The sequence below is a fragment of the Roseobacter sp. TSBP12 genome, assembly GCF_009129705.1.
Lineage (GTDB): Bacteria > Pseudomonadota > Alphaproteobacteria > Rhodobacterales > Rhodobacteraceae > Celeribacter > Celeribacter baekdonensis_A.
This window is the reverse complement of the sequence record NZ_PYIB01000072.1, coordinates 1-174,048: the sequence shown is the minus strand read 5'-3', so window position 1 is coordinate 174,048 and position 174,048 is coordinate 1. Positions and strand designations below refer to the sequence as shown.

At 59.1% G+C, this 174,048-nt stretch carries 143 protein-coding genes, 4 tRNA genes and 11 pseudogenes; 72 read left to right on the top strand and 86 right to left on the bottom strand.

Annotated features, from left to right (window positions below; all coding sequences use genetic code 11):
* The first annotated feature begins 282 nt into the window (after nucleotides 1–282).
* Entirely contained in the window at nucleotides 283–1,101 is an 819-nt protein-coding gene (locus tag C8029_RS20660; RefSeq protein WP_152003634.1) for a GNAT family N-acetyltransferase, read from the top strand.
* A gap of 51 nt (nucleotides 1,102–1,152) precedes the next feature.
* On the opposite strand, the gene C8029_RS20655 is transcribed toward C8029_RS20660, so the two are convergent.
* From C8029_RS20655 to C8029_RS20625, 7 genes and pseudogenes are all read right to left on the bottom strand, one after another.
* On the bottom strand, nucleotides 1,153–2,136 hold the full coding sequence (locus C8029_RS20655) for an ABC transporter substrate-binding protein (RefSeq protein ID WP_152003633.1): 984 nt from the start codon (nucleotides 2,134–2,136) through the stop codon (nucleotides 1,153–1,155).
* Nucleotides 2,137–2,203: 67 nt separating this feature from the next.
* The gene (locus C8029_RS20650; protein ID WP_152003632.1) at nucleotides 2,204–2,980 is read right to left on the bottom strand and encodes an ABC transporter permease; all 777 of its coding nucleotides are present in this window, start codon (nucleotides 2,978–2,980) and stop codon (nucleotides 2,204–2,206) included.
* Nucleotides 2,977–3,845: pseudogene (locus tag C8029_RS20645) on the bottom strand (ABC transporter permease). Before C8029_RS20645 ends, C8029_RS20650 begins: the two are co-directional and overlap by 4 nt.
* Nucleotides 3,842–4,270, bottom strand: a complete 429-nt coding sequence (locus C8029_RS20640) for a GNAT family N-acetyltransferase (RefSeq protein WP_152003631.1) — start codon at nucleotides 4,268–4,270, stop codon at nucleotides 3,842–3,844. The pseudogene C8029_RS20645 and the gene C8029_RS20640 overlap by 4 nt, the downstream one beginning before the upstream one ends.
* Complete coding sequence (locus tag C8029_RS20635) at nucleotides 4,267–5,043, bottom strand: ABC transporter ATP-binding protein (protein WP_152003630.1); 777 nt, start codon at nucleotides 5,041–5,043, stop codon at nucleotides 4,267–4,269. The genes C8029_RS20640 and C8029_RS20635 overlap by 4 nt, the downstream gene beginning before the upstream one ends.
* Nucleotides 5,044–5,136: 93 nt before the next feature.
* Nucleotides 5,137–6,591: a dihydropyrimidinase gene (gene hydA / locus C8029_RS20630; RefSeq protein WP_152003629.1), complete on the bottom strand. Its 1,455-nt coding sequence runs from the start codon at nucleotides 6,589–6,591 to the stop codon at nucleotides 5,137–5,139.
* 106 nt (nucleotides 6,592–6,697) lie between these two features.
* Entirely contained in the window at nucleotides 6,698–7,948 is a 1,251-nt protein-coding gene (locus tag C8029_RS20625; protein WP_152003628.1) for a Zn-dependent hydrolase, read from the bottom strand.
* A gap of 341 nt (nucleotides 7,949–8,289) precedes the next feature.
* Here C8029_RS20625 and C8029_RS20620 point away from each other — a divergent pair, with 341 nt between their 5' ends.
* On the top strand, nucleotides 8,290–8,904 hold the full coding sequence (locus tag C8029_RS20620) for a TetR family transcriptional regulator C-terminal domain-containing protein (protein WP_100220048.1): 615 nt from the start codon (nucleotides 8,290–8,292) through the stop codon (nucleotides 8,902–8,904).
* Between the two features lie 334 nt (nucleotides 8,905–9,238).
* Complete coding sequence (locus C8029_RS20615) at nucleotides 9,239–9,688, top strand: hypothetical protein (RefSeq protein WP_152003627.1); 450 nt, start codon at nucleotides 9,239–9,241, stop codon at nucleotides 9,686–9,688.
* Between the two features lie 258 nt (nucleotides 9,689–9,946).
* On the opposite strand, the gene preA is transcribed toward C8029_RS20615, so the two are convergent.
* Nucleotides 9,947–11,248 carry an NAD-dependent dihydropyrimidine dehydrogenase subunit PreA gene (gene preA, locus C8029_RS20610; protein WP_009570645.1) on the bottom strand — a complete coding sequence of 434 codons (1,302 nt, stop codon included), beginning with the start codon at nucleotides 11,246–11,248 and terminating at the stop codon, nucleotides 9,947–9,949.
* A gap of 3 nt (nucleotides 11,249–11,251) precedes the next feature.
* On the bottom strand, nucleotides 11,252–12,589 hold the full coding sequence (locus tag C8029_RS20605) for an NAD(P)-dependent oxidoreductase (RefSeq protein ID WP_152003626.1): 1,338 nt from the start codon (nucleotides 12,587–12,589) through the stop codon (nucleotides 11,252–11,254).
* 280 nt (nucleotides 12,590–12,869) lie between these two features.
* Between C8029_RS20605 and accB the strand changes: the two genes are divergently transcribed.
* The 3 genes from accB (at nucleotide 12,870) to aat (ending at nucleotide 15,443) form a co-directional block, all read left to right on the top strand.
* Nucleotides 12,870–13,355 (top strand): acetyl-CoA carboxylase biotin carboxyl carrier protein, encoded by a 486-nt coding sequence (gene accB, locus C8029_RS20600; RefSeq protein WP_009570647.1) that lies wholly within the window; start codon nucleotides 12,870–12,872, stop codon nucleotides 13,353–13,355.
* 12 nt (nucleotides 13,356–13,367) lie between these two features.
* Complete coding sequence (gene accC, locus C8029_RS20595; RefSeq protein WP_009570648.1) at nucleotides 13,368–14,714, top strand: acetyl-CoA carboxylase biotin carboxylase subunit; 1,347 nt, start codon at nucleotides 13,368–13,370, stop codon at nucleotides 14,712–14,714.
* Nucleotides 14,715–14,798: 84 nt separating this feature from the next.
* On the top strand, nucleotides 14,799–15,443 hold the full coding sequence (gene aat, locus C8029_RS20590; RefSeq protein WP_040401886.1) for a leucyl/phenylalanyl-tRNA--protein transferase: 645 nt from the start codon (nucleotides 14,799–14,801) through the stop codon (nucleotides 15,441–15,443).
* Here the strand turns inward: aat and C8029_RS20585 are convergent.
* From C8029_RS20585 to C8029_RS20525, 13 genes are all read right to left on the bottom strand, one after another.
* On the bottom strand, nucleotides 15,407–15,946 hold the full coding sequence (locus C8029_RS20585; protein ID WP_009570650.1) for a DUF2155 domain-containing protein: 540 nt from the start codon (nucleotides 15,944–15,946) through the stop codon (nucleotides 15,407–15,409). The two genes, aat and C8029_RS20585, sit on opposite strands and share 37 nt — an antisense overlap.
* Complete coding sequence (mlaD, locus tag C8029_RS20580) at nucleotides 15,943–16,419, bottom strand: outer membrane lipid asymmetry maintenance protein MlaD (RefSeq protein WP_009570651.1); 477 nt, start codon at nucleotides 16,417–16,419, stop codon at nucleotides 15,943–15,945. The genes C8029_RS20585 and mlaD overlap by 4 nt, the downstream gene beginning before the upstream one ends.
* A 42-nt stretch (nucleotides 16,420–16,461) precedes the next feature.
* The gene (locus tag C8029_RS20575) at nucleotides 16,462–16,845 is read right to left on the bottom strand and encodes an NADH:ubiquinone oxidoreductase subunit NDUFA12 (RefSeq protein WP_009570652.1); all 384 of its coding nucleotides are present in this window, start codon (nucleotides 16,843–16,845) and stop codon (nucleotides 16,462–16,464) included.
* A gap of 171 nt (nucleotides 16,846–17,016) precedes the next feature.
* Complete coding sequence (gene clpX, locus C8029_RS20570) at nucleotides 17,017–18,282, bottom strand: ATP-dependent Clp protease ATP-binding subunit ClpX (protein WP_009570653.1); 1,266 nt, start codon at nucleotides 18,280–18,282, stop codon at nucleotides 17,017–17,019.
* 247 nt (nucleotides 18,283–18,529) lie between these two features.
* Nucleotides 18,530–19,153, bottom strand: a complete 624-nt coding sequence (locus C8029_RS20565; protein ID WP_009570654.1) for an ATP-dependent Clp protease proteolytic subunit — start codon at nucleotides 19,151–19,153, stop codon at nucleotides 18,530–18,532.
* A 353-nt stretch (nucleotides 19,154–19,506) separates the two neighbouring features.
* On the bottom strand, nucleotides 19,507–20,598 hold the full coding sequence (locus C8029_RS20560) for a DUF1513 domain-containing protein (protein ID WP_152003625.1): 1,092 nt from the start codon (nucleotides 20,596–20,598) through the stop codon (nucleotides 19,507–19,509).
* Nucleotides 20,599–20,638: 40 nt separating this feature from the next.
* Nucleotides 20,639–21,679, bottom strand: a complete 1,041-nt coding sequence (locus tag C8029_RS20555; protein ID WP_152003624.1) for an imelysin family protein — start codon at nucleotides 21,677–21,679, stop codon at nucleotides 20,639–20,641.
* 6 nt (nucleotides 21,680–21,685) lie between these two features.
* Entirely contained in the window at nucleotides 21,686–23,275 is a 1,590-nt protein-coding gene (locus tag C8029_RS20550) for a di-heme oxidoreductase family protein (protein WP_193217701.1), read from the bottom strand.
* A gap of 96 nt (nucleotides 23,276–23,371) precedes the next feature.
* Nucleotides 23,372–24,631 (bottom strand): imelysin family protein, encoded by a 1,260-nt coding sequence (locus C8029_RS20545; RefSeq protein ID WP_152003623.1) that lies wholly within the window; start codon nucleotides 24,629–24,631, stop codon nucleotides 23,372–23,374.
* 198 nt (nucleotides 24,632–24,829) lie between these two features.
* Nucleotides 24,830–25,975 carry an ABC transporter permease gene (locus tag C8029_RS20540; protein ID WP_152003622.1) on the bottom strand — a complete coding sequence of 382 codons (1,146 nt, stop codon included), beginning with the start codon at nucleotides 25,973–25,975 and terminating at the stop codon, nucleotides 24,830–24,832.
* The gene (locus tag C8029_RS20535; protein ID WP_009570660.1) at nucleotides 25,972–26,937 is read right to left on the bottom strand and encodes an ABC transporter ATP-binding protein; all 966 of its coding nucleotides are present in this window, start codon (nucleotides 26,935–26,937) and stop codon (nucleotides 25,972–25,974) included. The genes C8029_RS20540 and C8029_RS20535 overlap by 4 nt, the downstream gene beginning before the upstream one ends.
* A 3-nt stretch (nucleotides 26,938–26,940) precedes the next feature.
* Nucleotides 26,941–27,903: an HlyD family secretion protein gene (locus C8029_RS20530; RefSeq protein WP_009570661.1), complete on the bottom strand. Its 963-nt coding sequence runs from the start codon at nucleotides 27,901–27,903 to the stop codon at nucleotides 26,941–26,943.
* A complete protein-coding gene (locus tag C8029_RS20525) occupies nucleotides 27,896–28,612 on the bottom strand; it encodes a TetR/AcrR family transcriptional regulator (RefSeq protein ID WP_152003621.1) in 717 nt (238 codons plus the stop codon). The genes C8029_RS20530 and C8029_RS20525 overlap by 8 nt, the downstream gene beginning before the upstream one ends.
* A gap of 300 nt (nucleotides 28,613–28,912) precedes the next feature.
* On the opposite strand from C8029_RS20525, the gene C8029_RS20520 reads away from it, so the two are divergent.
* The 3 genes and pseudogenes from C8029_RS20520 to C8029_RS20510 all read left to right on the top strand — a co-directional run bounded on the left by C8029_RS20520 (nucleotide 28,913) and on the right by C8029_RS20510 (nucleotide 35,042).
* Nucleotides 28,913–30,586 (top strand): NAD(P)-binding protein, encoded by a 1,674-nt coding sequence (locus C8029_RS20520; protein ID WP_152003620.1) that lies wholly within the window; start codon nucleotides 28,913–28,915, stop codon nucleotides 30,584–30,586.
* Nucleotides 30,579–34,183, top strand: a pseudogene (nifJ, locus tag C8029_RS20515) (pyruvate:ferredoxin (flavodoxin) oxidoreductase). Before C8029_RS20520 ends, nifJ begins: the two are co-directional and overlap by 8 nt.
* Before the next feature lie 190 nt (nucleotides 34,184–34,373).
* Nucleotides 34,374–35,042 carry a L,D-transpeptidase gene (locus tag C8029_RS20510; RefSeq protein ID WP_009570666.1) on the top strand — a complete coding sequence of 223 codons (669 nt, stop codon included), beginning with the start codon at nucleotides 34,374–34,376 and terminating at the stop codon, nucleotides 35,040–35,042.
* A 22-nt stretch (nucleotides 35,043–35,064) separates the two neighbouring features.
* On the opposite strand, the gene C8029_RS20505 is transcribed toward C8029_RS20510, so the two are convergent.
* Nucleotides 35,065–35,346, bottom strand: coding sequence for a hypothetical protein (locus C8029_RS20505; RefSeq protein ID WP_009570667.1), 282 nt, complete (start codon nucleotides 35,344–35,346; stop codon nucleotides 35,065–35,067).
* A 235-nt stretch (nucleotides 35,347–35,581) separates the two neighbouring features.
* Nucleotides 35,582–36,544, bottom strand: coding sequence for a 2-hydroxyacid dehydrogenase (locus tag C8029_RS20500; protein WP_009570668.1), 963 nt, complete (start codon nucleotides 36,542–36,544; stop codon nucleotides 35,582–35,584).
* A 425-nt stretch (nucleotides 36,545–36,969) separates the two neighbouring features.
* On the opposite strand from C8029_RS20500, the gene C8029_RS22135 reads away from it, so the two are divergent.
* From C8029_RS22135 to C8029_RS20490, 3 genes are all read left to right on the top strand, one after another.
* Nucleotides 36,970–37,140, top strand: a complete 171-nt coding sequence (locus tag C8029_RS22135; protein ID WP_176832834.1) for a hypothetical protein — start codon at nucleotides 36,970–36,972, stop codon at nucleotides 37,138–37,140.
* The gene (locus tag C8029_RS20495; protein ID WP_009570671.1) at nucleotides 37,137–37,766 is read left to right on the top strand and encodes a nucleotide-binding protein; all 630 of its coding nucleotides are present in this window, start codon (nucleotides 37,137–37,139) and stop codon (nucleotides 37,764–37,766) included. The genes C8029_RS22135 and C8029_RS20495 overlap by 4 nt, the downstream gene beginning before the upstream one ends.
* Nucleotides 37,767–37,929: 163 nt before the next feature.
* Entirely contained in the window at nucleotides 37,930–38,874 is a 945-nt protein-coding gene (locus tag C8029_RS20490; protein WP_009570672.1) for a PHP domain-containing protein, read from the top strand.
* A gap of 17 nt (nucleotides 38,875–38,891) precedes the next feature.
* Here C8029_RS20490 and C8029_RS20485 read toward each other — a convergent pair whose 3' ends face one another.
* Nucleotides 38,892–39,287, bottom strand: a complete 396-nt coding sequence (locus C8029_RS20485) for a RidA family protein (RefSeq protein WP_226946414.1) — start codon at nucleotides 39,285–39,287, stop codon at nucleotides 38,892–38,894.
* Between the two features lie 251 nt (nucleotides 39,288–39,538).
* Between C8029_RS20485 and C8029_RS20480 the strand changes: the two genes are divergently transcribed.
* The 10 genes from C8029_RS20480 (at nucleotide 39,539) to C8029_RS20435 (ending at nucleotide 48,661) form a co-directional block, all read left to right on the top strand.
* Complete coding sequence (locus C8029_RS20480) at nucleotides 39,539–40,546, top strand: ABC transporter substrate-binding protein (RefSeq protein WP_009570674.1); 1,008 nt, start codon at nucleotides 39,539–39,541, stop codon at nucleotides 40,544–40,546.
* A 90-nt stretch (nucleotides 40,547–40,636) separates the two neighbouring features.
* Nucleotides 40,637–41,443 (top strand): ABC transporter ATP-binding protein, encoded by an 807-nt coding sequence (locus C8029_RS20475; protein ID WP_040401862.1) that lies wholly within the window; start codon nucleotides 40,637–40,639, stop codon nucleotides 41,441–41,443.
* The gene (locus C8029_RS20470; RefSeq protein ID WP_009570676.1) at nucleotides 41,440–42,294 is read left to right on the top strand and encodes an ABC transporter permease; all 855 of its coding nucleotides are present in this window, start codon (nucleotides 41,440–41,442) and stop codon (nucleotides 42,292–42,294) included. Before C8029_RS20475 ends, C8029_RS20470 begins: the two co-directional genes overlap by 4 nt.
* Nucleotides 42,295–42,303: 9 nt before the next feature.
* Nucleotides 42,304–43,599, top strand: coding sequence for a cytosine deaminase (locus C8029_RS20465; RefSeq protein WP_009570677.1), 1,296 nt, complete (start codon nucleotides 42,304–42,306; stop codon nucleotides 43,597–43,599).
* On the top strand, nucleotides 43,592–45,007 hold the full coding sequence (locus C8029_RS20460) for an FAD-binding oxidoreductase (protein ID WP_009570678.1): 1,416 nt from the start codon (nucleotides 43,592–43,594) through the stop codon (nucleotides 45,005–45,007). Before C8029_RS20465 ends, C8029_RS20460 begins: the two co-directional genes overlap by 8 nt.
* Complete coding sequence (locus C8029_RS20455; protein WP_009570679.1) at nucleotides 45,004–45,609, top strand: NAD(P)H-dependent oxidoreductase; 606 nt, start codon at nucleotides 45,004–45,006, stop codon at nucleotides 45,607–45,609. Before C8029_RS20460 ends, C8029_RS20455 begins: the two co-directional genes overlap by 4 nt.
* Nucleotides 45,610–46,227 (top strand): NAD(P)H-dependent oxidoreductase, encoded by a 618-nt coding sequence (locus C8029_RS20450; RefSeq protein ID WP_152003618.1) that lies wholly within the window; start codon nucleotides 45,610–45,612, stop codon nucleotides 46,225–46,227.
* Complete coding sequence (locus C8029_RS20445; RefSeq protein ID WP_009570681.1) at nucleotides 46,228–47,154, top strand: isopenicillin N synthase family dioxygenase; 927 nt, start codon at nucleotides 46,228–46,230, stop codon at nucleotides 47,152–47,154.
* On the top strand, nucleotides 47,151–47,954 hold the full coding sequence (locus C8029_RS20440; protein ID WP_152003617.1) for a creatininase family protein: 804 nt from the start codon (nucleotides 47,151–47,153) through the stop codon (nucleotides 47,952–47,954). Before C8029_RS20445 ends, C8029_RS20440 begins: the two co-directional genes overlap by 4 nt.
* Nucleotides 47,955–48,046: 92 nt before the next feature.
* The gene (locus C8029_RS20435) at nucleotides 48,047–48,661 is read left to right on the top strand and encodes a heme-copper oxidase family protein (protein WP_152003616.1); all 615 of its coding nucleotides are present in this window, start codon (nucleotides 48,047–48,049) and stop codon (nucleotides 48,659–48,661) included.
* Between the two features lie 128 nt (nucleotides 48,662–48,789).
* On the opposite strand, the gene C8029_RS20430 is transcribed toward C8029_RS20435, so the two are convergent.
* The 4 genes from C8029_RS20430 to C8029_RS20415 form a co-directional block, all read right to left on the bottom strand.
* On the bottom strand, nucleotides 48,790–49,980 hold the full coding sequence (locus C8029_RS20430) for an ABC transporter permease (protein WP_152003615.1): 1,191 nt from the start codon (nucleotides 49,978–49,980) through the stop codon (nucleotides 48,790–48,792).
* Complete coding sequence (locus tag C8029_RS20425) at nucleotides 49,977–50,900, bottom strand: ABC transporter permease (protein WP_152003614.1); 924 nt, start codon at nucleotides 50,898–50,900, stop codon at nucleotides 49,977–49,979. Before C8029_RS20425 ends, C8029_RS20430 begins: the two co-directional genes overlap by 4 nt.
* Entirely contained in the window at nucleotides 50,897–52,012 is a 1,116-nt protein-coding gene (locus C8029_RS20420; protein ID WP_152003613.1) for an ABC transporter ATP-binding protein, read from the bottom strand. The genes C8029_RS20425 and C8029_RS20420 overlap by 4 nt, the downstream gene beginning before the upstream one ends.
* Before the next feature lie 151 nt (nucleotides 52,013–52,163).
* Entirely contained in the window at nucleotides 52,164–53,234 is a 1,071-nt protein-coding gene (locus C8029_RS20415) for an extracellular solute-binding protein (protein ID WP_226946413.1), read from the bottom strand.
* A gap of 329 nt (nucleotides 53,235–53,563) precedes the next feature.
* On the opposite strand from C8029_RS20415, the gene C8029_RS20410 reads away from it, so the two are divergent.
* Nucleotides 53,564–55,066, top strand: coding sequence for an aminotransferase-like domain-containing protein (locus C8029_RS20410; protein WP_152003612.1), 1,503 nt, complete (start codon nucleotides 53,564–53,566; stop codon nucleotides 55,064–55,066).
* On the opposite strand, the gene C8029_RS20405 is transcribed toward C8029_RS20410, so the two are convergent.
* Nucleotides 55,029–56,519, bottom strand: a complete 1,491-nt coding sequence (locus tag C8029_RS20405; protein ID WP_009570689.1) for an aldehyde dehydrogenase family protein — start codon at nucleotides 56,517–56,519, stop codon at nucleotides 55,029–55,031. The two genes, C8029_RS20410 and C8029_RS20405, sit on opposite strands and share 38 nt — an antisense overlap.
* Before the next feature lie 167 nt (nucleotides 56,520–56,686).
* On the opposite strand from C8029_RS20405, the pseudogene C8029_RS20400 reads away from it, so the two are divergent.
* A pseudogene (locus C8029_RS20400) lies at nucleotides 56,687–58,059 on the top strand (aminotransferase family protein).
* 32 nt (nucleotides 58,060–58,091) lie between these two features.
* On the opposite strand, the gene eutC reads toward C8029_RS20400, so the two are convergent.
* The 3 genes from eutC to C8029_RS20385 all read right to left on the bottom strand — a co-directional run bounded on the left by eutC (nucleotide 58,092) and on the right by C8029_RS20385 (nucleotide 61,051).
* Complete coding sequence (gene eutC, locus C8029_RS20395; protein WP_152003611.1) at nucleotides 58,092–58,856, bottom strand: ethanolamine ammonia-lyase subunit EutC; 765 nt, start codon at nucleotides 58,854–58,856, stop codon at nucleotides 58,092–58,094.
* Nucleotides 58,853–60,235, bottom strand: a complete 1,383-nt coding sequence (locus tag C8029_RS20390; RefSeq protein WP_152003610.1) for an ethanolamine ammonia-lyase subunit EutB — start codon at nucleotides 60,233–60,235, stop codon at nucleotides 58,853–58,855. The genes eutC and C8029_RS20390 overlap by 4 nt, the downstream gene beginning before the upstream one ends.
* A 144-nt stretch (nucleotides 60,236–60,379) precedes the next feature.
* Complete coding sequence (locus tag C8029_RS20385) at nucleotides 60,380–61,051, bottom strand: TetR/AcrR family transcriptional regulator (protein WP_009570693.1); 672 nt, start codon at nucleotides 61,049–61,051, stop codon at nucleotides 60,380–60,382.
* A gap of 225 nt (nucleotides 61,052–61,276) precedes the next feature.
* Here C8029_RS20385 and C8029_RS20380 point away from each other — a divergent pair, with 225 nt between their 5' ends.
* A complete protein-coding gene (locus C8029_RS20380; protein WP_009570694.1) occupies nucleotides 61,277–62,446 on the top strand; it encodes an efflux RND transporter periplasmic adaptor subunit in 1,170 nt (389 codons plus the stop codon).
* Between the two features lie 22 nt (nucleotides 62,447–62,468).
* A pseudogene (locus C8029_RS20375) lies at nucleotides 62,469–65,575 on the top strand (efflux RND transporter permease subunit).
* A gap of 80 nt (nucleotides 65,576–65,655) precedes the next feature.
* Here the strand turns inward: C8029_RS20375 and C8029_RS20370 are convergent.
* From C8029_RS20370 to C8029_RS20325, 10 genes and pseudogenes are all read right to left on the bottom strand, one after another.
* Nucleotides 65,656–65,874, bottom strand: coding sequence for a DUF6500 family protein (locus C8029_RS20370; protein ID WP_009570696.1), 219 nt, complete (start codon nucleotides 65,872–65,874; stop codon nucleotides 65,656–65,658).
* A 69-nt stretch (nucleotides 65,875–65,943) separates the two neighbouring features.
* On the bottom strand, nucleotides 65,944–67,575 hold the full coding sequence (locus C8029_RS20365; RefSeq protein ID WP_009570697.1) for an alpha-D-glucose phosphate-specific phosphoglucomutase: 1,632 nt from the start codon (nucleotides 67,573–67,575) through the stop codon (nucleotides 65,944–65,946).
* Nucleotides 67,576–67,587: 12 nt separating this feature from the next.
* A complete protein-coding gene (malQ, locus tag C8029_RS20360) occupies nucleotides 67,588–69,444 on the bottom strand; it encodes a 4-alpha-glucanotransferase (RefSeq protein WP_009570698.1) in 1,857 nt (618 codons plus the stop codon).
* Nucleotides 69,444–71,528 (bottom strand): glycogen debranching protein GlgX, encoded by a 2,085-nt coding sequence (gene glgX / locus C8029_RS20355; protein ID WP_152003609.1) that lies wholly within the window; start codon nucleotides 71,526–71,528, stop codon nucleotides 69,444–69,446. The genes malQ and glgX overlap by 1 nt, the downstream gene beginning before the upstream one ends.
* Nucleotides 71,525–72,957, bottom strand: a pseudogene (gene glgA, locus C8029_RS20350) (glycogen synthase GlgA). The gene glgX and the pseudogene glgA overlap by 4 nt, the downstream one beginning before the upstream one ends.
* Complete coding sequence (gene glgC / locus C8029_RS20345) at nucleotides 72,954–74,228, bottom strand: glucose-1-phosphate adenylyltransferase (protein WP_009570701.1); 1,275 nt, start codon at nucleotides 74,226–74,228, stop codon at nucleotides 72,954–72,956. The pseudogene glgA and the gene glgC overlap by 4 nt, the downstream one beginning before the upstream one ends.
* A gap of 47 nt (nucleotides 74,229–74,275) precedes the next feature.
* Nucleotides 74,276–76,468 carry a 1,4-alpha-glucan branching protein GlgB gene (glgB, locus tag C8029_RS20340; protein WP_152003608.1) on the bottom strand — a complete coding sequence of 731 codons (2,193 nt, stop codon included), beginning with the start codon at nucleotides 76,466–76,468 and terminating at the stop codon, nucleotides 74,276–74,278.
* A 62-nt stretch (nucleotides 76,469–76,530) separates the two neighbouring features.
* A pseudogene (locus C8029_RS20335) lies at nucleotides 76,531–78,923 on the bottom strand (glycogen/starch/alpha-glucan phosphorylase).
* A gap of 680 nt (nucleotides 78,924–79,603) precedes the next feature.
* Nucleotides 79,604–79,690, bottom strand: a tRNA-Leu gene (locus tag C8029_RS20330).
* Nucleotides 79,691–79,948: 258 nt separating this feature from the next.
* Complete coding sequence (locus C8029_RS20325; protein ID WP_226946412.1) at nucleotides 79,949–81,280, bottom strand: peptidoglycan-binding domain-containing protein; 1,332 nt, start codon at nucleotides 81,278–81,280, stop codon at nucleotides 79,949–79,951.
* A gap of 125 nt (nucleotides 81,281–81,405) precedes the next feature.
* Here C8029_RS20325 and lipB point away from each other — a divergent pair, with 125 nt between their 5' ends.
* The 4 genes and pseudogenes from lipB (at nucleotide 81,406) to C8029_RS20305 (ending at nucleotide 85,588) form a co-directional block, all read left to right on the top strand.
* On the top strand, nucleotides 81,406–82,167 hold the full coding sequence (gene lipB, locus C8029_RS20320) for a lipoyl(octanoyl) transferase LipB (RefSeq protein WP_269771037.1): 762 nt from the start codon (nucleotides 81,406–81,408) through the stop codon (nucleotides 82,165–82,167).
* A gap of 118 nt (nucleotides 82,168–82,285) precedes the next feature.
* Nucleotides 82,286–82,846, top strand: a complete 561-nt coding sequence (locus tag C8029_RS20315; protein ID WP_009570706.1) for a c-type cytochrome — start codon at nucleotides 82,286–82,288, stop codon at nucleotides 82,844–82,846.
* 328 nt (nucleotides 82,847–83,174) lie between these two features.
* Nucleotides 83,175–84,864 (top strand): annotated as a pseudogene (locus C8029_RS20310) (cytochrome c oxidase subunit I).
* 175 nt (nucleotides 84,865–85,039) lie between these two features.
* The gene (locus C8029_RS20305; RefSeq protein WP_152003607.1) at nucleotides 85,040–85,588 is read left to right on the top strand and encodes a DUF2244 domain-containing protein; all 549 of its coding nucleotides are present in this window, start codon (nucleotides 85,040–85,042) and stop codon (nucleotides 85,586–85,588) included.
* A 57-nt stretch (nucleotides 85,589–85,645) separates the two neighbouring features.
* On the opposite strand, the gene C8029_RS20300 is transcribed toward C8029_RS20305, so the two are convergent.
* A complete protein-coding gene (locus C8029_RS20300) occupies nucleotides 85,646–86,104 on the bottom strand; it encodes a GatB/YqeY domain-containing protein (RefSeq protein ID WP_152003606.1) in 459 nt (152 codons plus the stop codon).
* 198 nt (nucleotides 86,105–86,302) lie between these two features.
* Between C8029_RS20300 and carA the strand changes: the two genes are divergently transcribed.
* A complete protein-coding gene (gene carA, locus C8029_RS20295) occupies nucleotides 86,303–87,466 on the top strand; it encodes a glutamine-hydrolyzing carbamoyl-phosphate synthase small subunit (protein ID WP_009570710.1) in 1,164 nt (387 codons plus the stop codon).
* Between the two features lie 238 nt (nucleotides 87,467–87,704).
* Nucleotides 87,705–90,188 (top strand): glycosyltransferase family 2 protein, encoded by a 2,484-nt coding sequence (locus C8029_RS20290; protein ID WP_193217700.1) that lies wholly within the window; start codon nucleotides 87,705–87,707, stop codon nucleotides 90,186–90,188.
* A gap of 3 nt (nucleotides 90,189–90,191) precedes the next feature.
* Here C8029_RS20290 and C8029_RS20285 read toward each other — a convergent pair whose 3' ends face one another.
* Nucleotides 90,192–90,836: a GntR family transcriptional regulator gene (locus C8029_RS20285; RefSeq protein WP_009570712.1), complete on the bottom strand. Its 645-nt coding sequence runs from the start codon at nucleotides 90,834–90,836 to the stop codon at nucleotides 90,192–90,194.
* Nucleotides 90,837–91,005: 169 nt separating this feature from the next.
* Here C8029_RS20285 and C8029_RS20280 point away from each other — a divergent pair, with 169 nt between their 5' ends.
* The 3 genes from C8029_RS20280 to C8029_RS20270 all read left to right on the top strand — a co-directional run bounded on the left by C8029_RS20280 (nucleotide 91,006) and on the right by C8029_RS20270 (nucleotide 93,378).
* On the top strand, nucleotides 91,006–91,659 hold the full coding sequence (locus C8029_RS20280) for a pyrimidine 5'-nucleotidase (RefSeq protein WP_009570713.1): 654 nt from the start codon (nucleotides 91,006–91,008) through the stop codon (nucleotides 91,657–91,659).
* A 151-nt stretch (nucleotides 91,660–91,810) separates the two neighbouring features.
* Nucleotides 91,811–92,026: a hypothetical protein gene (locus C8029_RS20275; protein ID WP_009570714.1), complete on the top strand. Its 216-nt coding sequence runs from the start codon at nucleotides 91,811–91,813 to the stop codon at nucleotides 92,024–92,026.
* 122 nt (nucleotides 92,027–92,148) lie between these two features.
* A complete protein-coding gene (locus tag C8029_RS20270) occupies nucleotides 92,149–93,378 on the top strand; it encodes an FAD-dependent monooxygenase (RefSeq protein ID WP_152003605.1) in 1,230 nt (409 codons plus the stop codon).
* Nucleotides 93,379–93,464: 86 nt separating this feature from the next.
* Here C8029_RS20270 and C8029_RS20265 read toward each other — a convergent pair whose 3' ends face one another.
* On the bottom strand, nucleotides 93,465–94,547 hold the full coding sequence (locus C8029_RS20265) for an aminotransferase class V-fold PLP-dependent enzyme (RefSeq protein WP_226946411.1): 1,083 nt from the start codon (nucleotides 94,545–94,547) through the stop codon (nucleotides 93,465–93,467).
* 322 nt (nucleotides 94,548–94,869) lie between these two features.
* On the opposite strand from C8029_RS20265, the gene C8029_RS22595 reads away from it, so the two are divergent.
* The 5 genes from C8029_RS22595 to C8029_RS20245 all read left to right on the top strand — a co-directional run bounded on the left by C8029_RS22595 (nucleotide 94,870) and on the right by C8029_RS20245 (nucleotide 98,475).
* Nucleotides 94,870–95,433 carry a hypothetical protein gene (locus tag C8029_RS22595; protein ID WP_226946416.1) on the top strand — a complete coding sequence of 188 codons (564 nt, stop codon included), beginning with the start codon at nucleotides 94,870–94,872 and terminating at the stop codon, nucleotides 95,431–95,433.
* Nucleotides 95,430–95,984: a Hint domain-containing protein gene (locus tag C8029_RS22590; RefSeq protein ID WP_353617624.1), complete on the top strand. Its 555-nt coding sequence runs from the start codon at nucleotides 95,430–95,432 to the stop codon at nucleotides 95,982–95,984. Before C8029_RS22595 ends, C8029_RS22590 begins: the two co-directional genes overlap by 4 nt.
* Nucleotides 95,985–96,048: 64 nt before the next feature.
* Nucleotides 96,049–97,563, top strand: a complete 1,515-nt coding sequence (gene gatB, locus C8029_RS20255; RefSeq protein ID WP_009570718.1) for an Asp-tRNA(Asn)/Glu-tRNA(Gln) amidotransferase subunit GatB — start codon at nucleotides 96,049–96,051, stop codon at nucleotides 97,561–97,563.
* A 35-nt stretch (nucleotides 97,564–97,598) separates the two neighbouring features.
* A complete protein-coding gene (locus C8029_RS20250; RefSeq protein ID WP_152003602.1) occupies nucleotides 97,599–97,949 on the top strand; it encodes a hypothetical protein in 351 nt (116 codons plus the stop codon).
* Nucleotides 97,950–98,049: 100 nt separating this feature from the next.
* A complete protein-coding gene (locus C8029_RS20245) occupies nucleotides 98,050–98,475 on the top strand; it encodes a DUF4177 domain-containing protein (RefSeq protein WP_152003601.1) in 426 nt (141 codons plus the stop codon).
* Between the two features lie 8 nt (nucleotides 98,476–98,483).
* Here the strand turns inward: C8029_RS20245 and C8029_RS20240 are convergent, their stop codons facing one another.
* Nucleotides 98,484–98,741, bottom strand: coding sequence for a BolA family protein (locus C8029_RS20240; protein ID WP_040401905.1), 258 nt, complete (start codon nucleotides 98,739–98,741; stop codon nucleotides 98,484–98,486).
* Between the two features lie 89 nt (nucleotides 98,742–98,830).
* Here C8029_RS20240 and C8029_RS20235 point away from each other — a divergent pair, with 89 nt between their 5' ends.
* A complete protein-coding gene (locus tag C8029_RS20235; RefSeq protein ID WP_009570722.1) occupies nucleotides 98,831–99,466 on the top strand; it encodes a J domain-containing protein in 636 nt (211 codons plus the stop codon).
* Between the two features lie 90 nt (nucleotides 99,467–99,556).
* Here C8029_RS20235 and C8029_RS20230 read toward each other — a convergent pair.
* Nucleotides 99,557–100,533: pseudogene (locus C8029_RS20230) on the bottom strand (DUF808 domain-containing protein).
* Nucleotides 100,534–100,692: 159 nt separating this feature from the next.
* On the bottom strand, nucleotides 100,693–101,253 hold the full coding sequence (locus C8029_RS20225; protein WP_009570724.1) for a fasciclin domain-containing protein: 561 nt from the start codon (nucleotides 101,251–101,253) through the stop codon (nucleotides 100,693–100,695).
* A 290-nt stretch (nucleotides 101,254–101,543) separates the two neighbouring features.
* Here C8029_RS20225 and cobS point away from each other — a divergent pair, with 290 nt between their 5' ends.
* From cobS to C8029_RS20210, 3 genes are all read left to right on the top strand, one after another.
* On the top strand, nucleotides 101,544–102,512 hold the full coding sequence (gene cobS / locus C8029_RS20220; protein WP_009570725.1) for a cobaltochelatase subunit CobS: 969 nt from the start codon (nucleotides 101,544–101,546) through the stop codon (nucleotides 102,510–102,512).
* Between the two features lie 185 nt (nucleotides 102,513–102,697).
* Entirely contained in the window at nucleotides 102,698–103,366 is a 669-nt protein-coding gene (locus C8029_RS20215) for a metal-binding protein ZinT (RefSeq protein WP_009570726.1), read from the top strand.
* A gap of 258 nt (nucleotides 103,367–103,624) precedes the next feature.
* Complete coding sequence (locus C8029_RS20210; protein WP_152003600.1) at nucleotides 103,625–103,975, top strand: hypothetical protein; 351 nt, start codon at nucleotides 103,625–103,627, stop codon at nucleotides 103,973–103,975.
* 72 nt (nucleotides 103,976–104,047) lie between these two features.
* Here the strand turns inward: C8029_RS20210 and C8029_RS20205 are convergent, their stop codons facing one another.
* Nucleotides 104,048–104,641, bottom strand: coding sequence for an NADPH-dependent FMN reductase (locus C8029_RS20205; RefSeq protein ID WP_009570728.1), 594 nt, complete (start codon nucleotides 104,639–104,641; stop codon nucleotides 104,048–104,050).
* 197 nt (nucleotides 104,642–104,838) lie between these two features.
* Here C8029_RS20205 and cobT point away from each other — a divergent pair, with 197 nt between their 5' ends.
* From cobT to C8029_RS20190, 3 genes are all read left to right on the top strand, one after another.
* Nucleotides 104,839–106,713 carry a cobaltochelatase subunit CobT gene (cobT, locus tag C8029_RS20200; RefSeq protein WP_152003599.1) on the top strand — a complete coding sequence of 625 codons (1,875 nt, stop codon included), beginning with the start codon at nucleotides 104,839–104,841 and terminating at the stop codon, nucleotides 106,711–106,713.
* Between the two features lie 63 nt (nucleotides 106,714–106,776).
* A complete protein-coding gene (locus tag C8029_RS20195; protein WP_009570730.1) occupies nucleotides 106,777–108,570 on the top strand; it encodes an aminopeptidase P family protein in 1,794 nt (597 codons plus the stop codon).
* A gap of 60 nt (nucleotides 108,571–108,630) precedes the next feature.
* A complete protein-coding gene (locus C8029_RS20190) occupies nucleotides 108,631–108,972 on the top strand; it encodes a DUF427 domain-containing protein (protein WP_009570731.1) in 342 nt (113 codons plus the stop codon).
* A 61-nt stretch (nucleotides 108,973–109,033) separates the two neighbouring features.
* Here C8029_RS20190 and C8029_RS20185 read toward each other — a convergent pair whose 3' ends face one another.
* Nucleotides 109,034–110,719 (bottom strand): chloride channel protein, encoded by a 1,686-nt coding sequence (locus tag C8029_RS20185; RefSeq protein WP_040401906.1) that lies wholly within the window; start codon nucleotides 110,717–110,719, stop codon nucleotides 109,034–109,036.
* A 154-nt stretch (nucleotides 110,720–110,873) separates the two neighbouring features.
* Between C8029_RS20185 and C8029_RS20180 the strand changes: the two genes are divergently transcribed.
* Nucleotides 110,874–112,241, top strand: coding sequence for an FAD-binding oxidoreductase (locus C8029_RS20180; protein WP_152003598.1), 1,368 nt, complete (start codon nucleotides 110,874–110,876; stop codon nucleotides 112,239–112,241).
* A gap of 62 nt (nucleotides 112,242–112,303) precedes the next feature.
* Here the strand turns inward: C8029_RS20180 and recN are convergent, their stop codons facing one another.
* The 14 genes from recN to ftsW all read right to left on the bottom strand — a co-directional run bounded on the left by recN (nucleotide 112,304) and on the right by ftsW (nucleotide 128,464).
* A complete protein-coding gene (gene recN, locus C8029_RS20175) occupies nucleotides 112,304–113,956 on the bottom strand; it encodes a DNA repair protein RecN (RefSeq protein ID WP_152003597.1) in 1,653 nt (550 codons plus the stop codon).
* 19 nt (nucleotides 113,957–113,975) lie between these two features.
* Nucleotides 113,976–114,812, bottom strand: a complete 837-nt coding sequence (locus C8029_RS20170; protein WP_009570735.1) for an outer membrane protein assembly factor BamD — start codon at nucleotides 114,810–114,812, stop codon at nucleotides 113,976–113,978.
* 255 nt (nucleotides 114,813–115,067) lie between these two features.
* A complete protein-coding gene (lpxC, locus tag C8029_RS20165) occupies nucleotides 115,068–116,003 on the bottom strand; it encodes a UDP-3-O-acyl-N-acetylglucosamine deacetylase (protein ID WP_040401866.1) in 936 nt (311 codons plus the stop codon).
* Nucleotides 116,004–116,369: 366 nt separating this feature from the next.
* Nucleotides 116,370–118,019 (bottom strand): cell division protein FtsZ, encoded by a 1,650-nt coding sequence (ftsZ, locus tag C8029_RS20160; RefSeq protein ID WP_009570737.1) that lies wholly within the window; start codon nucleotides 118,017–118,019, stop codon nucleotides 116,370–116,372.
* A gap of 466 nt (nucleotides 118,020–118,485) precedes the next feature.
* Nucleotides 118,486–119,817 (bottom strand): cell division protein FtsA, encoded by a 1,332-nt coding sequence (gene ftsA / locus C8029_RS20155; RefSeq protein WP_009570738.1) that lies wholly within the window; start codon nucleotides 119,815–119,817, stop codon nucleotides 118,486–118,488.
* On the bottom strand, nucleotides 119,814–120,800 hold the full coding sequence (locus C8029_RS20150) for a cell division protein FtsQ/DivIB (protein ID WP_152003596.1): 987 nt from the start codon (nucleotides 120,798–120,800) through the stop codon (nucleotides 119,814–119,816). The genes ftsA and C8029_RS20150 overlap by 4 nt, the downstream gene beginning before the upstream one ends.
* Nucleotides 120,788–121,699: a D-alanine--D-alanine ligase gene (locus C8029_RS20145; protein ID WP_009570740.1), complete on the bottom strand. Its 912-nt coding sequence runs from the start codon at nucleotides 121,697–121,699 to the stop codon at nucleotides 120,788–120,790. The genes C8029_RS20150 and C8029_RS20145 overlap by 13 nt, the downstream gene beginning before the upstream one ends.
* 184 nt (nucleotides 121,700–121,883) lie before the next feature.
* Complete coding sequence (gene murB / locus C8029_RS20140) at nucleotides 121,884–122,855, bottom strand: UDP-N-acetylmuramate dehydrogenase (RefSeq protein ID WP_009570741.1); 972 nt, start codon at nucleotides 122,853–122,855, stop codon at nucleotides 121,884–121,886.
* Nucleotides 122,852–123,124 carry a DUF2484 family protein gene (locus C8029_RS20135; protein ID WP_040401907.1) on the bottom strand — a complete coding sequence of 91 codons (273 nt, stop codon included), beginning with the start codon at nucleotides 123,122–123,124 and terminating at the stop codon, nucleotides 122,852–122,854. The genes murB and C8029_RS20135 overlap by 4 nt, the downstream gene beginning before the upstream one ends.
* Before the next feature lie 23 nt (nucleotides 123,125–123,147).
* Complete coding sequence (locus tag C8029_RS20130) at nucleotides 123,148–123,423, bottom strand: DUF2484 family protein (RefSeq protein ID WP_009570743.1); 276 nt, start codon at nucleotides 123,421–123,423, stop codon at nucleotides 123,148–123,150.
* Nucleotides 123,423–124,610: an APC family permease gene (locus C8029_RS20125; protein WP_040401910.1), complete on the bottom strand. Its 1,188-nt coding sequence runs from the start codon at nucleotides 124,608–124,610 to the stop codon at nucleotides 123,423–123,425. Before C8029_RS20125 ends, C8029_RS20130 begins: the two co-directional genes overlap by 1 nt.
* Nucleotides 124,611–124,733: 123 nt before the next feature.
* A complete protein-coding gene (gene murC / locus C8029_RS20120; protein WP_009570745.1) occupies nucleotides 124,734–126,137 on the bottom strand; it encodes a UDP-N-acetylmuramate--L-alanine ligase in 1,404 nt (467 codons plus the stop codon).
* A 46-nt stretch (nucleotides 126,138–126,183) separates the two neighbouring features.
* Nucleotides 126,184–127,284, bottom strand: a complete 1,101-nt coding sequence (gene murG, locus C8029_RS20115; protein WP_152003595.1) for an undecaprenyldiphospho-muramoylpentapeptide beta-N-acetylglucosaminyltransferase — start codon at nucleotides 127,282–127,284, stop codon at nucleotides 126,184–126,186.
* 13 nt (nucleotides 127,285–127,297) lie between these two features.
* On the bottom strand, nucleotides 127,298–128,464 hold the full coding sequence (gene ftsW / locus C8029_RS20110) for a putative lipid II flippase FtsW (protein ID WP_152003594.1): 1,167 nt from the start codon (nucleotides 128,462–128,464) through the stop codon (nucleotides 127,298–127,300).
* Nucleotides 128,465–128,716: 252 nt separating this feature from the next.
* On the opposite strand from ftsW, the gene C8029_RS20105 reads away from it, so the two are divergent.
* The gene (locus C8029_RS20105) at nucleotides 128,717–129,649 is read left to right on the top strand and encodes an L-lactate dehydrogenase (protein WP_009570748.1); all 933 of its coding nucleotides are present in this window, start codon (nucleotides 128,717–128,719) and stop codon (nucleotides 129,647–129,649) included.
* 100 nt (nucleotides 129,650–129,749) lie between these two features.
* Here the strand turns inward: C8029_RS20105 and C8029_RS20100 are convergent, their stop codons facing one another.
* On the bottom strand, nucleotides 129,750–130,493 hold the full coding sequence (locus C8029_RS20100) for an SDR family oxidoreductase (RefSeq protein WP_009570749.1): 744 nt from the start codon (nucleotides 130,491–130,493) through the stop codon (nucleotides 129,750–129,752).
* Nucleotides 130,494–130,591: 98 nt separating this feature from the next.
* On the opposite strand from C8029_RS20100, the gene C8029_RS20095 reads away from it, so the two are divergent.
* Entirely contained in the window at nucleotides 130,592–131,524 is a 933-nt protein-coding gene (locus C8029_RS20095; protein ID WP_009570750.1) for an AraC family transcriptional regulator, read from the top strand.
* Nucleotides 131,525–131,634: 110 nt separating this feature from the next.
* Here C8029_RS20095 and murD read toward each other — a convergent pair whose 3' ends face one another.
* The 8 genes and pseudogenes from murD to mraZ form a co-directional block, all read right to left on the bottom strand.
* Complete coding sequence (gene murD, locus C8029_RS20090; RefSeq protein ID WP_009570751.1) at nucleotides 131,635–133,032, bottom strand: UDP-N-acetylmuramoyl-L-alanine--D-glutamate ligase; 1,398 nt, start codon at nucleotides 133,030–133,032, stop codon at nucleotides 131,635–131,637.
* A 196-nt stretch (nucleotides 133,033–133,228) separates the two neighbouring features.
* Nucleotides 133,229–134,311: a phospho-N-acetylmuramoyl-pentapeptide-transferase gene (gene mraY, locus C8029_RS20085; protein WP_009570752.1), complete on the bottom strand. Its 1,083-nt coding sequence runs from the start codon at nucleotides 134,309–134,311 to the stop codon at nucleotides 133,229–133,231.
* A 13-nt stretch (nucleotides 134,312–134,324) separates the two neighbouring features.
* Nucleotides 134,325–135,728, bottom strand: coding sequence for a UDP-N-acetylmuramoyl-tripeptide--D-alanyl-D-alanine ligase (locus C8029_RS20080; RefSeq protein ID WP_009570753.1), 1,404 nt, complete (start codon nucleotides 135,726–135,728; stop codon nucleotides 134,325–134,327).
* Nucleotides 135,725–137,197, bottom strand: a complete 1,473-nt coding sequence (locus C8029_RS20075; RefSeq protein WP_009570754.1) for a UDP-N-acetylmuramoyl-L-alanyl-D-glutamate--2,6-diaminopimelate ligase — start codon at nucleotides 137,195–137,197, stop codon at nucleotides 135,725–135,727. The genes C8029_RS20080 and C8029_RS20075 overlap by 4 nt, the downstream gene beginning before the upstream one ends.
* Before the next feature lie 79 nt (nucleotides 137,198–137,276).
* Nucleotides 137,277–139,075 (bottom strand): annotated as a pseudogene (locus C8029_RS20070) (peptidoglycan D,D-transpeptidase FtsI family protein).
* On the bottom strand, nucleotides 139,072–139,428 hold the full coding sequence (gene ftsL / locus C8029_RS20065; protein ID WP_009570756.1) for a cell division protein FtsL: 357 nt from the start codon (nucleotides 139,426–139,428) through the stop codon (nucleotides 139,072–139,074). The pseudogene C8029_RS20070 and the gene ftsL overlap by 4 nt, the downstream one beginning before the upstream one ends.
* Nucleotides 139,429–139,441: 13 nt before the next feature.
* Complete coding sequence (rsmH, locus tag C8029_RS20060; protein WP_009570757.1) at nucleotides 139,442–140,452, bottom strand: 16S rRNA (cytosine(1402)-N(4))-methyltransferase RsmH; 1,011 nt, start codon at nucleotides 140,450–140,452, stop codon at nucleotides 139,442–139,444.
* Nucleotide 140,453: 1 nt separating this feature from the next.
* Nucleotides 140,454–140,945 carry a division/cell wall cluster transcriptional repressor MraZ gene (mraZ, locus tag C8029_RS20055; RefSeq protein ID WP_051130588.1) on the bottom strand — a complete coding sequence of 164 codons (492 nt, stop codon included), beginning with the start codon at nucleotides 140,943–140,945 and terminating at the stop codon, nucleotides 140,454–140,456.
* Nucleotides 140,946–141,103: 158 nt separating this feature from the next.
* Between mraZ and C8029_RS20050 the strand changes: the two genes are divergently transcribed.
* Nucleotides 141,104–141,346, top strand: a complete 243-nt coding sequence (locus tag C8029_RS20050) for a hypothetical protein (protein ID WP_009570759.1) — start codon at nucleotides 141,104–141,106, stop codon at nucleotides 141,344–141,346.
* Nucleotides 141,347–141,640: 294 nt separating this feature from the next.
* On the opposite strand, the gene C8029_RS20045 is transcribed toward C8029_RS20050, so the two are convergent.
* A complete protein-coding gene (locus C8029_RS20045; RefSeq protein WP_009570760.1) occupies nucleotides 141,641–142,735 on the bottom strand; it encodes an Mrp/NBP35 family ATP-binding protein in 1,095 nt (364 codons plus the stop codon).
* A gap of 342 nt (nucleotides 142,736–143,077) precedes the next feature.
* Here C8029_RS20045 and C8029_RS20040 point away from each other — a divergent pair, with 342 nt between their 5' ends.
* Nucleotides 143,078–143,293 carry a DUF1127 domain-containing protein gene (locus C8029_RS20040; RefSeq protein WP_009570761.1) on the top strand — a complete coding sequence of 72 codons (216 nt, stop codon included), beginning with the start codon at nucleotides 143,078–143,080 and terminating at the stop codon, nucleotides 143,291–143,293.
* 427 nt (nucleotides 143,294–143,720) lie between these two features.
* On the opposite strand, the gene C8029_RS20035 is transcribed toward C8029_RS20040, so the two are convergent.
* Both C8029_RS20035 and C8029_RS20030 read right to left on the bottom strand, forming a co-directional pair.
* Nucleotides 143,721–144,884, bottom strand: a complete 1,164-nt coding sequence (locus C8029_RS20035) for a Hint domain-containing protein (protein ID WP_152003593.1) — start codon at nucleotides 144,882–144,884, stop codon at nucleotides 143,721–143,723.
* 101 nt (nucleotides 144,885–144,985) lie between these two features.
* Nucleotides 144,986–147,493 carry an ATP-dependent helicase gene (locus tag C8029_RS20030; protein WP_193217699.1) on the bottom strand — a complete coding sequence of 836 codons (2,508 nt, stop codon included), beginning with the start codon at nucleotides 147,491–147,493 and terminating at the stop codon, nucleotides 144,986–144,988.
* Between the two features lie 171 nt (nucleotides 147,494–147,664).
* Here C8029_RS20030 and C8029_RS20025 point away from each other — a divergent pair.
* Together C8029_RS20025 and C8029_RS20020 are read left to right on the top strand one after the other, a co-directional pair.
* Nucleotides 147,665–148,221, top strand: a pseudogene (locus tag C8029_RS20025) (DJ-1/PfpI family protein).
* A gap of 78 nt (nucleotides 148,222–148,299) precedes the next feature.
* The gene (locus C8029_RS20020; RefSeq protein ID WP_009570766.1) at nucleotides 148,300–148,698 is read left to right on the top strand and encodes a ribbon-helix-helix domain-containing protein; all 399 of its coding nucleotides are present in this window, start codon (nucleotides 148,300–148,302) and stop codon (nucleotides 148,696–148,698) included.
* Here C8029_RS20020 and C8029_RS20015 read toward each other — a convergent pair.
* Nucleotides 148,695–149,300 (bottom strand): MarR family winged helix-turn-helix transcriptional regulator, encoded by a 606-nt coding sequence (locus tag C8029_RS20015; protein ID WP_157789783.1) that lies wholly within the window; start codon nucleotides 149,298–149,300, stop codon nucleotides 148,695–148,697. The genes C8029_RS20020 and C8029_RS20015 overlap by 4 nt on opposite strands.
* A 166-nt stretch (nucleotides 149,301–149,466) precedes the next feature.
* On the opposite strand from C8029_RS20015, the gene C8029_RS20010 reads away from it, so the two are divergent.
* Nucleotides 149,467–151,005: an MDR family MFS transporter gene (locus C8029_RS20010; protein WP_152003592.1), complete on the top strand. Its 1,539-nt coding sequence runs from the start codon at nucleotides 149,467–149,469 to the stop codon at nucleotides 151,003–151,005.
* A gap of 340 nt (nucleotides 151,006–151,345) precedes the next feature.
* A pseudogene (locus C8029_RS20005) lies at nucleotides 151,346–154,719 on the top strand (pyruvate carboxylase).
* Nucleotides 154,720–154,831: 112 nt separating this feature from the next.
* Here the strand turns inward: C8029_RS20005 and C8029_RS20000 are convergent.
* Nucleotides 154,832–155,998: a benzoate/H(+) symporter BenE family transporter gene (locus C8029_RS20000; protein WP_009570773.1), complete on the bottom strand. Its 1,167-nt coding sequence runs from the start codon at nucleotides 155,996–155,998 to the stop codon at nucleotides 154,832–154,834.
* Between the two features lie 126 nt (nucleotides 155,999–156,124).
* Between C8029_RS20000 and C8029_RS19995 the strand changes: the two genes are divergently transcribed.
* Nucleotides 156,125–156,700 carry a helix-turn-helix domain-containing protein gene (locus C8029_RS19995; protein WP_009570774.1) on the top strand — a complete coding sequence of 192 codons (576 nt, stop codon included), beginning with the start codon at nucleotides 156,125–156,127 and terminating at the stop codon, nucleotides 156,698–156,700.
* On the opposite strand, the gene C8029_RS19990 is transcribed toward C8029_RS19995, so the two are convergent.
* On the bottom strand, nucleotides 156,697–157,830 hold the full coding sequence (locus tag C8029_RS19990) for an NAD(P)/FAD-dependent oxidoreductase (protein WP_009570775.1): 1,134 nt from the start codon (nucleotides 157,828–157,830) through the stop codon (nucleotides 156,697–156,699). The two genes, C8029_RS19995 and C8029_RS19990, sit on opposite strands and share 4 nt — an antisense overlap.
* A 313-nt stretch (nucleotides 157,831–158,143) precedes the next feature.
* Between C8029_RS19990 and C8029_RS19985 the strand changes: the two genes are divergently transcribed.
* Together C8029_RS19985 and C8029_RS19980 are read left to right on the top strand one after the other, a co-directional pair.
* Nucleotides 158,144–158,218 (top strand) — tRNA-Gly (locus tag C8029_RS19985).
* A gap of 88 nt (nucleotides 158,219–158,306) precedes the next feature.
* A tRNA-Gly gene (locus C8029_RS19980) sits at nucleotides 158,307–158,381 on the top strand.
* An 82-nt stretch (nucleotides 158,382–158,463) separates the two neighbouring features.
* Here the strand turns inward: C8029_RS19980 and C8029_RS19975 are convergent.
* Complete coding sequence (locus C8029_RS19975; protein WP_157789784.1) at nucleotides 158,464–159,033, bottom strand: response regulator; 570 nt, start codon at nucleotides 159,031–159,033, stop codon at nucleotides 158,464–158,466.
* Nucleotides 159,034–159,350: 317 nt separating this feature from the next.
* Here C8029_RS19975 and hisB point away from each other — a divergent pair, with 317 nt between their 5' ends.
* Together hisB and hisH are read left to right on the top strand one after the other, a co-directional pair.
* Complete coding sequence (gene hisB, locus C8029_RS19970) at nucleotides 159,351–159,938, top strand: imidazoleglycerol-phosphate dehydratase HisB (protein ID WP_152003590.1); 588 nt, start codon at nucleotides 159,351–159,353, stop codon at nucleotides 159,936–159,938.
* Nucleotides 159,939–159,980: 42 nt separating this feature from the next.
* A complete protein-coding gene (gene hisH, locus C8029_RS19965) occupies nucleotides 159,981–160,619 on the top strand; it encodes an imidazole glycerol phosphate synthase subunit HisH (RefSeq protein WP_152003589.1) in 639 nt (212 codons plus the stop codon).
* Between the two features lie 67 nt (nucleotides 160,620–160,686).
* Here hisH and C8029_RS19960 read toward each other — a convergent pair whose 3' ends face one another.
* Nucleotides 160,687–161,013, bottom strand: coding sequence for an antibiotic biosynthesis monooxygenase family protein (locus C8029_RS19960; RefSeq protein WP_152003588.1), 327 nt, complete (start codon nucleotides 161,011–161,013; stop codon nucleotides 160,687–160,689).
* Nucleotides 161,013–161,348 (bottom strand): NIPSNAP family protein, encoded by a 336-nt coding sequence (locus C8029_RS19955; RefSeq protein ID WP_152003587.1) that lies wholly within the window; start codon nucleotides 161,346–161,348, stop codon nucleotides 161,013–161,015. The genes C8029_RS19960 and C8029_RS19955 overlap by 1 nt, the downstream gene beginning before the upstream one ends.
* 110 nt (nucleotides 161,349–161,458) lie before the next feature.
* Here C8029_RS19955 and C8029_RS19950 point away from each other — a divergent pair, with 110 nt between their 5' ends.
* Nucleotides 161,459–162,202: an ArsR/SmtB family transcription factor gene (locus C8029_RS19950; protein WP_152003586.1), complete on the top strand. Its 744-nt coding sequence runs from the start codon at nucleotides 161,459–161,461 to the stop codon at nucleotides 162,200–162,202.
* Here the strand turns inward: C8029_RS19950 and C8029_RS19945 are convergent.
* Nucleotides 162,141–162,527, bottom strand: coding sequence for a DUF2147 domain-containing protein (locus C8029_RS19945; RefSeq protein ID WP_152003585.1), 387 nt, complete (start codon nucleotides 162,525–162,527; stop codon nucleotides 162,141–162,143). The two genes, C8029_RS19950 and C8029_RS19945, sit on opposite strands and share 62 nt — an antisense overlap.
* Before the next feature lie 164 nt (nucleotides 162,528–162,691).
* On the opposite strand from C8029_RS19945, the gene hisA reads away from it, so the two are divergent.
* The 4 genes from hisA (at nucleotide 162,692) to C8029_RS19925 (ending at nucleotide 165,259) form a co-directional block, all read left to right on the top strand.
* Complete coding sequence (gene hisA / locus C8029_RS19940) at nucleotides 162,692–163,414, top strand: 1-(5-phosphoribosyl)-5-[(5-phosphoribosylamino)methylideneamino]imidazole-4-carboxamide isomerase (RefSeq protein WP_009570783.1); 723 nt, start codon at nucleotides 162,692–162,694, stop codon at nucleotides 163,412–163,414.
* 79 nt (nucleotides 163,415–163,493) lie between these two features.
* Entirely contained in the window at nucleotides 163,494–163,946 is a 453-nt protein-coding gene (locus C8029_RS19935; protein WP_152003584.1) for a DUF2867 domain-containing protein, read from the top strand.
* A 190-nt stretch (nucleotides 163,947–164,136) separates the two neighbouring features.
* The gene (gene hisF / locus C8029_RS19930) at nucleotides 164,137–164,934 is read left to right on the top strand and encodes an imidazole glycerol phosphate synthase subunit HisF (protein ID WP_152003583.1); all 798 of its coding nucleotides are present in this window, start codon (nucleotides 164,137–164,139) and stop codon (nucleotides 164,932–164,934) included.
* A 10-nt stretch (nucleotides 164,935–164,944) separates the two neighbouring features.
* Nucleotides 164,945–165,259 (top strand): phosphoribosyl-ATP diphosphatase, encoded by a 315-nt coding sequence (locus C8029_RS19925; protein ID WP_152003582.1) that lies wholly within the window; start codon nucleotides 164,945–164,947, stop codon nucleotides 165,257–165,259.
* Between the two features lie 22 nt (nucleotides 165,260–165,281).
* Here C8029_RS19925 and C8029_RS19920 read toward each other — a convergent pair whose 3' ends face one another.
* Both C8029_RS19920 and rlmB read right to left on the bottom strand, forming a co-directional pair.
* Nucleotides 165,282–165,713, bottom strand: a complete 432-nt coding sequence (locus C8029_RS19920; protein ID WP_193217698.1) for a CoA-binding protein — start codon at nucleotides 165,711–165,713, stop codon at nucleotides 165,282–165,284.
* A 204-nt stretch (nucleotides 165,714–165,917) separates the two neighbouring features.
* Nucleotides 165,918–166,706, bottom strand: coding sequence for a 23S rRNA (guanosine(2251)-2'-O)-methyltransferase RlmB (gene rlmB, locus C8029_RS19915; protein ID WP_152003580.1), 789 nt, complete (start codon nucleotides 166,704–166,706; stop codon nucleotides 165,918–165,920).
* 168 nt (nucleotides 166,707–166,874) lie between these two features.
* Between rlmB and C8029_RS19910 the strand changes: the two genes are divergently transcribed.
* From C8029_RS19910 to C8029_RS19885, 6 genes are all read left to right on the top strand, one after another.
* Nucleotides 166,875–166,957 (top strand) — tRNA-Tyr (locus C8029_RS19910).
* Between the two features lie 310 nt (nucleotides 166,958–167,267).
* Nucleotides 167,268–168,227 (top strand): TAXI family TRAP transporter solute-binding subunit, encoded by a 960-nt coding sequence (locus tag C8029_RS19905; protein ID WP_193217697.1) that lies wholly within the window; start codon nucleotides 167,268–167,270, stop codon nucleotides 168,225–168,227.
* Nucleotides 168,228–168,302: 75 nt separating this feature from the next.
* Nucleotides 168,303–170,381: a TRAP transporter permease gene (locus tag C8029_RS19900; RefSeq protein WP_009570791.1), complete on the top strand. Its 2,079-nt coding sequence runs from the start codon at nucleotides 168,303–168,305 to the stop codon at nucleotides 170,379–170,381.
* A gap of 59 nt (nucleotides 170,382–170,440) precedes the next feature.
* The gene (locus tag C8029_RS19895) at nucleotides 170,441–170,758 is read left to right on the top strand and encodes a DUF1850 domain-containing protein (protein ID WP_232616889.1); all 318 of its coding nucleotides are present in this window, start codon (nucleotides 170,441–170,443) and stop codon (nucleotides 170,756–170,758) included.
* Nucleotides 170,755–172,524: an ATP-binding protein gene (locus C8029_RS19890; protein ID WP_009570793.1), complete on the top strand. Its 1,770-nt coding sequence runs from the start codon at nucleotides 170,755–170,757 to the stop codon at nucleotides 172,522–172,524. The genes C8029_RS19895 and C8029_RS19890 overlap by 4 nt, the downstream gene beginning before the upstream one ends.
* Complete coding sequence (locus tag C8029_RS19885; RefSeq protein ID WP_040401871.1) at nucleotides 172,521–173,822, top strand: sigma-54-dependent transcriptional regulator; 1,302 nt, start codon at nucleotides 172,521–172,523, stop codon at nucleotides 173,820–173,822. Before C8029_RS19890 ends, C8029_RS19885 begins: the two co-directional genes overlap by 4 nt.
* Nucleotides 173,823–174,048: the final 226 nt, after the last annotated feature.

Below are 174,048 nucleotides of genomic sequence, written 5' to 3'. Positions count from 1 at the left end.
AGCAATTCGTTGTATCAAAAAGCCTAAGACAACGGTTTATGGCACAAACAAGGTCGCCCTTCCGGGCGGCCTTTTTCATGCGCTTAGCACCGGCTTGCGCCCCACCCGGCGCTTGGCTTTGGGACATCTTACTCCATTTGTCTTGATCGGCTCAGACAGCAGAATTTGAGTATTTTCGCTGCCATGAAAAGGCTTTGTTAACGATGTTTGCCACATATTCCGCGCATGGATGTGCGACAGATCAGCGAGTGCGCCACATGGGAGGCGCTGGCGGACAGGGTGATGGCACCCTTGCCGCAGCGCTGGATTTATGGCGAAACTGCAAAACGATTGGGGCGCGAGGTTCGCAGGCTTTGCATTTTTGATGACACGGGACCGATTGCCACACCGATTGCCATCGCGCAGATCGTTATGCGCACAAAATTTGGCATGCGAACATCTTTACTCACCCGTGGCCCGCTGTTTCTACCAGAGTGTCCCCAGCATATCCAACGCGCCGCGCTCACATCTGTGCGCCGCGCCCTGCCCTTTGGCGTTCACCTGATGACCTGCGAGACGCGGCTCAGGCGGATCGGCCTGACTGCTGCCCCTGAGGTGGTGGAACTGGACCTCTCGCAAGAGCTTGCGAGTCTGCGCGCCGGGATGCATGGCAAATGGCGCAATGCCTTGAAAAATGCCGAGAGTACGCGGCTGAAAGTGGCGCAGTTGCAGCCGTCGCCCGGCGTGCTGATGCCGCTGTTGCGCACTGAAAAAAGCCGGCAGGCGAAGGGGCGGTACCGCGGATTGCCACCCGAATTCATGCTGGCTGTGCAAGACGTTGCGCCCAAATCTCTGCGGCTGTTCAGCGCCTCGGATGCGCAGATGTTGTTTGTCATTCATGGCACCAGCGCCAGCTATCAAATCGGCCACACCGGCTCTGAGGGACGCGCGCTGAATGCACATAACCTGATCCTTTGGGAGGCGATCCAACGTTTGAAATCCGAGGGCGTCCTGCGACTTGATCTTGGCACATTGGACCGGAACAAAGCGCCCGATTTGGCCCGGTTTAAGTTGCGCAGCGGTGCCCAGGCGCGTCACCTCGCCCCGGCAGCACTGATGTAAAAGGCCGCGCAAAGATTCCCCTGCGCGGCCTTTCTGATCATGACGTCGGACTTATTTCATCGCAGCATCGGTGATCTCAAGTGTATAAGCCCCCATTGGTTCTTTGGTGATGACCGGATCGGAGCCGCCCGACAGCAACGAGGCCACCGTGCGCTCATAATCGGCCACATCCAAAGAGCCGTCGGAGCCGTCGAGCAGTTTTGCCACTTCGGTCATCATGCGGACCTGATGGGTCATCGTCTGCGCGCCGGTTTCGTCATAGTCCAACACGATTTCCGCGGCCTCTTCCGGGTTGGCGGCGGCATAGGTCCAGCCCTCCATCGAGGCTTTCACAAAGCGTGCCATTTTGTCTTTAAACGCCTCATCCGTCAGGCTGTCTTCGAGCACATAAAGACCGTCTTCGAGTGTGGCGACACCTTGGTCTTCGTATTTAAAGGTGATCAGATCGTCGGCGGAAATGCCCGCGTCAATCACCTGCCAATACTCGTTATAGGTCATGGTGGAGATACAGGCGGCCTGTTTTTGCAACAGCGGATCGACGTTGAACCCCTGTTTCAAAACGGTCACGCCGCCCTCGGAGCCATCGGTCGCGAGGCCCAATTTGCCCATCCACGACAGAAACGGATATTCGTTGCCGTAGAACCAAACACCAAGCGTTTTGCCGGGGAAATCTTCGGGGCCGGTGATGCCACTTTCTTTGAGACAGGTCAGCATCATGCCAGAGGATTTGTACGGCTGGGCGATGTTCACAACCGGCGCGCCGTTTTCACGCGCGGCCAAGGCCGAAGGCATCCAATCGACCATCACATCGGCCCCGCCGCCGAGCAAAACCTGCACAGGGGCCACATCCGGGCCACCCGGTTTGATCGTCACGTTCAGGTCTTCGGCCTCATAAAACCCTTTTTCCAGAGCCACATAGTAGCCGGCGAATTGCGCCTGCGTGACCCATTTGAGTTGCAGCGTCACATCATCGGCGGCAAAGGCGCCAGAGCTCATAGCGGCCAGAGCGGCAGCGCTCGTCAGTAGCTTTTTCATCGAAATACAACCTCCAAGTTGTCGGTAATGCCGGGAGTTTGTCCCCCGGTTCATCGTCTTTGCGGGATCACCCGCGTTGTGATGGGTGCCAGAAGGTCACCCGTTTCTCGATGGCCGACACGATCCCGTAAAGGGCCGTTCCGGTCACCGCGGACACGACAATTTCAGCCCAAACCATATCGGTTGCCAAGCGTCCCATCTCTGTCGAGATGCGAAAGCCCATGCCCCGGATGGGAGAGCCGAAATATTCAGCAACAATCGCCCCGATCAGCGCCAAAGAAGTGGCGATTTTGAGGCCATTGAACAAAAACGGCAGCGCCGCAGGGCCGCGTAATTTCAACAGTGTTTGTGTATGCGAGGCGGCGTAAGTGCGCATCAAATCCCGCTGCATCGTGTCCACTGCGGCCAAACCACCCAGCATGTTCACCAGCATCGGGAAAAATACCATCACCGCAACCACCGCCGCCTTTGAGTGCCAATCAAAGCCGAACCACATCACCATGATCGGCGCGAGGCCGACGATGGGCAATGCGGCAAAGAAATTGGCGACAGGCAACAGCCCGCGTTTCAAAAACACAAATCGGTCGATGATCACGGCCAAGATCAGCGCCGCCAATGTGCCCATCCAAAGCCCATTGAGCGCACCTTTGACGACGGTTTGCACCCAGTCTTCCCAAAGCGTCGGTCCAGAGGACAGGATCGCGGCAAAAATGGCCGAGGGCGGTGGCAAGATTGCGGGAGAGACACCGAACAGGCGCACGCCAAACTCCCACAAAGCAAGGACCAAAACCCCGAAGCCCAGCGGCCAAAGCACCTGTTCGGCGCGTGTGTCCAAGCGGCTCATAGCGCGCGCCCTCCCATGAGATGCCGAGCGGCTTTTTCAAAGCTGCCGACGAGGAAAATCAAAAGACCGGCCAAGATCGCCGCGGCAAACAGCGCCGCCCACATGATCATCGGCTCGCCAAACTGCGATCCGATCAACATCCGCGCACCAAGCCCGGAGATCGCGCTGGTCGACAATTCCGCCACCACCGCGCCGACGAAAGACGCGGCCACCGCCACTTTGAGCGAGGCAAAGAAATAGGGCATAGATGAGGCAAGCGCAGTTTCCAAAACACGTCGTTTTGGCGCGCGCCATAGGTGCGCAACAGGTCAAGCTGCATCTGATCCGGGCTGGTTAAGCCTTTGACCATACTCACCAAAACCGGATAAAAACTAAGATAGGCGGCGATGATGGCCTTGGGCACCATTAAAGTCCCGGTCCCCACCGCATTCGAGAGCACGACAATAATCGGCGCAAGCGCGACAATCGGAATGGTCTGAGAAATGATCGCCCAAGGCATCAAAGTCAGTCGCCCGACCCGACTCAACACGATCACCGTGGCCAGAGCCACACCGATGACAATGCCAAAGACAAACCCCAAAAGCGTGGTTTTGAGCGTGATCATGCCCTGATAGACCATCGAGCGTTTCGAGGTGATTTTCTTCTCGACCGTGGTGTTCCACAGCTCGCTGGCGATCTGATGCGGTGCGGGCAAAAGCGGGCGCGATTGCTGCATCGTATCACTGAGCAGATCGGAAAACGTCACCTCCGTGCCCGCCCGTGCGGCTTGGTCATAGGTCCAGGTGCTGTTCATTTTAAACGCGGCACCGTACCAGATCACGATCAGTGCAAGCACGATGGTAACGATGGGGAGGATGTTTTTCATGCGCGCCACTCCATCCGATATTGCGCCGGTTCGCCTTCGGCTTCTGGTGCAATTTCTCCAGCAATCTCAAAACCTTCACGCAGGTAAAACCGATGCGCCGCGATGTTCGGTTGATGGGTTTGCAACCATAAAAAATCACGCCCGGCTTTGGCGGTATCAACCAACGCTTTGCCAATCCCCTGTCCCTGACGATCGCAATAAAGCGCGCCAATCTTTTGGGTTGCGGCATCAATGGACATATAGGCCACGACCGGATCACCCGCGACATAGATCTGACGGTGATCAAACACCTCGTCGATCATCCCGATGACATCACTCTCAATCGTGCCGTCCGGCATCCACTCTGTTGCGGCTTCCCAAGCCACGACAATGCGCGCCATGGCCGGAATATCTGCGCGGGTGGCGCGTCTGATCTCAATTGTCATGCGTCATGCCCCGCGCGCAGGCCCTCACGCACCCGATGGGCGATTTTGATAAACTCTTCGCTGTCGCGAATGTCCAAAGGCCGATCTGGTGGCAGGGTCGATTCAATCACATCGGTGATCCGCCCCGGACGCGGGCTCATCACCACGATCTTGGTCGACAGATACACCGCCTCCGGGATCGAATGGGTGACGAAACCGATGGTTTTTTGCGTCGCGGCCCAGAGTTTCAACAACTCTTCATTGAGCTTGTCGCGCACGATCTCATCCAGCGCGCCAAACGGTTCGTCCATCAACAAAATATCGGCGTCAAAGGCCAGCGCGCGGGCAATGGACGCCCGTTGTTGCATCCCGCCGGAGAGCTGCCATGGGAATTTTTTGCCAAATCCGCGCAGATCGACCAGATCCAGAACCCGATCAATATGGCCTTTCCACTCCGATTTCGGAAAGCCCATGATCTCCAGCGGCAATTGGATATTGCCGCGAATGGTGCGCCATGGATAAAGCCCCGCCGCTTGAAAGACATAGCCATAAGCCCTTGATTTACGGGCTTCTTCCGGGGTCATCCCATTGACGGTCAAACGCCCGCCCGTCGGCGTTTCAAGCCCGGCGATACAGCGCAAAAACGTCGTCTTGCCGCAGCCCGATGGCCCGATAAAAGAGACGAAATCGCCCTTGTTGATCTCAAGATTCACATTCTTGAGCGCATGAACCGGCCCATCATTGGTCTGGAACGTCAGGTCCACGCCTTTGGCGTCAATCACTGGCTTTTTCATTCTATATTTTCCCTCGCTCTGGCGCTTATGCTGGAGCAATCCCTGTTGGCGGGCGGGCCGTTGTTCGGCCCTGCCCTTTTTGTTTTCAAGACTTTAGACGCCCGTCACCGGAATGCCCGTGCGCGCCACAGGGCGCGGGGCGGACAGTTCTTTCCATTTTGAGAGCGCCCTGTTCACCGTCGCATTGGCATCGCGGGCAACGAATTCACCATGGCCCTCTTTCGCCTTCAACTCGCCCCTATCGACCGCAACATAGCCGCGGGTCAAAACGTACCGCGGCAAGGCCGTGACTTCGATGCCCTCGAACACGTTGTAATCAATCGCGGAGGCTTGCGTATCCGCCGAAATCACTTTGGACATCGACGGGTCCATCACCACAATATCCGCATCCGCCCCGACCAGGATCGCGCCCTTTTTCGGGTAACAATTCAAAATCTTAGCGATGTTGGTTGAGGTCACGGCAACGAATTCATTCATCGTGATCCGCCCGGTCTCGACGCCCATGGTCCACAGCACCGGAAGCCGATCCTCAAGCCCGCCCGTGCCGTTCGGGATCTTGGAAAAATCACCGAGGCCATAACGTTTTTGATCGGTGGTAAAGGCGCAGTGATCGGTGGCGACACAGGACAGAGTGCCCGACGCGAGACCGGCCCAAAGGCTATCCTGATGTTTTTTGTTGCGGAACGGCGGCGACATCACCCGGCGTGCGGCGTGGTCCCAATCTTCGTTGAAATATTCCGTCTCGTCCAAGACCAAATGCTGGATCAAAGGCTCACCCCAGACCCGTTTGCCGTTCATTTTCGCCCGGCGGATCGCCTCATGCGCCTCTTCGCACGAGGTGTGCACAACGTAAAGCGGCGCGCCCGCCATATCGGCCAACATGATCGCGCGGTTGGTGGCTTCGCCCTCCACCTGCGGCGGACGCGAATAGGCGTGGGCCTCGGGGCCGGTGTTGCCTTCGGCCAAAAGCTGTGCCGTGAGTTCCGCGACCACATCGCCATTCTCGGCATGGACAAGCGGCGTCGCGCCCAATTCGGCGCAGCGCTTGAACGAGGCGTAAAGCTCATCGTCATTCACCATCAACGCGCCCTTATAGGCGAGGAAGTGTTTGAATGTATTGATACCTTTTTCCTCGGTGATGAGTTTCATCTCATCAAACACCTGCTCGCCCCACCATGTGATCGCCATATGATAGGAATAATCACAAGCCGCCTGCCCGGATTTGTTGTCCCAGACCTTGAGACTGTCGAGCAGGCTTTCCCCCGGACTCGGCAAGCAGAAATCCACCACCATCGTCGTCCCCCCCGCCAAAGCGGCGCGGGTGCCAGAGGCGAAATCATCGGCGGAATAGGTGCCCATAAACGGCATTTCGAGATGCGTGTGCGGGTCAATCCCGCCCGGCATCACAAAACACCCGGTCGCGTCCAAAATCTCATCGCCTGTCAGGTCTGGCCCGATCTCAACAATCACGCCATCTTCGATTTTCACATCGGCCTTATAGGTCAAATCGGCGGTGACAACCGTGCCGCCTTTGATCACCTTGCTCATGACTTCACTCCTTGTTGCTCGGACGAGGCCGCGCGCGCCTCAGTCTTCTTTTGTCTTTAAATATCCTCGGGAGCACGAGGGGCGAGCCCCTCGTCCCTGCCCGCCCTCAGTCCACAATCTGAGCCGTTTCCAAAACCGCATGCAACAACACATCGGTGCCCGCCGCCGCCCATGCCGGGCTGATCTCTTCGGCCTCATTGTGCGACAGACCGTCCACACAGGGGCACATGATCATCGCGGTCGGGGCAACATCGTTGATCCAACAGGCATCGTGCCCCGCACCGGAGACGATATCCATATGGCTATAGCCCAACCGTTCGGCGGCATTGCGGACCGCACCGACCAAGGTCTCATCAAAGGCAGGTGGTTCGAATTGGCCGGAAATTTCTGAGCTGAACGTGACCCCGATCTCCTCACAGAGTTGTGGCGCGCGCTCATAATACTCCGCCTCCATCGCATGCAAGACCTCCGGTAAATGCGAGCGGAAATCGACGGTGAACACCACCTTTCCGGGTATCACATTGCGCGAATTGGGATAGACGTCGATATGGCCGATGGCACCCACCGCGCCCGGCTGATGTTTCATCGCGATCTCATGGACCAATTCGGTCAACAGGGCCAAACCGCGTCCGGCGTTTTTGCGCATATGCATCGGCGTCGAGCCGGTGTGGCTGTCCTTGCCCTCGACCGTACATTCAATCCAACGCAGGCCCTGCCCATGGGTGACGACGCCAATGTCCTTGCCCTCGGCCTCCAAAATCGGGCCCTGTTCGATGTGTAATTCGAACATCGCATGCATCTTGCGCGCGCCGACGGGTTCGTCCCCGACCCAGCCGATCCGTTTCAATTCATCACCAAATTTCAACCCCTTGGCATCCACACGATCATAGGCCCAATCTTGTTCATGCTTGCCCGCGAACACGCCGGAGGCCAGCATGGCGGGGGCAAAACGGGTGCCCTCTTCGTTGGTCCAGTTGGTCAACACGATCGGGTGTTTGGTCTTGATGCCCAGATCATTCATCGTGCGCACGGCCTCTAATCCGCCCAGCACGCCCAAAATGCCATCGTATTTGCCGCCCGTCGGCTGCGTGTCCAGATGCGAGCCCATGTAAACCGGCAGCGCGTCCGGGTCCGTGCCCGCGCGCGTCATGAACATATTGCCCATGCTGTCGACGCCCATGGTCATCCCTGCCGCTTCGCACCAAGTCTGAAACAAGGCGCGGCCTTGGGCATCCTCATCGGTCAGAGTCTGGCGATTGTTGCCACCCGCGACCCCAGGGCCGATCTTGGCCATCTCCATGAGGCTCTCCCAAAGGCGTTCGGAATTGATTTTGAGGTTCTCGCCGGGTGCCGACATGGATCTTTCCTTTCGTTCATCAAATCGTTTGGGCGATGGACCCGCCCGCCTGTGCGCTGCATGTTCCTGATCACCGCCCTGGTCACCATCTTGATTGCAGTCTGCTCAGGCGGTGCGCGCGTTGCATCCCCTGTGACCTACCCTCAGCAGATTTGACCATTCGGTCAAGAGAAACACTAACAGCACTGTTCAGCCACAAAACCGTACATGTGCCAAAAAACCATGCAAACGGATCACAAGTCCGGTTTTAAGGCGATTCCCCCTTCGGTTTGGCGTTTTTTTTAGCAATTATAGACAGACTAACGCGAGAGGATCGGGGGCGGATGAGAATCGAACCAAAAATGCCGGGACGGCAACCACGCACAAGAATACAAAAAAAGAACACGGAGACCATATTAGAAGCCGCTTTAGAGGTGTTTTCTCAACATGGGTTTCGCGGGGCAACGCTGGATCAAATCGCCAAGGCCGCAGGTTTGTCCAAACCCAATCTGCTCTACTATTTCCCCTCGAAAGTCGCCATTCACCGCGCCTTGATCGACGGGTTGATGAAAACCTGGCTCGATCCTTTGCGTGAAATGAAGGCAGATGGCGATCCTGTCGAGGAAGTCATTGCCTATGTTTTGCGCAAATTGGAGATGGCGCGGGAGTTCCCGCGTGAAAGCCGCCTATTTGCCAATGAGATCGTGCAAGGCGCGCCAAACATCATGGACAAGATCGAAGGTGAGCTGAAAAATCTGGTCGAAGAAAAGGCGGCGGTGATCGAAGGCTGGATTGAACAGGGTAAAATCGCGCCGTGCAATCCCTATCACCTGATCTTTTCGATCTGGTCCACGACGCAACATTACGCCGATTTCGACGCCCAAATCCGGGGCATTCTGCACCCGGAGGGGGACGCGCATTTTGAACAGGCGCGACATCATTTGGAAACCCTGTTCCGCCGGATGTTGACGCCATAAAGGATTTGGAAACCAAGTCGCGCCACCTTGAGGCGCGACAGGATGAATCGTGTTAACCAAAAGCAAATATTTCTGTGGGTCTTAACCCTTGGAAAACCATAATCCGTTATAAAGGGCAATGTGGGGGCTCCTGAAAAGAAGGAGCACGAGCATGACCAATGTAGCGGGAGTGCCAGCCTTTGGGGGAGGTGGTTTTGCCTTTAGACAGCCACCCGATCCGCCAAGGCCCGCTGTGCCTCAGGTCGCTCAAACGGCGACAGATGGCTCAGCAACATTTACAAAAGGGAACGAACTTCCCGGCCAGAACGGCAGCAAATACACCAAAAGTGACCCTGTGAGCGACACCGCGAATGATGCGGCGGCGCCCAAATCAACGGATGCCAAATCTGAGGCGCAGAATCGGATCAAAGAAGATCTGCCAAAAGACATTCTGACCGGGCCTACGCCCGCGTTTCAGGCCTCAGTTCTTGAGGTCGAAAGCGATCTGCGCAATGTCATTGCCCAGTTCGAAGCCCGGCGCAATCAGGTCAGCGATGGGGCCGCCATTTCGGCCACGCCGCGTGGGTCTGAAGCCCGTTCGCAGGCCGCGCAGCCTTTGACATCAGAACGCACGGGGGCTGAAACCCACCACGCCGCCGTCGCAGACGCGACACAGGCCGAGGCGCAAAAAGACGCAACAGAGGCCACGCAGGCCTTGGTGCAGACCTCATCGGAGGCGATGGACCCCGAGACCCGCTATGCCGGTCCGGCGGCCAACCCGCGTAGCCCGTACGATCCGGTCTAATCTACAGCCCGCGTCAGGATGGTGCGGCCTAAGCATATGATATTTTGATGTTTTCTTGACTAGGGCTTCAACCCGGCAGGATATTCACACCGCGCGTGGCCGGTCAGGACACGCGCAGGGTGGCGCTTTGCCCACTCGGTGCGTGAAATCCGCGCGAGATCACATCATCCAAAGTTCTGGACAGGTAAGGTCTGTCCAGGCCGAATGAACTGTGCGCATCGGGACCCGCCCGATGCGCACTTTATTCTTCATTATGTTTCATTCCGCCGAAATGGCAGCCACATTGTTGGGATGCGTGGTCCAGTTGGCATAGTCGCCAACGGGTTTGCCCGTGCGTTCATCCACCTCACCTTTGTCCAATGTTTTCATGGTGATACAGCCCTCAACCGGGCAGACATTGACACAAAGGTTACAGGCCACGCATTCGTCATCCATGACGGTGAACACCCGGTCCGGCGACATCGAAATCGCTTGGTGCGAGGTGTCTTCGCAGGCGGCATAACAGCGCCCGCAATTGATGCAATCGTCCTGATTGATCACCGCTTTGGTCACATGGTTGAGATTGAGATACTGCCAATCGGTGACATTTGGCACCGCGCGGCCGGAAATCTCCGCGACGGAGGTGAATCCCTTTTCATCCATGTATTGCGACAGGCCGGAGATCATTTCTTCAACGATTTTAAACCCATAGGTCATCGCGGCGGTACAGACCTGAACGTTCGATGCGCCCAGGGCCAGGAATTCCGCCGCATCGCGCCATGTGGTCACGCCGCCGATCCCCGAGATCGGCAGGTTTGCCGTGGCCGGATTGCGGGCAATCTCCGCGACCATATTCAACGCAATCGGTTTCACCGCCGGGCCGCAATAGCCGCCATGGGTGCCTTTGCCGTCGATCATCGGTTCGGGCGCAAAGCTATCGAGGTTGACCGAGGTGATCGAATTGATCGTGTTGATCAGCGACACAGCATCCGCGCCGCCACGCAGCGCCGCCTCGGCGGGCAAAATGATATTGGTGATGTTCGGCGTCAGCTTGACAATCACCGGCAAACCCGTTGCCTCTTTGCACCAGCGCGTCACCATTTCGATATACTCGGGCACCTGCCCCACGGCCGCGCCCATGCCGCGTTCGGCCATGCCATGCGGACAGCCAAAGTTCAGCTCAAACCCGTCACAGCCGGTTTCGGCGATGCGCGGGATAATGCTTTTCCAGCTTTCGGCGTCACACGGCACCATGACCGAGGCGATCAGCGCCCGATCCGGGAAATCCTTTTTGACGCGGGTCATTTCCTCAAGGTTGACCTCAAGCGGACGGTCGGTGATCAGTTCGATGTTGTTGAGACCCAAAAGACGGCGATCCGCGCCATGAATGGCCCCGTAACGCGGACCGTTGACGTTGACCACGGGCGGGCCTTCTTCGCCCAAGGTCTTCCAAACCACCCCGCCCCATCCGGCCTCAAAGGCGCGACGGACGTTATATTCTTTGTCGGTGGGCGGCGCGGAGGCCAACCAAAACGGGTTCGGAGAGGTGATACCGCAGAATGTGCTTGTGAGATCGGCCATGTCTTAGCCCTCCATAAGGCTGGCGTGAATGTCTTCGGCCGCATCGCGACCCTCGGCAACGGCGGTGACGGTCAGGTCTTCGCCGCCAGAGGCACAATCGCCCCCGGCCCAAACCCCCGCCATCGAGGTACGCCCCGTAGCGGACACGGCGATTTTGCCGCCCTCGATTTTGATCCCCTCAGGCGCCCCCACAAGGGTCTGCCCGATGGCTTTGAACACCTGATCCGCGGCCAGACGGAAGGTCTCGCCCGTCCCCGTCAGCTTGCCATCGACCTCTTGAGTGAATTCAAATTCCATCTCGGCACAGGACCCATTGCCATGCACGGCCACAGGCGAGGCGTTATAGATGATCTGCACGCCTTTCGAGGTCGCAAGCTCCTGTTCATACTCAGAAGCCGACATCCGGTCTTTGCCGCGGCGATAGACGATGGTGACGTTTTGCGCGCCCAAAAGTTTGGATTGCACCCCGGCGTCCACGGCGGTCATGCCGCCGCCGATCACCACCACGTTACGGCCCACGGGCAGGGTTGAGAGGTCGGTGGATTGGCGAAGATCGGCGATGAAATCCACCGCGTCCAACACGCCCTCCTTGTCCACACCTTCGGCCCGCAACGCATTGACGCCCGCGAGACCGATGGCCAAAAACACCGCATCATAGTCGTCTTGCAGCGCGGCAAGCGTCAGCCCCTCGCCCAGCTTTTTGCCATGCTCGACGGTGATCCCGCCGATCTGCAACAACCAATCAACCTCGCTTTGGGCAAACCCGCCCGGCGCTTTGTAGGACGCGATGCCATATTCATTGAGCCCGCCAGATTTCGGACGCGCCTCAAACATCACCACATCATGGCCTTTCATCGCCAAACGATGCGCGGCGGACAGGCCCGCAGGCCCGGCACCGACCACGGCAACGGTCTTGCCAGTGGCCTCTGCGCGGGCAAAGGGATGGGCGTTTTTCGCCATCAGCGTGTCGGTGGCATAGCGCTGCAACCGACCGATTTCGACCGGCTTGCCTTCCGCCTTTTCACGCACACAGGCCTCTTCGCACAAGGTTTCCGTCGGACAGACCCGCGCGCACATGCCGCCCAGAATATTCTGTTCGAAAATCGTCCTTGCCGCCGCCTCCGGCGTTCCCGTGGCGATCTGGCGAATAAACAATGGCACGTCGATCGAGGTCGGACATGCGGTCATGCACGGCGCATCATGGCAAAAATAACACCGGTCCGAGGCCACAAGCGCCTCGTGATGGTCTAAAACCGGATGCAAATCGGAAAACTGTGCGGTATAGCTTTCCGCCGGCAGGCGCCCTGCGGCGATTGCGGGCGTCATCGGACTGTTGGACATCGGGCTCGCTCCCTGTTAGCTGGCTTTTGTTGGTGTCAGGGTGGCAGGGTTGATTTTTTTATCAAGTGGTAAAATTTATCAACCCGTTATTTTCGAACCTTTCAGGCCTCTCACGCCAAAGAATGATGCGCGAACGCCCAAATCATAGGCAAAGTTTGCGGCACTCCCCCTTGATCGGAGGCCGATATCGGGTTTTCACGCAGCGTAACAACGCCTATATACGAACGATATGAACAACAGCCCGCTTTTAATGACGGGCGGCAGAAACCGAGTTGAACACATGACCAAGCAAAACGACGCCGACGTGGCTTTCATTCAGGCTCTCGCCGAACTGCTGACCGCAAATGACCTCTCCGAAGTGGAAGTCATGCGCGAATATGGCGACAACGACAGCCTCAATGTCCGCGTCAGCCGTGCCCTACCGCAGATGATTCAGACGGTCGCCGCACCAGCCCCCGTGGCCGCACCCGCAGCTCCTGCCGCTGCCATGGCCGCCCCGGTTGTGGCCGCCGCTGCCGATCCGGCCAATGATCCAAACGCTCTGGCCTCGCCGATGGTGGGCACTGCCTATCTGGCGGCCGAACCGGGCGCTGCCCCTTTCGCCAAGATCGGCGATCAGGTGTCCGAAGGTCAAACCGTTTTGATCATCGAAGCGATGAAAACCATGAACCACATCCCGGCGCCGAAATCCGGCACCGTCAAACGCATCCTCGTTGAAGATGGCACTCCGGTCGAATTCGGCGCTCCGCTGATGATCATCGAATAAGGGATCTGATCCATGTTCGATAAAATCCTCATCGCCAACCGTGGCGAGATTGCCCTTCGGGTGATCCGCGCCTGCCGCGAGATGGGCATCCAATCCGTTGCGGTGCATTCCACCGCCGACGCGGATGCGATGCATGTGCGCATGGCCGACGAAGCCGTTTGTATCGGCCCTAATTCGTCGACCCTCTCCTATCTCTCTTTCCCCGCGATCATCGCCGCCTGTGAAATCACCGGCGCGCAGGCTATCCATCCGGGCTATGGGTTTCTCTCTGAAAACGCCGCCTTTGTGCAGATCGTCGAAGATCACGGGCTGAGTTTCATTGGACCGTCGGCGGAACACATTCGTCAGATGGGCGACAAAATCACCGCCAAGGAAACCGCCGAACGTTTGGGCATTCCGATTGTTCCGGGTTCCAAAGGCGGCGTGCCGGACGTGGAGAGCGCCAAAAAAGCCGCCGCCGAGATGGGTTATCCGGTCATCATCAAAGCCACCGCCGGTGGTGGCGGGCGCGGCATGAAAGTGGCGCTGAGTGAGGCCGAGCTTGAAGTCGCCTTCCGCACCGCGCGCTCCGAATCCAAAGCCGCTTTTGGCAATGACGAGGTCTATATGGAGAAATATCTCCAAAAGCCGCGTCACATCGAAGTGCAGGTCTTTGGCGACGGCCAGGGTGGCGGCGTCCATTTGGGCGAACGCGATTGCTCGCTGCAACGGCGCCACCAGAAAGTATTTGAGGAAGCCCCCGGCCCCTCGATTTCCCCCGAAGAACGTGCCCGCATTGGCGGTATCTGCGCCAAGGCCATCGCTGAGATGGGCTACAAAGGCGCGGGCACCATCGAGTTCCTCTATGAAGATGGCGAGTTCTATTTCATCGAAATGAACACCCGCCTTCAGGTTGAGCACCCGGTGACCGAAGCAATTTTCCGTCAAGACCTCGTGCGCGAACAAATTCGTGTGGCTGCGGGCGAAAAACTGTCCTTCAGCCAGGAGGATTTGCTGCTCGATGGTCATGCCATCGAAGTGCGGATCAACGCCGAAAAACTGCCGAATTTCACCCCCTGCCCCGGCAAAATCACCCAGTATCACGCTCCCGGCGGTCTGGGTGTCCGGATGGATTCGGCGCTGTATGATGGCTACTCCATTCCGCCCTATTACGACAGTTTGATCGGCAAACTGATCGTACATGGCCGCGACCGCCCCGAAGCTTTGGCACGTCTCAAACGCGCCTTGGGTGAATTGATCGTCGATGGTGTCGATACCACGATCCCGCTGTTTCACGCCCTGCTCGAAGAGAAAGACGTGCAAACTGGCGACTACAACATCCATTGGCTCGAAAAATGGCTTGAGACCAACCTCGGCTAAGGTCTTTGGATCATGTCAAAAAAGGCCGCGCCCCATAGGAGTGCGGCCTTTTCTTTTGCCCAAACTCGCGCCAAAGTCGCCCCCATGGATCACCTTGCCCTCACGCCAGAACTCATCTTGCAGGCCTATGCCAATGGCGTGTTTCCCATGGCCGAGGGGCGCGATGATGATGAGATTTTTTGGGTCGATCCCCGAGCGCGCGGGATCATTCCGCTGGATGGGTTTCACATCTCCCGCTCCTTGGCCAAAGTGATCCGCTCAGGCCACTTTCGAGTCACCTTCAACCATGATTTCGAAGGCGTCATGGAGGGCTGTGCCGATCGCGATGAGACCTGGATCAACGACACGATTTTCGAACTTTACGGCGCGCTGCATGACATGGGCTTTGGGCATTCTTTGGAAATTTGGCAGGGCGAGCGGCTTGTCGGCGGCACCTATGGCCTCACACTCGGCACCGCGTTTTTTGGCGAAAGCATGTTCTCGCGCGCGCCGAATGCCTCAAAGGTCGCGCTGGCCTATATGGTCGCCCGGCTCAAACGCACCGGGTTTACCCTGTTTGACACGCAATTCCTGACGCCGCATCTGGCCTCGCTTGGCGGGATCGAGATCCCACGTGCCGAGTATCGAGACATGCTGCGAAACGCGTTACTGTCGCGCGCCGACATCACTGCGCTGGCGCAAGACCTGACGCCTCAGGACGTGGTGCAGGACAGCGGCCAGATATCGTAACGCTGATGGTCCATTGCATTCAACGCCGGGCTTGAGGCGACCATCCAACCGGAAAAGGCCGGGGCCTCCATGCCCTCGACACGCACCACAAGATAGGCATAGGCATCGCCCGACGGGTTGCCTTTGGGCGAGCGACAATCGCCCAAAAACACCTGAATGCGGCCAAAACTGGCGGTTCCGCCGACATCAAGCGACAGATCTTCAACCGCGCCCGTGAGCTTATCCAGCGCGCGCACCGTGGCACCTGAGGCAGACACCACCTCTTCTTGCAATTCGGTGGTGATGTCTTGCAATTCCTGTTGATAGCCATCGTTGGGCAGGCTTTGCAGATCTTCAAGCGACAAGCCCCCCGTGCCAAACCCGGCCACGTCGCCGTCATCCAAAGGTGTGATCACAATGGAATCCAGATCGGTTTCCAGATCATCGCCAAATCCGGCCTCTTGCGCCGAGATCGGCGTCGAGAGTGACAGCATCAGGATCAAGGCCGGAAGGTGACGCCTCATTCTGTGCTGCTCCCAGAGTCACTTCCTGTGTCGCTTCCGGTGACGAATTTCAACATCAGGTTGATCAGGCTGATCGAGCCTTGGGTGTCAGCGATCACTTGACCATCTTCGAAATTAAACATCGACCCGCCGGGCACAAGCTCGACAAAATTGCCGCCTAATAGCCCCTCAGAGGAAATCAAAGCGGCGGTATCGTCGGGCAAGACCACCGATTTATCAAGCGTGAGCTGCGCCTCAGCGCGGTAAGTCTCGGGGTTGAGATCCAGCGCGGTCACCGTGCCGATTTTCACCCCGGCCAAACGCACATCCGTACCCGCGGAAATACCTTCGGCAGAGCGAAAGGAGGCCGTAAGGTGGTAATCGTCCGTTGCTCCGGAGGCAAAGCCCGTAACCTGTCCGGCATAGATGAGAAAGCCCAGTGCGAGGGCGACAACGCCCGCACCAACGGCAACTTCTGTCATGTTTTCAGACATAAATGGTCCGCCCTTGTTCAGGTTGCTGCGGGTCGGGCGGCCTTATTCAGGCTGCCAAGCCTCATAATCCTGACGCAGAACCGGGTTGGCCTTGCGGATCGAACCCGCAGGCGCGTAAGCGGCGATGGTGCCCGTGAGGTTTTCGACATGAGGTTTCTCCCAAGTCTTGTGCTCAAGCGCCTCATGGCCCGGATGGTTGGCAAACGTGTGGTGCAGCCAGCCATGCCAATCAGGATTCACGCGGGAGGCCTCGACCTCACCGTTGAAAATCACCCAGCGACGGCTGTCATCTTCGTTGCGGAAATAGAAATTGCCTTGGGCGTCTTCGCCGACCTTGATGCCATGGCGCCAGGTGAACAATTGAGTGCCAATGGTTTGGCCCTTCCACCAGACAAGTGCGCGCAGGACAGTGTTCACGATACCCATGGATCCGGTCACCTTTCGTAATTCGCTTGTCGCAATCTATGACCCATCCGCACGCCAAGGTCCAGAGGGCAGCCGCCTGTGCCGGGCGAGTTTTCGCCGCAGAAGGCCAAAAAAAGCCCCCCGCCTCACGCGAAGGCAGGGGGCAAATGTCAGCACACAAGGATCAGCGGATCAGGCTGTCGCTTCCTTGGTCTTTTCGTCCGAGTAGATCATCAACGGCTTGGCCGACGACATCACAGCATCCTCGTTCACAACGACTTCGGTGACATTGTCCATGCCCGGAAGTTCGAACATGGTGTCGAGCAGGATGTCTTCGAGGATTGAGCGCAGACCGCGCGCACCGGTTTTACGTTCAATCGCCCGTTTCGCGATGGAGGTAAGCGCATCCTCGGTGAAGGTCAGCTTGGCGTTTTCCAACTCGAACAGGCGCTGGTATTGCTTCACCAGTGCGTTTTTCGGTTGGGTCAAAATCGTGACCAAGGCGTCCTCATCCAAATCTTCGAGCGTCGCCAGAACGGGCAAACGGCCAACAAATTCCGGGATCAAGCCGAATTTCAACAGGTCTTCCGGTTCGAGCTGCTTGAACATCTCGCCGACGCCTTTGTCTTCGTCGTTTTTCACATCCGCACCAAACCCCATCGCAGTCCCTTTGTTGCGCTGCGCGATGATCCGGTCGAGACCGGCAAAGGCCCCGCCACAGATGAACAGGATGTTGGTGGTGTCCACTTGCAGGAATTCCTGCTGCGGATGCTTGCGCCCGCCTTGCGGCGGCACGGAAGCCACGGTGCCTTCCATGATTTTCAGCAAAGCCTGTTGCACACCCTCGCCCGACACATCGCGAGTGATCGAAGGATTGTCGGATTTGCGGGTGATTTTGTCGACTTCGTCGATGTAAACGATGCCGCGCTGCGCCCGCTCGACGTTATATTCAGACGCCTGAAGCAGTTTCAGGATAATGTTTTCGACATCTTCCCCGACATAGCCCGCCTCGGTCAAAGTCGTCGCATCGGCCATGGTGAAAGGCACGTCGAGAATGCGCGCCAGCGTTTGCGCCAAAAGGGTTTTCCCGCAACCGGTCGGACCGATCAAAAGGATGTTCGACTTCGACAATTCGATGTCGCCATTGCCTTTGGCCGCATGATTAAGGCGCTTGTAATGGTTGTGAACCGCCACAGACAACACGCGTTTCGCGGTCGCCTGACCGATCACATAATCATCGAGAACCTGACAAATGTCGCGCGGGGCAGGCACGCCCTCGGAGGATTTCAGACCAGAGGATTTGGTTTCCTCGCGAATGATATCCATGCACAGTTCGACACATTCGTCACAGATGAAAACGGTCGGGCCCGCAATCAATTTGCGCACCTCGTGCTGGCTCTTACCGCAGAACGAGCAGTAAAGCGTGTTTTTGCTGTCACTACTGGACGAATTGCTCATCACATTCCCCTAAGGACCCGGAACTGGGCCGTCTTTATAAATCTGGCTGAGCCCCAAACGGCGCTCAACTTTGCCCTGAAATAGCAGCCCCCAAAGGGGCCGCCCATTGCCCTTGTTCCCCTGAGTGTAAGACAGCGATTTTTCGGGCACAATGGCAAAATCCCGATCGCACTTAACAGCATTGCGAGGCCAATGGCCCCGCCCCTGACCGGCCCGGATGCATCCAGACCGATCAGAGCCTTTGATCTTACTCTTCCGGCACCGCGCGGCTTTCGACGATTTCGTCGATCAAACCAAAGGCTTTGGCATCTTCCGGCGACATGAAATTGTCGCGTTCAAGCGCATCCACCACGGTACCCATGGTTTGCCCGGTATGTTTGACGTAGATCTCATTGAGCCGATCTTTGAGTTTCTGCGTCTCTTTGGCGTGGATCATGATATCCGTCGCCTGACCTTGGTAGCCACCGGAGGGTTGGTGCACCATGACGCGCGAATTGGGCAGCGAGAAGCGCATGCCTTTTTCGCCCGCAGTCAGCAAAAGAGAGCCCATCGACGCCGCCTGCCCCATCACAAGGGTCGACACTTTCGGGCGGATATATTGCATCGTGTCATAGATCGACAGACCGGAGGTGACGACACCACCCGGGCTGTTGATATACATTGCGATCTCTTTTTTCGGATTCTCGGCCTCAAGGAACAAAAGCTGGGCACAGATCAGCGACGACATGCCGTCATGCACTGGACCGTTGAGGAAAATGATCCGCTCTTTGAGCAGGCGCGAGAAAATATCATAGGCCCGCTCGCCACGGCTGGTCTGTTCAACGACCATGGGAACGAGGGTATTCATGTAGGTATCAATCGGGTCTTTCATATACGCCTGCCTATTGCTTCTATGTGAGGTGTTAGCGCGGAAGTGTTACTTGAGTCTTAGTGTCGGACCGATGGGGCTGCAAGGGCACCCGGCTCTCAGATCGGCACTGCGACACGCCTTAGGCGCGCCCCCTGCCCCAAAGCCCTCTGTTGATTTGCCATTTTTTCCTTTTGCGTCAAATGGATGCGAAAATCCTCACAGGGGCTTTTGCGGGGGCGCACAGATGTGTGATTTTGCTGTGTTGCCAGTTTGCCTCAAATTTCGATAAAATTTTAAGCAAAGTCTCCCAATCATCCGCCGCATCTTGCGCCCGCCACTCTGCCAAACATGCGCGCCGCAAACCGCCAAAGATGTCAGGCCACGCGCGCGAGCAAAGCCACCAAATGATTGTCCCAGGCCAGCCCCGGAACCGCCGTCAAAGGCCGCATATCGTCTTTGAGCGCCAAAAGCGCGCCAAAGCCATCAGAGCCAAGATAGCCCGCACCAAAGGGTGCAAGACCACAGAGATCGGCGCGCAACACCGCGCCCAAAAACGTGCCGTCGGCGGCGAAACGTTGTAACCGACCGCCGCGTGGCGACGTGATTGCCACCTCAGAGCCATCGCCCGAAAAGGCAATCGACCCGGCATAGCCCTGCATCATCACATGCTCGGCCAAATTCGCCTCGGCCAAAACCACATCTTCACCACGTCGATGCAGCCCCAAAAGCGGCACGGCCTCGGCGGAATCGCCTTCCCATTGCATCGCAAAACCGACCTGATCGTCAGGGCCCACGGCCAGATGCCGGATCGAATTCTGGTGTAACTCGGGCGCAAGAACATGCTGCTCTGCGAGGCCGAAATCCGCGTTCAGATAGGTCAGAGACGGAGTCATATCTGCGATGTTCAGTTTTTCGCGCCCCTCGCCAATCTCCGGATGGGTGAAAATCCCGCCATTGGCGACCACAAGGCTGCCATCGGACAGCTCGCGAATGTCGTGGGGACCAATGCCATGGCTCGGCACTTCGCCCACACGTTTATAGCCTTTCGCACGATCCCAGATGCCCAAAACACCTTTTTTCTCAGTATAGTGGTTCTCTGGTGTCAGCATCAGATTGCCCTCGCCGACAAACACCCCATGGCCCATGAAATGATGGCCTTGAGGCGCATCCAAACGATGGGTGACGGAGCCGGTGGCGCAATTTACCACCACGGCAAAGGTGCCCGGACGACGAGCAAAGGCCACCGCTTCGGGTTTGCTCGGATGGGCGGCGGCGGCATGGCCGCGGGCGGGCAAAGGCACACGAAACAGAATCTGCGCCGCCTCATCCATGCCATAGAGCGCGTAATCGCCCGAGGCATCGCGCGCCGCCCCCAAATAGGCCGGAGACCCGGCATCGGCCCAACTCAGACGCGGGACAACTGTGGCAGCGATGGCGGCTTTGATGAATGTGCGGCGGGAGGTCATGGGTAGTCCTTTGAGAGGGGGAGAGAGGCGGCGGCAACGATCAATCGCCATCGGAGGCGTTGAACCCGGCGGAGACGCCCAAAGGCAGACCAACGTCATTGGCCAAAGCGCCCAAAAGCGCCTCGATCCGCTGGCCAACAATCTCGGTTTTGAGCCGCTGCATCGGCTCAATGACGCCAGAGAAATCCGGGTCATTCAAGGCCTCGGCCAAGCCGATCACCTCGGCAAACATCTCTTCGCTGGCGCTCATGTCGCCCGGTGCCATGGTGCGGGCCAAATCGCGCGCGGCACTCAGGGACAAGACCACATTGCGCTCGGAGCGGCCCGACCGATAGGCCTCGGCGCGGGTTGGGCGCGGCTTGTCAAACGTTCCCAACGGGCGGGCAATGCGTTTGCCTTTGGTGTCCTCAAGGCCGGACATCAACATGGTATAAAGCGCCTGAACGCTTTCCTGCGGCGTCAGATAGTGAGGTTTTGCCGCCGCTCCCGCCTCGCGCAACGTGTCGGCAAACCCGTCTGGCGCGGTCCATTCCGCGTCAATCACCTGCGCCATCCGGCCCAGATCATGGGTGATCGCCTGAACCAGCTCGCAGGAATAGCTGCCCGCCGCATAGTCATCAAAGGCGTCATCATAGAGCATGTATTCGAGCGCAAAGAACCCGCGTGCGGCAATGGAAACTTGCGAAAACGCCTGTGGGTCCTGCACAACCGGGTCTTTGGCCGCAATCATATCGGCCAGAGCGCGCGGGATCAGGCCCTTTTTATCGGGCCAAAAGGCGATGGTCAGAATACGGCCATTGGTCTCAAGCGGTCCCATATGCAGGTGTTGCAGCCCCATCCACGCGTCAAACGCGGCGTTATAGGCGGGCTTGACAGCCTCGGGCGTGCAATCTGCGGCGGCGGCATCCGACAGGGCCGTGGCGGCGTGATCAAACCGCGCAACCGCCGGAGTCGCATGCTGATCCACCGCCCGCGTAAGCGCGTCTTGCAACGGGTCGGCCAGAACCGGCGCCGCGACACTCAAGGACAGGCACAGCCCAAGGGAGGTGACAAGCGAAGTGGCCAGAAATCTCATACGCATATGTCCTCACAGACTTTCTAGGAACCGGATCAAAGCGGCACGATCCGATTTTGACATCACCGCCACAGCATCGCGCGCCGCTTGCGCCTCACCGCCATGCCAGAGCACCGCTTCCAAAAGCGAGCGCGCCCGGCCATCGTGGAGGTAGGTCGTAGCCCCGGAAACCTGCGCCGTCAAACCGATCCCCCACAACGGCGGCGTGCGCCACTCGCGCCCGGTGGCGCGACCCTCGGGGCGATTGTCCGCCAAATCCGGCCCCATGTCATGCAAAAGCAGATCACTATAGGGCCAGATCAGTTGAAACGACTGCGGGGTCGAGGTCGCGCCCTCAAGCCGGTGGGTGACAAATTTCGGCACATGGCACGACGCGCAGCCCGAGGTGTAAAACATCTCCTTGCCGCGCAGGACCTCTGGATCATCTACATCCCGGCGCGCGGGCACGGCCAGATTGCGGGCATAAAACGTCACAAGATCGAGACCGGATTGGTCAATCTCATCGCCGCGCGCGTCCCCCGCACCATCGGGAGCTGTGCGACAGGCGACCTGTTCCGCCGTGCAATCACCAAACGTGGTGGGAAACAGCGGTGTGGAAATGCCAATGTCACCATGAAAGGCGGCGGCGGATTGGTGTTCCACGCTCGGCTCCCCGGCTTTCCTGCCAAACCGACCCAGCATCGGTGCCCCCTCCCGCTCTGACCATACCAGATTAGGCCTGCCCGAAATCCCATCGCCATCCTCATCCTCAGGGTCAGCATGGGCCAAAAGATCAGCTGCCGGAATCGCCTCCAACAGGCCCAGACCGATCATCGGCGTGGCCACACGCGGCGAGGTTTGCAGGTCTTCGGGCAAAGCACCAGACCCCGGATTTGAAATGGCATAGTGTGGGGCGCGCAGCATCACGATCTCACCGTCCGCTAAGGTCACGGGGATCTCGGTGTAGGTGATCTCCATCCGCCCCTCGGCGGCATGGCCCGTGATGGCAAAATCCTGCAACTGGCCGCCATATCCGGGCGCGGGACGTGTGCGCGGCGTGGCGTTTGGCCCGTCAAGATCGGCCAGATAGACCTCGATCTCGGTCAAAGCCGCAGTTTGGGGCGCGGGCACCGAGAGGCGCAAAAACATCGACACGCGGCTGTCGTCTGGGTGTTCTGGCGGATGCCCGCGCCCATCCTTGACATGGCACCTCATGCAGGAACGCGCATTGAACAGCGGCCCCAAACCGTCCGACGCCTTGGTCGAAGACGGCGACGAGACCCAGAGCTTGGCGAACAGCGCATGGCCCAATTCGAAATCGAGCCGATCGTTCAAGGGCAATGTGGTGGGCGGCAGAGAAAACACCGTGTCATCGCCCGTATCCGCCACGGTCCCCGCCCCGCCTTGGTTGGCCTCAAACGGCTCGGGCACGGTGAAATCAACCGTTGGGGCCGTCACCGCGTTGATCCGCGCCTGCTCCTGCGCCGTGCGGGGGTGGATCGGCAAAGCGGGATCATCTTTGGTTCCATCGGCCCCGCCCGCCTGCCCGGCCAGCACCGACAAAACGCACAAAGCCCCGATCAAACGCGGGGCCTGTTTCACATGTGGGGACAGGATAAGCATAGATGTCCTTGCCAAATGGCGGGGGTCAACGCGCGGCGCTTCAGGGGGCCATAGTGGGGGGCCGAAAGCCCCCCACGCATTTGTTTTGCCTCGGGTTTATTCAAACACGGCGGAGGGGTTGTCCAAGCTGTCAGAGCCCTCAACCGAAACCTCGCCCGCTTGCAAAACCGTCACGGCCCGCTCAATCGAGCGTGTTTGCAGCACAAGGGCATCAACCGCCGACATGATCAACTCTTCGCCCGCCGCATTGCCGCGCTCAAGCATTTGGTCATAGGAAAATCCGGCTTCGGCGGCGGCTTTGATCTGACCCAATTCGGCCACGGAATGATCCACCGCCGCGCTCAATTCTGCACCCGCCTCCGGGTCTGCCGCAGTCAACAGATCGGCCAGGCTTTCGCCGCGGATCAACGTGCCATCGCTTCGTACATATTGGCCGGTAAAGACATTGCGCATGCCGATGCCATCATAGAAGTGCGAATTGTGGGTGTTGTCCGAGAAACAATCATGCTCCTCTTCCGGGTCGTTGAGCATCAGGCCGAGCTTCATCCGTTCGCCGCCCAATTCGCCGTAGGACAAGGACCCCATGCCCGTGAGCATCGCCACAATACCGGCTGCCGGATCGGCCAGAACTGTCTCACGCGCTTCGCCGCCCTCGGCCCATTGCCCGACCATATATTCGAGGTCCGAGATCAACAGATCGGTGGCCGCAGTCAAATAGTGCCCACGCCGATCACAGTTGCCGTTGGTGCAGCCCTCGCCCACCACATAATCGGTGTAGGGGCGGTTACCCGCACCATGCTCGGTGCCGTTCAAATCCTGACCCCAGAGCAGGAATTCGATGGCATGATAGCCGGAGGCGACATTGGCCTCGACCTCATCCGCCTCATGCAATGTCTCGCCGATCAGCTCGGGCGTGATCTCGGTGGCGTCAATCTCGGTACCCGACAGGGTAAATTTCGGCGTGGCGATGACATTGAGCGCGGCATACTCGTTCTCGTCTGTCGGTCCGCCATAGGAGGCGTCGACATAGTCGATCAGCCCTTCGTCAAGCGGCCAGGCGTTCACCTTGCCCTCCCAGTCATCGACGATGGGGTTGCCGAAACGGAAGACTTCAGTTTGCTGATAGGGCACACGAGCGGCGATCCATGCTGTGCGCGCCGCTGTCAGGCCTGCCTCGGACGGATCGGTCAACAGCGTGTCAATGGCTGTGCGCAACTCCTGCGCCTTGATCAACGCGTCCTCAAACGTGGCGTGGCCGATCTCGACATAGGTGTCCACCACCTCTTTTTCGCCCGCAAAGGCCGGTGCCAGCGGCAGGGTGGCGGCGAACAGTGCCGTCGTCGTCATGCGTTTCATCAGTCTTATCCCTTTCCTGTGCCCCACCGCCTCTTTGGGCGGTCAAGATCACGTTCCATTTGCCCCGCGTTCGGGCGGTGGCTCATGGGGTCAATAACTGACTTTTTTAGTATGTTATGTCAATCCCGATTGTTTTAATTGGAATTGAACACCGCATAGCCCCTGTCACAAAACGTCGTAAACTACTGTTTTCGCGCCTCAATCCAAGGTCTGCCGATACCGCCGCAAGGCCACAATCACCACCACGACCAAGATCACAGCAATCGCCAACATATCCGGTGCCACCTCGCGCAGACCGCCATCTTTGAGCATCACCTTGCGGACAACCCGCAAAAAATGCGTCGCGGGGATCGCTGTGCCAAGCGCCTGCGCCCAGCCCGGCATCGCCGCAAACGGGAACATGAACCCGGACAAAAGAATGGTCGGCAGGATGGTGAAAAACGACAATTGCATCGCCTGCATTTGCGACCGCGCCATGGTCGAGACCAGAAATCCAATCGCCAGATTGACCACGATATAAAGGTTGAAACCAAGGAAAAACGCCAGAAAAGACCCCTCGAACGGCACATCGAACAACACCCGTGCTGCGATCAAAAACACCAGCGTTTGCACATAGCCGACAAAGACATAGGGGATGATTTTGCCCAACATCACCTCGGCGGGCGTCACTGGCGTGGCAATCAGGCTTTCCATCGTGCCACGTTCGCTTTCGCGCACAATCGCCACCGCCGTGATCATTACCATGGTCATCGACAGGATCACCGCCAAGAGCCCCGGCACGATGTTGGTCGAGGTCTTGCCCTCGGGATTGAACGCCCGGTGGATGACCATATCAAACGGCGCAGGCGCCCCCGCCGCAAAGGCCAGAGGCCCGGTCAGGCTTTGCGCAATCGCGGTGTTGACCACGCCATTGATCGCCCCAATCGCCCCCCCCGCCGCCACCGGATCGGAGGCATCCACCGTCAACAAAATCTCGGGGCGCAGCCCCCGGATCATATCGCGATCAAACCCCGGCGGCACGGTCAGGATCACCGTGGCACGGCCATCTCGCAGCGCCAGATCACTTTCCGCCTCAGAGGTCGAAACCCCAATGAAATCAAAATATTCGGAGGTGTCCATCGCCGTCGTCAACGCATGCAAAATCGGGCTTTCCTCGGTCATTTCCACCAAGGTCGGCAGGTGACGCGGATCGGTGTCGATGGCATAGCCAAACAGCAAAAGTTGCACCACCGGAATGCCGATCATCATCGCAAAGGTCACGCGATCACGACGCATTTGGATGAATTCCTTGATCAGAACCCCGGCAAAGCGCGCCCATGAAAAGAACCGCCCCCGCCCGCTCATGATACGACCTCCAACTCAGCGCCAAAGTTGTCGCGCGCCCCCGCCATGAGGTAGATAAATGCCTCCTCAAGCCCGGCTTTTTTGGCGCGCCACTCATGGCTGCCGTGTGCGGTTTCGCGTTTGGCCAGCGCCTCAAGCGCCGCTTTGTCCGTGCCCGACACATGCAATTCCGCGCCAAAGCGGATCACCTGCCCGGCTGCGGCGTCTTGTTTCAAACGCTCTTCCAAAGGTGTCAAATCCGGCCCTGTCACCACGAATGTGTGCAATCCGATCTGGCCGGGGATCTCGGACGCCGCCCCGTCGATCAACTTTTTGCCATAGGCGATATAGGCGATGTGGTCGCATTGCACCGCCTCGTCCATGTAATGGGTCGACACCAAAACCGTCACGCCTTTGGCGCTCAACCGTCTGATTTCATCCCAAAAATCGCGCCGCGCCTTGGGGTCCACCCCCGCTGTCGGTTCGTCCAGAAGCAACAGGTCCGGCGCATGGATCATACAGGCCGCGAGCGCCAAGCGCTGCTTCCAGCCCCCCGACAACGTGCCCGCCAATTGATGCGCCCGGCCCTCAAGCCCGAGATCGCGCACCGCGTCTAAAACCTGTTGCTTGCGGTTCGGCATATCAAACATCCGCGCCACGAAATCGAGGTTCTCCGCGATGGTCAGGTCTTCGTAAAGCGAAAACTTTTGCGTCATGTAGCCGACGCGCTTTTTGATTTCGCGCGACTGTTTGACGATGTCGAGGCCAAGGCAATGTCCCTCGCCCGCATCCGGCGTCAACAACCCGCACATCATTCGAATGGTGGTGGTTTTGCCCGACCCGTTCGGCCCCAGAAAGCCATAAATCGCGCCCTTTTTGACCTCCATATCAAAACCATCGACGACCTTGCGGGTGCCAAAAATCTTGGTCAATCCGCGCACGGAAATGGCAATGTCATCGGCGTGACCAAACCCCGTTTCCATGGCCTATTTCCCCACCGCTGAGGCGGCATCGACCGTGATCGGTTGCCCCGGCAAAACGCCCTTTGGTTCGATCACATCGGCCTCGACCCGGTAAACCAAGCGGCCGCGTTGTTCGCGGGTGTAAAGGATCGGCGGAGTGTATTGCGGGTCCGAGGCCATGCGGGTGATTTTTGCTGTTAAGTCAATTGGACAGCCGTCACACCTTAGCTGAACCACATCGCCAGACTGCAAATCCGCGCGCTCGGATTCCGGCACGAAAAACAGCGCCGTCAAATCGCCCGGCGGCAACAGCGCCACCACAGGCACGCCTGTGGCGGCCACTTCACCGGCGTCGAAATAGACCTTATCGACCCGCCCCGCCTGAGGCGCGCGCACCTGTCGGTCCTCAAGGTTAGACTGTGCCAAATCGACCTGCGCCCGGGCTGCCTCAACCCCCGCCTCGGCGGCCACACGTTGGGCCGCGCGGGCGGGCAATTCCGCCACTTTCAACTGCGCTTCGAAATTGGCGACCGAGGCGGCGGCCTCGTCCACCGCCGCTTGCCCGTCATCGACCGCCGCCTGCGTGGTTGCCCCTTTGGCCAACAATGCCTTGGCCCGGTCGAGCCGGGTTTGGGCAATGTCATAGGCCACGCGAGCTTGGCGCAACGAGGCGCGGATGACCTCCGTTTCTGCCTCGCGCGATCCGGTGGACAGGTTTTCCAATTCGGCCTGAGCCTGTGCCAATTGCGCCTCGGCACTGCGCAAACTGGCTTTGGCTTGGCCATCCTCAAGGGCAAAAAGCAACGCCCCCGCCGCCACCTCCTGACCTTCCGTCACCGTGATTTGATCAATCCGGCCACTGGCAGCAGCGGCGGCATAGACGTAATCGCCTTCGATATAGCCGTCATAAACATAGGGCGGCGCGGGGGTGAATCCCGGATAAATCGCAGCAATGACAGCGACAATCCAGCTTGGGAGATCAGCCATGGGACATGTCCTTTTGGGGGGAGGGATCGGGCGATGGGTCAGGGTCCAGCCCGGCAAAGAAGATCGACAAATGGGTGTCGAGCAATGTGGCGAGTTTCAGTTCTCCGGGGGCGGCGCCAGAGGGGCGGATGCCAAACACATCCTCCAACATCACATGCATCAAAAATGGTCCGATCAGACAGCGCACTGCCATTTCCGGGTCGATTTTGCGGATATATCCGCCCTCCACCGCCTGCGAAAACAGCGCGGTGAGCGCGGGAAAGGCCGTGCCAATCACCTGTTCGCGGTACATTTCGGCCAGTTTCGGATGGCTCGGCGCCTCTCTGATGATCAGCTTTGGCACCGCCAAAACCCGCGGATCAGAGACGCGTTCCACAAAGATTGGCACGAGCCGGATCAACAGCGGGCGCGGGTCACCGCGCCACGCGGTGATGTGATCCGCCATTTTGCCGACGAAACTGCCGACCGCGCGATGCACCAGCGCTTCGATCACTGCGTCTTTGGACGGGAAATAAAGGTAAACCGCGCCTTTCGAGACCCCGGCGCGACGGGCGATGTCTTCGACCCGGGTGCGGTCAAACCCCTTTTCCGCAAACAAATCGAGCGCCGCGTCCAAAATCTCGTCTGGGCGCGCGTCTTTGCGGCGGCGGAATTTTGGTTCTGGCTCGGTCTGATCTGTCTCGGGCCGATCCTCAGACTGCGCTGTCACGGGGGGCTCCTGTTGAGTCGTAAATATAAATAACTGACCAGTCATTTATTTACACTAAGCCGCCAAGTAAAGATAAATCGTGGTGGCTGGGTTTGCGCAACACCCCTGCGCCGCCAATAAGGCCTCTCCCGATCACCCCTCGGGTCTCAATCGGGAACGACATAAAACACCCAATAAGCCCATTGTAAAATCATAAAGTTACAAGCCAAATCAAACCCATGCGTGCCTTGATTTATGTCAACGCCACGTCCGCCGAACCCCGCGATGCTGTGTCAGGCCAGACCTCATAAGGCATCTGACATGTCCCATTCTGTAGACCCAAAAGCCGACACAGCCCCCGGCAGCAAACGCAAAGATTTCACCCCTCTCATTGATCACACCAAGATCGGTGGCACGGGGCCTGTGCGCCGCCAAATCCCACAATATGTGACCTTGACCCCGCCCTGTGCAGCGGCCTGTCCGGCAGGCGAAAACATCCGCGAATGGTTGGCACGCGCAATGGCGGGCGACTACCGCGCCGCTTGGGACATCCTCACAGCCGACAACCCGATGCCCGCCGTGCATGGCCGGGTCTGTTACCACCCCTGCGAGGGCGGCTGTAACCGCGGTGAGGTCGACGCCTCGGTGTCGATCCACGCGATTGAGCGGTTTTTGGGCGATATGGCCAATGAAAAAGGCTGGATGTTCAAAGCGGCCGCCCCGCCCACGGATAAAAAAGTGTTGGTCGTCGGCGCGGGCCCATCCGGCCTGTCCTGCGCCTATCACCTTGCCCGTCTCGGCCATCACGTCGAGATTCGCGAGGCCGGTCCGGTGGCGGGCGGCATGATGCATTTCGGCATTCCCGCCTACCGGATGCCGCGTGCCGAATTGGCTCGCGATATCGCCCGGATCGAAGCGCTTGGGGTCAAAATCGCCCTCAATCATAAGGTCACCGACCTGATGGCGGAAAAGACCGAGGGCGGCTTTGACGCGGTCTATTTGGCGATTGGTGCCGGGGCGGGCAAACATGTCGATATCCCTTTGAGAGAAGCGCCGAAAATCCTTGATGCTGTGCACCTGTTGTCCGATGCCTCCAAAGGCGACGCGCCGCTTTTGGGCCGTCGGGTCATCGTTTACGGCGGCGGCAACACCGCGATGGATGCGGCACGCACGGCCAAACGGTTGGGCGCGACCGAGACTTTGATCGTCTACCGCCGCGACCGCGCCCATATGCCCGCGCATCAATTCGAAGCCGATGAGGCGATGGCGGAAGGCATTAAAATCAAATGGTTGACCACGATCAAAGAGATCGACGGGGAGGATTTGAAAGTCGAACGGATGGAGATCGGCGCAGATGGGCGCGCCGTGCCCACGGGCGAATTTGAAACGCTGACGGCGGATGCGGTGGTCTTGGCCTTGGGGCAGGAAACCGACAGCACGTTTTTGAAAAACGTCCCCGGATTGACCTTCAGGTGGAATGGCACGGTCGAGATCGATGCCGCCCGGATGACGGGCGCTTCGGGCATTTTTGCCGGCGGCGATATGGTCCCCGACCAGCAAAGCGTCACCATCGCCACAGGCCACGGCAAACTGGCCGCCCGCCACATCAACGCTTGGCTTGCGGGCACGGCCTATGTGACCGACGAGGCCCCCGCTCTGGTCACCGGCGACATGTTGCACCTGCCGGTTTACTCCGATGTTGATCCGAAAGAACAAGCCGCGCTCGCCACCAGCCAACGCCAAAGTTTTGACGAAGTCCTCAGCGGATTGTCCGAGCGCGAGGCCCGCTATGAGGCGTCGCGCTGTTACTCCTGCGGGTCGTGTTACGAATGCGACAATTGCTTTGCCGCCTGCCCCGAAGACGCGATTGTCAAACTGGGAACGGGCTTGGGCTATGAGATCGACCCGGAGAAATGCACCGGCTGCCAAAGCTGTTTCGATCAATGTCCCTGCCATGCGCTTGAGATGATCCCGGAGGATCTTCACCATGCTTGATCACCCCCATACGACGCCCGAACACGCCATCATGGACGGCAACGCCGCCGTGGCGCATGTGGCCTACCGCGTCAACGAGGTCTGTTCGATCTACCCGATCACGCCATCCTCGCCGATGGCCGAATTGGCCGATGATTGGACTGCTTTGGGGGTCAAAAACATCTGGGGCGACATTCCGGTGATTCAGGAAATGCAATCCGAAGGCGGCGCGGCCGGCACAGTCCACGGCGCATTGCAAGCGGGCGCTTTGACCACCACCTTCACCGCCTCGCAGGGCCTGATGTTGATGCTGCCCAATATGTTCAAAATCGCTGGCGAACTGACGCCGACGGTGTTTCACATCGCGGCGCGCTCACTGGCCACCCACGCCCTGTCGATCTTTGGCGACCACTCGGATGTTATGGCCGCGCGCTCCACCGGCTTTGCCATGTTGGCGTCAGCTCCGTGCAAGAAGCGCATGACATGGCGCTGATTGCGCAGGCCGCCACGTTGAAATCCCGCGTCCCTTTCATGCATTTCTTTGACGGGTTTCGCACAAGCCACGAGGTCAATACGCTCAACCTGATCCCCGACGGGCAAATCCGCATGATGATTGGCGACGATCTCGTGCGGGCGCATCGCAAACGGGCTTTGTCGCCGGAAACCCCGTTTATCCGTGGCACTGCGCAAAACCCCGACGTGTTTTTCCAAGGCCGCGAAGCCTCGAACCTGTTTTACGCCGCCACGCCCGACATTGTTGCGCAGGAAATGACGAAACTTGGCGCGATGACCGGGCGGCACTACAAACCGTTCGATTATATCGGTGCGCCGGACGCCACCCGCGTGGTGATTGCCATGGGCTCGGGCGTCGATGTGATTTCGGCCACGGTGGCGGATCTGGTCGCGAAAGGCGAGAAAATCGGCCTCATCGTGGTACGGCTGTATCGCCCGTTTTCGGCCGCGCATTTCCTTTCCGCACTGCCCGATACTGTAACAAAAATCGCCGTTCTGGACCGCTCGAAAGAAAGCGGGGCCAGTGGCGAGCCGCTCTATCTCGACGTGGTCTCAACCCTGATGGAAGCGGTCGCCACAGGCATCCGCGCCACCCTGCCGCGTGTCATCGGCGGGCGCTACGGCCTCAGCTCCAAAGACTTCACCCCAGCCCAAGCCAAAGCGGTGTTTGACAATCTGTCCGAAGACCCGCCAAAGACGAATTTCACCGTCGGTATCCATGACGACGTGACCTTTACCTCTCTGCCCATTGATCCCAGCTATGACATCGAAAAAGACACCATCGTGCGCGCAGTGTTTTACGGCTTGGGCGCGGATGGCACGGTGGGGGCCAACAAGAACTCGGTCAAAATCATCGCCCATGAGCCGGGCCATTTTGCCCAAGGCTATTTCGTCTATGACAGCCACAAATCCGGCGCGATCACCGAAAGCCACCTGCGCTTTGGTCCCGAGCCCATCGCCGCACCTTATCTGATCGCTTCGGCCAATTTCGTCGCCTGTCATCAGTTCCATTTCCTGATGAAAATGGATGTGCTCAAACTCGCCGCCCCCGGCGCAACCTTCCTGTTGAATTCGCCTTATGGGCCGGAGACCACATGGGACCGCCTGCCGCGCTCCGCACAGCAAACGATCATCGACAAGCGGTTGAAATTCTTCGTCATCGATGCCTCGGCTGCCGCCCGCGATGTGGGCCTAGGCGCCCGCACCAACACCATCCTTCAGACCTGTTTCTTTGCCCTCTCAAACGTCTTGCCGCGTGAGGAAGCGATTGCCAAAATCAAAGCGGCGATTGAGAAAACCTACACCAAAAAGGGCCAACATATCGTTGATATGAACTTTGCCGCCGTCGATGGTGCACTGGCCGGATTGCATGAAATTGCGGTGCCGAGGGCGGCCACAAGCACACTCGAACGCCCCGCCTTGGTGCCTCATGACGCCCCTGATTTCGTCCGCGAAGTCACAGCGAAAATGATGGAGGGCCTCGGCGACGACATTCCAGTCTCCGCCCTGCCCGTCGATGGCACTTTTCCGTCCGGCACCGCCGCGTGGGAAAAACGCAATGTGGCTGAGGATGTGCCGGTCTGGATCGCGGACGAGTGCATTCAATGTGGCCAGTGTTCCTTTGTCTGCCCGCATTCGGTCATTCGCGCGAAATATTTTGACGAAGAGCTGCTTTCAAACGCCCCCAAAAGCTTTAAATCCGCACCGATCAACACCCGCGGTTACCCCGGCGCGCAATTCGCGCTTGAGTTCTATTTGGAGGATTGCACCGGCTGCTCGCTATGTGTCGAGGCCTGCCCGGCGGTGTCGCCCGATGACCCGTCTCACAAAGCCATCAACATGGTGATCAAAGGCGATTTGCCCGAAAAGGAACGCGAAAATATTGCGTTTTTTGAAAGCTTTCCGGTCAATGACCGATCCCGCGTCGATTTCGCCAATGTGCGCGGCGTGCAGTTTTTGGAACCGCTGTTCGAATTCCCCGGCGCCTGCGCGGGCTGTGGCGAAACGCCTTACGTCAAACTGCTGTCGCAGCTCTTTGGCGACCGTCTCATGGTGGCCAATGCCACCGGATGTTCGTCGATTTACGGCGGCAATCTGCCCGTCACGCCTTGGACCAAAAACGTCGAGGGGCGCGGTCCAACCTGGGCCAACTCACTCTTTGAAGACAACGCCGAATTTGGCCTTGGCTTCCGTTTGGCCGTCGACAAACAAACCGATGTGGCGCGCACGCTATTGACCGGCATGGCAAGTGACGTAGGAGAGAATTTGGTCGACGCCATCCTCACCGCGCCGCAAATCCGCGAAAGTGAAATCCGCACCCAACGCGAACGGGTGGCGGAGCTGCGGGTCAAGCTATTAAGCCTGCCGCAAACCTCTGAGGTCGAGCACCTGTTGTCGCTGTCCGATCACCTCGTCAAACGCGCCATCTGGCTCGTTGGCGGCGATGGTTGGGCCTATGACATCGGCTACGGAGGCCTTGATCACGTCTTGGCCTCGGGCCGCAACGTCAACATTCTGGTGATGGACACCGAGGTCTATTCCAACACCGGAGGGCAGGCCTCAAAGGCCACGCCACTGGGCGCAATCGCCAAATTCGCCGCCGCCGGAAAACGCACCAACCGCAAAGACATGGCGCTGCAAGCCATCGCCTATGGCAATGTCTATGTGGCGCAGGTTGCCTTGGGCGCGAACCCGCAACACACCCTGCGCGCCTTCCGCGAGGCCGAGGCGTGGGACGGGCCGTCGATCATCCTCGCCTACTCTCATTGCATCGCGCATGGGATCGACATGTCGAAAGGCATGGATCAACAAGCCAAGGCAGTGAAATCCGGCTATTGGCCGCTGTTGCGCTATGATCCGGCGCTGCATGGCTCGGGCGAGCCGCCCTTCCGCCTCGACAGCCCGCGCCCGAGCCTGGCCTTCAAAGACTATGCCTACGGCGAGTTGCGGTATCGCGCCCTGACAAAATCGCGCCCCGAAGAGGCGGCGGACCTTTTGGCCTTGGCGCAAAAAGGCATCATCGACAAATACCGCACCTATGAGGAATTCGCCGAGATGGAAAAAGGCCCGGACCCAAGCCGGGTGATGGGCACGGGGTCGTTTTAACCAAACCCTCTGCGGTCAACACAGACAGTCACCTCATCCGACCCCGCGAGGATTTGGGTGAGGCCCTTCTTTATGGAAAAGTTAAAGAGATCGTGAACACGCCCGCAAAAACTTGCGTTTTTATGGGGTTAGCTTAAGTATGACAAAGTTGGGTTGCTGCCGCACCCTGCTGCCCCAAGGAGTCACGCATATGTTCACCCGTCGCCATTTCATTCAAACCTCCACCGCGCTGTTTTCCGCAACTGCCCTCGGCGCGGTGGCGACACCGGCCATGGCCGCGACAAAAAGCGATTGGGAGGCCTGGGATGCGCAGGTGACGCCCGCGAATTTCGATCTTGAAACCACCAACCCTTGGGATCTGCACGATCGGTTTTTGCCGCGCCGGGTTGAAGCCAATGCCGGTCTCGTCCCCGGTGACATCCATGTCGATGCGGTTGCGCGCTATCTCTATCTGATCGAAGAGGGCGGCACCGCGATGCGCTATGGCGTGGCGATTGGGCGGGACGGTCTCTATGAACCCGGCACCTATGCGATCAAACGCAAGGTGAAATGGCCCACTTGGACCCCGACCCCCAACATGATCAAACGCGAGCCGGAAACCTATGCGCAATACGCCGATGGGATGGCGCCGGGCCCGCGCAACGCACTTGGCTCGCGCGCGCTCTATCTCTACGTGGGCAACCGCGACACCTATCTGCGCATCCATGGCACGCCCTACCCGCGTTCTATCGGGTCGCGCGCCAGTTCGGGCTGTGTGCGGATGGTCATGGCCCATGTGATCGACCTCTATGATCGGGTCGACACCGGCGCCACCGCCCATCTTTATCCGGCGGAACGGGTCGTCACAGCGCAAAGCTGATACGACCCGACCCGCCCTCAGATCACATCGCCGTCAGTTGCGGTTCTTGTTGCTGTGCGCAAATCACATTGCCGCGCGGGGTGCGCAACGGCAACATTGTCGTCTCGACCGGGCCAACATGCTGATACCAGAAACAGCCGTCTTTGGGGTTGAGCTGAACGGCATTGAGGTTTTGATCCGGGGCCGCGAGGGCAAGGACGCTCTCGGGCACCTCTTTGAGAAACCCCTCCGGCGTCACCTGTGTCATCGGGTCCGCGCAGCCCGCCAAAGCCACCAATCCCGCCAGTACAAAACCATATTTCATCGACTTTTTCCTTTTGCGTCACTCATCGCCAAAGCGTTTCGAAACCAAGCTGAGACACAACTTATTTACGAAACACATGCAATACCTATAGGGTTTGTGCGTTTCACGCCAAAGCTTTAAGCCAAGTTTGTCGCGAAACGCTTTCACCTCCCCTTTAGGCGTTTCCCGCCCGCCTGTCCCGCAGAAAGACGCCACACCTCTTTCGAGAAAGACAGAGGGCCAGATGTCACCCGTGTCAATTCACGGGCGTGATCAACGCCTCACCGGCAAAAAACGCCGCCAAATTGGCGCATTGCGCCATGGACATATCGCGGCGGGTTTCGACAGTCGAAGACGCCTGATGCGGCTGTAACAACACATTGTCCATCGCGATCAACCGCGCATCGACATGCGGCTCATTGTAAAACACATCCAACCCGGCGCCAGCGATTTTGCCCTGTTGCAACGCCTCGATCAGCGCCTCTTCGTCAATGCATGTGCCGCGCGCGATGTTGATCACCACGCCCTGCGGCCCCAGTGCTTCGATGGCCGCGCGCGAGACATAGCCGCGCGTGCTGTCCCCGCCGACCACGGCGACCACAAGCCAATCGACCGCCGCCGCCAAAGCCACCACATCGGTGTGATAGGTCCAGCCGGGCGTGTCCTTTTCCCCCCGTGAGCAATAGTGGACCTCCATGTTGAATGCCGCCAAACGATCGGCAATGGCACGGCCGATCCGGCCCATCCCAGCAATGCCCACCTTGGCCCCGGACATTTTGCGATTGAGCGGCAATTCGCGCCCCGATGCCCATGTGCCATTGCGCACCCACGCGTCGCCTTGCGGGATTTGGCGCGCCCAGCCCAGCATCATCGCCACCGCCAAATCCGCCACATCTTCGTTCAACACATCCGGTGTATTGGTCACTTTGATCCCACGCGCCGTCGCCGCCGCGACGTCGATCGCATCATAGCCGACGCCAAATTGCGCGATGAGTTTGAGATTGGGAAACAGGTCCATTTGTGCGCCATCAATCGCCCGATGGCCCTTGTTCGCAATGGCTTTGATTGAGGCACGCTGATCCGCAGGCAAGGCTGCGCGGGCTTCTTTGGTTCCGGCACGCAGCGCCGGGGCGACGACCTCGATCCGCGCAATTTCATCCGGGGTGAAGCTGTCAGAAGAAATAAGGGTCACAGGATCAGACAGACGCAGGTCAGACATGTGGCGGGTCCTTTTCAAAACAAGAGAGCATGTATGGCGCGCGGCCTTGCGGACTGTGTCATTTGATCACGGCGAGGAAAAGCGCAAATTGCCCGATGTCCCCTCGGGCTTCCCCTGCGCTGAGCCGCCTTATTCGAAGACTGGTCGGGATCGACCCGCCCAAATGGCGCTCTGGAGTCGCCATTGATTTGGGAAATGGGCCGGTTCGACAGGTGCATGATGGCCATGGGCGACATTTCCGGCGCTTTGGGGCTGGGCGTGGTCGGCCAGTGGATGACCGACTGCCGGGTCTGATGCTGGATCGGTTCGAAGACCTCACCGGCACGCCGATTTACTCTGTGGCTTTTCTAAAGGTTTTTCGGGAAAGGCGGTTGACGACCGCCTTAAAACGTATATACAAAGATCAACCCGAACCGAGACATCACATGCCCCCCAAAAGCAAAAAAGACAGCAGTTTGATCATTCGCCTGCCCAAGGCAGACCGGGATGACTTTGTCGCGCTTTGCGAGAAAACCGGCACCTCGGCTTCACGCGAATTGCGCGAGCATATTCAGAAATTCATCAAGAAAAACAGTAAGAAAGGATCGTCCTCGTGAAAACGCTACTGGTCGCCAACAGCAAAGGTGGATCCGGCAAAACCATGACGGCGATCACATTGGCCGCGGCGTTGAAAGCGGCGGGGTTCAAGGTCGCTTTGGCTGATGCCGACCCGCAACAATCGGCGCGCCAATGGGGCAAACGCCGCTCCGCCTATGCGCCACATATCCCCTTGCTCGATTGGTCCGGCACGGCGCGGCCTTCGGTGCCCAAAAAGACCGAATGGCTGGTGATCGACAGCGGCGCGGGGCTTGGCGCGGAAGAGGCAAAACCGTTTTTGAAAGACGCCGATGTCATGGTCACCCCGGTGATGGCCTCGATGTTTGACGAATTGGCGGCCAAAGGGTTTTTGAAATCCCTGCGCGAGATCAAACAGATCAAAAAAGGCAAAATCGACATCCTGCCCATTGGGTCACGGATTGATCCAAGGCGCAAAGATGCACGGTTGTTAAAGGAATTCCTGGCGGCCAATGGTCAAGAGCTTGTGACCATGATCTCGGAACGCGCCGCCTATGTCGATTTGGCCCGCGAAGGCCTGTCGATTTTCGACCAAAAACAGGCACGATTCACGCCGATCAAACAGCAATGGCAGCCGGTGCTCAAACGCATGGGTGTCAAACTCTAAATTCAGGCGCTCTGGCCCACAGATTTTGCCCTCTGGCCGCATGACGAAGCAGTAAGAATCGGCCAATCTGCCCCGGCAAAGACGGGTCAGTCGCGCGACTGTCATATTCGCGACACAGCTCGGCGCTACCTCCATGCAACACCGCTTAGAGGACACTACGCGCATGATCCCATCCGCCTTCACCGCCCCCGGCCGTTTTTATCGCGGCAATCTTCACACCCATTCCACGCTCTCCGACGGGATATTGGACCCTGCCGAGGTCTGCCGTCGCTATAAAGCCGAGGGCTATGATTTCATTGCCCTGACGGATCATTTCGTCGGCGTTTACAACTATCCACTGGCCGACACTGTGCCATTCCGCGATGACGCGTTTACCACGATCTTGGGTGCTGAATTGCATTCGGGCGCGATGGAAAATGGCGAGCTTTGGCATATTCTCGCGGTCGGCCTGCCCGCCGATTTCGCGCCCTCCAACAGCCCGGCCTTTGTGCCCGTGGAAGGCCAAGAAACCGGCCCCGAACTTGCCCAACGCGCCCGTGACGCAGGCGCTTTTGTCGCCGTGGCACATCCGCAATGGTCGGGCATGTCGCTCGCAGATGCGCGCTCCATCGAGGCCGCCCATGCGGTCGAGATTTACAACCACGGCTGTGCCATGGGCTGTGATCGCGCAGATGGGGCGTTTTATGCCGATTTGTTGCTCTCGGAAGGTCGCGACCTGACCCTGATCGCCACCGATGACGCACATTTTTCCGAGCCCGACCATTTCGGCGGCTGGGTCATGGTCAAATCCGAAGAGAACACCCCGGAAGCACTTTTGGAGGCGCTCAAACGCGGCGATTTCTATAGCTCGCAAGGCCCGGAATTGCGCCACGTCGAGGTAAGCGACAAAGCGATGACGGTGCAGTGCAGCGCCGTCTCCTCCGTGATCGTGCAGGGCCATGGCAGCGCCGCCACCGCCGTCCACGGCGCAAGCCTGACCCAAGCAGAGGTGCCGTTGGGGCGGTTTTTCAACAGCCCTTGGCTGCGTGTGACGGTGTTGGATCGGGCCGGAAAACGGGCATGGTCCAACCCAATGCCCAACCCGGCCTATAAAATGCCGAAAAAATAGTCATATCCGGTCGCGCCTCAAACGGGCGCGACCGCTGTCACTTCGACCTCGACCAAAAACTCTGCACGGGTGAAGCCCGTGACGATGATCAGGGTGGAGGCGGGTTTGACCGCGACCTGCGCCAACCACGCATCGCGCACCGCCATATAGGTCGCAAAATCTTCGCGCCGGGTGACAAACGCGGAGATGCGGATCACATCGGATCGTCCCGCACCCGCCTCTGTCAAAATTGCGTCAATATTGGAGAAACACTGTTCTGACTGGGCTTTCACGCCTTCAGGACAGGTGCCATCGGGGGCAAGACCTAGTTGACCCGACGTTACGATCACCCGTCCACCCGGACCCGCATCAATCCCATGCGAATAGGCGCCAAAAGGCGCGGCAATACTCGGGGGAGTCAGGGCTTTTTTCATCGTCGGCACATCCATTTGAGATTCGGTCGCGTGCCCTCTGCATGGCAGGTTGTGCCGACAAAGACCCGAATTGTGTACAATGGCGCATCCGAAATCCCCGTCTGCCGCATGATATTTGACCATCCGGCCAGAAAATCGCCGCAGAATTGAGCAATTCATGTTTGCTCAATCAAAGCGCCGCCCCGCCCTACCCTTCCCCCCGGAACCGCTCGCTAGGATGGTCTTCGGAATTTCACCCACGGAGAATTGACATGACACTCAAACGCGTCCTCGCGGGGCTGACCCTTGCCGCGACCACGTCCACCGCCGCCCTCACGGGGGCGATGGCCGCCGATCTGACCCCGGTCACCTTTGGCACCAACTGGCTGGCTCAGGCCGAGCACGGTGGCTATTACCAAGCGGTCGCAGATGGCACCTATGCCGAATGCGGTCTGGATGTGACCATCCAATCTGGCGGCCCACAGGTGAACAACCGCGCCTTGTTGCTGGCCAATAAAATTCAGTTTCACATGGGTGGCGATCTTTTGCAGGCTTTCAATGCCGCCAAAGAGGGCATCCCGGTTGTGGCCGTGGCCGCCACGTTTCAAAAACACCCGCAGGTGATCATCGCCCACCCCGGCCAGGCGGACACATTCGCCGACCTGACAAAGCTGACGCTGTTGATCGGCGACAACGGCTTTGCCTCCTATTACCAATGGATGATGGCCGCCTATGGCTTTACCGCTGAACAGCGCGAACCCTACACGTTCAACCCCGCCCCGTTCCTGGCCGATGAAGGCAAGGCGATGCAGGGCTACCTGTCCTCCGAACCCTATGTGATTGAAAAAGAGGGTGGTTTTACCCCTGACGTGTTCCTGATCGCGGATGCGGGCTATTCGACCTATGCCACCACCATCGAAACCATGCAGAACACCATTGAGGAAAGCCCCGAATCTGTGGCCTGTTTCGTCGATGGCTCGGCCAAGGGCTGGTACAATTACATCTATGGCGATCACTCGGCCGCCGATGCGATGATCATGGCCGCCAACCCGGACATGACCCAGGACAAGATCGACTTTGCCATCGAGAAAATGAAATCAGAAGGCATCGTCGACAGTGGCGACGCGCTTGAGCTGGGCATCGGGGCGATGACCGATGAAAAGATCAAAGATTTCTACGACAAAATGGTCGATGCGGGCGTGATCGAGGCGGGGCTGGATTATTCTGCCGCGTACACCTTGGCCTTCACCAACAAAAAGGTCGGGATGGATCTCAAATAAGACCTTTGGCCTGAGACCCTCCCTGACATCTCACACGGGGGCGCGATCCGTTTGTCCCGCCCCCGTGATCTCTAAAACCAGCAGGTAAACATGACCTCCCCCAACATAATTCCGCCCATGGGCCAGCGCGAAAAGCTCTTGGATATGGTGAATGTCGATAAGGTGTTCAACGGCAATGTCGTGGCCCTCAAAGACATGAACCTGACCGTCAATCAGGGCGATTTCATTTCGCTTTTGGGGCCCTCTGGCTGTGGCAAATCCACCGCTTTGCGGCTGATTTCCGGGCTGATGCGGCCCACCTCGGGTCAGATTTCGTGGGAGGGCGGTCAAAACTCTGGCGATCTGGGCGTGGTGTTCCAAGAGCCCACTTTGATGCCCTGGGCCACGGTCGAGCAAAACGTCTGGCTGCCATTTCGCCTGCGCGGCAAATCGCTTTCGGATGTGCAGGACGAGATCATGTGGGCGCTCAACATGGTTGGCCTTGAGAAATTCCAACGCTCTTATCCGCGCGAACTCTCGGGGGGGATGAAAATGCGCGTTTCCATCGCCCGTGCTTTGGTCACAGAGCCGCGGCTGATCCTGATGGATGAACCTTTCGCCGCCTTGGATGAAATCACCCGGCACAAATTGAACAACGATCTGTTGGACCTCAGAGACAAATTGAAATGCACGGTGATTTTCGTCACCCATTCGGTGTTTGAATCGGTGTTTCTTTCGGATCGCATCGTTGTCATGGCGGCGCGTCCGGGGCGGGTGTCCTCGGAGGTCACGGTCGATGCGCCCTACCCGCGCACCGAAGACTTCCGCACCTCCGCCGCCTATGCCGACCTGTGCCGCAAGGCCTCGGACGCATTGCACGGCGCAATGAATCAACATGGCGCGAGGGCTTCCGCATGAGTTTGACCGATATGAACCCACCGCTGGTGGTCGACGAAGAAGAACTGCGCCACGCCCGCGCCCAAAAACGCGAGCGCATCGCCAAATGGGTCCTGCCCGTTGTGGTGATCGCTCTTGCGATTTTCATGTGGGATCGGATCGTGGTCTGGAATGACATCCCGCATTACATTTTGCCCGGTCCCGGCCTTGTGATCACAACCCTGATTGCCGATTGGGGCATGTTGTCCTCTGCCCTTGTTGTGACGTTGAAAATCACTTTGGCCGCTCTGTCGGTGGCGGTGATCGGCGGCGTGGGGCTGGCGATCCTGTTCACCCAATCGCGCTATTTCGAGATGTCGTTTTACCCGTTCGCGGTGATCCTTCAGGTCACGCCCGTGGTCTCGATCGCGCCGTTGATTTTCATCTATGTCGAAAACCGTCTGGCGGGCCTGTTGCTTTGTGCGTGGATCGTGGCGTTTTTCCCGATCCTGTCCAACACCACGCTGGGCCTCAATTCCACCGACCATAACCTGCGCGATCTCTATAAAATCTACGGCGCGACCCGGTGGCAACGCCTGCGCTATCTGCAACTGCCGACCGCGCTGCCGTATTTCTTGGGCGGGCTTCGCATTGCCGGGGGTCTGTCCTTGATCGGGGCAGTGGTGGCCGAATATGTCGCGGGCACGGGTGGCATCGGATCGGGTTTGGCGTTTCGCATCCTTGAGGCGGGGTATCGCCTCAACATTCCGCGCATGTTCGCGGCGCTTCTTTTGATCGCGGCCACAGGCGTCGTGATCTTTACCGCAGCCTCGCTTTTAAGCCACGCGCTGCTTCACAAATGGCACGAAAGTGCGATCAAACGGGAGTCATAAGGAACCTGAATGAGCTTTTGCGTTCTGCCCAGCGGCGCGAAGATACTTGAAAACGTCACCCTCCCGGCCTGCCTTATGGGCCTTGAGGGGGATCTTATCCAAACCAACCTGACCATTGCAGATGGCAAGATCACATCAACGGACGCTGGAGCCTCAGCCGAAACTGTGATCCCCAGATTTGATATGAAAGGCGCAATGGTCTTTCCCTGTTTTGTCGATATGCACACGCATTTGGACAAGGGGCACATTTGGCCACGGGCCTCAAACCCGGACGGCTCTTTCATGGGCGCGCTCAACACAGTGCGTGCAGATCACGGCAATTGGACGGCCGAGGATGTCGCCGCGCGGATGGATTTCGCCCTGCGCTGCGCCTATGCCCATGGCACCAAGGCGATCCGCACCCATATCGACAGCCTGGACAATCTCGCCGCCTCCTCCTTTGGCGTGATTGCCGAGATGCAGGACAGATGGCGTGGCAAGATTGAGCTTCAGGCCTCCTGTCTGGTGGCCGTTGACCGGATTTTCCGTGACGAGGGCGATTTCCCCGCGATTGCGAAAATTGTCGCGGAGGGCGGTCACACGCTTGGGTCGGTCACCTATCCGGTGCCAGACCTGAAAGAGCGGCTGTTGGATTTCTTTCACTTCGCGATACTCTATGATTTGGACGTCGATTTTCACGTCGATGAAACCGACGATCCCACCTCGGACACGCTGCGCACCATCGCCGAAACCGTTTTGGAACTGGGCTTTAAAAACGCCGTCACCGTGGGGCATTGTTGCTCAATCTCGGTGATGCCGGAGGAAACCGCGAACGAAATCATCGCGCTGGTGGCCGAGGCCGGGCTCAACGTCGTCTCCCTACCGATGTGCAACATGTATCTGCAAGACCGCACTCCGGGCCGCACACCGCGGTGGCGCGGTGTGACCATGGCGCATGAGTTGAAAGCCGCCGGGGTCAACGTCTCCTTTGCCTCGGACAACACCCGCGATCCGTTCTACGCCTATGGCGATCTCGACATGATCGAGGTCATGCGCGAAGCCACGCGGATTTGTCATTTGGATCATGGCCGCACCGATTGGGCCGAGGCGTTTTTGACCAATCCGGCCCGCGCCTGTGGCTTTGACGCCCCCTCATTGACCGTCGGCGCCCCTGCCGATCTGGTCCTGTGCAACGCACGAAACTGGACCGAGCTTTTCGCCCGTCCACAGGCCGACCGGGTGGTTTTACGGGACGGAGATCCCATCGACCGCAGCCTGCCGTCCTACAGTGAACTCGATCAAATTGTGAGCAAATCCCATGTCTGACATGAAACCCAATATCGCCGCCGCCAAGGCCGCGCTGTCCCATATTGAAATGGACGAAAGCCCCGTCACCATCCGCAACAAATCCCGCGATTTCTTTTGGTATTCGCCGGTTCTTAAGGCGGAAATGGACCATTTGGAGGCCGATTTCGTCGTCAATCCAAAATCCGAAGCCGAGGTGATCGAGGTCCTCAAGGTCTGCTATGCCCATGACGTCCCCGTCACCATGCGCGGCGGCGGCACCGGCAATTACGGCCAAGCCATGCCCTTGGCGGGCGGCTGTGTCATGCACATCACCGGCATGAATAGGATCAAAGAGATCGGCCAAGGTTATGTCATCGCCGAACCCGGCATCATCATCAAAGAGCTCGACGCCGAACTGAAAGAAAAATCCGGTCAGGAATTGCGCATGTTCCCCTCGACCTATTCCCAAGCCTCGCTTGGCGGCTTTGTCGCCGGTGGCTCCGGCGGGGTTGGATCGGCCAATTGGGGTGCGCTGCGCGATCTGGGCAACATCAACCGGTTGCGCATTGTGACCATGGAGGCCGAGCCGCGCGTGTTGGAGTTCACCGGCGAAGAATTGCACCGGGTCAGCCACGCTTACGGCACCAACGGCATCATCACCGAACTCGAAATGCCGCTCGCCCCCGCCTATGATTGGGTCGAGATGTTCGTGCGCTTTGACACCTTCCGCGCGGCCACAGAATTCGCCGGGACGCTGACCAAGGAGCCGGGCATCCTGATCAAACTCGCCTCGGTCTATGGCGCACCGATTGCGCATAAATATTTCCAGCGCGTCAAAGCCCATGTCACCGAGGACGATCACCTCTGCGGGTTGATGGTCGCGCCACAGTCGATGGACGGGTTCCTGACCCTGTTGGCGCGGTTTGACGAGGGCGAGGTGATTTACCGCTCCGACGATGTGGTTTGGGACCGCCACCCCGGTCCGATCTATGAATATGGCTGGAACCACACCACCCTGCGGGCGCTGAAATTTGAGAAAGACCTGACCTATCTTCAGGTCCGTTACGGTGGCGATGTGGACAAGGTCATGGCCGCCTCAGAGGCCTTTGCGGACAAGCTTTACATGCACCTCGAAGTCATGCGCGAAGGCGGTGGGATTTCCTTTGCTGGCTTGCCCATCGTGCAACCGATGAGCAAGGCGGAGCTGGATCAACTGGTCGCCGATCACGAGGCGATGGGCTGTATGATTTTCAACCCGCATCGCTACACCTTGGAAGAGGGCGGACGGCAATCCGCCGACCAGCGCCAGCTTGATTTCAAACGCGAAGCTGATCCCAAAGGCCTTTTGAATCCTGGCAAAATGATCACCTGGGATGAACCGGATTTCGACTATTCGGATATGTATTCCTACAAAGGCATCCTCCCAAAACCTGAGGCCGCCGAATGACCCAGCCCCGCACAGCCACCAAAGGCCGTGTGCTCGTGCTCTACGCCCACCCCTGCCCCGAAAGCTTTAACGCGGCGGTGCATGAGGTGGTCGTCGGCACGCTGACCGCATCCGGCTGGGAGGTCGATGATTGCGACCTCAATGCCGAAGGCTTTTTCCCGGTGCTCACAGAGATCGAGCGCCGGGGCTATCATGACGAACCCGCAAACATCGAACCGGTCAAAGACTATGTCGCTCGCGTCAAAGCTGCCGATGCGTTGGTCATGGTGTTTCCGGTGTGGAATTTCGGCTATCCCGCAATCCTCAAAGGCTTTTTAGACCGGGTGTTCTTGCCGGGGATCAGTTTCAAACTGGTCGATGGCAAGGTCCGCCCCGGCCTGACCAACATCAAAAAGCTCTACGCCTGCACCACCTATGGCGGCACCCGTTGGCGCGCGATCCAAAACGCCGATCCACCCCGTAAAACCGTCACCCGTGCGGTGTGGTATGCCTGTGGCATGCCAAAAAAGAAATACATCGGCCTCTACGACATGAACCGCAACACCAAGCCAAAGCTCAAAGCGCATCTCGAACGGGTGCGGCGCGAGATGGAGGCGTTTTGAATGCGCGCGCTTGTCATCTACTGCCACCCGCGCGAGACCTCGTTCAACCGCGGCATTCGCGATTTGGTCCTCACGCGGCTCAGCGCCGCCGGGGCCGAGGTGCGCCTACGCGATCTTTATGCCGAAGGGTTCGATCCGGTCATGTCGGCCTATGATCACGAGACCTACGAAACCGTGCCGGAGAACCGCAAGCGGGTCGAGCGCGATTGTACCGACCTTGAATGGTGCGACACGCTGATCTTTATCTACCCGACGTGGTGGTACGGCTTGCCCGCCATGCTCAAGGGCTGGTTGGACCGGGCTTTGGTGCCCGACGTGGCGTTTATCATGCCGAAATCCGAGGGCGAGGACATCAAACCCGGCCTCACCCATATCACCAAACTGGGCGTGTTCACGACCTGCGGCGCCTCCCGTTGGCTGACCTTTCTGGTCGGCGCGCCGGGCAAGCGCACGTTGACGCGCGGGCTGCGGATCATCTTGGCGAAACGCTGTAAAACCGCCTTTGCCGCGCATTTCCTGATGGACAGTTCCACGCCTGAAAGCCGCGCCAAACACCTGACGCGGGTGCAAAAGCGGCTCGACCGGCTCATTGCTGCCCCAACCCCAAAGGAGGGATGAATGGATATTCCTGTTCTCGATTGGCAACGCTTTGCCTCCGGCTCCGATGTCGACGGCTTTGTACGCGACCTGGGCCGGGCGTGCCGCGAAACCGGGTTCTTTTTGATCACCGGCCACGGCATTCCCGACGACTTGATCAAGGATGTCTTTGCCAAGGGTGACACGTTTTTCGCGCGTCCCATGGCCGAAAAATCAAAAGTCGACATTCGCAACAACCCGCACAATCGCGGCTGGGCCTGTGAAGGCTCTGAGGCGCTGGACGAAACCTCCGGCCAAATGGACCGCAAAGAGGCGTTCAATGTCGGGCTTGATCTGGCCGCCAACGATCCGCGTGTTCTCAATGGCGAGCCTTTCCGGGGCGTCAATATCTGGCCCGAAATCGACGGCTTTCGCGACACCATGCTGGCCTATTACGATCAGATCTGGGCCCTGTCGCGCGCGTTGCACCGGGCGTTTGAACTGGACCTGAACCTGCCGCAGGACTATTTTGCGCCCCATTTCACCGCCCCCTTGGCGACCCTGCGCGTGCTCTCTTATCCGGCCGCGACAGACGGGACGGGCATCGGCGCGGGCGCGCATACGGATTATGGCTCTGTCACCCTGCTGATGACCGATGGCGTCGGCGGGTTGCAGGTCAAACCGCGCGGTCTGGATTGGATCGACGCGCCGCATGTGCCCGGCGCTTTCGTGGTCAATATCGGTGACTGTTTGATGCGGTGGAGCAATGACATCTATGTCTCCACCCCGCATCGGGTTTTGCCGCCCAAAACCGCCCGCCGCTCAATCGCCTTTTTCCTCGACCCGAACCCGGACAGCGTGATCACCGCCCTGCCCGGCACCGGCGAGGCCAAATATGCCGCCATAACCGGCGCCGACTATCTGCGCTCGCGCCTGGACGCGACCTATACCCCAAAGGACATCACATGAGCCGTCTTGCAGAAAAAAGATACGACTGGGCCGAGTTCCGCACCACGGAATTCGCCGATATGGACCCGGAAAAAACCATCGTCATCCTGCCCACCGCCGCCGTTGAACAACACGGGCCTCACCTGCCCGTCGGCGTCGATCAGTACATCAACGAAGGCATGTTGGCGCATCTGCGCGCCACCTGCCCCGAGGACATCAATATCCTGATCCTGCCGGTGCAGGCGGTCGGCAAATCCAACGAGCATATCCACGCCAAAGGCACGCTGACCTATACGGCCAAAACCGCGCTTGACGCCTGGACCGAGATCGGGCTGTCGGTGGCGCGGGCGGGGTTGAAAAAGATGGTGATCGTCAATTCCCACGGCGGCAATCTGGACCTGATCTCGATCTTGGGCCGCGAGTTGCGGGTGCAGGCCGGGATGATGGTGGTGAAATGCCAATGGGGCAATTTTGGCAAGCCCGAGGGCCTGTATTCAGCGCAGGAAAGCACCTACGGCATCCACGGCGGCGATCTTGAAACCTCCCTGATGCTGCATTTCAAACCGCATCTGGTGGACATGTCCAAAGCCGAAGATTTCCGCTCAACGGCAGAAACCGCGCCGATCTCACCAATCGGTCCGGTGAACCTCGCGTGGGTGTCGAAAGACCTGAACCCAAAAGGCACAGTCGGCGAAGCGCATTTGGCCACAGCCGAGAAAGGCATCGCCACCTGCGCCCATCAAGTGGCGGGGTTTATCGACATGCTCAAAGAGTTGCGCGACCTGCCCTCTGAGGGCTACGCGCGCACGATACCGGAGTAAGCCTGCGGGTGAGAAGCGATGACAAAGGGGGCCGATTGGTCCCCTTTTTGGTGGAGTGTTGTTATGACGCGAAGGGCGGGTTGGAGCCCAGCTTGACTGATACTAAGACATTGATCAATGTCGGCTTCATTGGAAGAGTGGCAGATGCAATATCAAATCGAGAGGAAATGATCGTAATCTACTCTTTAACGTTTCTGCTTGGTTTGATTGTTGCTCCGCTTATGGCTCATATCCGAGGCTGGAAGCCCGCTGCATTATTCTTTGCTGCTGCGGTCATCTACGGAATTTTTGGTGCCGCGAGTTTGGCACAAATCCAAATCGGTCTAAGCCAAATCAAACAAACAGGACCTGCATATCACGACACCTACTATGTTGTAAGCCATGGCTATTTTATAGCGAACATCGGCATCGCAATGGCTGTCTTCGGGGTGATAACATGGGTGCAAACGCGGTTCGGGGCGATGAGGTACCCAGCCCTGACCAACATTCTCTTCTGGGTTTTACATATCGCACTGATCGGCAGCACTGCATTCCAAGGCCCGCTCGCCTTTGTTGTGCCAAAGCCGCGCAGATACATCGACTTTCCAGAGTTCATGGAAACCTACGCTCTGATTAACGCGTGGTCTGGATTTCTATCACAAACGGCATTACTCGGCCTTCTGGGCCTGTTGCTATGGTCGATCATGGCAAAATGGTTGGTTAGGTAAATCTCGTCTTACAAAAGCACCATTGGCTCAACCGCAGCGAAATGGCGTTTCGTCCGCAAACCACCACCATCTTAAAAAGACCCCCGAATTCCCCTTCGGGAGCCTTTTCTCACCTGATCCCCCGGACCTCACTCGCTTGGCGCGGGCGGTGCGATACCCCCGAAGGCGCCGCCAAAGCCGCCCTCGGGTTTCGGCGCTGCAGGCGCGGGTGCCGCTCCGCCCAATCCCCCAAAAGCCCCACCAAACCCGCCTTCGGGTTTCGGTACGGTGATGCCCTGCTCCGCCTCTTGCGCCTCGATTTTGGCCTTTTGTTCGGCCCGCAACTCGGCTTGGCGGTCGAGTTTGTCTTGTAAAATCGCCGCCTCACAGACCGAGCTGTCGTGTTTGGAGCCGATATAGGACACCGTTGCCACAATTGCCACGAGGATCGCGAACACCACGCCCGGATGGGTCAGCGCGCGCGTCACCGGATTGGCGTAGAGCGGCGAACGGGACGCCTTGCCGCCCAGTTCCGCCTCTTTGCGCCGCTGCACTGCCTCGTTGGTCAAGGCCCCCACAAGCGTGATCGTGATGATGATTACGGCCAAAGCGGAGAGTGACGGGTCCGTGCCATGCCGCACCTTTGAGGCAAGCGCCGTGGTGAATGTGCTTTCCGAGAGGACGGTGAACACCGTGGTGTTGTAATTCTCGAACGACGCCAAAAGCGTGATGAAGGCCGCCGAGCCAATCGCCGGGGCCATAAAGGGCAGCAAAATTTTGCGAAACGCCTGACCCGGCGTAGCGCCAAGATCCAAAGCCGCCTCGGTCTGGGTGGCGTCGAACCGTTGCAACCGGGCGATGAACACCAACATCGCATAGGCGGAGACAAAGGTGATCTGGCCTACAATGGTCAGGAAATAACCGTTGTAGATCCCGGCCTGTACCGCCCCGCCCAGCCCGCGCGAAATCTGCCCCCACAGCACGATGGTCGAGATGCCCAAAACCACACCGGGGATCAGGATCGGCAGGATCAGCACGGTGTAAAGCGTGGCGCGCAGTTTCGAGGGCAATTCGGACAAGGCCAAAGCGCCCGCAAGCCCGATCGGCACCGCCAGCGCGACCACGCCCACCCCGATGATCACGGAATTGAGCAAGCCGTCCATCAGCCGTTGGTTGCCAAAGAGTTCGGCAAACCAGCCCGTGGTGAAACATTCCCATGGCACCACGCGGGGGAATTTCGACGAGTTGAAGGCGGTGATCACCATGATGATCAGCGGGCCAAACAAAAAGGAGAAAAACGCGATGGCGTAAGCGCCACCAAAGACAACCGCCCGGCTCATTTTCCGATCTCCCCAACAGAGACCTTAAACACCCGCATCATCAACAAAACAAAAGAGATACAGGTCAATAGCAACACCACGGCGTAGGCCGAACCACGTGGCCAGTTGGAGCTTTCATTGAACCATTGGTAGATGACTTGGGTGAACCACAGGTTTGACGGCCCGCCCAGAATTTGCGGCGCGGCCAGGGCCCCGGCTGTGAGCATAAACACCATGGTCGCGCCCGACACGATCCCCGGTTTGGCAATCGGCAACACCACCCGCCAATGCACCCGCCAGAGCGGCGCGCCCATGTCGCGGGCGGCTTCGACTTGGGTGTGATCGAGTGCCTCGATGGCGTTGTACATCGGGAAAATCATCAACAGGATATAGGCGTAGGACAGGCCAAAATAGAGCGCGACATCGGCGCGGATGAAATCCACCGGCACGTCCCAAAGCCCCATCTGCATCCCCACCGTGTTGACCACGCCCGTGGCCCCAAACAGCACCCGAAAGGCGAAAGCACGCAGGATCTCATTGATCCAATAGGGGAGGATCAAGCCGATCACCATCAACCGCGCGGCCACGCCTTTGGCCCCATGGGCAAGGATATAGGCGATGGGGTAACAGATCAGTACGTCAATCAGGGTGACGATGGCGGCGGCCAAGAGCGTACGCCCCAAAATGACCAAATCCAACGTGTTGAGCGACCCGTCCGAGTTGAAGAAAAAGCTGTGAAAATTATCCAGCGTGTAGTGATCCGCATCCGTGCCGATCTGATCGGCGGGCAGGTTGAAGCGGAAGGAATAATCCAACATCGACAGTTGCGGCAGGGTGATGAACACCACCACCCAAAGCGTCACGGCAATGGCGACAAACAGCGCGGCACCCAAGCCATGCCGATTGGCCAGCGCGCGGTAGGCCTGTGTCAGATGTTTCATGCTTCGCTCGCGATCTGACCCACAGGCAGGATCGTGGCATTCATCGGCGCAAAGCCCAGCGAGAGCGTGTCGCCCTTGGAGCCAACGCTGCCCGCAAGGCCCGCGTTGACCATGGACACGCGCAATTCGGTGTCGCCTGCACGGGCGAACACATGATTGGTGGCACCTTCAAATTCTTGCCGCGACAGCGTGGCCTGAAACGCGTTTTCCGCCTGGCCGGGCACCAATTGTTCGGGGCGCACAAACAGCAACGCCTCATCGCCGGGCTTATATTTGCGCCCGCCACCGACGCGGGCCTCAAAGGTGCCCATCGGGGTTTCAAGCGCGGCCATATCTTCAGATTGACTCTTAACAACACCCTTCAACGCATTGTTTTCCCCAACAAACGAGGCCACGAAAGACGAACGCGGGCGATTGTAAATCTGATCCGGTGCGCCGACCTGTTCGATCACGCCCTTGCTCATCACCGCCACCCGATCCGACATCGTCAAGGCCTCGCCCTGATCGTGGGTGATGTAGATAAAGGTCACGCCGACCTGTTGTTGAATGGCGCGCAGCTCGGTGCGCATATGTTGGCGCAGCTTGAGATCAAGCGCAGAGAGCGGTTCGTCCAAGAGCAAAATATCCGGCTGCACCGCCAAAGCGCGGGCAATCGCCACGCGCTGTTTTTGTCCGCCCGACAGTTCCGAGACCTTTTTGTCGCCAATCCCCGGCAGGGCAATCATATCAAGCAGCTCTTCGGCTTTCCTGCGGCGCTCTTTCTTGCTCACCCCACGTACTTCCAACGGAAACGCGATATTGTCAGCGACCGACATCAAGGGAAACAACGCCAGATGTTGAAAGATCAAGGCGGTCGGACGCTTGTTCGGCCCCACGCCCTTCATGTCTTTCGCGCCGATTAATACCCGACCTTCGGTGGGATCGGAAAACCCAGAAATACAGCGCAACAGCGTGGTTTTGCCACAGCCGGAAGGGCCGAGAAAGGAAAAGAATTCGCCGGAATTGATTTTGAGATTGGCGTTGTCGACGGCGGTGAAATTGCCAAATCGGATGGAAACATGATCGAGGAGAACGGAGCGGTCAGGGGAATTGACTGGGGAGGTCTCTGGCATGGTATCGCCTTATTATTGTGGGTCATCAAAATGAAAACCGCCCCACGCCAAAAGGCGCAGAGCGGTCGTGACCCAGATCAGGCCGAGAGGAATGTATTGGCATACTCGGTGCGCATTTCCGAATACCAAGGTGCCTCTGCTGGCCATGCATTCAAATTCGCCAAAGCCTCGCCCGGATAGGCATCGGCAAAGTTTTTGGCGTAGACCTCGCCCCCAAAAGCATCCGCGCCCAAAACCGGCGAGTTGTAGCCGTGGGTTTTGATCGCCTCGCCCGCCCATTCCGGGTTATAACAGGCATCGATAAAGGCATAAGCTTGGTCAATATTGGTCGCCCCCGTCGCATCGCCATGCCATCCACCCACGCCATCGCGCCCTCAATCGGCGCACGGTACATCACCGGCTCGCCTTCGTTTTTCAACGCAATCGGCGGGCCATCCCAGGTCTGTCCCACAATGACACCTTCGTTCAAAAGACCGTTCTTTTGCGTGTCGGAATCGTTCCAAATCAGCTTGATATTGCCCTTCTTTTCAAGCGCATGGGCCAAAACAACATCCCAAACTTCGGTCATCTTCTCAGGCGTGGTATAGGCGGCCCACATCGACCCCGGCTCCATCAGGCCAAGGCGCTCCATGCCCAGACCAAGCCCCAACATCATCGAATGCCCCCGACCCATGGTTTTGCCCGCATTCGCATCATCCCAGATGTCGTAATAGGACGGAAATTCGCCCGCGGGCGTGAATTGATCGGTGCGCCACGCCACGCCTTCGGTGCCCCAGATATGCGGCACCCAGAACGTACCTTTGCCTTCGAAATTCCAATGTTTCTCGCCCAAAGCCATCGCCGGGTTGACTTTATCGATGGCGATTTTGGACATGTCAAACGGCTGCAACAGACCCAGTTCGGCCCACAACAGATTGCGGTTCACGGTCGGGGAGACGATGTCAAACCCCTCGCCGCCGGTGGCTTTGAGTTTGTTGATGATCTCATCGTTGGAACCGATGCCGGTAAAGTTGAGCTTGATGCCCGTAGAACTCTCAAAGGCGGTCACGAAGCTTTCCGGCAAATAATCGGACCACATCATCACGTTGAGTTCGCCCGAGGAGGCAAGCGCGGATCGGCTGATCAGCGCAGGCGCCGCCAGACCGCCCAGCACTGCGGCGGAGCCTTTGAGGAAACCACGTCGTGCGACGCCTTCGGATTTGGTAAAATTGGGTGTCTTCATGTCACTCCCCGTGAACTTGGTTGGCTGGCTCGCCGCGCTTTTGCGTCATGTTTCTTTGGTCATTCGGTCGAACCACGGCGCAGGATCATCCCATCGCCGCTCATCAGAAAAGCCTAGGGGCGGCCTGTCTGGCGTATTTAGAGCCAGTTGTGCTAAATTATGGGTCCAGAGCGCGTTTCGCCCCTGTACCTTACCGTGATGCTCAATAGAGTGGCGCTATCGGGTCGCCCCTGCACAGCTTGCGGGCGGAGGTGTCATCGCCCTCGCGAAACACAGCGGCGGTGAAAGAGACGCGATGAATGAGACAATGAAAGAAACGGTGCGCCCTTATGTTGGAACGCTATTTTACCCCCGCCTTTGATCAAAGCGCGTCCTTGCAGCATCAGATCCAAGAGCGGCTCATTCAGGCGATCCTCGACGGCGCACTCTCCCCCGTCGATCCGCTGCCCTCCTCGCGCGCCTTCGCGGCCGCCATCGGTGTGTCACGCAACACCATTTCCATCGTCTATGAGCGGCTGAACCAAGACGGGTTCATCACCGCCAAAGCCCGGCGCGGCTATTTCATCGACGAAAACCTCGTGCGCGAAAAACTCAACGTCTCACCGCCACGCCGCTCGCAAGACCGCGCCGTTGCCCCCGATTTCACCCGCGCCTATGCCCGGCGCTACACCACCCAACCCAATATCGCCAAACGCAGCGATTGGCGCACATTCCCCTACCCGTTTGTCTATGGTCAGGTCGGGCGCGATGAGACCTCGGTGGCGCGCTGGCGCGATTGTTTGCGCCGGGCGGGCACCTCGCGCCATGTCGGCACATGGGCCGATGATTTGGTCGACAGCGACGATCCGCTTTTGTTGGAACAGATCGCGCGGCGCGTGCTACCGCAGCGCGGCTTTCGCGCCGATCCCGACGAGATGTTGATCACGGTGGGCGCGCAAAACGCGCTGTGGATGGTGGCGGAATTGTTTGCCGATGCCAGCAAAGAGATCCATATCGAAGACCCGGTCTACGTCGATGCCCGCAATATCTTTGCCGCTCATGGCGCGCAGATCGTCCCCACGCCAGTGGATCGCAAGGGGTTAAAACCCGGTCCAGAATTGGCGAACGCCGATATGGTCTACGTCACGCCGGGGCATCAATCGCCAACCAATGTGACCATGCCGATGGAGCGACGGTTGGCCTTGATCGAAGCGGCCTCACTCCATGATTTCCTGATCCTTGAAGACGATTACGAACATGAGTTGAACTTTTTGGGCGCTCAACATCCGACCTTGAAGGCGCTCGATCCCTGCGGGCGGGTGATCCATGTCGGCTCGCTCACCAAGCCGCTGTTTCCCGGCATCCGACTTGGCTTCATCGCCGCCGACCGCGCGGTGATCAAAGAGCTGCGCGCTCTGAGGCGGTTGATGTATCGCCACCCCTCGGCGCTGGCGCAACGCGCGATGGCGCTGTTCCTCGCGGAAGGCCATTATGACGCCCATATCCGCCGCCACCGCCGCGCCATGTCGGAAAAATGGCACATGATGCTGCGCGAGATAGACCGGCAATTGCCCGACTGTCAGGCGACGATGACCACCGGCGGGTCCGGCATCTGGATGGCCCTGCCCGAAGGCATGGATGCGGGCGACGTATTCACCGCCGCCGAGGCACGCGGCGTTTTGGTGGAAAACGGCACGCTACATTACCTGCGCCTCAACCCGCCGCGCAATCAATTGCGACTGGGGTTTGGGGCGATTGATCTGGCCAAGATCGCGCCGGGGATCGGCGAATTGAACTGGCGATTGACAGCCTGCGTTAATCGAAATTCATCACGATGGTTTTCGAGCGGGTAAAATGCGCGAGCATCGCCTCCAAAGACGCCTCTTTGCCCAATCCCGATCGCCCAAACCCGCCGTAGGACACATTGGGTTGGATCGTCAGATTTTGGTTCACCTGCACATAGCCCGCGTTGAGCCGGGATGTCGCGTCCAAGGCCATCGACAGGCTTTGGGTCCACACCGTCGCGGCCAAGCCATAGCGGCTGTCATTGGCGCGCGCGATCACGTCCTCATAGTCGGACCACGGTTGGATCACCGCCACGGGGCCAAAGATTTCGTTTTGCACGCAGGGGTGGTCTTCGGGCAAGCCAAGCAGCAGCGTCGGCTGTGCAAAGAGATCAGGCGACAGGCCCGCGCCCTCTGGCATCTTGCCACAGCGGACGACCTTTGCCCCCGGCGCGGCCTCGGCCATGGCGACATAATCCGCCACCACCTTGGCCTGTTTGGCGTTGATGATCGTGCCAATATCTGTGGCCTCATCCAAGGGATCGCCAATCACCAGCCTATCCAATTTGGCGGTCAAGGCGGCGAGGAACCCGTCATACAGGCTGTCATGGACATACATCCGCGACGAAGCCGTACAGCTTTGGCCCTGACGGGTGAACCGCATCCCCGAAATGGCCCCCACCACGGCTTTGGTCAGATCGGCATCGGCACAGATGATCATCGGGCTTTTGCCGCCCAATTCCAAGGAGGCGGGCACGATCCGTTCGGCGGCGGCTTTATAGACGGTTTCACCCACCGCCTCAGACCCGGTAAAGGTGATTTTCGCCACATCTGGATGCGCGGTCAGCGCCGCGCCACAGTCCGGCCCCGTGCCGTTGATCACATTCAACACGCCCGCAGGCAGGTGGTCCATCACGATCTCTGCTGCCAAATAGGTGGCAAAGGGCGCCTCTTCGGAGGCTTTCACCACAACCGTGTTGCCCGCCACCAAAGCCGGTGCGATTTTCAGCATCATCAACACCAAAGGCACGTTCCACGGCACAATCGCCGCCACAACGCCCAAAGGTTCGCGCACCGTCATCGTCAACATACGCGGGTTGAACGGGATGGTTTCGCCTTTGAGTTCCGACCCCAGCCCGCTGTAAAATTCCATGATATCAGCGGACACGGCGACCTCGCCCCGGCATTCGGTGCGGATGGCCTTGCCGGTCTCGCGCGCCAAAACTTGCGCCACCAACTCGGCGTGTTCGGCCAAGGCGCGTCCGGCGCTTGCGACCCGTTTGCCGCGCTCGCGGGCAGGCATCGCAGCCCATGCTGCCCCGGCGGCTTTGGCGGCCTCAACGGCGGCGTTCGTCTCGGCGGCTTTTGACGCGGCAGCCTGTCCCAAAACTGCGCCCGTGGCCGGGTTCAACACGTCCAGTCCCGCCGCCACAGGCACGCGTTCGCCGCCCACAAGATTGAGGTTGCGATAGGCCACGATGACGGCGGCGGCGTCGGGGAATGGGGATGCGATGCTGTTCATCCCCCATCCATCGCCGGAAAGGTCAGACCCGGACAGAGCCAGCCAAATGATTCAATGGGTCCAGATTGGCTTCTTCCTTGAACTGGAGCGCCAAATCGTTTCCGCTGGCCGCATGCACCGCCTCAAGAGGCCGGCTTGAACACCCCATTTTGCCACGGAGTTCCCAAATGTATGACAATGATCTCTCTGCCGTCGTCAGCGCCGATCGCGCTCATGTGTGGCACCATATGTTCCAACACCAACTGCTCGAAAGCCGCGATCCGCGGATCATCGTCGAGGGCAAGGGCATGTTGGTCTGGGATCAAAATGGCCGCGAATTTCTGGACGCGGTGTCGGGCGGCGTGTGGACCGTCAACGTCGGCTACGGGCGCGAACGGATCGCCAATGCGGTACGCGATCAGTTGATCAAAATGAACTATTTCGCGGGCTCTGCCGGATCTATTCCGGCGGCGACCTTTGCCGAGAAACTGACCGAGAAAACCCCCGGCCTGAGCCGCGTTTATTACTGTAACTCCGGGTCGGAAGCCAATGAAAAGGCTTTCAAAATGGTGCGCCAGATTGCGCATCAACGCTATGGCGGCAAGAAATCCAAAATCCTCTATCGCGACCGCGATTATCACGGCACCACCATCGCTACGCTGTCGGCCTGTGGTCAACAACAACGCGCCACGCATTATGGCCCCTTCGTGCCTGATTTCGTCCAGGTGCCGCATTGCCTTGAGTACCGCAAACAATGGGATGTGGAGAATTACGGTCTCCGCGCCGCCGAGGCGATCGAAGAGGTGATCCTGCGCGAAGGCCCCGATACTGTGGGCGCGCTCTGTCTTGAACCCGTGACCGCCGGCGCGGCGTGATCACTCCGCCAGAGGGCTATTGGGAAAAGGTTCAGGAGATCTGTCAGAAATACGATATTCTGTTGCACATCGACGAGGTGGTGTGTGGCATGGGCCGGACCGGAGAATGGTTTGGCTATCAGAACTACGGCATCAAACCGGACTTCATCACCGCCGCCAAAGGCGTGGCCTCGGGCTATGCCGCCATCGCGGTGTTGATCACCACGGATGAGGTGTTTTCGATGTTCAAGGACGCCCCCGAAGACCAACTCAACCACTTCCGCGACATCTCCACCTTTGGCGGCTGTACGGCGGGTCCGGCGGCGGCACTCGAGAACATGGCAATCATCGAGGAAGAGGGCTTGCTCGCCAACACCACAGCCATGGGCGCGCGCCTGATGGAGGGTTTGGCGATGCTCGAAGACAAACACCCGCTGATTGGCAATATTCGCGGCAAAGGCCTGTTCTGTGGCGCGGAATTGGTGGCGGATCGGGAGACCAAAGAGCCACTGGCCGAAAAGCTGGTGCAGGCGGTTGTGGCCGAATGCGACAAGCAGGGCGTGATCATCGGCGCGACCATGCGCTCGATCCCCGGCTTCAACAACACGCTGTGTTTCTCACCGGCGCTGATCTCTGGGCCGTCCGAGATCGACCGGATTTTGGATGCGGTGGATAACGGGTTGACCACGGTTGAGTCGGCACTTTAAGTTAAAACACTACTGCATTGATCTAAAACGAATTATGCCCCGCCTATGCGCGGGGCATTTTCCGTTTCAACCTGCGCGCTGTCTTCTTTCAATCCGGTGCCCGTGAGGCCCAATGTGAGCGCCGCGCGGGTCAGCCAGGCGATCTTGCGCGCCGCCTCATCCGGGCTCATCCCGCCCTTGCCATGGATGTTGGACAGGCAATTGCGGTCGCTGTCGCGTCGACCAATGCGCGGACCAAAGGTCAAATACGCGCCCAAACTATCGGCGACACTCAACCCCGGTCGTTCACCGACCAAGACCACCACCAGCCGCGCTCCCAAGAGATCGCCAATCTCATCGCCAATCGCCACACGGGCCTGCGCAGCGATGACAACCGGGCCGATCCTCAGCCCTGACACTTTCGGCACACAGGCATGCACCACCGCCGCCGCATGGGTTTGCACTGCGGCAGAGGACAGCCCGTCGGCGATGACAAAGGCCACATCACAGGGTGCGCGGGCGTTGAGCTTTTCCGCCTCACCCGAAGCCAGCCTTCGCCCCAAATCCGGGCGGCGCAGATAGGTGCCGCGATCTGGCGCGGCGGAGGCGACGCGGATCACCTCTTGCGGTGCCAAATCCCGCGCCAAAGCCTCGACATCCAGCGCCGAATGCACCGCATCGCGGGCGCGGGCATGGGCGTATTGAAAGTCCAGGTTGGCCCCGGTCGGCAGACCCGCCCCCGTGCGGCCCAACCCGATCCGCGCCACGGTGGCCGCGCGCAGCTTGGCCCATGGATCGGCTTTATCCAGATCACTCATTGTGCCGCCTCCAAAAGCCGCAGCGCACCGGCACCACTCTCAACCAAATGTCCGGTCTCGGAGACGATCCCCATGGCCATGAGCCAGGCCTCAAACTCCGGTGCGGCCTTTAACCCCAAAGAGTTGCGCAGATAGGCAATGTCATGGAACGACAGGCTTTGGTAATTGAGCATGATGTCATCCGCCCCCGGCACACCGATCAGGAAATGTGCCCGCGCCTCTGCCAGAAGCGTCATCAACACATCCATATCGTTTTGATCCGCCTCGGAATGGTTGGTGTAACACACGTCACAGCCCATCGGCAGGCCTAAGAGTTTGCCGCAAAAATGATCCTCAAGCCCGGCGCGGATGATCTCTTTACCGTCATACAAATACTCCGGCCCAATAAAGCCGACGACCGTGTTCACAATCAACGGATTATAGGCGCGGCAGACCGCATAGGCGCGGGTCTCAAGCGTTTGTTGGTCAATGCCATGATGGGCATTGGCGGAGAGTGCCGCCCCCTGCCCGGTTTCGAAATACATCACGTTTTGACCGACCGTGCCGCGCCTTAGTGAGAGCGCCGCCTCATGCGCCTCTTTCAGCATCGAGAGGGTCACACCAAAGCCCTCATTGGCGGCTTGGGTTCCAGCCACCGATTGAAACACCACATCGACCGGCGCACCGCGGTTGATGATCTCGATGGCGTTGGTCACATGGGTGAGAACACAGCTTTGGGTCGGAATGCCGTAGCTTTGCCGCAGATCATCCAACATTTGCAACAGCGCCATGGCGGTGGGAATATTGTCCGTCGCCGGGTTGATCCCGATCACTGCGTCGCCAACGCCAAAGGACAGCCCGTCGAGCGTGGAGGCAACGATGCCTTTGAGATCATCGGCGGGGTGGTTGGGTTGCAGGCGCGACCCCATGCGGCCCTCAAGACCCAAGGTGGTGCGAAACGCCGTGACCACGCGGATTTTGCGCGCCACAGCAATCAGATCGCGGTTGCGCATGAGTTTTGAAACGGCGGCGACCATTTCCGGCATCAACCCCGGCGCAAGCCCGCTCAGCGTCGGCGCGTCGGCCACGTCGGACAACAGCCAATCGCGAAATTGCCCGACGGTCATGTGAGACACCGGCGCAAAGGCCACCGCATCGTGACTGTCGACAATCAGCCGGGTGACATCGTCGATCTCATAGGGGATCAGCAGGTCGGTCAAAAACAGCTTGAGCGGCAAATCGGCCAGCACCATTTGGGCCGCGACCCGTTCGACATCGCTCTCGGCCATCACCCCTGCCAAAGCATCGCCAGAACGCGCGGGCGTGGCCTTGGCCATCACTTCCGCCAAAGAGCCAAAGCTGTGACGTTCACCTGCCAAAAGGGTTTGAAAACGGCTCATTCGGTCCTCTCACATGCGATCCAGTTAAGACCTAAAATGCTCCGTTGCGAAAGCCCCGCGAAAACCGTCCGCGCCCCATGACCAGAGCGCGCATTCTCGTCTGCGCCCTAAAATGAGGCACAGACGCATAATTTATCGCCGCGCCTATGGCCTATGTGTCAGGCAGCCGTTGAGAAAAATCTCAATCGCCGCCTCGCGGCGCAGGGCCATATCGCCCTCAACCGGATAGATATAGTCCGGGTCCAACAGGCTTGGCACCGGATCCCAAAACGCCATATCCATCAAAATCTCCGCTGCCAGCGCCAGCCGACCGGGAGCAATTTTCAACACCCCCTCGCGCACGGCCTCCTCCAACTCGGCACAGATGTACCCGCGCAAGATGCCGCGGCCATTCTGGCACATTTCACGCGCCAGATTGGGGTAGACATGCGCCTTGGCAATCAGGGTGCGCAGGAACTCCCGCTTGCGGTCTTCACTGACCGGCGGCTTGTTCAGCGTGAGCAAAAGCGACAAACGCTCCTTCAAAGGTTTGGTTTTCTCGACCTCATTCAAGGGCAGAAAAATCACCTTGCCAATCTCGGCCATGCTGCGGCGCAGGAGCGCTTCGAGACTGTCAAAATGAGCGTAGATCGTGCGCTTTGACATGCCGGTTTCGCGTGCAATCGCCGCCATCGTGACCTCATCCAAGGACGAACTCATCAACAGCGCTTTGGTGGCACGCACAATTTCCTCTTCGCGTGCAGCACTGTCCATTTGAACCGGGCGACCGCGACGGCGATGAGGCTCACACGCATTCATATCTGTCTCTTTCACCATATGCGCTTCTCCTGCTTGCCATGATCGCCACCATTTCGCCCACAACTGTCCTGCATTTGTGCACAGAGAGGGTGCCGATCACAAACTTTACAAAACCATCCCGTTTCTTTAATGAAAATTCAAGAGCGACATACACCTGTGTGATAAACAGAGCCATCGCAAACGCATCATTCCTGAGACTGGGCCGTTCCTACGCGTGCCCCAATCCCCTTGCCGGAGACCTCCATGCCCAACACCCTCCTCCCCCAAAGCCTGCCTGTGTCGCTGCGCCGGATGTCCACCGCCTTTGCGCTTGCCCTCTGCGCCGCGATGCCCGCCTTCGCGCAAGAATCACCCCCGCCAACGCCTGTGACCGTGGTCACGCTGGAGGCCAAAGACATCACCTTGACCGCCCCTCTGCCCGGTCGCGTTGCCGCCTCAAGTGCCGCCGAAGTGCGTCCCCAGGTCGATGGCATCATCCGCGCCCGTCTGTTTGAAGAGGGTCGCCCGGTTGAAAAAGGCGATGCGCTTTATGAAATCGACGCCGCCTCTTATGAGGCGCAAAAGGCAGTGGCCGAGGCCGGTTTGGCCCAGGCCAAGGCCGCGCTGAAATCGGCGATGATCGAATATGATCGCCAGCAGGAATTGAAATCGCGCAATGTCGTGGCGCAGCAAAACCTCGACAGTGCCATCGCCGCCCGCGATTCCGCAGAAGCCGCGATCAAACTGGCCGAAGCCAATCTTTTGTCCGCCGAGATTGATCTGGACCGCGCCACGATCCGCGCACCGATCGCCGGCGTGGTGGGTCTCAGCCAAATCACCCAAGGGGCGCTTGTCACCTCAGGGCAAGCCAGCCCGCTCACCGTGATCCGCGCGCTCGATCCGGTCTATGTCGATGTCACCCAGGCGGCGGCAGACATGCTGCGCTGGCAGCGCGCCGGAAGCGATGCGGTCTTTGCCGGCAACATCGGCCAAACGGTCGAGCTGCGGCTGACCGATGGCAGCACCTATGAGCAAAAAGGCGAATTGTCCGCCGCAGAGCCCCATGTCGATGAACAAACCGGCTCGATCCTGTTGCGCCTGTCCTTCCCGAACCCGGATCATTTCCTGCTGCCCGGCATGTATGTTCAGGTCGAGATGCCGCAAGGTCTGATCAAGGGCGCGATCCTGGTGCCGCAAGAGGCGGTGACACGGGATCGGCGCGGTCGCCCGATGGTCTTTGTCGTCACGCCCGAACATGTCGTCGAACAGCGCACGCTGACGGTGCAAAGCGATCAAGGCGCGAATTGGGTGGTGACCGAGGGTGTCGCCTCTGGTGAGATGGTGATCGTGGCCGGACTGCAAAAAGTCTCCCCCGGTATGACCGTCGCCCCGCAACCGCAAGAGGCCGTCCCCGCCTCCAGCGACAGCAACTGAGCAAAGCCCGGAAGGACCCCTCATGGCCCGTTTTTTCATTGACCGCCCGGTATTTGCCTGGGTTATTTCGATCCTGATCATGGGCATTGGTGCGCTGTCGATCGTCACCCTGCCCATTGCCCAATACCCGCAAATCGCACCGCCCTCGGTCTCGATCCACGCCACCTATCCGGGGGCATCGGCCGAAACCGTGGCCAACACCGTCACCCAAGTCATCGAACAACAGATGACCGGGTTGGACGGAATGCGATATATGTCATCAAGTTCGACCTCATCGGGGTCGGCCTCGATCACCATGACCTTTGAAACCGGGATTGACCCGGACATCGCGCAGGTTCAGGTGCAAAACAAATTGGCCCAGGCCACGGCGCTTTTGCCCGAAGCGGTGCAGCGCCAAGGCGTGACCGTTCAAAAATCCTCGGCGGGTTTCTTGATGGTGATCGGTCTGATTTCCGAAGATGGCCAGTTGGATCAGGCTGATCTTGCCGATTATCTCAACACCAATCTTGTCGACGCGTTCAGCCGCATCGAAGGTGTCGGCGGCACCCAGATTTTTGGGGCGCAATATGCCATGCGAATCTGGCTCGATCCGTCCAAACTGGCCGCTTTTGACATGACGCCCTCCGATGTCGTCAGCGCGATCTCTTCGCAAAACGCCCAGATTTCGGCGGGGGCCTTTGGCAGTCTGCCCTCCCCCGAGGGTCAGGCCCTGAACGCCACCATCACGGCGCAATCGCTTTTGAAAACGCCGGAAGATTTCCGCAATATCATCCTGCGCTCCGAAGGCGACGGTGGCATTGTGTTGTTGCAAGACGTGGCCCGTGTCGAAGTCGGTGCGGAAAACTACTCCACGATTGCCCAATACAATGGCAACCCCGCCTCCGGCATGGCGATCCAGCTTGCCCCCGGTGCCAATGCGCTCGACACGTCGAAATTGGTGCGTGAAAAAATTAGCGAATATGCACAGTATTTCCCCGAAGGCGTGAGCTACGTCATCCCCTATGACACGACGCCCTTTGTCGAAATCTCGATCCACGAAGTCCAGAAAACCCTGATGGAAGCCATCGTTTTGGTGTTCTTCGTCATGCTGTTGTTCTTGCAAAACCTGCGCGCCACGTTGATCCCGACCTTGGCTGTGCCTGTCGTTTTGCTCGGGACTTTCGCGATCTTGTCGATGTTTGGTTATTCGATCAACGTGCTGACCATGTTGGCGATGGTTCTGGCCATCGGTCTTTTGGTCGATGACGCCATCGTGGTGGTCGAAAACGTCGAACGGATCATGGAAGAAGAGGGCCTCAGCCCACGCGAGGCCACGCGCAAATCCATGGATCAGATCACCGGCGCGCTGATCGGCGTCGCTTGGTGCTCTCTGCCGTGTTCATTCCGATGGCGTTTTTCGGTGGCTCCACCGGGGTGATTTACCGCCAGTTCTCGATCACCATCGTCTCGGCCATGTTGCTGTCTGTCGTTGTGGCTTTGACCCTGACGCCTGCGCTTTGCGCCACCTTGTTGCGTGGCAAAGACGCCCATCACACCAAACGCGGCCCCTTTGGCCTGTTCAACCGGATGTTTGATAAAATCACCGGCGGCTATGGTGCAACCGTAGGCTATACGGTGCGGCGTCCACTGCGGATGTTGATGATTTATGCCGTCATGGGCGGCGGCATTGTGTGGTTGTTCCTGCAAACCCCCACCGGCTTTTTGCCCGATGAGGATCAGGGCATCATGTTGGCGCTGGTGCAAGGTCCGGCGGGGTCCACCGCCGAAAACACCGCCAAAGCCAATATGCAAATTCAGGAGTATTTCCTCAACGCCGAAAAAGAGGCCGTGGATTCGATCTTTACCATTGTCGGCTTCTCCTTTGCCGGTGCCGGACAAAACAACGGCTTGGCCTTTGTGCGCCTGAAAGATTGGGAAGACCGTCCAAGCCCGGCGCAATCGGTTCAGGCCATCGCAGGCCGTGCCTATGGCGCCTTCATGGGCATCCAGGAAGCCATGGCTTTCCCGATTGTGCCACCTGCGGTCACCGAACTTGGCAACGTTTCGGGTTTTGACTTTTACCTGCAGGCCCCCGGCGGCCAGACCCATGAACAACTCCTGGAAGCCCGCAACATGTTGCTGGGCATGGCGGCGCAAAGCCCGCTGATCGCCTCGGCGCGCCCCTCGGGCCTTGAGGACGCGACCCAGTTCAAATTGGACATCGACTGGCGCGCTGCGGGCGCGATGGGCGTATCTCCCACCAATGTCGGCAACACGCTTTCGATTGCCATGGCCGGGACCTACGTCAACGATTTCGATGACAATGGCAAAACCAAACGCGTCTATGTCCAAGGCGAAGCCGATGCCCGCGCCACCCCGACCGATTTGCAAAAATGGCGGGTCCGCAACAGCACCGGCGATCTTGTGGCCTTTTCCAACTTCGCCTCTGAACGTTGGGTCTATGGTCCGCAGGGTCTGAACCGCTACAACGGCATCCCCGCGATGCAGATCCAGGGCTCCCCCGCCCCCGGTGTCTCCACCGGCGAAGCCATGGCGGAAATCGAGCGTCTGGTCGGCAACCTGCCGCCGGGATTTGCCGTGGCCTGGACCGGTCTGTCGCTGGAAGAACGCGACTCCGGCTCGCAAGCGCCGATGCTCTATGCGCTCTCTTTGGCCGCGATCTTCTTTTGTCTTGCGGCGCTTTATGAAAGCTGGGCGATCCCGTTCTCGGTCATGTTGGCCCTGCCTGTCGGTATCTTGGGCACGCTGTCCACGGCCTACCTGTTCAACTTCCAAAACGGCGTGTTCTTTCAGGTCGGCATGTTGACCGTGATCGGTCTGACCGGGAAAAACGCCATTTTGATCGTGGAATTCGCCCGCGAACAATATGACGCCGGGGCCAATGTGATCGACGCGGTGCTGACCGCCGCGCGCCAGCGTTTCCGCCCGATCATCATGACCTCGCTGGCCTTCTCCTTGGGGGTTGTGCCACTTGTCCTGTCCTCGGGCGCAGGCTCCGGTGGCCGCCGCGCGGTTGGCTCCGCGGTTCTGGGCGGGACGATCTCCGGCACAGTGTTTGGTATCATCTTCGTGCCGCTGTTCTTCGTGCTGGTGATGAAACTCTTTGGCCGTAAAAAACCCGCCGCCTAAGGCTCAGGCGACACACAGATATGAAAACGGCCGGGCTTAAACCCCGGCCGTTTTGGTTCTCTAGGTGGACTCACGCCCCCCTACATCCCCTTCACCACCATCTCCCTCACCTTCACCGCCTTCTCAAAATGATCCAACTGGTGGGTTTTAATCCACCATTCTGCCGCCTCCATCAGCGTCTCGGGGTCGTCGTTTCTATTGGCGAAAAACGCATAAAACGACAGGCCGACCCCCTCGCCTTTTTGGGTAATTTTGGCGTCACATGTGGCGATGATTTTGGCGCGAAGTGTTTGTCGCATTCTCTGCCCTTTCATATGAAAACGGCCGGGAACGCGCCCCGGCCGTGTATTGCGCAACTCTTGCGCGGTTTAGGTGATCACATCGGGCGCGTTGCGGCCCGTGCGGCTGCGGATCTCGGCCAAGCCGTCCGCCGCCGCGATCACCGCCGAGAGCGCATGTTGCGGATTGTCCTGAAGCACGGCCGCCGCCGTTTCCACCCGCTCAAGGTAGACCCGCAGCGTCGCGCCCTCGGTCCCTGTGCCAGACAGGCGGAACACGATGCGCCCGCCGCCGATGAACATAATCCGAATGCCCTGCCCCTCAGAGCGCGACCCATCGACCGGATCATCATAGGCGAACTCATCGGCGGCCTCGATGGTCATGCCCTCGATCACCTGCCCCGGCAAATGTTTCAGCTTGCCGCGCAGCGCCTCCATCACGCCATTGGCCGCCGCACTATCGACCGCCTCATAATCATGACGCGAATAGTAATTGCGGCCATAACGCGCCCAATGATCCGCCATGATCGCGGCCACGGATTGTTTCCGCTCGGCCAGGATATTGAGCCAAAACAACACCGCCCAAAGCCCGTCTTTTTCGCGCACATGGTCTGATCCGGTGCCCGCACTTTCCTCGCCGCACAGCGTCGCACGGCCCGCATCCAACAGGTTGCCAAAGAATTTCCAGCCCGTTGGTGTTTCATAACACGGGATGTCCAGCGCCTCGGCCACGCGGTCGAGCGCCCGCGAGGTTGGCATCGAACGCGCCACGCCTTTGAGCCCACCCGCATAGGCCGGGACCAAGGTGGCATTGGCCGCCAAAACCGCCAAACTGTCCGAGGGCGTCACATAGGCGTTGCGGCCCACGATCATATTGCGGTCGCCGTCACCGTCCGAGGCCGCACCGAAATCCGGGGCTTTACCGGAAAACATCAAATCCATCAAACTCTTGGCCCAAATCGGGTTTGGATCAGGATGCCCGCCGCCAAAATCCGGCAAGGGCACGGCATTGACCACAGAGCCTTTCGGCGCGCCCAGCGTGTCTTCCAAAATCGCCTTGGCATAGGGGCCGGTGATCGCATGCATCGCATCAAAGCGCAGGGTAAAGCCACCGGCAAACAGCGCGCGAATTTTGTCGAAATCGAAAATATCCGCCATCATCAGCGCGTAATCGGCGACCGGATCGACGACCTCGACCTCCATCTCGCCCAACATGGTGGTGCCGATGGTGGAGAGGTCCACATCCTGCGCGTCCACGATGGCATATTCAGTGATGGTTTTGGTGGCTTCAAAGATTTTCTCGGTCACGCCCTCGGCGGCGGGGCCACCATTGGGCGTATTGAATTTCACCCCGAAATCTTCTTTCGGCCCACCCGGATTGTGCGAGGCGGACATGATGATGCCGCCATCCGTGCCACGTTTGCGGATCAAATGCGAGGCCGCAGGCGTAGAGAGCAATGCGTTTTGCCCAACAATCACCTTTTTCGCGCCATTGGCGGCAGCCATGCGCAACATCACCTGCGCGGCGCGGTCATTGAAATACCGACCATCGCCGCCCAACACATAGGTTTTGCCCGCAGCGCCCCCGATCCCATTGAAAATCGCCTGAACGAAATTTTCCAGATACTGCGGCTGCATGAAGACCGGAGTTTTCTTGCGCAGCCCCGAGGTTCCGGGTTTTTGGCCGTCGATCGCATGGGTTTCAACCATGTGGCGGGTCATATGATGTCCTTCCTATCGGTCGTGTGTGCGCATGATCTCGGCCACGCGCACGATGTCACTGTTCATGGTGAGGGTATCAGAAGTTTCGGGCAAACGAATGCGCCAATTTGGATATTCGGTGGTGGTTCCGGGTAGATTTTGCTGGTCCACCATGTCGAGCATGATTTCGGCCTGAACCGCGACCAATCGCGAAGGGGTGCGCGCCAAAAAGTCGTGCAACGTGTCTTGTTCCGCATCCGGCAACAGCCGATCCATCGCCGCCACTTCGCGCGCCCGATGGTCCAATTCATGCGTGGTCTGCTCTGCGTCCAGCCCGCCTGCGGTTTGCCGCGCCGTCACATCTGCCCCCTGACGCCAGCCCTGCCATGTTGGCAAATCATGGGTCGAAAACGACGCAATTGCCGCCTCGTCATAGCGGTCTGCCGATTTGAATTCGGGGTCCTGCCAATTGTCACGCTCAAACACCATCACCCGACAGCCCAACACCCCAGACCCGGCCAAAGCCGCGTGCAGGCCGTCAGGGATCAGGCCCAAATCTTCGCCGACGATGATGCCGCCTGTGCGCGCAGCTTCAATGCGGGCCACGGCCAACATCGCATCGCGTGGCATTTGTACATAGGCACCGGGGGCTTGTTCCGGCACCCAAAACGTGCGCTCAAACCCAAGGATATGATCAATCCGCATCGCCCCCGCAAAACGCAGTTGCCGGGCAAAGGTGTCGCGCAGAGCGCCATAAGAATTTTTACGCAAATTCAGGGGATTAAACGGAGCAAGGCCCCAGTTTTGCCCCTCCGCCGAAAACGCATCGGGCGGGGCGCCCAGCGAGGCACCATAGGCGAAACTGTCGCGATCCTCCCATGTTTCCGCGCCATGCGGATGGGTGCCCACGGCCAAATCGAGGTACAGCCCATGCGCCATCCCGACGGCTTTGGCCTGTGCCTGCGCTTCGGACAAATCGGTATCCGCACGCCATTGCAGCCACGCGTGAAACAGAATTTCGTCGCGTAAATCGCGGCGTGCGGCCTGTGCGGCAGCGCTATTTGGACATTGCAAATCCGGAGGCCAATCGCACCAAAACGGGCCATGGATGGCGGAGAGCGCCTGATGCAAGGCAAAGGTTTCGAGCGACGTGCCCTCTTGCGCCAGATAGGCCAGAAATTCGGGCGATGTCGGGTGGGCTTCAAAGGCCTGACGCAACGCGGTCATCCGCGCGGGCGTGTCGGTTTGGTAGTCGATCAACGCCCCCGGCACGCCGGTCTCGGTCGCCAGATGCAAAACATTCAACCGGCGGCGATGCGACGGCGAATAGGGGCTGAACATATTTGGCACGGTCGGAAATCCGGCATGAACCGGATTGATGCCCAAAAACGCCGCCCCATGCGGCCCAAGCCCGCGCACCAGCGTGCTGAGGTCCTCATAGGTGCCGATGCCACGTTCGGACAGGCCATAAAGCGGCGCGATCAGCCCCCAACAGCGCTCCGGCAACGGAATGGTGGCAGGGGCGGCCAAAAGCGTGATGCGGATCGGCCCGGCAATCAGATGATGGATGCCCATCGGCAACTCCGGCAGGCTGTCCCCGCCCCGGCCCTCGCATGTCTGGCCATCTTCATAGGTCAACACCCACGCGCTGTCGCCAATATCGACCCAAGGCGCAGTGCCCGCCTCACAGACCACGTCCCACGGCAGGCCCGCATCCCAACCCGCCTCAAGATGCGCGCGCGCGGCCTCCTCAGTTTCGGCCTCAAACCCGAGCGCGCGCATCAGCGCCACGGCGGTCTCCACCGAGGTTTCGCGCAAAACCCCCAGTTGATCATAAAACTGGCGGTGAATGCCAATCTGTGCCGCGAGTTCAAGCCGCAGATCGCTCATCAAAAAGCCTCCAGTTCAAGCGCCAAAGTGGTTTCGCGCCCGGCAATAATGATGGATCCGTCGATCACTTCGCCATCAATGTCCGGGTGGCCCGTGTCGATCCAAAGCCGCCAGCGCCGCCCCGGCATACAGGCCGGAAGATGCACGCTCACCGCCTCGCCCCGGTTGAAAATCAGGAACAGAGCCTCTTCGCGTTGGGCATAAAGCGGTGTGCCGGAGGCAATGCGCATTTCGGCACAGAGCGTTTTCAACTCCGGTGCTGTCCAATCCTGGTCCCGCATCAAAACCCCGTCAGGTCGCCACCAAAACAGATCTTCGATCCCATCCATCAACCGTTCGCGCGAATGCAAAAACCGTTTCTGACGCAAAATCGGGTGGTCGCGGCGAAAGGCGATCAGGCGTTTGGTAAACTCCAAAAACTCCGGGTCCACCGCGTTCCAGTCAATCCAACCGATCTCATTGTCCTGACAATAGGCATTGTTGTTGCCCTGCTGGCTATTGCCCAGCTCATCCCCCGCCAAAAGCATTGGCGTGCCTTGGGAAAACAACAGCGTGGCCAAAAGGTTACGCCGCCGTTGCGCGCGAGCCGCGTTGATTTTGACATCCTCGGTCGGCCCGGCCACGCCCATATTGTCGGAGGCGTTGTCATTATGGCCATCGCGGTTGTCCTCGCCATTGGCCTCATTGTGTTTGCCGGTATAGCTGACCACATCCATCAAGGTGAACCCGTCGTGCGCCGTGACAAAATTGACCGACGAGGTGGCCGGACGGCCCGAATGATCGAATTGTAACGCCGATCCGGTCAAGCGATCGGCCAGCACCGGCACATGGCCCGCATCGCCGCGCCAAAACCGGCGAATGCCATCGCGAAACTTGTCGTTCCACTCCAAAAACGGCGGAGGAAAGCCGCCGACGCGGTAGCCGCCGGGGCCAATGTCCCACGGTTCCGCGATGAGTTTGACCTTGGTCAGAACCGGGTCCTGACGGATCGCATCAAAAAAGGACGCGCCACGATCAAACCCCGTGGGTGTGCGGCCCAGCGTGGTACACAGATCAAAGCGGAAACCATCGACATGCATGGCTTCGACCCAATAGCGCAAGGAATCCAAGACCATGCGAAGGACCATCGGGTGATCAATATTGAGCGTGTTCCCGGTGCCTGTGTCGTTGATGTAATAGCGCGGATTGTCGGTCAGGCGATAATAGCTTTTGTTATCAAGGCCACGGAACGACAGCGTTGGCCCCTGTTCATTGCCTTCGCCGGTGTGGTTATACACCACGTCCATGATCACCTCGATGCCCGCCGAATGCAGCCGCGCCACCATATGTTGGAACTCGGCGATCTGGTGATAGGCGAGGTAACGCGGATCGGGGGCAAAGAAACTCAGCGTCTGATAGCCCCAGTAATTCACCAAGCCCCTTTCAATCAGAAACCGATCGTTGAGAAAGGCCTGAGCCGGCATAAGCTCGATCGCGGTGATGCCCAGATTGACCAGATGATCCAAGATCGCATCGGAGGCGAGGCCCAAGAATTTGCCCTTGTGCAACACATCCGGGTGCAGTTCGGTCAGGCCTTTGACATGGGCCTCATAGATCACCGATTGCGAAGTGGGCCGGTGCGGCGGCTGATCTTTGCCCCACGCAAAAAGCACATCTTCGACGACGGAGCGCGGCATGTATTTGGCGCTGTCGCGGGTGTCAAAAGACAGATCGGCGGCCTCATGCCCGACTTCATAGCCCATCAAGGCGTCATGCCAGTCGGGATGTTTGGTCACGCGTTTGGCATAGGGGTCCATCAACAGTTTGTTGTAATTGAACCGATGGCCTTGGTCGGGCGCATAGGCCCCATCGGCGCGCAACCCGTAGAGTTGTCCCGGACGCATGCCTGGCACAAACCCATGCCAGACATCGCCATCACGCTCTGGCAAATCCAGCCGCTGGGTCTCGATCTGACCATCGTCCGAAAACAAACACAGGGTGATCCGGCGGGCGTGTTGGGAAAAAACCGCGAAATTGACACCTTCGCCATCCGCTGTGGCCCCCAGCGGCGCGGCATGGCCGCCCAGGATCGAATATTGCCTCATTTAGGGTGCGCAGCTCCTGTCATCGTCTCAAAAAGATCGGCATAGGTGCCGGCCGATGCGTCCCACCCGACGGGCTGTGCCATGGCATTGTCCATCATTTTGGCCCAGACATCGGGTTTGCGGTAAATCGCACAGAGGCGGTTGAGCGCCTGCGTCAGCGCCAAGGCCGTCACCGGGTGAAATTGGATGCCCGTGGCCACGCCTTGCGCCAAGGCGGCGGCATTGGCGTTGATCACCGTATCGGCCAAACCGCCGGTCAGCGAGACCAAGGGCAAGGTGCCAAAGCGCAGCCCGTACATTTGCGTCAAGCCGCAGGGCTCAAAGCGCGACGGCACCAAAATCGCGTCCCCGCCTTCGATCAGACGGCGGGCGAAAGCTTCGTCATAGCCGATCCGCACCGCAACGCCCGCATGGCGCAAGGCGGCATCACGAAACGCGGATTCAAACGCACTGTCGCCCGAACCCAAAAGCGCCAATTGCCCGCCCTGCTCCAACAGGGTCGGCAGCGCTTCGAGCAAAAGATCGAAACCCTTTTGTCCGGTCAACCGTGAGATCACCACGCACAGCGGCCCCTCACTGGCCGGACCGGAATTCGGCAGGCCAAGCTCGTCGCGCAGCGCCGTTTTGAATTTGGCTTTGCCTTTCGGGGTTTTGTAACTTGGCGACCAGACCTCTTCGTCGATGCCATTGAGAATGCCGAAAAAATCCGATCCGCGTGCGGCCAAAACGCCCTCCATCCCCATGCCATACTCGCCCGTCATCAATTCGGCGGCATAGGTGGGCGAGACGGTGGAGACCTTGGTCGCGCCGACGATCCCGCTTTGAGCGCCGAAATCTGACCCCAGTATTCATAGCCGCCGGGACTAAATCCGGGGCGCGGCAGTCCCAGCGTGTCGATCAGATCGGCCGAACAACAGCCCTGAAAGGCAATGTTGTGGATGGTCATCAGGGTCTTGACCCGCTCCGCCGCCCCCAATTCGCGCAGGTACACCGGGGTCAATCCGGCCTGCCAATCATGCAGATGCAACACCTCTGGCGTCCAGCTTTCGATCCCATGGGCGGCAATCATCGCCGCCGCCAGCGAGAGCGCGGCAAAGCGTTGCGGGTTGTCGGCCCAATCATAGCCGCCGGGCCCGGTGTAAAGCGATCCGTCACGGTCATAGAGATGCGGCGCGTCCAGGATATAAAGCACGGTGTCGCCCAAGTGCCCGCGTCGAATTTGGGCCGAACCGCCGAAGAAATCATGGATGTCAAACACCGGCGCAGCGTCCGGTTGGGCCGCCAAAACCGCGCGGTAGCCCGGCAAAAGCGTGCGCATGTCTACGCCATGCGCCGCCAATGCACCAGGCAAAGCCCCGGCCACATCGGCCAATCCCCCGGTTTTCACCAAAGGCACACATTCGGACGTGACCGACAGAACCCGTGTCATAGGCCTTTGGCCCTCCGGTCCAACATGTCTTGGGTGATCAAGGTGATCCCGCCCGGCGACACCCGGAACCATTTGGCATCCACTTCGGGATCTTCGCCGACCACAAGCCCCTCTGGGATGTGCACGCCGCGATCAATCACCACATTTTTAAGCCGGGCATGACGCGCCACGTTGACATAGGGCAAGACCACTGCCCCCTCCAAAGAGGCATAGGAATTGGTGGTCACATGGGTGAACAACAGGCTTTCACGGATTTCCGTCCCCGAAATGATGCAGCCGCCCGAGACCATCGAACTCACCGCCGTACCGCGCCGATCCGGGCGGTCATGGATGAATTTTGCCGGTGGCGTGTTCTCGGAATAGCTCCAAATCGGCCAACTGCGGTCCCACAGATCCAGCTCGGGGGTGAAATCTGTCAGGTCAATGTTGGCCTTCCAATAGGCATCAATCGTGCCGACATCGCGCCAGTACGCAGGCGCATCGGGGTGCCGAATGCAACTGTCGGTGAAACGATGCGCCTGGGCTTTGCCCTTGGCGACGATGTCCGGGATCATGTCATTGCCGAAATCGTGGCTGGAGGTTTGATCCTCCATGTCTTCCAACAGCCGCTCACGCAGGAATTTCCAATTGAACACATAGATGCCCATCGAGGCGAGCGCGTTTTTCTCGTCGCCCGGTATGCCCGGCGGATCGGCGGGCTTTTCCAAAAACTCGGTGATCCGGTCCGTGCCGTCCACCGCCATCACGCCAAAGGCCGAGGCTTGTTTGCGGTCTACGGTCAGACAGCCGATGGTCACATCCGCGCCACTGTCGACGTGGTGTTGGATCATCAGCTCGTAATCCATCTTATAGATATGATCGCCCGCCAGGATCAGGATGTAATCGACATCATAACTGTCGATGATGTCGATGTTTTGTGCCACCGCGTCGGCGGTGCCACGATACCATGTGCTTTCTTCATAGCGTTGAGAGGCGGGCAAAATGTCCAAAAACTCATTACGTTCGGCGCGGAAAAATGTCCAACCGCGTTGGATGTGGCGGATCAGCGAGTGGGCCTTGTATTGCGTCGCAATCGCCATTTTACGGATGCCGGAGTTGAGCGCATTGGAGAGCGCAAAATCGACGATCCGGGTTTTACCGCCAAAATAGACCGCAGGCTTCACCCGCGAATTGGTCAGTTCCTGAAGCCGCGAGCCGCGCCCCCCCGCCAAGACGAACGCCATGGTCCGATTGGCCAACCTGTTGCGCGTCTGTGTTTGTGTCTGTGTCATTCCTCCACCTTTCCGCAGCCCGAGGCCTCGCCTTTCGGCTCTGCCCGTTATGCTTTGTCTTTGATAAAGACCATTGTTGAGAGCGGCGGCACGGTGATCTCTGCGCCCGCAGGCTGTCCGTGCCACTCACCCCGCATGGCGGTGATCCGCCCCAAATTGCCACGGCCTCCGCCACCGTAGCATTCTGCATCTGTGTTGATCGCCTCGCGCCAGACCCCCTCTTGCGGAAAACCGAGCTTGTAGGCGCTGCGTTCGAGCGGCGTGAAATTGCACACCACAACGACTTCTGCATCCTCTGGCCCGCCGCGCCTGATCCAGGCATAGACCGACTGCGCCGCATCATTGGCCTCGATCCATTGGAAACCGTCCGGGTCGCAATCCTTGGCGTAAAGCGCGGGCGTGGCGCGGTAGAGCGCGTTCAGATCGCGCACCACGTCCTGAACGCCTTGGTGCATATGATAGACCAGACAGGCCCAATCAATTTCGCCATCGTGGTTCCACTCTTGCCACTGGCCAAATTCCTGTCCCATGAACAAAAGTTTCTTGCCCGGATGCGCCCACATAAACCCATAATAGGCCCGCAGGTTGGCGAATTTTTCCCATTCCGAGCCGGGCATTTTGTGGATCATCGAGCCTTTGCCATGGACCACTTCGTCATGGCTGATCGGCAGGATGAAGTTTTCCGAGAACGCGTAATGCAGACCAAAGGTCATCTGGTGATGATGGTGTTTGCGATGCACCGGATCGAGCGCCATGTAAGACAGCGTGTCGTTCATCCAGCCCATGTTCCATTTGTAGCCAAAGCCAAGCCCGCCCGCGTCCACCGGCGCGGACACCCCCGGATAGGCGGTGCTTTCCTCCGCCACGGTCATGATGCCGGGCACTTCGCCATAGGACAGCGTGTTCATGCTCTGAAGCATATGGATCGCCTCAAGGTTCTCCCGCCCGCCGTGAATATTGGGAATCCATTCGCCCTCTTTGCGCGAATAATCGCGGTAGATCATCGAGGCCACGGCATCGACCCGCAGCCCGTCGATGTGGTATTCTTCAAACCAATAGAGCGCATTCGAGGTCAGGAAATTTTCAACCTCGTGACGTCCGTAATTGTAAATCAGCGTGTTCCAGTCTTGGTGGAACCCCTCGCGCGGATCGGCATGTTCGTACAAGGGCGTGCCGTCGAATTGCGCCAAGCCATGCACGTCGGTCGGGAAATGCCCCGGCACCCAATCGAGCAGAATGCCAAGCCCGGCCTCATGCGCCGCCTCAACCAGATCGCGGAACTCATGTGGCGGACCAAAGCGAATGGTGGGGGCAAAAAGCCCGACGGGTTGATACCCCCAAGAGCCATCAAACGGGTATTCGGAAATCGGCATCAATTCGATATGGGTGAACCCCATGTATTTGACATAGTCGATCAGCTCAACGGCGGCCTCCTTATAGGAGATCGGACGCCCGTCATCCTTGCGCCGCCAAGACCCGAGGTGGACCTCATAGATCGAGATGGGCTGATCACGGTTTTGCGCCTCGGCGCGGCGCACCATCCACGGCCCATCGGACCAGCCATAGCCCGAAATATCACGCACGACAGAGGCGGTTTCCGGCGGGTGCTGAGCGCCAAAGCCGACCGGATCGGCCTTGAGGTGCAGCGCATCCTGCGCGCCCAAGATCTCGTATTTATAGGCCGTGCCCTCGCCCACGCCCGGCATGAAGATTTCCCAAACACCGGTGCCGCCGCGTTTGCGCATGACGTGCCGTCGCCCATCCCAGGCGTTGAAATCACCCACCACCGAGACCCGTTTGGCATTTGGTGCCCAAACGGCGAAATGCGTGCCTTGGACGCCCTCATGGGTCATCACATGGGCGCCAAGCGCGGTCCAAAGCCGGTTGTGATTGCCCTCACCCAACAGATACTCGTCCAGCTCGCCCAGCACCGGGCCAAAGCGATAGGCGTCTTCAACCTGCCATTCGATCTTGCCTTTTTTACCGACCAAAACATAGGGCTTGGTGCCAGATACGGCCCCGTGAAACAGACCGCGATAGCCCGCGACCTGAGCCAGAGGCGACAGCTTGCCCGCACTGAGCGCCGACATCGCCTCCGCCCCCGGATCATAACAGGTCACCGTACGAATCCGGCCCTTTTTATGCGGCCCTAAAATGGCGAAAGGATCATCAAACCGCCCCGCACAAATCTGCGCCAGAACCGTGTCATCCGCGAAACTCATCCGATCTGTCTGGGCCATCTGATTTTCCTTTATTCAAAAGCATCTTAGGCGATTCCAGCATCCAATCAACCGTTTGATTTTTAGGGGATAAGGCTCTTGGCCTCCCAGATATCGCACATATAACCCCGAATGGTGCGATCGGACGAAAACCACCCGGATCGCGCCACATTGAGGGCCGCCATTTTGGCCCATTTTTGCGGCTCTGTGTACACCTGATCGACTTCACGCTGGGCGCGCCAATAGTCGGTGAAATCGGAACAGACAAGGAAGTAGTCCGACCATGTCAGATTGTCAGCGATATGGGTGTAACGGCCTGGATCTTCGGGACTAAAGCGGCCTGAACGCAGCGCATCGAGCGCGCGCGCCAAACGCGGATCGGCGTTGATCGCCTGTTGCGCGTGATCATGCATCATCCGGCGCTGCATCACCTCATCGGCCAACATGCCAAAGAGAAAGAAATTGTCCGCGCCGACCTGTTCGCGGATTTCGACATTGGCCCCATCGAGCGTGCCGATCGTGAGCGCACCGTTGAGGGCAAATTTCATGTTGCCAGTGCCAGAGGCCTCTTTGCCCGCCGTTGAAATCTGTTCGGACAAGTCCGCCGCCGGGATCAGCCGCTCGGCCAATGTGACGTTGTAGTTCGGCAAAAACACCACTTGCAACACATCGCGCGTGTCCACATCGGCATTTGCCACTTTGGCGAAATCATTGATCAGGCGGATGATGTCCTTGGCGAAATAATAGCCCTGTGCTGCCTTCCCGGCAAAGAGTTTGACCCGCGGCACCCAATCAGCCGACGGGTTGTCTTTGATCTCCAACCAATGTGCGATGGTCTCGAGAATATTCAGGTGCTGACGCTTATACTCGTGCATCCGCTTGATCTGAATGTCGAACATCGCCTCCGGGTTCAGGTTGATCCCATGCGCCTTGGACACATAATCGCAAAGCGCCGCCTTGTTGTCGGTTTTCACCTGAGTGAACCGCTCCAACCAGCCCGCCTCTTCAATCGCCGGTTCCAGCTTTTTGAGTTGTTCCAGATCGGCCACCCATTCGTCACCGATGGTTTCAGTGATCAGGGAGGACAGTTTCGGATTGCAGGAATGCAGCCAGCGGCGCGGGGTCACGCCATTGGTTTCATTGACAATCCGCTCCGGGTGCAGCGCGTTGAGCTCTTTGAACACGGTCTTTTTCATCAGATCGGTGTGCAGTGCCGAGACACCGTTGACCCGGTTTGACACCATGAACGACAGCTCGCCCATTTTGACCTGACCATCCGAACGCGCCGAAAGTGTGCGATGCGGGTGGGCTTTGTAATGGGCGTCATCAATCCGGTCAATGATCTGCAAATGGCGCGGCAAAAGCCGACCAAACAGGCGCTCATCCCACCGCTCCAACGCCTCCGGCAGGAGCGTGTGGTTGGTGTAATTCATACAGTGATGGGTGATGTCGAACGCTTCCTCAAAGGACAAGCCGCGCTCATCATGCAAAATGCGCAAAAGCTCGGGCCCCGCGATGGCCGGGTGGGTGTCGTTCGACTGGATCGCCACCTTGGTCGGCAGCAGGCGGATGTCATCATGTTTGCTGTCAAAGCGGCGCAGGATGTCGCGGATCGAGGCGGCGGAGAAGAAATATTCCTGTTTCAGGCGCAGCTCCTTGCCCGCCTCATTGCTGTCCTCGGGGTAGAGCACGCGCGAAATCGACCGCGCCAAGCTTCGTGTTCGGACGCCGCAGCAAAATCGCCGGAGTTGAACAGACCCAGATCAAACGGATCGACCGCGCGCCCGGCCCAAAGCCGCAGCGTGTTGGCCCACCGCCCCTGCCAGCCAACAATCGGCGTGTCAAAGGCTTCGGCTTGGATCAACTCGGAGGGTTTCCAGATGGTTTTGCCGTTCTCGGAAATCACATCGCCGCCAAAGCCAAGGGTGAAACGCACTTCGGGGCGCTCAAATTCCCAAGGGTGCGGCTCTTGCAACCATGTTTCCGCCGCTTCCACTTGTCGCCCGTCAACAAAGCTTTGTTTGAACAACCCGTTCTCATAGCGGATGCCATAGCCATAGGCCGGGCAGCCGATGGTCGAAAGACTGTCGAGGAAACAGGCGGCCAAACGACCCAAACCGCCGTTGCCAAGTGCCGCGTCCGGTTCATCCATCAAGATGGTGCGGTAGTCCTGACCAAAGCTGTCGAGCGCCTCTTTCGCCTCCTCGGCCAGCCCAAGATTGACGATCCCATCCTCAAGCAAACGCCCGATCAAAAACTCCATCGACAGGTAATAGACCCGCTTGCCATCTTGTTCATAGGTCTTGCGCGTCGAGGCGACCCAATGATCGACAATCCGGTCGCGCACCGCATGGGACAGTGCCATCCGCCAATCAAAAAACTGCGCATGTTCAGGGTCTTTGCCCATCGTATAGGTGAGGTGTTGCAGGAGGGCGTGGCGGAAATCTTGGGAGGACGTAGGGGCTTTGCCGGCCATGGGTCACCTTAAATTATGTTAAGACCCAAAACGGATCTTATGGGGGAGGGTCATTTTTTCCTAAGCCACATCAGCTTAGAAAAGCAAGCTATGGCAAATCCCAGACGATCGCTGGTGCTGCTGTTGCCCTGTTTATAGTCACTTTGTGATACATTCCTTAAAGCGTTCCGCCTTTCCCCTGCCTCAGGTGAAAGGATGACGCTTTAATCCGCCTCAAATGAGGGCCGTTTGAGGTGCTTTTATGCTTTATTTTCAGTATATCTTTTGTCCGTCCCAATAAAAGCCCGCGCCCCAAAAGTGTTTCGGGATTAACTTGAATAACGCGTTTGTCTCGAAACGCCCGCTTCCCAAGTTAGGTTCCGTGCGTTTCGGGTTTAAGTCGTGTCTCAACTTAAATCCGAAACGCTTTAAGGGCTGGGCCATCTATGCCGATGTGGGTCACAATTACATGACACGCACACCAAACTGTCGGGAAAATTCGCGTCTCGCATACGGCCTTTGGCGGCCTCGGCACGGCGCCTGCGCGCCCCGAAAGACGAGCGGATGCGGTTGAGCATTTTCATCGCACCACCGATTGCGGGCGACCGAACACAGTTGAACAGGCCGAAAACCACAGCACCGACGACAGGCCCATTGTGTAAAAAGGGAGGGGAGATTGCACAAACCTAATCGGAAAGTGTTGGTGCGGTCGAGAAGACTCGAACTTCCACGGGTGTTACCCCACAGCGACCTCAACGCTGCGCGTCTACCAATTCCGCCACGACCGCACAGTCTTGACTTGGTGAGGGGCTATGTAGCGAAGCGGTTCAGGGAAGTGAAGAGGAAAAATCGGACGACCCTCACTTTTTCTGATTTTTTTCAAACGGCGGGCTTTGGCGCACAAATCGCGTGAAAAACGCTGGTCTCAGGCGGCGCAACGACGCGTGTCGGCGGGACAGGCCCCGACAACACAGGCGACGGCGTTACAAAAAAGGCCGCCCGCCGGACGACCTTTCAAGACAGAGAGCCTGCCGTGATTGGGGGGCCTATTCTGTAATCGAAAACGCGGGCAAAGCGGGACCAGAGGCCGGGACCACCGGAGCCGGGGCCGCACTCGCACCACCGTTCAAAGACATCGACGCTTTGCGCAACAGACCCGCACGCTCCACCTGCCCTGGCGCGAAGACCGCGGGCACGCCCGTTGCCAGGGCTGTGAGCGTATCCTCATACCACGCCTGCGCCAGATCGGGCCGCTGGGTGACACCGACACCTTGGCTCAAGTGATGGCCCAAAAGTTCGCCATAGGCGCGTTCGCCCACAGCCACCAACATCAGAGACGAGGCCAAAGCCACATCCATATTGTCGGTGCGGTAGCCCACGGAGAGACAGATTTTCGCCGTTCCCGCCAGTTGCGCCGGAGACATGCCGGCGTTCAGCACGAAATTCGAGGTCTCCGCCAAGACCGCATCACGCGGCTTGATCGAGAGGGCCGCGACCTGCGCCGCCATCGGTGGGGCGAGACCTTCGCATTGGGCGGCGATTTGGTCCGGGGTAAAGCCCTGAACCTTGGAAATCATCTCCTCGCCCTGCGAAATCGCATAGGTGCGCGCCAAGCAGAACTGTTCGTTCAGGGCCTGATTGGCATCCACCATGGAGGCCTCGGTGACGAACCCGCCGTTGGAATTGGTCAACAGGCTGACCTTGTTGCAATGCGACGCCAGCGATACCTGCGCGCCCGCACCAAGGAAGCTGGGCATGCTCGGCTCCGGCGTCGCCGCCGCGAAACTCGGCAGGGTGGCCGCAGCAGCAGCGGGCGCTTGCGGCGCAGGCATGACCGGGTTCACCACAGCGGCGGTGCCGGGCACGGTTGCCATCGTCGCGCCCCCTGCCCCGCCCGAAGCCATTTCAGAGCGGTACATTTTCAACAAACCGCGCGTGCCTTCAGGATTGGAGGCCACAAGTTGTGTGGTTTGATAGCCACCCGCTTGCGCGCGATTGTACGACGAGATCAAAAGCTCCTGCTCAAAAGGCGACAACTGGCCGGTGACCGGATAGCCAAGATAGACCTGATAGGCCGACACAGCATCGCGGGTCTTTTTACCAAGCTGGCCATCGACGGTACCCGCATTAAAGCCGAAATAATTGAGCGACGCCTGAATTTCTTTGCCCTCTTGCGTCGACGGCAAACGAGGGCGGGAATAGGTTGTGGTACTGGTTTTCTTTTTCGGTTGCTGACTGGCCGCGCCAAGAAGCCCTCCGATCACCGCACCAGCAATAAAATCGCCACCATCGGCCTGAACACGCGTCGTTGTGCCCAGCATCATCCCAGCCGCAAGCGCCGCCGATACAAAATGTTTGAAAGCTTTGTGTTTGGACATACTGGTCCCTCCCCGCCAAATGACTCACTAAACTCCTGTTAGGATAGCACACGCTTTCATGATCCAAAGGATTTATTCGCCGCCGCATTCCCGCAGCGCCTTCATTGCATATTCCGGGTTAGCAAATCGTAAGCAAAACACGAGTTTCCCCCTGCCGCCCCTTTTCTGTCCCTGCCGCACAAGATAAACCCGGACGCAGACCCCCAGACACACAGTCAGGCGCGAAGGATAGAGACATGGTGGAATGGCGCATTTCAGACGGGTTGACCGATTACATGTTCGCAGCCACTGAAATGGAAGCGCGCGCCGATGCCATCGCGCGCGGAGAGGCGGACGAGTTGATTTGGCTGTTGGAACATCCGCCTTTGTACACCGCAGGCAGCTCCGCCAAGCGAGAGGATTTGGTCGATCCGGACCGTTTCCCGGTCTATGACACAAGGCGCGGCGGACAATACACCTATCACGGTCCGGGTCAGCGGGTGGCCTATGCGATGCTCGATCTTAACACACGCGGCAAAGATGTGCGTAAATTCGTCGCCAATATGGAGGCTTGGGTGATCGCCGCTTTGGCCGAATTCAACGTCACGGGCGAAATCCGCGAGGGCCGTGTCGGCGTTTGGGTGGTGCGCGAGGACAAGCCCCTGACCCTCACCGGCCAAAAACCCGAAGACAAGATCGCGGCCATCGGATTGCGGATTCGCAAATGGGTGTCCTTTCACGGGCTGTCGATCAATGTCGACCCGGATTTGAGCCATTTCGACGGCATCGTGCCCTGTGGCATCCGCGAACACGGCGTGACCTCTCTGGTCGATCTGGGCTTGCCGGTGACGATGGAAGACGTGGATGTCGCCCTGAAACGCGCCTTTTCTGAGGTTTTTGGCGACTAAGCCCATATGGCGCGGGATGCGACATTGGTCGAAGGTGCGACAATACTGGACTGGCACAGCGGCCCAGACGCGCTATTGTGACCACTGGACACATGAATCAGTCGGGAGACACAACCCTATGACCAAACTTTCCGGGACCAAACTTTTTGCCCTCACAGCCGCCGCCCTGATGGCAACCTCCGCCGCCGCTTTCGCCGGTGATGCGGAAGCCGGCGCGAAAGAGTTCAACAAATGCAAATCCTGCCACATGATTGCAAGCGCCGATGAAACCATCATCAAAGGCGGCAAAACCGGCCCGAACCTGTACGGCGTGGTTGGTCGTCCGGTTGCCTCCTACGAGGGCTTCAAATATGGCGACGGCATCTTGGCCGTGGGCGCGACAGGTAAGGTTTGGGACGAAGCGTCTTTGATCGAATACGTCGCCGATCCGACCGCCTATATCGACACCCATGGTGGCTCTGGTCGTTCGAAAATGACCTTTAAACTGAAAGATGGCACCAACGTGGTCGCTTTTCTGGCCACCTTCTCGACGATGTCCGATGAGGGTGCATCTGACGAAGGCTCTGAGGCCACTGAGACCATGGACGATGACATGGATGAGACCAAGGGTCAGGAGCACAATCAAGAGGGCGAGCAGAAACAAGAAGGCGAACACACTCAGTCTGGCGCGTCCAACTGATCGAGCCTTTGCCTCGCGACAAGATCAAACGCCGCTCCTTTTGGGGGCGGCGTTTTTGCATGTAGGGATGCGCAACATATGCCCGGATCGCAACCACAAGCAATCCGCAGGCACGGCCAAATCAAGCCCCCAACCCCAGCCGCAAAGCCAGATTATAGCCCATCCCCCTCACCTCACGCATTTTTCTGTCTTCAAAACGCGTTGACTGATTGCTCTCGGGTTCGTGACCCTCTAAAACATATGGTAATTCCGCCCCAAGACTCCCCGCTAAGGAACCGGCGGATGTGACGCATACACGCATAGACCACGCACAAATCGGGAGGACCGCATGGCAGACGCAGCCATCCACGGCCACGAACATGGGGACAACCGGGGCTTTTTCACCCGCTGGTTCCTGTCTACAAACCACAAAGACATTGGGATTCTGTACCTCTTCACGGCTGCGTGGTGGGGTTCATTTCCGTCTGTTTCACCGTTTACATGCGCCTTGAGCTCATGGATCCGGGGGTTCAGTTCATGTGCCTCAACGAATCCGGCGAAGCGCCGCGCGACTGATTTCGGGCTTTGGTGCCGAAAACTGTGCGCCCAACGGCCACCTTTGGAACGTCATGATCACCTACCACGGTGTCTTGATGATGTTCTTCGTGGTGATTCCGGCGCTGTTTGGCGGTTTCGGCAACTATTTCATGCCGCTGCAAATCGGTGCCCCGGACATGGCCTTCCCGCGCCTGAACAACCTGTCCTACTGGCTCTATGTCTGTGGTGTGGCTTTGGGGATCGCGTCGCTTTTTGCACCGGGTGGCAATGGCCAGCTTGGCTCTGGCGTCGGTTGGGTGCTTTACCCGCCGCTCTCCACCAATGAGGGCGGCTATTCCATGGACCTCGCGATCTTCGCGGTTCACGTTTCTGGTGCCTCCTCGATCTTGGGCGCGATCAACATGATCACCACCATGCTCAACATGCGCGCACCGGGCATGACCATGTTCAAAGTGCCGCTGTTTGCCTGGTCGATCTTTGTCACCTCCTGGCTGATCCTGTTGTCCTTGCCGGTTTTGGCGGGCGCAATCACCATGTTGCTCACAGACCGTAACTTTGGCACCTCCTTCTTCCAACCGGGCGGTGGCGGCGATCCGATCCTGTACCAGCACATCCTGTGGTTCTTCGGTCACCCCGAAGTGTACATCGTGGTTCTGCCGGGCTTTGGTCTGGTCTCCCACATCATCGCAACCTTCTCGAAGAAAGCCGTGTTTGGCTACCTTCCGATGGTTTGGGCGCTGATCGCGATTGGGGTTTTGGGCTTTGTTGTTTGGGCACACCACATGTACACGGTTGGTCTGTCGCTGACGCAGCAGTCCTACTTCATGATGGCCACCATGGTCATCGCGGTGCCGACAGGGGTGAAAATCTTCTCTTGGATCGCAACCATGTGGGGCGGCTCGATTGAGTTCAAAACACCGATGCTCTTTGCCTTCGGGTTCTTGATCCTCTTCACCATCGGCGGCGTGACCGGCATCGTCCTGTCGCAGGCTGGCATCGACCGCGCCTACCATGACACCTACTACGTCGTGGCGCACTTCCACTACACCATGTCGATGGGAGCAGCATTCACCATCTTTGCCGGGATTTACTTCTACATCGGCAAAATGTCCGGGCGTCAGTACCCGGAATGGGCCGGCAAGCTGCACTTCTGGATGTTCTTCATTGGCGTCAACCTGACCTTCTTCCCACAGCACTTCTTGGGTCGTCAGGGCATGCCGCGTCGTTACATCGACTACCCGGAAGCCTTCGCTTACTGGAACAAAATCTCGTCCTACGGCGCGCTCTTGTCCTTCGCTTCCTTCCTGTTGTTCATCGGCATCGTATTCTACACCCTGCTGGCCGGTCGCCGCGTGACCCAGAACAACTACTGGAACGAATACGCAGACACGCTTGAGTGGACCCTGCCCTGCCCGCCGCCGGAGCATACGTTTGAAACGCTCCCGAAGCAGGAAGACTGGGATCACCAGCATTCGCACTAAGCGGATCTGACGGATCAAAATAACAAAGGCCCCACTTCTCCGGTGGGGCCTTTTCTTTGAGTATTTTATCGCAGTAAAGACCGCCGGGCAGAGACGGGCACCACCTGCGCATCAGGGGGCTTTGCAGTCCTGTTGATGCCGCATAGACTTCCCAAAACACATATAAGAAACGCACATGCCCTACCAATGGACCCCGGACCATCACCGCCTGCCGCAGCGGGCCACTTCGGATGACGCGCCTTTGGTGCGGCTCGATCTGTGGCCGCATCGCAGCCTCAAGGGCAAAGGCTTTTCCGCCACCATTTGGCTGATGTTCTTCGGAGGGCTGATCCCGGTTGTGCCCTTTATCGGTACAATCGCGTTTTGGATTTTGCTGATCTTTATGATGACGGCTCTGGCGGCCCTTTGGCTGGCACTGAGGCGGTCAGATCGCGATCATCTGCGTGAAGAGCTTTTGATCTGGCCGGATCGCATCGCGCTGACCCATTGGCCCGCCAAGGGCAAAACGATGACCTGGGAGGCGAACCCCTATTGGGTGAAACTGTCGTTGCACCCGACGGAGGGGAAGGTCGAACAATACCTGACGCTGAAGGGCGGTGGCCCGGCACAGACGCGCGAAGTGGAACTTGGTGCATTTTTGACGCCCGAAGAACGCGCGCGCCTGCGCGATGATCTTGCGCTGGTTTTAGGGCAACTCAAGGACGGATCACGCGACACATCATAAGCCAAACGAAAAAGGCCGCCCAAAAGAGCGGCCTTTTCAAAGACAGAGCCTCAGGGGTTACCCCAATTTGGCTTTGATCTGTGCACCCACCGCGCCAAAATCCATCTGGCCGGTGTATTTCGTTTTCAGAGCCCCCATCACCTTGCCCATGTCGCGGATACTCTCCGCGCTGGTCTCAGAAATGGCATCAGAGATGGCCTGAGCCACCTCACCCTCTGACAATTGACGCGGCAAAAACTCTTCGATCACAGTGATCTCGGAACGTTCTTTTTCCGCCAATTCAAGTCGCGCGCCTTCTTCAAACGCTTTCGCGCTCTCTTGGCGTTGCTTGACCATTTTGCCAAGAATACCAAGCACATCCGCGTCAGACACGCATTCTTCTTTGCCCTCACCCCGAGCCGCGATTTCGCGATCCTTGATGGCCGCATTGATCAGGCGCAAGGTGGACAAGCGTTCGCTGTCCTTGTCTTTCATCGCCGTTTTCAATGCCGCATTGAGCCGGTTCCGCATATCCATATGGGCCTCATCCCTCATGATGTCGCAAGTGGACAACATAGCGAAAGACGCATCCGTTCTCAACCGTTGATAATTTCCGTAACCCATTGAAAACGCTACGTTACATAAAGTGACTGAAAATCCATCACCCGACCTTGACGCCGCCTGTCCCTTTCCTTAGGTTCCGGTGAATTTTGCCCACATCAGGAGAGTCGTGCCATGGCATCCGCTCAGTCGTCCGAGAAACCAACCGCGTGTCTGGCTTTGGCCGATGGCACACTCTTCTACGGTAAGGGGTTCGGGGCGACCGGAACCACCACCGCAGAGCTGTGTTTCAACACCGCCATGACGGGCTACCAAGAGATCATGACCGACCCGTCTTACGCCGGTCAGATCGTCACCTTCACCTTCCCGCATGTCGGCAACACCGGCGTCAACGCCGAGGATGACGAAACCGCCGACCCGGTTGCCGCGGGCATGATCGTCAAATGGGACCCGACCGAGCCATCGAACTGGCGCGCTCAAGAGGAACTTGGTCCTTGGCTTGAAAAACGCGGTCGCATCGGCATGGGCGGGATCGACACCCGCCGCCTGACCCGCGCCATCCGCCAACAAGGCGCGCCGCATGTTGCCTTTGCGCACGATCCCGCGGGCAATTTCGACATCGAAGCGCTGGTCAAACAGGCTCGCGCCTTTTCTGGCCTCGTCGGGCTTGATCTGGCCAAAGACGTCACCTGCGCGCAGTCCTATCAATGGGACGAAATGCGGTGGGCGTGGCCGGATGGCTTTCCGAAACGGGAAGGTAAAGGCTTTAAGGTCGTGGCGATTGATTTCGGCGCGAAACGCAACATCCTGCGGTGCTTGGCCTCGGCGGGCTGCGACGTCACCGTTCTGCCCGCTTCCGCCACTGCGGAAGAGGTCTTGGCCCATGCGCCCGACGGTGTGTTCCTGTCCAACGGCCCCGGCGATCCGGCGGCCACGGGCGCCTACGCCGTGCCGATGATCAAAGGCGTTTTGGACGCCGATCTGCCGGTGTTTGGCATCTGTTTGGGCCACCAAATGTTGGCTCTGGCTCTGGGCGCCAAGACGATCAAAATGAACCACGGCCACCATGGTGCCAACCATCCGGTGAAGGATCTCGACACCGGTAAGGTTGAAATCACCTCGATGAACCATGGCTTTACGGTGGATGCGCAAAGCCTGCCCAAAGGCGTGAAAGAGACCCATGTGTCGCTGTTTGATGGCTCGAATTGTGGCATCGCGGTCGAGGACAAGCCGATCTTTTCGGTGCAATATCACCCCGAAGCCAGCCCCGGCCCGATGGACAGCTACTATCTGTTTGAACGGTTTGCGGCAGCAATGGCGGCACGCGCTGGCGCCTGATCCAACCAGATTATGTCACGGAAAGGCGGGGTTCTCCCCGCCTTTTTGCGTTTATTTACCACATGTAAAGTCCTGGTTAACGCCTTATTAACCTTGCCTGATCAAACTTGTCCGCAAAGGTCTGGGGGTAAACCCGAGCCATTGGGACAGTTGCGTCAGGATGAATATTTAGATGTCCTTTGTCAGACATCCGCTTTTTTCAAACACAAAACTCCACACGGCGCCAGAGAATGCGACCGTGCCGGGATCTGACGCGCCCCGCCATGGTCCCCATAAACCCACACGCAGACCGATCGGACAAATCCTTGTCGATATGGGGGCGGTCGATCCCGGCGATCTGATCCGCGCCGCCGCCATGCGCCAACGCGAAGATGCGCGCATCGGCGATATTCTTTTGGCGCATGGCATGGTCGAAGAAGCCACGCTCTACCGCGCCCTGGCCCAGCAACACCACGCCATCGTCGCAGATTTTGATAAAACCGCACCAGACGTGCGCCTGATTGATATTCTTGGGGCGGATGAATGTCTGCGCCGCGGGCTTTTGCCATGGCGTCAGGTCGGCGGAACGGTGATCATCGCCTCGTGCCGCCCCGAACAATTCGAAGACCTGCGCCCGCGTCTGAGCGCGCTGTTTGGTCCGGTGCGGATGGCCGTGACCTCGGAAACCGCGATGCATGAGGCGCTGTTGCGTTCGCGCCAACGCAAACTTGCGCTCTGCGCCGAAACCCGCGTGGCGGCGCATGAAAGCTGTCGCGAAATGGACATCCGCAAACTGACGCGGATGGTGTCGTCTTTGGCGGTTTTGGGACTCATTCTGGCGCTTTTATCACCGATAAGCGCTGCGATCCTGTTGACCTCATGGGCGGTGTTGACCCTCGTCGTCTCCACCGGCCTCAAAATCGCTGCCGCTTTTGCTCAGGCCAGCACTGCGCGCACCCGGCAAAGCACGTTTAGCAGTCGCCGCACCAGAACCGCCCTGCCAACCGTGTCAATCATGTTGCCCCTGTTCAAAGAGCGCGAGGTCGCGACCCGGCTGATCAAACGGGTGTCGCGGCTGAGCTATCCACGCGAGCTTTTGGATATTTGCCTTGTGGTCGAAGAGGATGACACCGTCACCCAAGAGGCCATTGCCAGCACGGATTTGCCGCGTTGGATGCGGCAGATCATCGTGCCGCGCGGCGGGGTGAAAACCAAACCACGGGCGATGAATTTTGCCCTCGATTTCTGTCGTGGCTCGATCATTGGCATCTATGACGCCGAGGACGCGCCCGAGCCAGAACAGATTCATAAGGTCGTCGCCCATTTCGCCCAAACCGGACCAGAGGTCGCCTGTGTTCAGGGCATTCTGGACTTTTACAACGCCCGCACCAATTGGTTGTCGCGCTGTTTCACCGTCGAATATGCGACATGGTTTCGGGTGATTTTGCCGGGCTATGAGCGTATGGGGCTGGCCGTCCCATTGGGCGGCACCACCTTGTTTTTCCGCCGCGAGGCAATCGAGGAACTGGGCGGATGGGACGCGCACAACGTGACTGAGGATGCCGATTTGGGCATCCGCTTGGCGCGCCACGGCTACCGCACCGAATTGTTGCATACGGTGACAGAGGAAGAGGCCAATTGTCGCCTCTGGCCTTGGGTCAAACAGCGCTCCCGCTGGCTCAAAGGCTATGCGATGACCTATGCAATGCACATGCAAAATCCACGAAAACTCTGGCGTGACCTCGGTGCATGGCGGTTTTTCGGGGTTCAGGCGCTGTTTCTGGGCGCTTTGTCGCAATTTGTACTGGCACCGTTTCTGTGGTCGTTCTGGCTCTTCCCCTTGGGCCTGCCACATCCATTACGCGGGATTTTACCCCATGATGTCTTGGTCGGTTTGGGCGCAACTTTCCTCCTGTCCGAAGTGGTGACGGTCGCTGTGGGCATGGTGGCGACCTCGACCTCGAAACACAAATGGCTTTGGCCCTGGGTGCCGACGCTGCATTTCTATTATCCACTGGCCACTTTGGCTGCGCTCAAAGGGCTGTGGGAGATGGTGACCAAGCCCTATTATTGGGACAAAACCGCCCATGGCGTGCATGATCTGGGCTTTCACGAAGATGAGGCGGAGACCGCCGCAGCCCTCAGCCCGGTGTCCCCAATGCCCCATCCCGCGCCCTTGATGCTTGGCCCGGCGCACCGCATCGCTGCGAGCGCATCGGGTGCAGCCACCCCGCAAAAATCCGCCCACCCGCTGATCCTCTATCCCGCTGACAAACCCAGGCAAAACAGCCAGGAGATCGGTGCAGATCGCGTCCGGGCCTTTGGGGAGGCTCCTAGAGCCTTTGTGTTTGAGCGCCTTGAACAGGATGCGTCGGGGTCAGTGCCCCGGCCGGGGCGGCGTCTGACCTTTGGGCTTGATTTTGAGGGCACCTCCAACACCCCCGCGCTGCGGCGCGCGTTGGAGGCGGCGGCGGTGGCGTTTGACCCCGAACGTCTGCGCCCGGCACCGAAGCCAGACCCAAAGCCAGACTCCGAAACCGTGCGTCCAGATCACACCGAAACCGTCCTAGCCTTGCCGCATCAGATCAAAGACCCGACCCCCCGCATCCCGGTCAACTCAGCGGGCGCGCCCGAATGGGCGCATATGGCAGCCTTTGTTGAGGTGCCTGCGTTCCTTCCAACCACGCCCGCCATAGAGCCACGTCGTATGAGCGGAACCTCTGGGGATCCGGAGGAGGCGTGAGGGTTAACGCACCTTATCGGCGTCGATTTTCAAGCGGGTCACAAAGGCCTTTGAAATATGCTCAGACAGCGCCTTATGCGCAGCGTCACCATCATGCGCTTCAATCGCGGAAACGATCTGATCATGTTCCTTGATCGCCTCCTCGCCCCGGCCTTCGGCGGCCAAAGAGGTGGTGGCGAGCAGGGCCATGGAGCGGTGCACCAGATCAAGCTGTTGCACCAGATAACGGTTGTGCGAGGCAAGGTGGATTTGTTTGTGAAACCGGCGATTGGCCCGTGACATAGCGTCGGGTTTGCCGATCAAGCTGCGATCCTCTTCGACCATATCACGCAGCACCCGCACCTCTTCTGAGGTGGCATGGCGCGCCGCAAGGCGGGCCGCAAGGCCCTCAAGTTCGGTGCGCACCACATAAAGATCCGCCATCTGATTGTGATCCAATGAGGCCACAATCAGTGAGCGCCCATCCCGCGTCAGCATGGATTGGGTCTCCAACCGCTGCAACGCCTCACGAATCGGAGTACGCGAGACGCCAAAGCGGTCGGCCAACTCACTTTCAACAAGCCGGTCCCCCGGTCGATACACTCCGGTGTCGATGGCATCGAGGATCAGCCCATAAGCGTCCTTTTGCCCAGCGCGCGGATCTTTCATCATGTGCCTCTCAGGTCAACAGGGGGAGACCATAGACAGCCCTGCCCCCCACGATCAAGCGCTAACATCGTCGCATGGCACCCATTTTAGCCCCGTAAGCCGATATCACGCCCGACCTTTGCGGATGTCCCGTCTTGCGCCCCGCGCAGACTGAGCCTAACAGGATGCCATGGTAGCTGATCAATTTTCTCACGTGAACACATGGGTCTTTGACCTCGATAATACGCTTTATCCGCCAGAGGCCGCGCTTTTTGCCCAGATCGAGGTCAAAATGGCCGATTGGGTGGCGCGTGAATTGGGCGTGAGTTTAGAGGCGGCCAATGCCTTGCGCAGCGCGTATTGGCGTGACTATGGCACCACCCTCTCGGGGATGATGGCCAAACATGGCACCGACCCGCTGCCCTATCTCACCTATGTCCATGACATCGACTTTTCCGGCCTGCAGCTTGATGCCGAGCTCAAAGCGGCGATCACCGCCCTGCCCGGACGCAAAATCGTTTACACCAACGGCTCCGCCCCCTATGCCGAGCGGGTGTTGGAGGCGCGCGGGTTGACCGGGATTTTCAACGCCGTCTACGGCATTGAACACGCCAAATTTCATCCCAAACCTCTGGCCGAAGCCTTTGACACCGTGCTGACCCTCGATGGGGTCGCCCCCAACACGGCGGCGATGTTCGAAGACGATCCGCGCAACCTCAAAGTCCCGCATGATCTGGGGATGAAGACCGTCTATGTTGCCCCCACGCCGCTTGATCCGCCCGCACCCCATATTCACCACCACACCGACAATCTGTCGGCCTTTTTGCGTGCGCTCGTCGGCTGAATTCTCGCAAAGCGTCAAGAGATCCGTGTCAGGCATTGCCTGCGCCCATATGCCGCGCGGCATCCCGCCACCGTGACCTGATCTGCGCTGCGCCCTATCTGACAGCTTCATTCAAAACGCAGCTGAACACAGCGCCCCCCGGAGATCGCACATGTCTGATACCATCCTTGATCAATCCTCCTCCCATCACGAGGACGGCGTGGCCTCTCCACGCGGCGTCCTGTTGTTTTTGCTCTTCGTGCTCGTCGTGATCGCGGCAATTGTCTATGGCATGTTCGCCATCGGCCCATGGGTGCTTGGCGTGAGCGCGCTGGCGACGGTTCCGGTGATCTATGTTGTGTTGATCTTGCTCACCACAGGCAAATAAGCGGCGAAATGAATCGTCCTCCTGCGCGGCGCATGAGTTTCCCCTGAGACAGCCTGTCCCTTGGACAATCCCCGCCTTTGCGCCTATCTCTTGGCTATGCCCATAGAGCGGGCGCAAAGGAGATGATCATGCCGACCCAATCCCCCTCGTTTCCACCCCGCGAAACCGTGGATGTTTTGGTCTCAGGCGGCGGCATCGCCGGGATGATCGCGGCGGCGGCCTTTGGCGCTTCCGGGTTCAAAACCCTGATGATCGACCCGACCCCGCCAATCACCAGCGGCACAGAGGACCGATCCGATCTACGCTCCACCGCATTTTTACGCCCCGCGCGCGATCTCTTTGCCCGGATTGGCATTTGGGAGGCGCTTGCCCCTCACGCCACACCGCTTGAGGCGCTGCGCATCGTCGACACGTTAGGACAACCGTCCGACATCCGCGCCGAGCGTCAGTTCGAAGGCCGCGAGACCGGCGATGAACCGTTTGGCTGGAATTTTCTCAACTGGGTGATCCGGCGTGAGCTTTTGAAAGCGGTGCCCAACATCCCCAATGTCGACATGCGCTATGGCACCGGGTTTCAATCCATGCTCACCCGCACCAATGAGGCGATCGTCACCCTCACCGATGGCACACAGGTGCGCGCCAAATTGGTCGTTGCCGCCGATGGCCGCAATTCCCCGGTGCGTGAGGCGGCGGGGATTGGCGTCAAAACCACGCGCTATGGCCAAAAGTCGCTGGCCTTCACCGCCACGCATGATCTGCCGCATCACAATGTTTCGACCGAAATTTACCGCGAAGGCGGCCCTTTCACCATGGTGCCCTTGCCAGACATCGACGGCAAACCCGCCTCGGCGATTGTCTGGATGAACAAGGGTCCCTATGCCACCGAGCTTTTGACCATGGAGCCTGAGGCGTTCAACGCCGTGATGACCACCCGCTCGGCCGGGCTGTTTGGTCAACTGACCCTGGCCTCCGGGCGCGCGATCTTTCCGATCATCACCCAAGTGGCCGAACGCCTGTCGGGCGAACGCGTCGCAGTCATCGCCGAGGCCGCACATGTGCTGCCGCCGATTGGGGCGCAGGGGCTGAACACCTCGCTCAACGATCTGGGCGAACTTTTGGCACTGGCCGAGACCCATCGCACGGATTTGGGCGGACAGGTCATGTTGGACGCTTACGCCAAAACCCGCCACCGCGACATCACCGCACGCGCCAAAGTGGTCGATCTGTTCAATCGCGTCACCCGTTCGGAAAGTGACATCTTGCAAGCGCTGCGCCTGTTGGGCCTGAAAGCCGTGCATGACGTCAAACCGCTGCGGCACGGCGTGATGAAAGCGGGGCTTGGGCCAATTTAACCCGCGCGCGCCTTTACCGTGATCCAAATACTCAAACGGCGCGCCTTTCTCCAAGGGCGCGCCGTTTTTTATTTTATACCAAAGGCTTATTTCGCCAAAACCGCATCCAATGCCGCCTCAAGACGGGCCACAGACGCATCCACGTCATAGAGCTTATCCAGACCAAACAGCCCCAACCGGAAGGATTTATACTCCGGCCCCTCATCGCATTGCAGCGGCACGCCAGCGGCGATTTGCATCCCCAATGCCGCAAAGGCCCGGCCCGATTGAATCTCGGGATCATCGGTGTAACAGACCACCACGCCCGGCGCCTCAACGCCTTCTGCGGCGACCGATTTGAAGCCCCGCGCGCTCAACAGGGCGCGCACCCGGCGGCCCTGCTCCCATTGCGCCTCAGACAGTTTGGCAAAGCCGTAGGCTTTGGTCTCCAACATGGCATCGCGAAAGGCGCGCAGCGCGTCCGTGGGCATCGTCGCGTGATAGGCGTGACCGCCCGCCAAATAGGCCTCCATGATGGTCAACCATTTGCCCAGATCAATCGCAAAAGACGAGGATTGGCGCGATTTCACCACCTCGATGGCGCGCTCAGACAGCATCACCAACCCGGCAGACGGCTGTGCCGACCAGCCCTTTTGCGGCGCGGAGATCAACACATCGACCCCGGTCGCTTTCATATCGACCCAGGCACAGCCCGAGGCGATACAGTCGAGCACCATCAACCCGCCCTCTTCATGCACCGCGTCGGCCAAGGCGCGGATATAGCCATCCGGCAAGATCATGCCAGAGGCGGTTTCCACATGCGGCGCAAAGACGGCGGCGGGTTTGAGCGCGTGAATTTCGGCCACGGCCTCTTCCAATGGGGCGGGAGCGAAAGGCGCCGTGATCTCATTGCCGGTGCGACGGGCTTTGAGCACGGTCTGCGATTTCGGGATCGCGCCCGTGTCAAAAATCTGGCTCCAGCGGAAGGAGAAGAAGCCATTGCGGATGACCATCACGTCCTCACCACCGGCGATCTGGCGCGCCACGGCCTCCATCGCATAGGTGCCGCCGCCGGGAACGACCACGGCGGTGTCGGCATGATAGACCTCGCACAGGGTGGCGTGGATGTCGGTCATCACGGTTTGAAAGGCTTTCGACATGTGGTTGAGCGAGCGATCAGTGAAGACCACGGAAAATTCCATCAACCATCGGGGTCGATATCAGAGCGCAATGCGGGCATGATGCCTCCTTAAAGTCATATCAATCATATCAAACGGTGCCAAAGCGACACATTTGGCGGTCCGTTCGGGGACTGGGCGCACAAACGTCTGGACAAGTGCCCTAAGGTTCACAACACTTGCCCAAGCGTCACGCCACGGATCGGGCCAAAAAGAGCACCGGACGGGCGAAAACACAAGCGGTTCAAACCGCATCGGCGCATTGAGGCAGATCCGGGTTACAGACCCAAACCAGACAGGCAGAGCAGTCATGCCAACAGAGAATCTAATTGTGATGGGGTCCTCCCTCATCAACAATCCGATTGGCTATTCCCAGGACCCTTGGGGAAACGCCAATGACGGGGCCTATATCACCGGCGGCGACAGCGTTTTTGACGACGATGACGTGATCGTTTTCACCGTGCAAAAGGTCAACCATGACGGAACGTTTGACAACCAGACCCAGATCATGGGGATCGAGGTCTATGACAATGCCGCCGACTATGTGAATGGCGTCCCCAAATACACCTATGAGCTGGAAAAAACCGGAGGATGGGGCTGGGGGAACAACACAGGCAGCGGCGATGTCTCCACAAGCGTGCACAATATGGGCGATGCCTATCTGCATTTCCCCGCCGATGGCTTTGTCAGCTCAGACCCCGGCGCGCCGGATCTGGACTATCTGTTTTTGGCGCCGGGCGTGGATTTATCCGAAGCTACCCGGTTTGGCTCTCGCATGAGCAAGCCATCGACTATAATGAAGACGGCTCCATTGCAGGCAGCGAGGTCGGCGACGGGGTCTTTACCACCGGCAACAACCTGTTTGCCGAAAATGAAATTGCCGCCGCGATTTGTTTGACCCGCGGGACGTTGATTGACACGCCCGAGGGGCCAAAATTTATCGAGACCCTGAGCGAGGGCGATCTTGTACATACCCTCGATGAGGGGCCGCAACCGATCCGCTGGATCGGATCGCGCCGCGTCGAGGCCACAGGCACACTCGCCCCGATCCGCATCAAAGCCGGTGCTTTGGGCAATTTCCGTGACCTCACCGTCTCGCCCAACCACCGGATGATGATCCGTGGTCCGAAAGCCGAAATGCTGTTTGGCGAACGCGACGTCTTGGTGGCGGCGAAACATTTGGTCAATGATGACACGATCCGCTGCGTGCCCGGTGGCACCGTGGACTATTTCCACATGCTGTTTGACCGCCACCAAATCATCTTTGCCGAAGGCTGTCCGACCGAAAGCCTCTACCCTGGCCAAGAGGCCTTGGGGGCGGTGGACCCGGCGGCACGGGCCGAGATTTTGGCGCTGTTTCCCGAATTTGAACACGGGACACAGCACACCGAACTGTCGCGCTATGAATTGAAAGCCTGGGAGGCACAGGCGCTTCGACACGCGAGCTGACACTTGCCCCTGACTGCGGCTGCGTTTAGAACGCAGGGCAACAGGATACGCAGGGAGCCGCGACATGCTCGATCATCTCGAATTCACCACGCCAAAGCCGAAAGTCATTTCGGGGGCAAAAGACGACTGGGAACTGGTGATCGGGATGGAAATCCACGCTCAGGTCGCCTCCAAATCCAAGCTGTTCTCTGGCGCTTCGACGAAATTCGGCAATGAGCCGAACTCGAACGTCTCTTTCGTGGACGCGGCCATGCCCGGCATGTTGCCCGTGATCAACGAATTCTGCGTCGAACAAGCGGTGCGCACGGGGCTGGGCCTCAAAGCTGAGATCAACCTGTTCTCCGCCTTTGACCGGAAAAACTATTTCTACCCGGATCTGCCGCAAGGCTACCAGATTTCGCAGCTCTATCACCCGATCGTGGGCGAAGGCGAAGTGATCGTCGATATGGAACCTGGTGTGGCCCGTTTGGTGCGCATCGAGCGCATCCATTTGGAACAAGACGCTGGCAAATCCATCCATGACATGGACCCGACCATGTCCTTCGTCGACCTGAACCGCACCGGCGTGGCCTTGATGGAAATCGTGTCCCGCCCCGACATTCGTGGCCCCGAAGAAGCCGCCGCCTATGTGCTGAAACTGCGCCAAATCCTGCGCTATTTGGGCACCTGCGACGGCAACATGCAAAACGGCAACCTGCGCGCCGACGTGAACGTCTCTGTCTGTCGTCCGGGCCAGTATGAAAAATATCAAGCCACTCAAGATTTTGGTCATCTCGGCACCCGCTGCGAGATCAAAAACATGAACTCGACGCGGTTCATCCAGATGGCGATTGATTACGAGGCCCGGCGTCAAATCGCGATCCTGGAAGATGGCGGCACGGTCGATCAAGAGACCCGTCTCTATGACGCCGACAAGAACGAAACCCGCTCGATGCGCTCCAAAGAAGAGGCACATGACTACCGCTATTTCCCCTGCCCCGATCTGCTGCCGCTGGAGATCGAACAGGAATGGGTGGATGACATTGCGAAGACCTTGCCCGAATTGCCCGACGAGAAAAAGGCCCGCTTTGTCAAAGAGTTCGGTCTGTCCGAATATGACGCAAACGTGTTGACCGCCGACACCGCGAACGCCAGCTATTTCGAAGGCGTGGCGGCGGGCACCGACGGCAAACTGGCCGCGAACTGGGTGATCAACGAGCTGTTTGGCCGTCTGAAAAAAGACGACAAAGACATCGAAACCTCACCCGTCTCCCCCGAACAACTGGGCGGCATCGTCAAGCTGATCAAATCCGGCGACATCTCCGGCAAGATCGCCAAGGACCTGTTTGAGATCGTCTATACCGAGGGCGGCAACCCGGCCGAGATCGTTGACGCGCGCGGCATGAAACAGGTCACAGACACCGGCGCGATTGAAAAAGCGGTCGATGAGGTGATCGCCGCCAACCCCGGACAGGTCGAAAAAGCTCAACAGAACCCGAAACTTGCGGGTTGGTTTGTGGGCCAAGTGATGAAAGCCACAGGCGGCAAGGCCAATCCTGGTGCAGTCGATGCGCTGGTCAAAGCCAAACTCGGCCTCTAAATCACCCCTCCATCAAAGGCATAAAGGCGTCCCTCATGGGCGCCTTTTTTTTCATAAACTCGCCCTTAACTCTCGGGGGAGTAGCTTGGGGCGCATGGAAGGAGCCCATCAAGTCCCATTACGAGTATAAAGCCATCCCTGCCCCGCATGACAGCGAAGCCACCTCCGCCTCGCAAACCCCTGAGGCGCGATTGGCCGACGCGGTGACCGTGCGGCTCAATGCCATGGCGAAAGAGGGCTGGACCTATCTGCGCTCGGACGCATTCACCCTCACCGGCGTGGCGGGCAAACAGGCGGTGTTGGTGTTTCGGCGCGAAAGCGATTTCGGCATGTTTGGGCAGGACAAACCCAGTTTTGGCACCTTCGGGCCAGAAGCCGCCGAGTGAGGCCAATAGGGCTTGGCCCATGCCTTGACCTCCGGTGCCCATCCGCTAAACCTGTGCCGCAACGACGCGCCGCCCAACGCGGTCGCCACAGGAGACGCATATGCCCCTTTATGAGTACCTCACCGTGCCCGCCCCGCGCAAAGGCGAGAAAACCAGAGGTGCGAAAACCTCTGAGGCCCGGATCGCGCTGGCAATGCAAAGTGTGCTCAATGAAAAGGGCGCTGAGGGCTGGGAGTATATCCGTGCCGATCTTTTGCCGATGGAAGAGCGCTCCGGGCTGACCTCAAAAGCGATCACCTATCACACGGTTTTGGTGTTTCGCCGGGAACGCGGTGCGAATGCCGTGGCGACGGTCTCGACGACGGAACAGGCCGCCGTGCAACCGCGCAAATCCCCGGTCGCGGACCGCACCACGCCGCCGCCCTCTGTGCCCTTTCCGGCCCATGCCGAAAAAGGCGCGGGCGCAAATGCCCGCCGCCTCTCGCCCGAGGTGGCCGACGAGATCGCCGAAGACCGTGAATCATAATCCCGCGCTCACACATCCAGATCCAGCGCCAGCGCATGAATGCGCGGCACCAAATCGCCGAGTGCTTTGTGCACCATCCGGTGGCGCGCCACCCGCGATTGTCCGGCGAAGGCCTCTGAGCGGATCATCACATTAAAATGCGTCTCCCCCGCCCCGCCGGGATTTCCGGCATGTCCGGCATGTGAGGCGCTATCATCTTCGATCTTTAAGGTTTTTGGCGCAAAGGCCGCCTGTAACCTGACGCGCATTTCATCGGAAATTGTCATCTCTCTCTCCCAGTTTTCGGCCCCAAGGCCTTTCCCATTTTGCATTCTTCATCTAAAGTCCTGCGTCCGAGTCGAAAAGGTTGAGGCACATGGATAAAAACGATCCCTTCGGTTTTGATATGTCAGTCACGTCATCAAAAAAGAACAAACGTGGTGGCAGACGCGGCATGTCCGGGGCATTTGAGACCTCTAAACGGGTCTGCGAACATGACGGATGTCAGGAAGCGGGCCAATATCGCGCGCCCCGTTCGCCTGATCATTTGGACGAGTATAAATGGTTTTGTAAGGACCACGTGCGCGAATACAATTTGAAATGGAATTTTTTCACCAACGCCACACCGGAAGAAATGGACGAGCAAATCAAAGCGTCCCAAACCGGCGAACGTCCGACCAAGCCGTTTGGCAAAAAATCGGTCGAACAGAGGGCGTGGGAACGTCTTGGTATTGATGATGCTCATGAGGTGCTGGGCGAAAACGCGACGCAGAACCCGGGCAAATCGGACCCGGCGGCCTCGACGCGCAAACTGCCGCCGGTGGAGCGGCAGGCGATTGATATTTTGGAGGCCAAGGACCATTGGACCAAGGCCGAAATCAAGAAACAATATCGCGCTTTGATCAAAGTGCTGCACCCGGACGTGAACGGCGGCGATCGCTCGCAAGAGGAGCAGTTGCAACAGGTCGTCTGGGCCTGGGATCAGCTCAAAGAGAGCCGTTGGTTTAAGTAAACTATAGGGTCCAGACTGGGTCAAAACAGCCTCAAAATAGAAAAAGCCGCCTCACATGGGGCGGCTTTTTTGACGGCGTAAGGCGTGGTTTTAATGCGCCGCGCCCGCTTTTTTGCCCGTCACCAAACGGATCAAAGGGTTGATGATCCGGGCCACAATGGGGATAAGGATCAGGCCATAGATCAGCCCAAGGATGCCATCGAAAAACGCCGTCACGACCCAAGCGATAAAGCCGGATGCCCCGACAAAGGCATGCGCGGCGAGTTCGGCGATGTGGTGGATGTCCTCATAGGGATGCGGCTGGCCCAATTCGGACAGGCCATGGATCACGATGGACCCGCCGACCCAAATCATCGCGGCGGTGCCGACAATCATCAAAAGGGTCATCAGGATCGGCATGAATTTCACGATCCCGCGCCCCAAAGCCCGCGTCACGGACAGCCGCCCAACCCGTGCCAACCACAGGCCGACATCATCGGCTTTGACGATCAAAGCGACGCTGCCATAAACCACCACGGTGATGATCACCCCTGCAAGCCCCAAGGTGAAGGCGCGAAAGACGAGACTTGCAGAGGGATCAAGGGCCGCCAAAATGATGGTCATGATCTCGGCGGAAAGGATGAAATCGGTCTTGACCGCGCCCGCCACTTTGGTGGCTTCGAGATGGGCCGGATCGCCTTGCTCGGCAGGTTGGCCATCGGCATGAGGCGCATGGGGTTTGAACAGGTGATAGACCTTTTCCGCCCCCTCAAAACACAAATACGACCCGCCGAGCATCAACAAAGGCGTGACCATCCATGGCGCGAAGGCTGACAAGAGCAACGCCAGAGGCAAAAGGATCAGCAATTTGTTGCGGATCGAGCCAAGGGCGATTTTGCCGACGATCGGCAATTCACGCGCGGCGGCGAAGCATGGACGTATTTCGGCGTCACGGCGGCGTCATCAATCACCGCGCCCGCCGCCTTGGCCGAGGCTTTCGCCGCTTGGCCCGCCACATCATCGACCGAGGCCGCCGCCACTTTGGCGATGCCCGCCACGTCGTCTAATAGTGCCAAAAGGCCGCTCATACCTGTGTCCCCGCTTCAATCTTACATTTGAGGCTATGTAGTCATGAATGCGCTCACAGGCAAACCCACCCGCAAACCCAAGTGCAAAAAAGCGGGACGCCCCAAAGGACGCCCCACCCGCATGATCCCCGAAGGGAGACCTCATTCAAAGTGCCGCGCTTACATCGCCGGCAAAAGCACCTTGTCGATCACATGGATCACACCGTTCGATTGATCAACGTCAGCGATGGTCACAGTGGCCGCGTTGCCCTGTTCGTCTTCGATCATCACCATACCGTCTTTGACCATGGCTTTGAGCGTACAGCCGCCCACGGTCGGCACATCATGCACGCCACCGTCATCTTCGATCATGCCCACAAGGGCTTCGGACATCACATCAGCGGCAACCACATGGCAGGTCAGAATTTTGGTCAACTGATCTTTGTTTTCCGGCATCAAAAGCGTTTCAACCGTGCCCTCGGGCAAAGCGGCAAACGCGTCATTGGTCGGGGCGAACACGGTGAACGGACCTTCGCCAGCGAGCACATCCACGAGACCTGCGGCCTGGACAGCGGCGACCAGAGTGGTGTGATCGGCGGAGTTCACAGCGTTTTCCACGATGTTTTTCTCGGGGAACATCTCAGCGCCGCCGACCATCGGGTTTTTCATGCCATGGTCGTCCGCAAAGGCGGTGGTGGCGAGAAGAGCGGCAGTGGCAGCGGCAAAAATTGTGCGTTTCATCATAAGTCTCCCTTAAGAACACGCCCCGACCCAGTGTCGAGGTTATAAGGGGTACGGGGCGGATCACCGCATGGATCACCACGCGCCCTTCACGTTCAGTCACACAGGCGTGAGGTGTTTTTGTGCGCCACCTGGCATTCTGAGCGCTGGCCCACGCCCCCGCGACGCCTCGCCCCTTGCACCTGACGCGCCGATAGGGCACGAAGTCACCTAAAGCGTTTTGCCAAAGCCCTGCGAGACCGGTGTGCGGCGGAACAGTTAAGTGAACACATAAGAAAACGGGCCGAACCATGGACGCGAACGCAAAACCGACCGAAACCATTTCTGTACGCGATGTCTTTGGCATTGATACTGACATGACCGTAAAAGGCTTTGCCGAGCGCCTCGACCGCGTGCCGGACGAAGACCCGACCTATAAATTTGACCCGGATACGACGCTGGCGATTCTTGCGGGCTTTGCCCACAACCGCCGCGTGATGATCCAAGGCTACCACGGCACCGGCAAATCGACCCATATCGAACAGGTCGCCGCCCGGCTCAACTGGCCTTCAGTGCGCGTCAACTTGGATAGCCACATCAGCCGGATTGACCTGATCGGCAAAGACGCGATCAAACTGCGCGACGGCAAACAGGTGACCGAATTCCAAGAGGGCATTCTGCCCTGGGCCCTGCGCAACCCCTGCGCCATCGTGTTTGACGAATATGATGCGGGCCGCGCCGATGTGATGTTTGTGATCCAACGGGTGTTGGAAGCCGATGGGAAGCTGACGTTGATGGACCAAAACGAGGTGATCACCCCGCATCCGTCCTTCCGCCTCTTTGCCACCGCCAACACGGTTGGCCTTGGCGACACCACCGGGCTGTACCACGGCACGCAACAGATCAACCAAGCGCAGATGGACCGTTGGTCTTTGGTGGCGACGTTGAATTATCTCAGCCATGACGCCGAAGCGAATATCGTTTTGGCCAAATGCCCGCATTACAACACCGAAAAAGGCCGCCGCGACATTTCGCAGATGGTGACCGTGGCCGATCTGACCCGCACCGCGTTCATGAATGGCGACCTCTCGACCGTGATGTCGCCGCGCACCGTGATCACCTGGGCGCAGAACGCCGAGATTTTCCGCAACATCGGCTATGCGTTCCGCCTCACCTTCCTCAACAAATGCGATGAGTTGGAACGTCAGACCGTGGCGGAATTCTACCAGCGCTGTTTTGACGAAGAATTGCCGGAATCGGCGGCCTCTGTCGCAAGCTGATAGCGCGTCTTTTAAAACATGAGACTGAAACGGGCCCCTCCTGGGGTCCGTTTTCTTTTGTCCGTATGGAGGTCTTGTATGGGGGCTCTTGTCCTGTGCCGATATCTCGCTTACACAAGATAGTTACGTTATAACGTAACGATTCCAATTCGAGTTTAACGACACAAAGAAAGAGAGTCCCACGAATGCACCGCATGAGTTCGAATACGATCACCGCACTGGCCGCCTCCATTCTGTTGATCTTCGCCACACCAACTATGGCACATGATGCCAAATCCCACGATGCAAGCCCGGAACACGCCCACACCCATGACGTGGATCAAGACATCTACAACGGCTATTTTGAGGACTCTCAAATCAAAGATCGCCCGCTGTCCGATTGGGCCGGGGCATGGCAATCGGTCTACCCTTACTTGCAGGACGGAACGCTTGACCCTGTGATGCAACACAAGGCCGAACAGGGCGACAAAACCGCCGACGCCTATCGCAGCTATTATGACACAGGGTACAAAACCGATGTGGACCATATCGACATAGACGGCAACACGGTGCGCTTTGTCCGTGATGGGAAACCCCTTTCGGCCCAGTATGAAAGCGATGGCCACGAAGTCCTCACCTACGCCAAGGGAAACCGGGGCGTGCGCTACATCTTTGAGAAAACTGACGGGGATGCGGCAGCCCCAGCGTATATTCAGTTTAGCGATCACCGAATTTCTCCCGCAAGCGCCGATCACTACCACCTCTATTGGGGCAATGACCGTGCGGCCCTCCTCAAAGAAGTGACCAACTGGCCGACATATTACCCGGCCTCAATGGATGGCGACGCGATCGTCCATGAAATGCTCGCGCACTAATGGCAGCCCCATGACATAAAGCCCTCTGGCCCACATCGCGCGCATCGCGGTGTGGGCGTTCAGAGACCGGCCTTGACACAAACCAGATCACCTCATCAAACGTATATACGTCCGATAGACAAAAATGGCTTGTCACGACTCGCCTGTCGCGCTTACGTTATTGTAACGTTTTTGCGACAAAGTGAGGCTATGACACAGAGAGTCCACAGAGTTATCCACAGGCAAGCCCGCACATCCCTTGCCACCATGAGCGCCCTTTTGAGCGCGCTCAGCCTCTGTGTTGCGGCCCCGGTTCAGGCCCTGCCTGCCACCTCCTCCCCCCTCGCCCGCGATTTCGCCTATTGTGCCGGACGGCTGTCCGCCGAGGCGCAACACCGCGAAGACCAAAGCCTCAATGAGCTTAAACACGCCATGCAGGAACTTTTGGCCGCCGTGATCGCCCCCGAAGAGGCCGAGGCCTACGAAGAATTGCGCTTGGCCGGTCATGTGGCGCAAAGCGAACTTTTGGCGCTGTCGCGGTTTTCCTTTGACCAAGGCGAGGCGGACCGCGCCAGACAACTTGCCCAAGACAGCATTCGCCACTGCCGCGCCATGCTTTTGGGCGCATGATCCAAGACTGAATCCGGGCATGAAAAAGGCCCGCAACACGCGAGCCTTTCCCAAACATTTCAAAACCTTGGATTAACGCGCCGCTTTGGTCGCCTTGGTCCACCAGGCCAAATCGCCCAGCATGGCGGTGACGGATGGCAGGATGTTGGCTTCGATCTCCGACATTTCGGCATTGGCGCCCAGAGGTGAGACTTTGAAAAAATCCGAACCGGAAATATAAACGGCGGCGCGCACCGGCACCATCGACAGGTTGATCGTCACGGCGCGCAAATGTTCGACCGCACGGGCCGCACCGACCGAGCCATAGCCAAAGACGGCGGCGGGTTTGCGCACCCATTCCTTGCCAGCTTGATCCAACGCGTTTTTCAACGAAGCCGGGATCGAGGAGTTGTATTCCGGGGTGACGAAAATATAGCCATCAAATTCGGCCATTTTTTCCTGCCAGGTCACGGCTTTTGCGTCCGCGGACGGCATCCACAGGTTAGAGGCCATTTCGTTGAACATCGGCAACGCATAGTCTTTCAGATCGACCAGTTCGAAGTCGAGATCGGTGCTGATCTCTTTGGCTTTTTCCAAAAGCCAGTTTGCCGGTTTATCGGCAAAACGGGCATCGCGGGTGGAACCAATGATGATGGCGATTTTCGGATTAGACTGCGGGGTGGTCATGGGGAACTCCTGTTCTGAGCGCGGGGGATAAGGGGGAGGAAAGGTCCGCGGCTTTGAGGCCTACATAAATTCGCACCCACAACGACTTCAATCCAAATATATGTGCGCCATCGCGCAATTCCTGTGCAAACACATATGCCCCCTGTGTCGCATGTCTTTCTCTTGCCCGACCTGCGCGCGCATGATTTAACGAGCGCATGAACAAGCCCTCTGATAACCCTGCCGATCCGTTCAAAAAGGCGCTGGCCGAAGCCACAAAAGTGCTCGCCAACGATGCGGAGCTGACGATCACCTATTCGATGGATCCCTCGGGTCTGTCGGGCGATACCGTGCGCCTACCGCAAGTGTCGCGGCGGATGACCAAAGACGAAGTGTTGATCGCGCGCGGCACCGCCGATGCGCTGGCTCTGCGTCACAAATTTCACGACCAACCGACGTTCCAACGCTACGCGCCACAGGGTCAGATGGCGTTTGAGATTTACGACGCCCTGGAAACCGCGCGCTGTGAGGCGGCGGGAGCGCGGCACATGCCCGGCACGGCCAAAAACATCAACGCCAAAATCGGCAATGAGGCAATGCGCCGTGGCTATGATGGCATCACCAAACGTGAAGACGCGCCTTTGGCACAGGCCATGGGCTATTACCTGCGCGAATTGTCCACCGGGCGTGAACTGCCAAAAGGCGCAGACACGGTTTTGAATCTGTGGCGCGATTTCATTGAGGGTCAGACTCAGGGCACCTTCGAGGATATTGGCGATCTGTTGGAAGATCAGCGTGGCTTTGCCCGTCTGGCGCGGCGCGTGATCGAAGAACTGGGATACGGCGACCAATTGGGCGACGACCCGGATACGACCGATCCCGAAGACGATCAATCCGCCGAAACCGACGAGCAAGAAGAAGAGGCCGAGTCCACCGGCGAAGAGCAGGACAGCTCGGACGAGGAAGAGGCCAGCCCCGAGAGCGCGCAGGACGAACAGCAGGACATGCAAGAGGCCTCGATGTCCTCGGATGACATGGCCGAAGATGAGTTTTCGGATGAGGTCGAGCTGCCGCAAGATGAGGCCGAGATCGAACCACCGCAACCCGCGCCCTATTCCGACGCCGATCCGAATTACCAAGTGTTTTCCACCGCCAACGATGAAGAGATCGCCGCCGAAGATTTGGCCGAACCGGCTGAATTGGAACGCCTGCGCGCCTATTTGGATCAACAGTTGGAACCGCTCAAAGGGGCTGTGTCGCGCCTGGCCAACAAGCTGCAACGCCGCCTTCAGGCGCAACAAAACCGCTCATGGGAATTTGACCGCGAGGAGGGGATTTTGGACGCTGGCCGCTTGGCCCGTGTGATCGCCAACCCCACCACGCCCCTGTCCTTCAAGGTTGAAAAAGACACCGAGTTCCGCGACACGGTGGTGACGCTCCTGCTCGACAACTCCGGCTCGATGCGCGGTCGTCCGATCTCGATCGCGGCGATCTGTGCCGATGTCTTGGCCCGCACGCTGGAGCGTTGCAACGTCAAGGTTGAGGTGCTGGGCTTTACCACCCGCGCGTGGAAGGGCGGATTGGCGCGCGAAGCGTGGCTGGCCGCTGGGCGTCCGGCGCAACCCGGCCGTTTGAACGATCTGCGCCACATCATCTACAAATCCGCCGACGCACCAATGCGCCGGACGCGGGCCAATTTGGGCCTGATGATGAAAGAGGGCCTGTTGAAAGAAAACATCGACGGCGAGGCGCTTGAATGGGCGCATCGGCGGATGATGGGACGGCCTGAAGCGCGTAAAATCCTCATGGTGATCTCGGATGGGGCACCGGTGGATGACAGCACGCTCTCGGTCAACCCGGCCAATTACCTTGAAAAACACCTGCGCGATGTGATCGGCATGATCGAGAAACGCAAACAGGTTGAGCTTTTGGCCATCGGCATCGGCCATGACGTCACGCGCTATTATGATCGCGCCGTGACCATCACCGATGTCGAACAATTGGCGGGCGCGATGACCGAACAACTGGCTTCTCTGTTTGACAGCGACCCGCGCGCCCGCGCACGGGTGATGGGCATCCGCCGCGCGTCCTAAGACCTGCGGCGCCGATCTGCGCGCACCAAATGATTATTTTAAATAGAAAAGGCACATGGCACCATGTTCCAGAGCTTTGACGTGACCTCTCGCCCTGACCAAGCCGCCCCGCGCGTCACCGCCCTGCGCGCCGCAATGGTGGACGCCGGATTGGACGCCTTTATCGTGCCGCGTGGCGACGCCCATCAGGGCGAATATGTTGCGCCCTGTGATGAACGTTTGGCGTGGTTGACCGGGTTCACCGGGTCGGCGGGCTTTGCCGTGATCCTGCGTGACCGCGCGGTGATGTTCACCGATGGCCGCTACACGGTTCAGGTGCGCGCTCAATGCGATCCGGCAGTGTTTGATTTCGTCGCCTGGCCGCAGACCAGCCTTGGCGCATGGTTGAAAGAGACGGATGCGGAAAAGATCGGTTTTGACCCTTGGCTGCACACGATCCGCGAGATCGACGGGCTGCGCCGCACGCTCTCCGACACGCCAAAAGAGATGGTGGCGACGGTCAATCTTGTCGACAAAATCTGGCCCGACCGGCCAGAACGTGGGATGTCACCCGTGAGTGTACACCCCTTTGAACTGGCCGGCAAAACCTCCGAGGAAAAGTTTACTGAGATTGGTGCGGCCGTGAAAAAGGCCGGGGCTGAGGTGGTGGTGCTCACCCTGCCTGACAGCCTGTGTTGGCTGTTGAACATCCGCGGCACGGATATTGCGCATAATCCGGTGGTGCAGGCCTTTGGAATTTTGACCACTACAGGCGACACGGGCGGTAAGCTGACCCTGTTTGACGCCGCGGAAAAATACGCCCATCTCGGCCCCGACCCACGCATCACGATCGAGCCACGCGAGGGTTTCGCCGCCGCGCTTGGGGCGCTGCAAGGTCCGGTGTTGGTCGATCCCGGCACAGCCCCCCATGCGGTCAAAACCATGATGTCGGAGGCGGAGATCATCGAGGGCGATGACCCCTGTATCCTGCCGAAAGCCTGCAAAACCGAGGCGGAAATCAAGGGGATGCGCGAGGCGCATCTGCGCGATGGCGCGGCGATGGTGGAGTTTCTGTGCTGGCTCTCCGAGCAAATGCCCGAAGACCTGACCGAGATCGAAGTGGTCAAACAGCTTGAGGCCTGTCGCGCCGCCACCAACCAACTCAAAGAGATTTCTTTTGATACGATTTGTGGTGCCGGGCCGAATGGCGCGATTGTCCATTACCGTGTGACCGAAGACACCAACCGCGCGCTCAAACGCGGTGAATTGTTGCTGGTGGACAGTGGCGGCCAGTACCAAGACGGCACCACCGACATCACCCGCACCGTCGCGCTTGGCGATGTGGCGGGCGAAGAGCGGGTGAGTTTTACTGCGGTGCTTCAGGGCATGATCGCGATCTCAACCGCGCGCTTTCCGCGCGATGTGTCGGGCGGGCATCTGGACGCTTTGGCGCGTGCGCCATTGTGGCGGATGGGGCGCGATTATGATCACGGCACCGGCCACGGCGTTGGCGCATTTCTGTCCGTCCACGAAGGCCCGCAACGCATTTCACGCAGCTCAACCTTGGCGCTGCGCGAGGGGATGATCCTCTCGAATGAACCCGGCTATTATCGCGAAGGCGCTTACGGCATCCGCATCGAAAACCTGATTGTGGTGCGCCCCGCCGCTGAAATTTCAGGCGCCGATGATCGCGACATGTTGGCGTTTGAGACCCTGACCTTTGTCCCGATTGATCGCTCGTTGATTCTGGTCGATGAATTGGCGCCATGGGAGCGCGATTGGCTCAATGACTATCACGCCGAGGTCTGGGACAAGATCGCGCCGCGTGTGTCAGAGACGGCCCGCGACTGGCTGCGACATGCGGTTGCACCCGTCTGACATATACCTGTCGCAAGAAGCCTGATAAGGTCTGCGAAAATCAACAGAGGGATACGAGACATGCCAGATCATATCAAGATCCGCACAGCCCCGGGGACCTATGTGGTTCGAGCGGGCGGTGCCGTTTTGGGCGAAACATCGCGGGCTTTGGAACTGAGCGAAGGGGACTATCCGCCGGTGATTTATTTCCCGCGTGAAGACCTTGCGATGGCGTTTTTGGACAAGACCGACACCGTCTCCGTCTGCCCGTTCAAAGGCGAGGCCACCTATTATGCGATCCACACGAAATCCGTGGTGATTGCCGATGCGGCATGGTCCTATGAGGACCCGAAACCGCTCGTCTCCGGCCTCAAAGACTATATCGCCTTTTATCCGCGAAAAGCCGCTGTCGAACAGCTTTAAGCCCCAATTTCATCACAAAAACCATTGTAGAAACGCAGGCTTTCGGGCCTGCGTTTTCGCTTTAACTGTGCTCTTCCGCCGCCGTGTCCGCGAGCTTTTTACTAAACACCCGAAGCGCATCGACCTGAAACAGCGCACCGTGAAGTTCGGGACCGCTTTCCTCATGCAGTGTGACGACCGGGACAAACACCAGATTATGCGCCTCAAACAAAGGCATCGCCTTTTCCAAAGTCATATTGGGAGACACATAAATCCCCTGCTGGATCAAATCCTTACAGGCCTCCTCCGAGGCCGCACGTGGCGCATCCGGGGCACGGTAACATTGGTGTACCCGCACCGTCGCCAAAAGATAGGCCTGTGGGCCCGCCGCCAAATGCACATCGCGCCGTTCCAACAGCGTGAGAAAAAACGAGCGATCCACCAACCGCGAAGCCAGGGCCGTGGACAGCGACACCGCCACCATCACTGCCAATCCGGTTTGCCAATCCCCGGTCAGTTCAAATACGATCAACGTGGTCGAAATCGGCGCGCCAAGCACTGCTGCCGCCACCGCCCCCATTCCCGCCAAAGCATAGAGCGTGGCGGTGCCCGACACATTCGGGAACACCGCCGTGGCGATCAGGCCAAAGGCCAGCCCGGTCAAAGCCCCGACCATCAAAGCGGGCGAAAACACGCCCCCGCCCATGCGTCCGGCCATGGTGATGGCGACAGCCACGACCTTGATCACCGCAAAGACGATGGCCTGCCAGATCAGTAATTGCCCGGTGAGCGCGTAAGATGTGGTCTCGTATCCGACCCCGATGATATGCGGAAAAAAGATCGCGATGGTGCCGAGCAATAACCCCGCCACCGCCGGGCGCAAAACCGGCGGCAGGTGCATCCGCTCTTGCGCCCATGAGCCAAAATCATCGGCCATGAAAATCGTCCGCATCATCACCACGGCGACCACACCACAAAGCAACCCAAGCAACAAAAACGCCGGGAGTTCGACGTAAAAGGTCAGCGCCCCTTCGGCAGCCAAGGTAAATTCGGTGACACCGCCAAACTCCAAACGGTTGATCACCGTGCCCGCAGCCGAGGCGATGACAATCGGCGCAAAGGCATGGACCGCGAAATGGCGCAAGACGACTTCAAGCGCAAACAAGGCCCCGGCAATCGGCGCGTTGAAAGACGCCGACACGGCGGCGGCGACAGCACAGCCCAACAGGTCGCGCCCGGTGATGCCGTCGGCATGCAATCGGTTGGACACCCAGCTTGAAATCACCCCCGCCAAGTGGACCACGGGGCCCTCGCGTCCCGACGATCCGCCCGTGGACAGCGTGATCAGCGAGGCGGCGGCCGAGGCCAGACCTGCGCGTTTTTCCACACGACCCTCATTCAAGGCCGCACCTTCGATCACATCCGCCACCGAGCGCACCCGCCCGTCCGGCGTGAACCAGTTGAGGATCACCCCAACCACCAGCCCGCCACAGACCGGCAGGGCCAAAACCCAATACCACGGCAGGCCTCCGGCAAAACTATGCAGGTGGCGCAGATCATCCGTGCCGTAGAAAAAGCCTTGTAACAGGTTGATCCCTTTGCGGAAAAGCAAAGCGGCAAAGCCGGAGGCCACACCGATGCACAGCGCGATGAACCAAAATTGGATTTGGCTTGGGCCGCGCCTGCGGATCAGGGCCACGGTCTCGGCAAGTCCCTCCCGGATCTCAGAGATAGCGCGTTTTGGGTATGAAATTTTATCGTCAGACATGCCCGACGCTGCCCCCTGCCCTCAATTATCGGCGTGTTTTGCGCCCAATCGCCTTTGATCGGCGGATTTTGTCCTCTGTCAGGCGGGTCCTGCGCTTTCACTGCCCCGCCGCATCCTCTAAGGTCGATCAGCCGCAACAGACAGCGATTCCGATATGATCTCAGATACTCTCTTCACCGAGCTTTCCTCCGTTCTAGAGGGTCGCCTCACCCGTTCCAAGTCCGATTTGGATCAACATGGCCAGTCCGAGACGTGGTTTCCGCTGACCCCGCCCGAGGCTGTGGCCTATCCCGAAACCACCGAAGAGGTCGCGGCCCTGATGAAACTGTGCCACGCCCATGACATCCCTGTCACGGGCTTTGGTGCGGGCACCTCGCTTGAGGGGCAAACTTTGGCGATCCACGGCGGGATTGTGGTGGATTTTTCCCGGATGAACCGGGTGTTGCGGATCAATGACGCCGATATGGATGTGGTGGTGCAACCGGGCGTGACACGCGAGGCGCTCAATGTCGAATTGCGCACCACCGGGTTGATGTTCCCGGTCGATCCGGGCGCGAATGCCTCGCTGGGCGGTATGGCGATGACGCGGGCGTCGGGCACCACGGCGGTGAAATACGGCACCATGCGCGACAATGTCATCGGGCTTGAGGTCGTTTTGGCCGATGGCACGATTGTGCGCACCGGATCGCGGGCGCGTAAATCGGCAGCGGGCTATGATTTGACCGCTTTGATGGTCGGGTCCGAGGGCACTTTGGGCCTGATCACCGAACTCACCCTGCGGCTGCATGGCCAACCCGAAGCGGTGTCGGCGGCGGTCTGTGCCTTTGACGAGATGGGGCCTGCGGTCGAGGCGGTGATTGCGACGATCCAGATCGGCCTGCCGATGGCGCGGATCGAATTTCTGGATGCGGATTCCGTGAATGCCGTAAACCTCTATTCCGGCTCAGATTTTCCGCTCAAACCACATTTGTTCGTCGAATTCAACGGCTCGGAACAGGCGGTGTCTGAGCAGGTCGATCTGTTTGGCGAGATCGTCCATGATTTCGGCGGCTCAGATTTCAACTGGGCCACCAAACCCGAAGACCGCACCGCCCTTTGGACCATGCGCCACCACGCCTACTGGGCCTGTTTGGCGCTCAGAAAAGGTGCAAAAGCCGTGGTCACCGACATCTGTGTGCCAATCTCGAAACTGGCGCAGGCGGTGGAAGAAACGGCAGAAGACATCAAGGCCTCGCCCTTGGACGGTCCGATTTTGGGCCATGTCGGAGATGGCAATTTTCACGCCATTTTGCTGGTCGACCCTAATGACGAGGCCGAGATCAAAGAGGCCAAACGCTTGGCGCATCTGATGGCCGAACGGGCGCTGAAACTTGGCGGCACAATCACCGGCGAACATGGCATCGGCATGGGCAAAAAGAGCCTGATGATCGAGGAACACGGCGAGGCTTGGGCGATGATGGGCGCGATCAAAGCGGCGTTGGATCCCAAAAATATCCTCAATCCGGGCAAGATCGTCCCCTAAGAATGAGAGTATTTGCATCACGGTAAGGACAGGCGAGGCACGAGAGTCTCGTGCCTGTTGTCTTAGCCGATCAAAAGCGCGCGTGCGGCGTCACGCGCGGCTTCGGTGATGGTGTCGCCCGCCAACATCCGCGCCAATTCGTCAATCCGCTCCATGTCGTCCAAAGGCGTGACTTCGGAAAGCGTCATGCCACCTTCGACCCGTTTGGCCACGCGCCAATGATGCCCGCCCAAAGCGGCCACTTGTGGGCTGTGGGTGACGACCAGGACTTGCCCCTCTGAGGCCAGCGCTTTGAGCCGCCGTCCGACCGCATCCGCCGTCGCACCACCGACGCCACGGTCAATTTCATCAAAGATCATCGTAACACCGGATTGATCGCGGGTGAGGCAAACTTTGAGCGCCAAAAGAAAGCGCGACAATTCCCCGCCAGAGGCGATTTTACCGATCGGTCCGGCAGGCGCGCCGGGGTTGGTAGCGACCGTAAAGGCCACGGTATCACGGCCCTCCGCGCCGGGCTCGCCCGCTGTGATTTGAGTCGAAAACACCGCGCGTTCCATTTTCAGCGGGGCGAGTTCTTTGGCCATCATCGAGTCCAACTCGGCGGCGGCTTTGGTGCGAGCCTGTGTCAGGGTGTTCGCCGCCGCCTCATAGGTGGTTTCGGCCGTCTCTACCGCTTTGGCCAGTGCCACAAGATCGCCAGCGCCACTGTCGAGAGCGGTCAGTTTAAGCCGCAACGCATCGGCAAAGCCGCCGAGATCATCGGCCAAAACCGAATGCTTGCGGGCCAACCCCCGAATGGCGAACAACCGCTCTTCGACCTCTTCCAACTCATGCGGATTAAACCGCAGCGCATCGATACAGGATTCGACGCCGGACTGGGCATCGGCCAATTCATTGAGCGCGCGCCCCAAGGATTCAATCGCGCCCTCAAGCCGCCCTTCGGCCTTTTCCGCCGCCCCCTCAAGCCAACGCAGAGCATCCGCCAACATCCCCTCACCGCCATCATAGGACAGGGCTTGATGCGCCTTGGCGACATCAGCCGCGATCTTTTCAGAGGACTGCATCAGGCGACGTTGGGCGTCGAGTTTGGCCTCTTCGCCGGGCTCTGGATTGAGTTTGTCAAATTCGGCCACGGTATGACGCAGGAACTCTTCTTCGTCCTTGAGCGCGGCTTGCTCTTTGGTCGCTTTGGCCAAGGCTTTACGCGCCTCATAGAGCGTTTTCCAAGCCTGACGCGAGGCGGAAACCATGGACTCGAGCCCGCCGAAACTGTCCAACAGCGCGCGATGGCCGCGCGGGTTCAACAACCCGCGATCATCATGTTGGCCATGCAATTCGACCAAGACATCCGACAGGCGGCGCAACACATCGCCCGACACCCGGCGGTCATTGACCCATGCGGTTTTGCGCCCGTCGGCGGCATTGACCCGGCGCAGGATCAGCTCGCCATCCTCGGCCTCGATGTCCAGTTCTTTCAGCACATCCTCGGCGTCATGGCCGCGCGGTAAATCGAACACCGCCGTGACTTCGCCCTGCGCCGCCCCCGCGCGCACCAAATCGGCACGCCCGCGCCACCCCAGCACAAAGCCGAGACTGTCGAGCAGGATGGATTTGCCCGCGCCGGTTTCGCCGGTCAACACATTGAGACCCGGCTGAAACTCAAGTTCCAGCCGGTCAATGATCAACATGTCCCGGATGTCGAGACTTCTTAACATGAGATGGGCGCTCCGTCCCTCAGAGCCATTCGCCGCGGATCATCTGACGATACACCGCGCCGAGCCAGTTGTTCTCAAAGACTTTTGGTTCAAGCCCCTGCCCGGTCAGCAATTTGTAACTGTCCTGATACCATTCGGTCGATTGATAATTGTGACCCAAAATCGCCGCCGCGGTTTGTGCCTCTTCGACAAAACCAAGCGACAGGTAGGATTCGACCAACCGGTGCAACGCCTCTGGCGTGTGCCGGGTGGTTTGGAATTGCTCAACCACCACACGGAAGCGGTTGGCCGCCGCAGTGTAGTGTTTGTGTTTGAGGTAATAGCGCCCGATCTCCATCTCTTTGCCCGCAAGGTGGTCAAAGGCGAGGTCGAATTTCAGAATCGCAGAGCGCGCATATTCGCTGTCGGGATAACGTTCGATCACCACACGCAGCGCCTGAAGCGCCTGAAAGGTCAGGCCCTGATCGCGACCGATATCGTCGATCTGGTCATAATAGGACAGCGCCAGCAGGTATTGCGCATAGGCGGCGTCCTCGTCGGCGGGATAGAAATCAAGGAAACGTTGGGCGGACACGCGAGCATTCTCATAGTCGCGATCCCGGTGATAGGAAAAGGCCTGCATGATCAAAGCGCGTTTGGCCCAATCGGAATAGGGATAAAGGCGCTCGACCTCGCCAAAATAGAAGGCAGCGTCACCGAAATCCTTTTGGGTGATCTCATATTCTGCGCGTTTGTAGATCTCTTCCGCCGGGTAGCCTTCAAGATCGGTCGTGGGCGGATTGTCCCCACAGGCCACAAGAAAAGCCATGGAAAGTCCAAGCGTTACACCCAATCCGCGTTTGATACGTGCCGTCATGAAAGGTCCTACCTACACCAGTCATCAGCCCCTTAAACCGGGCCGTGACCTCACTCCTAACACAGAAAAATCCGGTGCAAAACGTCTTTACACCGGAAATAACGTCACGGTGTAGAGGCTTTTGTGTTTTTCCTCTATCGGGGGATTTTGAAATGCTCCGAACCTGTCCCTGAAGCGTGTGGTGTAGGCGCAATCTCGCTCAGATCACAGACATGCCGTCCAACGTAGGAAGGGCCTAAAACGCTTCGGAAAGGGTCAGGCGCAGAACGCCAGATCAGAGCGCGACACGCCCGCCCCTGGAAGACGCGCTGCGGTCGGCGCATCAACGGTGACATAGGCCCACGCACCGCGAGTCGCAAAGAGTTCGCGCAGCAACGCGTTGGTCATCGCGTGACCGGATTTTTCACCGACATAGCGCCCCAAAATTGGCGCACCCGCGAGGTACAAATCGCCCAAAGCATCCAGCATTTTGTGACGCACAGGTTCATCCGCTCGGCGCAAACCGCCGGGGCTCAACACGTCCTGACCATCAACGACAACGGCGTTTTCAAAGGTGCCGCCAAGCGCCAGACCGTTTTGCTGCATATGATCCACATCCGCCTTACGGCAAAAGGTGCGGCAATTCGACAGTTCACGCACAAAGGCGCCATTGGCCATGACCAACCGCTTGTCCTGCACGCCGATGGCTTCGTCCGCGAAATCAATGTGGAAATCAATTTCCAGGGTCTCTGCCGGCTCAAGACGCGCTTTGGCGGAGCCATTGGTGACCTCAACGGGTTTGAGAATTTTCAGCGCGCGGGTCGGACCCTCCTGGTTGACCAGACCCACAGCCAGCAAGCCATCCACAAAAGGAGCGGCAGAGCCATCAACGATCGGCACCTCAGGCCCATCGACAAAGACCGTGGCGTTGGAGATGCCACAACCCGCAAGCGCAGCCATGATATGTTCGATGGTCGAAACCTCTGCGCCATCTTCGTTGCGGATCAGGGTGCAGAGCTGCGAAGGGACGACATGGTCCCACCGCGCCGGAATGATCGCACCACGCGGATCAGAGGCGTCGGCGTGAATATCAGAGCGCACAAAGGTGATGCCGGTATTGGCCGGTGCAGGCACGACAACCATACACACAGGCGCACCGGAATGGAGACCCACCCCGTCGAACCGAACTTTTCTTGCTACCGTGGTCTGCACCAGAGGCCTCACATTCATTTTCCCACGCAGATGGCGTATCTCGCAGGTTATAGTCTTGCCGATCTCGCACTGCGCTCGGCGGGAAGTCCCTCACTTGGCTGCAGATACCGGCGCCTCACACCACCCCGGTGCTTGGTTTACATCCTCCTAACCAACAATGGGCCATGGCCTCAACTCAATCTTTGTAACGGATTGAAACATGAGCACCCCCTGAAAGGCAGATTTTCGCGCACATTCACGCCGCATCGCAGCAAGACACTGTTATAAAAAGAAAAAGGCCGCCAAAAGGCGACCTCTTACTTTCATGATTTTCTAAAAATGTGACCTGAATGATGCGCTTATCAGACGCGCGATCACAGATTTATGTCAGTTGGCCTGACGACGCAGGAAAGCCGGAATCTCGATCTTTTCCGCTTCGGGATTCGGATCCTGATCTTCATCATAGGCCTGATGGACCTGCGGGCGGACCTGCGGCTGCGCGCCAAACCGGGCTTGCGGCTGAGCCTGAGGTTGGGGGACCGGACGCGCCTCGGCTTCTGAACCATGTCCGGTCATGCGACCAATCAGGGAGTTGATGCCAAAGCGGCCGGCTTTGCCCGCGTTCGGATCAGCCTGCGGATGCGGGTCAGCCCGCATATCAGCGCGCGGTTGTTTGGCCACAGCGGCTTGCAACCGGGCCAGAGCTTCGGGGGACGGCGTGCCCGCAGAGGGGGCGCGCGGCGCGACAAACGCATCGGCTTCGGGTTCATACATTGCCGGTTGCGGCGCGGGTTGCGGGCGCGGCTGATAGGCCGGAGCCGGAACATCGTCTTCCATGGCACGGAAATCGGCCTGACGCTGCTCATAGCGGGCGTCATGTTGCGGCTCAGCGCGCGCGTTCACTTGCGGGTCGAACACGTCGAGCGTCGGCTGGGCCGGTTCGTCCATGGGCGCAACCTGTGCGGCGACAGGTGCCGCAGGAGCCTGTTCGATTTTCTCTTCAACCTCTGCCGGGGCGGCCAGCGGTTCGGCCAGGCGACGACGTGCCACCGGCATTTCGCCATAAGATTGATTGGCGTCGATGCCCGTTGCCACAACGGACACGCGCATCATGCCTTCGAGAGTGGAATCCATGGTCGAACCAACGATAATATTGGCCTCCGGGTCCACCTCTTCGCGGATGCGGTTGGCGGCTTCGTCCAATTCGAACAGGGTCAAATCGTGACCGCCGGTGATGTTGATCAACACGCCTTTTGCACCGCGCAGGGAAATCTCGTCCAACAACGGGTTGGCAATGGCTTTTTCTGCGGCTTCGATGGCGCGGTTCTCGCCGGACGCTTCGCCCGTGCCCATCATCGCCTTGCCCATCTCGTCCATCACCGCGCGCACGTCGGCGAAGTCGAGGTTGATCAGGCCCGGACGGACCATCAGGTCAGTCACGCCTTTGACGCCCTGATACAGCACGTCATCTGCCATCGAGAAGGCTTCGGTAAAGGTGGTTTTTTCATTGGCCAGACGGAACAGGTTCTGGTTCGGGATGATGATCAACGTGTCGACCATCTTTTGCAGCGCTTCAACGCCCTCTTCGGCCTGACGCATGCGTTTTGCGCCTTCGAATTGGAACGGTTTGGTCACAACGCCCACGGTCAATACACCGAGTTCGCGCGCCGCTTGGGCGATGATCGGAGCGGCCCCTGTGCCCGTGCCCCCGCCCATGCCGGCGGTGATAAAGCACATATGCGCGCCTGCGAGGTGATCGACGATTTGCTCGATGCTTTCCTCGGCCGCGGCAGCCCCAACGGAGGGACGAGCACCTGCGCCCAAGCCCTCGGTGACCTTCACCCCCATCTGGATGCGGGCCGCGGCCTTGGCGTGTTGCAAAGCTTGCGCGTCGGTGTTCGCAACGACGAAATCGACCCCCTCAAGCTCTTTTTCGATCATGTTGTTGACCGCGTTGCCGCCGGCCCCGCCCACACCAAACACTGTGATTTTCGGTTTCAACTCGTCCCGATCGGGCATCGTCAGATTCAAAGCCATGATCTACCGCCTGCTTTCCTATGCGAGCGCGCGTGCTTCTGCCCGTGCTGCCCGTATAACTGTCCCCGCCCCTGAATCGGGGCAAAATTTACCTGTTCACGTTGAATCTTAGGGGGTTTATGACGGTTCGTCATCCCAAAAACATGATTTCGCCACAAAATATAGGGTTCACCCCGCCAAACTCGGCGGGATTTTGCGCAAAACCCCAGATTTAGGGGCAAATGGGACGATCATACCTATGGAACGGACCAAATCCGCTCCAGACCTCTCGAAAAGAGGCGATCTTGCGCGCGTCGCGCTATCGTGTCGGGGCACTGCTCGGTGCCACTTTTGCCGTGTCTTGCCTTATCCGCGCCGGTTTCATGGCGTCGTTGACGTCAAAGGGTCTCGTTTCTACCTCTCGGCGGACGTTGACTCGCCCGCTCTGCTTTTCAATTAGCATAGCCCCGTAGGCGCTGCAATCCGTTTACCAATTGTCTTTGAACCACCGCATCGCCCGCTTGAGCGAGCGTGCCGGATAGCGTTCGGTCGGGATCTCGAAATCCCACCATTCGTCTTGCGGATTGGCCGCAAACAGACACAGACCAACAGCCGAGGCAAAGGCCGCCCCGGTCGCCGCCTGCGGCAGGCCTTGGACGCGCAAAGGCCGCCCGATGCGCACCTGTTGGCCCAAAATTTTCGGCGCCAACGTATCCAGCCCCGGAATTTGCGAGGCCCCGCCCGTCAACACGATCTGTTGGCTCGGCAGATGTTCAAAACCTGCGGCGTCCAGACACTCGCGCACACCTTCCAGAATTTCTTCGACACGCGGACGGATGATCCCGATCACTTCAGAGCGGCTCACGGTGCGACGATCGCGCTCCCAATCACCACTGTCGCCCCCGACTTCGATCATCTCGCGGTCGTCCATCCCGGTGGCCACGACGCCGCCGTAAAAGGTCTTGATCCGCTCCGCCGTTGCCGCCGGGATTTGCAATCCCATCGCGATGTCGGAGGTGACATGATCGCCGCCCATCCGCACGCTATCGGCGTAAATCATGTGTTTCTTCATGAAGATCGACACATCGGTTGAGCCGCCGCCCATATCGACACAGGCCGCACCCAGCTCTTGTTCGTCCTCAACCAGCGCCGAAATGCCCGACACATAAGCGCCAGAGGCCACACCCGCGACCTCAAGATCACAGCGCTTGATGCAATACAACAGGTTCTGGATCACCGCACCATCGACGGTGAGCATATGCATATCGACGGCAAGGTTTTGCCCGGCTTGACCGCGCGGATCAGACAGACCCGAGCGATGATCGAGCGCAAAGTTGACCGGCTGGGCATGCAGCACCTCACGATGAGGACCATAATCGGGCACCTCAGAGGCGGCCAAAACGCGCGCTACATCTTGTTCGGACACGATGTTTTGTTCGACTTCGACCTGACCGTCCAAGCCATAAGAGCGCGGCTGACCGCCGGAAAAACAGGCGATGACGTGATCGACGCGGGTCTGGGCCATCTTCTGCGCCGCCTGCACGGCGGTGCGAATGGCGCGCTCGGTCTCGGCCATGGCGTCAATCTCGCCAAAGCGTACCCCGCGCGAGCGCGTGGTCGCAGCCCCGATCACCCGAAACGACGATTGCCCGGCCAAAGCACCGACGCCCTCGCCGCCGACAAAACCGTCGCCATCAAAGCGCAACACGAGACAGGCGATTTTAGAGGTGCCAACATCCAAAATGGCAACGACCCCGCGTTGCAACGCGGCTTTGCGCATGTTCCGCATGGCCCGCTGGGCTGCATAAAGATCCGTCATCTGAACGACACTCCAAGTTCCACGCTCTGAAGCCTGCGCATCTCGTCTTGCGCCGCCTCAGTCAATTGTAACGTCGGCCGATTTGGCCGACGCATATCCACCGCTTTGACATCACGGCCCAAAAGGTCTTTGGCCTGATCCAATGCCATCACCTGCGCCATAGCGCCCAGGGGGTTCTCCTCCGGCAACATGATGACTTGATCGCGGTCCAACACCACATTCCAGCGCCGCTCGCCAACCCGCACCAGCCCGCGCAAACGTGGCATGATCGGCTTTGCCGCATTCAAAATCGCCAGCGCTTCGGCCACGTCACGTTCGGCACCAACGCCTGCAATCAACGGCAGATCAGGCCGATCCACCCGGTGCTCCAAAGCCGCAACCCGGTGGCCATCCACGTCGAGCATCTCAAGCCCATGCGGCCCGCGCCAGACCACGGCGGGGGTGCGTTCGGTGATGTCGATCTGTAAAATCCCGCCCGCACGCACCCGAAGACCCGCCTCGGCCACGGCATCCAGGCTTTCGATTTGCTCCAACATCCCCGGCAGGTCGAGATCAAAGGAAGAGAGCGGGAAATCCAGCGAGGTGATCTCACGAATATCCTCGGACAGCTCCCCCGATGCGCCATCAATAGCCATGAGTTTGACCATAAATTCCGGGCGGTTTTGGATGTCGCGCTTGACCTCGGCCACGGTGTCATTGAACGCCATGCGGTTGTCGGCATCGGCAAACCACAGCCCAACACAGCCTGCAATCGCCAAGACCGGGGCGATGCGGCGCATGAAAAACCGGAAAGACGGGGTCAGCCAAAGGCGGTTGAACCGATAAGCCGCGCGCGAAGGTGCGGGGTCGCGTGGACGGGCCGGAGCATGTGATGACGTGTCGCCCAGACGCGCGCGCAAAGCCCGCGCCACGGCTTCGGACACGCGCGCCGATCCGCCCATGGTCGGCGCTTTGGCAAACTCAACCGGGTCTATCGGTCGCATGAGGCGTCCTCCACCATCCAGGCCACAAACTGACCGAATGTCATACCGCATTTCTGCGCTTGCTCGGGCGACAGCGACGTCGGCGTCATCCCCGGCTGGGTGTTGGTTTCCAACAAGATCAGCCCGGCAAGGCCTCTGCTTTCGTCCCAGCGAAAATCGGTGCGCGACACACCACGGCAGCCCAAAGCGTTATGGGCGCGCAGCGCGTAGTCTTGACAGGCTTGGGTGATCTCGTCGGGGATTTCGGCCGGGCAGACATGGCGCGACCCACCCTCTTTGTATTTCGCGTCGTAATCGTACCAGCCATCGGTGAGAATATCGGTGACGCACAGCGCACGATCGCCCATCACCGAACAGGTCAACTCGCGTCCGGGCGCGAATTGTTCGACCATCACAACGGGCGGCATGTCGGCGGCGAGGCGTGGGGCATTTGCGCCCTCATGGACCAAGTAAACGCCCACGGAGGAGCCTTCGTTATAAGGCTTCACCACATAGGGTGGCGCCATCACATGACCGGCCTCAACCTCTTCGCAGCGCGCCAAAACGGATGCCACGATGGGGAGGCCCGCACGGGCGTAAATCTCTTTGGTTTTTTCTTTGTCCATGGCCAAAGCCGAGGCCAGAACGCCGGAGTGGGAATAGGGAATGCGCATCCATTCCAGAATGCCCTGGACACAGCCGTCTTCGCCATAGCGGCCATGCAGCGCGTTGAACACGACATCGGGCTGACAGGCTGTCAGTTGCGCGCAGAGGTCTTCGCCTGCGTCGATCTCGATAACGTCATATCCTTCACCCCGAAGTGCATTGGCGCATTCACGCCCGGAGACCAAAGACACCTCGCGCTCAGCCGAGGGTCCGCCTTTGAGTACCGCCACTTTCGGGGACTGCCTGCTCGACATGCCCACTTGTGCCTCAAATATCTGGAGCCTTATGGTGGCCCCTTTAGGTGTGAGATCTGTTGCGATCTCTTTTATAAACGAGCCCTATGTTTGGCCCTGTCTTTCAGAGGCATATGTGACCCCTGTCATGAAAGAGCCTGATTTTGCGGCTCTTTTCAACTCCCCGTTTGTGGGGAATGCTGTTTTACGCGTTTTGCTCTGTGGATGATTCGGATGCAAGCCCATCTTCGACAGGATCGCCTAAAAATTCACCAACGCGCTTGATTTCCCATTGTAACGCGAGACCGGCGTTTTGGAATACTTTTTTTCGCACCGTCTCTCCCAAAGTTTCAAGATCATGCGCGGTGGCCACACCGGTGTTGATCATGAAATTGGAATGTTTCTCGCTCATCTGCGCGCCGCCAATGGCAAATCCGCGCAGGCCTGCGTCATCAATCACTTTCCACGCCTTCAACTCATGGCTGTCATCCGCCTGCCCGGTCGAGGAAAATCCTGCCGGATTGCGAAAGGTTGAGCCGGCCGAGCGCTCTTTGACGGGCTGGCTCGCATCGCGCTTGGCCAATTGATCCGCCATGCGGGCCTCCAACATCTCTGGATCGGCAGCTTCGGCGTCAAACGTGGCCTCAACGATCACCCAGCCCTCGGGCAACTCGGTTTGACGGTACTGAAATTGCAAATCATTGGCCGTGAGTGTGACCAGTTCCCCTGCCCGCGTCACCGCCTTGGCAGAGACGAAATGATCCGCCACATAAGACCCGTAACAGCCTGCATTCATCCGCACGGCCCCGCCGATGGCCCCCGGAATGGTGCGCAGGAAGGTCAGGTCCAGCCCCGCCGCGGCGGCTTTACGTGCCACATGGGCATCAAGGGCGGCGACCCCGGCGGTGATGCGGGTGCCGTCGATGGCGATGTGATTAAAGCCACGTCCCATGCGGATCACCACAGCGCGGATGCCGCCATCGCGCACGATCAGGTTGGACCCCACCCCCATCGGAAACACCGCCACAGCGGGATCGAGAGCGGCCAAAAAACTTTGTAAATCCGCCAAATCCGCCGGTTGAAACAGCGCATCCGCTGGCCCGCCGACGCGCAACCATGTCAGATCGGCCAAAGCGCGCTGTTCGCTCAACGTGCCACGCACATCAGGATAGGTCATTCGGCAGGGCCTTTTGTCATCGCGCGTTTGATCCTCCGTTTCATTCCCCGGCCCAGATAAATCACCGGCCAGCGCAGGATCGACACCCCCGCCGCAAAGACGATGAGCCCGATCCACGGGCCGTTTTCATAGGTGACATAGCCCAAAAGGGGAACCCCAAGCACGATCAACCCACAGGCTGCGGGCCAATGGGCGCGTTTGGACGGAAACATGGCGATCACATTCGCCAAAATAGCCCAAACACAGGCCAATATGAGGGAAGTCGTCATCGTCATAGCCAAGCCACTTTCTGTCAGCTTTTCCGGAACCATCGCTGGGCGCGTTTCGCAAGAACGCTCAGCGGTTTTCGAAACAAAGACACGGCAGCAGCACATGCACACACAACAGGCCAAGGTCCGTAAACCCGACCTGTCCAAATCAACAGCACGGGGAGCACCAGCAGAAGCGCGAATCCCGGACCGATTTGGTGGCGCAAAGGTAACGGAGCAAGGGCCATGGTGGCAAGAGCCCAAAGGCACAGCGCCACGATCGGCGTCCATGGCACGACGCCAAACAGCACCAGCACCATCACACGGCCCCACCCAAAGCAAAGGCCACCAACGCCAAGAGCGCAAAGATCAACCCGACCCAAGGCACCCAAGGCGCGATGCAAAACGGCGCTTTGGGCGCGTGGCGTTTGAGCAAAATCAGGCTGGCATTGACCAAGGTGAAGACCAGCAACAGGATGGTCGAGGTCACCCCCGCCAAGTTTGATACCGGCAAAGCCAAAGCCGCGCCGATGACAAAACCGCCGATCAGCACCGTGGCCAAAACCGGGGTGCCAAAACGCGGATGGGCATGGTGAAAGATGGACAAAACACCGCCGCTTTTGCCAAGACCAAACATCACCCGCGCGGCCATCACGATCTGCGCCAAAACACCGTTGAGTGCTGCGATCACCGCAATGGCCGACAACAGCGCAATCGGCCCGCCCCCGGCCTCAAACACCAGCGCAAGCGGGCGTTCAGAGGCGGCAAGGTCTTCGATCGGAACTGCGCGCACAGCGATCACGGTGACCCCCGCGTAGAGCAATGTGGTGATGATCAGCGACGCGATGATGGCAATCGGCAAACTGCGCTCGGGGCGCTTGACCTCTTCGGCCATGTTGACGATGTCCTCAAAGCCGATAAAGGCAAAAAACGCCAGCGTCGCCGCCACGCTGATGCCCGGCACATAGGGCGCGGCGGGCATGGACCAGTCGGGTGACACCGGCGCGTGCCAGCCGGTCCAAACAACCAAGGCCAGCCCCGCCACTTCGATCACCGTAAAAACAGCCGCCAGAGCGAGGCTCTCCAACACGCCAATCACGGCAATGATCACAAGAAACGCCCCAAGACCGATGATCGCCCAGATCAACGGAATATCCACAAAGCTGGTCAGATAGCCCGCCCCACCGCGCAAGACGGCGGCGGCGGACACAGCGCCCCCCGCCACAATCGCCAACCCGACAATCCGCCCCAACCAGCGCGCGCGAAACCCGGCCTCAACATAGGCAGCTTCGCCCGCAGCCTCGGGGATGCGGGTGGACAATTCGGCATAAGAGAGAGCCGAGGGCGCCGCGATAAGCCCCGCCAGCAAAAACGCCAAGGGCGCGTAAAGCCCTGCCTCGGCGGCCACCGCGCCGACCAAAACATAGATGCCCGCCCCGACCATGACGCCCACGCCATAGGCCGTAAGCAATCCGGGTCCAATGCGCCGTTTGAGGGTCTCAGCCATTTTGGCCTCTTTCATGAAATGGGCATTGTTGCTGTCATAAGCCGCAAAATAGCGCTGACCGCGCCAGGGCACCGTGACATGGCCCCGTGACGCGGATCAAGACAGCGATCTTTGGCCTTTGATTTATGCTTTTTCGAGCCGCGCGGGCAAGCCATGTGCCCAGGTCGAAATCGTCCCTGCCCCAAGACAGACAACCATATCGCCGGGCCGCGCCTGTTCGCGCACCAGCCGTTCAAGATCCTCCTCGGAGGTCACAGCGCGGGCATGGCGGTGGCCGTGACGGATCAGGCCTGCGACCAAATCATCGCGGGACGCACCGGGGATCGGCTCCTCACCCGCGCCATACACTTCGGCGATACCGACCACATCGGCCTCGTTGAAACAGGTGCAGAAATCATCGAACAGCGAATGCAGACGCGAATAGCGGTGCGGCTGATGCACGGCGATGACGCGGCCCTCAGAAGCCTGGCGTGCGGCTTTGAGAACGGCGGCGATCTCGACCGGGTGATGGCCGTAATCGTCGATGATGGTCACGCCGTTGACTTCACCCACTTTGGTAAAGCGGCGATTGACCCCGGCAAAATGCGCCAGCGCCGCTTTGATCTCGGCGGCTTTCATGCCCAGATGCCGCGCCACGGCGACCGCAGACAGCGCGTTTGAGACGTTGTGATCGCCCGGCATTGGAAGAGTACAGCCCTCGATCACCATATCCTCAGCGGCCAGCACCACATCAAAATGCGCGACCCCTTTTTTATAGGTCAGATTGATCGCACGCACGTCGGCCTGGGCGTTGAACCCGTAGGTCACAACCCGGCGGTCGGTGATTTTACCGACCAACGCCTGCACTTCCGGGTGATCGGTGCAACACACGGCAAGGCCATAAAACGGGATGCCGGAGACAAAATCATAGAACCCTTGGCGCAGATTTTCGATCGTGCCCCAATGTTCCATGTGCTCCGGGTCAATATTGGTGACAATGGCGATGGTCGCAGGCAGGCGATTGAACGTCCCGTCCGATTCATCCGCCTCCACCACCATCCATTCACCAAGCCCGACGCGCGCATTCGAGCCATAGGCGTGGATGATCCCACCGTTGATCACGGTTGGGTCCAAACCGCCCGCGTCTAAAAGCGTCGCGACCATCGTGGTGGTCGTGGTTTTGCCATGGGTTCCGGCGATGGCGACGTTGGATTTGAGGCGCATCAATTCGGCCAACATCTCGGCGCGGCGCACCACGGGCAGGCCTTTGAGGCGGGCGGCGTCCAATTCCGGGTTGCCCGGTTTGATCGCGCTTGAAATCACCACGACCTCGGCATTGTCCAAATTCTCGGCCCGCTGGCCCTCGTAAATCACCGCACCGAGTTCTTTCAAACGGTCGGTGATTTTGCTGGCTTTGAGATCGGAGCCCTGCACCTGATAGCCATGGTTGAGCAAGACTTCGGCGATGCCCGACATGCCGATGCCGCCAATGCCGACAAAATGGATGGCGCCCATTTCAATGGGAAGTTTGGTGGCACTCGCGTTCATCTCGGTCCTCGTTTCGTCACTTGTCTTATTGTTATCGGATCAGGTCTTATTGCGGGTGGCTGGCGAGATGTTCGACCATATCGGCCAAATCATGCGCCGCCTGTGGTTTGGCCACGGACAGCGCCGCCTGCGCCATCATCAAGGCGCCCTCAGGATGGCCCAGAACCATTTCGATCTGTTCGCTCAATGTCTCCGCCGTCAACTGGCTTTCGGGAATCATGATTGCGGCATCCGCCTCGACCAGACCGCGCGCATTGGCCGATTGGTGATCTCCTGCTGCGGCGGCATAGGGGATCAGGATCGAAGGCCGCCCGATGATGGAAATATCCGCCACGGTCGAGGCTCCGGCCCGCGAAATCACCAATTGCGCCTCGCTCATCCGTTTCGGGATGTCGTCAAAAAATGGCCGCACATCGGCTTGGATGCCTTGGGTCTGATAAAATTCCACAACCCGGTCGAAATCCTCGGGGCGGGCCTGTTGGCTGATCCGTAAATTGGCCAACATTGCTTCGGGCAAAGCGGCAATCGCAGCGGGCACCACGTCTGAGAGGATGCGCGCGCCCTGAGAGCCGCCGATCACCAAAATCTCCATCGGATAATCACCCGGCGCAATATAGGGGGCGGCGTATTTGTCCAGCACGCTCGCGCGCACCGGATTGCCGACATGGACGCCTTGAACCCCTTCGGGCAGTTGGGTTGGCCATGTGCCACAGGCGACGCGGTCGACCCGTTTGGCAAAGACCTCGTTGACCCGGCCCAAAATGCCGTTTTGTTCGTGGATCATCCGCGGCAGTTTCATCAACGTCGCCGCCGCCACCGCCGGGATCGCCGGATAGCCGCCAAACCCGACCACAACGGCAGGTTTGTCGCGCAGGAATCTGGTCATGGCGGAGAACACCCCGCCGACAAGGCGCAGTGGCACCATCGCTTTGGCCAAAAGACCGCCGCGCGCAAAGGTGGCGGAGGGCACCGTGTCGATCTCAACGGCTTGCGGAAAAGCCCCGGTGTAGCGCGCACCACGTGCGTCGGTGGACAATTTGACCCGCCAACCGCGCGCCAGCATCACCTCGGAAAGGGCTTGGGCCGGGAACATATGGCCGCCAGTGCCACCGGCGGCAATGACGATAAGGGGAGCAGATTGGGTCATGGTCTCTCTCTTTTCAGCGACCGCGCCGGAGCAGGAGGTCCCCGATCTCGCCTTGCGGCCGGGTGCGGGTAAAAGCCAAAAGCGCGCCAAGTGCAATCCCAGAGGCGATCACAGATGAGCCACCATAGGACACAAACGGCAACGTCATGCCTTTGGCGGGCAAAAGCCGCACGGCCACGCCCATATTGATAAAGGCCTGAATGCCAAAGGCACAGGCCAGCCCGGTGCCCGCCAAGCGAATGAACGGATCGCGTTCGCGCAACAGCCGCCACAGCGAGCGCACGGTGATTGTGGCATAAAGCGCAATGATGATCAGCACGAGGATCAGACCGTATTCTTCGGCGGCCACGGCGATGATAAAATCGGTATGCGCATCGGGCAGCGACCATTTCACCGTCCCCTCGCCGACACCGACGCCAAAAAAACCGCCCTCGCGGATGGCGTTGGTGGCATAGCCGATCTGGGTGGTCGGGTCGATGGCAGGGTTCAGAAACCCGTCGATGCGCCGGGCAAAGTGTTCGGAATTGTTATAGGCAAACATGCCGCCTAACACGACGATCCCAGCAATGCCCGCAAGCAACAACATCGGCGCACCGGCGACGAAATACATCACGCCCCAAGCAAAGAGGATCAGCGCGGCCTGACCGAAATCGGGCTGCAACGCCAGTGCCACGACGATCACGGTCGCCAACATAAAGGAATAGAGCCGCCCCGGAGGACCACCGATGTCCTGAGCGGCAGCCATCAGCCATGCGGCGGTGATGACAAAGGCGGGTTTGAGAAACTCAGAGGGCTGCACCGACGCGAACCCAAAGGAAAACCACCGGGTCGCACCTTTGCCGAAATCCGTCCCAAAAATGGGCAACAACAACAGCGACACAAAGGCGGCGGCAAAACCCACCACGGCGAAACGACGCACGCGGGCCGGGTCCATCATGGTGATCAGGATCATCACCGCCAAGCCGATTGAGCCAAAGAACGCCTGACGCTGGACGTAATAGAACGAGGCGAAATTATTTTTTTGTGCCAAGGGCGGCGAGGCCGCAAGCCCAAGCAAAAGCCCAATGCCGAACAAGATGAAGACGCAAGACAGCGTCCATTTGTCGATTGTCCGCCACCAACGCGGAAGGACCGGCTCGCCAACCCGATCCGGGATGGAGCCATACACCATTTCTGTCATGGGACCGCCTACTGCCTCGTTTTTGCTCATCTGCCCGATTTTTCGGGTCTATCTGACCAATCTAGCGTGTTTTGACGCCCCGCGCTACTACAGATTGCGCGCTTTGGTGGCGCTGTGCGATCCTTCGCTGACGCCAGATGGCGCCTTGGCACATATCTCGGACTGCGAATTGATCCCGGTCATTGATCCGATGGCGGAACCGCTTCATGGTGGCGCTAACAGATTTTGCAGCGATAGAAGCGGAGACAAAATATGAAAATCGGCATCGTTGGCGCGGGCATGGTCGGATCTGCGGCAGGCTACGCCATTGCGTTGAAAGGCACCGCCAGCAAAATCGTCTTTGTCGATTACAACGCCGCCTTGGCCAAAGCCCAGGCCGAAGACATCGCCCATGCGGTGCCCTTTGCCTCCTCTACCGTGGTCATGGCGGGCGACTATGCCGACCTCAAGGGCGCAAAAGCGGTGATCTTGGCGGCAGGGGTCGGGCAAAAACCGGGTGAAAGCCGATTGCAACTTTTGGCCCGCAACGCCGAGGTGTTTCGGCAAATCATCGGCAAAGTCCTGGATGCCGCGCCCGACGCGGTGTTGTTGATCGCCACCAACCCGGTCGACATCATGACCCAGATCGCCACAGAGCTCTCCGGTCTGCCGCCCACCCGGGTGATCGGCTCGGGCACGATCCTGGACACGGCGCGGTTTCGGCATTTGATCGGTGAACATCTGGGCGTCTCGCCGCGCTCGGTCCACGCCTATGTGCTGGGCGAACATGGCGACAGCGAAGTGTTGTGTTGGTCGTCTGCACGCGCGGGCGCTTTGTCGGTCAAAGAGTTTTCCGCCCAAATGCGCGTGCCTCTCACCGAAGGCATCAAGGCCAAAATCGACGATGGCGTGCGCAACGCCGCCTATACGATCATCAATGGCAAAGGCGCGACATGGTACGGCATCGGGGCCGGGCTTGAGCGGCTGTTCCGCGCCGTGGCGCGCGATGAACAGACGGTTTTATCCGTGTCCATCGTGACGCCAAAGGTCGAAGGCGTGTCCAACGTCGCCCTCTCCCTCCCCCGCATCGTCGGCGCACAGGGCGTGGTTGCAGACCTGTTCCCAGAATTGGATGACGCCGAACACGAAGCCCTTGGGGCGTCGGCGCGATTGCTCAAAACCACATTGGATGCCTTGGAGTATTGAGAGGAATGCGCCGAAGGGTGATTTGGCGCCTTTTTACAAACAGCCAGCGCATCGGCCTGCACCAGTCACCGCAAAAGCAGGGCGACAGGTGCAGGGCGGTTCAACGCGCTTGGGCCAAGGCAACCGCATCGGGACCAGCCGGGAAGTGCAGGCGCCCCGTCTCGTCAATGGCCGCCTGCCACACGGCCTCGGCTACGTCGCTTTCCTTAGTGGTCAGAGCGGGTTTGGCGTAGGCCGCGAAGATCGGCTTGGCAAAATCGGCATAGGCCTCAGGGATCAGGTCAGCGATGTCGAGTTCGGTGTTCTGGGCAAACCGCGTGCTGGGCGCATATCCGGGCTCAACCAGCTTGGCACGAAGACCAAAGGCGGCAAGCTCGTGCGACAGGGATCCGGTAAACCCCTCGATGGCCTGTTTGCTGGCGGTATAGGCCGCCGCCAGAGGCATTGCCGCCAGCGTTGTGCTGGAGGTGACGTTCACGATCACACCCGACCGGCGCGCGCGCATTTGTGGGATCACCGCTTGGACCATGGCCATAGCACCAAGCGTATTGGTCTCGAACACCTTGCGCACATGGGACATCGGCGTGGCCTCAAAGGCACCGACAACCCCGATGCCCGCATTGTTGACCAAAACGTCGATCGGCCCTGCTACGGCAATGGCGGTGCGGATGCTGTCGGGATCGGTCACATCCAGTGCCAGTATGCGGATCCGCTCAGAGGTGGGAAGCACCCCGTCTCGTGGGGTGCGCATCGTCGCAATGACGCTCCAACCCTGGGCGTGAAAGTACCGCGCGGTTTCAAGCCCATAGCCAGATGAGCAGCCCGTGATGAGGACAGTCTTCATGTCAGTCTCCTATGTTTGATGTTGACGAGACCGATATAACCCGCAACATTTGGACGATCATTGGCCTTAAGTCCAAAAATAGTTTGCAATAGTCCACAATGTCCGATCCTCTCGAACAAATCATCCGACTGCTGCGCCCGCGGGCCGTCTTCTCGAAAGGGATCAGCGGCGCGGGGAATTGGGCCGTGCGCTATGCCGCCTTTGGCCATCCCGGCTTTTGCGCGATGACCCTTGGCAGTTGTCTGCTCGCAGTTGACGGAGAAACGACGGTTCTGTTGCAGGAGGGGGATTTCGTCCTGCTACCGGCGACACCGGCCTTCACCATGTCAAGCCTTGAAGTCGCGCCAGGGCGAAAGGTGGAGCCAGCCCGCATGTACACGCCCGGCGTGGAGCTGAGGCATGGGCAGCAAGACGGCCCATCTGACATGCGGCAATTCGGCGGCTATTTTACGTTTGAGTCGCCAGATTCTTCGTTGCTCGTGTCGCTTCTGCCGCGCGTGATCCATATTCGGGGCGTCCCGCGATTGACCCAATTGGTGCGACTGGTCGGCGAGGAGGCAGAACGAGACGATGTCGGCCGCGACATGATCCTGGAGCGATTGGTCGAGATTCTGTTGATCGAAGCGCTCCGGTCGGTATCGGGCAGTACCGCACAACCGGGCCTGTTGCGCGGCTTGGCAGATGACCGGGTGGTGACCGCTCTGCGCCTGATGCATGGCAATGTCGAGCGGAGCTGGACTGCAACTGAGCTTGCCCGCGAAGTCGGCATGTCACGTTCCGCCTTTTTCGAACGGTTTTCCAGGACGGTTGGCGTCACGCCGATGGACTATCTCTTGAGCTGGCGCATGGCCGTTGCCAAGTCGCTGTTGCGAGCGGGTAAGCTGACACTTGACGAGGTGGCAGGCCGGATTGGCTATGGCTCCGCCAGTACTTTCAGCACTGCGTTCAGCCGCCATGTCGGTCAACCGCCGGGCCGCTTCATGCGCAGCGCGTCTCTTTCGAACGACATAAGAACGGCCTCTGCGGTGTAACGGCCGACCGGCATCCTGTCCGTACAGCGGTCCTGCCCCATCTCCACAAGATGGCCCCTTCACGGCCTGAAACCACACCAAAAGCCGAAGGCGGGGCGACCCCGCCCCCGTCACATCAGCTTTTCTACCTCAGCGACAAAGGCGTCGCCACGTTTTTCAAAATTCGGGTATTGGTCAAATGAGGCCGCCGCAGGGGCCAGCAAAACCGTATCGCCCGGCTCCGCCTCGGCGCTCGCTTTGGCCACGGCCACCTCCATGGTTTCGCAAATCTCATAGGGCGTGTCGCCAATTTGCAGCGCGAAATCACGAGCCGAAAAGCCGATGAGATAGGCCTTGGCCACTGCGCCCAAATGCGGCTGCAGCGCCGATATGCCGCCATCTTTGCCCATCCCGCCTGCGATCCAGCGGATGCGGGGAAAGGCTTGCAACGCTTTGGCGGCGGCGTCGACATTGGTCGCCTTGCTGTCGTTCACATAGCGCACATTGTTCAACTCACCCACAAGCTGCGACCGGTGCGGCAGCCCCTTAAAGGACGCCAGCGCCGTTTCGATCACCTTAGGCGGCAGATTCAGCGCCCGCGCGGCGGCATAGGCACAACAGGCGTTTTGATGGTTATGCGCGCCGGGCAGACCCGACATCTCGCGCAGATCAATCGAGGCCGCCTGCCGCCCCTTGCGCCATTCAGACAAAAACCCTTTGCGCGCGAAAATATTCCACCCCGGTCCACCGAGTTTTTGCCCCGAAGACACACGGATCAGGCGGCTGTCCTCAAACCCTTCGACCAATTGATTGGCCAAATAACGGCCCTCATTCTCATCGACGCCAATCACCGCGCGGTCCGGCCCGCCCTCGGCAAACAACCGGCGTTTGGCGGCGAAATACCCGCCCATCCCGCCGTGGCGGTCCAGATGATCCGGCGACAGATTGGTAAACACCGCCACATCGGGGGTGAGCGAGCGGGCAATATCGGTCTGATAGCTCGACAGCTCCAGCACGATCACCTCGCCCTCTTCCGGCGTCTCGATGTCCAAGACGCCACGCCCGATGTTCCCGGCCAATTGGGTGCGATGACCCGCACTCTCGAAAATATGGTGAATGAGCGCCGAGGTGGTGGATTTGCCGTTCGACCCGGTCACCGCAATAACGCGCGGCGGCGTGTCATTGTCCATCCAATCGCCCGCGCCGAGCGAGCGAAAAAACAGCCCGATGTCATTATCGACCGGCACGCCCGCATCCCAGGCCCGCGCGATGATCTTGTTCGGTTCTGGATAAAGATGCGGAATGCCGGGCGAAACGATGAGCGCGGACACGCCCTCGAACGCATCGGCCTTGGTCAGGTCATGGATGGTCAAACCTTCGGCCTCAGCCGTCTCGCGCGCCTCCACCGAGTCGTCCCAACACAGCGCTTCGGCCTCTCCCGCCTCAAGTGCGCGCGCCGTAGCAAGACCAGAGCGCCCCAACCCCAAAACCGCCACCTTGCGGCCCTCATATCCATACACAGGAATCATGTTTTCACCGTCTCTCTCTTTGCGCTGAACTATGTCGCGCGCCAGCTCAAATGACCAGTGGCACAAGAGATCAAAGCCACGCATCTCCATAAGAAAAGGGCAGAGTTGCCCCTGCCCTTCTTTTATCTGAAAATATCCTGGGGTGACTGCGCTTTGCATAGAGGGACCGTGCCCCTCCCCCTGAAATCAAAGCGGCCTACCGCAGTTTCAGCGTCGCCAGACCGATCAACGCAAGCACCAGAGAAATGATCCAGAACCGGATCACGATGGTCGGTTCGGACCAGCCTTTTTTCTCGTAATGGTGATGGATCGGCGCCATCAGGAACACGCGTTTGCCGGTGCGTTTGAAATAGAGCACCTGGATGATCACAGACAGCGCCTCGACCACAAAGAGGCCGCCGACGATCGCCAAAACGATCTCGTGTTTCGTGGCCACAGCAATCGCCCCCAAAGCGCCGCCAAGCGCCAGTGATCCAGTGTCCCCCATGAACACGGCCGCGGGCGGTGCGTTGAACCACAAAAAGCCCAAGCCCCCGCCGATCAAAGCCGCGGTGAACACAAGGATTTCCCCCGTGCCCGGCACATAATGCAGGCCGAGATAATCGGTAAAATCGACCCGGCCGACAACATAGGCAATCGCGCCCAGCGTCGCCGCCGCGATCATCACCGGCATGATCGCAAGACCATCGAGGCCATCGGTCAGGTTGACCGCATTGGCCGCGCCCACGATGACGATCATCGCGAAAGGGATGAAGGCGAAGGACATATTGACCAAGACATCTTTGAACACCGGAAGGGCCAATTGATAGGCCAATTCATCCGGGTGCACCATCGAGGCCCAGATTGCGGCAATCGCAGCAATCAGAAACCCAAGACCCAAACGGACCTTGCTTGAAACGCCTTTGGTGTTGGCTTTGGAGACTTTCGCATAGTCATCCGCGAACCCGATCAGGCCATAGCCATAGGTCACGAACAGCACGATCCAGACATAGGGATTGTCGAGCCGTGCCCACAAAAGCGTCGAAAGCAACAGCGCGGTCAGGATCAAAAGCCCGCCCATCGTCGGCGTGCCTGCCTTGGCGAAATGGGTTTCGGGACCGTCATCGCGGATCGGCTGACCCTTGCCCTGACGGCGGCGCAGCATGTTGATCAAGGGGCGACCAAAGAGCATCGCAAAGATCAAAGAGGTGAAAAACGCGCCGCCCGACCGCATGGTGATATAGCGAAAGAGGTTGAAAACATCGCCCCCGTCGGACAGTCCGGTTAACCAATACAGCATCTGTGTTTACCTCTTATGCGTCGTTGGGCAGGCCGTGCCCCAATTTGCGCAGCGCGTCAACCAGTAGGCTGACTTTTGCGCCTTTCGAGCCTTTGATCAGGACGACATCGCCCGGCCCAACCAAGGTGTTGAGCGCCTCACGCGCCTCTGTCGCGGTCTCAAACCACGCACCACGCCGCGCCTCTGGCAAGGCCTCATACAGTCCGCGCATCAGCGGCCCGACACAATGCACCACGTTGATCACTGCAAACCATGGCAGAGTGGCGAGGCCTTTGTGGATCGCCGTTTCTTGCGGACCCAATTCCAACATATCGCCCAAAATCGCCACCCGCCGCCCGCCTGTATTGGGCGTGGCTTTGGCCAAGACCTCAAGCGCTGCGCCCATCGAGGTTGGGTTGGCGTTGAACGCGTCGTCAATCAATTCAATCGGCGCGCCCATCGGCAAGCCTACCGTTTCGCGCGCGCCCCGGCCCGCAGGCGGGGCCCAAAGCGTCAAATCCCGTGCCGCCTGTGCCACATCTGCGCCAAGCGCATAGACCACGGCCAAACATCCCACCGCATTGGCGGCAAAATGACGACCGGCGGTGGAAAGGCGAAAGTCGAGGCTTTGGGTGTCGATCTCCGCATGGGCCAAGGTTGCCCCGTCCTCAAGATCGACAGAGATCAACCGCGCGGCACAGGCCTCGTCTTCGCCAAACCGGATCATGTCGCCGGACCAGGCCGCGGCCAAAATATCGGTGACAGCCAGATCACCATTGATCACCGCCACGCCATTGGGTTCCAGCCCCTCAAAGATCGCGGCCTTTTCATGGGCAATACCTTCGATATTCTCGAAGGCCGCCAAATGCGCCGGGGCCACCGTGGTGATCATCGCCACATCGGGGCACGCCATACGGGCCAAAGGAGCAATCTCGCCGGGATGGTTCATCCCGATCTCAAGCACGGCAAATTCTGTGTCGCGCGGCATCCGCGCCAAGGTCAAAGGCACGCCCCAATGATTGTTGTAACTGGCCTCGGCGGCGTGGGTTTTGCCCTGTTGGCTGAGGATCGCGCGCAGCATTTCTTTCGTCGAGGTTTTGCCCACCGAGCCGGTGACGCCAATCACCTTGCCCGCCACGCGGGCGCGGGCGGCAACGCCCAGACGTTCGAGCGCGGGCAAAACATCGTTGACAATCAACAGCGGCGCATTCTCCGTGACGCCTTTGGGCAAGCGCGACACCAAAGCCGCCGCAGCGCCTTTGGCCAAAGCCTGCGCCACAAAGTCATGACCGTCGCGGACATCGGCCAGAGCGACGAACAAATCCCCCGGCTGGATCGTGCGGGTGTCAATCGAAATGCCTGTGATCTCAAAACCTTGCGTGGCGTGGCCGCCCGTGGCCGCCACCGCCTCATCCGAGGTCCATAAAACCCCGTTCACAGCGCGCCATCCAATGCAGACACCGCCAGCGATGCCTGTTCAACATCATCAAACGGGAAAATATCGTCGCCAATCACCTGCCCGCTCTCATGGCCTTTGCCACAAATCAACAGGGCATCACCGGGCTGCAACGCATCGACACCGCGCAGGATCGCCTCGGCGCGATCCGCCACTTCCATCGCATCGGGCGCGCCCGCCATGACCTCGGCGCGGATCGCGGCGGGGTCTTCGGAGCGGGGATTGTCATCGGTGATGATCACCAGATCGGCGTGTTCTTGTGCCGCGCGGCCCATCAACGGGCGTTTCGTTTTATCCCGATCGCCACCCGCACCAACGATGGCAATGATCCGGCCCATGACATGCGGGCGCAGCGCCTGGATCGCGGTGGCAACCGCGTCGGGCGTATGGGCGTAATCGACAAACACCGCCGAGCCGTTGCCGCGCGTCGCCGCGTGTTGCATCCGTCCGCGCACGCCTGTGAGTTCGGGCAGACAGGAAAACACTTCCTCCGGGTCGGCGCCCGAGGCCATGACCAAACCCGCCGCAGCCAAGACGTTTTCGGCCTGAAATCCGCCAATCAGATCAAGCCGGATTTGATAGATATTGCCCACGAAATCGACGCGCAGGTCCTGCCCCGTCGGGTCAAAGCGTTGCCCCATGACGCGCAGATCGGCAGCATCCGAACGCCCAACCCGCATCACATCAATGCCGCGCTCAGCACAGAGGCCCTCGATCTCCATCCCGCGCGCATCGTCAATATTGACCACGGCCACGCCGTCTTCGGGCAAAATCCGCGTAAACAACCCGGCTTTGGCGGCAAAATAGGCTTCGAACGTGGCGTGATAATCCAGGTGGTCTTGGGTGAAATTGGTAAATGCCGCCGCCGTCAAGCCGACCCCATCCAAACGGCGCTGTGCCAGACCGTGGCTCGACGCCTCCATCGCGCCATGGGTGACGCCCGCGTTTGCGGCCTCCGACAACATCCGGTGCAAAGTGATCGGTTCGGGCGTGGTGTGCGGGCTTGGGGCCTGCCAATCGCCTTCGACACCGGTGGTGCCGATGTTGATCGCGCGCATGCCCAAAATCTGCCAAATCTGCCGGGTGAAGGTCGCCACCGAGGTTTTGCCATTGGTGCCGGTGACCGCCACCATGACCTCCGGTTGGCGGCCATAATAAAGCGCTGCGGCATAGGCCAGCGCCTGACGCGGGTCTTCCACAACGACCAAGGCGGGATCGTGATCTTTGATCGCATCCTGCGCGATGCGCGCACCTTCGGGATCGGTCAAAATCGCCCGCGCGCCCATACGCAACGCAATTTGCACAAACTCCGCCCCATGCGCGCGCGCGCCGGGCAAAGCGGCGAACAAATGCCCTTCCATGGTCTGCCGACTGTCAACAGAAAGGCCGGTGATCGTACACTCCCGCCCGCCCTGCGCGGTCAATCCAAGCTCGGATAGCGTTTTCATCATGGCAACACCCGCCCTTTTTTGCGACTTTGGTTTCGATTTGATCCGCATAAAGACCCGAACGGGATCAAAGCAAAACGCTTTAACGTGATGCGGTCAGTGTTAGCGCAGCTTGGGCACCGGTTTCAATCTCGGGTCGCAGCCCCATCAACGGCGCGGTGCGACGGATCACCTCAGCGGCAACCGGCACGGCGGTCCAACCGGCAGTGCGGCGCGGTTTGGGTCCTGAGGTGTCAGAGGCCTCATCCATGGTCACGATCAGCACATATTTCGGGTTTTCCGCCGGAAAGATCGACGCAAAGGTGTTGATGTTGCGGTCGTCATAATAGCCGCCCGTCGGTTTGGGCTTGTTCGCCGTGCCGGTTTTGCCAGCGACATGATAGCCCGGCACCTCGGCAAAACTGGCCGTACCAGCCGGGTTTGACACCACTTGGCGTAGCATGGACCGCGCCGCGATTGAGACCTCTTCGCGCACGACGCGCGGGCCTTTGGGGGTAAAACCCGTGCGCTTGATCAAGGTCGGCTCCACCCGTGTGCCGCCATTGAGCACAGAGGCATAGGCGGTGGCCAGATGCAACGGCGAGGCCGACAGACCGTGACCGAACCCGATGGTGAGTGTCGAAAGCTCTGACCAATGCGGCGGCAAAAGCGGCTTGCCCGAGGGGGCCTCGGACAGTTCCACCGGGGTGGCTTCGAAAAACCCCAGCGATTTGAGAAAGCTCTGTTGCCGCTCCACCCCGATTTGCTGTGCCACATGCGCGGTCGCCACGTTCGAGGATTTGACGATCATGTCATTGAGCTCAACATCGGCCCGTAGTTGTGGCCCTCGAATTCGCCAATGGTATATTTACCCCAGCGAAACGGCGGCTTGGCCTCAATCAACGTATCCGGGGTGGCGATGCCGATTTCCATCGCCTGAGCGGCGGCAAAGATTTTAAAGGTCGAGCCAAGCTCATAGACCCCCTGCACCGCACGGTTGAACCGCGGGTTTTCGCCGTCTTTTTGCCCGGCAAAGGTCGGGCGTGAATTGGGGTCGAAATCCGGCAGCGACACCATGGCGATGATCTCGCCGGTCTGCGCGTCCATCATCACGGCGGCCGCACCCTTGGCATCCAACATCCGCATCCCGCCATAGAGCACTTCGCGCACGGTCGATTGCACCGTCAGATCAATCGACAATTGCAGCGGTTTGTCGCCATTCGACGGATCGCTCAGATAGCTGTCACGCGCCTTTTCAATGCCGGACTGGCCTACGATCTCGGCACTCATCACGCCCTCGCGGCCAAATTTAGTGCCGCCCAAAATATGCGCCGCCAATTTGCCATTGGGGTAAAGCCGCTCTTCGCGCGGGCCAAACAACAGTCCCGGCTCACCGATGTCATGCACGGCCTGTTGTTGTTCAGGGGCGATTTTTTTCTTGATCCACAGGAACTTACGCTTGCCGGTGAAATCTCGGATCAACCGATCTTGATCAAGATCTGGAAAGATACGCACCAATTCTTGTGCGGCATGCACCGGGTCGATCATCTCTTGCGGTTGGGCGTAAAGCGAATTGGTCACCCGGTTGGTGGCCAGAATGCGCCCGTTGCGGTCCACAATATCGGCACGCTGTGCCAAGATCGGTGTGCCCGAGGCTTCGGCGCGCGGTTCTTCGGGCACAGTGGCCGAGACCTGCCCCATTTTGAGACCGACGACAACAAAAGCCGAGACGAAACACAGACCCAACACCAAAAGCCGCCCTTCGGCACGCAACCGCGAACTGTCGCGCATCTCTTCGTGGCGCAAACGCAGGTTTTCGCGCTCGATCGCGTCGGGGTTTTCACCTTTGGAGCGGGCAGACAGAACACGGGCCAGAGGGCGTAAAGGGGTTCGTATGCTCATGGCTCAATCACCTCCAAAGAGCCCACCACATCGACGGGATTGCTCAGTTCCAACAAAAGGTCTTCTTTGACCGGAAAGCTGATCTGATCGACACGACCGAATTGTTCGGGCAAAAACGGCAAAAGACCCAGCCGGTCAAAGTTGATCTCCGCCAGATCACGCAGACGTTCGGGACGATTCAGATAGGCCCATTCGGCCTTGAGCACGGCCAATTCTTCGCGCTGATGACCAATCTCACGTTGGATTTGGCTGACATCACGCAGCACCTGTTGCGTCGCATAGTTTTCCTGGTAGGCCCAAAAGGCCAACCCCATAACCATCAGAGCAGAAACGATAAAATAAAAGCTACGCATCTCTCACCGGGCCTCACCTTGAACTGACTACGGATTTCGGTAGCCCCAAATCGGACCGATCCACATCGAGGGCCGGCGCATCCGTGCGCCGCGCAACCCGAAGCCGCGCCGAGCGGGCACGCGGGTTGTCTACCAACTCGTCTTCATCGGGACCGATTGCTTTGGACAACTGCTCAAATCCGGGCGTTTTCGCCTCTTGAACCGGGGCATAGCGCGAGCCGCCCCCACCCGTCGAGGCTCTCTGTTGCAAAAACCGTTTGACAACACGGTCTTCGAGCGAATGAAAACTGACAACCGCCAATTGCCCGCCCGGTTTGAGCGCGCGTTCGGCCGCCTCTAACCCTTCGATCAGCTCGCCGAACTCGTCGTTCACGGCAATGCGAATGGCCTGAAACGTGCGTGTCGCCGGGTGGCTTTGACCCGGTTTCTTGCGTGGCAAAAGCCGCTCGATCAGCCCCGCCAATTGCAACGTGGTTTCAAACGGCGCTTTTTCCGTGCGATCCTTCACAATGGCACGGGCGATTTTACGCGACTGCTTTTCTTCGCCGTAATGAAACAGCACCGCCGCGATTTCGCCCTCATCCGCCGTGTTGACAAACTCCGCCGCGGTCATGCCGTCTTGCGACATGCGCATGTCCAACGGCCCGTCGCGCATGAACGAAAAACCGCGTTCGGCAATGTCGAGCTGCATGGACGAGACGCCCAAATCCAACACCACCCCGTCGAGGTCCGAGGCATAGTCATCGAGTTTGGAAAACGTGCCGAGGACCAATTTGATCTTGCCCGCATAGGGCGGCTCATTGATCCAGCTTTGCGCCATCTCATGCGCCAAAGGATCGCGGTCGACACCGTAGACCATCTCCGCACCCTCGGCGATCAGGCCTTTGGTATAGCCGCCCGCGCCAAAGGTGCCATCCAACCAACGGCCATGGATCGGCGCGCATTCGCGCAGCAACGGGCGTAACAGAACGGGAATATGGGGCTTTTTGTCAGGTGCTGCGACGGGAGGGATGTCCGTGGTCATGTCAGACCCCCATATCGTCCAAAAGACTCAGAGGATCGAAATCATCCCCCTGCTCTTCCAGCCATTTTTCCGTCACAGCGGCATCAACCGCGGCATGGGTTTCGGGCTTCCAAATCTCAAAGGTCTCGCCCAGCCCAGCGAAATAGGCGGTACCATCGAGTTCGATCTTGTCGCGCAACGGCTGCGGCAACACCAAACGGCCATCGGCATCGACTTCGGTCGGACGGGCGCGGTTGAGGATCATGCGCTCCATGATCTTGCGCTTTTCCGATCCGCGTGGGAGCGCGGCAATATCGGCGGCAAGGCGGCGATAGCCGTCATAGGTGTGCACGATGAGTTGTTTTTGTTTGTCATGGCCATAGACGATGACCATGCGCGGGCGCCCGGATTGCGCGGCAAGGGGGTCGCCCTCTTCGAGTTCACGACGAAAATCGGCAGGGATCGACACGCGTCCCTTTCCGTCCACCTTAAAGGTGTGTTCGCCAATGAACATGCCGGCCACGCGGCGCTCCTTTACCTGTCCCACCCCAATGTCGGGGCCTTTGAATGCGAAACGGCGGACCGAGCTGCTGCCACTGCTCGATCCGCCGCCCTCGTCCCGGTATCCGGGCTGTCCGACTGCGCGCGCCATCTGGGGGGATGTCTGCTCGCATGCGCGTCGAATCTCTTTGTACGGATGAAAGCGGGGCCTGTATGAAACCTGACTTTGGGGTTTTGTTTGCGGTCTTGAATGCGCCGCTCATTCCCGTCTCATCTGATGCATTCAACTTGCCACGGGAATTCATGGTAATCAATGGATTTCTTACACACAGCCCCCAGATGTTGCCCACAGGGCTGGATGAAAACCAGATGTTGCACCCCGAGATCACAGGTACTTTACCGCATATTGGTTAAGAGCAGATCAATCTAACTACATATAGACAAAAAGGAAGCCGCCGCCGCACAGATCAGAGGAGCGAAAAAATCCACATACCCCCAGCGAAATCACAAAACTCCACCGAGTTATCCACAGGCAAGTGATTCGCCGTGAGGATGAATTGAGCTAAGGCACCCGTGAAATGCCCTGAATTCCCAAAAGTGCCATGAAATCCCACCGCCCCCATGAAATCCCAAAAGGCGGCTGCGCAGCCCAAACAAAAACGCGCGGAGCCCTCGCCCCGCGCGTGTCAAACCCCATGAAAGAGATGATCAGGCCATGCCACCCGCAACCAAGCGCTGCGCCAGTTGCATATAGGGTTCGGCCAGCGGACTGTCGGTCGCGGCAATCGGCACACCCTCATCCCCCGCAATCCGCGCCTCAAGCGCCAAAGGCAATTGCGCCAAGAACGGCACACCGATTTTTTCGGCCTCTTCCGCCACGCCGCCATGGCCAAAAATATGCGCCTCATGGCCGCAGTTCGGACAGATATACATCGACATGTTTTCGATCAGCCCCAGCACCGGCACGTTCAATTTGTTGAACATCGAAATCCCGCGCCGCGCATCCATCAAGGCCACATCCTGCGGTGTCGAGACCACAAGCGCGCCGGTCAGCTCGGTTTTTTGCCCCAGCGTGAGCTGTACATCGCCGGTGCCGGGCGGCATGTCGATCAGAAGCACATCCAGCTCGCCCCAAGCCACCTGACCCAACATCTGTTGCATCGCGCCCATCAACATCGGGCCACGCCAGACCACAGCCTCGCCATCCGGGATCATGAATCCGATCGACATCAAGGTGACGCCATGGGCATGCAGAGGCTCGATGGTTTCGCCATCAGGAGACGCGGGACGTTTGTTCACCCCCATCATCCGCGGCTGTGATGGGCCATAGATGTCCGCATCCAAAAGCCCGACCTTGCGGCCCATTTTGGCCAAAGCGACGGCGAGGTTGGCGGAAACGGTGGACTTACCCACGCCGCCCTTGCCCGAGGCAATGGCGATGACGTTTTTGACGCCAGCGGGTTTGGTCTTGCCTTGCTGCGGCGTTGGGTGGCGGCCAATTTTCAGGCTGGGCGGCTCCTTGCCAGTCGCGGCGGGCGGCGGTGTAGAGCCCGCCGGACCATGGGCAGTCATCACGATGGAGACCTTGCCAACCCCCTCCAAGGCCTCAAGCCGTGCTTTGGCCTCGGCCTCAACCCCGGACCAGGCGCGCGCCGCAGTCGCATCGGGGGCTTCAATAACGAAACGCACCACGTCCCCCTCAACATTCAGGGCGCGCACACGGTCGGACTCCACGAGATTCGTGCCATCAGGCAAAACAATGCCCCTCAAGACCGTCATGATACTGTCGTGTTCTACGGGCATAGATCTTATCCCTCTTTTGCTCTCCCTCCGAAATAGGCCCTTTGCTGACCCAATTCCACCACTCAATCTGCCGCTTTTCGCCCCACCCCACTGGCCGTGCAATCCTGACGTGTAAATAGGTCAGCATGGGTCATGCATTTTCTGCATGGCAGCATTGACGAGGCAAGGGATTGTGCATTCGCAGCAATTCCCCCAAATTGTACTCAAGCAACGAGCGACAGCGCCAAAGCCCAAACCGCTTTAAACCAGCCCCGCAGGGTGGTTCGCAAAGCGGGACCGGCCAAAGTCAGATCGCACTCACTCCGGGCAAATTGCCCGAACGCATACTAAGGTTAAAGTCACATGACTTACGCAAACGACATTCGCAGCGCCGCACCGGCCTCCTCCGCTTCTTTCGGCGGTCTGTTCAAATCTTTGGCAGAACGGTTCGCACGCTACAAAGTCTACCGCGAAACAGTGCTCGAGCTGTCCGGTCTGACCGACCGTGATCTGGCCGATCTGGGCATGTCCCGCGCATCGATTAACGCTGTGGCCTACGAGGCCGCTTACGGCAAATAAGTTTACGACATCACGGCCCTTCCTCCTCCCTGGGCCCTGATAAAAGCGGCGGCGTCTCTCCTCCTCCCTGACGTCGCCGCGCAGATACCGGAATTTGGGGTTCTTCCTCCTCCCTTGGACCCCAAAGACCAGAGCGGCGATGCTTCCTCCTCCCTGCATCGTCGCACCTATACCGGGCGAAAGCCCTCGATATGCGGTCTCTCTTCCTCCTCCCTGAGGGGCCGTTACTGAAGGCGGCGGTGTCTTCCTCCTCCCTGACACCGCCGCATTTCTTTCTGATACGGGTCCATCTCCTCCCTCGTGGCCCGCATACCGAGACACCCGCGCCCTCCTCCTCCCTGGCGCGGGTGTTTTCATGTCTGGCCTTTGGAATTTTGAAATGTCGGATGAGCGCCGTTTGCGCTTTTCCTGGCTCGGCAAAAAGGCTTTAGACGTGGAGCGCGTCCGACTCTGTCACACTCTCAAACGCGGGCAAACCTCCGCCCGCCCGTCCCGGCCCCTTCAACAGATCCAAATGATAAGGCCGGCTGTGCTTGCGCCCCGGCGACAAGAACAGTTTTGGTTTCTGTCTGATATGGCCCGAAATCTGCGCCAAAAGCGCGTGCCCCTCTCGCACAGACAAAAACCGTCGGGCCGGAGTTTGCGCGCCTGACAGGCCCAAAACCCCCATCAGAGTTTCAGCCGCACCACTTTCAGGCGCGCCTTTTGGCGTGACAGATGCTGTATCCATAACCTCGCAGGCCACTTGACCAAGATAAAGGCTTTCACACACCACGTCCTGACAGGAAATCAACTCATGACGCGTAAACAACAGATGTACATAGGTGATACTGTCCCGCGGTCGCAGCCGCACTTGGGTGCCGTCTACGAAGGAAACCGCTGGCAATAGCGCCTGAGAAACACCGTGTTTTTGCACCACCTCGTCACCCTGCACCAGCACCCGGTGATGTTGACTGACACAAAGCGGGCCAGAATTCCCAATCGCACCGGGTTCAAACACCACGGGCGCATGGCGCCCCCATCCGCGCACGTCGCGGGCCGCGACCCAACGCACCTCTTGCGGGCCATGATCATGGGTCAAAACCCAATCACCGGGGCGAATGTGCGCCACAGGCATCGGCCCGGACGGGGTGTCGATCGGCATGGAGGCCTCGAAACACACAGCTTGATAGGTGGTGGCCGAATTTATATCGGTATTATAAAATTCAGGCGGTTGTCCGCCCACGAAATGGTTGAAATACCATGTTTCAAGATCAAATTCGGGGGTCCAGACCACTTGGGTCAGATCGCCGTTGCTGTCATAGCCTTCAAACACCACGGCAAATCCTTCGTCGCCGTCATAATTGATATAGTCGGATCGAACGACCGTCGCATTTTCGATGGTATCGCCACCCTGCCCTGAAAAGGTCAACGTATAAGTGTCGCCGGGGGAAAAGATGAACGGGCTGTCATCACCCGGTTGCGATTCGATGATCAGGCTATTGGTCGAGGTGGGCGGGTAGTCAAATTTCGAATGACCCGGCGACGAATTCACGTTCGACCCGGTTGACGCCGCAAATTGGCTGTCGATTGCAGTGATGGTTATCGTCATCGTCCTGTCACCCGCTGTGGATGACAGAACGCTAAGTCAGCACGGTTAAAATCCAGATAATTCTAACGCATATCGCGGCCAATGCGGTTCAAAATGGCGGTTCAAAATGGCACATCAGAGGCCTTTTCAGCGGGCAAGACAAAGCCCGCCACCAGCTTTTTCAAACCGGAATGATCGAACTCAATGGCAAGCTTGTCGCCCTCGATCTCCATCACCTCGCCATAGCCGAATTTTTTGTGGAACACCCGGTCGCCAATGGCAAAGGCAACAACGGCTTTTGCATCGATCACGGTGGGATGTTTGCCGATGGATTGCGCCACGCCGCGTTGTCCGGCTTTGGCCTGCTGGCCGCGGCTCTGCATCCGTCGCCAGCCGGGGGACTCATAGGCATCGGCATTGGACACGCGATCATGAAAGGAGGCACGCGGCAGGTCATCGTCCCGATGTCCGCCCATCGAGCCGAAGCCGCCCGGCGTGTTTGACAGCCCCGAAGGCGTCATGACGTCCACATGATCGACCGGCAATTCGTCGATAAACCGCGAGGCCAGTTGCGATTGCCATTGGCCATAAACGCGCCGGTTGGCGGCAAAGGTGATGGTGCAAAGTTCCTCGGCGCGGGTGATGCCGACATAGGCCAGACGGCGCTCTTCTTCGAGCCCCTTGAGGCCGCTTTCATCCATCGAACGCTGTGATGGGAAAAGCCCTTCTTCCCACCCTGGCAGGAACACGACAGGAAACTCAAGCCCCTTGGCCCCGTGCAGGGTCATGATGGTGACTTTCTCGCCATCCTTGCCGCTATCATTGTCCATGATCAGAGCGACGTGTTCCAAGAACCCGGCGAGATTATCAAATTGCTCCAAGGCCTTGACGAGTTCCTTGAGGTTCTCAAGCCGCCCCGGCGCCTCCGGCGTTTTGTCGTTTTGCCACATGGCGGTGTAGCCGGATTCATCCAAGATCATTTCGGCCAGTTCAATGTGGCTGATCTCGGCGGGTTCATAACTCACGTCCTCCACCACCGCGTCCTCATCGGCCACGCCGGGGTAACGGATTTGTTGCGCGCAAAGCCCGGACCAGCGGTCGAGATCGGCCAAAAGCCCCGCGACACCAGACTTGGCTTTGCCCTTGAGCAGCCCATCGGCGATGGCGATTCGCGCGCCTTCGACAAGGTTCACACCATTCGAGCGCGCCGCGATTTGGATGTCCTGCAAAGCCTTATCGCCCACCCCACGTTTGGGCGTGTTGATGATGCGCTCAAAGGCCAGATCGTCCTCGGGCGAAATCACCACGCGGAAATAGGCCATCGCATCGCGGATCTCCATCCGCTCATAGAATCGCGGCCCACCAATGACCCGGTACGGCAGACCGATGGACAAAAACCGATCCTCAAAGGCCCGCATTTGATGCGAAGCGCGCACGAGGATGGCCATGTCGTCAAGGGAGAATTGCCGCAACCGGGAGCGCGAGCCGCCATGCATCGCCTCGATCTCTTCCCCGACCCAGCGCGCCTCTTCTTCGCCGTCCCAATGGCCGATAAGGCGCACCTTTTCGCCCTCGGTCTCGGCGGTCCAAAGCTCTTTGCCAAGGCGGTCCCGATTGCCCGCGATCACCGACGAGGCGGCGGCCAGAATATGCGGGGTGGAGCGGTAGTTTTGTTCCAGACGCACGACTTTGGCGCCGGGAAAATCCTTTTCAAACCGCAAGATATTGCCCACCTCGGCCCCGCGCCAGCCATAGATCGACTGATCGTCATCGCCAACGCAACAGATGTTTTTATGTCCGCCCGCCAAAAGCCGCAGCCATAGATATTGGGCGACGTTGGTATCTTGGTACTCGTCCACGAGGATGTATTTGAACCAACGCTGATATTGCTCCAACAGATCCGGGCGGCTTTGGAAAATCGTCACCATATGCAAGAGGAGATCGCCGAAATCCACCGCATTGAGGGTTTGAAGGCGGGCTTGATATTGGGCGTATAATTTCGGACCGCGATCATCAAACGCCGCCGCTTCGGACCCCGGCAGGGTCTTTGGCGTCAGCGCGCGGTTTTTCCACCCGTCGATGATTCCGGCCAACTGCCGTGCGGGCCAGCGTTTTTCGTCCATGCCTGAGGCAATGATCAGTTGCTTCATCAAACGGACCTGATCATCCGTGTCCAAAATCGTAAAATTCGATTTCAGCCCAACCATCTCAGCATGACGGCGCAACAGTTTGACGCAGACCGAGTGAAAGGTGCCAAGCCAAGGCATCCCCTCAATCGTGTGGCCCATCAGACCCGCGACCCGTTCTTTCATCTCGCGCGCCGCCTTGTTGGTAAAGGTCACGGCGAGGATTTCGTTCGGACGCGCCCGCCCGGTGTTCAAAAGATGCGCGATGCGGGCAGTGAGCGCCTTGGTCTTGCCAGTGCCCGCGCCCGCGAGCATCAGGACGGGACCGTCCAAGGCCTCAACAGCGGCCCGTTGGGCGGGGTTGAGACCGCCCAGATAATCCATGGGACGCGCACCCATGGCCCCCTGCATCGCCAGTTGCGACAGGGATTGACCCGAGGACGGGTCCGCGGAGGGGCGGGTGACGGCCGCCTCGAAGGCGTCATCTTCATTGAAACTGCTCATGCGCATAACGATACAGAAGAGCCACGCCGAGGAAAAGCACGTTCTTTATATGTTCTCATCACAACGGACATCTTTCCGGCGCGCCTCACCGTAGTATCCCCATAACACCCACGCCCGCCCGCTCTGACCTAGGCTGATCGCACAACATCGACAGTCACGGGAGGAGAGACGATGGCCAAAATTCTCATGATCACAGGTGATTTCACCGAAGACTACGAAACCATGGTGCCGTTCCAGTGCCTTTTGGCCTGCGGACATACGGTGGATGCGGTGTGTCCCGGCAAAGCCGCCGGAGAGACGGTGAAAACCGCGATCCACGACTTTGAGGGCGACCAGACCTATACGGAAAAGCCCGGTCACAACTTTGCGCTGACCGCAACCTATGCGGAGATTGACGCGTCCGATTACGATGCTTTGGTCATTCCGGGCGGACGGGCGCCGGAGTATTTGCGCCTTGATGCCTCGGTGCTGGACATGATCCGGCATTTCTTTGAGGCGAACAAACCCGTGGCTTCGATCTGTCATGGCGCACAGCTTTTGGCCGCAGCGGGGTGTTGAAAGATCGGACCTGTTCCGCCTATCCCGCCTGTTCCTTTGAGGTCACAGCCGCCGGGGGCACCTATGCCGACATCGCGGTGAGCGCCGCCGTCACCGACGGCAATCTGGTCACCGCGCCTGCTTGGCCCGCCCACCCTGACTGGCTCGCGCAGTTTATGAAATTGCTGTAAGATCGAGGGATCGGCGGGGGCCTGTGTGTCGCCGCCGATCAGCACGCGAGCATCACCAAACAGGAGGGAGGACCTGAGATGTGTGAACTTTTCATTGGCGCGGACCCAATGCTTTGGCAAAGCCGGACCCGGAGCCTGCGCATTGATGGGGTGGCGACCTCCATTCGGATCGAGACGCATTTTTGGGAAACCCTCGAAGAGATCGGCGCGCGCGATGGTCTCTCGCTGGCACAGTTGATCACCAAACTGTGGCATGAGGCGATGGATGCCGATCACGATTTGGGCAATTTCACCTCGTTTTTGCGCGTGTGTTGTTCCCGCTACCATGCGTTGATCGCACTGGGCGAAATTTCGTCTGATCTCAGCCGACCGATCGCCGCCAGCCCGGCGCGGGCGATCTTGGCCCGCGAAGCCGCGCGACGTGCGATGTCGGGCATCACGCCCGCCCCGCTGACCCGGCCCGAGAAAATCAACTAAACTTTGGGTTTAACCGCATCCTGCGTGGGCTCTTGTCCGCCGGACACAACCCCCACAAGGCCCGAGACATAGCGCGCAAACAGGCGCGAAAACGTGGCGATGTCTTCGCCCTCCCACCCCTCGAACACCTCGGAGAGAATGCGCCATTTCGACAGGGTGAATTCGCCCAAAAATGTGCGCGACTTCGGTGTGACCGCCAAAACCGAGCGCCGCGCGTCTTCTTGCGCCGCACGGCGTTCGACAAACCCGCGAGACACCAGTTCGGACACAATCCGAGAAGCGCGAGACGGGTCCACGGCCATCACTTCGGCGACCATGCCGATGGTCGGCTGAACCGGCTCGGTGCGACCGATGCCGGCGGACAATTGCGCAATGGACAACAGTCCCTGAAGCAGCGCCGGCTCCAATGTCTCGGTCACGCCCTCCAACACCTTGCCCTTGAATTCGCCCTTCTCGGCCATGCGTCGCCATTGAAACAACGCCATATCCAATTGCAAAAGCGCCTCAGAGGCATCGGGACTAAACCCTTTGTCTTCAAGGAATTGTGGGATGCCCGCATGGATGCGGGGATCAAAGGAGCGGGGTTTGGATGTATCTGTCATGGCATTCTCGGTCATGCGGCGTGGAATTGCACTTTTATGTGCGCATGTCAACTATGTGATAGTCGCATTTATGTGATGTTGACACATAAATGAATCCGCACTACCTCTCTGCCAAAAGCCCAGCCCCACCCGAGTCGCGGAGGGCGACGGGTCAAAAGGAGTTCCCATGTCGCAATCGCACATGTCGCAATCGCACACCCCGCCCCTCACAGAACCCGCCTCCAATACGGCGGATGAACACAGCTCTGTCCGCCTTGTCATTGCCTCCGTGGCGGTGCTGTTGTTGCTGGCAGCACTTGATCAAACCATCGTCTCAACCGCGCTTCCCACCATTGTTGCCGACCTTGGCGGCCTCGATCACCTCTCTTGGGTGGTCACTGCCTATATCCTCGCCTCCACCATCGTCGCGCCGCTTTATGGCAAACTTGGCGACCTTTATGGTCGGCGTAACATGGTCTTTGTCTCGGTGTCGCTCTTTCTCACCGGCTCGGTGCTCTGTGGCCTGTCCGGCTCCATGGGCTTTTTGATCGGTGCCCGCGCGATACAAGGCCTGGGGGGCGGCGGTCTTTTCGTGCTCGCCCTCTCGATCATTGGCGATGTGATCCCGCCAAAAGAACGCGGCAAAATCCAAGGCGTCTTTGCCGGCGTCTTCGGCATTTCCTCCGTCGCCGGTCCGCTGTTGGGCGGCTGGTTTGTCGATGCGCTCTCCTGGCACTGGATTTTCTTCATCAACCTGCCCTTCGGCCTTTTGGCGCTCGCAGGCTTTGTCTTTGGCTTCAAAGCCCACCCCGACCGCGTCAGCCATAAAATCGACTATGCGGGGGCTGCGGCTTTGACCTTGGCTCTGTCCTCCATCGTCTTGCTCACCGCACTGGGCGGCAAGGAATTTGATCTGACCGGCCCGTTTGGCCTGAGCTTGATGGCTCTGTTTGTCTTCTCCGTGCTCGGTTTTATTGCCATCGAACGGCAAGCCGAAGAACCGATTTTGCCATTGCAACTGTTCTCGATGAACACCTTTGCCGTGACCTCAGCGATCTCATTCGTCTCCGGCGCACTGATGTTTGGGGCTTTGACGTTCATCCCCGTCTTTTTGCAAATGGCACAAGGGGCGACCGCCACAAGCTCCGGTCTGCAACTGATCCCGATGACCTTTGGCATCCTTTCGGCCTCAACAATTGCGGGCCAGTATATGGGCCGCACCGGGCGCTACCGCATCCTGCCGCTGATCGGTCTGAGCCTCACCACCGTGGCGCTTTTGATCCTGACCCGGCTGTCTCCGACCCTGCCCGCCCCCGTGTTATGGGCGGCGCTGGTCGGGCTTGGCGCGGGCATGGGCTGCATCTTCCCGGTGGTCACCACCGCGGTGCAAAACGCCGTGCCGCGCCAACAAATCGGTACGGCCACCGCCGCCGGGTTGATGTTTCGCCAAGTCGGGGCCTCGATTGCTGTGGCCCTGTTTGGGGCGCTCTTTGCCACGCGGATGGCGCACCTGATGGGCGGGGCGCCTGTGGAAGGCCTAGCCAATGTCGCCGAGCTGGGGCCGCAGGTGCTCGCAGGCCTTTCCGTTGAGGCCCGGGAACTGGTGGCCGATACGGTTTCGATGGCGCTGCACCCAGTCTATTGGATCGCCGCCGGAGTCTCCGCAGGTGGCTTGCTCATCGCCTTTTTGCTAAAAGAAATCCCCCTGACCTCGCGCCAAAGCTAGGCGCGAAGACGGGGTCGCAGACCGAACTTAAACCCTAGCCCCAAAGGGGGAATTTTTCATCTCTTTGGGGCAGCGATTCCCCCTTCTTTGCCCTGCAAAATCTGATCAAATGGCAGGTTTGCAAAATACGGCACCTTCGCAGACCTTATTTGCTAATGAGCTGAATATATTTTGCTAACCTGCAAATTATCATACCGGCACATCCAGTTACGGCACCTTTGTGCAGCTTTTGAACACCTGTTTCCAATGCCTCGGCGACCATCCGTTGTTTTGGGGATTTACTGCACTGCAGAAATCCCTAACCTGATGAAAATTTCAGCGTCACAGGGGAGACTGCGAGATGGCGAACTTCAAAAAAGTCCTGATAGCCAACCGGGGGGAGATCGCGATCCGCGTCATGCGCGCCGCCAATGAAATGGGCAAACGCACGGTCGCCATCTACGCCGAAGAGGACAAGTTGTCGCTGCACCGCTTTAAGGCCGACGAGGCCTATAAAATCGGTGAAGGCATGGGGCCTGTTGCCGCCTATCTCTCCATCGAGGAAATCATCCGCGTCGCCAAATTGTCTGGCGCGGATGCGATCCACCCCGGCTATGGCCTCTTGTCCGAAAACCCCGATTTCGTCGATGCCTGTACCGAAGCGGGGATCACCTTCATCGGCCCCAAAGCCAAAACCATGCGCCAATTGGGCGACAAGGCCAGCGCGCGCAAAGTCGCGGTGCAGGCGGGCGTGCCGGTGATCCCGGCAACGGATGTGTTGGGCGACGATTGGGATGCGATCCGCAAAGAGGCGACCGAGATCGGCTTTCCCTTGATGCTCAAGGCCTCTTGGGGCGGCGGCGGGCGCGGCATGCGTCCGATCATGAACGCCGAAGAGCTTGAAGAAAAAGTAAAAGAGGGTCGCCGCGAGGCCGTATCGGCCTTTGGCAATGGCGAAGGTTATCTGGAAAAGATGATCATCCGGGCGCGCCACGTCGAGGTGCAAATACTGGGCGACAGCAAGGCAACATTTATCACCTCTATGAGCGCGATTGTTCGGTCCAGCGCCGCAACCAAAAGGTCGTCGAACGCGCCCCCGCCCCCTACCTCTCTGAGACCCAGCGCGAAGAGATTTGTAACCTCGGCAAACGCATCTGTGAGCATGTGAATTACGAATGCGCCGGCACGGTCGAATTCCTGATGGATATGGACACGGGCAAATTCTATTTCATCGAGGTCAACCCGCGCGTGCAGGTCGAACACACGGTGACCGAAGAGGTCACGGGCATCGACATCGTGCGGGCACAGATTCTGATTGCCGAGGGCAAATCCTTGGTCGAGGCCACGGGTGTGGCGTCGCAATATGACGTGAAACTCGACGGTCACGCGCTGCAATGCCGGGTCACGACCGAAGACCCAACGAACAATTTCATCCCCGATTATGGCCGCATCACCACCTACCGCTCGGCCACCGGCATGGGCATCCGTCTGGATGGCGGCACGGCCTATTCCGGCGCGGTGATCACCCGCTATTACGACAGTTTGCTCACCAAAGTGACCGCTTGGGCGCCCACACCCGAAGCGGCGATTGCGCGGATGGACCGGGCGCTGCGCGAATTCCGTATTCGCGGCGTCTCCACCAACATCGCCTTTGTTGAAAACCTGCTGAAACACCCGATTTTTCTCGGCAATGAATATACCACCAAGTTTATTGACGAGACGCCCTCGCTGTTTGATTTCAAACCGCGCCGCGACCGGGCCACGAAAATCCTGACCTATCTTTCGGAGATCACGGTCAACGGCCACCCCGAAACCCTGGGCCGGGCCAAACCCGCAGCCGATGCGCGCCAGCCAGTGATCCCGGCCCTGCGGGTGGAAACGCCCGTGCCCGGCACGCGGCAGCTTTTGGACGAAAAAGGCCCGCAAGCGGTGGCCGATTGGATGTTGGCGCAACCGCAGCTTTTGATCACCGACACCACCATGCGCGATGGCCACCAATCGCTGCTGGCCACCCGGATGCGCTCGATCGACATGATCAACGCCGCCCCCGCCTATGCCGCCAATCTGCCGGGCCTGTTTTCGGTCGAATGTTGGGGCGGCGCGACCTTTGATGTGGCCTACCGGTTCTTGCAGGAATGCCCGTGGCAGCGCCTGCGCGACATTCGCGAAAAGATGCCGAACCTGATGACGCAAATGCTTTTGCGCGCCTCAAACGGCGTTGGCTACACCAACTATCCCGACAACGTGGTGCAGTCCTTCGTCAAACAAGCGGCCGAAACCGGCGTCGATGTGTTCCGTGTGTTCGACAGTCTCAACTGGGTCGAAAACATGCGCGTGGCGATGGATGCGGTGATCGAGTCTGGCAAGGTCTGCGAAGGCACGATCTGTTACACGGGTGATTTGTTCGATCCCGCGCGGGCCAAATACGACCTGAAATACTATGTCCAGATGGGCAAGGATTTGAAGGCCGCGGGGGCGCATGTGTTGGGTCTCAAAGACATGGCGGGCCTGTTGAAACCGGCACAGGCGCGGGTTCTGGTCAAGGCGCTGAAAGAAGAAGTCGGCCTGCCGATCCACTTCCATACCCACGACACCTCGGGGGCAGCCGCCGCGACCATTTTGGCCGCAGCCGACGCAGGCGTCGATGCGATTGACGCCGCAATGGACGCCTTCTCGGGCGGCACGTCGCAGGCGTGTTTGGGCTCCATCGTTGAGGCCACACGGTTCACCGAGCGTGACACCGGACTTGATATTTCCGCCATCCGCGAACTGTCCAACTATTGGGAAGCGGTGCGCGGCCAATATGCGGCGTTTGAAAGCGGCCTCAAAGCCCCCGCTTCCGAGGTCTATCTACACGAAATGCCCGGCGGTCAGTTCACCAACCTCAAAGCTCAGGCCCGCTCGCTGGGTTTGGAGGAAAAATGGCATGAGGTCGCCCAGGCCTACGCCGATGTGAACATGATGTTCGGAGACATCGTCAAGGTCACGCCCTCCTCGAAAGTGGTCGGTGACATGGCGTTGATGATGGTCTCCCAAGGCCTGACACGTGCCCAGGTCGAGGACCCGAAACACGACGTGGCCTTCCCGGAGTCGGTGATCGACATGATGCGGGGCAACCTCGGTCAGCCGCCGAAAGGCTTTCCCGACGCGATCCTCAAAAAGGTTCTGGGCAAAGAGAAACCCAACCTTGAACGCCCCGGCAAACACCTGCCGCCGGTGGATATCGAGGCGACGCGCGCAGAGCTGGCCGCTAAATTTGAGGACTGCGTGATTGATGACGAAGATCTCAACGGCTACCTGATGTATCCGAAAGTCTTCACCGATTACATGGACCGCCACGATCAATTCGGTCCGGTGCGCACTCTGCCAACGAAAAACTTTTTCTACGGCATGGAAATGGGCGAAGAGATTTCGGTGTCGATTGATCCCGGCGTGACCTTGGAAATCCGCTGTCAGGCGTTGGGCGAGCCGGATGAAAAGGGCGAGGTCAAACTGTTCTTTGAACTGAACGGCCAGCCGCGCACCGTGCGCGTCAAAGACCGCTCCGCCGCCTCCACCACCACCGCGCGACCCAAGGCCGAACTTGGCAACCCCAAACACATCGGCGCGCCGATGCCGGGAGTTGTGGCCACTGTGGCCGTGGTCGCGGGACAAAAGGTCAAAAAGGGCGATGTGCTCCTGACCATCGAGGCGATGAAAATGGAGACCTCGATCAATGCCGACCAAGACGCGTGATCAAGGCGGTCAATGTCAGCCCGGCAAGCCAGATCGACGCCAAGGATTTACTGGTCGAATTCGAATAAGTCTCTGAAACCCCATTTAAAAGCCCCGCTCCGGCGGGGCTTTTTCATGCGCGGGTGCTGCGTCGGGTCAAAGCCAGAGAGGTCAAAGCCCCAAACAGCAACGCCCAAACCGGCGCCCCAATGCTCATGAAACTGATGCCTGAGACGGTGGTCATAAAGGTCACCAAAGCGGCGTCACGATGCGCGGGCGCGGCCAGAGCCGCACTCAGGCTTGCACTGATCGTGTTCAAAAGCGCGAGCCCGGCGATGGTGACAACAAGCGCTTTTGGCGCGATGACAAACAGGCTGATCACCGCCGCGCCCATCAGGCCGACCATGCAATAAAGCACGCCGGTGACCATCGCCGCTTTCCACCGGGTTGCGGGATTGTCGTCCGCCTCAGGCCCGGCACAAATTGCCGCCGTGATCGCCGCCAGGTTAAAGGCATAGCCGCCAAACGGCGCGAGGATGAGCGTGGTCAGCCCGGTCACTGTGATGGCGGAGGACACCGGCAACGCGTAGCCCGCCGCCTTCATCGTGACGACGCCGGGCATGTTTTGCGAGCTCATGGTGACGATATAAAGTGGCACGCCAATGCCAATCAGCGCCGAGGGCGAGAAGGACGGCAGGGTAAACACCGGCATGGCAAAGGAGAATTCAAACGCGGTGTCGGTGACAAACGCGCTGGTGAGGGCACAAAACACGATCCCCGCCAAAAGCACCGAGGGAATGGCAAACCGCGCAAACCAGCGCCGCCCGGCCAGATAGACCGCACACATCAGCACCACCAACGGCAGGTTCTCCTCCATCGACGAAAACACCCCAAGCCCAAAGCGAAACAGGATGCCCGCCAACATGGCGCTGCCGATGGCTTCGGGGATGAGATGCGCGACTTTTTCGAACCATCCGGTGAGACCCGTCAGGGTCAAAAGCGCGCCACAAAACAGAAAGGCGCCGATGGCCTCCTCGACGCGCACCCCTTGCAGGCTGAGCACCAAAAGTGCTGCGCCCGGAGTGGACCATGCGGTCAGGATCGGCATCCGGTAGCGCAGGGTGAGGATCAGGGTCGAGAGGCCCATGCCCAGCCCCAGCGCCAACATCCAACTGCTGGCCTGCGCATGGCTGAGGCCCAAAACATCAATGGCCTGAAAGATGATCGCGACGCTGCTGGTGTAGCCCAAAAGCACGGCAATGGCGCCGGAAACGAGGTGGGAGAGTTTCAATCCTGACATGGGTATCGTGCCTTTGACCGGGAGTTTTGCGGCGGGCTTGCGTCGGGGACTGCATCGCCGTATTGTGGACGCTATAGCGTACGAGCGTTATAGCGCACAAGCCCTTTGAAAGCCCTGCCACACAAAATGTCCAATGCCCCCTCCGCCCTGCCCATCCAACTCAACCTCAAATCTATCCGCACCGAGGCCGGCCTCAGCCTATCGCAGGCGGCGGAGCGGACCGGGGTGAGCAAGGCGATGTTGGGACAGATCGAGCGCGGCGAATCTTCACCAACGCTGGCGACATTGTGGAAACTGGCCAAGGGGTTTCACCTGCCGCTCACCGCCCTGATCGAGGACCGGGTGACGCCCACAACCGCCCGCACAGGACCGCGCCCCCGACCTGAGGTGCGGTTTGCCGAGAGCATCAGCTTTCACCCGATTTTTGCCTTTGACCCGATCTTTGGCTCAGAGACATTCTTGATCCGGTTGGAGCCGGGGCAAACCCATGTGTCTCAGCCGCATGACAGCGGTGTGGTCGAGGATATTTTCGTCACCAAAGGCGAGATCGAGCTTATGCTGACAGGGGAATGGACCCGCTATGGCGAGGGCGACGCGGTGCGATTTGCCGCCGATCAACCGCACAACTATCGCAACCCAACCAAACAGCCCGCGCAGTTTCACAACACGTTGCACTATGCGCGCACGCGTGCGTCCCTTTAGCGGCGATAAGCGCGCAAATAATGCCATTCGAAATAGCGTTTGGCCCAATGAAACACCCGACAGCTTGGCAGGGTGATCGCGCGTTTTTCATTGCGAAACACAAGGATGCCCTTGTTGACGGAATCGACAATACACACAAGTTCGGCCTTGAAATCATGGCTGGCTTCGCGCCCGGCCAACACATCACCGATATTGGCCACCGCGGCCTCGGCCTGCAAATCCGCCTGATGCGCCTGCTTGGCCAACCACGACGGCCCCGGATAAGAGCCCGTGTCGCCCACCACATAGGTGTCGGGCCACCCGACCACGCGGCATTTTTCATCGGCTTGAATAAACCCGCCCTCTGAGCGCGGCAGATCGGTGTTATCCAGCCATGTCGGCCCGGTCAGCCCGGACATGAACAGCACCAGATCGGCGAGGATCTCTTCGCGTTCGGTCACCACCTTATCCGCCTCAATGCGGATGGGTTTTGCGCCGATATGGATCGAAACATCGCGTTTGCGCATCTCGTTCAAAAGGCCTTCGACGGCGCGATCCCCCAGCCGTTGACCGGGGCGATCCGAGCCGTTGAAAAACACCAGTTTAAACCGGTCACGCCGCCCCTGTTGCCGCAGCATCGTATCGATACCAAAGAGGAATTCAAACATCGGCCCGCCGCGCACCGCCTGCGGCTCTTTCGGGTTGGTGCCAAAGCCCAGCGCGATGGTGCCGCCGGCCATATCGCGGATGCGGTCGTGGATGATCTGGCCGTTGATCGCCCCTTCGCAGGGGATGATCGCGTGTTCGGCCAGTCCGGGGAGCTTTTTGAGATACCGCCCACCGGTGGCGATGATCAGATGATCATTGGTCAAAGTGCCCGTATCGGTTTCAACCCTGCGGCCATTGTCAGACACGGAGACCACGCGGCCCTCATGCCAATCGACCCGCTCGCGGACAAAGAATCGCGACAGATCGACGTCGATGTCTTTGGCGGTGCGAATGCCGGAGGGCATCCAGATCAGACTGGGCAAATAGGTGAGGTGGGGGTTGGGCGAGACGACGGTGATACGCGCGTCTATCTTGGCCTTGCGAATCTCACGCACGGCGGTAAGCGCGCCAAAACCGCTGCCAAGGATCATGATATGGGTCATTTACGGCCTCCGGGGGCCATCCCCGCATAGCTCTTGGGCAAGCCGTGGCGAACATGGCGCATAGGTGTTCAGATTCATCACGGACATGCACGGGATCGGCCCGTGCTGTCTTTAATCCAAATCAAAGATATATTTTAAAAATACCAAATACACTGCGGCAGAATGCCCCCGCATCTGACGCCGCTGCCCTCTGTGCCCTTCCCCATTGGCCAAACAGCCGCAAATCGACGCAAATCGAAAAAATCCGACCAAAGGCCCATTTTCCTCTTGCAGCTTCGGGCGGGATTTCATATCTCACGCCTCACCCAAGGAAGCGGGCGTAGCTCAGGGGTAGAGCATAACCTTGCCAAGGTTAGGGTCGGGCGTTCGAATCGCCTCGCCCGCTCCAACTTCTCCTAGCGGAGAAGGGAATTTCCCTCCGGTCCCAGATCGGAACCCCAAGGGAAACGTCAGACCCACGTTACGGGACACGCCGAGCGGGCGTAGCTCAGGGGTAGAGCATAACCTTGCCAAGGTTAGGGTCGAGAGTTCGAATCTCTTCGCCCGCTCCAATTCTCTCACACCATCTCCTTGATGGAACAGGTGATGCCGGGTCCATCGGGGATCGACGAAAGTCTCGGCGCATGTCCGATGTTAAGGCATCGGTTCTGAAAGCACGCTTTGTGCCTGCTGCTGACGGCGGCGACGCAATGGAGCGATCATCGGAGCCGCTGGCGCGACCGTCTTTGAGGCGGAGGACTCAGACAGGGCCAGACAACTGTCGCTCAACTCACAAGACGCGCAAATCTGCGGAACGCTTTGGCGCAACAGGTCACATGTGTCCTGCGGTTTGCGCAGGATTTCTTCGGCGATGGTGACCAGATCACGAACCGGCGTCTCGACCCCAAGCACACAGCGCAAACTGGCCAGACGGGCAAAAAGGCCGCTTTCGATTTCGATGTCCTTATATGCGCCCTCCTGATGGCCCGCGATCAGGATCGAACAAATGTTGGGTTGGTGAAATTCCGCCATCAAAGCAACGGCAAGGCCGCTTTCGTGCCCAACCACCAAATCGAAAATAAGCATATCAAAGGATTCAGCGCGCAAATAGTCCATGGCCGCTTCGGAAGAACGAGCACGCCGAACAGTATGGTCATTTTGACCAAACGCGACCTGCCAGCGCGCTGTTGTTTCAATGTTACCATGCCAGACAAGCACACGCATGTGGGCCACCATTTGCTATCAACCCCTTCATGAAACGGGATTATGCTTAACAAAGTCCTAATAACGTCTCAACTTTTTGGAAACCTTTTGTGACCGGGCCACACAGGCAACACCTGTCCCAAACGTGCCAAGTTCCATATCTGCGGCACATTTTCGGACAGCGCGTCCCTGAACCGCGCCCATGTCGGCGAGAACGACAATTTACATCCCGATTTCAAGCTCTTTGATCGTCAGTCCGGGACAGGCATGGCACAGGCCATCTTGGCAAAACGCCAAAGGCGGGCCTATAAGGGGCGCGAACAGAACATGAGGCCCCCATGCGCCAAGCGACCATCACCCGCAACACGGCGGAAACCAAGATCACGGTTGAGATCAACCTCGACGGGACCGGTGTCTATGACAACCAAACCGGCGTGGGCTTTTTTGACCATATGCTCGATCAACTGTCGCGGCATTCGCTGATCGACATGACGATCCGCGCCAAGGGCGACACTCATATTGACGATCACCACACAGTCGAGGACACGGGCATCGCCATCGGTCAGGCTTTGGTCAAAGCGGTTGGCGACAAAAAGGGCATTTGCCGCTATGGCCACTTTGCTCTGGCGATGGACGACACCCAGGTGTCCACCGCGCTGGACCTGTCGGCGCGGCCATTTTTGGTCTGGAACGTCGATTTCCCGACCGCCAAGATCGGCACGTTCGACACCGAGCTTGTGCGCGAATTCTTTCAGGCGCTGTCCACCCATGGCGGCATCACCTTGCACGTCGATCTGGTGCATGGGATCAATTCGCACCATATCGCCGAAGCCGCCTTTAAATCCGTCGCCCGCGCTTTGCGCATGGCGGTCGAGATCGACCCGAGGATGGCGAACAGCCTGCCCTCCACAAAAGGCGCGCTCTAACGCGCGCGCCCTCCCCGTCCCCCTTTCAGGACAGCAAAAGACATGCTCACAGCCCTCGTTGATTACAACAGCGGAAACCTCCATTCCGCCCATAAAGCCTTTGAGCGCATGGCGCGCGAACGCGGTGCGGGCACCATCGTTGTGACCTCGGAACCCGATGTGGTGGCCAAGGCCGACCGCATCGTGTTGCCCGGCGATGGCGCGTTTCCGGCCTGCAAAAACCACCTGTTCACCTATTCCGGCCTGTTTGAAGCGATTGAGGAGGCCGTGGTGCAAAAGGGCCGCCCCTTTATGGGGATTTGCATCGGGATGCAGATGATGGCGTCTTGGGGCCGCGAATATGAGGACACCACGGGCTTTGACTGGATTCCCGGCGAGGTGGTGAAAATCACCCCGTCCGATCCTTCACTAAAGGTGCCGCATATGGGCTGGAACGATCTGGTGGTCGATCACCCTCACCCGGTGCTGGACGGTGTGGACAGTGGCGATCACGCTTATTTCGTCCACTCCTACCACTTCAAAGTCACGAATCCGGTACATCGCCTCGCCCATGTCGATTACGCTGGCGACATCACCGCCATTGTCGGACGCGACAATATGATCGGCTGTCAGTTCCACCCGGAAAAAAGCCAACGTGCGGGGCTACGCATTGTGTCGAATTTCCTCGGCTGGGTGCCGTGAAGGTGAGTATTTAGATCACGATAAAGACAAAAGGGCCGCTCCGAGATCATCGGGCGGCCCTTGTCCTTCAAGGCTGCGGCGCTTGCACGCGATCGTCTTTGCCATAGTCGCGCAGCACATGGGCCACGCGCAGCCGGTAGCCATCAAACACACCGCTGCGTCCTGCGCTCTGCGCCGCTTGGTGATCGGACACCGCTCGCCAGCGCGCCACCGCCGCCTCGTCGGTGAAAAACGACAGCGACAACAGCTTTAACGGATCGGTCAGGCTTTGAAACCGCTCAACGGAGATAAACCCCTCGATCTGTTCCAACTGAGGGCGCAGCGCGGCGGCGTGATCGAGGTAAAGTGCCTCTCGCCCCGCAGCAGGATAGACCTCAAAGATCACCGCGATCATCACAGCTCTCCTGATCTGGACAGGGCATGAGGCGCGGAGGCGAGGCGCAAAAATGTACGGTCCTCGGCGCGAATAAACCCTTCGCGCATGGCAAATTCGTAATTTTCCCGTCCCAAAGGGTCCGCCGCCAAACGAGCGCGATACGCCTCATAGGCGGCAAGGCTCTCAAGAGAGTAGATGCCATAGGCCAGCGTTGCGGAGCCTTCATGCGGGGCAAAATAACCGATCAAATCAGCACCACAGCGCGGAATGCATTGCCCCCATCTGCGGGCATAGTGGTCAAACTGCGCACGTTTGGTCGGCTCGATCTCATAGCGGATCACACAGGTCAGCATGTTACGTCCTTTCAATTTTCAAACCATCGCCTCTTGATACCGCGGGTGGGATTGGCAATGCTTCGATACGGATCGAAGCATTTGGTGCGGAACAGAGATAGGTTGACCCGATGAAAGAAGGCCCTGACATTTCCCATCTGGCGGCATTGATCGGAGATCCGGCGCGCGCCAATATGCTGACCGCCTTGATGTCGGGACAGGCGCTGACCGCGCGCGAATTGGCGATGGAAGCCGGGATCACCCCGCAAACCGCCTCGTCGCATCTGAAGAAATTGCAAGAAGGTCAGTTGATCGCCCTGCGCCAACAGGGGCGGCACCGCTATTTTGCTTTGGCAGGGCCTGAGGTCAGTGCGGTGCTTGAAAGTTTGATGGGACTGGCCGGGGGCATGGGCCAAAGGCGCAGCCGGGTTGGCCCCAAAGACGCCTCACTTCGGCACGCGCGGGTCTGTTACAACCATCTGGCCGGGCAGCGCGGCGTGCAGATGTATGACAGTCTTTTGCGCCAAGACATGCTTGTTCTCACGCCGAATGGGATCACTGTGAGCCCGGCGGGTGAGGCCTTTGTCAGTGCGCTGGGGGTCGATCTGGCGGGTTTGCGCACAGCCCGACCGCTGTGTCGCGACTGCCTTGATTGGTCCGAACGCCGCTCACATTTGGGCGGGGCCTTGGGTCGGGCCTTGTTGGCGCAGATGGAAGCGAAAGGATGGGCGCGACGATCCAAGGACAGCCGCGCCATTGTGTTCACCTCAGAAGGTCAACGCCAGTTTGACCGCGCCTTCCCAGATCGAAGCCTTACTTCACCCGAGTCCAGGTCTGTTTCTTACAAATCGGCCCGACACAGCCCGCCACTTTGAGCGTGTCACCGTTCAACGCCATTTTGGAGCTGAACACTTTGCCCGTCGAAGGCTGCCAGATTTTACCCTTGCCATAGCCTCCGCCGCCTTGGGCCATCATGTCCCAAACGATGGGTTTGCCGATGTTGTCCGATTTGACCGGGCCGTTGGCATCAAATGCCTTGGCGATGGTGCCGCAAATCTGTGCCCCGCAAGGCGCGATGTCGACATAGGCGTAATGCCCGTCATCGACTTGGGTTTTCCATGTTCCGACCACCGGATCGGCGGCAAAGGCCGGGGCGGCAAAAGCGACAGCGGCAAGTGCCGCGAGTGCGAATGTCTTCATTGATATATCCTCCCTATTCTGGTCCGCATCCTGCGAGCGGCCCCTATGATCTGGCAAGTCTGACGTTGGGGCAAATCCCATTGCGTCACGCGCGCAAGAGGTTTTGCATTCATCCTACATTCATGGCAAAGGAGCCACGACAGTTTTATGAAAGGCCGCGCCCGATGATCCTCTACCCCGCCATTGATTTGAAAGACGGCCATGCCGTGCGCCTTTATAAAGGCGAAATGGATCAAGCCACAGTGTTTAATGAAAACCCGGCCGCTCAGGCGCTGGAATTTGTAAACGCGGGCTGTGAGTGGTTGCATTTGGTCGATCTGAATGGTGCTTTTGCCGGTGAGCCGGTGAACGCGGCCCCGGTTGAGGAAATTCTCAAACAGTGCAAAACCCCCGCCCAGCTCGGCGGCGGCATCCGTGATATGGCCACGATCGAGCGGTGGTTGTCCAAGGGCCTTGAGCGGGTGATCTTGGGCACTGTCGCGGTGGAAAACCCCGATCTGGTGCGCGAAGCGGCGCGGGCCTTTCCGGGTCATGTTGCCGTCGGCATTGACGCGCGCAAAGGCATGGTCGCGACCAAAGGCTGGGCGACAGAAACCAACGTGACCGCCACCGATCTCGCCAAATCCTTTGAGGACGCGGGCGTGGCCGCGATCATCTACACCGACATCAACCGCGATGGCGCGATGAAAGGCCCGAATGTCGAAGAAACCGCCGCCCTCGCCCGCGCCGTCTCAATCCCGGTGATTGCCTCGGGCGGCGTGTCGTCCTTGGACGATCTGCGCAACCTCAAAAACTGTGGCGCGGCGCTCAATGGTGCGATCTCAGGCCGCGCTTTGTATGATGGCGCGATTGATCTGGCCGAGGCTTTGGCGGTGCTCAAGGGGTGATCTGCGACACTCTGCGCCCTTTCCTCAGCGCGCATCGTGGCGTTTGATGTTCCAAAATCCCTACGCACAGGTCGTCACGATGGTACAGGTTCACAAACGCCCCCTCCCCGCCCAATCACGCCTATGGTCCCATGTCACCCAAGGCGATTTCATCGATGGTTATGCGGTCGAAAGTGCGCTGTCGCCGCGCGATGCGGCAAAGATCGGCCTCTCCATGCCCGGCTGGGCCGACGCGCTTATGACTCTGCGCAACAGGCTCGTCAAACCTTTCGGCCTCAAAACCGAGGTGTCAGAGGCCGGAGAGCATGCGATTTTTCCGGTGGAATATGAGGGCGCAGACGAACTGATCATTGGAACCAATGACACCCATCTCAATTTTCGGATCTGCATCCGCCAAGAGGCGGGCCACATCCATATGGCGACATGGGTCCATTGCAACAACACGCTGGGACATATCTATCTTATGCTGGTGACGCCGTTTCATGTGCTGATCGTGCGCAATGGCTTGCGCCGCATCGCACGCGCCCGTTGACCAAGAAACCGCCCCAACACTGATCCAATGTTTGCATCACCGCACAGGCATGGCTAAGACAGGGCAAAGACAGGGCAAAGACACCCTCACCTTCTTTTGTCCCCAAATATCCACATCGAAACCTTTGGGGGTGAATGGCACAGCCAGAGGGGGCGTGAACGCCCCTTTCTCTCGGACGAATAGGCGCATCATGCTCAAAACCCGTATCATCCCCTGTCTCGACGTGGCCGATGGCCGTGTGGTCAAAGGCGTCAATTTCGTCGATCTGATCGACGCGGGCGACCCCGTTGAAAGTGCGCGCGCTTATGATTTGGCTGGCGCGGATGAGCTGTGTTTCCTAGATATTCACGCCACCCACGAGAACCGCGGCACCATGTATGATCTGGCCACCCGCACCGCCGAGCAATGTTTCATGCCGTTGACCATCGGTGGCGGCGTACGCACCCCCGATGATGTGCGCGACCTGTTGTTGGCAGGGGCCGACAAGGTTTCGTTCAACTCCGCCGCCGTGGCCGACCCGGACGTGATCGCGCGCTCTGCCGACCGTTTTGGCAGCCAATGCATCGTCTGTGCGATTGACGCCAAAACCACCGAGTGGGACGAAAACGGCACGCCGACAAAATGGACGATTTTCACCCATGGCGGTCGCAAAGCCGCCCTGGATGCGGATGGGAATCCGATTGATGCGGTGGAGTTTGCCAAACTGATCGAGCGCAAAGGCGCGGGCGAGATCTTACTCACCTCCATGGACCGCGACGGTACGCGCGCAGGGTTCAACCTTGCGATGACGCGCACCATTGCCGATGCGGTCAACATCCCGGTGATTGCCTCGGGCGGTGTTGGCACGCTCGATCACCTCGTCGAAGGCGTCACCGAAGGCCACGCCAGCGCCGTTCTCGCCGCCTCCATCTTTCATTTCGGGGATTACACCATTCAGGAGGCCAAAGAATATATGGCCGCCAAGGGCATCCCGATGCGGCTGAATTAAGGAACATTCCATGTCCATCCTGCACGATCTCGAACAGGTCATCCTGTCGCGCAAATCCGCCGATCCAGACAGCTCCTGGACCGCAAAACTTTTGTCCAAGGGCCCGGAGAAATGCGCCGAGAAATTTGGCGAAGAGGCGATTGAGGCCATTATTGCTGCGGTTAAAAACGACCGCGAGAACCTCACCTATGAGGCCGCCGATGTTCTCTATCACCTGCTGGTCATGCTGGCGGCGCGTGATGTGGCGCTTGAGGATGTGTTGAGCGAATTGGCGCGGCGTCAGGGCCTATCGGGAATTGCCGAAAAAGCGGCGCGCAAACCTTAAAAGGTTTGCTTGCCTCTCCTCATCACATCCCCAATCGCGGAATCTCAATCGCCGGGCAGCGGTCCATCACCACTTCGGCCCCCTGTGCACGAGCCAAGGCGGCGGCTTTGTCATTGACGATGCCGAGCTGCATCCAAACGTATTTCAACCCTTTGAGCGCGTGCAGCGCCTCGTCCACAACCTGAGCCACCTCTTCAGAACGGCGAAAAATATCGACCATGTCGACGCGTTCATGGATGTCAGACAAAGAGGCCACACAGGTCTGACCAAACAGCTCGCGCCCCGCCTGCCCCGGATTCACCGGAATCACCTTATAGCCCCGCGCCGCCAGAAATGTTCCGACCTGATGCGACGGGCGTTCAGGGCGCGGGCTTGCCCCCACAAGAGCGATCACTTTCGTGTCCTGCAGGATGCGGATGATGTCAGCGTCGGTCAGTTGGTCTATTGTGCTCATGCAGAAATCATAGCCCAGATTGGCACAAGAAAAAAGCCCGGGCACGAGGCCCGGGCATAAGGTGTGGAACGAGGGACAGTTGAGAGCAACGCGCATGTTCCGATGCGCGTCTCACACTCAAAGATAGGGTCTGCGTCTCAGATGTTAAGAGCTTGTAAGAAAAACGTGAACACAATGTGAACTCGTCGCCCCCAAACGCCGCTGTCAGCGCTTAGACGCGGCATACAGCGCCACGGCGGCGGCATTCGAGACGTTGAGCGAACCAAAATCGCGCGCAAACGGGATTTTCACCAGTTGATCCACCGTCTCTTTGGTTTTTTGCCGCAAGCCCGGCCCCTCGGCCCCCATCACCAGCGCCACAGCCCGGCCTGCACAGCCGATCAGCGCCTCATCCAATGTCACCTCTGCCTCGCCATCAAGGCCGAGACAGACAAAGCCCATTTCCTGCAATTTCACGATCGTATCGGACAGGTTGCGCACCCGCAGATAGGGTTGGCGTTCCAGCGCGCCGGAGGCGGTTTTCGCCAAGGCCCCGGTTTCGGGTGCTGCATGGCGTGCGGTGGCGATCACCGCTTCGGCGCCAAACACCTCGGCCGAGCGCAACACTGCGCCGACGTTATGCGGGTCGGTGACCTGATCAAGCAACACCACCGTCGGTGCGCCGCTTTGGCCCGCACCCGAGGCCAAACAAATCTCTTCGACCGAGCCCCAATTGAGCGTCTTGACTTCCAACGCCGCGCCTTGGTGCACAGAGCCTTGATCAATCGGCACGCTGAATTTGCGCGGATCGGTCAGCTCAGGCTCCATGCCAGAGGCCTGAATGTCCTCAGCCAATTTGTCATAGGCGTTTTTGGTCACCACGAGGCGCAATTTTTCGCGCGCCGGATTGCGCAGCGCATCGCGCACCGCATGAAGCCCAAACAACCACACGGTCGCCGCCTCGGCTTTGCGCTTGGCTTGCTCTTTTTCAACGACCCACTGGGGCTTTTTCATGGCACTCTCTTTCCTCTGCAAAAGGCTTTCCCCTTCCTGCCGCGCGCAATCTCCAAGCACAAGCATCCTTTTGGCATTTTTCCTGTTGACGCCCCCCGATCCCGATTGTATCCACCCCCCCACACGACGCGGTGCAACACGCACCTTGATGCCTCTGGCATCCTTCGTGGGCGACGGGCTGCAAGGTGCGGCAGCGGACTGTAACTCCGCCGGGGAGACCCACGCCTGGTTCGATTCCAGGTCGCCCACCACTTTCCTCCCTTTATTCTTTACTGAAACCCATGCGGCATTGCCCTTTGCGACGTGGCCGCCAGCCGCTTCGATGGCCGCCACTGGTTTGCGCGGCGGGCGCGTTGATGTCGGCCAAGGTCACACATGCGCGCAAACCGGGCTCTGCAAAGGCGACTGCAGAGCAGGTCCGAGGCGAATATCTGCCAGAGCCGAGGCGGAGCCCCGCCAGATTTTTGCAAAACCCAAATGAAAGTGGTTGATCGGCGGGGCAATTTGCGGCCCCCTGAGAGGGACCCGCGGGAGGCGGGGTAATTTCTGGGAGGATTAAGAATGTTTAACAAGATCAAGTTCGGCGCGTTGTTCGCCGGAGCACTTGCCGTTTCCACCGTCGCTTCGGCGCCTGCCGCGAAGGCCAGCGAATTCATCAATATTCTGACCGGGGGCACCTCGGGCGTGTATTATCCGCTCGGCGTGGCGCTTTCGACTCTCTACGGGAAGGGGATTGAGGGCGCACGTACGCAGGTGCAATCGACAAAGGCCTCTGTCGAGAACCTCAACCTGCTGCAACAGGGCAAGGGTGAACTGGCCTTTGCGCTCGGGGATTCCGTCAAATATGCGTGGGAAGGCAATGCGGATGCAGGATTCAAAGCGCCGCTGACCAAGCTGCGCGCCATTGCTGCGATCTATCCGAACTATGTGCAAATCGCCGCTCTGGGCGAAACAGGGGCCACGACAGTTGCGGATCTCAATGGCAAAAGCCTGTCTGTTGGCGCGGCGAAATCGGGAACCGAGCTGAACGCGCGGGCGATCTTTGCGGCCATGGGGATGAGCTATGACGATCTGGGCAAACTCGAATATTTGCCCTTCTCGGAATCGGTCGAACTGATGAAAAACCGTCAACTGGATGCGACGCTGCAATCCTCCGGCCTTGGCAATGCCGCGTTGAAGGATCTCTCATCCTCGCAAGAGATCACCTTCCTCTCGATCCCGAAAGAGACTGCGGAGGCCCTTGGCGCACCCTATATTGCGGGTGTTATTCCGGCCGGAACCTATGCGGGCCAAGAGGCGGACGTGCCGACGGTGGCTGTGGTCAACTTCCTCGTGACGCATGAGGATGTGTCTGAAGAAACCGCCTATCAGATGACCAAACTGATGTTCGAGCATCTCGATACGCTGAAAGCGGCGCATTCGGCGGCGGGCGGCATCACTTTGGAAGACGCGGTCAAAGGCTCGCCGATCCCGCTGCATCCGGGGGCAGAACGCTATTACAAAGAGCAAGGCCTCCTGTAAGCGCTCCACATTCCCAATTGACGCTTTTGAGGCGGTCCGGCCGGGTCGGGCCGCCTTTGCAAAAGGATCATCCCCATGACAGAGACTTCCAACAGCCCCGATCAGACCGCTGATCTCGGGCTGCATGACCCCTTGGCCGAAAGCTTCCCCGCAACGCGGGAAGGCCGCGCGCTCTTCTGGCTCGCCGTGGCGTTTTCGGCCTTCCAGATCTCCATCGCCGCGCATTTGATTGACCTACCAAGCCAAGTGACGCGGGTCATTCACGTCGGTTTCCTGCTCGCGCTCGGGATGCCTTTGCTGGCTTTGGCCAAGCGCTACGGGCCTTTGGGCCGCGCGCTTGGCTATGCGATCGCCCTCGCCGGGGTTGCTATCGCGATCTACCAATGGGCTGAATATACCGAACTCCTGCTGCGTGCCGGTGATCCGCTGCCGATTGACATTGCCTTCGGCGCGGTGGCACTGGCCTCGATCTTTGCGGCGGCATGGATGCTGATGGGGCCTGCGCTTCCGATCATCTCCGGCCTGTTCCTGTCCTATGCGCTCTGGGGAGAATATCTGCCCGCGCCGCTCGATCATCGCGGCTATGATATGCGCCAAGTGATCGAGCATCTCTCATACGGAACCGAAGGGATTTACGGGATTCCGACCTATGTGTCCTCGACCTATATCTTCCTGTTCATCCTGTTCGGCGCGTTCCTGGAAAAGGCAGGGATGATCAAGCTGTTCACCGATGTCTCGCTGGGGCTTGTGGGCGACAAGATGGGCGGGGCTGCGAAGGTTTCGGTGCTGTCCTCGGGCCTGATGGGCACGATTTCCGGCTCTGGTGTGGCCAATGTGGTGACCACGGGGCAATTCACCATCCCGCTGATGAAACGCTTCGGCTACCGACCTGCCTTCGCGGGCGGCGTGGAGGCGACCGCCTCGATGGGCGGGCAGATCATGCCGCCCGTCATGGGGGCGGTGGCCTTTGTGATGGCTGAAACCTTGGGCGTGGAATATGTCGAGGTGGTCAAGGCCGCGCTGATCCCCGCGATCCTCTATTTCATGGGCGTGTTCTGGATGGTGCATCTGGAGGCAGGCAAACGCGATCTGCGGGGCCTCTCGAAAGCGGAAATGCCTTCTGCGATGCGCGCGCTCAAGGAGGGGTGGTTCCTGATCCTGCCGCTCGGGGTGCTCGTCTATCTGCTGTTCTCGGGCTATACGCCGCTCTTCGCTGGGACGGTTGGTCTGGCGCTGACGGGCGGGTTGATCCTTGGTGGGACAGTGGCTTTGGGCCTGCCTGCGGGGGTGATCCGCGTGGTCTTCTGGGTCGTGCTGGGCTTTGTTGCGGCGGCGTTCTTTAAATTCGGACTGGAGGTTGTGCTCCTCGCCCTGCTCATTCTGATCGCGATCAACGCGGCCTCCAAGGGGGGGCGCGAGACGCTGGCGCTCTGCCGTGACAGCTTGGCGGACGGCGCGAAAACCGCACTTCCGGTGGGGATCGCCTGCGCGCTTGTGGGGGTGATCATCGGCGTGATGACCCTGACCGGGGCGGCCAATACGTTCGGGCAATTTATCGTCGGCGTCGGCCAGAGCAGCCTGTTCCTCTCGCTGGTTCTGACAATGATCACCTGTATTGTGTTGGGGATGGGGATTCCGACAATCCCGAATTACATCATCACCTCGTCCATCGCCGGGCCTGCGCTATTGGAACTCGGTGTGCCGCTCCTCGTGAGCCATATGTTTGTGTTCTACTTCGGTATTCTGGCCGATCTGACGCCCCCCGTGGCGCTGGCCTGCTTTGCCGCTGCCCCGATTGCGAAGGAAAGCGGGCTGCGGATCAGTTTCGAGGCGGTCAAGGTCGCGGCGGCGGGTTTTGTGGTGCCGTTCATGGCGGTCTACACGCCTGCGTTAATGTTGCAGGATGGCGGACCTATGGCAGAGGCCATCGGCTATTGGCCTGCAGTAGCCTATGTCGTCACCAAAGCGGTGATTGCGCTGGCGCTTTGGGGCGCGGCGGTGATCGGTTGGCTGGGACGACCGCTCGCGATTTGGGAGCGCGCAATTGCAATGGCAAGCGGCTTCTGCCTCGTCGCGGCCTTCGCAATCACCGATGAGATCGGCTTTGCTCTCGCCCTCATCTTCGCCATCCTCTTGTGGCGCAAACGGACATGAGCGCTTGCCTGATGGCGGGCGCACTCTCCCTCGCGCTGGGTAGCGCGGGGGAGTTCCGCATGGAATGGACACATTCCGTCGAAAAAGAAACATGGCGCGAAACTTGGGCGGTCGAAGGCGGCAAGCTATGGCTGCGCCGCGCAGCGGTCAAAGGGTCCGGCGCGGGAATGGAACCGGGGCCGGAGGGATGGTTCGAGGACGGGTATTGGATTTGGGAACCCAAACCTTTGGGGGTAACGGAGCTTGTGCTTGCCTCCTCGGGGGAGACGGTCTCGGGTTGGACGATCTGCGGGACAGACTGCATGACCCTTGGCGCGACTGCGGACGCGCCTATAGTGGTGAGACCTTGTGAGGAGCCAGCGGGAGACGGCGAATGATCACGACACAGGTGCGGCGCGCGCGCGGCCCCGCTTTGGCGGGAATGGTGCTGTTGACCTGTGTCGCGATGCTGGCGGGCGGGCTTGCGTGGCGGACCGCGCTGCGCACGATTGACGCGCGCTTGGAACAAAGCCTGATCCTGACACTGCGCGCCTTGGAGACCGAAATCGACCGCTTCCGCTATCTGCCGCAGGTTGCAGGACAGGATGCGCGGATCGCCGCGACCATTCGCAGCCCGACTGATCCGCTCGGCATCGCCGCCACCAACCGCTATCTGGAAAAAATCACCGCACTTGCCGAGGCGAGCCATCTCTATCTGATGGATGATACGGGGATCACACTGGCCGCGTCGAACTGGGCGCTGGCGGAGAGCTTTGTCGGTCATGATTACAGTTTCCGGCCCTATTTTCAGCAGGCCGTCGCGCAGGGGGATGGCGCATTCTATGCGATTGGCGTCACGACGGGGACGCCGGGGTATTTCCTCGCCGCCAAGATCGTCGCAGGAGCCGATGTGGGCGTCGTTGTTGTAAAGATCGACCTCACCCCATTGGAACACGCATGGATCGCCGCGGATTTGGCCACAGCAGTCGTTGACCCTGACGGGGTGGTGTTCCTCTCCGGCAAGCCCGATTGGCTCTACCGCCCGCTTGCGCCGCTCACGCCGGATATTTTGGCCCGGATCGACGAAGATCGCGCCTATGTCGGGGCGGATCTGGCGGCGGCAAAGCCGCTGCAACGTGGATCACCGGATTGGATTTTCGACGATCATTCGGGGCGTCTGCGGGCGCGCTCGGCGGCCTTCAGCGGCGGCTGGCGGGTGGTCGCGGCAGAGCCCGTGACACCGGCGCTCTATGCGGCGCTTGGCTGGGGCACCGGCATGGCGCTTTTATGTGGTTTCGGGATCGGGCTGGCCAAAATCCAGCGCCAAAGGCGGCAACTGGTGACGCTAAGGCTGCGGCAGTCGGATATGTTGGAGCGAAAAGTGGCGGAGCGCACGGAACGTCTGGCGCTGGAAATCGAGGCGCGGCGACAAATTGAGGCCGAACTGCGCGCGGCCCAGGAAACCCTGATCCATTCGGAAAAAATGGCCGCCCTCGGGCGGATGTCCGCGGCGATTGTGCATGAGATCAGCCAACCCTTGGCGGCGATGGAGGCCAGTTTGGCGGCGGCCGAGCTGTCATTGCAAACGGCCTCTGCCAAGACCGCGCCCCGGATCGAAACGGCACGCAATCTGATCCGGCGGATGCAGCGTACGACCAAGCACCTCAAATCCTTTTCCCGCAAGGAGGAGGGACGTCTTGAAGTCATTGATGCGGTTTTGGTGGTGGAAAGTGCGCTTGATCTGGTGCAGCCGCGCGCGCGCGCCGTCGGGGTGGTGCCGCGACTGATCCGGCCCGCGGCGGCAATGCTGGTGCGCGCGGGCCGGGTGCGGCTGGAACAGGTCTTGGTGAATCTGCTCCTGAATGCGATGGATGCCGTGGAAGGCGAGGCAGGAGGCAAAATCGAAGTGACGCTGGAGGAGAGGGCGGGTGAACTGCGAATTTCGGTCAGCGACACGGGGTCCGGCATCGCGCCCGAAGATCTCGCGCGGGTGACGGAGCCATTCTTCTCGACCAAGACCAACAGCGAGGGGCTGGGCCTCGGGCTGGCCATCTCACAGGCGATCCTGGCCGAGTTCGGCGGGCGCTTCGAGATCCGATCCACACGAGAAACGGGTACGGTGATGACGGCGATTTTACCAAGGTATCAGGGGGGTGCAGAATGACAGCAATGATCCATGTGGTCGAGGATGACGCCGATCATTGCGCGGCTCTGTGCGATCTGATCGAGGCAAGCGGCTACCATGCCCAGGGGTTTTTGAACGGCTCAGAGGCGCTGGCGACGCAGCGCGTGCCCGATCTGGTCGTTACCGATTTGCGGATGCCGGGTATGGACGGGTTCGAGGTCCTGCGTCAGTGGAAGGACCGCGCGGCGGATCTACCACTGATCGTGATCACAGGGCATGGCGATGTGCCGCACGCGGTGCGCGCGATGCGTCAGGGGGCTGAGGATTTTCTGGAAAAACCCTATGATGCCTCGCATCTGATGGCGGTGATCGCGCGGGCTCTCAAAGCGGGACAGATGCGGGCCGAATTGGCGCAGCTTCGCTCCCAGATTGCCGCGCGTGACAGCACGGAGATTCTGGGGCAATCCGCCTCGATCATCGCGCTGAGAGATCGGATCGCGGCATTGGGGCCGCTCGACCTAGATCTGATCGTGACAGGGGAGACCGGCACGGGCAAGGAACTGGTGGCCCGCGCGCTTCATGCCGCCAGCCCGCGCGCGCAGGGGCCTTTCGTTGCGGTAAACTGCGCGGCGCTGCCGGAAAGCCTGTTCGAGATGGAGATGTTCGGCCATGTCGCAGGGGCCTTTCCGGGCGCGCACGATAAAATCGGCAAGCTGGAGGCGGCGGCGGGCGGCACGCTGGTTCTCGATGAAATCGAGGCGATGCCCGCAGCATTGCAGCCCAAGCTGTTGCGGGCCTTGCAAGAGCGGCAAGTGGAGCGACTTGGCGAGAATATACTGCGCCCGCTCGATCTGCGGATCATCGCGCTGTCCAAGAGCGACCTGAGCAAGCGAACGCTTGATGGCAGCTTTCGCGCCGATCTGTTTTACCGCCTGGCCGGTGCACAGATCACCCTCGACCCGCTGCGCGGCTTGGGCGACGACATCACGCTTTTGTTCAGCCATTTCGCGCAAGCGGCGGCCGCACGGTACGGGCGGGACACGCCTGCAATCTCCTACGGGTTTCGCCAGCACCTTGCAAAGCGCGGATGGGCGGGCAATGTGCGCGAGTTGAAGGCGGCGGCGGAGCGGTTTGCCTTGGGGTTGGATCTGCCCGACGGTACCCCCGCAACGCAAGAGGCGGGCAGTTTAGCGGACCGTGTTGCGGCCTATGAGGCACGTGAAATCGCCGCGACTTTGGAACGGTGCCGCGGCAATACCGAACGCACGGCGCAGGCCTTGGGCATCGCGCGACGCACCCTCAACGACAAGATCGCGCGCTATCAAATTCGCATTTGAAGGGTCATGTGATTGCCGCCCGAATGGGCCCTCGTTCACAATGCGAGACTGCGACGGTCTGCTGTGGTTACACCCATGCGGAGGATTGTTCCCTCTATGTCACACTGACGGGGCAAGAGCAGATGGAATGCGGCATGCTGAACACACACTTTTTGACACACTCCCGAGGGATTATAAATCTGGCAGGGTCTAATCCTTTGAAAAATGGTGCCCCCACACGGACTCG

What these genes read in the sequence shown, in the direction of transcription:
- mraZ (WP_051130588.1), bottom strand. Translation starts at nt 140,945, where the DNA reads ATGTTCATTGGCGAACACACCTTTAAGGTGGACGGAAAGGGACGCGTG.
- C8029_RS20170 (WP_009570735.1), bottom strand. Translation starts at nt 114,812, where the DNA reads ATGACGGCACGTATCAAACGCGGATTGGGTGTAACGCTTGGACTTTCC.
- C8029_RS20280 (WP_009570713.1), top strand. Translation starts at nt 91,006, where the DNA reads ATGGTAGCTGATCAATTTTCTCACGTGAACACATGGGTCTTTGACCTC.
- C8029_RS20135 (WP_040401907.1), bottom strand. Translation starts at nt 123,124, where the DNA reads ATGACGACTTCCCTCATATTGGCCTGTGTTTGGGCTATTTTGGCGAAT.
- C8029_RS20660 (WP_152003634.1), top strand. Translation starts at nt 283, where the DNA reads ATGGCACCCTTGCCGCAGCGCTGGATTTATGGCGAAACTGCAAAACGA.
- C8029_RS20315 (WP_009570706.1), top strand. Translation starts at nt 82,286, where the DNA reads ATGACCAAACTTTCCGGGACCAAACTTTTTGCCCTCACAGCCGCCGCC.
- C8029_RS20240 (WP_040401905.1), bottom strand. Translation starts at nt 98,741, where the DNA reads ATGACAATTTCCGATGAAATGCGCGTCAGGTTACAGGCGGCCTTTGCG.
- C8029_RS20560 (WP_152003625.1), bottom strand. Translation starts at nt 20,598, where the DNA reads ATGACCTCCCGCCGCACATTCATCAAAGCCGCCATCGCTGCCACAGTT.
- C8029_RS20465 (WP_009570677.1), top strand. Translation starts at nt 42,304, where the DNA reads ATGAGCTTTTGCGTTCTGCCCAGCGGCGCGAAGATACTTGAAAACGTC.
- C8029_RS20040 (WP_009570761.1), top strand. Translation starts at nt 143,078, where the DNA reads ATGACTTACGCAAACGACATTCGCAGCGCCGCACCGGCCTCCTCCGCT.
- eutC (WP_152003611.1), bottom strand. Translation starts at nt 58,856, where the DNA reads ATGAGTGATCTGGATAAAGCCGATCCATGGGCCAAGCTGCGCGCGGCC.
- C8029_RS20545 (WP_152003623.1), bottom strand. Translation starts at nt 24,631, where the DNA reads ATGAAACGCATGACGACGACGGCACTGTTCGCCGCCACCCTGCCGCTG.
- C8029_RS20095 (WP_009570750.1), top strand. Translation starts at nt 130,592, where the DNA reads ATGTCCGATCCTCTCGAACAAATCATCCGACTGCTGCGCCCGCGGGCC.
- C8029_RS20640 (WP_152003631.1), bottom strand. Translation starts at nt 4,270, where the DNA reads ATGACAATTGAGATCAGACGCGCCACCCGCGCAGATATTCCGGCCATG.
- C8029_RS20410 (WP_152003612.1), top strand. Translation starts at nt 53,564, where the DNA reads ATGTTGGAACGCTATTTTACCCCCGCCTTTGATCAAAGCGCGTCCTTG.
- C8029_RS20370 (WP_009570696.1), bottom strand. Translation starts at nt 65,874, where the DNA reads ATGCGACAAACACTTCGCGCCAAAATCATCGCCACATGTGACGCCAAA.
- C8029_RS19920 (WP_193217698.1), bottom strand. Translation starts at nt 165,713, where the DNA reads ATGAGCACAATAGACCAACTGACCGACGCTGACATCATCCGCATCCTG.
- glgC (WP_009570701.1), bottom strand. Translation starts at nt 74,228, where the DNA reads ATGACACAGACACAAACACAGACGCGCAACAGGTTGGCCAATCGGACC.
- C8029_RS20450 (WP_152003618.1), top strand. Translation starts at nt 45,610, where the DNA reads ATGCGCGCGCTTGTCATCTACTGCCACCCGCGCGAGACCTCGTTCAAC.
- C8029_RS19925 (WP_152003582.1), top strand. Translation starts at nt 164,945, where the DNA reads ATGTCCATCCTGCACGATCTCGAACAGGTCATCCTGTCGCGCAAATCC.
- hydA (WP_152003629.1), bottom strand. Translation starts at nt 6,591, where the DNA reads ATGAGCAAGGTGATCAAAGGCGGCACGGTTGTCACCGCCGATTTGACC.
- C8029_RS20015 (WP_157789783.1), bottom strand. Translation starts at nt 149,300, where the DNA reads ATGACAGATACATCCAAACCCCGCTCCTTTGATCCCCGCATCCATGCG.
- C8029_RS20530 (WP_009570661.1), bottom strand. Translation starts at nt 27,903, where the DNA reads ATGGCTGATCTCCCAAGCTGGATTGTCGCTGTCATTGCTGCGATTTAT.
- C8029_RS20420 (WP_152003613.1), bottom strand. Translation starts at nt 52,012, where the DNA reads ATGCCAGAGACCTCCCCAGTCAATTCCCCTGACCGCTCCGTTCTCCTC.
- C8029_RS20480 (WP_009570674.1), top strand. Translation starts at nt 39,539, where the DNA reads ATGACACTCAAACGCGTCCTCGCGGGGCTGACCCTTGCCGCGACCACG.
- C8029_RS19950 (WP_152003586.1), top strand. Translation starts at nt 161,459, where the DNA reads ATGAAAGAAGGCCCTGACATTTCCCATCTGGCGGCATTGATCGGAGAT.
- C8029_RS19955 (WP_152003587.1), bottom strand. Translation starts at nt 161,348, where the DNA reads ATGCTGACCTGTGTGATCCGCTATGAGATCGAGCCGACCAAACGTGCG.
- C8029_RS19945 (WP_152003585.1), bottom strand. Translation starts at nt 162,527, where the DNA reads ATGAAGACATTCGCACTCGCGGCACTTGCCGCTGTCGCTTTTGCCGCC.
- C8029_RS20620 (WP_100220048.1), top strand. Translation starts at nt 8,290, where the DNA reads ATGCCGGGACGGCAACCACGCACAAGAATACAAAAAAAGAACACGGAG.
- C8029_RS20460 (WP_009570678.1), top strand. Translation starts at nt 43,592, where the DNA reads ATGTCTGACATGAAACCCAATATCGCCGCCGCCAAGGCCGCGCTGTCC.
- cobS (WP_009570725.1), top strand. Translation starts at nt 101,544, where the DNA reads ATGGACGCGAACGCAAAACCGACCGAAACCATTTCTGTACGCGATGTC.
- preA (WP_009570645.1), bottom strand. Translation starts at nt 11,248, where the DNA reads ATGGCCGATCTCACAAGCACATTCTGCGGTATCACCTCTCCGAACCCG.
- C8029_RS20415 (WP_226946413.1), bottom strand. Translation starts at nt 53,234, where the DNA reads ATGAAGACACCCAATTTTACCAAATCCGAAGGCGTCGCACGACGTGGT.
- C8029_RS20585 (WP_009570650.1), bottom strand. Translation starts at nt 15,946, where the DNA reads ATGAGGCGTCACCTTCCGGCCTTGATCCTGATGCTGTCACTCTCGACG.
- C8029_RS22595 (WP_226946416.1), top strand. Translation starts at nt 94,870, where the DNA reads ATGGGGTCCTCCCTCATCAACAATCCGATTGGCTATTCCCAGGACCCT.
- C8029_RS20635 (WP_152003630.1), bottom strand. Translation starts at nt 5,043, where the DNA reads ATGAAAAAGCCAGTGATTGACGCCAAAGGCGTGGACCTGACGTTCCAG.
- C8029_RS20300 (WP_152003606.1), bottom strand. Translation starts at nt 86,104, where the DNA reads ATGGATATGCGGAACCGGCTCAATGCGGCATTGAAAACGGCGATGAAA.
- C8029_RS20250 (WP_152003602.1), top strand. Translation starts at nt 97,599, where the DNA reads ATGGGCGCCTTTTTTTTCATAAACTCGCCCTTAACTCTCGGGGGAGTA.
- C8029_RS20565 (WP_009570654.1), bottom strand. Translation starts at nt 19,153, where the DNA reads ATGAAAGACCCGATTGATACCTACATGAATACCCTCGTTCCCATGGTC.
- C8029_RS20490 (WP_009570672.1), top strand. Translation starts at nt 37,930, where the DNA reads ATGATCCCATCCGCCTTCACCGCCCCCGGCCGTTTTTATCGCGGCAAT.
- C8029_RS20045 (WP_009570760.1), bottom strand. Translation starts at nt 142,735, where the DNA reads ATGCCCGTAGAACACGACAGTATCATGACGGTCTTGAGGGGCATTGTT.
- C8029_RS19995 (WP_009570774.1), top strand. Translation starts at nt 156,125, where the DNA reads ATGTCCAATGCCCCCTCCGCCCTGCCCATCCAACTCAACCTCAAATCT.
- mraY (WP_009570752.1), bottom strand. Translation starts at nt 134,311, where the DNA reads ATGCTGTATTGGTTAACCGGACTGTCCGACGGGGGCGATGTTTTCAAC.
- C8029_RS20520 (WP_152003620.1), top strand. Translation starts at nt 28,913, where the DNA reads ATGTCCCATTCTGTAGACCCAAAAGCCGACACAGCCCCCGGCAGCAAA.
- C8029_RS20655 (WP_152003633.1), bottom strand. Translation starts at nt 2,136, where the DNA reads ATGAAAAAGCTACTGACGAGCGCTGCCGCTCTGGCCGCTATGAGCTCT.
- C8029_RS20030 (WP_193217699.1), bottom strand. Translation starts at nt 147,493, where the DNA reads ATGAGCAGTTTCAATGAAGATGACGCCTTCGAGGCGGCCGTCACCCGC.
- C8029_RS20275 (WP_009570714.1), top strand. Translation starts at nt 91,811, where the DNA reads ATGTCTGATACCATCCTTGATCAATCCTCCTCCCATCACGAGGACGGC.
- C8029_RS20575 (WP_009570652.1), bottom strand. Translation starts at nt 16,845, where the DNA reads ATGGGTATCGTGAACACTGTCCTGCGCGCACTTGTCTGGTGGAAGGGC.
- C8029_RS20075 (WP_009570754.1), bottom strand. Translation starts at nt 137,197, where the DNA reads ATGATGAAAACGCTATCCGAGCTTGGATTGACCGCGCAGGGCGGGCGG.
- C8029_RS20145 (WP_009570740.1), bottom strand. Translation starts at nt 121,699, where the DNA reads ATGTCGAGCAGGCAGTCCCCGAAAGTGGCGGTACTCAAAGGCGGACCC.
- C8029_RS20380 (WP_009570694.1), top strand. Translation starts at nt 61,277, where the DNA reads ATGCCCAACACCCTCCTCCCCCAAAGCCTGCCTGTGTCGCTGCGCCGG.
- C8029_RS20225 (WP_009570724.1), bottom strand. Translation starts at nt 101,253, where the DNA reads ATGAAACGCACAATTTTTGCCGCTGCCACTGCCGCTCTTCTCGCCACC.
- C8029_RS20510 (WP_009570666.1), top strand. Translation starts at nt 34,374, where the DNA reads ATGTTCACCCGTCGCCATTTCATTCAAACCTCCACCGCGCTGTTTTCC.
- C8029_RS20050 (WP_009570759.1), top strand. Translation starts at nt 141,104, where the DNA reads ATGCGCGTCGAATCTCTTTGTACGGATGAAAGCGGGGCCTGTATGAAA.
- C8029_RS20195 (WP_009570730.1), top strand. Translation starts at nt 106,777, where the DNA reads ATGTTCCAGAGCTTTGACGTGACCTCTCGCCCTGACCAAGCCGCCCCG.
- cobT (WP_152003599.1), top strand. Translation starts at nt 104,839, where the DNA reads ATGAACAAGCCCTCTGATAACCCTGCCGATCCGTTCAAAAAGGCGCTG.
- C8029_RS19900 (WP_009570791.1), top strand. Translation starts at nt 168,303, where the DNA reads ATGACAGAGACTTCCAACAGCCCCGATCAGACCGCTGATCTCGGGCTG.
- murB (WP_009570741.1), bottom strand. Translation starts at nt 122,855, where the DNA reads ATGACCTATCCTGATGTGCGTGGCACGTTGAGCGAACAGCGCGCTTTG.
- C8029_RS20185 (WP_040401906.1), bottom strand. Translation starts at nt 110,719, where the DNA reads ATGTCTGACGATAAAATTTCATACCCAAAACGCGCTATCTCTGAGATC.
- C8029_RS20485 (WP_226946414.1), bottom strand. Translation starts at nt 39,287, where the DNA reads ATGAAAAAAGCCCTGACTCCCCCGAGTATTGCCGCGCCTTTTGGCGCC.
- C8029_RS20105 (WP_009570748.1), top strand. Translation starts at nt 128,717, where the DNA reads ATGAAAATCGGCATCGTTGGCGCGGGCATGGTCGGATCTGCGGCAGGC.
- C8029_RS20285 (WP_009570712.1), bottom strand. Translation starts at nt 90,836, where the DNA reads ATGAAAGATCCGCGCGCTGGGCAAAAGGACGCTTATGGGCTGATCCTC.
- C8029_RS20470 (WP_009570676.1), top strand. Translation starts at nt 41,440, where the DNA reads ATGAGTTTGACCGATATGAACCCACCGCTGGTGGTCGACGAAGAAGAA.
- C8029_RS20305 (WP_152003607.1), top strand. Translation starts at nt 85,040, where the DNA reads ATGCCCTACCAATGGACCCCGGACCATCACCGCCTGCCGCAGCGGGCC.
- C8029_RS19990 (WP_009570775.1), bottom strand. Translation starts at nt 157,830, where the DNA reads ATGACCCATATCATGATCCTTGGCAGCGGTTTTGGCGCGCTTACCGCC.
- C8029_RS20020 (WP_009570766.1), top strand. Translation starts at nt 148,300, where the DNA reads ATGTGTGAACTTTTCATTGGCGCGGACCCAATGCTTTGGCAAAGCCGG.
- C8029_RS20605 (WP_152003626.1), bottom strand. Translation starts at nt 12,589, where the DNA reads ATGTCCAACAGTCCGATGACGCCCGCAATCGCCGCAGGGCGCCTGCCG.
- hisA (WP_009570783.1), top strand. Translation starts at nt 162,692, where the DNA reads ATGATCCTCTACCCCGCCATTGATTTGAAAGACGGCCATGCCGTGCGC.
- C8029_RS19960 (WP_152003588.1), bottom strand. Translation starts at nt 161,013, where the DNA reads ATGATCGCGGTGATCTTTGAGGTCTATCCTGCTGCGGGGCGAGAGGCA.
- carA (WP_009570710.1), top strand. Translation starts at nt 86,303, where the DNA reads ATGGCATCCGCTCAGTCGTCCGAGAAACCAACCGCGTGTCTGGCTTTG.
- C8029_RS20325 (WP_226946412.1), bottom strand. Translation starts at nt 81,280, where the DNA reads ATGTCCAAACACAAAGCTTTCAAACATTTTGTATCGGCGGCGCTTGCG.
- C8029_RS20130 (WP_009570743.1), bottom strand. Translation starts at nt 123,423, where the DNA reads ATGGTGCTGGTGCTGTTTGGCGTCGTGCCATGGACGCCGATCGTGGCG.
- ftsW (WP_152003594.1), bottom strand. Translation starts at nt 128,464, where the DNA reads ATGACAGAAATGGTGTATGGCTCCATCCCGGATCGGGTTGGCGAGCCG.
- C8029_RS20235 (WP_009570722.1), top strand. Translation starts at nt 98,831, where the DNA reads ATGGATAAAAACGATCCCTTCGGTTTTGATATGTCAGTCACGTCATCA.
- C8029_RS20150 (WP_152003596.1), bottom strand. Translation starts at nt 120,800, where the DNA reads ATGCGACCGATAGACCCGGTTGAGTTTGCCAAAGCGCCGACCATGGGC.
- C8029_RS22135 (WP_176832834.1), top strand. Translation starts at nt 36,970, where the DNA reads ATGCCCCCCAAAAGCAAAAAAGACAGCAGTTTGATCATTCGCCTGCCC.
- accB (WP_009570647.1), top strand. Translation starts at nt 12,870, where the DNA reads ATGACCAAGCAAAACGACGCCGACGTGGCTTTCATTCAGGCTCTCGCC.
- hisH (WP_152003589.1), top strand. Translation starts at nt 159,981, where the DNA reads ATGCTCACAGCCCTCGTTGATTACAACAGCGGAAACCTCCATTCCGCC.
- C8029_RS20385 (WP_009570693.1), bottom strand. Translation starts at nt 61,051, where the DNA reads ATGGTGAAAGAGACAGATATGAATGCGTGTGAGCCTCATCGCCGTCGC.
- C8029_RS20650 (WP_152003632.1), bottom strand. Translation starts at nt 2,980, where the DNA reads ATGAGCCGCTTGGACACACGCGCCGAACAGGTGCTTTGGCCGCTGGGC.
- C8029_RS20475 (WP_040401862.1), top strand. Translation starts at nt 40,637, where the DNA reads ATGACCTCCCCCAACATAATTCCGCCCATGGGCCAGCGCGAAAAGCTC.
- C8029_RS20205 (WP_009570728.1), bottom strand. Translation starts at nt 104,641, where the DNA reads ATGACCACCCCGCAGTCTAATCCGAAAATCGCCATCATCATTGGTTCC.
- C8029_RS20405 (WP_009570689.1), bottom strand. Translation starts at nt 56,519, where the DNA reads ATGAACAGCATCGCATCCCCATTCCCCGACGCCGCCGCCGTCATCGTG.
- C8029_RS20430 (WP_152003615.1), bottom strand. Translation starts at nt 49,980, where the DNA reads ATGAGCCGGGCGGTTGTCTTTGGTGGCGCTTACGCCATCGCGTTTTTC.
- C8029_RS20000 (WP_009570773.1), bottom strand. Translation starts at nt 155,998, where the DNA reads ATGTCAGGATTGAAACTCTCCCACCTCGTTTCCGGCGCCATTGCCGTG.
- ftsL (WP_009570756.1), bottom strand. Translation starts at nt 139,428, where the DNA reads ATGCGTAGCTTTTATTTTATCGTTTCTGCTCTGATGGTTATGGGGTTG.
- C8029_RS20180 (WP_152003598.1), top strand. Translation starts at nt 110,874, where the DNA reads ATGATCTCAGATACTCTCTTCACCGAGCTTTCCTCCGTTCTAGAGGGT.
- C8029_RS20100 (WP_009570749.1), bottom strand. Translation starts at nt 130,493, where the DNA reads ATGAAGACTGTCCTCATCACGGGCTGCTCATCTGGCTATGGGCTTGAA.
- C8029_RS20245 (WP_152003601.1), top strand. Translation starts at nt 98,050, where the DNA reads ATGCCCCTTTATGAGTACCTCACCGTGCCCGCCCCGCGCAAAGGCGAG.
- mlaD (WP_009570651.1), bottom strand. Translation starts at nt 16,419, where the DNA reads ATGTCTGAAAACATGACAGAAGTTGCCGTTGGTGCGGGCGTTGTCGCC.
- C8029_RS20535 (WP_009570660.1), bottom strand. Translation starts at nt 26,937, where the DNA reads ATGGAAACGGGGTTTGGTCACGCCGATGACATTGCCATTTCCGTGCGC.
- C8029_RS20190 (WP_009570731.1), top strand. Translation starts at nt 108,631, where the DNA reads ATGCCAGATCATATCAAGATCCGCACAGCCCCGGGGACCTATGTGGTT.
- C8029_RS19975 (WP_157789784.1), bottom strand. Translation starts at nt 159,033, where the DNA reads ATGCGTGTGCTTGTCTGGCATGGTAACATTGAAACAACAGCGCGCTGG.
- C8029_RS20010 (WP_152003592.1), top strand. Translation starts at nt 149,467, where the DNA reads ATGTCGCAATCGCACATGTCGCAATCGCACACCCCGCCCCTCACAGAA.
- murC (WP_009570745.1), bottom strand. Translation starts at nt 126,137, where the DNA reads ATGAACGCGAGTGCCACCAAACTTCCCATTGAAATGGGCGCCATCCAT.
- clpX (WP_009570653.1), bottom strand. Translation starts at nt 18,282, where the DNA reads ATGAGCAATTCGTCCAGTAGTGACAGCAAAAACACGCTTTACTGCTCG.
- C8029_RS19885 (WP_040401871.1), top strand. Translation starts at nt 172,521, where the DNA reads ATGACAGCAATGATCCATGTGGTCGAGGATGACGCCGATCATTGCGCG.
- C8029_RS20125 (WP_040401910.1), bottom strand. Translation starts at nt 124,610, where the DNA reads ATGGCTGAGACCCTCAAACGGCGCATTGGACCCGGATTGCTTACGGCC.
- hisB (WP_152003590.1), top strand. Translation starts at nt 159,351, where the DNA reads ATGCGCCAAGCGACCATCACCCGCAACACGGCGGAAACCAAGATCACG.
- C8029_RS20440 (WP_152003617.1), top strand. Translation starts at nt 47,151, where the DNA reads ATGAGCCGTCTTGCAGAAAAAAGATACGACTGGGCCGAGTTCCGCACC.
- hisF (WP_152003583.1), top strand. Translation starts at nt 164,137, where the DNA reads ATGCTCAAAACCCGTATCATCCCCTGTCTCGACGTGGCCGATGGCCGT.
- C8029_RS20625 (WP_152003628.1), bottom strand. Translation starts at nt 7,948, where the DNA reads ATGTCGGCACCCGGCGAGAACCTCAAAATCAATTCCGAACGCCTTTGG.
- C8029_RS19895 (WP_232616889.1), top strand. Translation starts at nt 170,441, where the DNA reads ATGGAATGGACACATTCCGTCGAAAAAGAAACATGGCGCGAAACTTGG.
- ftsA (WP_009570738.1), bottom strand. Translation starts at nt 119,817, where the DNA reads ATGACGGATCTTTATGCAGCCCAGCGGGCCATGCGGAACATGCGCAAA.
- rlmB (WP_152003580.1), bottom strand. Translation starts at nt 166,706, where the DNA reads ATGAAAAAGCCCCAGTGGGTCGTTGAAAAAGAGCAAGCCAAGCGCAAA.
- aat (WP_040401886.1), top strand. Translation starts at nt 14,799, where the DNA reads ATGGATCACCTTGCCCTCACGCCAGAACTCATCTTGCAGGCCTATGCC.
- recN (WP_152003597.1), bottom strand. Translation starts at nt 113,956, where the DNA reads ATGTTAAGAAGTCTCGACATCCGGGACATGTTGATCATTGACCGGCTG.
- glgX (WP_152003609.1), bottom strand. Translation starts at nt 71,528, where the DNA reads ATGAGGCAATATTCGATCCTGGGCGGCCATGCCGCGCCGCTGGGGGCC.
- C8029_RS19935 (WP_152003584.1), top strand. Translation starts at nt 163,494, where the DNA reads ATGGTACAGGTTCACAAACGCCCCCTCCCCGCCCAATCACGCCTATGG.
- C8029_RS19905 (WP_193217697.1), top strand. Translation starts at nt 167,268, where the DNA reads ATGTTTAACAAGATCAAGTTCGGCGCGTTGTTCGCCGGAGCACTTGCC.
- C8029_RS20215 (WP_009570726.1), top strand. Translation starts at nt 102,698, where the DNA reads ATGCACCGCATGAGTTCGAATACGATCACCGCACTGGCCGCCTCCATT.
- C8029_RS20550 (WP_193217701.1), bottom strand. Translation starts at nt 23,275, where the DNA reads ATGCTTATCCTGTCCCCACATGTGAAACAGGCCCCGCGTTTGATCGGG.
- malQ (WP_009570698.1), bottom strand. Translation starts at nt 69,444, where the DNA reads ATGAGCGATCTGCGGCTTGAACTCGCGGCACAGATTGGCATTCACCGC.
- rsmH (WP_009570757.1), bottom strand. Translation starts at nt 140,452, where the DNA reads ATGACCACGGACATCCCTCCCGTCGCAGCACCTGACAAAAAGCCCCAT.
- murG (WP_152003595.1), bottom strand. Translation starts at nt 127,284, where the DNA reads ATGACCCAATCTGCTCCCCTTATCGTCATTGCCGCCGGTGGCACTGGC.
- C8029_RS20540 (WP_152003622.1), bottom strand. Translation starts at nt 25,975, where the DNA reads ATGAGCGGGCGGGGGCGGTTCTTTTCATGGGCGCGCTTTGCCGGGGTT.
- C8029_RS20425 (WP_152003614.1), bottom strand. Translation starts at nt 50,900, where the DNA reads ATGAAACATCTGACACAGGCCTACCGCGCGCTGGCCAATCGGCATGGC.
- accC (WP_009570648.1), top strand. Translation starts at nt 13,368, where the DNA reads ATGTTCGATAAAATCCTCATCGCCAACCGTGGCGAGATTGCCCTTCGG.
- glgB (WP_152003608.1), bottom strand. Translation starts at nt 76,468, where the DNA reads ATGGCCCAGACAGATCGGATGAGTTTCGCGGATGACACGGTTCTGGCG.
- C8029_RS19890 (WP_009570793.1), top strand. Translation starts at nt 170,755, where the DNA reads ATGATCACGACACAGGTGCGGCGCGCGCGCGGCCCCGCTTTGGCGGGA.
- ftsZ (WP_009570737.1), bottom strand. Translation starts at nt 118,019, where the DNA reads ATGGCTTTGAATCTGACGATGCCCGATCGGGACGAGTTGAAACCGAAA.
- C8029_RS20270 (WP_152003605.1), top strand. Translation starts at nt 92,149, where the DNA reads ATGATCATGCCGACCCAATCCCCCTCGTTTCCACCCCGCGAAACCGTG.
- C8029_RS20505 (WP_009570667.1), bottom strand. Translation starts at nt 35,346, where the DNA reads ATGAAATATGGTTTTGTACTGGCGGGATTGGTGGCTTTGGCGGGCTGC.
- C8029_RS20455 (WP_009570679.1), top strand. Translation starts at nt 45,004, where the DNA reads ATGACCCAGCCCCGCACAGCCACCAAAGGCCGTGTGCTCGTGCTCTAC.
- C8029_RS20500 (WP_009570668.1), bottom strand. Translation starts at nt 36,544, where the DNA reads ATGTCTGACCTGCGTCTGTCTGATCCTGTGACCCTTATTTCTTCTGAC.
- gatB (WP_009570718.1), top strand. Translation starts at nt 96,049, where the DNA reads ATGCTCGATCATCTCGAATTCACCACGCCAAAGCCGAAAGTCATTTCG.
- C8029_RS20555 (WP_152003624.1), bottom strand. Translation starts at nt 21,679, where the DNA reads ATGCGTATGAGATTTCTGGCCACTTCGCTTGTCACCTCCCTTGGGCTG.
- murD (WP_009570751.1), bottom strand. Translation starts at nt 133,032, where the DNA reads ATGATTCCTGTGTATGGATATGAGGGCCGCAAGGTGGCGGTTTTGGGG.
- C8029_RS20445 (WP_009570681.1), top strand. Translation starts at nt 46,228, where the DNA reads ATGGATATTCCTGTTCTCGATTGGCAACGCTTTGCCTCCGGCTCCGAT.
- C8029_RS20035 (WP_152003593.1), bottom strand. Translation starts at nt 144,884, where the DNA reads ATGACGATAACCATCACTGCAATCGACAGCCAATTTGCGGCGTCAACC.
- C8029_RS20365 (WP_009570697.1), bottom strand. Translation starts at nt 67,575, where the DNA reads ATGACCCGCCACATGGTTGAAACCCATGCGATCGACGGCCAAAAACCC.
- C8029_RS20390 (WP_152003610.1), bottom strand. Translation starts at nt 60,235, where the DNA reads ATGAGCCGTTTTCAAACCCTTTTGGCAGGTGAACGTCACAGCTTTGGC.